Raw genomic sequence first — 195983 nt, forward strand, 5'->3', positions numbered from 1 at the left:
CACTTTTTTAAATATTCCCCTTTCCGGGTGTCCAGGTTTACTTGACCACTACAGTGCCGCCCCGCACAGGGGCAACGCTAATAGACCACTAACAAATCAAGGAAAGGCCAAAGCCCCAAGAACACGGCCAATGCCGCCGCAAAAGGCAAAAACCCTAACTATTTCCTAGCAGCCAAATCCACCTCCAACCCCCCATCCCCCCCCATCCTCACAGTCCCCTTAGAAACATCCCTCCTATACCCATAAAGATCAAACCTCATAACCCCGGGATTAGAACTATCCCGAATAAAAGTTCTGGCATTCGTGACCAACGAATTAAACATCTTCACATCCCCAGACTCGATCCAGACAAAACTCTTCGCCGCCCCAACAGGCGGCCTAGCAGCAACAACGGATGCATCCCGCTTGAACTTCAACACCAACCCCTCATCAGTCACCGTCGCACTAGCCAGCCGCCCCTGCAAAACGGGCGGCGGAAACACGGTGTACTGATCGAACACCAGTTCGTTACCCTTCAACGCCACACCCTTGCGCGTAAACGGCGTCAACGACGCCAACGGAATATCCAGCGCCCGCAGCAACCCCGCCTGCGGCACGCCCAACACCTTCACCGAAGTCGGCTCATAGACAAGATGCCGCTCATCCTTAGCCACGATCGTGCCGCTCATCGTCGTCGGCAACCACACGCCAGGAAAGTGATTCCACAACTTGATGCCACCCGTCACTTCCAACTTGCCGTCCACCGGCTTCAGCTGCAAATCGTTCAGCGAACGCGGCTCATAGTCGAGCAGATAGTCGTTGAACAACGCCGCCATCGCGGGCCACGACTCGACCACTTCGCCGCCAATTATGCGAATGTCGTACTGGTCCGGATCGTCGAGGTCGACCGGTTGGCCCGGCTTCTTCGGCACCATCTGTGCATCCAGCGATCGCACATGAAAACCGATTCGACCCGATACGTAAAAGTCCACATTCTCGACGTGAATCAACGGCGCAGGTCCGGACGAGTGTCGCTCGTCGCTGATCGTGGAGCCAGGCGTCGCCATGCTCTGACCGGCAAACGCCGCCCGCGTGCCAACCGGGATCGCGCGTGCAACCGATGCCGTCCGCAACGTCTGCGGCACGTGTTGCCAGACCTGGCGCGCCTGCGCGAGCGACGCCTGCTGCGCGCGAATGAAACTGTCGTTAAAGCGTGCGCTCGCGCTGCCCATTTGCGTCGGCGCATCTTTCGACGCGCTGGCTAGCGTCGGATATGACGGCAAGTGCACGTCCAGTGCGCCCGCTTCGTCGAAGGTGAAGTAGCCCGCCGCCATCTGGTCTCGATAGTGATACAGGTCGAGCACGAAGGGTGCATTCGTATCAAGCGGGGTTAGCGCCATGTCGATGTTCATCGGCATCGAACGCATGAACTTCACGTCGCCGCCCTGCACCAGCATGCCGCGCGGTGGCATCGTCGCGGGCCAGTCGATCTTCGGCACCGTGCGGTCGTCGAGCGTGAAGCGCACACCTGCGGCACTGATGCTGATCTGCGTGATGGTCATGCGCAACGCGGGCGGCGGCGTGAGTTTGGCCACCTGCATCACGACGTCGTCGCCGTCGAGACGCGCGATCGGTGTGTCCACTTTCAACAGGTCGGCCATCTTCACGTGCGCGGCCTGCATCAGCTTGTCGGCGCCGACGCCGGCCACTTCGACGTGGTCAGCATGGAACACGAGGTCGTCGGCGTTGCGCATCGACAGCGAGCCGATCAGCACGATCGGCACCCACGTGTCGCGGTGCATCTCGCCCGTAATGCGCAAGGTGCCGCCGTCTTGCGGCACCACTCGCATATTGCGCAACGGCGAGCCCTGGTACTGGAACAGATAGCGATTGAAGATCGCGGTGAGCTTAGCGCTGTCGAGCGTCACATCGCCGCGGTGGACATTGATCGTCACGCTGGTCGGATCGTCGAACACGATCGGTTGGCCGGCGCGCGCCGGAGTCAGCGTCGCCGCCATGTCGTGAATCATGAAGCCGATGTCCCCAGTCACGCGAAAGTCGACGTCGCGCGCGAACATCAACGACCCATCGATGCCGGAATCGCGCAGCGTCAGCGGACGGCTGCGCTTCTCGGTCATGCCGCTCGCGGCCGGCACGCGTGCGGCGACGCGCTGTTCGGCAGCAAGCTGTTTGGCCTTGACGAGTTCAAGCGAGGGGCGCGATGCGGAGGCAGGTTGATCGGTGCTCGCAACGGAGGTGCCGCTCGAAGCAGTAGCGACGCCGTTCGTGGCGTTAGCGGTGGGTCCCGGAGCATCCGGTTGAGATTTTGCCGTCAACAGGCTGTCGTTGTTGCTCACAGCGTTCGCTGCCGCGCTCGTTTGCGTCGACGGTGCGGACGCCGCATCGCCGGTCGTGGAACTCGCGTCGGCGCACGCGGACATCAGCAGTGCAGCCGTCACCAGCGCGGCACTGGCGCCAGCTCGCGTGCGCCACGTTTCTGCGAGCGGCGAGCGCGCCACTCGACGCGACAACATTCTTTGAAGCGGTCGCAGCGCGGGCTCCGCCTGCACGCCGTCAGCCGATGTTTCGCCCAATGCGTCTGTCTGTTTCATGATGTCTCCTCCTGAGGCCGCGGCGCGTCTTGTGCGCGTCCGGCACGGCATGGTCGGTCGCACATACGTCGGCTTTAAACACCGTGCCGCCGTTGCGCGCCTTTGACCTGATTGTCTTGATTTGTCAGCGCGCTGCCGACAAGATTTCTGGAGGACGCTCACCAAACGATCAAGCGTTTGAATCGCTACAACAAGTCACGGGAAAGCCCCACGCATCAGGCTTGAGCGCGCTGTACGCAAACGGGATTCAAACGGCATTCAGAACGCGATTCGGACGTGGAACGAGGGACGGGTGGATCGCGCAGCGCATGACGTACGCGTCAGGACAACAAAATGGTCGCAAATTCGAATGCGGCGCTGCAATAAAAACGCAGCGAGATGGTTGCCAGGGATGCTCCGGTTCGGCATTACAAAACTCGGCTTGGGCGCCCTCTCGGAGATCTCTCTCAGCGAGGCGCGGCGATGCCGGTGACCCAGCGGTTAAGCGCAGCTCCGCTACACATCGCGGCTAACCCACGCCGAGCCATTCCTGCATAACGTCCGGCCGCTTCACAAACGACGCGAGCGCATCGTCGAAGACAATTTCGCCATGCCCCATCACCGCAACCCTGCTGGCGATGTCTTGCGCAATGACGAGCCGCTGTTCGATCAGCAGCATCGCCACGCCACGATCGCGCAGCATCCGCAGGCACCGCGCGACTTGCCCCATCACCAGGCTAGCCAGTCCTTCGCCGGGTTCGTCGATGACCAGCAGGTCGGGGTCGCCGAGCAATGCGCGGGCGAGCGTCAACATCTGTTGCTCGCCGCCCGATAACACGCCAGCACGCGTGCGCTTTCGTTCGCGCAGGACGGGGAACAGTTCGTAGGCATCGTCAAAGGTGAAGCGCGGTGCACGGCCGCGCGCTTGCGGCGCCACACCGAGTTGCAGATTTTCGTGGACGCTCAGCGTCGGAAAAACGTCGCGATGCTCAGGCACGTACCCGAGTCCCAGGCGAGCGATTTCGAAGGTGCGCAGCCCGCCGAGTGCATGGCCGGCAAAACGCAACTCGCCCTCGCTGCGCACGAGGCCCATGATCGCGCGCGCGAGCGTCGAGCGTCCGGAGCCGTTGCGCCCGACCAGCGCGACGACTTCGCCGGCGTCGATCCGCAAGTTGACGCCGTGCAAGGTCTGGCTCGCTCCATACCAGGCGTTCAGCTGTTGAATGTCGAGCAAGGCAGTCATGGGTAGACGCTGTCGCCAAGATACGCGGCGCGCACAGCCGCATCCGCGCGAATCGCCGCCGGCGTGCCGGTCGCGATGATCCGGCCTTGTACCAGCACCGAAACGCGGTCGGCAAGGGCAAACACGGCGTCCATGTCGTGCTCGACCATCAGCAGCGTACGGCCTGCAGTGGTCGCGCGAATCAGTTCGATGGCGCGCGCCGCTTCGGCGCGGTTCATCCCCGCAGTCGGCTCGTCGAGCAGCAAGGTGTGCGCGCCGCCTGCAAGCGCAAGGCCGAGGTCGAGCGCGCGTTGTTCGGCATAGCTGAGCGTGCCGGCCTCGATATGTCTGCGCGCACTCAGCCCCACGGCTTCGAGCACCTGCTCGGCGCGCGCATCGACCGTGCGTGAGCCGCTGAAACGCTGCCACCAGCGCGTGCGGTCGCGCTCGGCCAGCATGGCCGCGCAGCGCAGGTTGTCGAATACGCTGAGTCGTGCGAACACGCTGGTGGTCTGAAAGCTGCGCGCGAGGCCCCGGCGCGTGATGGCGGCAGGCGCAAGACGCGTGATCTCCGCGCCGAACAGATCGATGCGCCCGGCGTTCGGGCGCGCGCCGCCGGCAATCAGATTGAATAGCGTCGACTTGCCCGCGCCGTTCGGCCCGATCAATGCATGACGCTCACCGGGCTCGATCGCAAGATCGACACCGCGCAGAATCCGCGTGGCGCCGATGCGCTTTTCGACGCCGTAGACCGCGAGGGCCGGGATCATCGCGCGTCTCCGGTGATCGGCGTGGCGCTGGCGCGCCCGGCAAGACGTGCTTGCGCGCGATGTGCATAGTGCGCGGCAAGTGCGCCTGGCGCGGCCAACATGCACACCACGACGCCGAGCCAGAGATGCGGCGAGGCCGGCTCCAGCGGCACGCCGATAACGCTGAACGCCGCGCCATCGGCAGCGCCGAATTGCACGGCATACGCCCACTGCGCCGCGAGCACGACGGCCAGCGTCCATAGCACCGCCGAAGCCGCGCCCCATAGATACGCCTTGCCGCACACGCGCCAACCGTAAGCAGCGACGCGTGCCGTGTGCCGCTGCATGAAGCCCGCCAGTCCATCCGGCGAAGCCACCACGATCACGATAAAGAACAGGCCCAGATAGAACAGCCACGCCCGCGTCACGCTCGCCACCGCGACGCTGAAAAACGTCAGCACGATCGCCCCCGCGACCGGTCCGAAAAACGCACCTGTGCCGCCGATCACCGTCGCGATCAGCACGGCGCCCGAGCGCATCATGCCGACGCTTTCCGTCGACACCAGTTCGACATTGATCAGCCCCAGGGTGCCTGCGATGCCCGCAAAAAAAGCCGACATCACCACCACGCCGTAGCGGATGCGGCGCGGATAGCAGCCGATCGCGGCAGCGCGCGCCGGGTTGTCGCGCACGGCGTTGGCGAGCCGCATGAACGGTGTGCGCGACAACGCGAACATCGCGACGCTCGCCAGCACGCACCACAGCGCGATCAGCGCATAGGCCTCGCGCGCCGGGCCGAAACTCCAGCTTGCGAGCATCGGTCCACTCGCGCGATCGATCGGCACGCCCGCCTCGCCGCCGAACCAGTCGGGCAGCGTCCACGCGGCCGCAGCGACGAGTTCGCCGATGCCGAGCGTGATCATCGCGAAGGCCGTCCCTGCACGCCGCGTCGACACGAAACCGAACAGCACGCCGCACAATGCGCCGCCGATGCCGCCGATCAGCGGCAACAGCACCAACGGTGCACCGATGCGATTGAACACTTGCGCCGCGATGAGCGCGCCGAGGCCGGAATAAGCGGCATGTCCGAAAGAAAGCAAACCCGTTTCGCCAAGCAGCAAGTTATATGAGAGCGCAAATACGATCATCGTCGCGGTTTGTGCGAGATAGGCGAGAAGCCAACTTTGCGGCCAGACAAAAGGCGGCACGGCGAGGAACAGAACAAGCGCGAGCCATGGAGCGAACCTGCGCAACATCAAGCGCGGCGTGACTGCCGGCACAGCAAACTTCCCGGGCAGCTCACGCATGATCGTCACGCCGTCCGAACAGTCCACGCGGGCGCAGCGCCAGCATCGCGACAAGCAGCAGATAGGGAATCAACGGCGCGAGTTGCGCGAGCGTCAGCGTGTCCCACGCATCCGGCAGCACGCCTCCGAATACTGCTGTGAGATCGCCCAGCGAAACGTCGCTCGCTACCGCGAAGGTCTGCACGCAACCGACGATCAGCGATGCCGCCAGCGCCCCGCTCAACGAGCCGAGGCCGCCGATCACGACCACCACGAAGACGATCGAGCCGAGCGACTCCGCCATCGACGGTTCGATCACGAAGAGCGGCGCGCCGATCACGCCGGCCAGTGCGGCGAGCGCCGTGCCCGCCGCGAACACGCCGGTGAACACGCGCGGCACGTTGTGGCCGAGCGCCTCGACAGCGCTCGCATGCGTGAGCGCGGCGCGTACGATCAACCCCGCCTTCGACACGCGCAACACCGCGTAGAGCACCGCCAGCATCGCCAGCGACACCGCCATCATGAAGGCCCGATAGCGTGCAAAAGCGGCGCCGTAGAGGGTGAACAACGGCCCGTCGAGGACGGTCGGAACAGTCGCGCTAAGCGGACTCAAGCCCCAGCCGAGCTTGACCAGCTCACCGAGCAGATACGCAGCGCCGAAAGTCAGCAACAACTCGGGGAGATGACCGTGCACACGCACGCGGCGCAACAGCCAGCGCTCCAACGCCGCACCGATCAGGCCGACGATCAGCGGAGCGATTACGAGCGCACTCCAGAAACCCGCATGCGCCGCCACCGAAAAACCGACGTACGCGCCGAGCATGTAGAAGCTCGCGTGCGCGAAATTCAGCACGCCGAGCATGCTGAAAATCAGCGTCAAACCCGCCGACAGCATGAACAGCAGCAGGCCGTAGCTGACACCGTTCAGCAGATTGATGACGAACGACTGCACGCGCCTATTCCGCCTGCACAGCGACGGTCAGCGGTTCGAGCGCCGCGCGCAAATCGGCGGGCAAGCTCACCGGGCGACGCGTGACGCGATCCACATACACGTGCACGAAATGCCCTTGGGCGACGGGTTGATCTTCGCCCGCCTTGAAGAGGCCCACCTCGTAGCGCACGCTCGAGGTGCCGAGCCGCACGACCCGCAAGCCCGCTTCGACGTGTTCGGGAAACACCAGCGGCGCGAAGTAATTGCAATGCGTCTCGACCACGAGGCCGATCGTCGCGCCACGCTCGAAATCGAGCACGCCGGCGCGGATCAGATACTCGTTCACCACCGTATCGAAGTAACTGTAATAGACGACGTTGTTGACGTGACCATAGACGTCGTTATCCATCCAGCGCGTGGTGATCGGCAGAAAATGCGGGTAGGCGCTGCGCGTGGCCGGTGCGGGTTTGTTCATCGCTTACTGTCCCGGTTTTTCGACAAACTCGAACGGCAAGCCGCGCCGCCGCATCCATTCGCCGAGCGCCTGACCAGTACCCGCACGCCATGGACGCAATTTGGCCGGCTCGACCAGCCGGTATTCGAGCAATTCCGGCGACAGCGCGACCGTGCCGTATGCCTTCACGTGATACGCGATGATCAGTTCGTTTTTGCGAATGAATTCGTACACGCCGATCAATTCGACCGTCTCCGCGTGCAGCGAGGTTTCTTCCAGCACTTCGCGGGCAATGCCCTCTTCCGGCGTCTCGCCGTTTTCCAGAAAGCCGGTGATCAGCGCGAACATGCCTTCCGGCCAGGCGGCGTTGCGCGCGAGCAGGATCTTGCCCTCGTACTCGACGATCGCGGCCACCACGGGCAGCGGATTGTTCCAATGGACGTAGCCGCATTCCGTATCAGGGCAGATCTGGCGGATCCGGCCGCCTTCGTGTTCGGCATCGGCGCGCTCGATCAAAGGCGTAGCGCAGCGCGGACAAAATCGATGTTCGGTCATGGCGAGTGGGTCGTCTCTTATGGTTTCTGTGCAGCGTTGTTCAGTGTTGAATGTCGTGCTGCGGCGGGTTCAGCAACTCTTGCGCGATGCTGTTTGTACGCCTGGTTCCAGCTTCCGGTTCAAGCTCACGATGCCAGGCTGGTCGCACGCGCGGTCATTGCGGTTTCAGGCCAGGCACAAATCGCGTACTTCCGCGGCGAAACGCTCGACGGTTTCCGGCTGCGTGTCCCAGGCGCACATCAGCCGGCAACCGCCCGCGCCGATGAACTCGTAGAACTTCCAGCCGCGCGCACGCATTGCCTTGGCGGCCTGCGCCGGCAATTGCGCAAAGACCGCGTTCGATTCTCGCGGAAACATGATGCTCACACCGGGAATTTCCTGCAAACGCGTTTCCAGCAAGGCCGCCATTGCATTCGCATGACGCCCATTGCGCAGCCAGACGTCGTTATCCAGCAGTCCGAGCCACGGCGCGGAGATGAAACGCATTTTCGAGGCGAGTTGGCCGGCCTGCTTCAGACGGTAGGCGAAATCGTCGGCGAGCGAGCGGTCGAAGAACACCACGGCCTCACCGACCGGCAAACCGTTCTTGGTCCCGCCGAAGCACAGCACGTCGACGCCCGCGCGCCACGTGATCTCGGACGGATGCACGTCGAGCGCCGCGACCGCGTTCGCAAAGCGCGCGCCGTCCATATGCACTTTCAGATGACGCCGCTTGGCGATGGCCGCGATCGCGCGCACTTCCTCGACGGTGTAGACGGTGCCTACTTCCGTCGATTGAGTCAGCGTGACGACCTTCGGCTTCGGGTAATGAATATCGGCGCGGCGCGTGACGACCGCTTCGATCGCATCCGGCGTGAGCTTGCCGCCGACGCCCGGCGCGGTCAGCAGCTTCGAGCCGCCGGAGAAGAATTCCGGGCCGCCGCATTCATCGGTTTCGATGTGCGCGAGTTCGTGACAGATCACCGAGTGATACGACTGGCACAGCGACGCTAGCGCCAGCGAATTGGCGGCCGTGCCGTTGAACACGAAAAACACTTCGCAATCGGTCTGGAACAGATCCCGCAGACGGTCGCAAACCTGGTTGGTCCAGGAGTCGTCGCCGTAAGCGGGTTCGTGGCCGCTGTTGTTGGCGGCGATCAGCGCGTTGAGCGCTTCGGGACAGATGCCGGCGTAGTTGTCGGACGCGAAATGTTGCATGGCTGGCGACGCGCCCGGCGACGGGCGCGCTGAGATGACGGGAAAGCCGTCATTTTAGTGCGCCGGTGAGTTATTTGTTTTTTGGCCGGGAATTGGCCACACGGGCGGTTCAACGGGCCTATATGTTCCTCGCAAGGCGGGGGACGAACTTGCGTTGCTGGCGCTTGCGCTTGCCGGATCAGTTGACGCCAAGGCATGCGCCAACCGGAAAGACCGTTAGTTGCAGCCGCAATCGGGCATGCGGCCACGGCCTCGCGGCATGTGCGCCACGACGATCAGGCCGACCGCGCCCAACAGCAGCGTCCCCGCCGCCAGCCACAAGGCCGGTGAAAAAGACCCCGTGTGCTCGGCGATCGGCGCGGCCACCAGCGGGCCGACGATCTGGCCGACGCCATAAGCTGCCGTCGCATAGCCCATCAGGCCGGCGGCTTCGTCGCCAAGCAGACGCCGCGCCTCACGCATCGCGAACAGGGTGATGGCCGTAAATGGCAACCCGATCAGGATGCTGCCGAGCGAGAAACCGCCCGCCGTGGGCCAGACGATGCCGAGCGCAATGCCGGCGGCTTGCAGCACATAGCAACCGGCGAGCAGCGTGCGATTGTCCCAATGCACCGGCAGGCGGGCCGCGAGCAGCGCACCGACGATCAGGGCCGCGCCGAACATCGGCCAGAACAGATCGGGCCAGGACGAACCCGGCAGCGCATGGCGCGCGATCACCGGCAGGAACGTCGCGGTGATGATGTAGCCGAAGCCGGGCACGCCGTAGAGCAGGATCAGCCAGAAGGCGTCAGCGCGGTGCCAGGCGTGGTTTGTAGAGGCGCGCTGACCTGCGGGCGAGGCTCGCCGAGTGGCAGTGGTTGCCGGGCCTGTGGCGCGCGTCGCGTCTCCTGGGGCGGTCCGGAACACGGGCCAAACCAGGATCGAAAGCACCGCCCCGATGAGTCCGAAACCGATCCAACCGACCGTCGCGCCATAGCCGCCCGCAGCGCTAACCAGCAGACCCGTTCCGACAATGCCCATGCCCGGGCCCGTATAGATCACCCCTCCCCACCCATGCGCGCCGAGTTCGGCGAGGCGCCGCAAGCCCCACTGCGAGGCGAACACGAAGGTCCAGGCGCTGACCGCGCCGGCGACGAAGCGCACGACGGCCCATACCCAGAATTGGCTTGTTACGCCCATCGCCAGCGTCAGCAGGACCGTCGCGACAAGTCCCACGCGCACCATGCGAGCCGGCTCGATCCGCAGCGCCGCGCAGGTGATCGCGCCGACGAAATAGCCTGCGTAGTTGGCCGATGCGAGCCAGCCGCCGTGCTGGATGTCGATCTGCGGCTGCCCGAGGGCGCTGCCGTGAAGCATCAGCGGCAGGAGCGGCGTGAACGCAAAACGGCCGATACCGAGCGCCACAGCCAAGGTGATCATGCAGGCAAGCGCCGCGCGGCGGGCGGCGTGACGTTCGGTAGCGGTGTCTTGCGCGCTGGAAGCGAGATCGATCATGAGCATCACGGATAGTGGAAGCGGGCCGGCCGTTGCCGGTTTGTTCAATCCATATTAGCTTGACCTTTCGATCACGAAAAATGAATAATTAGGATATCAACCATCGCCAGGAGAGAATCGTGGATCTGGCCGCCTTGACCATTTTTCGTGCTGTGGTGCGGGAAAACGGCGTGACGCGCGCCGCTGCCAAGCTCAATCGCGTGCAATCGAACGTCACGACGCGCATCAAGCAACTCGAGGAGCAGCTGGGCACCGACCTGTTCATCCGTGACGGGCGGCGCCTTGTTCTGACCCCGGCGGGCGAGACACTGCTGCCCTACGCGGAGCGTTTGCTCGCGCTCGCCGACGAGGCGCGCCATGCCGTGCGCGAAGATCGGCCGAGTGGACGCCTGCGTTTGGGCACGATGGAAAGCGTCGCGGCAACGCGTCTGCCCGGATTGCTCGCGAGTTATCACCAGCGGTGGCCGGATGTCGCACTGGAGCTCGAAACCGGTACGACCGGCAAGCTGATTGAGCGGGTCCGCGAATTCGAAGTGGATGCAGCGCTGGTGGCGACGCCGCAGGATCCTGCCGCGCTCGGAGAATTGTTCGAGACGGTGCCGGTTTTTCGCGAAGAGTTGGTGATGCTGTCGCCGCGAGGCCATCGGCCGATTCGCGAAGTACGGGATATTGCTTTATCGACGCTGATTGCGTTCGAGCGCGGCTGCGCTTACCGCGCGTATATCGAGAAATGGTATCTGGAGCATGGCGTGAGGCCGGCTCGCGTTCTGGAGCTCGGTTCGTATCATGCGATCGTGGCTTGTGTCGCCGCCGGCGCGGGGGTGGCCGTGGCGCCGCGATCCGTGCTCAATTTGCAAACAGATGCGAGCAATATCGCGGTTCACGAGCTTCCGGATATTGGTGTGATCGAGACACTGCTGATCTGGCGACGAGGGCATTTTTCGTCCGCGCTCAATGCGCTGCGGCAAACGCTTGTGTCGGCAGAGGATACGGTGGAGTTGCCTGCCGCTACACCGGTAGGCGTGGCTTGAATTTTTACTTGATGCTTTGTCTGCGCGGCGGGGAACGCTAACCGCCAACGCTATCGGCAACGTTGATGCGCGGCAAGACACGCTACGACACGCCAAGGCCAGAAACAACTTGGGCCACGCGGGACGCAAAAACCACCAGCGTCCCGCATGGCCCAATCAAACTCGAATCAGAGCTGGGCTTCGACCCAACCCTTCACACCTGCCAGTGCCGCCGGCAGATTCGCCGGTTCGGTGCCACCCGCTTGCGCCATATCCGGCCGCCCACCGCCCTTACCGCCGACTTGCTGCGCAACGAAGTTGACCAATTCACCGGCTTTGACCTTCTTGCTGGCGTCCGCCGTCACACCGGCGATCAGGCTCACCTTGCCGCCCTCGACCGAGGCCAGCACGATCGCCGCGCTCTTCAGCTTGTCCTTCAGCTTGTCGACCGTCTCACGCAGCGTTTTCACGTCCGCGCCCTCGAGCGTTGCTGCCAGCACATGCACGCCGGCCACTTCGATTGCCTGACCGGCAAGCTCGTCGCCCTGGCTCGAAGCCATCTTCGACTTCAGTGCGCTCAGTTCCTTCTCCAGCGACTTCACCTGGTCTTGCACCTGCACGATCCGCTGCGTCAGTTCCGACGGCTGCGCCTTCAACACGGCCGCTGCCGCATTGATCCGCGCGTCGAGATCCTGCACGAAACGCACAGCGTTGTCGCCCGTGATCGCTTCCACGCGACGGATACCTGCAGCCACGCCGCCTTCCATCACGATCTTGAAGAGTCCGATGTCGCCCGTGCGATGTACGTGCGTACCGCCGCACAACTCGCGCGAGAAACCGAGGTCGAGCACGCGCACTTCGTCGCCGTACTTTTCGCCGAACAGCGCCATTGCGCCGCCCTTCACCGCTTCGTCGAACGGCATCACGCGCACAATGCCCGGCGCGTTCGCCAGCACTTCCGCGTTGACGATCGCTTCGACCTGACGGATCTGTTCGTCAGTCATCGGCGCGTTGTGTGCGAAGTCGAAACGGGTTTTGTCCGCATCGACCAGCGAACCCTTCTGCTGCACGTGCGAACCGAGTACTTCGCGCAGCGCCTTGTGCATCAGGTGGGTGGCCGAGTGGTTGCGCTCGGTGCGGGCGCGACGCACCGCATCGATTTCCGCCTTCACGACGTCGCCGACTTTCAGCGTGCCCTGCTCGAGGGTGCCGTGATGGCCGACCACGTCCGCCTGTACCTTCAGCGTATCGGCTACCGCAAAGCGCACGCTCGCGTTAGCCAGCACACCCTGGTCGCCGACCTGACCACCCGACTCCGCGTAGAACGGCGTGTGGTCGAGCACGACGACCGCCTGCTGGCCGTTGCTCACTTCCTTGACCGACGCACCGTCGACATACAGCGCGATCACTTTCGCGTCGTCGAAGATGATTTCTTCGTAGCCGTGGAACGTGGTCTTCGCGCCCGAGTATTCGAGGCCCTGCGCCATCTTGAACTTGCCCGCCGCGCGCGCCTGTTCGCGCTGACGCGCCATGGCTTCGTCGAAAGCGGCTTCGTCGACCGTCACTTCGCGCTCGCGGCAGACGTCTGCCGTCAGATCGAGCGGGAAGCCGTAGGTGTCGTGCAGTTTGAATGCGAGTTCGCCGTCGAGCGTCTTGCCGCCCTTGGCTTCCAGATCGGCCAGCGCGCTTTCGAGAATCGACATGCCGTGCTCGATGGTCTCGAAGAAGCGCTCTTCTTCCTGACGCAGCACGTCGGTCACGCGTTGCTCGGCTTCCTTCAGTTCCGGATAGGCGCCGCCCATTTGCGCGACGAGGTCCGGCACCATGCGGTGGAAGAACGAACCCTTCTTGCCCAGCTTGTAGCCGTGGCGGATCGCGCGGCGCACGATACGGCGCAGCACGTAGCCGCGGCCTTCGTTGCCTGGAATCACACCGTCGACGATCAGGAACGAGCAGGCGCGGATGTGATCGGCGATCACCTTCAGCGAGTTGTTCGTCAGATCGGTCACGCCGGTTTCGCGGCCCGCGGCCTTGATGAGCGCCTGGAACAGATCGATCTCGTAGTTGCTGTGCACGTGCTGCAGAACCGCGGCGATACGCTCGAGCCCCATGCCCGTGTCGACGCACTGTTTGGGCAGCGGTGTCATGTTGCCTTGGGCGTCGCGGCTGAATTGCATGAACACGAGATTCCAGATCTCGATGTAGCGGTCGCCGTCTTCCTCAGGCGATCCCGGCGGGCCACCCCAGATTTCCGGACCGTGGTCGTAGAAAATTTCCGAGCAAGGGCCGCACGGCCCGACGTCGGCCATCTGCCAGAAGTTGTCAGACGCGTAGCGCGCGCCTTTGTTGTCGCCGATGCGGATGATCCGCTCGACCGGCACGCCGACTTCCTTTGCCCAGATGTCGTGCGCTTCGTCGTCTTCGTGATAGACGGTGACCCACAGCTTGTCTTTCGGCAACTGGTACACGCCGGTCAGCAATTCCCACGCGTAGTGGATCGCGTCGCGCTTGAAGTAGTCGCCGAACGAGAAGTTGCCCAGCATTTCGAAGAACGTGTGGTGACGCGCGGTGTAACCGACGTTTTCCAGATCGTTGTGCTTGCCGCCGGCGCGCACGCTGCGCTGCGCGGTTGTGGCGCGCGCATACGGACGCGATTCCGCGCCGAGGAACACATCTTTGAACTGCACCATTCCCGAATTGGTGAAGAGCAGGGTCGGGTCGTTGCCGGGCACAAGGCTCGACGAGCGAACGATCGTATGGCCCTTCGATTCGAAGAACTTGAGGAATTTCTCGCGGATTTCGGCGGCTTTCATAGCGTGCGGGGGACGGGTTTGCCAGTTCCCTGGCTGTTACCGGCGGCATCATGGGGATGCGCCAACTGTTTGTTTCTTAAACGACTGATTATACGGGATCGGCGCCCATGCGCGGCGGCGGGCCTGTCCCGCCTTGATCCCGATAGCCATTCGGCCAGGTTTGGCCGGGTAGCGAGTGACATGGCAAGGCGCGCCGCGCGTCCTATGCCGTTCGGCCGACTGCGCCGGCGCGCGGGAATCGCTTAAGATTGCCCCCATCCGCGGCGCCACGCGCGCCGATTTGGCATGGGACCGGAGTAAGCGCTAAAGCGCTAACTCCGGTCGACAAAGGAGACATTGAAGAATATGGGCGCTCTCAGTCATATCCGCGTGCTGGACCTCACACGCGTGCTCGCCGGCCCTTGGTGCGCGCAGACGCTCGCCGATTTCGGCGCCGACGTGATCAAGATCGAACGGCCCGAAGTCGGCGACGACACGCGCCACTGGGGGCCGCCGTACCTGAAAACGCCGGAAGGCGCCGACACACGCGAGGCCGCCTATTACCTCGCGGCCAATCGCAACAAGCGCTCGGTCACCGTCGACATCGCTTCGCCCGAAGGCCAGCGGATCATCCGCGAACTGGCCGCGCAAAGCGACGTGGTGCTGGAGAACTACAAGGTCGGGCAGTTGAAGAAGTACGGCCTCGATTACGCGTCGCTGAAGGAAGTAAAGCCCGATCTGATCTACTGCTCGGTGACCGGCTTCGGCCAAACCGGCCCGTATGCGCAGCGCGCCGGCTACGACTTCATCGTGCAAGGCATCGGCGGCTTCATGAGCATCACCGGCGAGCGCGACGGCCAGCCGGGCGGCGGTCCGCAAAAGGCCGGCGTCGCGATCGCCGATCTGATGACCGGCATGTATTCGACCATCGCCGTGCTCACGGCGCTCACGCATCGCGACCGCACGGGCGAAGGCCAATACATCGACATGGCGCTGCTCGACGTGCAGGTCGCGATGCTGGCCAACATGAATTCGAATTATCTGGCGAGCGGCCAGCCGCCCGTGCGTTGGGGCAATGCGCATCCGAACATCGTGCCCTATCAGACCTTCCAGACGAGCGACGGCTGGATCATCGTCGCGGTCGGCAACGACGGCCAGTTCCGGAAATTCGTCGAGGCGGGCGGGCGCGCCGAACTCGCCATTGACGAGCGATTCGCGACCAATCCGGCGCGCGTGCGCAACCGCGACATCCTCGTGCCGATTCTGGCCGACATGGTGCGTCTGCAGGGCAAACAACAATGGATTGCCGCCCTGGAAGCAGCCGGTGTGCCGTGCGGACCTATCAACGATCTGGGCGAAGTGTTCGAGAACGAGCAGGTGGTGGCGCGCGGGCTGCAGGTCGATCTGCCGCATCCGTCGGGCGGCACGGTCAAACTGGTGCGCAATCCGATCAATATGAGCGGCACGCCGCCCGAAGCGCTCTCCCATCCGCCGACGCTCGGCGAGCACACCGACAGCATCCTGCGCGATGTGCTCGGCTATGACGAGGCACGGATTGCGGCGTTGCGGGACCAGTCGGTGATTTGAGGCCGGCTGCGTTGTGGGCGAGTGGTCTGGCGGTCGGCTGAGGCGGTGGCAGTTTTCAGCGGAGCTGGCGATGGTGGCCAGCTCACTCGCCGCTCGAATCTCAGCAAATCAGGCGATCACCGCTGCTCGCCTAACGAAGCCAGCCAGCGCCGCCCCTCTTCCCAATCGCCGAGGCCGCTGTCGGCATTGATGTGGCCGCGCGGCCCGATGTCGATCCAGCGGCTGCCCCACGCGCTCGCACACGTCTGCGAAAACGGCACGCCGCCGTATGGATCGTCGCTGCTCGACACGACGATGCTCGCGAACGGCAGGCGCACAAGAGGCACCGGTGCAAAGCCGCTGGCGTCCTGCGGAAAATGTGCCCCGGAGGGATCGGGCACGGCCACCAGTAATGCACCGGCCACTTTGGCCAACTGCTCAGTGCTCGCGTACTGCGACGCCCAGAAAGCGGTCGCGAGGCAGCCCAGGCTGTGCGCGGCGAACACCACCGGCGATTCGGCTGCGGCCACTGCGGCGTCGAGCGTGCGGCACCACGCGTCGCGCGTCGGATGGTCCCAGTCGGGCATCTGCCCGCGCGCGAAGGCGGGATCGAGTGCTTCCCAAAGCGTCTGCCAGTGGCCCGTGCCGGAATTCTGATAGCCTGGCAGCACAAGTACGTTTAGTTTTTGTCCGCTCATTGCGTTCCCCGTCGCAGTTCGTTTTTCAAGTTCGCTTTCACTCAATGCATCACACGACCCACACCCACGCCGCGCGGATCCGCCGCCGGCTCAGGCGTCGTCCCTTCAACGCGAATCATCTGCACATCACCGTTAAACGACTGCCCTTCCAGCGGGTAGCCTCTGGCTTTTAGCTGATCTGCCAACTCGCCCGTGATCGGATGATACGGCTCGAAATAGATCGTCTTAGGCGGCAACAACTGATGATGGAACCGCATCGCAGCCAAAGCGTCGGCAGGCGCCATGTTGAAATCGTACAGGTTAGTCATGACCTGGAAGATCGACGTCAGGATTCGCGAGCCCCCCGGCGTGCCGATCACGAGCGACACCTTGTTGTCCTTCAACAGGATGGTCGGCGTCATCGACGAAAGCGGCCGGCGTCCCGGAGCCACCGTGTTCAGATCGTCAGCCGTTGCGCCGGGCGTGCCGGCGGCAGCCGGTTTGGTGACGAAGTCGTCCATCGCGTCATTGAGCAGGAAGCCGCCGCCGTCCACCACCACGCCGGAACCGAAATCCCCGTTCAGCGTGTAGGTGTTCGACACGGCGTTACCCCACTTGTCGACCACCGAAAAATGCGTGGTTTGCGCTTTCTCCGGCATCACGTCGCCGAGGCCGCCTTTAACGGGCGTGGCGCCCGGCACTTCGTCGGGTTTCACTTCATCGGCGCGTTGCGCGAGGTAGGCGTCGCTGGTCAGTTTGTCGACCGGCACCTTGTACGAATCGGGGTCGCCAATGTATTGCTGGCGGTCAGCGAACACGCGGTCTTCGATCTGCGCGATCAGATGGATATACGGCTCGGAGTTCAACTCAAGGCCTTCGAACGCCGGCTTCAGATCTGCCTTCATCTTCAGCATCTGGATCAGCCCGACGCCGCCCGAACTCGGCGGCGGCGCGGTCACGACCTGGTAGCCGATCAAGTCGGCGGTGAGCGGCTGACGCCAGACAGCCTTGTATTGAACCAGGTCCGGCTTCGTGACCAGACCGTGGCCGTACATCTGCTGCGCGATCAGATCCGCGGTGCGGCCTTCGTAGAACTCACGACCGCCGTCGCTGGCAATGCGCGAGAGGGTTTGCGCGAGTTCCGGCTGGCGATACATCACGCCCGCCTTCAGGTTCGAGAAGTAGGCGTCGAAATTGGTCTTGCCGGCGAAACTCTTCGCCGCCGCGTCGTGACGCTGCTGCAACCCCTGGTCGACCTGGAAGCCGTCGGTGGCGTAACGGATCGCGGGCGCCAGCACCTGCTTCCATTTCAGCTTGCCGAAGCGCTGCTGCGCTTCCCACATACCCTCGACGGTGCCCGGCACGCCCACCGCGCGATGGCCGACGAGGCTCATACCCGGCACGAGGTTGCCTTTATCGTCGATGTACATATCGGGGGTCGCCTGTTGCGGCGCGCGCTCGCGGTAATCGAGAAAATACGGCTTGCCGTCCATGAACAGGGTCATAAACCCGCCGCCGCCGATATTGCCCGCGTCCGGACAGGTCACGGCCAGCGTGAAGGCGATCGCCACCGCGGCGTCCACGGCGTTGCCGCCGGCGGCGAAGATCTGCTGGGCGGTGTCGGCGCTGTAGCGATCCGGCACGGCCACCGCCGACGCGTCCAGCACGGCCTTTGGCGGCGGCGTTTTCGCGAGCGCGGGGGCCGGCGCGACGACGCTGCCGGCGAGCGCGGCGAACACGGCCGTAGCCGTCACGATCCGTGCGAAAGACAAAGGGGCAAAAGGCGCGCGAGGCGCGTCATGTGACGGGACGGACATCCGAGAAACTCCGGGAACTAGGAGCGCCATGTTGCACGAACGAAAAGCGTCCATGCCAGGGCGGCTCAATGGGTGAGGCGGCCTGCACACCCGGCAGCACTGCGCTCGGCGCTACACGGCGGGTACAGGCAGCGCAATCCGAAACGGCTTGAACGGGGGCGCGGGTGTGCGGCGAGGCTGTCTGGCTTGCGCCGCACGGGCGCAAAGTGGCGCCGGGGGAAAAATCCGTGGGCGAACATCATGTTGCCCGTGCGCGGCGCGTGGAGAGTGCGCCGCCCGCATCGTAAGTCGCCATGGACCGCGCAAACAAAACGTTTTACCTCCTGTTACAGCACATTAAACGCAGCTTGCAGGATCTCGTCCTGCCCCCAAAAACCGCCCGAAACCGCTCAAACGTTGGCTGCGCGCCGCACTCGCCTGCCGCGAGCGAACGCGTCAGGTAGAATTGACGGATAAGTGGGCGCATTGCGCGTCCCCGACAGACTTTCACCTTCTCGCATGAATACCGAACGCAACGACGCGCCAGCGGCATCCAATTTCATCCGCAACATCATTGACGAAGACAACCGCACCGGCAAGTGGGAGCAGCGCGTCGAAACGCGCTTTCCGCCCGAGCCGAACGGCTACCTGCACATCGGTCACGCCAAGAGCATCTGCCTGAACTTCGGCGTGGCGCGCAGCTACGGCGGCGTGTGCCATCTGCGCTTCGACGATACAAATCCGGAAAAGGAAAGCGTCGAGTACGTCGACTCAATCATCGACTCCGTGCGCTGGCTCGGTTTCGAGTGGGAAAAAGGCGGCAAGGAACAGCTCTACTTCGCGAGCGACTACTACGACAAACTGTACGAATTCGCCGAACTGCTGATCGAACGCGGCAAGGCCTACGTGGACAGCCAGTCGGCCGAAGAAATGCGCGCGAACCGCGGCTCGGCTTCCGAAGTCGGTACGCCGTCGCGCTTCCGCGACCGTTCGGTGCAGGAAAACCTCGACCTGTTCCGCCGCATGAAAGCCGGCGAGTTCAAGGAAGGCGAGCACGTGCTGCGCGCGAAGATCGACATGTCGTCGCCGAACTTCAACATGCGCGACCCGGTCATCTACCGCATCCGCTTCGCCCATCATTACCGCACCGGCGACACATGGTGCGTGTACCCGATGTACGACTACACGCACTGCATTTCGGACGCGCTGGAAAACATCACGCATTCGCTGTGCACGCTCGAATTCGAAGACCACCGTCCGCTGTACGACTGGATTCTGAACGAGCTGGCCGAAGCCGGAATCTTCACACGCCCGCTGCCGCAACAAATCGAGTTTTCGCGCCTGAACCTGACCTATGCGATCACCAGCAAGCGCAAGCTGCTGCAACTGGTGACCGAAGGCCATGTCGAGGGCTGGGACGATCCGCGCATGCCGACCATCGTTGGTGTGCGCCGCCGCGGTTTCACGCCGGAAGCGATCCAGTTGTTCTGCGAGCGCATCGGCGTCACCAAGGTCGATTCGTGGATCGACATGAGCGTGTTCGAAGGCGCGCTGCGCGACGATCTGGACGACAAGGCGCCGCGCACTGCTGCCGTGCTCGATCCGGTCAAGCTGATCATCGACAACTTCCCTGAAGGCGTGACCGAGCCGTGCAATGCGCCGGTCCATCCGCATCACCCGGAAATGGGGGTTCGAGAATTCCCGATCTCGCGCGAACTGTGGATCGAACGCGAGGACTTCACCGAAACGCCGCCGAAGGGCTACTTCCGCCTGTTCCCGGGCAACAAGGTGCGCCTGCGCTACGGCTATGTGATCGAATGCATCGGCGCGGACAAGGACGAGAACGGCAACATCGTCGCCGTCCACTGCAACTACTTCCCCGACAGCAAATCGGGCACGGAAGGCGCGAACACCTATAAGGTCAAGGGCAACATTCACTGGGTCAGCGCAGCAGGCGCGGTCCCGGCCGAAGTGCGCATCTACGACCGCCTGTTCAAGGAACCGCAACCGGACGCCGGCGGCCGTGACTTCCTCGAAGCGCTGAATCCGGATTCGAAGCGCGTGGTCAACGCCTACCTGGAACCGGGCGCGCGCGCCGCGCTGCCGGAACAGCGCTATCAATTCGAGCGCCACGGCTATTTCGTCGCCGACCGCGTCGATTCGAAACCGGGCAAACCCGTATTCAATCGCATCGTCAGCTTGCGCGACAGTTGGGGCAAGCCGGCGTAAGCTGGAGCCACTACAGCGCGAAGCGCATCTGACGTTGCCTGGCCGACGTCAATTACGGCGTGCATTTCGCAAGCGGGATGCACGCCGTTTTCGTTGCATCATGTTCCATCGACAGTGACAGCGCGGCATCCGTGCACGTGCGAGTCCAGGAGACCCGATGAAAGTTGCAGCCCGTCGCGGGGTAAGTGCATGGGACACTGCGCGAGGCGCGGCTCATACGCGTGCCGTTCCTGTTACGCGCATAACCCGAGCCGCACGCGCCACGCATAGCATGCACAGCGTATTCGTAGCGCTGGTCGCGTTTGGCGCGGCATCGCTCGCCTGCGCCGCTCAAGCGGACGAACTCACCGGCACGCTGAAGAAAATCCACGACGACGGCGTGGTCGTACTCGGCGTGCGAGAAGCGTCGATTCCCTTCTCCTACTTCGACGGCACGCGCACCGTCGGCTACTCGCAGACCATCGCACTGCAAATCGTCGACGAAATCAAGAAAACGCTCGGCCTGCCGCAACTGAAAGTGCACGAAATCACCGTGACCTCGTCGAACCGCACGCCGATGTTGCTGAACAACCAGATCGATCTGGAATGCGGTTCGACCACGCATACGGTGGAACGCGAAAGCGCGGCCGCGTTCTCGAACAGCTTCTTCCAGTACGCGGTGCGCATGATCGCGCGCAAGAGCAGCGGCATTGCGGATTTTCCGGATCTGGCCAGCAAGACGGTCGTGACGACCGCGGGCACCTCCGACGAGCGCCTGCTGCGCCGCCTGAACACCGAGAAGCATCTGAACATGCGCATCACGAGCGCGCGTGACCATGCGGAAGCATTCAGCGCGGTCAAGGACGACCGGGCCGTGGCCTTCGTGATGGACGAGCCGATCGTGTACGGTTTCAAATCGACCGACCCGCACCCCGAAGACTTCGTGGTAACCGGCACGCCGCTCGGCTATGAGGTCTACGCCTGCATGTTCCGCAAGGGCGACGAGCCGCTCCGCACGCTCGTGAACGGAGTGATCGCACGCGGCCAGCTTGCCGGCGACGCCGAGCGTCTATACAACCAGTGGTTCACCCAGCCGATTCCGCCGCACGGCATCAATCTGAATTTTCCGTTGTCGGAACAGAACCGCACGCTGTTCGCGCATCCGAACGACCGCGCGCTCGACTGAGCGTGTCGGCCTATAGCGTTCGATGCAGTTCCGCGAGTGAAAGCGTGGTCTGGAAAAGCCGTGTGAGACTGCGGCTCGCATACCGCTCGACTTCGTCCGGTGCGGTCCAGCGATATGCGTCCATTTCGGGAATCAGCGTGCCGTCGGAGCGGCGCGGAAAGAGCGACGTACAGATGCACGAAGACAGATCGAGTTCGTCGGCCGTCGCACGCGCCGCGAACAGATGCAGATCCTTGTCGCGCCGGTAGACAAACAGTCCGAGATCCTTCAGGCGGCCGGCTTCGATCACGATACCAGTCTCCTCGACCATCTCGCGTAACGCCGTGACGTGTGGCGCCTCGCCCTCTTCGCCGTGCCCTTTCGGAACGTCCCAGTGAGACGTTTCGGTGGCGTGCGCGAGCAGCACCCGGCCGTCCGGGTCGAGCAGCACGATGCCGCACGAGACGACCCGCGCGCTCATCGACGCAATGCGCCGCAGGGGCGCACGGCTTCAGGCTGCGCCGGCGGCAAGCCGGCGCGCATTGTCACACCCGCCCGCACGCTCAGTGTTTCTTCTGCAATTGCCAGTTGCCGCTGCCCTGTTTGCAGAACTGCGGGCGCAGGTTCATCGACTGCCCTTTCGCATTCAGCACGACGCCGACGTCGCGGCAGGTGCGTTCGCCATCCTTCGCGGTGCTGGCGATGCTGATCGTTGCGTCGATCTTCACGCTATTGCCGGTGCCTTCATTGACCCAGCTCACGCTCTCGCCGTCCTGCTTGTCGTTCAAGGCAGCGAACACGGCGTTCTTGATCGAGTCGACGTCGCGTTGCTTCATGTAGCTGATCGGCGTGTCGTTCAGAAACCCGAGGTTCGCCGCTTGCGCACCGATGGCGCCGCCAAGCAGCAGGCCACCGACGGTCAGGTGAAACAGGGCACGGGGTCGCATCGACATGAAGGGTTCTCCTCGAAGAGTGGTTCGGCGGTCTCGAGCGCGCTCACGGCAGCTCGTGATCTGGACCCCAAAAGCATAGCATGTCGCCCTCAAAGTAGCCGCCCGGATGCGGCGTCGCAACGGCCTACGGCAACGTGTAGCGACCAGCTCCCTGCTCTGGGGAACGAACTGGCGCGACGACCGCTCAGACTTTTTAGGACGCGTCTCATATCTTCTTATGGAGCGTTTTCTTAAGATAGGTCTGTTGCGCTGTAGCGCTGATCAAGCTTCCACTGCCGCCCTATGGACATCTCGTCTGCTCTCGAAACCTTCACCGTCGCGCTCGCGCTCTTTTGCGTCGCGCTGGTGCCGTTCGCCATCGGCCGCGATCCGGGTCTTGCGCGGCGCATCGTGCGAATGGACAGCCTCCCTCGCGCACGCTGGCCAAATCTGCTGACACGCGCCGGCATTGCCTGCCTCCTCGTGTCGTTCGCGCTTCTGCTGGTCGGCTGCTATTACATCATTGCCGGCGCAGGCTACTGACCCCGCCCGCGGCGGCACATGCCGCTCAACCGGCCACGCGCCCATCACCCGGCGATCAATTCGCGGCTGCTTGATTTCCCGCTTTATTTCCCGCCTTATATCCATCCGTGAGCGTATTCAAAAACGCCACCACGTCCTTGATTTCAGCCTCGTCGAGCACCGGTTTGTCACCCGGCTTGCGATCGAACGGCGGATCGGTATTCAGATTGGCCCAGTAACGCTGCGGCAGATCGTCGAACTTCTGCACTTTGCCCTTCACGACCGGATAAAACTTTTCCGGGTTTGTGTCGCGTTGCGCATAAAAACGCACGGCCTGATCCAGCGAATGATAGATGCCGTTATGGAAGAAACTCTTCTTCAACGCGACATTGCGCAGCGTCGGCGTGCGGAAGATGCCGCAAAATTCGGCGCGCCCCTTCAGGTCGGTACGCTCCGGCCCGCATGCGCCGAGGTCGTAGAAATGCGGATCGCGATTCACCTGCAGCGCGCGATTGCGCGGCACGCCGATCGCAATCAGACCGAAGTCGCTGAACTGCGGCGGCGCACCGTCCATGGTGCGCTGGCTGATGTGGCAGCTCGCGCAATTGCCCTTCTTTTCGTCGTTGAAGACTTCCAGACCGTGTAGTTCTGCCTTGGTCAGTTGCGTTTTGCCCGCCAGATACGCGTCGTACTTGCTGGTGTATGGGTAGAAAATCTCGGGCGCCTGCTCGAAGGTTTCCAGCGCTTGCAGCACGGCGTTGAAAGTGGCTTCGTCGCTATCGAAAATATGCGCGCCGAATGCCGTGCGGAAAGCCTCCGCATACGGCGCGGCCTTCACCGCCGCCGTGACCTTCGCCGGTGTGCTGCCCATTTCGAACGACGACAGCAGCGGAATACGCGCCTGGTCCGAGCCGCGGTCGACCCGCCCGTCCCACGTCAAGCCGCCAGTCGGCCCGGCATCCACGCTTTCGTCGCCTTCGTCGTCCGACTCGTGATAGTGCTCGGCGAACGCCGGCACCGACTGCAGGTACTTGAGCGTCGGCGCGGCGCGCATGCCGGTGCGGTGCATATCGTTGCCGCCCAGTTGTACCGACAGCGAATTCGCCGGCGAAAAGCCGTGATCGGGGCTGTGGCACGACGCGCAGGCCAGCTTGCCCGAGCCGGATAGCGACGCGTCGAAGAACAGTTGCTTGCCGAGGGCCGTCATCTGCCGCACGGATTCGTAGACTTGCGCGCGGGTCTGACCGGCTTCATGGGCCGCCACCTTGACGGCAGAGGCCGGCGTAGACGTGGACGTGGACGCCGGCGACGCACTCGCCTGGGTCGCGACGCCAGCATTGGCGTTGGCGTTCATATCCACCCTGGCACTCACTTGCGCGTTGCCATTCCCGTTCGCCTTGTCCCCCGCTGTCTGCGAACCTGCATCACACGCGGCCAGCGTCACGGTCATGGCCGCGAGCGCCATCGCCAGCACCGCGCCAATGCCCAGCGTCCCCACGCGCCGCCATGCCTGCGGCCGAACTGCCGTTTTCCGAATCCCCGCGAGACCAGGCCGCATATGAATGATGTGAGTTTGCGATATTGAAGTCCGCGAGCGTATTTCATCGACATGTCGTTTAAATGACATACAGCCGACGAAAATATCGAAACCCAAGCTATTCGTAATTAGTTACATGTTTCTGTCAAATTCCTTGTTCAAACTTTCGCTCGCGGCCATCCGTGTAAGCAATGCACGCGGCCCGTCCCCAACGCGAGAGAGAGAACACATACCAAATGAACAAGAAACTGATCTGCGCGGCGCCTATCGCGATCGCGGCAGCGTTGAGTCTGTATGCGTGCGGCGGCGACAATGTCACCGCGCCACCGGACATCACGTCGATCAAGACGGTCGTGGTGATCTACGCGGAGAACCGCAGCTTCGACAATCTGTACGGCAACTTCCCCGGCGCCAACGGTCTGCAGAACGTGACGGCGGCGAGCGCCACACAGTTGGACCGCAACGGCACAGCGCTCGCCACGCTGCCGCAAGTGTGGAACGGTCTGACGCAAACCGGCGTGACGCCGGTCGTGACGCAAGCGATGACGGCCAACCTGCCGAACAGCCCGTTCGCCATCGACGACCCGAATGGTTTCAACACGCCGATCACCGCCACGACGCGCGATCTGTATCACCGCTTCTATGAAAACCAGATGCAGATCAATGGCGGCAAGAACGACAAGTTCGCCGCGTGGGCGGATTCCGGCGGCCTCGTCATGGGTCATTACACGCTCAACGCGGACAAGTTGCCGTTGTGGAAAATCGCCCAGCAATACACGCTGGCCGACAACTTCTTCATGGGCGCGTTCGGCGGTTCGTTCCTGAATCACCAGTGGCTGATCTGCTCATGCACGCCGACCTATCTGAATGCGGACAAGAGCCCGGCAGCCGCCTCGATCTCGTCGGTCGAAAGCGACGGCGTCACGCTGAAGCTCGCGACCAACTCGCCGGCTTCGGCGCTGAGCGGCCCGCCGAAATTCGTACTCTCGGGCAACCTGACGCCTGACTTCTACGCAATCAACACGATGCAGCCGCCGTATCAACCGAGCGGCAACAAGGCGGCTTCGGGCGGCGACGCCAACCTGGCCGACCCGACTTCGGCCACCACGTTGCCGGCGCAAACGCAGCAGCACATCGGCGATCTGCTGAACAACGCGAAGGTGTCGTGGGCGTGGTACGGCGGTGCGTGGGGTGCGGCGGTCTCGGCGGCGCAAACCGGCGCGACGAATGTGATCTACGGCGCGAACCTGACGGCGCCGAATTTCCAGCCGCATCACCAGCCGTTCAACTACTTCGCCGATCTCGCACCGGGTTCCGCGAACCGTTCGCAGCATTTGCTCGACGGCGGCCTGGCAGGCTCCGAGTTCATCAAAGCGATCGACGCCGGCACGCTGCCGCAAGTGTCGTTCTACAAGCCGCAGGGCAACCTGAACGAGCACGCGGGTTACACCGACGTCGCCTCAGGCGACCAGCATATCGCCGACGTGATCTCGCATCTGCAGAAAAGCCCGCAGTGGAACAACATGCTGGTGGTCGTGACCTACGACGAAAACGGCGGCTTCTGGGACCACGTCGCGCCGCCGAAGGCCGACCGTTGGGGTCCGGGCACGCGGATTCCGGCGCTGATCATTTCGCCGTTCGCGAAGAAGGGTTTCGTCGATCACACGCAGTACGACACGACGTCGATCCTGCGTTTCATCACGCGCCGTTACTCGCTGCCGACGCTGCCGGGCATCTCGACGCGTGATGCCGCACTGGTCAGCAACGGCAGCAAGCCGATGGGCGACCTGACGGCCGCATTGAACATCAGGCAGTAGTCCGCTAGCAACGACCCGCCTGACGGTGGGATCTTGACGGGGCAGCTTCGGCTGCCCTTTTTTGTGTTCGTCGCACGGATCACCCCACGGCGCGCGCGACTCGTTATCGACGCAAACAGCGACACAACGCGTTTGCACGACCGGCGTATGCTTCGACGCAGGACTCGATCATTCCCGCCGATGGCGGCTCGAAACCCATAGCAACGTGTTGCAGGCTTGCCCACCTATTCAGGAGCTCGACAGCATGACGGAAAAAATCATCAAGGTACCCGGTCCCGACCATCCGATTACGATCGAGCCGGACAAAGCCCACGTGGTGGTGACGGTCGCCGGCCGCGTGATCGCGGACACGCGCAATGCACTCGTGCTGCGCGAGGCGGCGTATCCGCCGGTGTATTACATCCCGCGCAATGACGTCGAGATGACGCTGCTGGAACGTACCGATCACGCAACGTATTGCCCATACAAAGGCGATTGCGCGTACTACAGCATTCCGCTTGGCGGCGAGCGGGCAGTGAATGCGGTCTGGACCTACGAGTCGCCCTACGCGCCCGTGAAAGAGATCGCCCAGCATCTGGCGTTCTATCCGAACCGGGTCGATTCCATCGACGTGCAACCGGCGGAGTAAACGGCCTCGCGCGCATCGCAGCGGTGAGGCTTCGATGCGCGGCGCAAGGCTTTTGAAGTACGGCAGGAGGGACTCGAACCCCCCACCCTCGGCTTAGAAGGCCGATGCTCTATCCAGCTGAGCTACTGCCGTATTGACGTGAGGCGATGCAAACACAAACGTGACCAACCTGCATCGCCCGCAATGAGAACCCGTAGAGGGCATTGGAACCTGTGCTGTATGACCGCCACAGGGTTCATGGGATACCGAAATTCTAACTGACCGGGCCGAGGACTGCGGAAATCCGATCCGGCACACGGCAACGCTGATCGGCAATCACCACACAGCATCACAAAACAAACGGGCCCGACTCGTTGAGCCGGGCCCGGATTATAACCGATCGCTTCTTACCCGCCAGTCGCGCGCCAGCACGTGGCGGGCTGTAGCGGGCATGCCGAGCGCAATCAGACCGGCTGCGGATGCAGCATGAACCAGCCGAGGAACACGATCCCGGCGATCACGCAGTACACGCCGAACGAAGCCAGACGTCCGCGGCCTTCGAAATAACGCATCAGGAAACGCACGCTGAGATACGCGGCAATTGCGGTCAGCACGCCGCCGAGCAAGGCATCGGCGAGTTGGTCCGGAGCATGAAACAGTTTCGGCAATTCGAGCACGCCGGCAGCGAAGATGATCGGCGTGCCGAGCAGGAACGAGAACTCGGCGGCCTTCTCGGTCGTCAGGCCGGCCGCGTTACCGGCGATCATCGTCAGACCGCTGCGCGAGAAGCCCGGAATCAACGCGCCGATTTGCGCGAGACCCACGAAAAACGCCTGACGGAAGGTCAGCTTCTCCGGCGCCAAATGCGCGCGCGAACGTTGCAGGCGATCGCCGAACCACAGCAGCACGCCGTTCACGATCAGCGCGGCTGCGACAATGCGCAGATCGTGAAAAATCAGCTCGAGACGTTTCTCAAGGATCAGCCCGACGAGGCCCGCCGGAATCGTGCCGATGATGAGCGCCCACATCATGTGCGCGTCGTCGTTGCGACGGCCGCCGAACGAAGCGAAGAAGCCACGCACCAGCGCGCACCAGCGCTTGCGGAAGTACCACAGCAGCGCGAACGCCGTACCGAGGTGCAACGCGACGAGGAACGGCAGCAGCTGCGGCGCGTGCTTGTCGATATGCATGCCGAACAGGCCAGGCACGAGCAAGGTGTGGCCGAGGCTGCTGACCGGGAACAGTTCGGTGACGCCTTGCAGCACGCTCAGGAAAATCAGAAACGACAGGTTCACGCGGCGGTCCTTGTAAGGAAAATGTCGGGGAACAGCGCGCCGCACAAGGAAATCGACGACGCGTCAAAAGCGCACCGATTATGCCTGGCTGCAAAGTCAGCGCCAAGCGTTTGAACCGCATTCGGGGAAATATTGATGCGCTGCGTCACAACTGGAAACGGTTGTTACGTCGCAGCAAAAGAAACAGAGCGCCGCCGGTGGCCGCCCTGCGTTTATGAGAAATTCAATGTACTGATGCGCGAGAGTTGCGCCAGGTCCGTGGTACTAGACCCGTTACCAGGCCCGCATTGACGGCCCGGCAGAAGGCGAAGCAGATGGCTGGACTAGCGCTCGAGCTTGTAGAAAAAGTAGACCGTGCTTGCCGCGAACATGCCGAACAGCGCCACACCCATTGCCATTGCGAGATCCATAAAGCCTCCTGAGCCGATCTCTCCCGGTGGTTGAAGGGACCGGGCAGTCAGTGGATTATCGACAAGGATAGTGCTTCCCGGCCACCCGCAATTTCCCGAGAAGGGTTTCCCCGTAGCGCAAAGCAGCGCAAAATCGTTGCTTCGCGAGCCGTTATGCAGCGCCATTCGAACGTTCACAACCCGCCTTCGAGCCGCGCTCCACTCACGCTTGAACCGCACCCAACCTTTTCTCAACCAGCCCATCGACCATGCCCCTCTCCCCACAACAGGACATTCTCGAGATCGCCCAGGACGCCTCCGTGCTCCGTTTCTCGCCGCAAGCCGGCGGCCGTCTTTTGTCGTGGATCATCGACGGCGAGGAGGTCATTCATTGGCCGGAGAACGCCGACTGGAGCCAGCCTGCCAGGATTCGCGGCGGCAACCCGTTGCTGTTTCCGTTTCTGGGCCGGCATCGCGTCGACGGCAAGATCGGCTTCTGGCGTGACGCACAAGGCACGGTGCGCGAATTGCCAATGCATGGTTTCGCACGCGACCTGCCCTTCGAAGCCCACGCCGACGTAAACGGCGCCGGTTTGCGCATGACGCTCGCCGACAGCGACGCGACGCGTAGCGGCTACCCATTCGGCTTCCGTTTCGAAGCGACATACCGGCTCGTCGATACGCATACGCTTGAAGTTACGCTGAGCACCGCCAATACCGGCGACACGCGGCTGCCCTACTACGCCGGCCATCACTTCTATTTCACGCTGCCGCACACGCAGCGCGCCGAGACCTCGCTGGAACTGCCGCCCACCGAACGGTGCTACCAGCAGAGCGACGGCTCGATCAGCACGACCGAGCCGGGCGCGGCCCGCTACACGCTCGACGAGGCGCGGATTCTCGACCGCTTCCATTGCCTCGTCGATGTGCCGAACCAACCGGTGCGACTCGTCGCGCCGGGACTGAACCGGGTCATCACGATCGATCTGCAACGGCCGGATTCGGTGCCCTGGTACGCGGTCACGACGTGGACCGAAGCCGCTGAGTCAGACTTTTACTGCGTCGAGCCGTGGCTGGGTCTGCCGGATGCGATCCACAACGGCCTGGGACTGCGCTGGCTCGAACCGGGACAAACCGAGGCAGCCGTACTCCGTATCAACGTCAGCAAGCTGCGCTGATGGCAGGTTTTCCACTCGTCGCGACGTAACGGGTTACGCGGCTTTTCGCCGCGTTCCCGCCTTGTTCGCCCGCCTCGACATCCGTTTTTCGGATGCTGCAGCGCAAAACCGTTAGAATCGGACGCTTTGCATCTACCTGCCGCGTGATCGGGATCGGCGCGTGGCAGCGCTTTGCGAGGTCCAATGCTTAACACAACAAGAATGAAACGGCTCGCCTGCGCGTCTTTGCTGGCGGTGCTTGCCGCCTGCGGGTCCGCTCCGGTGGGGCCAGGCTTTTACCGCGTCGAACGGGGCGATACGCTGTCGAAGATCGCGCGCAGCAGCCGGCAACCGGTGCAAAACATCGTGCGCTGGAACAACCTGACCAACCCGGACAGCATCGAGGTCGGACAGGTGCTGCGTGTCGCGCCGCCGGGCAATGTGGCGTCCACAGGTGGCGCCGCGGGTGGTGCAACGCGTAGCAGCGGTGCAGGAAGCGCGAGCGCTTCGGCTGCTCCACGGCCGGCGCCGGCCGATAGCGCGCCGTCGTCGGCACCGGCTCCGTCGATCTCGCTGATTTGGCCCGCTGACGGCACGGTGATCCGGCGCTTCGACGGCTCCAATTCGAAGGGCATCGATATTTCGGCGGCGGCGGGCACCCCGGTGGTTGCCGCGGCGTCCGGCACGGTGGTCTATGCGGGTAACGGCTTGCGCGGTTACGGCAATCTGCTGATCCTCAAACACAACGCCGACTATCTGACGGCCTACGCGCATAACCGCGTGCTGCTGGTGAAGGAAGGCCAGTCGGTTGCCCGCGGCGATAAGATCGCCGAAATGGGCGACACCGACACCGATCGTGTCATGCTGCACTTCGAACTGCGCTATCAGGGCCGCTCGATCGACCCGGCGCGGGCACTGCCGGCGCGCTAGCCGCCCGGCTTCGGGCACGCGCCCTGCAACAGCAGTCAAGGGAACCGCGCGTGCTATAAAACGCCCAATCCTATGCATGACGCGGCTAACGCCGCGTCTTCCCCTGTTATCTGTAAGGAATTTGCAATGAAGAGCGCACTGGCGTCTTTAACAACGGCCGCGGCGATCGGCCTCGGCCTGCTGACGCTCGGCAGCCTCGGCGGCTGTTCCAGCACCACCACCATGACTTACCTGCCGAGCGGCGATACGGGCTTTGCGATCAACTGCAGCGGCAGTGACGCGAGCTCCAGTTGGGCCGAGTGCTACAAACGCGCGGGTGAGGTCTGCGGCAACTACGGCTACGACGTCGTTTCGAAGGACGTCGACAACGGCGCGACCTCGGGCGGCTCGGTCGGCGGAATTTTCGGTGCGAACGTCAAGAACCGGTCGATGGTGGTTCGCTGCAAGCAGTAGAAAGCAAACCGGTAACGCAATAACGCAGGCGCCAAGGCCGCTCGATCTGGCGGCGGCGCCAGCGGCCAGAGCGCGGATTGACGCGTGCGGCGAATGCGAACAGCCCGCCGAGCGCAATTGGCCAGAGAAAAAAAAGCCCGGCACGAGGCCGGGCTAACGGGGGTTCGGCGCATATCGGCAAAGGACCGGTTCACCATGCGCCAGAAGGAAATCTAACAACCCCCTTTTACAAGCGCAATCTATTAATTTCGCGGGTAATGTGACGCGGCGTACGGAGTCCGCATTACGTGAAGAGAAAATGTCGGAAATAAGCGAGGTAAATAGCCTTGCCGGCCCCGTATGAAACCTCATAAAAGCGGCAAGTCAAAGTCGCGCGCGTGGTTCGCGAGGCCTTATAAATCAAGCACCTACCACCCGCCACCAGAAAAGCCTGACGAAAGCCGGTGGGTCGATTCCCGTGAGCCCCGCCCAGCATGATCCGGACGCTTTATGTATTGCGAACCTTTAGTGCGCCAACGCACCATACCGGTGTATTAGCGATTATTGAGAGACGCTAATAAGCAATCGCGTTTCCTCATAACAAATTCGCGAATAGCGAATACATTAAAAATCTTCAAATCCGCCGACAAATTGCGAACTTGAAAATCGACCACTGTTAATGAATCAAAGATTGGATGATATGCACAGGTCCTGATTCGTTCAAGCTGGCCGAATGGCTAAAATCGGCCAGCTTGCAGCGCAATCACATCACTCTCAGGCCCAGTTCGGTCACGAGCACCGCCGCCTGCTGATGCGAAATCGTCGCGCCCTTGAACAGTGCCGCATCGACGAGCCGCACGCCGCTCAGATCCGCCTCGCGCAGGTCCGCGCCGTCAAAGCGCGCGCCTTTCAGATGGGCATCCTTCAAGCTGCCGCCGTCGAAGATCGCCTCGCGGAAATCGACGCCGGCCAGATCGGCGTCGGAGAAATCGAGTTGCTGGAGAGTGGCCTTGCGAAACGACAAGCCGCGCAAATGCGCGCCCACCAGCAAGGTCTCGACAAAGCTCAAGCCGAGCGCCGTACAGGCTTCGAAATTGGCGCCCGTCAGCTTGCAGCTGTGGAACGACGCCGAGGCAAGCTTGGTGCGCCGCCAGCTGGTGTTGTTCAGATCGCTCGACTGGAACGCCGCATCGACCAGATCGGCTGACGCGAAATCCGCCTGGCGGCCGCGGCAACGAACCCAGCGCGTGTGCGACAGCGTCGCGCCGAAAAACGACGTTTCGACGATCGTACAGCGATGAAACTCAGCGCCGCGCAGATCGAGTCGCGACAGATCGGCGCCTTCGAAATCGCAGTCGGTGAAATGGAGCGGCTCTCTATTGCCCGCCAGGCTCTCAGCAATGAGGCGCTCCACATCGGTACGCGTGAGTGTGGCGTCGGCCACCACATGAGCTTGCGCGCTCGCAGCGCGCGCCGTTGAATCCAGTGACATGAAGGTTCAGAATGAATTTTGGCGAAAGACCTCAAGCGTACCGGAACGCGCGCCGCCCTGGCGATCCGCGCCGATGGTTTATAGTAACGGCCCCGTCAGAACCCGCTCACGATGACTTCCAACGACGCCACCCATAGCCCGCTGTACGCCCAGCTGCTCGCCGAAACCGCCAAAATCGGCTGGACCGAACTCGAACGCTTTTTCGCGCGCGGCATGCTGCTGCGCGTCGCACGCGACCTCGATCTGGTGAGCGTCGCCGAAGCCATCGCCAGCGACGACACCACGCAGGTCACGCAATGGCTGTCTTCCGGCCTCGTCGAACGCGTGCAGGCGGAGACCGCCGCCGATTTCGCCGCGCGCGATCCCGACCTCTGGGCAGTAGTCGTCTCGCCATGGGTGTGCGTGCAGGAACGTAATTGAGCGACCCCGCGCACGCCCCGAAGGAAGTCCCCTCGGGGAGCGGTGCGAGCGCGACGGCTCCCGCCGTCCCGGTGCACTGGCACCGCCGGGTGATGACGCTGGCGTTTCCCATCGTCCTCGCCAATCTCACCCAGCCGATTCTCGGCGCAGTCGACACCGCCGTCGCCGGCCATCTGGACGGTGCGTCCTATCTCGGCGGCGTCGCGCTTGGCGGCCTGTTCTTCAACTTCGTGTTCTGGGGCTTCGGCTTCCTGCGCATGGGCACCACCGGCCTCGTCGCGCAGGCGCACGGCGCGAGAGACCAAGCCGAGCTGCGCAATAACGTCGTACGTGCATTGTTGCTGGCGGCGGCGATCGGCGCTGCGGTGCTTCTGCTGCAAGCGCCGTTGATCGATTACGCATTGCGCGTGATCGGCGGCAGCGACGCGGTGCAGCGCCACGCGCAAATCTACTGCCACGCGCGTATCTGGGCCGCGCCGCTCGCGCTCGGCAACTACGTAGTGCTCGGCTGGCTGCTCGGTACGCAGCAGGTGCGGCTTGCGCTGCTGTCGCAAGTGTTCATCAACAGTGTGAACATCGCGGCGGTGCTGTTGTACGTGTACGTATTCGATTGGGGCGTGGCCGGCATCGGCGCGGCCACGGCCACCGCCGACGCGCTCGGCTTCGTGCTCGGCGCCGCGTTGTTGTGGCACGGCCGACCGCGCGGTTTGCCTGCGCTAAACCGCGCCGCCCTCTTCGACGCTGCCGCCCTCAAGCGCCTCGTGGTGTTGAATCGCGATATCTTCGTGCGCACGCTCTGCCTGCTGTCGTCGTTCGGCTGGTTCGCGCATCTCGGCGCGAAGCAAGGTGACGCCACGCTCGCCGCCAACGCGCTGCTGCTCAACTTTCAGACCTTCATGGCGTATGGCCTCGACGGCTTCGCTCACGCGGCGGAGGCGCTGGTAGGCGCTGCGATCGGCGCGCGCGACCGGCACGCTTTCGCGCAGGCCATCAAGGTGACGGCACTGTGGTCCGCGCTCGGCGCGCTGGGCTTCTCGCTGGTGTACTGGGGCGCGGGCTCATGGATCATCGAAGGTCTGACCAATCAGGCCCTTGTGCGCACCACGGCCGAAACTTATCTGCCATGGGCCTCGCTCTTGCCGGTGATTTCAGTGTGGGGCTTTCTGCTCGACGGCGTGTTCATCGGCGCGACGCGCACGCATGAGCTGATGACGTCGATGGTGGTCTCGTTCGCGGTGTTCGTGGCGGCCTCGTGGGCCTTGCTGGCGCTGTACGACAACCACGGTTTGTGGGCCGCGATGCTGATCTTCATGGCCGCGCGCGGTGTGACGCTCGCGCGCTTTTTGCCGGGTGTCATGCGGGGCATGGCGGTGGCGGCGGTCTGAACGACAACGCCGCACACGCAGCACATCGTTACGGCTTGAAACAAGCGCACACATATCACGCGTGCGCGTCGCCTAGAATGATTGCAGCCCGCGCCGTTCGCGCGAATTCTCTGCGCGGGTCAGAAGCGCCGACGTGCCCGCGCCGGTGCTTCGCTTTCATTCCCTACAAGCGCTCAGGGCGCGGGCGCCATGACGGGCGGACGGTCGTCGGTAGGCACACCGTGATAGTCGACAGGATCTTTCGGCGGCGGGCCACCATGGTGGCCGGAAGGATCGTTGGCACAGCCGGCGAGCCCGGCGGCCAGCATCAAGACAATCAACAAAACGCGGTTCATAGACTCTCGAAACAGAATGACAATAACGGCAACGAAGCGCCGAGAGTCTACCTGCAATTCGCATTCGACGATGTCGCGGCAGGCCGCGTCACCCTGCTACCCCTGCCATTTTGTTACGCGTGTCCTACTATAGAGGCACGGCTGCGTGTCATAGGAGACTGCCATGGACGCTGAATCGATCGCAGGTCTGATCGGACTTGCAATAGGCCTGCTCGTGCTGCTCGCACTGTCGATTTTCGAATCGAGAACCTACCGGCGCGAACATGACGGCGAAGGCATGCTGCATCACTGGATCACGCACCAGCACATGCCGCACTGGATGCGTCGCCGGCATTGAACAGATAAACCGGCGCGCCACACTGGCACCTTTTTTCACCCCGACGCAATTCGTGATTGACTCTGGCACCCAATGCCACGTAGAATCTCGGATACGTCGGAGCGTAGCGCAGCCTGGTAGCGCATCTGATTTGGGATCAGAGGGTCGAAGGTTCGAATCCTTTCGCTCCGACCAGTACCAGTAAGGGTTTGAGGCCATTCGGTCTCAAACCCTTTTTCGTTGGGGTAACGCGGGGGTAACTTCCGCGACCACTACCGGGGTGACGGACAATGCGTTTCAGCGAAAGACACGGGCTTGTGAAGACGCCGGAAGCACTACGCCCGGAAGCAATGCCGGACGAGTTGCGAAACACCCTCTGGAACGCGATAGGCTCCATTATTGATTTGGGCCGTGACCCTAACCCCCTCACGGAATGCTACTGGCGCGACCACCTCAAGAAGCCGGTCGATTCTCGCCCCCCTACGCCAACGGCGTGGCATATGTTCAAGGCTGACTTTCTTGCTGCGGACTACGCCGGGGTTTACGATCGCGTCGAATTTATCCTCGACCACATTGACGATATGTGGGTGCCAATTCACGGGAAACGGGTTGGGAAACTCACCAAGGCGATCAATTGGGCTCTTGAGCGAGAATTAGCCGCTTACCGCCTAGTGAATGGGCTAATCGTCCCCGTGACCTCACAGCAAGAAGTTGACGCGCTCGACGAGGCGCTCTCCCTGACTGGGCCGTTTTCCGGCGCGCAGACGCACATTGCATCCGCGTTGACCCATCTGAGTAACCGCCAGCATCCCGATCTTCGCAACTCGATCAAAGAGTCAATTTCTGCGGTAGAAGCGGCGGCATCTGTGGTCGCCGGGAAGCCTGGCGCAACTCTAGGGGCGGCGCTCGCTACTCTAGAGAAAGAACGAAAACTCCATGGCTCGCTCAAAGCGGCCTTCTCTGCTTTGTACGGCTATACGAGCGATGCAAATGGCATCCGCCACGCGCTGATGGACGAGCCTGACCTCACTGCGGCAGACGCCAAATTCTTTTTACTAACGTGTTCGTCGTTCGTTAATTATTTGAAGTCGCTTAGCTAGGGGAGCCTTAAGACGAGGACAACTCCCTAATCGGGCAGAGCGAGGCATTTGTCCTCACTCGTCCTCTGCCGCAGCGGGAATGATCGTCGCCAGTTCGTCCTCTATATCAAGACCATGCTTTGCCGCAAGCAACGCGATGTGGATGCCGAAGACGCCGCGTAGCTCGCCTACTGCTCCGTTGAATATCCAACTAGCGTAATGACCGCGCTCCGCACCATAGATGACAGGCGCACGGTCATTGGCGTTCACCGTTGTTAAGAATTTTCGACAGGCGGCACGCATCGCCTGGAGACTGGTCGCAATCTCTGCTGCGGAGTTGAGATTTCCGAGTTCGAAAGTCAGAAACTCCCGGATGCGCAATATCGACTCCACGCAGTGCGATGGCACTTCCATTTCGGATGGCACGTAGAGCACGCGGCGATCCTCTAGGAACGTCAAAACACGGCGAGCCACCGCACGCTCGGTTTCAGTAGGGTTCCACTGGATGCCGAAGACCGGTACGCTAAACCCCGTGATACGAGACACAATCTCCATAAAACGCATGATTGCCCCATGATCGAACCATCGATCTGACTTTCGATAGGAAACCCGCGTGCAGCGGCGCTCAAATGTTGATAGCTATTGTGCCTGTCTGATATTTCGGCGGCGCAGCCGAGGCTGAAGCGTAGTGCGCGGCGGATATCCAAGACCGCCCCCCCCCCCCGCGACCATGACCTTGCCGGTTCTCATTTTGGTCCTCGCCGATTTACGTTGTATTTGCTGGCGATAGTACCTGAGCGCGTCATGGATGCGGCGCATGCGCTGGGATCAATTGCACACGTCTGAGACTTCAGCGCCGAGCGCGGCGGCTTGGGTCTGCGCCCAATTCCTTGAGGCGGTTCCGCAATCGCTGGTTGTCTGCGAACAAGCCTGCAAACGCAAGCACGAACAGCAGCAGATAGAACCATTGGCCGCTATAGTGAATGAGCCCCCACGCAGCACCGGCGCAAGCCGCAGCGGCCAGCAGGAGTGCCACCTTGTCTAGTAGCCACTTCATGCCGCCACCCGTTGGCGGCTCGCCAGAAACGCATAGTTGTGACGCGATGGTCTATCTATCATGACTTCGGGGTGGCGCTGGATAAATGCCAGCATCGTATCTGGTATCACCATTCCCAACCGCGCCGCGCCTATCCGCGCCGTAGCAGCGGCAGAAGTAGTCGTACACTTCATGGCTGCGTTGGCGGCAACAATTAGTGAGCCAATGCACGCACCCACATAGAACGATGCAGACAATGCGCCGACCACCGATAGCACTTCCAGCGCGGTAGTGGCGCCGATCAGTTCCGCGACGGTTGCGCTCGGCCCTAGTGTCTTGAGCGCACCTAGCATCGTGGCGACATTGGACGCCGCCGCCTGGATACTCCCGAACAGACTTGAGGGAGCGGGCAGACCGAGCGCGCTCATATTTTGTTGGAACGCCTTCCCAAAATCACCACAAACTGCGGCCATAGCGTGCGTACCGTGCTCAACGAAGGAGTATCGATTTTAACTGAGAAATCGGTTATTAATCCGCCCTAGCAAGCCTCGGAATTAATCGATGCGCCTTGCATGACTGGCTCCCATTGCAACTAATTGCAATCAGGCGGACTTGGCAGGCTTGCCGATCAGCGTTGTTCCATCGTATCGGACCAGCCGATAGCGAACGCGCTTGCCCCTGTCCAGTTCTAACACCACCGGCCAGCCATCTAACTCTCGCGTGGCGATGTTATCGGGGCGACTCCAATAAAGATCAATTCCTGACGCGGCCATTTGTTTCGCGAACCCTGACTTATCCAGCCAATCACGGTCCACTGACTTCTCCTGTTCTTCCCATTGGAGGGCGTCCTTGAGGTCTTTGGCAAACTCGTAAGCAATGCCTAGCCATTCGATCATATAGTTCTCCGTTGAATCGTTGGGTGTCCCCTCAAAATATAGCGGCAATGCAATCAAATTATGTCGCAAACAACGTATCAGTTCTTCAGATGTCGCGCCCGCGTACCGGCGCTTGCGGTCGAGCGCCATTTGGATGAATATCTCTTGGCGCGAGCGTATACATAAAACAGAATGCGGAGAAGGCGCGCGTCTCTGCTACTTCGGGGGCGTCATGACCAATATAAATCTCTTAGCCAGAATGGCTGCAATGCTTACCTTTGGCCTTGCGTCATTTGCAGCATGTGCCGAACCTGCACTGACCGTCTTTGGTATCGCAATCGGACAACCGGTCACCATGCCGGAATGTCCTCATGTAGGACTTAGCGTGCAAGCACTGCCGACCGGACCTTGCTACCACTTGAATGACGGCAAGACTGGCCCAATCACTGCCGCTGCCCAAGGCGCGGAAATTCTTTTCGCACCGGGAAACCTCCCAGCCCTATCCCGAGGATCAAGCGTTGGCGCAATGCTCCTAGACGAGAAGATTGAAATGCTGACGATCTGGACATCCGGTAACGAGCACAAAGATGCAGACCTGCAATCGCTAACCGAAAAATTCGGTCGGCCTCAGAGCCTAGAAAATGTGCCATGGCAAAACGGATACGGCGCGCACTTCGAAAGCGTGGAAGCAGTCTGGACGCTTACCGGGGGAGCGAAGGTGTATTACGGAAGTGCTGACTCAGACTTGGATCATGGGTCAGTGAGCGTGCGCTCGAAGATCGGAGACGAACACATGCAGGATGAATATCATCGTCTTACGAGCGATGCGGGGAATACGAAACTGTAAAGGCGATGTGGCGGCATTGCGCCGCCCCCTCTCTATCGAACACCGTAGAATAGCCACCCTTTCACGTTGGTGTGATAGCTCGTCTGCGCGCCGCTGTACGTCCACGAGATTGTGCTTCCCGAGATAGTGAATGTCGGGAGCGCAGTGTCTCCCGAGATGTGATACAGCACGCCCTCCTGCTGAAACGACACGAACGGCTCGCCCTGAGTCAAATTCGGATCGTAGATGCTCCCGGCAGTCCCGTCGATGTGAAGTGAGCCCAGCACACGCGACAGGCGCGACGTGAAGTCCACCGTGAGTCGCCCCTGCCCGTCGAAGCACTGCATTCCTGCTGGCATCGAATTCTCCTTGATCGATCGATAGTGAATGAGGCGGCGCATGGCCGCCCCGGCTCTCATCAGTTAATCCGCCGTCCGTCTGCCGTGAACACGCCCGCATGCATATACCGACGATCACGCGAGTCGGTCGGCTCACTCTCGATCAAACGTGGCCCTTGCGGCACGGTGCGCGCTAAGTGTGTGGGACCTGTCGGAATGCTCCGAGAGGCGAAGGGCTTGGAGACGTCCAGTCCCGACGAAGCAAGGCGCTCCAACTCTGTGTCACGGCGGCGCAAGGCGGCAGCGTCTTTCTCAAAGTGCCGCGCAAGGTCCGAGAACGCGCTGCCCTTGAACATGTCTTCCATCCTTCCCGCCGTCTCGCTCTGCTTGTCGCCTCTGCACTGTAGACGGTCCGCCACCATCTCATCGTTCGATGCAGCGAGCGCCGCATGGCAGGCGTACCGAAGTGCGCCCTCTGCCAGAAGCCGCTCCTGTGCTGCGATAGCTCGCTTGGCCGTCGCCACCTTCGCATTGATCTCCGTGACCTCCGCAGCATGGCGAGCACACGCCGCTGCACGCTTCTCCTCGAACGCAGGCTCAGCCTCTTTTGCCGCCTCAAGTTTCGCCTGATATGCGGCAAGGTCGGCCTCGGCCTGGCTAATCGCCTTGTCGAGCTTCGTCGTGACCGGCTTGCGGCCGTCCGCGTGTGCCGTGCCGATCTCAACAGTCCGTGCCGCTCTAAGGTCACACATCATGGCTTCCAGCCGCTCGCCCTCTTCGGCGGGAATGGGTGCAGGCGCCGCCGCTACCAGCGCCTTCGTGAGCGCGGCCTTGGCCTTTCTGCCGCGTTCGGTCAGAGTGTCAATCTCGCTACGCCACTTCGCCACAGCCGCATTCACGCTGGTCCGCAGTGCCTTCAGTTCGTCAAACGTCATGGTCGTGCTGTCTTTCATGCTGCTCTCCGTTATGGCCGCAATGCGACCGTTGATAAACCAATCCGCGATTCGGAAGTAACTTCTATCGCGTAGTCCGTTAGTGCCGCAGTTCGGAAGTACTTCCAACGCTCAATCCGTTGCTGCCGCATTTCGGAAGTAACTTCCAACGCCGCTTACTTCGTTAGTTCCGCAGTGCCTGAGTGCCTTGAGGTCTCATCATGTATGTAGGAGTCCTATTAGGTGTGAACGGGTCCCATCTGGCAGGTTTGCTTAGGTCGGGAGGTCGGGGAGCCCCGCTGCCGCACAATTTCTCAATCGCGCTATGCCACCTTTGTTCGATATCTGTCGAACTTCCGCCGCCCTCATCGCGCTATTGGAAGTTACTTCCAACGTGCATTTCTGAGTTCGAAGGTGCTGAAAGGCGAAAAACGGTGTCAATCGGGGGCGATTGGGGCGATCTTTAGCCCTTTTCCCATAAACTCTCTCCGTGTGTGCGAATGGAAGGGGTTTAGGGAAAATGGCCCTAAGATCGCCCCAATCGCCCCCGAATCACACACTATCGCCCCTCGAAACGCGCAGTCTCAGCCCCTCGAAGTACCGAGTTCCGTGACTCTTCACCACATCGAACCCCCGTTCCGCCATCTGCCGCGCAAACACCTTCCGCGAGGGATATCGGACGCCTTGGGCGATCAGCCAGCCCTTGTACCCTTCGTAAGCCTCACCGATGGCCGCACGCTCGCTCCAATCCTGCTCACAGCACTCGTCGACCCATTCCCCTAGCATGTCCGTATCGGCCCGGTAAGCGGCCGTCTCGGCGGCAATCACGGCGGGAATGCGTAAGCCGCCCCCGCGCTGCCAGTCGATACAGCCGTCTACAACCCATCGGAGAATCCCATCGCGCTCAGCATCGAGAATCCTTCTATCGAGGTCCGGTATGCGCTCGTCTATCGCGAATTGCCGCTTGAAGGCAATCAACACGATTCGCCGCCACATGCCATCGCCCGCATCCAGAATTCCGGGCTTATGGTTGCCGCGAATCCATGTCGCGTGTGTCGGCATGAAGTCGATCACTTCGCCATACAACGGTCGAGCCGAGATGGGCTCCCGAGAGGTAATGTCTTTCACTCGCCGGTCGTCCCACACATCGCCCGATCCAACTTCGTTCGCCAACACCAGCCGCGCCTTGAAGAGCTTCATCTTGTGTCGGTCGCCTTCATTGTTTTCACTTCGAGCGATCAACTCAGGTCCTACGGTTTGAGCGTAGTCACCGAACACGGCGTGAATGATGTTTGCGAAAACGCTTTTCCCGTTCGCTCCGTGACCGTACATAAAGAACAGCACTTCCTCATCCACCAGTCCCGTAAGGGTGTAACCCAGCGCCCTCTGAATGAAGGAGATAACTTCGAGGTCCCTGTTGAAAATGTCCATCAGGAACTCCCTCCACATCGGACACTCGGCGGATGGGTCGAACGTTGCCGCTACCTGCTTTGTAATCAGCATCGCCGGATCGGCATCCACTAGCGTCGCCGTTCGAAGATTGATAACGCCGTTGCGCACACCCGCCAGCCATGGGTCCGCATCGAGCATCCCCGGATTCGGGACTCCCATCCCCGGCTCGCTGGCCGCCAGGCTCACCATAGCGTCGAGGCGTCGCGCGTTATTCAGTACCGTGAGCGCTTGCTGAAGCCTTCGCCGCTCCCCGTCACTGGGGTTCTTTGCACACTCGCCTGCTGCCTCCTCGAACAGTGCCGTCGCTACGCTCTTCGCGAGATGTATCGCTTCGCCACCTTCGCACCAGACCCAGCGCACGCCTTTCCACAGCAGCCACTTTTTGACGGCCCAGCAATATTTCAACAGTCCGCGATATGCCCTCGCAAACCGCCTTCCGTTCGAAGTATCGCCACCTGTATCGGGGCCGTTGGTGTTGGAAGTAACTTCCTTTCGCTCTTCCTTCCATCCATGCTTTTGCGCGAGATGGAAGATGGTTGCGATGGTGACGCCGCCCGGCCTGCTAGTGAAGCCGTTCCACGTCTGCTCCTGATCGCTGTCATCATATTTGGAAGACGTTTGCGCCCACTCGTCCCACAACTCCCGGCCATCCTCACCAAAGTCCTCTTTGAGTGCCGCACCAACGTTTCGCCACGTCTCCCGATCATCGGGCGGGATTGCCTTCAATGCGCCAGTGACTCTCTCAAAATCGCGCTCCGACACTTCGCCGCGCCACATATTTAGCGCACGCGTCATCTCGGGCATATCGTCTTCGAGGTCATCGGATACGGCGGCCTGCACTACCCTTAACCTCGGACCTGTGGCGCACCACTCGGGCAGGTCATCAAGCATGCATCGTGCGTCGATACCCTTGCCATCTGCCCATGCATAGCGCTTGCCGGACGCATGACGGGAGGGCGGGAGAACAACGTATTTGTCTCCCCGCTGAAGGTCGATGCCGTCTGCCAGCTTGGCGGGAAGGTGAGCGTTTGCGGGAGCGCGAAAGTAGAGATGGTTACCACCGCCGCCCGTCAGCGCCTCCATCTCCGCCGCTATCGGACCATGCTCGCGCTGTAGTTGCGCAAAACTCTCATTGCCACCGTTGCGCGGGTCGATGTCGATAACTGCCATGCCGGATTTGCCAACGTGACATGCGATGTTTGCGTACGGGTGTTTGCGGAACCATTGGTGGATCGTGTCGCCATCGCGCGTCGCTTTGTGCTGCCAGTCGTCGATAAGCGGATGCTTGCCGGGTGTGCGACATTTCACACCTTTGCCGCATGTGCATTCGCCATCGCTTCCGATAGAGTTGACCGGAAACACAGACAGCCCCTCGGCGGCATACAGCAAAGCCGCTTGAAGCATCGTGCTATCCTGTCCTCTCTTCATCGTCATATCTTTGGGCCGCCCTGTCTGTCCCTCGGCGGCCCGTTCTTTTTGTGTGGTCTGAGTCATTGCAGTTAGTCCCCGGATACCCTCAACGCCTTGATTAATCGCGCTACGTCCGTTCGTCTGTAACGCACCATGCGGCCGAACTGGATGCATTCGAGCGGCGGCGATTCCTGTGACTCCCATTGCTCCACTGGCGCGATGTATTTAGCCACTTCCGCCTCATCAATGAGACGCTGTGTCTCGCGCTGCGTCGCTAATGATGGATCGGGCATTCTGGCGTTACGCTTTCTGCGGCACCCCTTGCATCCGCACCCCTCTACATGCCCCTCGCGCGGAATGCGAAACATCTTCTTGGGATCATGCATTTTTGCCTCCCGCTGCTCTGTACGTTTCGAGGGAGAAATCGGGATCAAGATGGCCGTTCATGAGATCGCGCACCATGCGCTTACCGTGCCGCCACTTACTGCCCCTTCTCTTCCTGAAGCCTCGCTTTCTTAGGCATCGCATACACTCGCACGCGTCACGATGCTCTTTGCGCAGAGTGCGAACATTTTTTTGGTCGAGGTCATCACGCATTTCTGCTCTCCCTCGCCTCATCGCATGCGCGGGCGAACTCATCAGGATCAATTCGGGCATTCAGGAAACCGTGATGCCTCAACGTGACGCTGATAGCGCGAGCCAGCAGACGAACATCAATCTCTCTATCACCGATGTTCTTCACCGCCTGCCGCGCAAAGTCGCCAATGAGTATCTGCATCCCTTCGGGCGGGATTGCTTGCAATCGAATAGCCATTGCCGCCTCCCTTACAGGTCGGAGACGGTGTTGGATGCGATGAACGCCTCAATGTCGCTCATGCGATAGCGGACCAAGCGGCCCACCTTCACGTAGGGGAGTGGATAGCGCTTCGTCGCGCGCCAGTTAGCGAGGGTGTTCACGGACGTGCCCAGCAGTGCGGCGGCTTTCACGTCATCAACCAACTCGCGGATACTCGGCGCATGCGCGGACGTTGCTTGCTCGGTCTTTTTCATGGTCCATACCTCTTTAGGGATTCCCGCATTGCGCCGGGTGCGCTGCGGTATGGACCAACTTTGCCTATCTCCGATTCGACCGTAGTCCGGCTACGGTCTGAGGCCTAGCAATGGCGGGGGGTTGCGGGAAAGACTACGGTCGGAAGAAAGAATTGGACTGCGGTAGTTCGTGATCCGCCCTATCAAAAAAATGATGGAAGTTACTTCGAATCAACTTTAGCGCCGTGTCACGCGAGGTATATCCCTGCTTCACAAGCCACCCAGCAACGGCAACGGGGTCCCATTTACCTCGTTCGTCGCGTGCAGCGCGAAGGTTTGTGCGACGCTTCGAATCAGCGAGGGTGTTGGCGAGCCACTCTCTATCCTTACCGCCCGCTAAATTGCCTCCGAACGCGCTTGCTATCGTGGCCGTTGAAACACCGTCCACTGACTCGGCGGGCGGCGCAACATCGCTACTGGCGACTGGCCTGTCAAAAAGCTTATATCCGGGGTAGCGATGCCGCTTGAAGAAGGCGATCCACTCAGTTGGCGTCGATTGATCGGTCATCCTGTCACGCCGCGCCTCCAATCGAACGCGCTCAAGTGTCGCGGGTGTTACGCCGTCATACTCCATCCCCTCTTCCTCATAAAGCATGGCCTCGTCAAAGTCGAACTTAGGCAGTGGCGCGTCCGTATCCAGCACTCTCCAAGCGAGCTTGATAGCGTCATCAATCAGCCAAATAGGCCTAGTGAGCCACCCCGCAATGCGGCCCGCTTGATCTTCCGCATATCGTTCCTCAGCAGTAGCCCGAGCGTCCGTCATCCAGTCGTATCCGTTATCGCTCATTGCTGGCTCCGTCGTTTGAAGGGGAGCACGTCCCCGGCATCGCCTACGGCCGCCATCATTGCGGACGTGGCGCGGGTAACACTCTCCCGCACTGGATCAAGGTTCAGCCGCGCATAGATCGCCGTTGCGGTGACCGTGCGATGGTTCAGGCTCTTACCGATCACTGCGAGGCTGGCTCCCGCCGCCGCCTGCCAGCTTCCCAGCGTGCGCCGCAAATCGTGGATACGAAGGTCCGGAATGCGTGCGCCATCCGTCCGGATGCCCAGCGTTTCAGCCTGCTGCCGCGCACGCGCCAGGCCGCTCGTAACGCTCTCGCCGTCCTTCTGTTCGAACGTTGCGCCGCTCTCCTGTATCCGCGCCACTAGTTGCGTGAGTTCGTCGCGATCAAAGATGCGCCGCCATGCGCTTTTCGGCTCAACGATATGACCGTGCTTGCCTTCGCCCGGAAACACATAATCCTCGTCTGCCTCTGCCGCCTCATAACGATCAGCAAGGATTTGCAGCGCCTCGGGGGACAGCGCCACCGTCTGCGGGTCGTCATTCTTCGTGCGCTCAATCCGCCACTCGGCGCGCTCCAAGGAAACGTCTACCCATCGCATACTTGCCACGTTGCTACGGCGTGCGCCGGTCAGCAGTGCCACTAGAAAGAAGTCCCGCATGACAGCGTTCGGCTCTTCCGCCAGTGACGCAAAGAACCTAGGCAACTCATCGGACTGGATGAACCGATCACGCGAGCGCTCCTTATTGCGCTTGATGCCGGTCGCCGGATTCGCCTCGGCGTACTCCCACTCGATTGCCTTGCCGAACACACTAGAAATGAGCGCCAGCACGCGATTGGCCGTAGTGGCATGGCCGCCCTTCGTGATTTCCTCATGAATGGCCCGAATGTCACGCCGCTCAACCTTCGATAGTTTTTTCCCACCAATCGGCGCGCGCAGATAGTCCTCAAACCGTTGCACGTCTTCGCGCCATGTCCGCTTGCTGCCTTCGGCATGCCGCCGTCTGTACTCCTCGAACATCTGCGCAAACGTCAATTCGCCCTTGATCGCTCGCCGCACCTCGGCCGGGTTGTCGCCTGCTGCCACCGTCGATAGGATGTCCGTCGCCTTGCGGCGCGCTTGCTCAATAGTTAGGTCCGGGAACCGGCCCAGCGTGAAGCGCTCCAACTTACCGCCCTTGATGCGCTTCAGCACGCAGAAGGATTTGATACCTGTCGGGGTGACGCGCAGAAGCAGGCCATTGACGCTGCCCCGGCCGCCGCCGTCCGCATACTCGGCCCGCGTCGCTGGGGTCGGTAATGCGCCGACGCTTTCTTTCGTGAAGTTGATTGTTTGAGCCATGCTCGCCTCGCCGGGGTAACGCTGGGGTAACAGCGGGGTAACTTTTTAGCGGTATTTCACGGTGCTTTTAAGTTACCCCGAGTGCCTCATTGTACCAGCAAAGCGTTGATAGACATGGCTTCAAGTAAAATCAGGTATCAGAGGGTATTATGCGGACTTCGGATTTGGGATCAGAGGGTCGAAGGTTCGAATCCTTTCGCTCCGACCACGAAAAGCAATACGAAACCCGCGTAGCCTTCGGCTTCGCGGGTTTTTGCTTTTTGGGCGTCCAGAACTTCATGTGAACGCTTCCCACGCGCCATCGCCTTGCGCCCTCACAAGCTCGCATGCGACAGTGATTGAAAACCCGGCGCTGTTATCCACGCCGCAACCAGAGTCAAGGAGACACACATGAATCTGATCCTCTGGCGTCACGCCGAAGCCGAAGATTTCGCCGCTAGCGATCTCGCCCGCGCACTCACCACGCGGGGCCGCAAACAGGCGCAAAACGTCGCCAAATGGCTGCGCACCCGTCTGCCCGACGACGCGGTGGTCCTCGCGAGTCCTGCGGTGCGCACCATCCAGACCGCGGAAACTTTGAGCGACCAGTATCGCGTGGTGCGCGAACTCGCGCCTAACGCCAGTGCAGAAGATGTGCTCGAGGCCGCCGGCTGGTCAAAAGGCATCGCACCGACTGTCGTGATCGTCGGCCATCAACCGACGCTCGGCCACGTGGCGGCACGTTTGCTCGGCAACAGCGGGGCGAGTTGGCCATTGAAGAAAGCCGGCCTGTGGTGGATCGAAAGCCGTGAGCGCGACGGCGACGACCAGGCCGTGCTGCGCGCGGCGATGAGCCCCGATCTGATCTGAGCTGAACTGAGGCGATCAGCTCACGCAACCTGGCACTCAAAGAGGCCCTGTTGCGCCCGCCACTCCCACCGGTCGCGCGGAAACAACACATGACCTGCCCTACCCACGACATTACAAGCCGCGCGCACGCAGCTTACGGGCAGTCATCCAATCGTCACAGCTTTGCCATGCGAGCGTCACCAGGCGTTACTACATTGGCGAAAAAAGAAATCTCCCTTTTTTCGACCAGGACGCCACATGCGAGAACTGCCGACGCCCACCCTGCCCCTGGCTTCGATCTTCGAAACGCGCCGCCTGCCGCGCGCCGAAGAGACAGTCACCGCCCAGCATCGCCTGCAAGTGACGTGGGCACGCACCGACGAGCAACTGCGCGAAGCCCAGCGTCTGCGCTACCGTGTATTCGCCGATGAAATGGGCGCCCGTCTGACGGGTCCGGCCGGCCTCGACGTCGATGTGTTCGATTCGTACTGCGATCACCTGCTGGTGCGCGATCTCGACACGCTGAAGGTGGTCGGCACTTATCGCGCGCTGCCGCCGCACCAGGCCGCCCGTATCGGCCGCCTGTATGCCGAAAGCGAATTCGACGTGTCACGTCTCACGCACCTGCGCGCCAAGATGGTCGAAGTGGGCCGCTCGTGCGTGCACCCTGACTATCGCAGCGGCTCGGTGATCATGTCGTTGTGGGCAGGGCTCGCCGCGTACATGAAGCACAACGGCTACGAGACGATGCTCGGCTGCGCGAGCGTCGCGATGGTCGACGGCGGCCACTACGCGGCGAATCTTTACTGCTCGCTGCGCGACAACGCGATGACGGCGCCGGAATATCGCGCGTTCCCGCACACGCCGCTGCCGGTGGAAGAATTGCAAACGGGCGCCGACGTCGCGCCGCCGCCGCTGGTGAAGGGCTATCTGCGCCTCGGCGCGAAGATTTGCGGCGCACCGGCCTGGGATCCTGACTTCAACACGGCCGACTTTCTGACGCTGTTGCGTCTGACGGATATCAACGCGCGTTATGCGCGGCACTTCCTCGGCGACGCAACACCGCGCTGAATTGAACTGAGTGGCACACGCGAGCCGCCCGGCAGATTCAACCGGCGGCTGAGCGACTGAAAACCGAAGCGCATAAAAAAAGCCCGGCTAATCCGCCGGGCTTTTTCATTTACCGCGCATGATGCTCAATCGTCCGTATAAACCACGCGATAGGGAATGCCGACCTTCTCCCATTCCGCGGCTTCCTGGATCAGGCTGTAATCCGTCAGCGGATTGTTAGCCACCCACTCGTTCGGCAAACGCACTTCGTAGCCGCCGTTGACCTGCGCAACCGCGATACCCGGCAAGCCGACATCCGCACGCCGGCGGCACAGCAGCGCCGCGAGCCGCAGGCAGAACAGCAGCGGCCATTCCACTTCGCGCGTTTGTGAGAGCTTGCCGAGTTTCCCCGCGTGGCCGAGCACCAGCGCGGCGAGCCGCGCCTGGTCGGTGCGCGAAAAGCCCGGCATGTCGGCGTTGCTGGCGATATAGGCGGAATGCTTGTGATAGGCGCTGTGCGAAATCGACAGGCCGATTTCATGCAAGGCCGCGGCCCAGCCGAGGAACATGCGGTTCTCGGCGCGGCGTTCTTCATCCGGTTCGGCAAACTGGTCGTAAAAACGCACCGCGAGTTCACCGATACGCCCGGCCTGCGCGCGGTCCACACCGTAACGGCGCATGAAGCCTTCCACCGTCACCGTGCGCATGTCCTCGTGTTGCGAACGGCCCAGCAAGTCGTACAGCACGCCGAGGCGCAGCGCACCGTCTGTCGTATCGACGTAGTCGACGCCGAGTTCGTCGAACACCGCGATCATGATCGACAGGCCACCGGCCAGCACCGGAATACGATCGCCCTTCAACGCGACCAGCTTCAGACGATTGACGTTTTCCGCCTTGATCAGCGCGCGCTTGAGGCGCTCCAGCCCACCGCGCGAGATGCCGTGCGTGACGCCCGGATCGTTGAAGCCATTCGCCTCGACGAGTTCGGCGAGCGCCCGCGCGGTGCCGGACGAGCCAATCGCCTGTTCCCAGCCGGTTTTCTTGTATTCGGCGGAAATGATCTGAATTTCACGGCTCGCGGCGAGTTCGGCCTGGCGCATCGTGTATTCGTCGACATTGCCCGCCGGGAAGAATGCGCGGCTGTGGCTCACGCAGCCGATATACAGGCTCTCCATCTTGATCGGCGTGTAGTGCGAACCGATGATGAATTCCGTCGAGCCGCCGCCGATATCCACCACGAGACGCTTGCCCGCGCTCGCGGGCACGGAGTGTGCAGCCCCTGCATAAATCAGGCGCGCTTCTTCACGCCCGGCGATCACTTCGATAGGAAAACCCAGCGCGGCTTGCGCTTCGCCGAGAAACTCGCCCGCGTTCTTAGCGATGCGCAGCGTGTTGGTGGCGACGGCGCGAACATGATCGGGATGAAAGTCGCGCAGGCGTTCGCCGAAGCGCTTGAGCGCATCCCAGCCGCGCACTTGCGAGGCACGGTCGAGCATCTTGTCGCGCGACAGACCGGCGGCAAGGCGCACCGGCTCGCGCAAGGCGTCGACCTGATAGATCTGGCTGCCCGCGTCGGTTTCCTCGACCCGGCCCACGATCAGGCGGAAGCTGTTCGAGCCGAGATCGACGGCAGCGAGGAGTTGTGGAGTAGTGACCATCGAGTAAGCGGACTCCATGCGCGCGAGCGCGGCGGCGGTGGATGCGAAAGGTGCCGGATGCCCACCCGATGCCTTGGGCGCCTTGTGGCCGGCCGCGCTGTTCAAAGACGCCATTCTAAGCGTACCGGACCTCACGATGTCGCCTCGCAGTAATGGGGGTGCCCTATGGTCCCACACACACTGCGTCATAATTACGACACGCAATGAATACGGCGTAGAATTTATAACTTCGAGAATGTCATAACAACGTCATCATACTGTGAGAATTTCCGAGCGTCTTTACGTCTCCCTTCCTGACATTCCATTCTCGCTGCCGATGTCCATCCGCTACCCCTTATTGAATCGCGAGCTGGGCATTCTGGGTTTCAACGAGCGTGTGTTGGCACAAGCTGCCGACCCTGCCGTCCCTTTGCTCGAACGCCTGCGTTTCATCTGCATCACCAGTAGCAACCTCGACGAATTCTTCGAAGTCCGCATGGCCGGACTGCAGGAACAGATGCGCGACAACCCGGGCGCGCTGTCGCCGGACGGCATGTCGCTACAGCACGTGTACGACCTCGTGGTCGAGCGCGCGCAGAGGCTCGTGCATCGCCAGTACACCATGCTGCACGACACGGTGCTCACCGCGCTCGAAGCAGAAGGCATCTACTTTCACGGCACTGAAGCGTGGAACGAAGCGCAGACCGAATGGGCGCGCAATTACTTCTTCGACGAACTGCTGCCGGTGCTCACGCCGATCGGCCTCGATCCGGCTCACCCGTTTCCGCGCGTGCTCAACAAGAGCCTGAACTTCGTCGTCGAACTCGAAGGCAAGGATGCGTTCGGCCGCCAGGCGATGATGGGCATCGTGCAAGCGCCGCGCGCCTTGCCGCGGCTCGTGCGCATGCCGCAGGAACTGTCAGGCTATCCGCATGGTTTCGTGCTGCTGAGCTCGTTGCTGCAGCGCTTTGTCGGCGAGCTTTTCCCGAACCTGGTGGTGCGCACCTGCAACCAGTTTCGCATCACACGCAATAGCGAACTGTTCGTCGACGAAGACGAAATCACCAATCTGCGTGTCGCGCTGCAGGGCGAACTGCCGGCGCGCCATCTGGGCAACGCGGTGCGGCTCGAAGTGTCGGCGGAGACGCCCACGCATGTCGTGCGGCGCCTGCTCGACGAAAGCGGCCTCACCACCAAGGATTGCTATTTCGCCGACGGCCCCGTCAATCTCGTGCGGCTGATGCAATTGCCGGAGATGGTGGACCGGCCCGACCTGAAATTCGTGCCGCATATTCCAGCGATCCCGCCGCAGATCGCCAACAGCACCAGCATGTTCGACGTGATCGATCAGGGCGACGTGCTGCTGCATCATCCTTATGAGAGCTTTCAACCGGTGCTCGAGCTGCTGCTGCAGGCAGCTAAAGACCCGAACGTGATGGCCATCAAGCAGACCATCTATCGCACCGGCACCGACTCGCCGCTGATGGATGCGCTGATGCAAGCGGCGCGCAACGGCAAGGAAGTGACGGTGGTGGTCGAACTGCTCGCGCGCTTCGACGAAGAAACCAACATCAACTGGGCGTCGCAGCTCGAAGCGGTGGGCGCGCACGTCGTGTACGGCGTGGTGGGCCACAAGTGCCACGCGAAGATGATGCTGATCGTGCGGCGTGTGTCGTCGGGCGGCAAGACCACGCTCAAGCGTTACGTGCACCTGGGCACCGGCAATTATCACCCGCGCACCGCACGTCTTTACACTGACTTCGCGCTGATGACCGCGGATCAGAAGATCTGCGAAGACGTGCACCACGTGTTTCAGCAACTAACCGGTATCGGTGGTGAACTGTCGCTGCACGAGTTGTGGCAGTCGCCGTTCACGCTGCATCCGAAACTGGTCGAAGCGATTCGCGCGGAAGCCGAGCATGCGCGCGCCGGCAAGAAAGCGCGCATCGTCGCGAAGATGAACGCGCTGCTCGAACCGACCGTGATTGCCGAGCTGTACGAAGCGTCACAGGCGGGCGTGAAGATCGATCTGATCGTACGTGGCGTGTGTTCGTTGCAACCGGGTGTGCCGGGTTTGTCGGAGAACATCACGGTGCGCTCGATCGTCGGGCGTTTCCTCGAGCATCACCGCATCTTCTACTTCTACGACGGCGGCAAGGAACAGGTGTATCTGTCGAGCGCCGACTGGATGGACCGTAACTTCTTCCGCCGTGTGGAAGTGGCGTTTCCGGTCAACAACCGTCGCTTGAAGCGGCGTGTGATTGCTGAAGGGCTGTCGGCCTTTCTCGGCGACAACCAATCCGCGTGGCTGATGCAAAGCGACGGCCACTATCGCCGCCGCCGGCCGGGAAAATCCTCGCGCAATGCGCAGATGAGTCTGCTGGGGAAATTCTGTTCGTGAGTTCGTGATTGCCTGATTGCGTTCGCGCTCCGCTGAAGCAAGCGGCGCTGCGCATAAAAAAGCCCGCCTTGTCTTGCTCCAGGCGGGCTTTTTTTCAGACCAACGTTTTCAAACCGGCGCCGGTTGCCGACGCGCCGTGCGAAACACCGGGAAGCGCACGGTGAACGTGCTGCCACGTCCCTCTTCGCTCTTCACGTCGAGCTGCGCATCGTGCCGTTGCAGCACATGCTTGACGATGGCGAGACCCAGGCCCGTGCCGCCTGTATCGCGCGAGCGGCTACGGTCGACGCGATAGAAGCGCTCGGTCAGACGTGGAATGTCCGCGGCCGGAATTCCCAAGCCGCTATCCGTGACCGAAAAAACCGCACAACCGCCGTTGGCCTGCCAACTCACCTTGATCGCACCGCCGTCCGGCGTATAGCGGATCGCATTGGTCACGAGGTTGCCCAGCGCGCTGAGAATTTCCGTTTCGACGCCGGTGACAGTGAGCCCTTCGTCGGCGTCGAACACGATCTTGTGATGGTCGCTCGACAGGCTTTGCGCGTCGTCCCGCAGATGCCGCAGCACCGCGCGCATGTCGATCATCTGATCGCTCGGCGGCTTGTTGTCGCCTTCGAGCTTCGCGAGCACCAGCAAGTCGTTGACGATATGGCGCATGCGCGAGGCCTGCTGCTCCATCAGTTCGAGATAGCGCCCGCGCTCGGCTTCGCTTAACGGCAGCTCCCGCATCGTCTCGAGAAAACCCGACAACACGGTCAGCGGCGTCTTCAATTCATGCGACACGTTCGCGACGAAGTCGCGCCGCATCGCGTCGGTACGCTCCAGCTCGGTGATGTCCTGCGACAGCACCAGCTTGCGATTCTCGCCATACGGAAACACCTGCACGGACAGCACGTTCTGGCGCTTCTCGCCCATGCCGCGCATGATCAGCATCTGCTCGTAGCGTTGCGAATTCAGATAGCGCACGAAATCGGGCTGACGCACGAGATGCGTGATGTGCTGACGCAGATCGCGTTTCGCGTCGAGCCCGAAATGGAGTTCGGAGATCGCGTTGCACCACTCGATCTGATCGTGGTCGTCGAGCATCGCCACGCCGTTCGGCGACGCCTGGATCGCCTGGATGAAACGCGAATGCTGCTGCTCGACCTGACGCACCTGCGCATGCCAGCGCTTCGCGAGCTTATGCAAACGGTAGTAGATTTCGCCCCAGATGCCGGGGGCGCTCGGCACTTCACCGTAGACTGGGGCGTCGAGCAGGCGCCACAAACGCTGCTTGTGGAAGGTGCTAAAGAAGCTCTGCGCGAGCAGCATGACGATCGCGAGGGCCAGCCCTGCCTTGACGTTCAGGAGTGCGCCGACCACCACGCACAGAACAGCCAGCAGCACGACCGACACGATGGAGCGCGCCCAGATGATGTTCATGTTCTAGCGATCGAAGAGAAAAGTGCTACCGCAAAGTCACGCGCTCTTCGCGAGACGGTAGCCGCTGCCGCGTACCGTCTCAATCATAGCATCGCACCCGGCCGGCTTCAGTGCCGCGCGCAGACGCTTGATGTGCACATCCACCGTGCGCTCTTCAACGAACACGTGGTCGCCCCACACCTGATCGAGCAACTGCGTGCGGCTGTGCACGCGCTCCGGGTGCGTCATGAAGAAGTGCAGCAGACGGAATTCCGTCGGGCCGAGATCAAGCTTGATCTCGCTGCCTTCGGCGTGCGCGGCGACGCGGTGCGTTGCCGGATCGAGCTTCAGACCGTTGATCGCGACCAGGTCTTCGGTCAACTGCGGCGCACGGCGGCGCAACACCGCCTTGATGCGCGCCATCAGTTCCTTCGGCGAAAACGGCTTGGTGACGTAGTCGTCGGCGCCGATTTCGAGGCCGAGCACCTTGTCCTGTTCATCGCCACGTGCGGTCAGCATGATGATCGGAATGTGCTTGGTGCGCTCGTTGTTGCGCAGATCGCGAGCGAACGCGATGCCCGACTTGCCCGGCAACATCCAGTCGAGCAGCACGAGGTCGGGCAGTACGTCGCTGATCAGGTTCTGCGCCTGTTCCGCGTTGTACGCGCGAATCGGGCAGTGTCCGGCGTGTTGAAGATTGACCGAAATCAGTTCGGAAATGGCGGGCTCATCTTCAATGACGAGAATGCTGCTGGGCATCGGCACCTCTGGTCCTTATAACTGATTAACTGAGTGCTTCGCGTTCGAGCGCGTCGCGCGACTTGTGCCGCACGTCGGTGCCCTTGACGATGTAGATAATGAATTCAGCGATGTTTTTCGCGTGATCGCCGATCCGCTCGATCGCCTTGGCGATGAACAGAAAATCGAGGCCCACCGAAATCGAACGCGGATCTTCAGTCATGTACGAAATCAGCTTGCGAACGAAAGCGCGGAATTCTTCGTCGATCGCCTTGTCGTCGCGCATGATCTGCGCGGCGGCGACCGTGTCCAGACGCGCAAAGGCGTCCAGCGCGCGGCGCAGGATCGACACTGCCATTTCGCCCGACAATTTGATCTCGGCGATATTGATGCTGCGCGAAGCGCCGTCTTCCATCAGCCGCTTGGTGCGCTTGGCGATTTTTTCGGCTTCGTCGCCGGCGCGCTCGAGATTCGTGATGGTCTTCGAAATCGCGATCAGGAGGCGCAAGTCGCGCGCGGCCGGTTGACGGCGCGCGATGATGTTGCTGCACTCTTCGTCGATCTCGACTTCCATCGTGTTCAGACGGTCTTCAGCGGCGATCACCTGCTCGCATACATCGAGGTCGAAGTTGTTGAGCGCGATCATCGCGTTGACGATCTGCGACTCGACCAGGCCGCCCATTTCGAGCACCTTCGAGGAAACGAGGTTCAGGTCGGCGTCGAACTGGCTGGACAGATGTTTATCGGACATGTCGTACTCCGTTGTTTTGCGCGGCGGCTTAGCCGAAGCGGCCAGTGATGTAGTCCTCGGTTTCCTTGCGGACCGGCTTGATGAAGATCTTTTCGGTGTCGCCGAATTCGATCAGTTCACCGAGGTACATATAGGCAGTGTAGTCCGAACAGCGCGCGGCCTGTTGCATGTTGTGCGTCACGATTACAACCGTGTAATCGCTCTTCAACTCGGCGATCAGTTCTTCGATGCGGCCCGTGGAAATCGGGTCGAGCGCGGAACACGGCTCGTCGAGCAGCAGCACTTCAGGGCGGATCGCAATACCGCGCGCGATACACAGACGCTGTTGCTGGCCGCCGGACAAACCGTAGCCGCTCTGGCCCAGTTTATCCTTGACTTCGTTCCACAGTGCGGCTTTGGTCAGCGCCCATTCCACGCGGTCGTCCATTTCCGAGCGCGGCAGCGTTTCGAACATCTTCACGCCGAACGCGATGTTGTCGTAGATCGACATCGGGAACGGCGTCGGCTTCTGGAACACCATGCCGATCCGCGCGCGCAGCAGCGAAATATCGCGCTTGGAGGTCAGCAGGTTTTCGCCGTCCATCAGGATCTCGCCTTCGGCGCGTTGCTCCGGATACAGCGCGTACATCTTGTTGAGCGTGCGCAGCAAGGTCGACTTGCCGCAACCCGACGGGCCGATGAAGGCGGTGACCTTGCCTTCAGGAATCCGCAGATTGATGTTCTTCAGCGCGTGATACTTGCCGTAGAAGAAGTTCAGGTCGTTGATTTCGATCTTCGGACGCGACTGGGCTTGCGCCTGGCCGCTTTGGGCGGGATCGAAACCGGCCGGCGCCGTGGGACGCGTGCCCGGATTGAGTTGAGTTTCTGCCATATTCATCGGATTACACTCCGCCCTTACTTATTCGAAAAGATCGTGCGCGCGAGGATGTTCAATCCCAGCACCGCGAGCGTGATCAGGAAGACGCCGGCCCATGCGAGCGATTGCCACTGCGCAAACGGGCTCATCGCGAACTTGTAGATCGTGACCGGCAGGTTCGCAACCGGCTGGTCCATGTTCCAGGAGAAGAACTGGTTCGACAACGCGGTGAAGAGCAGCGGCGCCGTTTCACCGGCAATGCGCGCGACGCCGAGCAGCACGCCGGTGATAATGCCCGCGATCGAAGCTTTCAGCGTGATCGACATCACCATCTTCCACTTCGGCGTGCCGAGTGCGAAAGCGGCTTCACGCAGCGCATTCGGCACCAGCTTCAGCATGTTCTCGGTGGTGCGGATCACGATCGGAATCTGCAGCAACGCGAGCGCGAATACGCCGGCCCAGCCGCTGAAGTGGCCCATCTTCGCCACGACGAGCGCGTAGACGAACAGACCGACGACGATCGACGGCGCCGACAGCAGGATGTCGTTGATAAAACGTGTGAGACTGGCGAGCCAGCCCTTCTGACCATACTCGGCCAGATAGACGCCCGCCAGAATACCGATCGGCGTGCCGACGAAAGTTGCGAGCGCAACCAGCATCACGCTGCCGACGATCGCGTTGGCGAGGCCACCGCCATCGGTATTCGGCGGCGGCGTCGACTGCGTGAACAATTCGACCGACAGCCCGCCGATGCCAAGGCGCAGCGTCGTATAAAGAATCCACACAAGCCACAGCAGACCGAACGCCATAGCCGCGAGCGACATGGTCAGCGCAACGGCATTCTTCGCGCGGCGGCGACCTTGCAGGCGCACGCGCATTGCTTCGAGCGCGACGGCGTCGTTCGAACCCGGCATATTCAAAGTGGGCTGGCTCATTTCGCGCCCTCCCCTTTTTCGAGGCGAAGCAGCATGACCTTCGAGATCGCCAACACGATGAAAGTAATCACAAAGAGGATCAACCCGAGTTCCATCAGCGCCGACGTATGCAGGCCCGGATCCGCTTCCGCGAATTCGTTGGCGAGCGCCGAGGTAATACTGTTGCCCGGCGAAAACAGCGAGACGTTATCGAGCAGATTGGTGTTGCCGATCACGAACGTGACTGCCATGGTCTCGCCGAGCGCGCGGCCGAGGCCGAGCATCACGCCGCCGATCACGCCGCTCTTGGTGAAGGGCAGCACGATCTTCCACATCACTTCCCACGTCGTGCAGCCGATGCCGTAGGCCGATTCCTTCAACAGGACCGGCGTGACTTCGAACACGTCGCGCATCACTGAAGCGATGTACGGAATGATCATGATGGCGAGGATGACCCCGGCGCACAGGATGCCGATGCCGATCGGCGCCCCCTGAAACAACGCGCCGACGATAGGAATACCGCCGAGGAGCGTGCCAAGCGGCTTTTCGAACCAGGTCGCGAAGATCGGCGCGAACACCAGCAGACCCCACATGCCGTAGACGATCGACGGAATCGCGGCAAGCAGTTCGATGGCGACGCCGAGCGGACGGCGCAGCCAGGCGGGAGCGAGTTCGGTCAGGAAAAGCGCAATGCCGAAGCTGACGGGCACCGCGATGATGAGTGCAATGAGCGAGGTCGCGATCGTGCCGTAAATAGGCACCAATGCGCCGAATTGCTTGCTTGGTGGATCCCAGTCGGCGGTCCATAGGAACGCGAGGCCGAACTGCTTGATCGACGGCAGCGAAGCGACGATCAGCGAAACGATGATGCCGCCGAGCAGCAACAAGGTGATGATGGCGGAGAGACGGGCAAGGCCGCCGAAGATGACGTCGCCGGCGCGGCTGGGCGCTTTCTGCTGCGACGTGCTGCCGGGCGGTGTCGACTTCGCCGCGCCAGACGCTAATTGGATATCGGACATGAGAGCCTGATGGACCTGTTTCCAGTTGCCGTACGACACTTGTCGCGCGGCGGACAATGCTGGCTGATGCCGGGGTAACGCCATTGGCCGTCCTCGAATGAGGACGGCCAATGTATTGCTGCTTACTGCATGCTACGTAACTTAGTCAGCGATCGGCTTGCCCGCAGCGTCCTTCACCTTCGACTTCCACTGCGTGCGGATTTCCGACACAACCGAATCCGGCAGCGAAATGTAGTCCAGATCGTTCGCAGCTTGCGAGCCATTCTTGAACGCCCAGTCGAAGAACTTCAGCGTTTCGGTGCCTTGTGCCGGCTTGTCCTGCGCCGTGTGCAGCAGCACGAAGGTTGCGCCGACGATCGGCCATGCGTTCTTGCCCGGCTCGTTCGTCAGGATCTGGTAGAACGACTTCGACCAGTCCGCGCCCGCTGCCGCTGCCTTGAACGTTTCCGTCTTCGGCTCGACCACCGTACCCGACGAATTCTTCAGGCCAACATACGTCATCTTGTTCTGCTTCGCGTACGCCCATTCGACGTAGCCGATTGCGCCCGGCAGACGTTGCACGAAAGCTGCGACGCCGTCGTTGCCCTTGCCGCCCGTACCCGTCGGCCAGTTGACCGTCGAACCTTCACCCACCTTCGACTTCCAGTCAGCGTTGACCTTCGACAGATAGTTCGTCCAGATGAAGCTGGTGCCCGAACCGTCGGCGCGGCGAACCACGGCGATGTCGGTATCCGGCAGCTTAGCCTTCGGGTTCAGTGCAACGATCGCCGGATCGTTCCACTTCTTGATCTTGCCCAGGTAGATGTCGCCGAGCACTTCGCCCGACAGCGTCAGTTCACCCGGCGTCACGCCCGGCACATTAACAACCGGCACTACGCCGCCGACAACCGTCGGAAACTGGAACAGGCCTTCCTTCGCGAGCTCTTCGTCCTTCAGCGGAGCGTCCGAACCAGCGAAGTCAACAGTCTTCGCGACGATCTGCTTCACGCCACCCGACGAGCCGATACCTTGATAGTTGACCTTGCCGCCACCCGACTTCTGGTAGGCATCGGCCCACTTCGTGTAGATCGGTGCTGCGAAGGTGCTGCCCGCGCCGGTGATGTCTGCGGCTTGCGCTGCGATCGCGAAAAGCGCGCCAGCGACGCCAGCGAACACGGTTTGCATCAATTTCATGAGACCTCCAAGGGTGTGAGCGGTGTGAGCGAATAACACGAACACCGCGAAGCTTAGGGTCTCTTTGTGACAGTAACGTGACTAACCGTGAAACGGATGTGACAGTGAGATTACTAAGGTGAAAGGCGTCAGCGCGGACAAATCGCCGCTTTGGCGGCGTTGCGGGCGCCGTTCTACAGATTAGGCGAAAAAAATGGGACGCGAACGTTTGCGTGTGTTTGGAGGCGCTGCGGAGATGTACAGCGGAGGGGTGCGGCAGCGGGGACGCGCTCATGGCCGTCCCTCGCCGCCGTGGGCCAGGCGCGGTTTAGGCCGTGGCCAGCTTGACCGCGTTGGCGATCGCTTCGGAGTGGCGAATGGCGTCGTCGACTTTTTCCGCCTCCACCATCACGCGCAGAACGGGCTCGGTGCCCGAGGCCCGGATCAGCACGCGGCCGCGGCCGTTCAGCGCTGCCTCGGCCGTGCTGATGGCGCGGCGGATCGCGTCGCTGCCCTTCCAATCCGCGCCGGGCTGCATCCGTACGTTGATCAGCTTCTGCGGGAACAGCGTCACGCCGTGGAGCAGCTCAGCGAGCGTTTTGTCGCTGCGTTTCATTGCGGCCAGCACCAGCAAGGCCGACACGATGCCGTCGCCGGTCGAATGGCGGTCAAGGGAGAGAATATGGCCGGAACCTTCCGCGCCCAGTTGCCAGCCGTGTTCGCGCAACTGTTCGAGCACGTAACGGTCGCCCACCGCCGCGCGGACGAACTTCACGCCGGCTTCCTGCAGCGCGACTTCGACCGCCATGTTGGTCATCAAGGTGCCGACCGCGCCTTCCACTTTGCCGTCGGTCGCCATCCGGTCCTTGACCAGCACGTAGAGCAGCTCGTCGCCGTTATACAGGCGGCCTGCCGCGTCCACGACCTGCAGCCGGTCGGCGTCGCCGTCGAGCGCGATGCCGAGGTCCGCGTGATTTGCGCGCACCGCGCGCACCAGCGCGTCCGGTGCGGTCGCGCCGACGCCGTCGTTGATATTGAAACCGTTCGGCGCGACGCCGATCGGAATCACGTCGGCACCGAGTTCATGGAACACGTGCGGCGCGACGTCGTACGCGGCACCGTGCGCGCAGTCGACCACCAGCTTCAGGCCGCGCAAGTCGAACGCCGCTGGGAACGTGCTCTTGCAGAACTCGATATAGCGGCCGGCTGCGTCGTCGAGGCGCCGCGCCTTGCCGAGTTGCTCGGAGGCGGCGCATGCGAGCGGCAGATCGAGTTGTTCTTCGATCTGCAATTCCACTTCGTCGGGCAGCTTGTTGCCGTCGGCGGAGAAGAATTTGATGCCGTTGTCGTAGTACGGATTGTGCGACGCGCTGATCACGACGCCCGCGGCGAGCCGCAGTGCACGCGTCAGATAGGCGATACCCGGGGTCGGCATCGGCCCGGCCAGCATGACGTCGACGCCTGCCGCGGAAAAGCCCGCTTCGAGCGCGGCTTCGAGCATATAGCCCGACACCCGGGTGTCTTTGCCGATCAGCACCGTGGGCCGTGCGCCCGTTCTCGCCCAGCGGTCCGCGCCCGCGAGCACCTTGCCGGCCGCGTAGCCGAGCCGCAATACAAACTCCGGCGTAATCGGCCCTTCGCCGACCTTGCCCCGAATCCCGTCTGTTCCGAAATAACGACGTGCCATGTTTTATGTTCCTCCTTGGCTTGTGGGTTCAGCCGCGCGCGCGGCTGTGATTCGCCGCGTCGCGCATGGCCGCCCATACTTTCAATGCATCCACTGTTTGCGCGACGTCGTGCACGCGCAGAATTGCCGCACCGCGCCCGGCGGCACACACCGCGGCGGCGATGCTGCCCGCCACGCGCTCCGGCGCCGGGCGTCCGACGATCGCGCCGACCATCGACTTGCGCGACATGCCGGCCAGAATGGGGTACGGCGGCTCGGCCCGCGGCGCCGTGTCCGGCAGATGCGCGAGCAGCGCGTAATTGTGTTCGATCACCGCCTTGCCGAAACCAAAGCCCGGGTCCACGCTGATACGAGCACGAGCGATGCCCGCTTGCTTCAGGGTCGTCACCCGTTCTTCGAGAAACTGCCGAACTTCGCTTACCACGTCGTCATAGGCAGGCTCACCGAGCTGCATGGTCTGCGGCTCGCCAAGCATATGCATCACGCACAGGCCGCATTCGCTGTCGCGTACGGCGTCAATCGCACCGGGTATCCGGAAACCCCAGATATCGTTGATCAGGTCCGCACCCGCGGTCAGTGCGTGACGCATCACTTCCGGCTTGTACGTGTCGACCGACAGCGGCACGTTCGCGCCATGCAGTAGTTCGACCAGCGGGATCACCCGCTCCAGCTCTTCGTCGAGCGGCACGGGCGGCGCACCCGGACGGGTCGACTCGCCGCCGATGTCGATGATGTCCGCGCCATCAAGCAGCATGCGCTCGGCCTGGCGTAACGCGTCGCCGCGCATCGCGTACTGGCCGCCATCGGAAAACGAATCGGGAGTGACGTTCAGGATGCCCATGACTAACGGGCGTTCAAAGGTCAGCTTGAAGCGGCCGCATTGCAGCGGTTCGGGAATGGGAAGAGAGGGAAATTCGACTTTCGACACGTAGCGGTCAATCACGTAAAACGAATAAATGCAAAACGGGCCGGTGTGAATCACACCGGCCCGCACTTTCTACTGGTCGCCGATCAGGCCGGCGCGGTCGCGCTGCCCGGCTTGACCTCGGTGCCCGGGCTGCCGCCCGACGAGGCGTCGCTTGCCGACGGCGGCGAACTCTTCGGCGAACGCGGCGGACGGCCTGCCATGATGTCGTTGATCTGATCGGCGTCGATCGTTTCCCACTCCATCAGTGCGGCGGTCATCGCTTCGACCTTGTCGCGGTTCTCGTCCAGCAGGCGCTTGGCGAGGTTGTACTGCTCGTCGAGCACGCGGCGGATTTCCGCGTCGACCTTCTGTTGCGTCGCTTCCGAAATGGTGCGCGTGAAGCCACGGCCAAACGGCGTTGCGTCGTTTTCGTCGTCGACGTAGACCATCGGTCCGAGTGCGTCCGTCATACCGAAGCGAGCCACCATGGCGCGGGCCGTAGCCGTCGCCTTGTTGAAGTCGTCCGATGCGCCGGTGCTGATCAGGTTCAGGAACAGCTCTTCCGCGACACGGCCACCGAACAGGATCGCGAGGCGGTCCAGCAGGTAGTCTTTCGAATACGTTTCGTTGTCATGCTCCGGCAACTGCCACGTGACGCCCAGCGCACGGCCGCGCGGGATGATCGTGACCTTGTGCACAGGATCGGCCTTCGGCAACAGCTTGGCGATGACTGCGTGACCCGACTCGTGATACGCCGTAGCACGCTTCGATTCTTCGCGAATCACGGCCGACTTGCGCTCCGGACCCATGAAGATCTTGTCTTTCGCGTCTTCGAAGTCGTTCATCTCGACGATGCGCTTGCCGCGGCGAGCCGCGAACAAGGCTGCTTCGTTGACCAGGTTCGCCAGATCGGCGCCCGAGAAGCCCGGCGTGCCGCGGGCGATCACCGCTGCGTCGACGTCGTTCGAAATCGGCACCTTGCGCAGGTGAACCTTCATGATGTGCTCGCGACCGCGGATGTCCGGCAGACCGACGTACACCTGACGGTCGAAACGGCCCGGACGCAGCAGCGCCTTGTCGAGCACGTCCGAACGGTTGGTTGCAGCGATCACGATCACGCCCGAATTCGCTTCGAAGCCGTCCATCTCGACCAGCATCTGGTTCAAGGTCTGTTCGCGTTCGTCGTTACCGCCACCCATGCCGGCGCCGCGATGACGGCCGACCGCGTCGATTTCGTCGATAAACACGATACACGGCGCATGCTTCTTGGCCTGCTCGAACATGTCGCGCACACGAGCCGCACCGACACCCACAAACATTTCCACGAAGTCCGAACCCGAGATGCTGAAGAACGGCACCTTCGCCTCACCGGCGATAGCGCGCGCCAGCAGGGTCTTACCCGTTCCCGGAGGGCCGACCAGCAGCACGCCGCGCGGAATGCGTCCGCCCAGCTTCTGGAATTTCTGCGGATCGCGCAGGAAGTCGACCAGTTCGGAAACCTCTTCCTTGGCTTCGTCGCAACCGGCGACGTCGGTGAAATTGATAGCGTTGTTATTTTCGTCGATCAGACGTGCACGGGATTTACCGAACGAGAACGCACCGCCTTTCCCGCCTCCCTGCATCTGTCGCATCATGTAGAACCAGAAGCCGATGATCAGGATCGTTGGTCCGAGGTAATACAGCGCGGACACCAGCGCATTCGGTTCGTCATCAGCCTTGCCGCTCACCTGAACGCCATACTTCATCAGATCGCCAACCATCCAGATGTCGCCGGGCGACACGATCTGGTACTTCTGGCCGTCTGCTGGAGTGACCGTGAGGTTCCGCCCCTGGACAATGACGTTCTTGACTTTGCCGTTCTTCGCGTCGTCCATGAACTGCGAATAGGAAACGCCTTCCTGGACACGGGGCTTGTCGAACTGCTTGAACACCGTAAACAGCACCAGTGCGATAACCAGCCACACTGCTGCTTTCGAAAACATATTGTTGTTCAAAGCACCACTCCTTCACTTAGACGGGCGCCTACATTTGCCTTGCGGCACCACGAAAGCATTCTAATCCAGTCCGCAGACCCCTGCCATAAGGTTTCGCTACCACACAAATAGCGCAGCGGGCCATCACAGCGCCAATTTCTAGTGCTGTGGGCACATTATCGGCAGATGCGGAACCTTCCTGCAGCGCACCTACGCGGGGCGCTTCAGATGCTTACCCAAAATAAACGTTTCTGACGATTTGTCCCGCGAGGCTTTCGGCTTGCGGGCCGCCACCACCTTGAACTGGCGCTTGAACTTTTCGACAATCTGGCTATAACCGCTGCCATGAAAACATTTGACTAAAAGGGCGCCATCCGGCTTCAGGTGGTTTTGCGAAAATTCCATCGCGATATCGCACAGATGCTCGATTCGCGCGGCATCCGCCACCGCCACTCCCGACAGGTTGGGCGCCATATCCGAAATTACAAGATCAACCTGGCGTTCTCCGACTAATTCTTCGAGTTGCTCGAGAACCGAGTCTTCGCGGAAGTCGCCCTGGATGAAATGGACGTCGGCGATTGGCTCCATCGGCAGCATGTCCAGCGCGATGATCGTGCCGTCGATGCCGCCCTCGCGCTCGGCGTCGCGCTGCGACCCCTTGGCGAGCTTGTTGCGGGCGTACTGGCTCCAGCTGCCCGGCACCGAGCCGAGGTCGACAATTACCTGGCCTGGCCGGATCAGCTTGTCCTGCTCGTCGATTTCCTTCAGCTTGTAGGCTGCGCGGGCGCGATAGCCCTCCCGCTGCGCCATTTTGACGTACGGGTCGTTGATGTGATCATGCAACCACGCCGTGTTGAACTTGTTTTTTGCCATTAAAGGTGAACTCTTGCTGCGAAATGTGGCGCTTTAGGGGATAATACGCGGTTAATTCGCGCGGCCACCGCCAAAACTGGCAGTCATCCGCGATTCTGTTGTTCTGACGCGCCGCCCTGCGCTATTGGCCGAATCTCTCGGAAATGCAGGTGCCGCCATTTTAGTCGAGTCTCCCACTTTCCATGCCAGCCCTTAAAGTCTCTTCCGACCAACGCGCCGAGTTGCGCTCCCAGGCACATGCGCTCAAACCGGTCGTGCTCGTCGGCGCCGAAGGCTTGACCGACGCTGTGCTGTCGGAAATCAAGGTCCACCTTGGCGCGCATCAACTGATCAAGATCCGCGTGTTCGGCGACGAACGCGAAGAACGCATTGCCATCTACGAACAGATCTGCGACACGCTGAACGCCGCGCCGATCCAGCATATCGGCAAGCTGCTGGTGATCTGGAAGCCGGAAGCCGCGGTGCAACCGGCTGTCAAGGCCAAGCGCGGCGCCCTGCCGAGCGCCCGCGAAGCGGCTGTCGAAGCCAAACCGGGCAAAGGCCGCGCACCGCGCGTGGTCACGGTGGTGAAGCCCAGCGAAATCCCGATGCGCAAGCCGAAGGCAAAAGCGGTCGTGGTGCGCGGCAATGAACGCGTCACGCAAGGCGGCAATATCAAACGCGCCAAGAAGCGCCAGACCAGCGCGAAGCGCGCGCATCAGTCGTCGAAGTAAGCGAATGATGAGGGTGCGGGCGGTGTCCGCACCTTGGGGTGAACTGCTCAGCGGGCCCGGGTGATGACTATTTGATGCCCATCTGGGTAACGCAATGGGCAGACCCGCTCAAGCAAGGTAGAACCATACCACTCAACTGGTTACTTTCCCCGCAGCGCTGCGAGCGCCCTGCTCCGTGCTCACGACACCGAGGCTCGCCGGCAGTTTCCACACCAGCGCCACACCCAGCAGGCTCTCGATCAGGTAAAACAGACTCGATACGCCATGCAGGATGCCGAAGCGCGTCGCATAAGCCGAATGTCCGACATCACTGCCCGCTTCCAGCGCGGCAATGCGCATTGCATTCATGAACGGCTGCAGCGCAAAGTAACCCACCAGCACGCACACCAGCATGCCGACGATCAACCAGCGCAAACGGCGATAAGCGTCGCTGCCCCGGCGCACCAGTACGTTCGCCAAGCCCAGCAGCAAAATGCCGCACACCGCACCCAGCACGCCCTCGATGCGAAACAGTTGCGCCGCCACGGCGCCCGCCGTCATGCGATCGAGCGAGGTGAACAACACCGGCGCGACGGCATAGCCAATAGTCAACAGACTACCGACCCAAACAACCGTCAGCAGACGGAACAGTCGATGCGGCATCAAGGACACCGGGGCCGCCTTCAAACGTAGCTAACCGCGATGATTTCGTACTCGCGCACGCCGCCCGGCGCCTGCACCGATGCAACGTCGCCTTCCGACTTGCCGATCAAGGCGCGCGCGATCGGCGAGCTGATCGAGATCAGACCGTGGTCGATGTCCGCTTCATCGTCGCCGACGATCTGGTATTTGACCTTTGCACCGGAATCGAGGTCTTCGAGTTCGAGCGTCGCGCCGAACACCACGCGCCCGTCCGCTTCGACCGCTGCCGGATCGATCACCTGCGCCCCGGCCAGCTTCGATTCGATTTCGGCAATACGGCCTTCGATGAAGCCTTGCTTTTCCTTCGCCGCGTCGTATTCCGCGTTTTCCGACAGATCGCCCTGGGCACGCGCTTCCGCGATCGAATTGATCACCGAGGGACGCTCAACCGATTTCAGGCGCTGCAATTCATCGCGCAACATTTCCGCGCCGCGCTTAGTCAATGGAACAGTGCTCATAAACAACTCTATGCAAAAAACAGCCGTAAAAAAAATCACCGCGGTTAAGTGCATTCCGCGGGGGCCAGAGCGCCGGACAAAGCCCGGGGCCCAGCACCTGCGGAACGCCGCTTAACCGCGGCACTTACATCTTGGACAGGTATTCGAAGCCTTAGTTTAGGCGAGCGTGAAGACCTTGTAAATCATAGACTTCCAGGTCCTTCAAATAGCGCAAACCTTCAACCGCGGCCCGTGCACCGGACATCGTCGTGTAGTACGTGACCTTGTTCGCCTGCGCGCTCATGCGGATCGAACGCGAGTCGGCGATCGCGGCACGGGTTTCGTCGACGGTCGTGAAGACCAGCGCGATTTCACCGTTCTTGATCATGTCGACGATGTGCGGCCGGCCGTCCTTCACCTTGTTGACGACCTTGACCGGCACACCGGCCGCTTCGATTGCGGCTGCCGTGCCCTTGGTCGCGACGATCGGGTAGCCGAGTTCGTGCAGCATGCGCGCGACTTCGACGGCCTTCGGCTTGTCGGCATCCATCACGGTCAGCAGTACCGTGCCCGACTCCGGCAGACGCGAGCCTGCGGCGAGCTGCGACTTGAACAGCGCTTCGCCGAACGTTTGACCCACGCCCATCACTTCACCCGTGGAGCGCATTTCCGGTCCGAGCACCGGATCGACTGCCGGGAACTTGACGAACGGGAACACGGCTTCCTTCACGCTGAAGTACGGCGGATCGATTTCCTTCGTCACGCCCTGTTGCGCGAGCGTCTGGCCGACCATCGCGCGCGCGGCAATCTTGGCGAGCGGCAGGCTGGTCGCCTTCGAGACGTACGGCACGGTACGCGAGGCACGCGGGTTCACTTCGAGCACGTAGATCACGTCTTCTTTCGAACCATCCGCCTGCGGCACTTGTTGAATCGCGAACTGCACGTTCATCAGGCCGATCACGTTCAGCGCCTTGGCCATTGCACCGGTCTGACGCTTCAGCTCGGCAATCGTTTCCTTCGACAGCGAGTACGGCGGCAGCGAGCAAGCCGAGTCGCCCGAGTGAACGCCTGCCTGTTCGATGTGCTCCATCACGCCGCCGATGAACACGGCTTCGCCATCCGAGATGCAATCCACGTCGCATTCGATCGCGTCGTTCAGGAAGCGGTCGAGCAGCACCGGTGAATCGTTCGAGACCTTCACGGCCTCGCGCATATAGCGTTCGAGATCGCGCGGCTCGTGGACGATTTCCATCGCGCGGCCACCCAGCACGTACGACGGACGCACCACCAGCGGATAGCCGATTTCCTCAGCAAGCTTGAGCGCTTCGTCTTCGGCACGCGCGGTGCGGTTCGGCGGTTGACGCAGGCCGAGGTCCTGCAGCAGCTTCTGGAAACGCTCGCGGTCTTCCGCGGCGTCGATCATGTCCGGCGACGTGCCGACGATCGGCACACCGTTCGCTTCGAGATCGAGCGCAAGCTTCAGCGGCGTCTGACCGCCGTACTGAACGATCACGCCAACCGGCTTTTCCTTGTCGACGATTTCGAGCACGTCTTCGAGCGTCAGCGATTCGAAGTACAGACGATCGGACGTGTCGTAGTCGGTCGAAACCGTTTCAGGGTTGCAGTTGACCATGATCGTTTCGTAGCCGTCTTCGCGCATGGCGAGCGCAGCGTGCACGCAGCAGTAGTCGAACTCGATACCCTGGCCGATCCGGTTCGGGCCGCCACCCAACACCATGATCTTCTTGTTGTTCGTGGGGTTCGCTTCGCACTCTTCCTCGTAGGTCGAGTACATGTAAGCGGTTTTCGTGGCGAACTCGGCCGCGCACGTGTCGACGCGCTTGTAGACCGGGCGCACGTTCAACTCGATACGGCGCTGGCGCACTTCCGCCGGCTTCGCGCCGAGCAGCTTGGCCAGGCGGCGATCCGAGAAGCCGCTTTGCTTCAGATACTTGAGTTCTTCCTTCGACAGGCTTGCCAGCGTACGGCCGGCCAGCGCCTTTTCCTTCAGGATGATCTGTTCGATCTGCGCGAGGAACCACGGGTCGATCGAGGTCTCTTCGAAGATCTCTTCGGCCGTCATGCCGACACGGAACGCGTCGCCGACATACCAGATACGATCCGGACCGGCTTCGCCGATCTCGCGGATGATCTCGTCGCGGTTATTGGTCTTTTCATCGAGACCATCCACGCCCACTTCGAGGCCACGCAGCGCCTTCTGGAACGATTCCTGGAAGGTGCGGCCGATTGCCATCACTTCACCGACCGACTTCATTTGCGTGGTCAGACGCGCATCGGCTTCGCGGAATTTCTCGAATGCGAAACGCGGAATCTTGGTGACGACGTAGTCGATCGTCGGTTCGAACGATGCCGGGGTCTGGCCGCCGGTGATTTCGTTCTTCAACTCGTCCAGCGTGTAGCCGACTGCCAGCTTTGCCGCAACCTTCGCGATCGGGAAGCCAGTCGCCTTCGAGGCCAATGCTGACGAACGCGACACGCGCGGGTTCATTTCAATCACGATCATCCGGCCATCTTTCGGATTGATCGAGAACTGCACGTTCGAACCGCCCGTATCCACACCGATCTCGCGCAGCACGGCGAGCGATGCGTTACGCAGGATCTGGTATTCCTTGTCCGTGAGCGTTTGCGCCGGCGCGACAGTGATCGAGTCGCCGGTGTGGATGCCCATCGGGTCCAGGTTTTCGATCGAACAGACGATGATGCAGTTGTCCTTCTTGTCGCGGACCACTTCCATCTCGTACTCTTTCCAGCCGAGCAGCGATTCTTCGATCAGCAGCTCACGCGTAGGCGACAGGTCGAGACCGCGCTTGCAAATCTCTTCGAATTCGTCGCGGTTGTACGCGATGCCGCCGCCTGAACCACCCAAGGTGAACGACGGACGGATCACGACCGGATAACCGCCGCTGCCCGTTTGCGTCGCGATGTCGGCCTGCACCTGCAGTGCTTCTTCCATCGAATGCGCGGTGCCCGACTTGGCCGAACCGAGGCCGATCTTGGTCATCGCGTCTTTGAACTTCTGACGGTCTTCCGCCTTGTCGATCGCTTCCGGCGAGGCGCCGATCAGCTCGACCTTGTACTTGTCCAGCACGCCGTGCGCATGGAGATCGAGCGCGCAGTTCAGCGCGGTCTGGCCGCCCATCGTCGGCAGGATTGCGTCCGGGCGCTCCTTGGCGATGATGCGCTCCACCACTTCCCACGTGATCGGCTCGATGTAGGTGACGTCGGCCGTGTTCGGGTCGGTCATGATCGTCGCCGGATTGCTGTTGACGAGAATGACCTTGTAGCCTTCCTCACGCAGCGCCTTGCATGCCTGCGCGCCCGAGTAGTCGAACTCGCACGCCTGGCCGATGATGATCGGACCCGCGCCGATGATGAGGATGCTTTTAATGTCTGTCCGCTTGGGCATAACGCTCTCGCTAATGTATTCCTGAATTCTTTCCGTCGGCGCGCTGCGTTGATACGTTGCGCGCGCTCTGTTGTGTGCGGCTCGCTGCGCTTGTGCGCTGAGGCGCTGTTCGCACCGCAAGCCGTGCGCCGCCTGGGCGCCTCACACTCTATTGCTTATGCCGCTGTCGCCTTGCCGGCCTTCTTCGTGTCCATCAACGCGGTGAAGCGATCGAACAGATAGGCGATGTCGTGCGGACCGGGCGATGCTTCCGGGTGGCCCTGGAAGCAGAACGCCGGCTTGTCGGTCAGCGCGAAGCCTTGCAGCGTGCCGTCGAACAGCGAGATGTGCGTGACCTTGGCATTGGCCGGCAGCGTGTCGGCGTCGACCGCGAAACCGTGGTTCTGCGACGTGATGACGACACGGCCATCTTCGAGATCCTTCACCGGATGGTTCGCGCCGTGGTGGCCGGTCTTCATCTTCAGGGTCTTGGCGCCGAGCGCGAGGCCCATGATCTGGTGGCCGAGACAGATGCCGAACGTCGGAATGCCGCGCTCGATCAGCTCTTTGGTCGCCGCGATTGCGTAGTCGCACGGTTCCGGATCGCCGGGGCCGTTCGACAGGAACACGCCGTCCGGGTTGAGCGCGAGTGCGTCAGCCGCGGAAGCTTGCGCCGGCAGCACGGTGACGTGGCAGCCGCGCTCAGCCAGCATGCGCAGAATGTTGTACTTCACGCCGTAATCGAACGCGACCACGCGGTACTTCGGCGCGTTCTGCGTGCCGTAGCCGGTGCCCAGACGCCATTCGGTCTGGGTCCATTCGTAGCTTTCCTTGGTCGACACGACCTTCGCGAGGTCCATGCCCGACAAACCCGGGAACGAGCGCGCGAGTTCGATTGCCTTCGCTTCGTCATCCGAACCGGCCAGAATGGCGCCGTTCTGCGCGCCCTTGTCGCGCAGCACGCGCGTCAGCATGCGGGTGTCGAGACCGGCGATGGCGACCACGCCCTCGTCCTTCAGGTATTGCGGGAGCGTGCGCTCCATGCGGAAGTTCGACGCGAGAACCGGCAGATCACGGATGATCAGGCCGGCGGCATGGACTTTCGTGGCTTCGACGTCTTCGGCATTCACGCCGACATTACCGATGTGCGGATACGTGAGGGTCACGATCTGGCGCGCGTAGCTCGGGTCGGTCAGGATTTCCTGATAACCGGTGATAGCGGTGTTGAACACGACTTCGCCGATCGTATGCCCGGGGGCGCCGATCGAGTAACCACGAAAGACCGTGCCGTCGGCGAGTGCGAGCAAAGCGGGAGAAAATGACGGCAACACGGGAGACTCCTTGGGGAACACCCTGTTGCCGACCTGTCTATCCGACTGCGAGCCGCAGCGAAACGCATCGGCAAGGATGCGCGCGCAGACTCGCTCGCGTACTGCTGGTGACGTCGCAAGGGGCGCGATGGGTCCATTGTGTGGACGGCTCGGCTGGGGTGCGGGGCGTCGAAAGCGCGCGGCGGATGAACGGTATGGGAGAGGTAGGCGCTAGGGTGCGGGTTGATAAGCTCAAACCTTGAAATTATAGCGTGAAACTACCCTTCCCTCCAAATCCGAGATGGGGAGCCGGCGTAGTGGAGTGCCTTCCCAAACGGGTCGAAGTCTTGCTGCACATGGCTCAGAAGCCGGTCGACAAAATTTGCGCGGGCCAGAATCGGGATAGAGCCGGTAAATATGGCCCGGCCCGGCGAACCCTTCTACAACGGCCTCAAACCTGCTGTTCGGCGTGAGCGTGCGTCGGCTGAAGCCCTGTACGTCCGGGCAATACGTACCAGATCGCGCTTAACAATTGCAGCGCCATCAGAATGCCCCAGGCGGTCAGATGCGCGGCGGCCGGATAATGTCCGCCACTGGCCGGCCAGCGCGACAGCACCGCGCCGACGCCGATCTGGAAGCCGAAAATCAGCAAAAAAATGATCAGCGTCAGGGTGGTATTCACCCGGCCGATCATCTGCGCCGGGAAGTGCCGCGCCATCACCGCGTAGCTGAGAATCCCGGTCCCGCCAAAGATCCCATACGCGGCCCACAGCAGGCTCGCGGGCAGCGGCGCATTGAACATGATCAGCAGCTGGGTCACGACGAACAGCGCCATACCGATGCCGCAAAACACGTACAGCGAGATACCGCGCCGCTCGAGGCTACGCGCCGCCGCGCCGAAGCCCACACAGCCGGCCATCATCGCGAAGCCGAGAATCGATACCAGCGCGGCAGCTTCTCGCGGCTCGAAGCCCTGCACGTCGCGCAACCAGGCGCCAACCCACAGCGATTGCATCGCGTAGAACACACCTTGCGTCACGACTGAAAACGACGCGATCTTCCAGAACGCCGCGCTCTTCAGGATGTGCAAAGTGCCCTTGAACTGGGCGCCGAGACTTGCCTGGTGATGTGTTTCCTTTGCGTCCGGCGCGAGGGTCCACTGCGCGACCGCCACAAGAACCGTCAGCAAGCCCAAGCCGACGCAGACCGCGCGCCAACTGGCGAAACCCAGCACCCACGTGAGTGGCGAGCCGACCATCACGCCGCCGAAGCCGCCAATTGCCATCACCAACCCGTTCATCAGCGGCAACCGTGCCGACGCGAAATGCTGGGCCAACGCCTTGAAGGCGGCGCCGAGACACACGGACACGCCGACGCCGATCAGCAGACGCCCGATCATCATCGCGCCAACGCCGTGCGCCGCGCCGAACACCCAGATTCCCAGCGCGGCAAATAGCAGAGTGGCCGCCGTCACCCGACGCGCGCCGAAGTGGTCGAGCAACACACCCGCCGGAATCTGCGCACCCGCGAAGCCGAGGAAATACAGACTGGTCAGCAAACCGAGATCAGTGGCCGACAAGCCGAGATCGTGCGTGATGAAGGGCGCAAAGCCCAGATTGACGCCGCGAAACAGGTACGAAACGAAGTAACCGGCAGAAAACAGGAGGAAAACGCGCAACTGGGTGGACGACATGAGCTTTGAAAAGAGCGGCCGACAAGGCCTGAGCACGAACGATAAATGAAATGAGCGAAATTCGCCTGATTTGATCTGCAGAATGAAAAACGCCGTCACCCTAAGGTGACGGCGTCGGAATAACACGGTGCGTGATCGGAGCGCAATTCATGCGCTGCCCCCGCAACGCATGTGGTCACTACCGTGGAGCCGCTTTTTGGTCTACTTACCCTTCTTCGCGTTGGCCACGGTCTTCTGGCGGCTATCTGCCGCGGCCTTCGACGCCTTGCTGGACGTGGAAGCCGACGCCTTCGTCACCTTGCCCTTGGTGGCGCCGGACGTTGTCGGCTTGCTCGCTTTAACCACCGGATCAGATACCTTCACCACGGCGGAACGGCCACGACCCTTCTTCTTATCGTAGCGCGAATCGTTCTTCGTGTCTGTGACACGGGTGCCGATCTTCTCGACGCCGCCGCCCTGCACGTCGGTTGCGATGCGCTCGGGACCCGGTTCGCTCGGCATCGCCTTGCCGACCGGCACGTGCAGCACGATCACCTGGCCGCGCGAAACCTGATCGCGATGCGTGCGATTCCACGCTTTCAATTGACCGATCGAAACGCCGTAACGCACCGCGATCGCGGCCATGGATTGATTGCGACGCACGCGGATCAGCATCTTGCGCGTGTCGGGAACGTCAGGCTCCATGGCGAGCACGGCGCTTTCCGCGACGTCGGCGCTGATGTCTTCGTCGTCGTCCGAACCACGCGGCACCACGATCGTGGAGCCCGGTTTCAAACGCATGCCGGCCGGAATCTTGTTCACTTCCATCAGCGTGTCGGCGTCGACACCGATCTTTTGCGCGATCGCCGCCGGTGCCGAACGCTCCGTGACCGTGTACGTGGTCCAGGACGACAGCGAGCCGGAATAGGCCTTCAGATTGCGCTCGAAGGCGCTGGCGTTATCGAACGGCAGCAGGATTTGCGGCTGCGTGGCGCCGAGAATCACCGGCTTCCTGAACGACGGGTTCAGCGAGCGGAATTCGTCCGGCGACAGATTGGCGAGTTTCGCCGCCATGTCCACGTCGATGTCGTGCGAAGTCGTGACCGTGACGAAATACGGGTGATTTGGAATCGACGGCAGCGTGAGCCCGTACATCTGCGGGTTCATCACGATGTTCTTCACCGCCTGCAGTTTGGGCACGTAGTTGCGCGTCTCGTTCGGCATGCGCAGGCTGAGGTAGTCGGTGGGCAGCCCCGCTGCTTCGTTGCGCGCGATCGCGCGCTGCACATTGCCCTCACCCCAGTTGTACGCGGCGAGCGCCAGTTGCCAGTCGCCGAACATGTCATGCAGACGCGACAGGTAGTCGAGCGCGGCGCTAGTCGAAGCCAGCACGTCGCGGCGCTCGTCCTGCCACATGTTCTGCTTGAGGTTGTAGGTGCGGCCCGTGCCCGGCATGAACTGCCACATGCCCGCGGCCTTCGCCACCGACAACGCCTGCGGGCTATACGCGGATTCGATGAACGGCAGCAACGCGAGCTCGGTCGGCATATTGCGCGCCTCGAGCTCTTCGACGATGTGGTACAGGTATTTCTGCGAGCGCTCGGTCATGCGCTGCACGTAATCCGGGCGCTGCGCATACCAGTTGACCTGCATGTCGACGAGGTCGGTTTGCAGATCCGGCATTTGAAAACCACGGCGAATACGGCCCCACAAATCGGCGTCCGCGCTCGTCAGTTGACTGACCGAGCCTTGATCGACGTTGATCGTCTCTTTGGCGGTGGCTGTCTTGCGAAGGGCGTCGGCTACGGCTTGCTGGCTGGCGGGGTTAGTTGCGGTGGTAGGGCTATTCGTCGCCGGTCCCTGACTCGCGCAAGCGGCGAGTGTCAGGACCAACAACGCACTAAAGATAAATCGCATGAACGTCTCGGCTTCCACAAGGGCTGGAATTTGCAGCCGATAGTACGAAACGGCAACGTTTACGTCAATCGGAAAATTACGAAAAATATCAAGGAAATCTTGGGCTTGGCGAATTTTTGCGATTCTTCGCGTGAGCAATACCCTGATGCTGAACGGGTCAACGGAAGCGGTTTTTCCATTCGCGCATCAGCGTAAATGCCGCCAAACGATCGGACACTTTTTCGTGCAGCTGCTCCTGCAAGGTGGCGCGAATCGCCGGACTGTCGGCGCGCAAAAACGGATTCACGGCGCGTTCGTGGGCGATGGTAGTGGGAAGTGTAGGCACATGGCGCGCGCGTAATTCGCTCGCCGTGTCGCGCCAGGCTTGCAGTTCGGCGTTGCCCGGCTCGCAGGCGAGCGCGAAGCGGATGTTCGACAAGGTGTACTCGTGGGCGCAGTGAACCTCGGTTGCGCCGGGCAGCGCGGCCAGCGAATCCAGCGACGCCAGCATCTGCGTGGGCGTGCCTTCGAACAAGCGGCCGCAGCCACATGCGAACAGCGTGTCGCCACAAAACACGTGCGGCGTGCCGCGCGGGTCGGCCGCCTGAAAATAGGCGATGTGACCGCTCGTGTGACCAGGCACGTCGAGCACGCTGAATTCGAGCGCGGGGGCCGCAATCGTCACGTGATCGCCGTTTTTAAGACGATGCGTGAGATGCTGGATCGCCTCACCAGCGGGGCCGTACACGGGAACGGCCTGGCCGTTCAGCAGATCGGCCACCCCACCGACATGGTCTTGATGATGGTGGGTGAGTAAAATAGCGCTCAGCCGCCAACCCCGTTTCGCCAGATATGCGCGCACGGGGGCGGCCTCACCCGGATCGACGACCACCGCATGATGCCCGTCGGAAACGACCCAGATGTAATTGTCTTCAAACGCCGGGACCGGTACGTACTCGAGCGCATTCATAGGCGACGCATTCTCTGATATGACTGATCGAGCAATTATAGACTGGCCTGCCTGGACCGATTCGCCGCCCGGGCGCTACGTACTCGAGTGGGAACAGACCCAGCTCGATCGCGTGGTGTCCGACGTGTTCGGTTACCATGCGCTGCAACTCGGCCTGCCGCAGCTCGACGCCCTGCGCGAGAACCGCATGCCGTGCCGCGGGCTTGTGCTCGACGCAGCGAGCGGCGCGAGTGCGCCCTACACTTTTCCACGCGGTCTCGGGCGCGCCGGGAACGGCTCGGGCAAGAACATGGGTAACAGCGCCGCGCAAGGTCTGCCCGCGGGTTTGCCTGCGCCCGCTGGGCGCAGCGCGGTCTGGTGCGATCTGCTCGACTTGCCGTTCGAAGCACAAAGCGTCGACCTGATCGTGATGCCGCATACGCTGGAATTCACGAGCGACCCGCACCGGCTGCTGCGCGAAGCGGAGCGCGTGCTGATGCCCGAAGGGCAGTTGATCATTCTCGGCTTCAATTCGCTGTCGCTGTGGGGCGCGCGCCAATCGGTCGGCAAGATGACCGGCCGGCCGTTCGTGCCCGCCGCAGTCGACCTGATCGCCTTCACGCGCCTGAAAGACTGGATCAAATTGCTGGGTTTCGACCTTGAACGCGGGCGCTTCGGCTGCTATCGTCCGCCGCTCGGCAGCGAACAATGGCTGTCCCGCTATGGCTTCATGGAAGCCGCCGGCGACCGCTGGTGGCCGATTTTCGGCGCCACCTACATGATCAAGGCGATCAAGCGCGTGCGTGGCATGCGCCTCGTCGGCCCGCTGAAAGTGAAGAAACCTGTCCTCGCCGCGGGCCTCGCGCCCGCCGCCACTCCGAACACACGCAACCACACTCAATGACTCCCGACATCATCGATATTTATACCGACGGCGCCTGCAAGGGCAACCCCGGCCCTGGCGGCTGGGGCGCGCTGCTGCGCTTCGGCGATCAGGAAAAAGAACTGTTCGGCGGTGAGCCCAACACCACCAACAATCGCATGGAACTGATGGGCGTGATCGGCGCGCTCGAGGCGCTCAAGCGCCCCTGCAAGGCCGTCGTGCACACCGACTCGCAGTACGTGCAGAAAGGCATCAGCGAATGGATTCACGGCTGGAAGAAAAAAGGCTGGATCACCGCCGCGAAGCAACCGGTGAAGAATGCCGATCTCTGGAAACGGCTCGATGCGCTCGTCGCGCAGCACGAAATTGAATGGCGCTGGGTGCGCGGTCACAATGGCCACCCGGAAAACGAACGCGCGGATCAACTGGCCAATCGCGGCGTCGCGTCACTCGCGGAAATGTGACGCGTGCCGTGACGCCCGCGGCGACACCTACGCGCGCGCCCTTCTTTTTTGCTGATTTTTTTAGAGCAGGCTAATCCGACATGCGTCAAATCATCCTCGACACCGAAACCACCGGCCTGAATGCACGAACCGGCGACCGGATCCTTGAACTCGGTTGCGTCGAAATGGTGAACCGCCGGCTCACGGGCAACAACCTGCATTTCTATATCAACCCGGAACGCGAAAGCGATCCGGGCGCTTTGGCGGTCCACGGGCTGACCACGGAGTTTCTGAGCGACAAGCCGAAGTTCGCCGAGATTGCCGATCAGGTTCGCGACTTCATTCAGGACGCGGAGCTGATCATTCACAACGCGCCGTTCGACATCGGCTTTCTCGATGCCGAATTTGCGTTGCTAGGTTTGCCGCCGGTGAAAACCTACTGCGGCGAGGTCATCGATACGCTCGCGCGCGCCAAGCAGATGTTCCCGGGCAAGCGCAATTCGCTCGACGCGCTGTGCGACCGCTTCGGCATCAGCAACGCACATCGCACCTTGCACGGCGCACTGCTTGACTCGGAACTGCTTGCCGAGGTTTATCTGGCGATGACGCGCGGCCAGGAGAGCCTCGTCATCGACATGCTTGGCGATTCGCACGGTGGCGGCGATGCGAGTGCACCGCGCATCGCGATCGATTCGCTGAATCTGGTCGTGATCGCCGCGAGCGACGACGAAGTCGCCGAACATCAGGCCGTGCTCGACGGTCTCGACAAAGCGGTCAAAGGCACGAGCGTGTGGCGTCTCGAAGCGGCTCCGGCTGCGGCCGCGGATGAGCAAACCGCTTAAAAAGTACTAGACGAGTCGAAAAATCCCTGACATAATTCGGCTCTCTTCGGGTGGTTAGCTCAGCGGTAGAGCACTGCCTTCACACGGCAGGGGTCACAGGTTCAATCCCTGTACCACCCACCAGATTCGCTGGTTCCCGAAGAACCGCAAGAGAAAGCCCTTAGACGAAAGTCGAGGGCTTTTTTGTTTTTGATTCAAGTGCGCGTGCGTTGGTAGGCATCTGCGCCCGCTCTGCTTCGAAGTCAACACCGAACTTCCGTACGATTGCGGCGGCCAAATACTGCTGATATAGTCAGTTTTCGGGCACTTGCCCCGTCCATTCCTTCACTTCATTCGACTACAGGGAGGCGTCACATGTTCGCAGTGCATATCGCTCTCCCTGGGATGGCCTCACGACCATTCTCGCGACTTTAAGTTTGTCGCGTTGTCGCTCACGCGGTGCTGCCTGATCAGGCGTTCCGCGCAATTCCCAGACAGTCCGTAGTCCCATTGCCGGCATTGCTGTCAACACAGCGCGGCTCGCTTGACTGTCTCTTCCTTTCGCTTCTTGACTGGAACCTCGGTGCGCTCACGCGCCACCGGGTCGTGGCAAATGACTAGAAAAAAACTCGACTTTCGTGGACAAGCCTTCAAGGACGTCCTCGGCTTTACCTTCCGTCACTGGGCCAAACAGCCCTGGCGCATCTTCGTCACTGCGGCGTTGGTGCTGCTCTCGGCATTGGCCGACGTACTCACGCCGATGTTCGCCGGACGGCTCGTCGACGCGATCGCATCCGGCTCCGCCAGTAACGCCGTCGCGTGGCACGCGGCGATCACGGCCTTCTGCGTGCTGGGTGCGCTCGGGCTCGGCGCCGAGCTGCTTCGTCAAGGCGTGTTCTTCAACCTCATCAGGCTGACGCTCAAGATGATGAGCGAGATCGCCGGCAACGCCTTTCATCGCGTGCAGCGTTTTTCGACAGACTGGCATGCCAACAGCTTCGCCGGATCCACCGTGCGCAAGATCACGCGCGGCATGTGGGCACTCGACCTGCTCAACGACACGTTGCTGGTCGCGTTGCTGCCGTCGCTGGTCATGCTGGTCGGCGCAACGGTGCTGCTCGGCTGGCGCTGGCCGATGATGGGCGCGGTTGTCGGTATCGGTTCGGTGCTGTATATCGCGGTGACCGTGGCGCTGTCACTCGGCTTCGTTGCGCCCGCCGCGCGCCTCGCTAACGCGTGGGACACGCGCATGGGTGGCGCCCTCGCCGACGCGGTCAGTTGCAACGGCGTGGTAAAAGCGTTCGGCGCCGAAGATCGCGAAGAAGCCCTGCTCGAGCGCGTGATCGTCAAGTGGCGTCATCGCACGCGCCGCACGTGGATTCGCGGCACGATCAACGGCGGCGTGCAAGGCAGCATGCTGGTGGCGATTCAGGCCGCCATTCTCGGCGTCGCGTTGCTGTTGTGGGTGCGCGGCGAAGCGAGTGTCGGCGACATCACCTTCGCGCTGACGATGTTCTTCATGCTGCAAGGCTATCTGCGCGACGTGGGCATGCACATCCGCAACCTGCAGCGCTCGGTCAACGACATGGAAGAACTGGTGTCGCTCGAGAGCCAACCGCTGGGTATCGAAGACCGCCCCGGCGCAGGCCCGATCGCGATCGGCAAGGGCGAAATTCGCTTCGAGCACGTTACCTTCCACTACGGTGCGAAAGCCACGCCGCTCTACGACAACTTCTCCGTGCGCATCGCGCCAGGAGAACGCGTCGGACTGGTCGGACATTCGGGTTCGGGGAAGACGACTTTCATCAAGCTGATCCAGCGGCTCTACGACATTTCAGAAGGCCGGATCACGATCGACGGTCAGGATATCGCCCGTGTGCGGCAGGCGTCGTTGCGCAGCCAGATCGCGATCGTTCAGCAGGAGCCGGTGCTGTTTCACCGCTCCTTGGCGGAGAACATCGCCTATGCCCGGCCCGATGCGAGCCGTGCCGAGATCGAACGCGCCGCGAAGCTCGCGAGTGCGCACGGCTTTATCTCGGCGCTGCCTCAAGGCTACGACACGCTGGTGGGCGAGCGCGGTATCAAGCTTTCGGGTGGTGAACGTCAGCGCGTCGCGATCGCGCGGGCGTTTCTCGCGGACGCGCCGATCCTGATTCTGGACGAAGCGACTTCGAGCCTCGATAGCGAAAGCGAAGTGCTGATCCAGCAGGCCATGGAACGGCTGATGATGGGCCGCACGACGCTGGTGGTGGCGCACCGCCTCTCCACCGTGCGAGCGCTGGACAGACTGCTGGTGCTGGACAAGGGCAAGGTCATCGAGGAAGGCAGTCACGAGGCGTTGATCAGACTCGAGAATGGCTTGTACAGGCGCTTGTTCGAACGTCAGGCGCTGGAGTTGATCAAGGGCCTGGGCGATTCGGAGGTCGCGCACAAGACCAATGCCGCGAAAGCGAATCGACTCGATGATTCGGACTTGCTCGTCGAGAAGTAAATTAAGAAGAAGCATGCGGGACGTCCTGCAGAAGCCGCCGTAACAGGCGCTTTCTGCAGGCGCTCGCCCCCTAACGCACGCCTACACCACGCCCGCAGGCAGCCCGATACCACGCGCCATGCCGGTCGCCGCGAACACCATCAACACCAGCAGCACGGTCTGGATCACACTGAAACGCGCATACGTACGCGCCTTTCGCAAATCAGGCGTGGCGCCTTTTCTGATGCTGGCGCGCCAGCGCATCAGGCCGAGCATCGTCGGGACTTCGAGAATGAGGATCAGCACGAGCAGCGTCATCTTCAAGTGAAAGAGCGGCTCATGCAGGTAGTAGTCGGCGCCCTTTTCGAAACCGCCGAAGGCGCGCATCAGACCGGTGACGATCAGCACTAAAGCCGAAAGACCCCAGCGCGAGTCGGAGCGGAATACGGATCGCAGCGCAGCAGGCACGCTGGCTCGCCGAAGTGACCAGGTGCGCCGGAGAATCGACGCGAGGGCGAAGCCATAAGCAAGTAGATGAAGGGCGGCAAGCAACCAGCGAACCAGCATAGCGACTCCTGCAAACGACGCAATACGATCGATGTATCTCTCACTCGCCCGCCGAAACGCCGGGCGGCACTTTTTCTTACATGTCTTATTATCGACTACCGCACTTTACGACGTCTGCTTCACCCGCGCGTTGTAGCTGACCGAACGAAGCGACAGTTTCAGACTTGCCGCAACGATGTGTCGAGCGCTCGCGCGGCGACCCGATCGCCCTCGGTAGTCAGCGCGGTGCGGAACACGGTTTGCCGGTTGTGGCCCGCCGCAGCCGGCGAATCCCACAGCAATTCGATTTTCGGACGTCGGCCGAAGCCGCCGCGCACCAGCGCAGGCGCGCCGACCGAACCGAGCGGCGCCGCAGGTCCACCCGCCTCGCCGGCAACACCGAACGCCACCGCAGGAGCAGGCGCCGACGGCGCGCTCATGCCAGGGGCCGCCGCCCAGCGCACGGACAATTCGCGGGCGTCGTACTGCCCTACCTTGCGACGCTCGGCCCAGACGACCACCGTGCGTGTGGCCGGATCGAGCGCGACCGCATAGCGGCCGATCGCAAAGCGTCGCGCAGCGATATTGGTTCGCCACAGCGCGCGCGGCCGGCAAATCCACACGACCGCCGCGTACAACGCCGGTGCCGCCAACAGCCAGCCGTTGGTAGCCGCCACCGCCTGCGCGGCGCGCCGCCAACCGGCACTCGCCGCAAATGCGCCGACCGACCAGACAGCAAACAGGAATCCGAGGAAAGCAAACAGACGCACCGCCTGACGCAACCATTGCGGCAGCGGATGCAACGGACGCTCAGCCACCGCGCGGGCACCCGGCAGGAAGATCAGCAAGAACAGGAACACCAGGTTGATGCACGCCCACGGCGAGGACACCATCGCGGACAACGACGCGCCCAGGTCCATCTGCGCCATCGAAAAAAGCCAGCGAGTGAGGAGCACGAGACCGATGGCGCGCAGCGCGAAAATCATTCCGGCGCCGGGCGCCGCGTTCGCACGCGTCTCTTTCGTTCTCGCCAAAGCATCCTCCTGTCGTCGACGGCGCCGCAGCCAGATTTGCGGCAGGGCCATTATAGGGATATTACCGAGACAGGCTCATGCTTGCCGGTCCCAAAACCGTACTTTCTGCCGCATACGCGCAAAATCGCGGCGCGCATGCAACAACGCCCCGCAGGCGAGATGCACGCGGGGCGTTGCTGGGGCAGCCGGACCATCGATCACTGGGCGCCGAAAGTGCGCGCCCGGCGAGCCGGTCTGGCTGCTTTTACGTACCGTACTTAGCTGGCGCTCAGCTGGCGTTAACTTCGCGCAGCACCGTGCGATGCTTCTGACGCAGCAACTCTTCGTAGGCGGCGACGTAGTTCTGCGCCATCACTTTCGACGAGAAGCGCGATTCGAATGCGGCACGCACCTTGGTGCGCGGCAGCGTGTGCAGACGCTTCACTGCGGCGACCGCACTGATTTCGTCTTCGACGACAAAACCCGACACGCCGTTTTCGATCACTTCCGGCACCGAACCACGGTTGAACGCGATCACCGGCGTACCGCAAGCCATGGCTTCGATCATCACCAGACCGAAGGGCTCCGGCCAGTCGATCGGGAACACCAGTGCATGCGCGTTGCCGAGGAACTCACGCTTTTCGGCTTCGCCGATTTCGCCAATGTATTCGACGTGCGGCAGCGCCATCAGCGGCTTGATCACTTCTTCGTAATAGGCACGATCGGCCTTGTCGATCTTGGCGGCGACCTTGAGTTTCATGCCTGCCTGGCCGGCGATGCGGATCGCACGGTCGAGACCCTTCTCCGGCGAGACGCGGCCAAGGAATGCGAGGTAGCCCGGCTCGACGTCCTTGATCGGCGTGAGCACGTTTTCCGGCAGGCCGTGATAAACGGTTTGCAGCCAGTTCGCCTGTTGCAGCGGGATGCGCTGGTTGTCCGAAATCGACACCACCGGCACGTCGTTGAACGTGTTGAAGATCGGCTGCAGTTCCGGCAGATCGAGACGGCCGTGCAGCGTGGTCAGGAACGGCACCGGCTGGCGGGCGAACAGCGAGAACGGGTAGTAGTCGATGTGGAAATGCAGCACGTCGAATTCGTCCGCACGGCGGCGCACTTCTTCGAGCAGCAGCATGTGCGGCGCCATCACGTCGCGGATGGTCGGGTCGAGGCGCAATGCCTGCGGCCAGAACGCTTCGAGCTTCGCCGAGGTTTGCGAATCGCCGCTTGCGAAAAGCGTGACGTCATGGCCCTGTTCAACCAGCGCTTCGGTCAGGTAGGACACCACGCGTTCCGTCCCGCCGTAAAGCTTGGGAGGAACCGCCTCGTGCAAGGGAGCGATTTGAGCGATTCGCATAATGAAGAACTCCTCGTAAAAAATCAGGCAAAAGTACTGCGTTTGGTAAAAGCGATTCGCTTGCTCGCCAGGGCAGTCTGGCCGGATATGCCGGCGCGGGCCTGATTCTTTCGAGAAATCCTGCGATGGATCGCTTGGGTAGTGAGCCCAGATCAGCAGTTTGCTGTCTGCGCATGTGCCGGTAAACGCACACATGACACCTACGTTGACAAACTGTCAGATATTTCGGTGGGCTAGCAGAGCATGCATTATCAATGCCGGGGATCTCGCTGCACCACAACATTTCAAAGTCTTTACGTTGTTACAAAGGCGAAACACTTTACAAACCCTTGTTTTATAAGACAGTTCTACAGTAGCAACTGGCTTGCAACGCTGACCCGAATACGGCAGCTGTAAGGTCCTGAGTCAACTTTGCCGGCAGGCATTGAAGAAATGCCGCACCGCAGTTGAATGCAATTTGTAATTATATCCCGAAATATTCCGCAGCCTGCGTGAACCACCGCCCGATCGGCGGGTCGAGCAACAGTAGGTCGCGGTCGTCTATCGCGAAATCAGTCGCGCCATCGCCCGGATACACAGGGCGCAATCGCTTTTGCATGTTTACAATGCGAAGCATCGGCTTCGCGGCGAACGCTTTTGCTGTGGCCCATGCCTTGCATGCACAACCTGAAACACACCGACCTCACGATCAATTGGAACACTTAACCATCGCCCAGCGTAACGCCCAGAACGCAAAGCTTGCGAGCTATGCGCACAGGCCGCTTGCGTTTCTTTTCCGCTTTATTCGCCGCCATCCGCTCGCGCATGCGATCGTCCTGTGCAGCGTGTTCGCGGCCGTGGGCTGTGCGCTCGCTTCGCAATACGCGATCAAGCATCTGATCGATGTGCTCGGCGAAGGCCGGCATCATCCCGGTCCGCTGTGGGGCGCGTTCGCCATCCTGGTTGGTTTGATCGCCGCCGACAACCTGCTGTGGCGGGTCGGCGGATGGGTGGCCGCGCATACCTTCGTGGCCGTGACTGGCGACCTGCGGCGCGATCTTTTCCAGTACCTAAGCGGCCATTCGCCGACTTACTACTCGGAAAAACAGCCGGGCATGCTGGCGAGCCGCATTACGGCAACCTCGAACGCGGTCTACACCGCCGAGAACACCACCGCCTGGAACGTGCTACCGCCATGTATCGCGGTGCTCGGCGCGATCGTCATGATCACCGCCGTGAATCCGCTGATGGCCGGCGGCCTGATGCTGTGCTCGGCCATTCTGTCGGTCGTGCTTTACAAGCTTGCCGGGCGTGGCTCGGCGCGGCATCACCATTTCGCCACCAAAGCGGCGTCAGTGGACGGTGAGTTGGTCGACGTGATCAGCAACATGGGCCTCGTGCGCGCCTTCGGCATGACGTTTCGCGAGCAGCAACGTTTCGGCGCGACCGTCAAAGCGGAGATGGAAGCGCGCCAGCAGAGCCTGCTGTATCTGGAAAAGCTGCGCCTGCTGCATGCGGTGATCACGGCGCTGCTCTCAGCCGGCTTGCTCGGCTGGGCGCTGTGGCTGTGGGATCAAGGGAAGGCGACCTCCGGCGACATCGTGCTGGTCAGCTCGCTCGGCTTCACGATTCTGCACGGCACGCGTGATCTGGCCGTGGCGCTGGTCGACGTCACGCAACACGTCGCGCGGCTCGCGGAAGCGGTTCGCACCCTGCTCGAGCCGCACGGCATGCCGGACCGCGATGGCGCCACCGAACTCGTGCCGCAAGGCGGCCGGGTCGATTTCGAAGCCGTGACGTTCGCCTACCCGCGCCGCCGGCCGATTCTCGATCACTTCGATCTGCATATCGAGCCGGGCCAGCGGGTCGGCCTGATCGGCAAGTCGGGCGCGGGCAAATCCACCGTGCTGGCGCTGCTGCAGCGTTTCTACGAGACGCAGGGCGGCGCCATCAAGATCGACGGCCAGGACATCGCCGCGATTACCCAGGACAGCTTGCGCCACGCAATCGCGCTGGTGCCGCAGGATATTTCCCTGTTCCATCGCACGGTGTACGAAAACATCGCCTACGGCCGCCCTGAGGCGACCCGGGAAGAAGTGGTCGCCGCCGCGCGCGAAGCCCGCTGCAGCGATTTCATCGAAGCCATGCCGGAAGGCTTCGACACGATCGTCGGCGACCGTGGCGTGAAGCTCTCCGGCGGACAGCGCCAGCGCATCGCGATTGCGCGCGCGATCCTGAAGAACGCACCGATCCTGCTGCTCGACGAAGCAACCTCGGCGCTCGACAGCGCATCGGAAGAAGCGATTCAGAAGGCCCTCGACCGCCTGATGGTGGGCCGCACGGTGATCGCGATCGCACACCGGTTGTCGACGCTGAATAACTTCGACCGGATCATCGTGATGAGCCAGGGCAAGGTTATCGACGACGGCAGTCCGGAAGAGTTGCGCCAGCGGCCGGGCCTTTATCGCGATCTGCTCTCGAAGCAGTACGGCAAGGGCACCACGCTGCATGTCGGCGGCAAGAAGGTGGATGAACAGCACGTGGTCTAGTCAACACACCGCCTTCTGCTGATTCAGCGAGAATCGCAGCAGCAACAAACAAAAAAGCCGCTTCCGAGCGGCTTTTTTGTTTTCCAGAGGCAATTCTAATCGGCCTCGAAACCACCTATCCGACCGTGGTTTCGCGCGCCGTCTTCTTGCCCGATCCGGCACGCACCTTCACGGTTCTGGTGCTTTTCGCACCATCGACGCGCTGAAGATCGCGCATGAAGTTGTCGCGCCACACCGATACGTTGTTCTCGCGCAATTGCACCATCATGTCGCGATGCCGCGCCTGGCGCTCCACAAGCGGCATCTCCAGCGCTCTCGCCAACGCCTCGGCCATACCGTCGATATCGACCGGATTCACGATCAGCGCACCATCCAGTTCCTGCGCGGCGCCGGCAAAGCGTGACAGCACGAGCACGCCCGGATTGTCCGGATCCTGCGCCGACACGTACTCCTTGGCGACGAGGTTCATGCCGTCGCGCAACGGCGTGACGTAGCCGACATGCGCGGTACGAAACAGCGCAGCCAGCACCGAGCGCTCGTACTGCTTATGGATGTACAGGATTGGTGTCCAGTCCAGTTCGGCAAAACGGCCATTGATGCGCCCCGACTCCCCTTCGAGTTGCAGGCGGATGTCCTGATACGCGTTCATGTCGGCCCGCGTCGGCGGTGCGATTTGGAGGAACGACACCTGGTTGCGTTGCGCGGTGAAATGTTCCAGCAAGCGCTCGAACGCGCGGAAACGTTCGACCAGCCCCTTCGAATAATCGAGGCGGTCCACGCTCATGATCAGCTTGCGCGAATGCAGTGCCGTCTTCATCGTGCGAACCGGCTTGCCGCGCTCGCCCGCCTTCGCGAGTTCGGCGATTTCGTCCGGATAGACGCCGATCGGATACGCCGCCGCGCGCAAGGTGCGGCCGAACGCATGGACGGTGAGCGGGCCGCTGGCGGATATGTCGACCGTGCCGTTCGCCTCATTGACGATGTAGTCGCAGAACGCCCGCAAATCCGGCGCGGTCTGGAAGCCGAGCAGATCGAACGAACACAGCGCTTCGACCAGCTCGCGATGCGGCGGCACGGCCAGCAATACCTGCGATGCCGGAAACGGAATATGCAGAAAGAAGCCGATGCGATTCTTCACGCCGGCCGCGCGCAACGCCTGGGCGAACGGAATCAGGTGATAGTCGTGGACCCAGATCACGTCGTCTTCGCGCAACAGCGGGACCAGTTGCTGGGCGAGCCACGCGTTGACGCGGCAATAGCCTTCGAAGTCGTGCCGGTCGTATTGCAGAAGATCGGCGCGATAGTGGAACGCGGGCCACAGCGTGGCGTTCGAGAAACCGCGGTAGTACTGGTCGTAGTCGCGGCGCATCAGCGCGATGGTCGCGAAGGTCACCGGTCCGCGCTCTTCCACCTTGATCTGCGGCTGGCCCGAGCTCAGCACATCGCCGCTCCAGCCGAACCACATGCCGCCGGTTTCCTTCAGCGCGTCGTACACGCCGACTGCCAGGCCGCCCGCCGCCGGGCCGCCCTCCGAGATCGGCGCAACCCGGTTCGATACGATGATCAGTCGGCTCATGAAGCGCGATTCCCGATGCAGTAAGTCATAGTCGTTAGGGGATGAGGCGCCACGGGCGGTGTCAAGATCACGCTCCGCGCGCGGCCGCGACAATCGATTCCAGCCAGTCGAGCAGCGCCGTGACCGACTCGATTCGCGTATGCGCCATCGTGTCGCCCGCGCCTACCTTGATCGACAGGCCACCGCGCTCGTTGACGACGGCAAAGCCTTTCTCGTCGGTCAGATCGTCGCCGGCAAACACCGGCGTGCGGCCCACGAATGGCGGCTCTTCCAGGAACGCGTGCATCGCGCGGCCCTTGTCGACGTCCTTCGGCTTGATTTCGTAGACCATCTTGCCCGGCTGCAACACATACGAACCGGGATAATCGGCCACCAGCCGCTCGGTCGCTTCGCGCGCCACCAGCTCGCGGTCGGGCGCGTTGCGGTAGTGCAGCGCGAGCGCCGCCCCTTTGATCTCGAGCAGCATGCCGGGATGTTCGTTGACGACCTGCGCGAGCACCTGCTCCATACGCAACAGGCGCTCGTCGTGAAAACCGATGCGCTGTGTGTCGCCGTTCGCGTCGCGCCGCTCGGCGCCATGGAGACCCGCGATCGGCAGATCGGGCATGCCGAGAAAACTGTCGATGCTGTCGATACCGCGGCCCGACACGATCGCGACCGCGCCGTTCGTGAGATTGCGCAACTCGGTCAGCAGCCCGATCACGCGCGGTTGCACCAGCACGCCGTCCGGCGTGGGCGCGAGTTCGACGAGCGTGCCGTCGAAGTCGAAGAAAAATGCCGTCTCACCAGGAGACAGAACAGCCGGAAGTGCTTGCATCGGTTAATTTTGCCTTTCAGCCTTCTGTGGCCGGAAAAGTGTGCGCATCTTACCGCGCATCCGTCAATTTTTCGAGAAAGTAAGCCGGGACACAAGCCTGGCAGGCCGGCGCAGCCGACGCCGCTCACGATTGCGTTCAAAAAGAGAACAATCGGGCTTCAGCGAGCTTTCAGTCGCCTGCGTCAAATTGCCTCGCAAACCGCGCGCCCGCGGGCGCTGCGCGACGTCATCGGAGATTTTGCGATACAGTCGCTGCCACGCAGACCATTGCAGCGACGACGCTATTTGCACACCATGACGGGCCGCGCGCCTGGCACGAATCAACCGAGTCAGTTTACGGGCAGCGTCAGGCGCTGCTCTTCAATCGAGTCATTGAACCCTGCTTTGTTCCCCATCCTCTCGTCCCGCCACCAACAGTCGAACCTCTTAACGCCACGCCGGCCGTGGCCCGGGCGCCTCGTCGCGTTGACCGCCATGGTGGGCGCACTCGCTGCGCTAACCGGCTGCACGCATCCCGCCGAACCATTCCAATTGACCAATGTGACCGGCCACTTGCCGGATCTCGACTTCACGCTAACTGGCGACGACGGCCGCGCCGTAACCGGTGATTCGTTCAAAGGCCGCACGTCGCTCGTCTACTTTGGTTATACGCATTGTCCGGACGTCTGCCCAGAAACGATGGGCCGACTGATGCAGGTGCTCGGCAAACTCGGCCCGGACGCGCAAAAAGTGCGCATCCTGTTCATCACCGTTGATCCGGCGCGCGACACGCCCAAAGCGCTGCATGACTACGTCGGCGCCTTCGACTCGCAGCACGCCGAAGGCCTGACCGGCACCGACTGGCAGATCGAGTCGCTCGCCAAGCGGTACCGGGTCGCCTATCAGATGGAAAAGCGCGACCCCAACGGCAACTACGAAGTCACCCATAGCTCGGCCGTCTACGTGTTCGACCCGCAAGGCCACGCGCGCCTGCTCGCCACCGATCACGATACGCCCGATGCGATCGCACAAGACCTGCGCCGCATCGTTGATGACCGTTCCTGACCTTTCCCGAGTTCACTCATGTCGATCAAGATCAAAACGTTCGCCGCACTGAGCTGCACCCTCGCCCTCTCATTCGGTTTCGCATCGGCCGCGCATGCCGCCGGTGCGAACGCGATCAGCGTCAAGGACGCGTGGGTGCGCTGGCTGCCGAACAATCTCCCCGCCGCCGGCTACGTGACGCTGGTGAACGCGAGCGACAAGCCGGTCGACCTCGTCGATATTTCCAGCAACGACTACGGCGACGCGATGCTGCATCAAACCGTATCGAACGGCTCGACACAAAAGATGGTGATGGTCGACAAGCTGACGGTGCCCGCACACGGCCAGGTGGCGATCGCGCCGGGCGGCTATCACGTGATGCTCGAAGACGCGAAGCACAAGGTCGCTCCGGGCGACACCGTGCATCTGACGTTGAAGTTCTCCGACGGCGAAACGGTCGATACACCGTTCGCCGTCAAGTCGCCCGCCCAGACCAAGTAACGCCTCGCGATGAACCTGCTCTACTGGCTCGACCCCTGGGAGTTTTCGCCGACCGTCATCATCGCCTTGCTGGTGCCGGCGATTCTTTTCGTGCGCGGTGCGCACAAGGCGAAGGTGTCGATTCGCCGGCGCATTTCCTTCTGGTTCGGGCTGGTGGCGTTGTACGTCGCGCTGCATACGCGGCTCGATTATTTCTTCGAGCATGAGTTCTTCATGCATCGCGCGCAGCATCTGGTGCTGCATCACCTCGGGCCGTTCTTTATCGCCCTCTCCTATCCGGGCGCCGCGTTGCGCGCGGGCATTCCATTCAGCTGGCGGCAACGCTTCGTGCGGCCTGCGCTGGAGACGCCGGTAGTACGCAAGCTGCTCGACGTGGTGATGCATCCGGTGGTCGCCGTCACGTTGTTCGTCGGCTTGATCTACTTCTGGCTGATGTCGCCAATTCATTTCATGGCGATGCTCGACTGGCGGCTTTATCGCGTGATGAACTGGAGCATGGTGATCGACGGGCTGCTGTTCTGGTGGCTCGTGCTCGATCCGCGCCCGGCGCCGCCGGCGCGTTTGTCGCCCGGCAAGCGCGTACTGGTGGTGATTGCTGCGATTCCGCCGCAGATCATGCTCGGCGCGTTTATCTTCTTTACGCCGCGCGAACTGTATCCGATCTACTCGATTTGCGGCCGCGCCTTCACGTGGCTGAGCCCGATGCGCGATCAGCAAATCGGCGGGCTGTTGCTGTGGATTCCGGGCTCGATGATGAGCGTGATCGGCGCGCTGTTGGCGTTGCGTCACTGGATGCGCTTGTCGGCACGCGGACGGCTGCGCAGCGAGCGGCGCGTCAAGGCGACGCACGGTTTGACGCAGCCCGCGTCAGCGCCTGCGAGCAGCCAGCGCTAAGCATTCTCGAATCGATTGAAGTCGCGGCGGTTGAAGCCGGTCGGCGCGCGAACGCCGAGTCCGGTTGCGCCCTGGCTTTTCAGGCCGAACGCATCCACACGTGCGGGATGCCGTCCTCTTCGTGAATCTCCGACACCGGCGTAAAGCCGAATGCCCCGTAAAAGCCTTGCAGATGCGCCTGCGCATGCAAACGGATCGGCGTACCCGGCCACTGCGCGCGGATATGCGCGAGCGAGCGTTCGAGCATCGCGTTGCCGACGCCGATGCCGCGGAATTCCGCCGTGGTCAGTACGCGGCCAATGCGGATATCGGTGTCGTCGGCGTCCGGCAACAGCACGCGCAGATAGCCCGCGAGCGCCGGCTTCTTTTCACCGGGGCCAAAGGCAAACAGGTGCCAGGCATCTGAATCGAGCCCGTCGATATCGCCATACAAGCAGTTCTGCTCGATGACGAACACCGCGCTGCGCGCGGCCAGCATCGCGTAAACTTCCGCGGCCGTGAGGTCTTCGAACGCTTTCCAGCGCCATTCGAGTTGCGCCAGTCGCGTGCTGGCAGTTTGCTGCGGTTCAGTCATGGGAAGGCTTCAAAGAGAGGTGCGCCAGCAGGGGTGGCGGCAATGCGAAATTATGCCGCGCGTGGGGATCTTAGACTATGCCGCGCAGATCCTGGCGAGTTCAGCTGCGACCCACGACCGACGCCCCACCCGCACGCACGCTTCATTCGGCCGCGCTCAACCGCCGCGCGCCGCCCGCGCTTTCGACGCCTGTTTGTGGCTATACATCGCCGCATCGGCCGCCGCGAGCAATTCGGCGATTGACGCATGGCGCTCAGGATCGTACTGAATCTGGCCGACGCTATAGCGGATCTGATAACCACGCTGGGCCTCGGCATTGCGCTCGTCCAGCAGTTTCGTGAGACGTTGCGTGACCTCCAGCGTTTCCATGCTGCCCGAGTCGGTCAGAAGCGCGACGAACTCGTCGCCGCCGAGTCGCCCGATCACATCGCTTTCGCGCAGCGCAGAGCGCAACACCTCGGCGAAGGTCTTCAATGCGCGGTCGCCTTCCGCGTGGCCGTGGGTATCGTTAATCAGCTTGAAATCGTTCAGATCGAAAAACAGCAGCGACGCCGGTTTGTCCATCCGCTTGCAGACATTCAACGCATGTTGCGCGAGCGCTTCGAAACCGCGGCGGTTCGACAACAACGTCAGGTCGTCGAGTGTGGCCAGTTGCACCGCCACCAGTTCCTGTTCGGCCATACGCGCCAGATCGCGCAACAACTCGCGCTCTTCCTCGTCAAGGCCGCGTGGCTTTACGTCGATCAGACAAAGCGTGCCGAGCTTGCTGCCGTTCGGAACCGTAAGGGGACAGCCGGCATAGAAACGGATATTCGGATTGTTCGTGACGAGCGGGTTATCGTGGAAACGCTCGTCCGCCAGCGTGTCGGGGATCATCAGGATTTCGTCGCCGAGAATTGCGTGTGCACAGAACGACACGTCGCGAGAAGTCTCACTCGCGGTCAAGCCGACGCACGATTTGAACCACTGCCGGTCCGCATCGACGATGCTCACGAGCGCGATCGGCACGCCGAATAGCCGTTTGGCGAGACGCGTCAGCCTGTCGAAGCGCTCTTCGGGCAAGGTATCCAGGATGTTCAGCGCACGCAGTGTGTCGAGGCGGGCACTTTCATTAACGGGCGTCAGTGGGACATGCATGTCGTATTCCGTAGAGCCATGGAGGTTGACCGGCGTCGCAGGCACATAGTGTATAGCGGCATCCATACCGTCGGATTGAGCCCGGCTACTGGAGTTCCGCCTGATTGCGCCCTAATCCGGGCCCGCTATCCCGGTATTGACGGTGAATTGCGCCGACGCTGCCGCCCGGCGGCAAATCCGCTAGCAGCTTAAGAAAACCGGCTCGACGGGCTGTGCGAGACAGTCGATCAGGTTACCGGGCCCACACAGATGCAGCGCGCCCACCACCACCAGGGTGCGCTCCGGCCGCCCGAGCAGCGCCGTCACGCGCGCCGCCCACGCGCGATTGCGCGCATCGAGAATGGCATGGCGGATGCCGGGCAGATTGAACATTGGCGACTCGACAGCGATCTGGTGCACGGCTTCCAGATCGCCATGCAACCACGCGGCGTGCATCCGCTCGAGCGTGCGCTGCGGTTCGCCGAGATCGGACATCAGCATGCCGAGCGCGGTGCCAACTGCTTCAAGCGAAATCGATTCGAGCGATGCCGCCACGTCCTGCGCGGTCTCGAGATACTGGTACGGTTTGGCTTGCGTGAGCGCCGAGCGCAGCATGCGCGGCTCGACGCCTTCGACGACCTGCTGGAACAGCGTCGGCGCGACGATCAGTGCGGCCCAAGGACGTAGCTCGACGAGCGGTGCCAACGGGCCCTCGACGGGCCACACAGCCTGGAGCTGATTCCAGGCATCGGCGGAGAGCAAAGGCCGCAACTGATCAGCACCGCCTTGCGCGGGAGCCTTGAGAAACGGCAGGATCGTCGGCGGATCGGATTCGAATACCAGCGATTCGGCCCAGTCATACGCTTCGGCGATCCATGGCGGCGTTCTGCGGCTCGTCGCTGGAAACAGATGCATCGAGCCGAGCAGACGGACGTTGGTGCCGGTGAGTTGTAGGTACATGCAGCCTCGTGTAGACGGGCAATTGCGCAAAGCGGCAATCGGGCAATTCAATCAGCGGCGCGCGGGGCGGCGGCCCGACTCGCGGCCCCTCGCCATGCGGTCCGCACCGTGAACGCGACGAACAGCAGGAAAGCGATCTGCGAAACGTACAGGTCCAAGCGGATCGGATAGTGCAACGCGAACCATGAATTGTGCACCACGTCCGTGAAGATGACAGCGACGCAGAGGATCAGCCCTGCTCTCGGACTCAACAGCAATAGCAGAACCGTTAGCGGATCGATGAAGAGCAGCGACGTCCAGTAGATTTGTGTCAGCGGCGCCGCGCCGCCGTAGTCCCACCCGAGCCCGTGGATCAAAGCCACCTGCAGATGCGTCCAGGTGGCGCCGCAGAGACACAGCGCGTAGATCAGGCGTAAATAGAAGGAGCGGCGAACGGGATTTGAGATACGCATGTCTTATCCGTTTTGCATGCAGGAAGGATTAAAAAAGCCCCGACGTACGGGGCTTTTTCTTTTACGCAGCAAAAGCGGACAGTTTAATCGTCAACATTCGAATCATTCCGTGCCTCTTTTGAACGACTCCAGTTCGCCTGTATAGCGCTCGTTTCGCACACCATTACTGCCGTAATATTCTTCCACTGACTTTACCCAGCGGCCAATCTCAGGCACATACCAGAACGCTTTATAAGTGCGTCCGGTCACCTGAACGGGGCCGGTTTTCTGTGCGTGAGTGATCATGGCGGTGTCGCCTTGCTGCGTCTGCACGGCTTGAGTGACGGTCTGAGTCGGCTCGAGTTGCGCAACCCATTCGCCTTCCGCTTCGACTTTAATCGCCTGGAATTTTCCTGCCGGTACCTCGACGGTTTCAGTATCCACCACCCGATACTGGCTGCTCCACTTTTGCGAAGCGAAGGTCTTGTTCGGATGCTGTTCCGTATATTCGAGGTTCCAGGTTTTGCCCGGCGATAGCGGGAAAACGAACGGCCGATTGACGACCACCTCCGCGCCATTCACGTTGCGCTCTCGGCTCCAGTCGGCGCCTGCTATCACTTCGTTCGGCACCTGGGTCGAGCCCGCCTGCTTCGAGGTGTAATAAATGTGGGCAGGGGTTGCGCGCAGGACCGTCACTTCGTCGTGCGTCTGGCGCCATATTGAAGGCGTTTTCTCAAAGGTGTTGACGTAGGTCCACGAATCCCCGCCTTTAATGTCGGGAGGCGGTGCCGATTGCGCGATCGCCAGCAGTGGCAACCCAATGGTAAACAGCACAGCAGCGGTTATGTTTTTTTTCATTGGTCGTATGTTGTATTAACAGCGGGTTTGCCCTGCCCCGTGCTTTCGCGACCTGGAAACATCTAGAACCATTGCATCGTATCTCTAACGATGTTTCCGAATATGCGAAGCAGCCTGAGCTACTTTACATGATCGGCGCCGAACCGCCAGCGATCAATGCTTTATTCCGGACTCTAAAAAAACCTGGAATAAAATTGAAAGACAAAACAACAGAAATGAAAGACACAGATGACCGGTCACGGCTAACCGATAACAGTCGCGATGGCATGGACCTCTCAGGCTTGCTTGTATTGAGTCACTGCCCTCTTCGTGAATACAGACCGCACGATTCGAGAACGACCCCTCGCTGAATGCAGCCCGTCTTCGACGACGCTTTAATGTCACCGTGCGCTAAAGTTAACCGCGGATCTGTCGTTAAGAATATCGCAGACGCACGATCCATTTGACTTCCTCTATTCGACTTTCTGCGATACCGCAGGACTTCGCCGAAACGACGGGTGGGAAGGCCATATGGCTTACGAGCGCTGAAATCTTAATTACACGCTAACTCGGAAGCTGATCCCCTAAATGAACCTGAGAAACCTCTTTTTATTGCTGTCTATCGCAGCGTTGGCGGGATGCGCGACGACGCCGCCCATGTCGGTAACGAAGCAGGAGCAGCATGAACTTGGGCCGGTAGCCGGTGCGCTATTCATTCCCCAGAATAGCTTGTTGGTGACAGTAACGCCGACCAACGCCGGTGGCGCAGGCCTGCTCGGCGCGCTGATTGTAGCGGGCATCGATGCGGCCCGCCGATCCTCGGCAGAAAGCGCCGCCGCTCCGATGTTTGAGCAACTGCACGATTATGACTTCCGCGCCGTCATGAAGCAGGCGTCCAACGACGCAGTCGGCTCGCTCGAGACCATCAAGTTTGCAGCGCCACTCAATGTCGAGACTGTCAACTCGAGCACGCAGAAAAGAATCGTCTTTGACAATGCTTCAGCAAGCGCAGTCATGTTCGTCGATGTCGGCTACCAGTTGCAGTCTGGAAACCTTTATGTGTCCGCTAATGTCGTGATGTATCCGAAGTCCGACAACTTGCGGCAGTTCAGGAATAAACCGAACGATTCCGACCCGCTCAATTCCGGTAATGCCATATACCGGAAAACGTTCAACTACGCGAAGTTGAATGTGTCTGCTACCGACATCAAGCAGGGTTTGACGGAAGGGGCGAACAACATCGCATCCCAGCTCGCGGCCGATCTGAATCATCCCATTTGATTTGAAGTAGCGGTTGTTCGGCTGCGTGGTGCAACACGGTAAGCGCTGATGCCGGACACCGAAACGCGCCAGGTTGATTTCGGCGACAACGTCGCCGAAAAAAGAAAAGCCCCGACAAGTCGGGGCTTTTCTTTACATCAACTACTGGAGGCGCGAGCCGGAGTCGAACCGGCCTAAACGGCTTTGCAGGCCGCTGCATAACCGCTTTGCTATCGCGCCGCAAGCGGACTGGAATCTAGCTGCAGATTCTCAGATTTGTCTGGCGGGCGACCGTAAGGACTGACCCACCAAACAAAAAGGGAAGCGTTGCTTCCCCTTATGTATGGAGCGGGAGACGAGGCTCGAACTCGCGACCTCAACCTTGGCAAGGTTGCGCTCTACCAACTGAGCTACTCCCGCATTGCCCTACTTCACAACGCCTTGCACTTTTACTGCGCCAAACAACGCGTTGCTTCAAAATTTGGAGCGGGAGACGAGGCTCGAACTCGCGACCTCAACCTTGGCAAGGTTGCGCTCTACCAACTGAGCTACTCCCGCAATGTGCTGCTAACTTCTGCCTTGTTACTGCAACTACTCTCTTACTGCCACCGCGCTTCAAACTGCGTGCATCGGAGAAACGAGATTATGGAGAAACGACTGAAACGTGTCAACCCCTTTTGCGAATGTCTTTAACGGAAAAGATTTCACTCATGCTTGACCAACGTTCGGGCACGCTTCAGCCGCTCCGGCATCGCGCCCCGAACGTTTTCCAATCAGGCGACGCCACTCCGTTCGCGGATCTGCGGCCACGCGAGTTTCATGTAATAGAGCATCGACCAGATCGTCAGGAACGCGGCCAGATAGATCAGCCACAGGCCCCACACGCGCGTATCGACAGACACCCCGCCACCGAACGGCAACGGCCCGTAGAACAGCAGCATCGGAATCGCGACCATCTGGCACACCGTCTTGAACTTGCCGAGCGAATTCACCGCGACACTCTTCGATGCGCCGATCTGCGCCATCCATTCACGCAACGCCGAGATGGCGATCTCGCGCCCGACGATCACCAGCGCGATCGCCGAATCGATCCGTGCGAGTTGCACGAGCACCAGCAACGCAGCCGTCACCATCAGCTTGTCGGCGACCGGATCGAGAAACGCGCCGAACGCCGAGGTCTGATTCCATTTGCGGGCCAGAAAGCCGTCGAACCAGTCGGTGAGCGCCGCCAGAATGAAAATCGTCGCGGCGGCCAGATTGCGGTGCGCCGGGCTCATCATCATGTCGGGCAAATAGAACACGCCGACGACGAGCGGAATCAGGACGATCCGCAGCCAAGTCAGGAAAATCGGGAAATTAAACGGCATGGGCAGGCGCAGCGTCTGACAAGGGAGATGCAATTGTGCCGTGTCACAGGGCCTGCCACAAGCAAAGCGGCGCGCGGGGCCTGGCAGGCGCCGCGCCGGAGCACCGTTTGTCGGACACTTATCAGCCGCTTGCTGAGCGCTTCTGCGCGACCCATTGGCCGCACGTTGCCCGTCTGGGGCAGCGTGGCGTACTACAGATCAGTGCAATTGCCGATAGATCTGCTCAGCAAGCGCCTGCGAAATTCCTTCGACGCTAGCCAGATCCTCGACACTGGCCGCAACCACCCCACGCAGCCCGCCGAAGCGCGCCAATAGCCTCTGACGCCGCTTCGCGCCTACCCCTTCGAGCTCTTCGAGCCGAGAGGTCTGGCGAGTCTTGCCGCGCTTCGCGCGCATGCCGGTAATCGCAAAGCGGTGCGCCTCGTCACGAATTTGCGCGACCAGCATCAGCGCCGCGCTTTCCTTGCCAAGTTCGAGCGCAGCACGGCCGTCCGCGAAAATTAAGGTCTCGAGACCGACCTTGCGTCCCTCGCCCTTGGCGACACCGACCAGCATGCCGGTATCGAGACCCAGTTCGGTAAACACCTGGCGCGCGATTTCAACCTGACCCTTGCCACCGTCGATCAACACAATGGTGGGCAGGATGCCGCCGGCCGCAGCCGGTTCCGCGGCATCCGCTGCGAGCGACGGGTCCGCAGCCGCGTCGCTTTGCAATTCGGCGGCTTCGTCCGCGGCGTTCGCAGCCGCCTGCGCGACCATCTTTTCGTAGCGACGCGTCAGCACCTGACGCATTGCCGCGTAGTCGTCACCGGGCGTAATGCCGGTGATGTTGTAGCGCCGGTATTCGGACGACTGCATCTTGTGATGGTGATACACCACGCACGACGCCTGCGTCGCCTCGCCCATCGTGTGGCTAATGTCGAAGCACTCGATACGCAGATGCGCGAGGTCATCGCATTCCATGCCGAGCGTGTCGGTGAGCGCGCGCGTACGGGCCTGCTGCGAGCCTTGTTCCGAGAGCAGGCGTGCGAGCGCGAGCCGCGCGTTCTGCTCGGCCATTGCGAGCCATGCGCGCCTTTGACCTTGCGGCTGGCGCAGCACCGTCACCTTGTGGCCGGCCTGTTCGATCAGCACGTCGACCAGTTCGCGCGTAGACGGAGCATGGCTGACCACGAGCACCGGCGGGACGCGATTGCCGATGTAGTGCTGCGCGATGAACGCCTCCAGCACTTCAGATTCGATCCCGCCGACGGTTGCACGGCCTTTGCGTGGCGCCGAAGGCTCGACTTCGGACTCGATCTCATCGCCCTCTTCACCTTCAGCCTCGACAGCAGCATCGGCCTCGTCGTCGTCATCTTCGGACGGCATCTGCCCGGCGATTGCGAGCGCGTCAGCTGCATCGGACGATGCGTTCATGCTGTTCGCGGTCTCGTCAGACACCAGGTCAGCATCGACCAGCAGTTCATCGTCGCCGCCTTGTTCAAGCCCGCCCTCGCCGACCGTCAATGCGCTTTCCACGTGCGACGGAAAATACGCCTTGTCGCCCAGATGCCGCCCGCCGCGCACCATCGCGAGATTCACGCACACGCGCCCACCGAGCGCGACCACCGCGAGAATATCCACATCGCTATCGCCGCCGACTTCAATCGCCTGCTGATGCAGCACCGTCGACAGCGAACTCATCTGATTGCGCACCGCCGCGGCCTGCTCGAACTTCAGCTCGCTCGCGAACGCGTGCATCTTCTGCTCGAGCTCCTTCATTACCTCGCCCTGCCGGCCGAGCAGAAAGCGCGACGCATTGGCGACATCGCGCGCGTAATCTTCTTCGCTAATCGCCGCGACGCACGGCGCCGTGCAGCGGCCGATCTGATGCAGCAGACACGGCCGCGTGCGGTTGTTGAACACGGAGTCCTCGCACGTGCGCAACTGGAAGACGCGCTGCAGGATCTGGATGCTTTCGCGCACCGCCCAGGCACTCGGGAACGGCCCGAAGTACTGGTTCTTGCGATCCACCGAGCCGCGGTAGTACGCCATGCGCGGAAACTTGTGACCGGTCAGCTTGAGATAGGGATACGACTTGTCGTCGCGAAACAGGATGTTGTAACGCGGCGCCAGCGCCTTGATCAGGTTGTTTTCGAGCAGCAGCGCTTCGGCCTCGGAACGCGTGACGGTCGTCTCGATGCGCGCAATGCGCGTCACCATCATCGCGATGCGCGGCGACAGTTGCGTCTTCGTGAAGTAGCTCGAGACGCGCTTCTTGAGATCGCGCGCCTTGCCCACGTAAAGCACCGTGCCCTGCGTATCGTAATAGCGATAGACGCCGGGCAGATGCGGCAATTGGGCGAGCACTTTTTTCGGCTCGAAAACGTCAGTTGCTTCGGGTTCGGTCATGCAGAATCGGTTGGCTGGGACAGTGTCGCAAAGCCTCTGCCTACACGCGGCGCGCTGAGTGCTCACTGAGGCGCGGAACCGCGGGCGAGTGCTTTAGAATCGCCAGTTTAGAGCATTCCGCGTGCGTTCGAACCCTGCTGCATCGAATGGTGTGATGCTCCAGGAGAAGGCGGCGGCTGAAGCCGCTTGCGCCACCCGCCAGCAAGACCCTGCCGAACCCGACCGCGCCACCTGTTCCACTCTGCGACCACGCCACCATGTCCTCCGCTTCCTCCGTTAGGCCCGTTTCCGAACAACCCGCGGCCGCGCCCACAGGGATTGCCTGCGACATCTTCTGCGCGGTCATCGACAATTTCGGCGACATCGGCGTGTGCTGGCGTCTCGCGCGCCAGTTGGCGAGTGAGCACGGCTGGCAGGTGCGTGTGTTCGTCGACGATCTGCATGCGTTCCAGAAACTGTGCCCGTCGCTGGTGCTGGATCGCGCGTGCCAGGCAGTCGGCGGCATCATCGTCGAGCACTGGCACGAGCCGGCCCACGCGGGCGATACGCTCGAAGTGGCTGACGTCGTGATCGAGGCATTCGGCTGCGAGTTGCCGCCGATCTACGTCGCCGCAATGGCGCGGCGCGAGCGAGCGCCGGTCTGGTTCAACCTCGAATACCTGAGCGCCGAAGACTGGGTCGCGGATTTCCATCTGCGGCCGTCGCCGCATCCACGCTACCCGCTGACCAAGACCTTCTTTTTCCCGGGACTCGGCCTTGGCACCGGCGGCGTACTCAAGGAGCGGCATCTAGACGCCGCACGCGCGGCCTTCGAGGCCTCGCAACCGGAGCGCGAAGCGTGGTGGCTGAAGACCACCGGCCGTGCGCCGCCCCCGCCCACGGCCACAGTCGTCTCGCTGTTCGCCTACGAAAACCCCGCCATCGACAGCCTGCTCGAACAATGGCGCGACAGCGCCGAACCGGTCGTTCTGCTGGTGCCGGAAGGGCGCATTTCGGGCGCGGTCGCGCGCTTTTTCGGGTTGCCGGCATTCGCTGCCGGTTCGCACGCCGAGCGCGGCAGCCTCAGCGTTCACGCGCTCGCTTTCACCGAGCAACCGGGTTACGACACGCTCCTGTGGGCCAGCGACGTCAATTTCGTGCGCGGCGAAGATTCGTTCGTGCGCGCCCAATGGGCCGCCAAACCCTTTGTCTGGCACATCTACCCCCAGGCCGACGACGCCCATCTGCCGAAGCTCGATGCCGCGCTCGCCCACTACGCCCGCACCCTGCCCACCGAGGCGCGGGACGCCCTCGCGCGCTTCTGGCACGCATGGAACGGCGCGGGCCGGCCGGACTGGGCGGAATTCCAGCGCCACCGCGCGGCGCTGAAGCAGCGCGCGGCCGAATGGTCCGGCGAACTGGTCCAGGTGGGCGACCTCGCCGGAAATCTGGCCTTGTTCGCAAAAACTCAGTTAAAATAAGCGGTTATCCAACGGCCGACGGCGCAAGCGCGGCCCGACCGTGGCGAGGTTTGGCAAACTCGTTTGACCAATTCATCCGGCAGACTCGTCTTGCAAATTCGTCTGGCAAATTCGCCCGGATAACGGAGCAAGACTCAAGGGCCAGACTCAGGGACCAAACTCAGGGGCTAGACCCACGGGCCAGACCAATTCGCAAGGCAAACCCGGCAGGCCAATCCGCTTGCGCCGTATGCCGTTGAGCAAAAGTTGAAGCTACTTATTTCGTACAGGACAGTTTTATGAAGACCGCACAGGAACTCCGCACCGGCAACGTAGTCATGATCGGCGCAGACGCGATGGTCGTGCAAAAGGCCGAATACAACAAATCGGGCCGCAACTCCGCCGTCGTCAAGATGAAGTTCAAGAACCTGCTGAGTGGCGCAGGCATGGAAAGCGTGTACAAGGCTGACGACAAGTTCGACGTCGTCGTGCTGGAACGCAAGGAAGTCACGTACTCGTACTTCGCTGACCCGATGTACGTGTTCATGGACGCCGACTACAACCAGTTCGAAGTCGAAGGTGAAATGATGGGCGACGCCCTCCATTACCTCGAAGACGGCATGGCTTGCGAAGTCGTTTTCTACAACGAGAAAGCCATTTCCGTCGAACTGCCGACCACGCTGGTCCGTGAAATCATCTACACGGAACCGGCAGTCAAGGGCGATACGTCGTCGGGCAAGGTGTTGAAGAACGCCAAGCTGACCACCGGTTTCGAACTGCAAGTGCCGCTCTTCTGCAACATCGGCGACAAGATCGAAATCGACACGCGTACGCACGAGTACCGCAGCCGCGCCTAAGCGCCTGCAGCCTGAATCCCGCGGCGGAGCAAGTCCGGCGCGGCGAAAAATAATTGGCAAGAAAAAAGCGCCCACTTTGGGCGCTTTTTCTTTTTTGCGCCGCCGTGTATGGTTGTGGAAATCTTTACCGGCCCTTTCTCAAAAATGCCTGTCCGTTGTGCTTTCCTTCCTATCTTGCGTCAAATAAACCATTGATAAGCTTAAGTAATTGTCTGTGGCACAGTCCATGCTTCTCTCCGATAGAGGCCAGTAAGGCTTGATTCCCTCAACTCCGGAGATGCGACATGAATCACGACATCGCTGAAGGCAAGTGGAAGCAAATGGTCGGCAGGGCCAAGACAGCATGGGGTGAATTGACGGACGATGAATTGACCAAGGCAGAAGGCCGGGTCGACAAATTGGCCGGCCTGATCCAGGAACGCTACGGTAAGACTCGCCAGCAAGCGGAACTCGAGGTACGGCGTTTCTTCGACAGCCATCGGGATTTCTGACCGGTCGAATGAAGAAAATACAGGTGCCCCTCCACGCGTCACAACGCGTCAGGGCGGGCATCCACTGAAAAGCAAAGGACCAGAACTACGTGAGTCGAATCGCCCCAGATCCGCTTGCAGGCCGTGTTCCGCGGCTTGCGCTGCGCCCATGCCAATCGGGCTGCGGCTATCCCGCCGTCCCGGCAGGCGCTGCCCATGCGGTCCGGCATTCGACCGACAGTACCGGCCAGCCATCGCGCCCGTGTCGCGCGCCAGAGCACCGGCGCGGCGTATCGGGTATTCCGTCCATCCAAAAATAGCGCTCGCCATGCCACACGCCCTGATTGTTGAAGACGATCCCAATAGCCTGTCAGGCCTGTCCGCCATCCTCGCCGCCGACGGCTTCTCTGTCGACACCGCGACCACCATCGCCGAGGCCCGGGCCGCATTGACGCGCTTCATCCCCGATGTCGTGCTGGTCGACCTGAATCTGCCGGACGGCAGCGGGCTCGACGTGTTGCAGCACCTGCCCGCGCATCCACCCGGCGGCGCCCTGCCCGTGATCGTGATGACCGGCAACGCGACGGTCGAGAGCGCGATCGAGGGTCTGCGGCACGGCATCTGGGACTATCTGCTTAAACCGGTCAATATCCCGCGCCTGCGCAGCCTGCTCGCCCGGATTCCGCGTCCGTACGAGCTGACCGAAGAAGTCCAGACGCTACGCGCGTCGCTGCGCCGACTCGGTCGTTTCGGCTCGCTACTCGGCCGCAGCGGTGCGATCCAGCATGTCTACGACACGATCGAACATATCGCGCCGACCGAAGCCGCTGTGCTGATTTCCGGCGAAGCCGGCACGGGCAAGCAGCTTGCCGCGCGCACGCTGCACGACATGAGCCGGCGCCGCAAAGGACCGTTCATCACGTTCGACTGCCGGACGGCGGCCAGCGTCGCGGCGCACCGCTCGCTCGACAGCGTGCTGTTCGGCCACGAACGCGGCGCGTTCAGCGGTGCCGAACAGCGCGAGCCGGGCCTGTTCGAGCAGGCCAGTGGCGGTACGCTGTTCATCGACGAAATCGCCGAACTGCCGCGCGCCCAGCAGGAAGCGCTGCTGCGTGCACTCGATTCGCAGACCTTCATGCGAGTCGGCGGCACGAATCAGGTGGCGACAGACTTCCGGCTGATCGCCTCGACGCGCAAAAACCCGCGCGCGGCGGTCGCCGACGGCAGCCTGCACGAAGACTTGGCGTTACGTCTCGAAGCGGCCGCGATATCGCTGCCGCCGTTGCGCGAGCGCGGCGACGATCCGACGCTGATCGCGCAAGCCGTTGTCGACGAGTTGAATCACGAAGCGATCACGCGCGGCACCTCGGAAACGGCCAAGCAGGTCGGACCCAACTTCCTGCGCGAGTGCCTCTCGTACGAGTGGCCGGGCAATGTGCGCGAGTTGCAGGATCGCGTGCGCCGCGCGTATCACGCATCGGGCGACGTCCTGGAATCGTTGCGCGCCGATGAAGCGGGCTCGGTAAACGGGCGCGATCTGAACGGCAGCCGCGTGCAGGTCACCGTCGGCACGCCCCTCGCGGACGTCGAGGAAATGCTGATTCGCGCCACGCTCGATGCGGTCGGCGGCACGCGCCATCGCGCGGCGTCGTTGCTGGGGATCAGTCCGAAGACGCTGTACAACAAGCTGCAACGGATGCGTTTGAACTGACCGGGTGAGGCCGGCTTTGCGGCAGGCCTCGCTTGAATGGAAAAACGGCGCCTGAAAGAGGCGCCGTTTTTTTGTTCGATGCAACCGCTTGAGTTGTAGATCTGCTCTCTATCAGTTGCAAGCGGCTGCTATCGATTGCTCAAGCAAACGCACTGCGCAACAAAGTTTGCGCTTGCAGATACTGCGGCTCGGCGACCAGCTTGCTCCACTTGAGCGCCTTGCCGCGCGGCCGCATGCGCTTGAGCCGCTGCTGCGACTCCTTCGACGGCGTGAAGCGCAGCGCGTCCAGCACCTTCTCCGCTTCGTCCGGCTGATTGCAGATCAGCACCATGTCGCAACCGGCCTGCAGTGCGGCGGTCGCGCCTTCCGTCAGCGTGCCGCCCTGGCGCGCGGCTTCCATCGAAAGGTCGTCGCTGAAGACCGCGCCTTCGAAACGCAATTTCTTGCGCAGGATGTCCTGCAGCCAGACACGCGAAAAACCCGCCGGCTTCGAGTCGACCTGCGGATAAACAACATGGGCGGGCAGCACCGCCCCGAGCGACACATCGAGCCAGTCGTACGGCGCCGCGTCCTCGCGCAGGATTTCATCGAGCGAACGGTCGTCGACCGGCATCGCGACGTGGGAGTCCGCGTGCGCGAAGCCGTGTCCTGGGAAATGTTTGCCGCAATTGCTCATGCCGGCCAACGCAAGGCCGTGACTGAGGCTCTTCGCCAGCAAGGTCACGACGCGCGGGTCGCGATGAAACGAGCGATCGCCGATCACCTGCGACTGGCCGTAATTCAGATCGAGCACCGGCGTAAAACTCATATCGATGCCGCATGCGCGCAACTCAGACGCGAGAATGTAGCCCACTGCAGTCGTCACCTTCGTGGCGTGCAGCACGTCGCTGTCCCACAGCGTGCCAAGCTTGCCCATGGCCGGCAACACCGTGAAGCCGTCGGTGCGAAAGCGCTGCACGCGGCCACCTTCGTGGTCGACGGCAATCAGCAGATCGTCGCGAATCGCGCGAATCGAATCGGTGAGCGCGATCAATTGTGCGCGGCTCTCGTAATGCCGGGTGAACAGGATCACGCCGCCGGTCATAGGATGGGCAAGGCGGCGTTTGTCGTCGTGGTTCAGCCTTGTGCCGACCACGTCGAGCATTACCGGTCCGGGAGTGAGTTTCATCGAATTCCGCTAGAAAAAGCTTGAAGCAAAGAGAGACACGGCCGACGTGCACCGCGTTCAGAATATTTTTATTCGTCGCTGGCGGGTGCGTGGGGGGCCTCCGGCGTTCGCGCCACATCCCCGGTTTCCGCAATCACAAACGACACCGCGTAATCGCGTTCGTCGCTAATCGTCACGCGCGCCGTGATGCCGCGCGCGTCGAGCCATTCGGCCAGTTCGCCCGATGCCACCACCATCGGCTCGCCGCTCGGCTTGTTGAGCGTTTGCAGCGCGCGCCAGGTCATCGGCCAACGCATGCCGAGGCCGATCGCTTTTGAGAAGGCTTCTTTCGCCGAGAACCGCGTGGCGAGAAATGCGAGTCCGCGCGCCGCCGACCGCGCGTGACGCGCGTGATACACGCGCAGCTCGTCCGGGCCGAGCACCTTCTCGGCGAAGCGGCCGTTGGTGCGTGTCATCACCGCGGCCACGCGGCTGACCTGAACGATATCCGTACCGATGCCGTAGATCGTCATGTTCGGCGCCGCGGCGTTACGCGCTTGCGCCGAGACGGGCGGCGACCATGATCGCCTTCATCTCGCGCACGGCGTTGTCCCACCCGGCGAAGATCGCATGCGCGACGATCGCGTGACCGATATTCAATTCGACGATGCCTTCGATCGCGGCGATCTGCTGAACGTTGGTGTAGTGCAGGCCATGACCCGCATTGACCTTGATGCCGAGCGTCGCGCCGAATTCGACGGCACGCACCACGCGCTCATATTCGCGCTGCTGTTCGGCGGGATCGTGCGCTTCGGCATAGCGGCCCGTGTGCAGCTCGATCACCGGCGCGCCCGCTTCGTGCGCGGCGCGGATTTGCGTTTCGTCCGGATCGATGAAGAGCGACACGCGCGAGCTCGCTTCGGCGAGTTGCTTGCATGCGGCGCGCACGGCTTCGAACTGGCCAGCGACGTCGAGGCCGCCTTCAGTCGTCAGTTCCTGGCGCTTTTCTGGCACGAGGCAAGTGTCGTGCGGCTGCACTTCGCACGCGATGTCGAGCATCTCTTGCGTAACCGCGCATTCCAGATTCATGCGTGTTTTCAGGAGCGGCCGCAGCTTGCGCACGTCGGCGTCGACGATATGGCGGCGGTCTTCACGCAGATGCAGCGTGATCACATCAGCGCCGGCCTCTTCGGCCATCAACGCGGCGCGGATCGGATCGGGGTAAGACGTGCCGCGCGCGTTGCGCAGCGTGGCGACGTGATCGATGTTCACGCCCAGGTCAATCACGTTCGGCGACGTAAGAAAGAAGCTCATAAGTTCTGCAAGTCGATCAGTATCTGGCGCGTCGCGAGCGGCGTGCCGCCAAGGTAAGTGTTGAGCAGAAAGCGCATCAGCGTTTTGCTTTGCGCCACAGTCTGCGCTCGATGGTAATCGTCCTTTTCCATATCGAGCAAGGTCTGTCCAGCGATCACCGGCCATTGCGCGGGCAGATCGTCCGATGCTTCACGCACGCCGCGTTCCGGATCGAACACGTAGCGGCCTTCGGCCTGCACCGCTTTGCGCGCAACGGTGCGATCGAGCGCCATCGCATAACCGGTTTCCCGCAGCAGCACGCGTTCGAACGAACGCAGCACCTGCACGGGCGGTTCGTCATGCGCGAGGCGCGTCATCGTGACGACGTAATGATGGAACAGTTGCGGATGCGGGTCTTCGCGCGCGCAGAACTTGACCAGCAGTTCGTTGACATAGAAACCGCAGAGCAGCGCGTCGCCCGCCAAAGGCAACATGCCGCCGACCCACTCTGCGCCGGTCAATGTGCGCACTTCGGATTTGCCGGTCCACGACAAGGCGAGCGGCTGGAACGTCTGCAGCACGCCGCGCAAAGCGGAGTGCGGACGCTTCGCGCCCTTTGCGACGAGCGCAAGACGGCCGTGATCGCGCGACAGCACGTCAATGATCAGGCTGGTCTCACGATACGGATAACTGTGCAGGACAAAAGCGGGTTGCTCAGCGATCCGGTAATCGGACGCGGAGGTGCGAGGCGCGCGGCGCGCCGGCGCTTTGCGCGGCTCGCCTTCGGCGCCTTGAGCGCCGCTTTGAGCACCCTGAGCGCTTTTGGCGCTCGATGAGGATTTTTTGGTACTGCGAGCCGGTTTGGACGGCTCGCGTGCCGGCGCTGCCGGCGCCGAGTCGTCCGGGTCAGCGTCGGAATTCAGCGTCATCCACGCGTCATTCGTACCCATACGCACGGAGTCCGGCTTCGTTGTCAGCCCAGCCGCTCTTCACCTTGATGAAGGTTTCCAGATACACCGGGCCGTCGAACAGCTTTTCCATATCAAGGCGCGCTTCGGTGCTGATCTGCTTCAGCTTGGCGCCCTTCTGGCCGATGATCATCGCTTTTTGCGTATCGCGCTCCACCAGGATGGTCGCGAAAATGCGGCGCAGACGCCCCTCGGTTTCGAACTTGTCGATCAGCACGGTGCTCGTGTACGGCAGTTCGTCGCCGGTCCAGCGGAACACTTTTTCGCGCAGGATTTCGGCGGCAAGAAAGCGCTCGCTACGATCGGTCAGATCGTCTTCGCCGTAAATCGGTGCACCCTCCGGCAGGAACGGCTTGATCGTCTCCAGCAAACGCTTGATGTCGTCCGAATTCTTCGCCGACAGCGGCACGATCTCGTTGAACTGACGCAGCGCACTCACCTGCTGCATGAACGGATACAGCGAGTCCTTATCCGACACGCGATCGAGCTTGTTCGCGATCAGCAGCGTGGGTACCGACGGCGGAATCAGGTCGAGCACCTTCTGATCATCCGGGCCGAAGCGGCCGGCTTCGATCACGAACAGAATCGCGTCGACCGAACTCAGCGTGGACGTGACCGCGCGGTTGAGCGAACGGTTCAGCGCGCCGCTGTGCTTGGTCTGGAAACCCGGCGTGTCGACGAAGATGTACTGCGCGTCTTCAAACGTATGAATGCCTGTGATGCGGTGGCGAGTGGTCTGCGCCTTGCGCGACGTGATACTGACTTTCTGGCCGACCAGCGCATTCATCAGCGTGGATTTGCCAACGTTCGGGCGGCCGACGATCGCGACCATGCCGCAGCGAAAACCAGTGGGAGTGGGAGCGTTCATATTCGGGCTACGGCAGGTTCAGATCGACGCGCGGGGAATGGCGCGCCGATGGAAATCAATGGCCCGCATCGGCGACGCGGGTTTGCACCGCGTCGGCTACGCCGGGTTCGTGTTCGATAGGTGCCGGCACGCCAGGCGTGGGCACGGCTGCGCCGGGTGTGGTTTCACGGCTGCGGTGTTTGTCGGCGCTGCGGGAGACGGCTTCTGGCTTGGCTTCGGCGCCCTTTGCATCTGCGGGCTTGGCTTCAGCAGCCTTTGCGTCTACGGGCTTCCCGGCTTCGGATCTGATTTCAGCAGATTTGGCGTCGGGCTTGTCGGCTGCCGCTTTGTCAGCAGACCTGTCAGCTCTCTCAGCGCGCTCCGACTTGTCCTGCCCGCTGTACTCCACGTGCGCGGCGCGAATCACGGCCAGCGGCGCGGACGTCGCAGTCAGGGTCGGCCGTTCGGCTGCAGACTCCGCCGCCGGCGCCGTGCGGGTTTCACCCCGCCCAGTCCCGCGTTCGCTCTTGCGATCCGGGCTGCGCAAATCGAGCGCGGCCTGTACACCGGTCACGCCGGGCACGACCTCCTGCTCGGCATTCTTCGCGGCACGGGCGCCCTTTGAACGCTTTGGCTTGGCGACCACGGCGGGCGCGGCGGCCATGACTTCGTCGAGCGCCTTCTTGGCCGCGGCCTGCTCGGCCGCACGGCGGCTCGCACCGGAGCCGGACACCTTAACGTCCAGTTTCGGCACCGTGCACTCGACTTCAAATTGCTGATTGTGCGCCGCACCATGCGTCGCGACGACCGTGTAGGTTGGCAACGCGATCTTGTGGCCCTGCAGATACTCCTGCAGCAGCGTCTTGGCGTCCTTGCCGAGCGTGCGCGGGTCGATGTGATCGAGAATCGGCACGTAAAGGCGCTTGATGACCGTCTGGGCGGCATCGAACCCGCCGTCGAGGAACACCGCGCCCAGCACGGCTTCGAGCGTGTCAGCCAGGATCGACGGACGGCGGAAGCCGCCGCTGCGCAGTTCGCCCTCACCGAGACGCAAGCCTTCAGAGATATTAAGGGCCTGAGCGATTTCGTAAAGCGACTGCTGTTTGACCAAATTGGCGCGGACGCGCGACAGGTCGCCTTCGTCCAGTTTGCCGAAACGTTGGAACAAAAGCGCAGCCACCGCGCAATTTAGAACGGAGTCGCCGAGAAACTCGAGCCGTTCGTTGTGCGTGGAGCTATGACTGCGGTGCGTTAAAGCCTGGCGCAACAATTCCGCATTGCGAAATTCGTAGCGCAGACGGCTTTCCAACGGAGATAGGGGCATGGGCAGAGTATAACGCGGGCGCCTGCCCCGGCGAAAACGCGGGACGGCCAGCGGAAAAAGCGTGGTGAAGCGACGTTACCGCAGATTCTTAAAGTAGCGTGATAACACGCCGCGACTGATGTGGCCTAAGTGTGGGCCACCCGCGCGGCGTGTTGTGCGATCAGGACATGCGTGCTCAGTGGAATGAGCCGATGCGTTTCAGATCGCTGAAGTTCATCCAGATGAAAAACGCGCGACCGACGATATTTTTATCCGGCGCAAAACCCCAATAGCGGCTGTCCGCGCTGTTATCGCGGTTGTCGCCCATCATGAAGTAATTGCCAGGCGGCACTTTGCAGATCACGCCGCGTGCGTTGTACGTGCAGTTATCGCGATACGGATAATCTTCCGCGCCGACGATGAACGGCGGCACGGCCGGGTTGTTCAGAATCGCGTTCTTGCGGCCGTCGAGATTTTCTTCGAACTGCTTGGCGTAGCCGAGGCGCTCTTCGTCGAGGTAGTCAGGCAGCGGCGTTTCTGGCACCGGCTTGCCGTTGATCGTCAGTTGCTTGTCCTGATAAGCAACGGTGTCGCCCGGCAGACCGATCACGCGCTTGATGTAGTCGACCGATTCGTCTTTCGGATAGCGGAACACCACCACGTCGCCACGCTCGAGCGGACGGCCTTCGGTGATCTTCGTGTTGGTGATCGGCAGACGGATGCCGTAGTCGAATTTATTGACGAGGATGAAGTCGCCCACCAGCAGCGTCGGCACCATCGAGCCCGAAGGAATCTTGAACGGCTCGACCACGAACGAGCGCACCACGAACACCACCAGAATCACCGGGAAAAAGCTCGCCGAATACTCGAGCCACCACGGTTGACGCAGCTTGTCGTCACGCAGACGGGCACGCGTTTGCGCCGCGTTTTCGTCGGCGAAACGCTCGCCGACGCGCGCCTGCTGGCGGTCGAACTCGGCGACCACGGCTTCCGCCGCGCGCCGCCGTTGCGGCATGAAAACCAGTTTGTCTGCGACCCATGCGACGCCCGTCAAAATGACGAGCACAAAAAGAATCAGCGCAAAATTCATAGGGTTCCGTTGTTCGTCTTATTTGTCTTCGACACGCAGAATCGCGAGGAAAGCCTCTTGCGGAATCTCGACGGACCCGACCTGCTTCATTCGCTTCTTGCCTGCCTTTTGCTTTTCCAGCAGTTTCTTCTTACGGCTTATATCGCCGCCGTAGCATTTTGCCAGCACGTTCTTACGCAAGGCTTTAATGTTCTCGCGCGCAATAATGTTCGAGCCGATGGTGGCCTGAATCGCCACGTCGTACATCTGGCGCGGAATCAGTTCACGCATTTTCGCCGCGACTTCACGGCCGCGATACTGGCTTTGCGAACGGTGCACGATCACGGACAAGGCGTCCACCTTGTCGCCGTTGATCAGCATGTCGACCTTCACGACGTCGGCCGCGCGATATTCCTTGAACTCGTAATCCATCGACGCGTAGCCGCGCGAGATGGACTTCAGACGATCGAAGAAATCGAGCACGACTTCGCCCATTGGGATTTCGTAGGTCAACTGCACCTGACGGCCGTGGTACTGCATGTTGATCTGGTTGCCGCGCTTTTGCGTACACAGCGTGATCACCGAGCCGACGTAGTCTTGCGGCATGTACAGATTCACGGTGACGATCGGCTCGCGCACTTCTTCGATCTTCGAGGGCTCCGGCATCTTGGCCGGGTTTTCGACCATGAGGATCGTGCCATCGCGCTGCAGAACTTCGTACACCACGGTCGGCGCCGTGGTGATCAGGTCCATGTCGAACTCGCGCTCGAGACGCTCCTGCACGATCTCCATGTGCAGCAAGCCGAGGAAGCCGCAACGGAAACCGAAGCCGAGCGCCTGCGACACTTCCGGCTCGTACATCAGCGAGGCGTCGTTCAGCTTCAGCTTTTCCAGCGAGTCGCGCAGCGCATCATACTGGTTCGCTTCGACCGGATAGAGACCGGCGAACACCTGCGGCTTCACTTCCTTGAAGCCCGGCAGCGGTTCGGCAGCAGGACGGTTCAACAGCGTGACGGTGTCCCCCACCTTCGCAGCGGCCAATTCCTTGATGCCGGCGATGATGAAACCCACCTGCCCCGCCGACAGCGATTCGAGGTTCTTCGACTTCGGCGTAAACACGCCGATATGCTCGACCGGATACTGCGCGCCGGTCGCCATCATTCGGATCTTGTCTTTCGGGCGCAGCGTGCCGTTGACGATACGCACCAGCATCACGACGCCCACGTAGTTATCGAACCACGAGTCGATGATCAACGCCTGCAGCGGTGCTTCCGGATCGCCCTTGGGCGGCGGCACTTTAGCGACCAGTGCTTCGAGTACGTCTTCCACGCCGAGGCCGGTCTTCGCGCTGCAACGCGTCGCATCGGTTGCGTCGATACCGATCACGTCTTCGATTTCTTCGATCGCGTTCTCGGGATTCGCGGCCGGCAGGTCGATCTTGTTGAGCACCGGAATGACGTCGACGCCAAGTTCGATCGCCGTGTAGCAGTTGGCGACGGTTTGCGCTTCCACGCCCTGGCTTGCGTCGACGACCAGCAATGCGCCTTCACATGCGGACAGCGAGCGGCTGACTTCGTACGAGAAGTCGACGTGGCCCGGCGTGTCGATCATGTTCAGGTTGTAAATCTGCCCGTCACGGGCTTTGTACGTCAGTGCAGCGGTTTGTGCCTTGATGGTGATACCGCGCTCGCGCTCGAGATCCATCGAGTCGAGCACTTGAGATTCCATCTCGCGGTCGGACAAGCCACCGCAGATCTGGATGATGCGATCAGCGAGAGTCGACTTGCCATGGTCGATGTGCGCAATGATCGAGAAGTTACGAATATGATCCATTCAGTGCCGATCAAGCAAAAAAGGCGCGCTCGGACAATAGCGGAGCACGCCTTGTAAGTAGGTGAAAAACCTATCTATTTTAGCCGAAAAGGCTATCGCCCGGCGCATCTTGCAAGGCTCGGGCGGAAAAGACGGCTTAGGAGAGACGTGAAACGGGGTGTGAACAGCGCACGTTCGCGCCTGTTTTGGACCCTTAACCGGATCCCGAATGGGTCACTGCAACGCGTGCAGCAAGCGCGGCACGAACCCGCGCCACGTCAAGGTGATAGTGACACAGTTCGACGCCGTCACAGACCAGAACCGGAACCAGCTCGTTATAACGGGCTTCCAGCAAAGGATCCGTGTCGACGTCGATCACGACGACTTGCGCAGCGAATTCGGCCAGCAACGGCTCGAGCGCGGCGCGCATGTCGTCGCATAAGTGGCACCACGCGCGCCCGTAGAGCGTGAGTGGCGCCATTGACTTCATTTCTGGGCGCGCGGGCGAATCGGCACGAACTGCGTGTTCTCGCCGCGACGGACCAGCAACGCAACCATCTTCTGCGGGTCGAGGTGCGCTGTCAGCTCGTCGAACTGCTTCGCGCTCGTGATATCCGTATCGCCCACACGCAGGACGATGTCGCCCTTTTGCAGTCCAACGCGCACGGCCGGGCCGTCTACCGCGTCGATCTGCACACCGTTGCGCAGCTTCAGCGCCTTCATCTGGTCGGCGGGGATATCGCTAACGGCAAGACCCAACACGTTCGTGGCGCGCTGCTTCGGCACCGGCGGCTTCTTATCATCCGCCTTGGTGGTCTTGTCCGGCTGCATCTCGGCAATCGTGACAGGCAGATCGCGCGTCTGACCCTTGCGCCAGATCGTAATGGTCGACTTGGTGCCCGGCTTCGTATCGCCGACCATACGCGGCAAGTCCGTTGCCGTATCGACCGAATGGCCATTGAACTTCAGGATGATGTCGCCCGGCTGCACGCCGGCTTTATCTGCCGGGCCACCCGGTTCGACGCTGCTGACCAGCGCGCCCTGCGCCTTCGGCAAACCAAGCGAATCGGCAACATCTTTAGTGACTTCACCGATCGCCACCGCGATCCGGCCGCGCACGACCTTGCCCGATGCCTTCAGCTGATCGGCCACACGCATCGCCTCGTCGATCGGAATCGCGAACGAGATGCCCATGAAGCCGCCCGTACGGCTGTAAATCTGCGAATTGATGCCGATCACTTCGCCCTGCATATTGATCAGCGGACCGCCCGAATTACCCGGATTGACGGCCACGTCAGTCTGAATGAACGGCAGATAATCGCCCGTATCGCGCCCCTTGGCGCTGACGATACCGGCCGTCACCGTGTTCTCGAGACCGAACGGCGAACCGATCGCGACCACCCACTCGCCCACCCGCACCTTGTTCGAATCACCGATCGTGATGGTCGGCAAGTTGGCCGCGCTGATCTTCACGACGGCAACATCGGTCCGATCGTCCACGCCGATCAGTTTGGCTTTGAACTCGCGCTTGTCGGTGAGAGTGACGTAAATGGTGTCCGCGTCGTCCACGACGTGCGCGTTGGTCATCACGTAGCCGTCCGCCGACAGAATGAAGCCTGAGCCGACGCCGCTGTTCTGTTCGGGATCGCTGTTATCCGGCGAGTCCTGGTTGCCGCCACTGCCGCTGCCACCGTTATCGCCACCGCGCGGCGAACCCGGCGACTGTGGCGACTGCGGCAACGGGATGCCGAAGAAGCGCCGGAAAAACTCCGACATGTCGCCGTCGTCCATGCCTGGCGGCAACCCGCCGCGGGCACCGCTGGTCGACACGCGCGTGGTCGTGCGAATGTTGACGACTGCCGGGCCGACCTTGTCGACGAGGTCAGTAAAGTCGGGCAGATTGGCTGCGGGAGCGGCCGATGCCGTGTGCGGCACGAGCGGCAAACACGCCGCTACCACCGCGGCCGCGAGGAATTTGCGCACCGAGAAAGTCGTCATATCGTAGCAAGCCGAGGGATTCGTGTGATTCGGAAGATTACTTCGGAGCTTTATATTCTATGGCAGACGCAAATTGCTGCAATGTGGTCTGGGGCACTTCACCAAGCAGAGTAATCCAGAAGTCGCCGCGCCGCTTGACCAGCACGTGCGTGGCGCCGCTACTGCCCGCGCCTTCCTTGCGAGTATTGTTCTCGACCGGCTCGACGAATACCGAAATGGCCGCAAGGCCGTCGGAGAATACAGCTTGATCAACCGGAATAGTGGGCTGGCCGGGGTCACGCGCAGCCATGGGACGGCGAAGCTCGCGAATCTTGCGGAAGCCCGGCACCGTCGGCGTGATTTGCCAGCCTTGCGCAGCCATATCGACCGGCTCGACCGGCGGACGCACTACCGTCCAACCCGTTGTATTACGAATGCCGTTGACGATGGCGGTCTTGTCGACCGGCACGCCAATACGAATCTGCGAAAACGACAACTGTTCGAGCACCTGGCCGTTCGGATCGAGCGTTTGCGCACGCAACAGCAGGCCGGTCTTCTTGTCGGCCCACAGCTTGTAAGCAAAGCGATATGCGTCTTTCGGATCGAGCTCGATTACCTGGCTATCGATACCCGCGACGCGGTCGTCGCCGAGCAGCTTCGGCTCGTAGACGGACAGCACCTGCTCGCCGCTTACAGCGAGCAGCGCGGGAAACGAATCTTTGTTCTGGCGCTTCTCGACCACGCACAGATGTCGCTCGGGCACGAACGTGTAGAGATCTTCGTTGTGACGAAGCATTTTGCGCGGCTTGCCGTCGAGGCTTTCGAGTTGCTCGAATTCGCCGTCAGTACGGGTCGCGTAGTGCGCGATCCGCGACGTCTGAACGAAATTACCGCGCTGATAGACAAACGCGCCCTCGTAGTTCTGCTGCTGGGCAGCCTGATGAATGCGATCGAGCAGCTCTGCGGCCGTGCGACGGGCGACGAGCGGATCGTCGGTTTGTGCAAAGACCCGCGGCGTGGCGGACAACAATACGGCTGCGCAGAACAGAAATGCCGGCAGCCGCCCCCAGATAGTCGTTTTATTCAACCGCGGAGTCTGCATCAAACTATTGGCCTTGCGTAGAAACGGCGGCAGCGCGAATCAGCGGCATCGAGCCCGGCATGACCGGTTGTTGCGCGAATTGCTGGTGAGCTTCCAGATACTGATCGAGACTGGCGTCACGAATGATGTTGGCGTCTTGCGCAACCGGCTGAAGCGTAGCAGCCGGCACCGACGCCATAGCCACACGTTGCAGCGAATCGCCATGCGACTGGGTCGACGCAACTTGCGCCACACCCGGTCCGCCCGGCACGCCTTGCAGTTGCGGCACGACGATCCACGTCAGCGTGGCAGCGGCGGCGGCTACGGCAAACGCCGGCACAACGCGGCGGCGCAGCGCCAGCAAACGCCGCGCGACCGGCATTGCAGCAGGCGCGAGCACGTGCGGCTCATTGTCGAAACGTGCGGCAAAACCGCTCAGAAACGCGCTGCTCGCCGCCGGGCTGACCGCCAGATCGTCGGAACGCAGAGCGTCGCCGATCAGGTGATAGCACGACCAGGCGGCACGATCTTCGCCGTCCAGTTCGGAAACAAACGTGTTCAGATGCTCTTCGCCGAACAGCTCACCGTCGACAAAAGCGGACAGACGCTCGCCGCGCGAGCTGGCTTGCGATTGCATCGAGACCGACCCCATGATGCTCCCCATCTTACAAATACCCCGTAGTGACACCACTAATCCAGATATTGCACCCGCGCCCCGTCCGGCGGGCTGGTGTTTACCAGCGCTTGCCTTCAGGTGTGTCAAGCAACGGACGCAATTTTGCCGCAATGGCTTCGCGAGCGCGGAAAATTCGTGATCTGACTGTGCCAATTGGGCAACCCATCATCTCAGCGATTTCCTCGTAACTCAAACCTTCAATTTCACGAAGAGTAATGGCGGTGCGCAACTCTTCCGGTAAAACCGCCATCGCAGCATTGACCGTCTCAGCGATCTGCTTGCTCATCAACATCGACTCAGGCGTGTTGATATCCCTTAGTTGGTCGGCGTCCGAGAAAGTTTCAGCTTCTTCAGCATCTGCTTCGGTCGAAGTCGGTGCGCGCCGCCCTTGGGTCGCAAGGTAGTTCTTTGCCGTATTGACCGCAATCCGGTACAACCACGTATAAAAGGCCGATTCGCCGCGAAATTGCGGCAACGCCCGGTACGCCTTGATAAAGGCGTCCTGAGCGACGTCTTCCACTTCGGCCGGGTCCCGCACGAGACGGGAGATCAGCCGGAGAATCTTGCGGTGGTATTTGGAGACCAGAAGCTCGAACGCGGCCTTGTCGCCCTTCTGGACGCGCTCGACCAGCACCTGATCAATTTCTTTTTCGCTCACCTGATAAATCCGTTAACTATAGGGCGCATGGCGGGGGACCATTGTAGCGTCCCCATCATCGCGGCACGTTACTCCGGTAACAGCGGTTACAGTCGTTACAGTCAGGCGCCGGCGCCACGCCGACCCAGCACGGCCAGCTCCCGGAAAACGGCCGCAGGAAGCGCGTCAGCAGCAAGAAGCAGCGTGCGGGAGCGCCCATGATCCGGCGCCAGCGCCAGAACGAGCAGGCGACCGCTCCATTGCGCACAGCCGGCAATGCGACCCTGCGTCAACAAACTGCCGGCCCGGTTCCAGGTGGACACTCCGTCTGGGCCGATTTTCAGCGCGACCGGCTGCGCATGCTCATGCTTTACCGCACAGAGCGTCAGCAGCGCCCACACGGCAAGCGTCAACGGAACCGCCTGCCAGGCGCCCAGATGCGACGCGAAGCATGTATAGGCAGCGCCAGTCGCCATCAGGACGAACATACCCAAAGCGGCGCGCATGGCGACGGAGCGCCGCAACGTGATCCGCTGCGGCGCTCCGTCGGTTGCCGATTCGAGGGAAACCGCCGGGCAAGCCGGCGTTTTCGACCGGTGTGTCAGCAAGCGATCAGGCGCGCTTGAAGACCAGCGTGCCGTTCGTGCCGCCGAACCCGAACGAGTTCTTCAGCGCGACGTCGATCTTCATCTCCCGCGCGGTGTTGGCGCAGTAATCGAGATCGCAGGCGGGATCCTGATTGAAGATGTTGATCGTCGGCGGCGACACCTGATGATGCACGGCGAGCACGGTGAACACGGACTCCAGACCGCCGGCGCCGCCCAACAGGTGACCTGTCATCGACTTGGTCGAATTCACGACCATGTCTTTGGCGTGGTCGCCGAAAGCGCGCTTGATGCCGGTGGTTTCAGCCAGGTCGCCCAGCGGCGTGGACGTGCCGTGCGCGTTCAGGTAATTCACCTGATCCGAATTGATGCCTGCATTCTTCAGCGCGGCCAGCATGCAGCGGCGCGCGCCGTCGCCATCTTCCAGCGGAGCGGTCATGTGATAGGCGTCGCCGCTCATCCCGTAGCCACTGATTTCGGCGTAAATCTTCGCGCCACGTGCCTTCGCGTGTTCGTACTCTTCGAGCACCATCACGCCGGCGCCTTCGCCCAGCACGAAACCGTCGCGATCCTTGTCCCACGGACGGCTTGCCGTTGCCGGATCGTCATTGCGTTGCGACAGCGCACGCGCCGCCGCAAAGCCACCGACGCCGAGCGGCGACACGGTCGATTCGGCACCGCCTGCGATCATCACGTCGGCGTCGCCGTATTCGATCAGGCGCGAAGCCTCGCCGATACAGTGCAGACCCGTGGTACACGCGGTAACGATGGCGAGATTCGGACCCTTGATGCCGAACTTGATCGACAGGTGACCGGAGATCATGTTGATGATCGATGCCGGCACGAAGAACGGCGAAATACGGCGCGGGCCGCGATTGAGCAGCTCGGTTTGCGTCGCTTCGATCATCGGCAGACCGCCGATGCCCGAACCGACCACCACGCCGATGCGCTCCGAATTTTCGTCGGTGACTTCGAGGCCGCTGTCCTGCATCGCCTGGATGCCGGCCGCGACGCCGTAATGGATAAACGTATCCATGTGGCGCGCTTCCTTACCGGGGATGTAGTCCTCGATATTGAAGCCCTTCACCTCGCCGGCGAAACGAGTCGAGAAGTTCGACGCATCGAACTTCGTGATATTGGCAATACCCGACTTGCCGGCGACCAGATTGGCCCAGCCGTCGGCAACATTATTGCCAACAGGCGAAATCAGCCCCAGGCCTGTAACAACAACACGACGGCGGCTCACGGTAACCCCTTTTTCATAGATGACAAAAGCACAAAAGCCACAGCGGCCACAGGAACCTGCCCTGTGTGCCCTGTGGCTGTTAGCCGCCCCCTACCCCCGGCGCTTCGCACCAGGTCCCCCCGAGAGGGGCAAGAAAACTTGGGGCGGCCCGGCGTTTTCTTGAAAGTCGGCAATCGCGCGAAAAGTTGCGCTGTCAACATCGCTGGCTCCTGCACGGCAAAAAGCGCCAGCCCTGCTGGCGTCGGAAACCGACACGGCAGGGCGTCATACGCCGCCAACGCAGAAACGCAGGCGCGAATGACTTTAGGCCTTGACGTTCGCGCGAGCGTAGTCGATCGCTTGCTGAACGGTAGTGATCTTCTCGGCTTCTTCATCCGGAATTTCCATGCCGAATTCGTCTTCGAGGGCCATCACGAGTTCAACGGTGTCGAGCGAGTCGGCGCCGAGGTCGTTCACGAACGAAGCTTCGTTCTTGATCTCAGCTTCTGCAACGCCCAGTTGTTCTGCGACGATCTTCTTGACGCGCTGTTCGATATTGTCCATTACCCCTCCAAGGGAAAAGAAGTTCAAAAATACAGGTGCGCGCATTTTATCAGGTTTGACCCGGCAAAAAAGCGGCGCATCGGGTTCCTGTCAAGGCATGCGCCTTACGCTTTTGCAAACGCGTCAAGGCGCGGATAGTAACCGAATTTGGTTACGACATGTACATTCCGCCGTTCACATGCAATGTCGTGCCGGTGATATAGCCCGCTTGCGGCGACGCGAGGAACGCCACAGCGTGTGCGATGTCGTCCGGGCTGCCGAGGCGGCCGAGCGGAATCTGCGTCTTCAGTGCGGCTTGCTGCTCTTCCGGCAGGGTCTTGGTCATGTCGGTATCGATGAAGCCTGGCGCCACGCAATTCACCGTGATGCCGCGGCTGCCGATCTCGCGTGCCAACGCACGCGTCATGCCTGCTACGCCCGCTTTCGCGGCTGCATAGTTGACCTGCCCCGGGTTGCCGGCCGAGCCGACCACCGACGTGATGTTGATGATCCGGCCACCCTTGGCCTTCATCATGGGACGCAGCACCGCGCGCGACAGGCGGAAGACCGACTTGAGATTGGTGTCGATCACCGCGTCCCAGTCGTCGTCCTTCATGCGCATGGCGAGCTGGTCCTGCGTGATGCCGGCGTTGTTCACCAGCACGTGCAGCGCGCCAAATTCCTTCACGGTGCCGTCGATCAGCGCTTCGGCTGCGGCGGCGTCGTTGACGTTGAGCACCGCGCCGCGGCCGCTTACGCCAGCCGCGTTAAAGGCTTCGCTGATCGCTGCCGCGCCGCTTTCGCTGGTTGCCGTGCCGATCACCGTCGCGCCCTGGCGCGCTAGTTCCAGCGCGATCGCACGGCCGATGCCGCGCGATGCGCCCGTCACGATTGCGATTTGCTTGTCGAGAGTCTTTTCCATCTGTCAGTCCGAATGCCCTTTCGGAGGGCTGATTGATTCTTGATGTCAGGCCTGGTGCCCTGCTGGCGCCCCAGGAGGCTGCGTTTAGCCCGCCGTCACCAGCTTGAGCGTTTCTTCGAGCGAAGCCGGGTCGAACACCGAAGCGCCGACCAGATTGCCGTCGATACGCTTCGTCAATCCCGCGAGGACCTTGCCGGGACCGCATTCGATCACATGCGTGACGCCTTGCGCAGCCATTGCCTGCACGCTTTCGACCCAGCGCACCGGACCGGCTGCCTGACGCACCAGCGCATCCTTGATCTTTGCCGGCTCGTTGACCACCGCGACGTCGACGTTGTTGATCACCGGAATCGACGGCACCTGCACGTCGACGCTGGCCAGATACTCGCGCAATTGATCCGACGCGGGCTTCAACAGCGACGAGTGGAACGGCGCCGACACCGGCAGCGGCAACGCGCGCTTGGCGCCCTTCGCCTTCGCAACTTCGCAGGCCTTTTCGACGGCGGCCTTGTGACCCGCGATCACGACTTGCGCCGGCGCGTTGAAATTCACCGCTTCGACGACACCCGCGACCGACGCTTCGGCGCAAACCGCGCGGACCGTATCGTCATCGAGGCCGAGAATCGCGGCCATGCCGCCAACGCCGACCGGCACGGCCGTTTGCATAGCTTGCGCGCGAAAACGCACGAGCGGCACGGCATCGCGAAACGCGATCGCGCCTGCCGCGACCAGCGCGGTGTATTCGCCGAGGCTATGACCGGCGACGATAGCCGGCTTCGGGCCGCCGGCCTGCTGCCACGCGCGGTAAATCGCGTACGCGGCGGTCAGCATGACCGGTTGGGTATTGGTGGTGAGGTTCAGATCTTCGGCGGGGCCTTCGGCGATCAGCTTGCCGAGGTCCTGATTGAGCGCGTCGGACGCTTCCTGAACCGTCTCACGCACGACCGCGTGATCAGCGAATGCGTTAAGCATGCCGACCGACTGCGAACCTTGCCCAGGAAAAACGAACGCAAATTTCATATCGTCCCCAAAATCGATGTTGTCAGATGTGGGTGGCGCGCCCGATTGATGGCAAGCGCGCTCAAGCGTAGCCGAGCGCCGCAAAGAGCGCTCGCCATAACGTCGCCGCTATCAGTAGCGGATAACCGACGCGCCCCAGGTGAAGCCGCCGCCGACGCCTTCGATCAGCACGTTCTGGCCGCGCTTGATGCGGCCGTCGCGCACCGCGACGTCGAATGCGAGCGGAATGGACGCAGCCGACGTATTGCCGTGCTCGCCCACCGTGACGACCATGCGTTCCTGCGGCAAGCCGAGCTTGCGGCAGGTGCTTTGCATGATGCGGATATTGGCCTGATGCGGAATCAGCCAGTCGATCTGCTCGGCCGACAGATTCGCTTTTGCAAGTGCCTCGACCGCGACCTTTTCGAGCACATTGACCGCGAGCTTGAACACAGCCTGGCCGTCCATATGCAGGAACGCGCTGCCTTCGATCACACCGCCGTTCACATTGCCCGGCGTGCAGAGAATGTTCGAATGGCTGCCGTCGGCGTGCAGAGCGCTCGCCAGCACGCCCGGTTCTTCGGACGCCTGCAGAATCACCGCGCCGGCGCCGTCGCCGAACAGCACGCAGGTGGTGCGGTCCTTGAAATCGAGAATGCGCGAGAAGGTTTCCGCGCCGATCACGAGCGCCGTGCGATGCTGGCCGCTACGAATGAAGCTGTCCGCCGTTGCCACCGCATAAGCGAAGCCCGAACAGACCGCCTGCACGTCGAATGCCGCGCCGTGATTCTTGATGCCGAGCTTGTTCTGCAACAGGCACGCCGTGCTCGGAAACACAAAGTCAGGCGTGGAGGTTGCAACGATGATCAGATCGATGGATTGCGGATCGATATCCGCCGCTTCGATCGCGCGTTGCGAGGCGATGAGCGCCAGATCGCTGGTAGTGACATCGGGTTCGGCGAAGTGGCGTGCATGGATGCCCGTGCGGGCAACGATCCATTCGTCGCTCGTCTCGACACCCTGCTTGGCGAGACGTTCGGCCAGATCCTGATTGGTGACGCGCCCGGGCGGCAGGTAGCTGCCGGTGCCCAGCACGCGGGAATAAATTGTCGATTGAGCCATTATGCCTTCGAGGATTGCGCAGCGTAGGGCTCGGCTGGCTGGCCTGCGATCGGGCTTGCGTGACCCGCACCGCTTGCATCGCGCGCTGCCTGTTCGAGAGAACCTGCATTCTCTTCCATTGCTCGCGCAAGGCGTTCCAGCACGCCGTTTTTGACGGCATCATACCCGCGTTTGATAGCCCACTCAAACGCGTAGGCATCCGCCGAACCGTGGCTTTTGATCACCAGCCCACGCAGGCCCAGCAACGCGGCGCCATTGTATTGCCGATGATCGACGCGCTTCTTGAAGCGCATCAATACCGGCAAGGCGAGCACCGCCATCACCTTGGTGAGCCACGAGCGGCCGAACTCTTCCCTGATGATGTTGGAGAGCATCTGCGCGAGGCCTTCCGACGTCTTCAGCGCGACATTGCCGACAAAACCGTCGCAGACGATCACGTCGACCGTGCCCTTGAAGATGTCGTTGCCTTCAACGTTACCGTGAAAGTTAAGTGTACTCGCGCGCAGCAGTTCGCCGGCGCGTTTGATGGTGTCGTTGCCCTTGATGGCTTCTTCGCCAATGTTGAGCAGGCCGATGGTGGGCCGCTCCTTGCCCTCGAGCGCGGACACGAGCGCGTGCCCCATCTCCGCGAACTGCAGCAGATGCTGCGGCTCGCAATCGACGTTGGCGCCCAGGTCGAGCATCATCGTGTAGCCATTGGGATTGGGGAGTGCCGACGCAATGGCCGGGCGTTCGATGCCCGACAGCGTTTTCAGCACATAACGCGAGACCGCCATCAGCGCGCCGGTATTGCCGGCGGAAACGCAGGCTTGCGCCTCGCCTTCCTTGACGCGATTGAGCGCCACGCGCATGGATGAGTCTTTTTTCTTGCGCAGCGCGACTTCGACCGGATCGTCCATGGCGACGATCTCGGAAGCAGGTACGACGGTCAGCGCCGGCAGGTCTTGAGCCTTCAACTTCTTCAGCTGCGCACGAATCGCACTTTCAATGCCGACGAGCAGCAACTCAGCATCGGGATGCGAACGAACGAAGTTGACGGCTGCGGGAACGGTCACGGACGGGCCGTGGTCGCCTCCCATGCAATCTATCGTGAGCTTTACTGTCATGGAGTGCGACGAATTTCAGGCGCCCTGCATGGAACCACAGTAAGCGCTAAAGCGCCAACTGCGATCGACACAAAAAAGCGGCAGATGAATGCCGCCTTTTTGCCGAGCCGGGAAAATGTCAAGCGAGCCGATCGCCACGCGAAACGCCAAGGGGCGCACCGCAGTGAAACGATTAGTCGTTCTTCGTCTTGACGACTTTCTTGCCGCGATAGTAGCCGTTCGGGCTAACGTGGTGACGCAGATGCACTTCGCCCGTGCTCGGCTCCACGGCCAGCGGCGCTGCCGTCAGGAAATCGTGCGAACGGTGCATGCCGCGCTTCGACGGCGACTTCTTATTTTGTTGAACTGCCATGACTAACTCCTAAAAATTTTCCGAATTCTAACACAGCCCGACCCGGTGTCCGCCATTGACCGAATGGCCAATGCGCCCGCTTCGCGCTCCCATGCAACTGTTCAGTGCTTCTTGTCGCCCAGCTCACCGCGCTTGAGACTTTCGAGCGCCGCAAACGGATTGGGCCGTTCGGGCTCAGCGCCCTCACCAGCTTCATCCGGCGCAGCCTCGTCGCCCTCGCCTTCTGCTCCAGCCACACCAGAGACGAGGCTCTCGTGCACTTCGGGACACACCTCGTGCTTGGGCACGAGCGGCAAGGAAAGCAGCAACTCTTCTTCGATCAAGTCGATGAGATCGAACTGGCGCGAGCCCACGATCACTTCGACTTCATCCTCGTCGAGCGGAAACTCTTCGGCTTCCGCCTCAGTGCTGACGATCCGGTAAGTTGCATCGACATTGAACGCCTGCAGATACGGTGTCATGCACCGCTGACATTCGAGCCATGCAGCACCGTGAATCGCCAGCCTCAGATAAGGCTGTGGACCCTCGGTGCCGTCGTCCTGCAATTCCGGCTGCGTCGCCCCTTCGGCTTGCCAGGTGAACGCGGTATCGCGGTCTGGCGCTTCAACCGGGACTTCGTTTAACATGCGCGGCAGTTGCGAGACGCGCACGACACCCGCGGCCTGACGCCCACTCCGCGCAAATTCGAACAGATCGATATCGTGCGGGTCGGACAGACCAGCAGGGTTGCCAGGATGTTGAGTCATGTGCGCTCCTGCGTCGGCAAGGATTTCGCCGGGGGTAAATCGGTTTGCAAAGCATCGGTTTGCAAAGCATCGGTTTGCAAAGCAGTCCGCGGAACCCATGCGCTGCACGGTATTGCTCGGCATTGCCAAAGCGCGTTACCTAAGCAGCAGCCCGCCTGTGCAATAGCATACCGATGAAAAGCCCGAAATCATATCCGTTTTGTCTTTTCGAGTCAAACACTTAAGCCCGTACACGTGCGCCACCCGCACAGCCTCGTACGACCCGCCTCTCTAGCCGTTGGTTGCACATGCCAGATTCCCTCAATCGCCCGCCACGCCTGATCCTGGCGTCGAGTTCACCTTATCGTCGAGAACTGCTCGAGCGCCTGCGGATTCCGTTCGAAGTCGTCGTCCCGGCAATCGACGAAACGCCGCTCGCCGACGAAACGCCCGAAGTGACGGCCCTGCGCCTCGCCGAGGCAAAAGCCCGCGCGGTGGCAGCCAAGTTCGGCGCCGGTGAAGCCGCACTTGTCATCGGCTCGGATCAGGTCGCTACTTACGACGGTCTGCAGATCGGCAAGCCCGGTACACATGACAAGGCGCTCGCCCAGTTGCAAGCAATGCGCGGCCGCGAAGTGCTGTTTCATAGTGCGCTGTGCCTGTTCGACAGCCGTTCTGGAGCGGCGCAAGCCGTCGACGTCATCACTCGCGTGCAATTCCGCGAGCTGCCGGACGCCGCGCTGGACGCCTATCTGCATGCCGAAACGCCCTACGACGTCGCTGGCAGCGCAAAATCCGAAGGCCTCGGCATCGCGCTGCTCGAAGCCATTCACTCGGACGACCCGACCGCGCTGGTCGGACTACCGCTGATCGCGCTGTCGCGCATGCTGCTCGCAGTAGGCTATCCACTCCTGGGGGCGCAATGAGCGGCACCTTATATCTGATCCCGAACACGCTCGGCGAAGGCGATGCCGACGCCCTCGACGCCGTCCTGCCCGCGCCGGTGCGGGCCCGCGCGGCGTCGCTCAGCTATTACATCGGCGAAAACGCGAAAACCACCCGCGCCTTCCTGAAGAAAGTCGGCACCGAAAAACCGATCCAGGAAATCGAGATTCGCGAACTGAACATCAACACGCCGGCCGGTGAGATCGACAAACTGCTCGCGCCTTTGCTGGCGGGGACGGATGCCGGCCTAGTGTCCGAAGCCGGTTGCCCGGCGGTCGCCGATCCGGGCGCCCTGCTGGTGCGCCGCGCGCATGAGCGCGGCGTGAAGGTCGTGCCGTTTGTCGGGCCGAGCTCGATTCTGCTGGCGTTGATGGCTTCCGGCCTGAATGGCCAGAGTTTTGCGTTCCACGGCTATCTGCCGGTCGATGCCACCGAACGGGCCAAGCGCCTGCGCGATCTGGAGCAGCAGTCGCGCAAAGTCAAACAAACGCAGATCTTTATCGAGACGCCCTATCGGAATAAGCCGCTGCTCGACACGTTGCTGGCGACGTGCGCGCCCTCCACCTTGGTCTGCGTCGCCGTCGATCTGACGCTGGAAACGGAAACCATCGCCAGCCGCACTGTGGCCGACTGGAAAAAGAAACCGGCTATCGATCTCCACAAACGGCCGGCAATTTTCCTGATCCTCGCCGTCTGACCGCTGCCGCGGCTCGAACCGATCAGCTTGCCGATCGGTCGCTGTTTACTAACGGCAAAAAGCAAAAAAGCCCCGCGCGATCAACACTCGATCGCACGGGGCTTTTTCCATATTGAATTACCGCAAGCTCATCTTCCCGCCAAGCGCCATCGCGTGAACGGCGCCACTGCCGACTGCCGCACCGAACTTGCGCGCCACGCGGTCCGTAATGCTCTCCTTGACCGTGTAGTCAACGATATCCGGCGCTTTGAAAAGGTCGCGCGCAACGTAATCCGCGTCGCCGAGACCATCTGCAAGCCCCAGCTCGACGCTCTTCTGCCCCGTCCAGAAGAGGCCCGAGAACATGTCCGGCGTTTCGTGCAGGCGTTTGCCGCGACCTTGACGCACGGCGTCGATGAACTGTGCGTGGATCTGGTCGAGCATGTCCTGCGCATGTTCGTCCATCTTCGGCGTTTCCGGTGAGAACGGGTCGAAAAAGCCCTTGTTCTCACCCGAAGTGTGCAGGCGGCGCTGGATCCCCAGCTTGTCCATCAAGCCGGTAAAGCCGAAGCTATCCATCAGCACGCCAATCGAACCGACAATGCTCGCCTTGTCCACGTAAATCTTGTCGGCCGCCGCGGCCGCGTAATAGCCGCCCGACGCGCACATGTCGCCGACCACGACATACAACGGGATCGACGGATACTTGGCGCGCAGCCGGCGAATCTCGTTGTAGATAATGCCCGCCTGCACCGGGCTGCCGCCCGGGCTGTTGCAACGCAGGATCACGCCTGCCGTACCCGCATCGTCGAACGCATTTTCCAGCGCGGTGTTGATATCTTCCGCGTTCGCGTTCGTATCAGCGGAGATTTCGCCGTCAAGCGTGATCATGGCCGTATGCCGGCCAGTGGTCGTTACCTTATCGCCCGAGAAATCGAACGCGCCCCATACCGCCAGCAGCAGGACGATCAGGAACACAAACCGGAAGAAGATCTTCCAGCGGCGTGCCGCGCGTTGCTCGGTGATGGCCGCAAGCGCGATGCGCTCGAGCGCGGCGCGCTCCCAGCCCGGCTCATCGGCAGGCGTGCGGGGGCGGCCTGTCAGGGACGGTTCCTTCGGTTCGGGAGTCAAATTGTCGGACATGCGGTGCAGTGGAAAGATCGAAGAGGAGAAAAATCAGGGGATGGCCGGGCGCAGTTCGCCGTCCGGCAGCCAGAACACGGCACGGCCTTCAGGTGTATCCCGCTCATCAACCTGGACGGGGCGCAAGCGGCCGCCACGGCACGGGCCGCCGACGCATTTGCCCGTATCTGGCGTGTAAATCGCGCCATGTGTGGCGCACATCAAGTATAAACCGGACGATTCGAAGAACTGCCCTTCGGCCCAGTCGAGCTCCATGGGCACGTGGGCGCAGCGATTCAAATAGCCGTATGCACGGCCATCATAGCGAACAAAAAATACCACGACGTCGCCACCACCGAGCCTGGCCGCGCGCCGTACACCAGCGCCGCCATCGACCAGTTCTTCGGACGCGCAAATGCGAACCGCTTCCGTCGCCGCCTCGGTTATACCCGTACTCATGCGTTCTCTCGCAGCCAACCGGACAGGTCGGTCACGCTCGAGGCGACAAATTTCGGCGACAAAGCCGTCAACGAGCCGGCAGGATGCGCGCCGTATGTGACACCAATGCCCGCGACGCCCGCATTGATCGCCATTTGCAGATCGTGCGTCGTATCCCCCACCATCACCGTGCGCGCCGGATCCTGCCCCAGTTCACGCGTAAGCTCGTGCAGCATCGCGGGATGCGGCTTCGAGAAGGTTTCGTCCGCACAGCGAGTGCCGTCGAACAGGCTCGTCAGACGCGACTGGTCGAGCGCGCGATTCAGCCCGACGCGGCTCTTGCCGGTCGCGACCGCCAGCAGATAACCCTGATCGCGCAATTCCTGCAGCATCTCGCGCACGCCGACGAACAGCTCGGTGGTCTGGTCCTTCACTAAATAGTGGAAGCGATAGCGCTCCGCCAGACGCGGGTAGTCGGACGGATCGAGCGTAGGCGCGGCGATTTGCAGCGCGTCGCGCAGGCCGAGGCCGATCACATAGCTGGCGGCCTCATCGGCGGGAACCGGCAGACCGAGATCGCGACACGCCGACTGGATGCTGCGCGTGATGTGCGCGGTCGAATCCATTAGCGTTCCGTCCCAGTCGAAGACGATCAGATCAAATTGCTCTCTAGCCATGCGGTGTCGTCTCCGGGTTTGACCCATTTTGTGATTCACGTAATTCATTGAGCTGCGCCACAAAACTGCGGCATTCGGCCGGCAGCGGCGCCTCGAACTGCACGGGCGCGCCGGTCGCCGGATGCGTCAGCTTAAGGCGGTATGCGTGCAGGAACATGCGTTTCAGGCCAGGCTTGGCGTTGGCGCGCGCCAGCGCCTTGTTCAGCGCAAAGTCGCCGTATTTGGCATCGCCGACGATCGGCAGTTCCAGATGCTGCAAATGGACGCGGATCTGATGCGTGCGGCCGGTCTTCAGTTCCGCCTCGAGCAGCGCGTACTCCGGCCAGCGGTCGATCAGATTGAAAACCGTGTGCGACGCGAGGCCGTCGGCCTGGACACGCACGCGTCGCTCGCCGTCCGCAGTCAAATACTTATGCAGCGGCTCCTTGACCGCGCGGCGGCGGCCCCAGTCGCTCGCCCATTCGCCGTGGACGCACGCATAGTAGCGCTTATCCATCTTGTTCTCGCGAATCTGCTCGTGCAGATTGACCAGCGCGGAGCGCTTCTTGGCGAGCATCAGGATACCGGAGGTCTCGCGGTCCAGCCGATGCACCAATTCGAGGAATTTCGCCTGGGGCCGCGCTTCGCGCATCTGTTCGATCACGCCGAACGCCACGCCGCTGCCCCCGTGGACCGCCACGCCGGCCGGTTTATCGATCACGAGCATGTGCTCGTCTTCAAAAATAATTTTGAAATCGGCGCTCGGCACCGGCGCCTGGGCGATCGTCTCGTTCGGTTGAGCGACGCGAATGGGCGGCACGCGCACCAGATCGCCCAGCTCGAGGCGGTACTGCGCGTCTATCCGGCCCTTATTCACACGCACCTCGCCGCTACGCAGGATGCGGTAAATATGGCTTTTTGGCACGCCCTTACAGACGCGCAACAGGAAGTTATCAATGCGCTGTCCGGCCGCACTGTCATCGATCTCGATCATCGAGACCTGGTCGCTTGCGACCGATTTCTGGGATATTTTGCCTAACTCTTTCATTATGAATATAATTTGCCCAGCAGTCTGCGGCGGCCGGCGCAGTGTCCGGAATTCGGGCGGATTGCGCAGGTGCAAGCGATAAACCGTTATTTTACTTGCGCCGGGGTCTGGTTGCTCACCCTGAAAATGAGATGCAACATGTTGCACGCACGAAGTCAGTGCCCGGCAGGGACGGCGCCCACAGGCGCGTTCGGTCAAGGTCGGCTTCGACGGTAACGGAATTTTGGTAAAAAAGAATTTAACTTTCAGCTTCGGTATCGGGCGGTCTGACGCCCTGCTGTAGGAAGCTGCGAGTTGCGAAAATACGGCGTGCGCCCGAGGCGTCTTGTAGAAAATACAAGACATGGCGACGTCAAAATGAGGCGAGACACCCCCAGCGAGAAAAGACGCGCCGACTGCGCGAACTTCCCGCTGCGGCATGACCGCAGCCTCCGGCCCTCCGGTCACGCGCCCAGTTGGCGCACCGGCGCGAGTGGACGAAAGGCTTATGAAGGTCTGCTGGCAGAACCCGCGGCGTGTCGGGTCGTTATTTGAAGCCGTGTTCGCATGTGCCCTGCGGCACCGCGCCCATTTTTCAATGGGGCCGGGCCCTCTCAGGCAATTCTCCCGCCATTTTTCCCGCTCCAGCGTGCTTGTGAAAACACAATAAGGCGCGGCATGCCGCTGCCCTCGTGGCTCTCGCGACTGACAACCGCGCAGCTGAGGGCTAGCTAAGCCGCCTGGAGCCGTTCAATGAAACGAATGTTGTTCAACGCGACGCAGCAGGAAGAACTGCGCGTCGCCATCGTCGATGGGCAAAAACTCATCGATATCGACATCGAAACCGCCGGCCGCGAACAGCGCAAAGGCAATATTTACAAGGGCATCGTCACCCGCATCGAGCCGTCGCTCGAAGCCTGTTTCGTCAACTACGGCGAAGACCGCCACGGCTTTTTGCCGTTCAAGGAAGTCGCCCGCCAGTATTTCCGTGACGGCGTCGACATGCGCTCCGCGCGCATTCAGGACGCCCTCCGTGAAGGCCAGGAACTGATCGTTCAGGTCGAAAAGGAAGAACGCGGCAACAAGGGCGCGGCCCTCACCACCTTCATCTCGCTCGCCGGCCGGTATCTGGTTCTGATGCCGAACAACCCGCGCGGCGGTGGCGTATCGCGCCGGATCGAAGGCGACGACCGCCAGGAACTGCGCGAAACCATGGCGCAACTGCAATTGCCGGAAGGCATGAGCATCATCGCGCGTACGGCCGGTATTGGCCGCTCCGCCGAAGAGCTGCAGTGGGACCTGAACTACCTGATGCAACTGTGGCGCGCCATCGAAGCCGCGTCGCAAAGCGGTTCGAGCGGCCAGCCGATGCTGATTTATCTCGAATCGAGCCTCGTTATTCGCGCGATTCGTGACTATTTCCAGCCGGATATCGGCGAAATTCTGATCGACACCACCGAAATCCATGACCAGGCTCGCGCCTTCATGGATATCGTGATGCCGGATAATGTCAGCAAGGTGAAGCGGTATCACGACGACGTGCCGCTTTTCTCGCGCTTCCAGATCGAACACCAGATCGAAACCGCGTATTCGCGCACGGTCCCGCTGCCTTCGGGCGGCGCCATCGTGATCGACCACACGGAAGCGCTAGTCGCAATCGACGTGAACTCGGCACGCGCCACCAAGGGCGCCGACATCGAGGAAACGGCGGCACGCACCAACCTCGAAGCCGCCGACGAAGTGGCCCGCCAGTTGCGCCTGCGCGACCTGGGCGGCCTGATCGTGATCGACTTCATCGACATGGAATCGGCCAAGAGCCAGCGCGAAGTCGAGCAACGCCTGAAAGACGCGCTGAAGCACGACCGTGCACGCGTCCAGATGGGCAAGATCTCGCGTTTCGGCCTGATGGAACTGTCGCGTCAACGTCTGCGCCCGGCTCTGTCGGAAGGCAGCCATGTGACGTGCCCGCGCTGTAATGGCACGGGCCACATCCGCGATACCGAATCGTCCGCGCTGCAAGTGCTGCGGATCATTCAGGAAGAAGCGATGAAGGAAAACACCGCGGCGATCCATTGCCAGGTGCCGGTCGAAGTGACCGCCTTCCTGTTGAACGAAAAGCGCGCCGAAATCAACAAGATCGAATCGCGTTTCAAGGTCAACGTCGTTCTGATCCCGAACAAGCATCTCGACACGCCGCATTACAAGCTCGAGCGCCTGCGTCACGACGATGCGCGCCTCGACGAGCCGCGCGCTTCGTGGAAGATGGCCGAAGAAGCGGCCCGTGAACTGGAATCGGAAACCGGTTACAGCAAGCGCGCCGAGGAAGTGAAGCCGAAGCAGGAAGCCGCGGTCAAGGGCATCACGCCTGAGAAGCCGGCCCCGAGCGCGCCGGTCCGTCCGGCAGTAACCCCGGCACCGGTGGCCGTCACTCCGGCCGGCGGCGGCTTTATTGGCTGGTTGAAGAATCTGTTCGGCATGCAGCCGGCCGCGCCGGCGCCTGTCGCACCGGCTACGACCGAAAAGCAGACGCGTCCGCAACGCGGCGAACGCACGGAGCGCGGTGAGCGCACCGGCGAACGCGGCGGCGATCGCAACCGCAACCGCCGTAGCGGCGCAGGCGGCCGCGATGCAACGGGCCGTGGCGAAGGCGCGACCGGCGGCCGTCAGGCTCAGGGTCAGCAACCGTCGCAGCGTCGCGAGGAACGCGAACCGCGTGAAGCACGCGAAGGTCGTGAGCCGCGTGAAGCACGTGAATCGCGCGAGCCGCGCGCTAACCGTGAGCAGCGTGAACCGCGTGAGACCCGTGAAGGCCGCGAACCGCGCGAGGCTCGTGAGCCGCGTGAAGGTCGCGAGGGCCGTGACCGCGACAATCGCGGCAGCGATCGTGCGGAAACCGTCGAGGGCGCACCGCGCGCCGAACGTGGTGAACGCCAGGAACGTGGTGAACGCCAGGAACGCGGCGAACGCCGTGAGCGTGGCGAGCGCGCTGAACGTGGCGAACGCCGCAAGCAGCAGCCGGAAGCCGCAGATGCACTGACGCAGAGCGACGCGCAAACGGCGGAAGAGCTGGCGCAAAACCAGACCGCCCTGGGCGAAAACGGTATGCCGGTCGATCAGGAAGCGGTGGCGCGTGAAGGTGAAGAGCGCCGTCGTCGCCGTCGCGGCCGTCGTGGTGGTCGTCGTGAGCGTGAAGAAGACGTGAACGGCAACCTGGCTGCGGACGTTGCGGAAGGTGAAGGCGACAACATCAATGTGACCGATGACGCACCGGTGCGCACCGCGCACCAAGCGGTCGAGCACAAGGCTGAAGTCAACGAAGCGGCTGCAGTCAAGCCGGTGGAAGTGGTTGTTGCTGCTGTCGCGACGGAAACCGTTGTGGTCAGCGAACTGCACGCTGTAACCGAAACGCCGGCGCTGGCCGCCGAGCAGGCTGCGAAGACGGAAACGGTTGTGCCGGTCGCAGAAGCGCCGGTTGCACCGGTTGCGGTCGAGCAGGCCGTGGAAGCGCCGGTGGCGCAAGCCGTTGCCGCGCCGGTTGAAGCCGCGCAAGCTGCGCCGGCTGCCAGCGAGACGGTTTCGCTCGCCGAACCGGTCGCCCGCTTTGAAGCTCCGGTTGAAACTCGGGTCGAAGCGCCGGCAGTTGCTCCGGTAGTTGAAGCGCAAGCCGCACCGGCTCCGGTGGAAACGGTGGCTCCGGCAGCAGTGGTCGAAGCGCCGGCCGCCCAGCCGGCACGGCAAGCCGATATCTTCGAAGCGCAACCGGTCGCGGCAGGGGTCGCACCGGCAGTTGAAGCGGTCGTTGAACCGGCAGCAATTGAGCCGACGCCCGTTGCAGTTGCTGCGCCGCAAGCGCCACGTAATGCCGGTGTGTCGGCTGAAGCCCTGAAGCCGGTGCTGGAACAAGCCGGTCTCGTCTGGGTGAACACCGACGCCGACAAGCTGCGGGCCGCGCAGGAAGCGGCTGCGCAAGCGGCCAAGCCGGTTCGCGTAGGTCGCGAGCGTAAGGCATTGCCGCCGGTCGAAACCGCGCCGATGCAAATGGTGGAAACCGGTAAGCATCCACAGTAAGCGAACCGCCGCCAGGCAAAAAGCCCGCCCTCACCGGCGGGCTTTTTGTTTTATGGGCGCCGCGGCCCCGTCCGATTACGGGCTTTATGCCCCTCCCCGTATACCCGGACGGCGTCCTGGCGCCGGCAGCCGCCGGATGCATTTCCGCTAGAATGAATATCTAGGTTCCAATCGCAGCACCGGTCGCAGCACCAGGCCCGGCACTTAAGCAGCCCGAAACGAAGCATCAAGCGAAGCAATTCATGTCCCGACGCATCATCCCTGTTGCCGATCTCAGCGCGGTGCCGGTCATTACCGGCCCCGTGCAGGCGCCCAGCGGCGCGCTGCACGACACGCTGGCGCGCCCGCTGCGCGATCTGCGCATCTCGGTGACGGATCGCTGCAATTTCCGCTGTGTCTACTGCATGCCGCGCGCGGTGTTCGACAAGGATTACGCCTTCCTGCCACATAGCGCACTGCTCAGCTTCGAAGAAATCGAACGGCTGGCGCGGCTCTTCGTCGCGCACGGCGTCGAGAAAATCCGTCTTACGGGTGGCGAGCCGCTGCTGCGCAAAAATCTGGAATTCCTGATCGAACGGCTCGCGCAACTCGCCACGCCGGAAGGCCGCCCGCTCGATCTGACGTTGACCACCAACGGCTCGCTGTTGGAGCGTAAGGCGCGCAGCCTGAAAGACGCCGGCCTGACCCGCGTGACGGTGAGTCTCGACGCGCTTGACGACACCCTGTTTCGCCGCATGAACGACGCCGACTTCGCGGTCGCCGACGTGCTGGACGGGATCGCCGCGGCGCACGCGGTGGGACTCGCGCCGGTGAAAGTCAACATGGTCGTCAAACGTGGCACCAACGACGGCGAAATCGTGCCGATGGCGCGGCATTTCAAAGGCTCGGGCGCGGTGTTGCGCTTTATCGAATACATGGACGTGGGCACGTCGAACGGCTGGAACATGACCGAGGTATTACCTTCCGCCGACGTCGTGACGCGCATCGCCGAGCATTTCCCGCTCATGCCGCTCGAAGCGCACAGCGCAGCCGAAACCGCCCAGCGCTGGGGTTACGTGGATGGCGGTGGCGAAATCGGCGTGATTTCGAGCGTGACGCGCGCGTTTTGCGGCAGTTGTACGCGAGCGCGTCTGTCGACCGAGGGCAAGCTGTATCTGTGCCTGTTCGCCTCGTCCGGTCACGATCTGCGTGGGCTGCTGCGCAGCGGTGCGAGCGATGCCGATATCGCCACCGCCGTCGCCGAAATCTGGCAAGGCCGCGGCGACCGTTATTCACAATTGCGCGGCAGCAATGCAGCCGCACCGCGCGCGCAGGACGCCCGCCGCGTGGAAATGTCGTACATCGGCGGCTAAACCGGCCGCGCCCATGAACCCGGCTCGCGAACACATCACCGGTCTGGTCCTCGCGGGCGGACGCGGCGTGCGTATGGGCGGCGTCGACAAGGGCCTGCAAACGCTGCACGGCGAGCCGCTCGCCGCTCACGTGCTGAAGCGGCTCGCACCGCAAACCGGCGCCCTCCTGATCAGCGCCAATCGTCACCCTGAGGTCTATACGGCGCTGGGCGCGCCGTTCGGCGCCAAGGTGCTTGCGGACACCCTGCCCGGCTTCCCCGGACCGCTGGCGGGCCTGCTCGCCGGTCTACGCGCGGCCGGCACCGCGTACGTGCTAAGCGCGCCCTGCGACACGCCCGGGCTGCCCGCCGATCTCGCCGCCCATCTCACGCAGGCACTGAGCTCGCATCAGGCCGACATCGCCACCGTCACGACCACGAACGCCGAAGGCCACGTCTCGCTCCATCCCGTGTTCGCATTGCTGCGCACGAGTCTCGCCGACGACCTGGCGGCCTTTCTCGACGCCGGCGAGCGTAAGGTTCGCGCGTGGTACGCGCGCCACAAGACGGTCGAAGTCGCCTTTACCGACGAGCGCGCGTTTTACAATATCAATTCGTTACAAGAACTCGCCGACCTCGAGCGTTGCTGAGGCCCCGGTTGAAATCCCGCTCCGGCCGCACGGCAACAGCCGCTTCCGCCGCCGATCGCGACGTCCAGCCCTTCATGACCACGCTTAACGAATTTTCCAGCTGCGTCGCGCAGTACGATCCTCATGCGCTACCTGTTTCGGCCGCCCAGGCGATCGTCCGTCAATGGGCAACGCCCGTCACGGCGGTCGAACGCGTGCCCTTGCGCGATGCGCTCGGCCGCGTGCTCGCAGCCGATATCGTTTCGCCGATCAACGTCCCGTCGCACGACAATTCGGCCATGGACGGCTACGCGTTCAATAGCGCGGCATTGGCAACGAGTGAATCCACGGTCAATTTGACGATCGCCGGCAAAGCGCTGGCGGGTCATCCGTTCCAGGGCCACGTCGACACGACGCAATGCGTACGCGTCATGACGGGTGCCTGCATGCCGGCTGACTGCGACACCGTCGTGCCGCAGGAGCTTGTCGAGCGCAGCGCCGATTCCACCTCGATCCGTTTTGCGGCCAACGCCTTGCGAGCCGGCGCCAACCGGCGCCTCGCCGGCGAAGACCTCGCCCGCGGCCATGCCGCGCTACGCGCCGGCCGCATCATGCGCGCGTCGGACCTCGGTTTGCTGGCTTCGCTCGGCATTGGCGAAGTCAACGTGCGGCGGCGCCTGCGCGTCGCGTTTTTCTCAACCGGCGACGAATTGCGCTCGCTGGGCGAGCCGCTCGACCCGGGTTCGGTGTACGACAGCAACCGCTACACGCTGTTTGCGATGCTTCGGCGCCTGAACATGGACACGCTCGATCTCGGCGTGGTGCGCGATGAACCCGCGGCGCTCGAGGCTGCATTGCGCAGCGCCGCAGCCAGCGCCGACGTGGTGTTGACTTCGGGCGGCGTCTCGGTGGGCGAAGCGGATTTCACCAAGCAATTGCTGCAGACGTTCGGCGACGTCGCCTTCTGGAGTCTCGCAATGCGTCCGGGCCGGCCGCTCGCTTTTGGCCGCGTCTGGTCCGGCGCGCATCCGGGTCTCGGGCTACCCGCGTTATTCTTCGGCTTGCCGGGCAATCCCGTGGCCGTGATGGTGACGTTCTACCAGATCGTGCGCGAAGCGCTGCTGCTGATGTCCGGCGCTACGCCGCAGCCGCTGCCGGTCTTGCGCGCCGCCAGCCGCCAGGCCATCCGCAAGCGCGCCGGCCGCACCGAATACCAGCGCGGCGTCGCCGGGCAAGATGCGCACGGCCAATGGCATGTCACGCCGACCGGCTCGCAAAGCTCCGGCGTGCTGAGTTCGATGAGCGAAGCAAATTGTTTCATCGTTCTCGGGCACGATGAAGCCGATATTGGCGAGGGCGAGCACGTCGATATCATGTTGTTCGACGGCCTGATCTGACGCCTGACCGAACGCTTGCGTGGCGGCGTTTTACGGCCGCGCTTTCAGCCTCATTTGCACGCTTTACCCATTACCACTACGACACACGGGTTTGACTTACATGAAAAAACAGATCTCGTTCATTGCACCGGGACAGACGGCCAAAGCGCTTATCCTCGTGTACCTGACATTCTCGGTGCCGATCGTGCTGCTCGGCGTGCTGGTGGCGTTCATCCGCTATGGCTCGGTCGAACTGAGCACCGTGTTCAGTGCGCTGCTGCTGAACGCGATTCTCGGCTTCATCCTGCTGTGGATTGCGTGCCACGCCTACAACTGGGTGGCGTCGCGCTTTGGCGGTATCGAAATCCAACTGACCGACGCGCCGGAAGAAGCGTAATGCCCGCCACGATCCGCGCCGCGACGCCTGCGGATACGGGCGCTATCTTCGCGCTGACGTACGAGCTGGCCGAATTCGAGAGTCTCACGCACGTATTCGTCGCGACCGAAGACGGATTGCGCGACGCGCTGTTCGACGCGCGGCCCTCGATCGAAGCACTGGTGGCGGAAAACGAAGGACGCATCGTCGGCTATGCGCTGTTCTTCCACAATTACTCGAGCTTCGCCGGCAAGCGCGGACTATATCTCGAAGATATCTACGTGCAACCGGGTCAGCGCGGTAGCGGGCTAGGCGCCGCGATGCTCGCGAGGCTGGCGGCACTGGCAGTCGAGCGGCAATGCGGACGCTTTGAATGGACCGTGCTCGACTGGAACAAGCAGGCCATTAGCTTCTACGAAAAATTGGGCGCGACAGTGATGCCGGATTGGCGCGTCGTGCGTCTGACGGGCGACGCGCTGGAACAGTTGGCCGCAGCCGCCGCTTCCTGAGTTTAGGTTCGAGCCAACCGTCAGACTCTACTGCTCGTCGGGATCCACACCCGTTAGCGCATCGCCGAGCAACCCGCTCGCCTCTTCACCCGGCAACGCCTCGACGTCACGCAGCTTGCGGTTCATGACGCGGGTGCGCGTTTCCGCGGCTTCGATCGAACGCGTGACGGTTTCAAGCTGCGCCTTGGTCTTGGCCAGCACGTCACCGAATTTCCCGAACTCCGTTTTCACCGCGCCGAGCACTTGCCACACTTCGCTCGACCGCTTCTCGATCGCCAGCGTGCGGAACCCCATTTGCAGGCTATTGAGCAAGGCGGTCAGCGTGGTCGGGCCGGCAATCGTCACGCGATAGTCGCGCTGCAGCAGGTCCGTCAGGCCCGGCCGACGCAGGACTTCTGCGTACAGACCTTCGGTCGGCAGAAATAGCAGCGCGAAATCAGTGGTGTGCGGCGGCGACACGTACTTCTCTGCAATCGTGCGTGCCTCGGCGCGAATCCGCGCTTCGAGCGCGCGCGACGCCTCCTCCACCGCAACCGGATCGGCGCGCTCCTGGGCCTCGATCAGCCGCTCGTAGTCTTCGCGCGGGAACTTGGCGTCGATCGGCAGCCAGACCGGCGTAGCTGGACCACCCACCTCCGCACGGCCCGGCAGTTTGATCGCGAATTCGACGCGATCGGCGCTCTTCGGTATCGTCGCGACGTTCTTTGCGTATTGATCCGCCGTGAGCAGTTGTTCGAGCAATGCTTCGAGCTGCACTTCGCCCCACGTGCCGCGCGTTTTGACGTTAGTGAGCACTTTCTTCAGATCGCCGACACCCGCAGCCAGCGTCTGCATTTCACCCAAACCGCGATGCACCTGCTCCAGCCGGTCGGACACCAGCTTGAACGATTCGCCCAGGCGTTGTTCGAGCGTGGCGTGCAATTTTTCGTCGACGGTGCGACGCATCTCGTCGAGCTTGGTCGAGTTGTTCGCCTCGATGTCTTTCAGGCGCTGCTCGATGGTCGCACGCACTTCGGCGAAGCGGCGATCGTTCGACTCGGTGAGCTGGCCCAGTTGCAGGGTCAGCGTGTCGCCGAACTGCTTGAGCGTGCGCCCCTGCTCATCGCGTGCCTGCTGCGCCTGCTGCTGCAAGCTGTGACGCACGGCGTCGAGTTGCTGCGCGAAGCCATCGATCTTGCCGCCCTGCACCGTCGTCATACTGCTGAATTGCGATGCCAGCGTTTGCTGGAAGTGCGCGAACCCACTGCTCTGCTCGGTGCGCGAGACGCGCGCCGTTTCCGTGATGTCGTTGCGCAGTTGCCGCTCGAGCCGCTCATAAGCATGCGACTGCGCATCCGCCGCCGTATCGATACGTTCGCTGAGAATCTCGAACTGCTCGCTTCCGTCAGTGCGACTACCGCGCATCAGCAACGCCAACGCGATGACCAAGGCGACCGCCAGCACGGCAACGGCCGCCACCAGAATCATTGTCATGAACGCGCCTTGCCGATGACCTCGGGGTTGATCGGATTCGGCGGCCGGCCGGCACGTGGACCTTCGCCCAGTGCCGCGATTAGATTGTCCGCGGCGAGGTTCGCCATGGCGCGGCGCGTTGCTTCGGTCGCGCTGGCGATATGCGGTGTCAGTACGACATTCGGCACCGTCAGCAGATCCGGATTCAGACGCGGCTCGCCTTCGTAAACATCCAGGCCCGCTGCGGCAATCTGTTTCGTGCGGAGCGCTTCGACCAGCGCGGCATCGTCGACGATGCCGCCGCGTGCGATGTTGGTGAGCGTTGCGGTCGGCTTCATCTGCGCGAATTCGGCTGCGCCGATCGTATGGTGGTTTTCCTTCGTGTACGGCAAGACGAGCACCACGTGATCGGCGCGCTGCAGCAGGTCCTGTTTGGACGCGTATTGCGCGTTCAACTCCGCCTCGATCTCCGGCGCGACACGCGAACGGTTGTGATAAATCACCTGCATGTTGAAACCCTTGGCGCGACGCGCCAGCGCCTGTCCGATCCGGCCCATGCCGATCACGCCGAGTGTCGAACCGTACAGGTCGGTGCCGAGAAAACCGTCATAGGTCCACTTCTGCCATTTGCCCGCGCGCAGCCAGTGCTCCGATTCGGCGATGCGGCGCGCCGCGGCCATCATCAGCGCCCAGCCGAAATCGGCGGTCGATTCGTTCAGCACGTCCGGCGTGTTGGTGCCGAGCACGTTCGCCGCGTTGAACGCAGCCATGTCGAAGTTGTTGTAGCCCACCGCCATGTTCGACACCACACGCAGACGCGGCGCCGCGGCGAGCGTCGCCGCGCCGACCGGATCGCCCGCGGTCAGCGCGCCGTCTTTATCCGCGAGACGGCGCGTCAACTCGTCTGCGGGCAAGACTTCACCCTGGTGCCAGTCGACATCGAAATACTGTTTGAGCCGTTCGATCACATCGGGAAAGATCGGGCGGGCGACGAGGATCTTCTGCATTGCAATTCTCCGGATAGCGCGTCGAGGCCAACAACCTCGGCGTCACGATGAATGTGAAACCAGCCGTCAAAAAAACAGCCAGCCGGTGACGAGAAACAGCGGCACCAGCACCACAACCGACCAGCCGAGATACGCGAAAAAGCTCGGCATGCGAACGCCGCGCGACTCCGCGATCGCTTTCACCATGAAGTTCGGTGCATTGCCGATATACGTGTTGGCGCCCATGAACACCGCGCCGGCCGAGATCGCCGCGAGCGTCGTGGCGCCAGTGGTCATCAGTGTCTGCGCGTCGCCGCCAGCCAGGTTGAAGAACACCAGATAGGTCGGCGCATTGTCGAGAAACGACGATAGCAGGCCAGTCGCCCAAAAATACATCAGGTCGTGGGGCTGGCCGGACGGGTTGACCAGATGGACGATGCCGGCGAACGCGCCCGCCTCGCCGGCGCGCAGGATTGTGATGACCGGCACGATCGTCACGAAGATGCCCGCAAACAGTTTGGCGACCTCTTCGATCGGTGCCCAGTTGAAGTCATTGCCGGCGCGTGCCGCGCGCGGCGTCAACGCCAGCGAGAGCAAGGTGACGCCGATCAGCGCGACGTCGCGCACGGCATTTTGCAACGCGACGTGCGTACCGAAAACGTCGAACACGATGTCTGACTTCCAGAGTCCGCTCATCAGCACCAGCGCAATCACGGCAGCGAGCAGCACGAAGTTGATCTTGCCGTCGACGCCTAGCGGCGGCGAATCCGGCGTCGGATCGAGAAAGCGCGAACGCTCTTCTTCACGCCGATGAAAATAGTACGAATCCAACGCATAGAACGCGGCCAGCAGCACGACGCAGACAAACAGCATCGGCACCGCCAGATGCGTGGTGGTCCAGAAGAAACTGACGCCTTGCAGGAAGCCGAGGAAGAGCGGGGGATCGCCAAGCGGCGACAACGAGCCGCCCGCATTCGCGACCAGAAAGATGAAGAACACCACCACATGAACGACGTGCTTGCGATTGTCGTTAGCGCGCAGCAATGGGCGGATCAGCAGCATCGCCGCACCCGTCGTGCCCATGATGCTGGCCAATAGCGTGCCGAGCGCGAGAATTGCAGTATTCAGGCGCGGCGTGCCATGCAGATTGCCGCGCACGCAGATGCCGCCCGCGACCGTATAAAGCGCCGTCAGCAACACGATGAACGGAATGTATTCTTCGAGCACCGCGTGCACCAAGGTTCCGAATGCGACGCCCGTGCCGAAGGTAAGCGCAAACGGCACCAGGAAGAGCAGTGCCCACGCTGCCGCGATCTTGCCGAAATGGTGATGCCAGAATGCCGGTGCGACCAACGGAAACACCGCGATCGACAACAGCACGCCCGCAAACGGCAGGCCCCACATCGCCGACAGCGTCGCGCCGTCAAGCGTAGCCGCCGATGCTAGTTGAGGCCACCCGGCCAACGTCAGAGCAGCAGCGAGCGTCATGCTCGCCCACACGGCATGTCGTTTCATATTCTTGAAGTCCTTATTTGCGCGAGTGACGGTGCGCGGCCGAAGGCCTGGCCGCTCGCCACGCTCAAGCGCCACGCACGACGATCACATGCACCCGATACGGCCCATGTGCGCCAAGCACGATAGTCTGTTCGATATCGCCGGTGCGCGACGGCCCGGAGACAAAATTGACCGCGCGCGGAAGTTCACCGCGTTCGCTGCGGATCAGCCCAAACGCCTCTTCATGTCCTGAGACGATGCGCGAAGCCGGCACGATTGCAATATGCGTTTCCGGCAGCAAGCCTGCCGATGCGTAGGTTTCCGGTCCGGACAACAGAACAAGCGTGCCCGTCTCCGCAGTCGCGCAGAAGCAGCCAGTGAGACCGACCACGTCGCCGTCTTCAGGTTTGCGGAATTCGACGTGAAGGCCGGCTTCGGCCCATTGAAGATCTTGCAGGGTTTGCCATGCGATCGCTTGCAGCGGCAAAGCGTGTTCAGTGAGGTAGCGATGCGCGGCGGAAGGCACGTCTCCCAGCGAGTCGACCGTGTCGACCGTGGTGGCCATTCTCTGCGCTTCTTCGATGAAGCGCGTAGTCAGATCGGCCGGCATCTCCGGACGCGGCCCCTCGGGATGGCGCGCCAGATAATCCGCAGCCGCCTCGCGCTCGGCAGCGGAGGGCTCAGGCTCGCGCCCTTGTGCCGCGCGGATGCGCGCCAGGATGTTGCGGCGGGCAATCGATGTGTCCATATGCGAAATCCTCGTGTCGACAGCCGTGCGATATGGCGGGAATTATACCGGCCACCCTGCGCGGGAACACCCTGGCCGAACGGCCTAAGGCAGCGTATCGGCCACGCGGCGAGCACGATCTCTGCGAGATCCCAACAGAATATCGGCACAAGACATCGACACACGCGCCGCGCAGACGCCACCTTACTTCGCCGCGTCTTCCTCGGGTTGCGCAATGCCGAACACCTGACGCAGATACGCGAGATAGGCCTTGTCGTCGCACATGTTCTTGCCCGGCGAATCCGACAGTTTCGCCACCGGCTGACCGTTGCAGCGAACCATCTTGATGACGATCTGCAAGGGGTTGTAGCCCAGGTCGTTTGTCAGATTCGTTCCTACGCCGAATGCCAGCTTGCAGCGGCCGCGGAAACGCTCGTACAGTTGCAGCACCTTCGGAATGTCGAGTGCGTCGGAGAACACGAGGATCTTCGTGCGCGGGTCGCAGCGGTTCGCCTCGTAGTGCTTGAGCAGGCGCTCGCCCCAGTCGAACGGGTCGCCGGAATCGTGGCGCGCGCCGTCGAACAGCTTGCAGAAGTACATGTCGAAGTCGCGCAGGAAGGCTTCCATGCCGTACACGTCCGACAGTGCGATACCCAGGTCGCCGCGATACTCCTTCGCCCACATCTCGAAGCCGAAGATCTGCGAATCGCGCAGCCGCGGACCGAGCGCCTGACACGCCTGCAGGTATTCATGCGCCATCGTGCCGAGCGGCGTGAGGCTGTGCTTCATCGCGTAAAAGACATTGCTGGTGCCGGCGAATTGTTCGCCGAGGCCGTCTTTCAGCGTGAGAATCACTTCTTCGTGCCATTGCTTCGAGAAGCGGCGGCGCGTGCCGTAGTCGGCAATCTTGCAGTCGGCGAATTCCGGGCGGGCGCCGAGCAGCTTGATCTTCTCGACGAGACGGCCGCGCCCTTCACTGTAGTCAGGCTTCTGCTGGGTGTTGCGGAAGTAGACTTCGTTGACGATCGCGAGCATCGGGATCTCGAACAGGATCGTGTGCAGCCACGGCCCCTTGATCTCGATGTCGATTTCACCATTGCCCTTCGGCGAGGGGGAAATCGAAATGTATTTCTCGTTCAGATGGAACAGGGCGAGAAACTCGATGAAGTCGCCCTTGATGAAGCGCATGCGCCGCAGGTAGTCGAGCTCGTCGTCGGTGAAGCGCAGATCGCAGAGCTTGCGCACTTCGTCGCGAATCTCGCTGATATACGGCACGAGGTCGACATTCGGCGTGCGGCAGCGAAACCGGTACTCGACATTCGCCGCGGGAAAGTGATGCAACACCACTTGCATCATCGTGAACTTGTACAGATCGGTGTCGAGCAGCGAAGTAATAATCATGATGGTGCGAACTGGACTGCAGGAAAAACGGAAGGCTTGGCTCGACCAACCGCGTCAACCCATGCGCGTGCGGCGCGCCCCGTGCGCGCCAACCTGACGCATGTTACCCGAATGCATCCGGATTCAGCGCGTCGGCGGGCGGCGCTCGCCGGACGCCATAAACTAATCACAAAAACGTATAAAAGCCGTTGCCCGATGCTGCATGCGGCTCTTGACGTTACGTTACAATAGCGCTTTTGGCGTTTCGCCTCCCCTGATTCCGCATGCAGGAGCTGCCTGAATGACTCACGTTGTGACCGAAAGCTGCATCAAGTGCCGCTATACCGACTGCGTCGATGTGTGCCCGGTGGACTGCTTTCGCGAAGGTCCCAACTTCCTCGCGATCGACCCCGATGAATGCATCGACTGCGCCGTGTGCGTGGCCGAATGCCCGGTGAACGCCATTTATGCCGAAGAAGACGTGCCGGGCGACCAGCAGCACTTCACCGAGCTGAATGCCGATCTCGCGAAGAACTGGCCGAGCATCACCAAGACCAAAGCGCCGCTGCCGGAAGCCGACGAATTCAAGGACGTGAAGGAAAAGCTGGCCCTGCTCGTACGCTGAGCGGCGCCGCGCCCGCCCCTGCCGTTGCATTCGGACCAAATCGAGATGAATGCAGGGTATTGACAGGCGTCTAGTCACCTCCTACAATTTCGCTTCTCTGCTGTTTGTTGTTCTGTTCCTCGATAGCTCAGTCGGTAGAGCGCCGGACTGTTAATCCGTAGGTCCCTGGTTCGAGCCCAGGTCGAGGAGCCAAGAATTGCAAAAGCCCGTTAACCAATACGGGCTTTTTTATGTAGATCAAGTTGTACTGCTGTTCCTCGATAGCTCAGTCGGTAGAGCGCCGGACTGTTAATCCGTAGGTCCCTGGTTCGAGCCCAGGTCGAGGAGCCAAAAATTTGAAAGGCCCGCATTCGTGCGGGCCTTTTTGTTTTGGTCTGGCCTTTTGGTCTGGCCTTTTGGTCTGCCCTATTTCAATGCCGGATCCGGTGGCTTGAATCGAGGGGCGACGTGGTCGGCTCCGGCCGGAAGATAGCGCATGACCTGGCGCATTTGCACTGACCCTCTGGCGGCCACACCGTTATACGATGGTGCTTTATCGGCGCGGATCTCTCGCGCCCAACCCAAGCACTCATTCCCGGCCCTCCCATGAAACCCACCGTGATGCGCCTTGCGCTTGCAGCCGCCACAGCCCTTTCCATCCCACTCGTTCACAGCGAAGAAGTCGCCAGCGTCAATACCAACTTCCGCATTACCGGCTCCGACCGCGTGGTCGTCGAGGCTTATGACGATCCGCTCGTCCAGGGCGTGACCTGCTATGTCTCGCGGGCACGCACGGGCGGCGTCAAGGGCACGCTCGGCATCGCCGAAGATCCGACCGAAGCATCGATCGCTTGCCGGCAAGTGGGAGCGATTCATTTCACCGGCCCCGTGAAGCAGCAATCCGATGTGTTCTCGGTCAGCATGTCGCTGATCTTCAAATCGCTGCATGTGGTGCGAGTGGTCGACGCGAAGCGCAACACGCTGGTGTACATGACGTACAGCGATCGTGTAGTCAGCGGCAGCGCGAAAAACAGCGTGAGCGCCGTGCCGATGCCGGCCGGCACGACGATTCCTGTCAAGTAATCGCCGCCCCGCGGCCACGCTCACTACGCAAGAACGTACACGCATGCGTGACCGCAACGGCCGCGGCGCGCTACACTGACCGGTCATGCCGGACCGCAGGATCGCCAGACTTTCACCATGACCGCCCATCGTTTCCAGGATTCCGCCCGCTACTGGCGCACGCCGCTTTTGCCCGGCGCGGATCTGCTCACGGCGGAATATCACGATCACGAGTTCTCGCCGCATTGGCACGACGCGTACACGATTCCCGTGATCGTCGCGGGAGCCGAGGGCTATCGGTACCTCGGTTCGGACTATGTCGCCGAAGCGGGCAGCGTGCCGATCATCAATCCCGGCGAACTGCACACGGGTTCCAAGGCTGTCGAAGCGGGCTGGCGCTATCGCGTGATGTATGCGCCGGTGGATTTCATTCACGAGCTTGCCAACGACGTTGCCGGCAAGCCGCAAGCATTGCCGTGGTTCGCGCCGGGCGTCATCCGCGATCCCGATCTGGCGCAGCGGCTGGCACGTGCGCACTGTCTGCTGGAGGCCGGCGATGATCCGCTCGCCGCCGAGGCCGCGATGCTCGACGCGTTGTCCACCCTGCTGGTCCGCTACGCGCAAACGCAGCCGGAAGCGTGGCGCCTCGCCGCCGACGACGCCCGCGTCGCGACAATGCAGGAGCGCCTGACCGGCGACCTCGCCGAAGCTGTCACGTTGGCCGAAGTCGCGCGGGCAGCGGGACTCTCGCCCTTCCACGCCGCGCGCCTTTTCACGCAGACCACCGGATTGCCGCCCCACGCATGGCGCAACCAGGTGCGCTTGCAGCGCGCGCTCGCGCCATTGCGAGCGGGCGTTTCCGTAACGGATGTCGCCGCGGCGAGCGGTTTCACGGATCAAAGCCATTTCACGCGCCATTTCCGCCGCATGTTCGGCGTGCCGCCGGGGCGCTGGCAAGGCAACTGACGCACGCTTCGCCCCCACCTACCGCAAGACCACCGCAAGAACGTACAAGCCCCGTCCGCCACCAGTCGCTATGCTTCCCGAATCAAGGAGGCAAGATTGACCCATTCCAACCCAGGCCAGCCCTCAAGCGCAGGCCACTTAAAAGAATTCACCGCCGGCGCGCGCGACATCATCCCGATGATGGTCGGCGCAGCGCCCTTCGGCGTGATCTTCGGCACCCTGGTCGCATCCGGCCCGCTGCATCTATGGCACGGGCAGTTGATGTCGCTCGTCGTGTTCGCCGGTTCGGCGCAATTCATCGCGCTGGGCCTGATCGCCGGCCACGCGAGTTTTGCGGTGATCTGGGCGACCACGCTCGTCGTCAACCTGCGTCACGTGCTGTATAGCGCGACGCTCGCGCCGCACGTCGCGCACCTGCCCTCGCGCTGGCGCTGGGCGCTCGGCGCGCTGCTCACCGACGAAGTCTTCGCGGTCGCGTGGGAACATTACCGGCATCGCGAGCCCGGCACGGTCGGCCCGCACTACTTCTTTGGCGCGGGTCTGGCCATGTACCTGAACTGGCAGCTCTGGACCGTCGCCGGCCTGCTGTTCGGCGCTGCCTTTCCGGGCCTGCAGTCGCTCGGGCTCGATTTTGCGATGGTCGCCACGTTCATCGCGATCGTCGTGCCGCAGCTCGTCGCAGTGCGCTATATCGCGGCGGCCGCGACCGCGGGCACGCTGGCTTTCTTCTGGCAGGCGTGGCCGTACAAGCTCGGCCTGCTCGGCGCCGTGTTCGCGGGCGTCGCAATCGGTGTCCTGCTGTCGGCGCCGCGCTTTGGGCGAGGCGCGCGGGGCAATCCCGAATCCTCGCGAGCAGCGTCGCGTGAAAGCCCACAGGGCCCCCGCCGGGACGCCCCGCGGAAAACCTCGAAGGAAACCATGGAGGCATCGCGATGAACTACGTCGTTCTGATCCTCGGCATGGCCGCCATTACGTGGGTGATCCGCGCCGCCGTCTTCGTGCTCGGCGACCGGCTGGTGTTTCCGCCGCTCGTGCGCACCGCGCTCGGCTTCGTGCCCGTTACCGTGCTGACGGCGATCATCGTCCCGATGGCGGTTTCGCCGCACGGCGCCGACGCCGAACTGACCTGGCGCAATCCGCAACTGGTCGGGGCGCTGGCCGCCATCGTCGTCAGCGCACTGACGCGGCGACCGCTCCTGACCATTGCGGTCGGTCTGACAGTCTTTTTTGTCTGGCAAGGCGTTGTGCTTAAATAGGCGCAGCTCATAGCGCTGCTCGAGGCCGACATCCCGCGCAAACGGCGCCCACGTTGCCATAGACGCCAGGCGCGGCGGCCTCGCCACAGGGCGCTCCCCGCCGCGCGCTGCCCTCGCAGGCGACGCATCCCTCTAAAGCCGTCGCCAACGCCCCCCACACCCTTAAGTTTTCCCTGAATCCGCCGATATGAAGTCGAGGTCCGCTCATCGGGATACGTCCCGCTGGTTACGCGGCAACAGGCAGGATTCAACCGCGCCAGCACGGGCGTCGCGTCTCACGGGGTTAGTGCGCGAACCGCCGACATGACAATGCAGCGCGGCAGGACCAAACGGGATAACACATGGGTCAAATCACCCTCACGCTCAAAGACGAGACCATTGCGACGCTGCGCAAGGACTTCGACGCTTTTCTGCGGGTTTCGCTGAAGCTCGATCCGCAGTTCGCGACGCCGTCGTTTGAGGATTTTTTGCGCGCCAAGCTGCTCGACAACATGGTGCCGCTAACCGAACACGCGGTTCAGCGGATGTTGCAGGGTGGCCAGTACGCATGGGCAAAACGCACGCTGGACAAGGAATTCCCGGACGTCGTCGCGATTCTGATGAGGCAGGCGGGAGAATTCGGTTTCGGCTTTGCGGCCCGCTCGGAATGGACGCCGGAAGAGCTCACCAAGCAGTGCCGCGACTGGGCGGCGGCCATCGTCAAGGAAGCGGAAGGCGACGCAGTGCTGATCGATCCGCTCGCGGCGCAGATCAAGAGCGCCGCGCAGGACATTCAGGCGCTCGAGGAAGTTATGCAGACGCCGGCCTGGCGTCTGGTGGAATCGCTGCGTCAGCGCGTCTACGAAGCGAAAGTGGCGTGCGAAACGAGCGTGGGTAGCACGGCGCGCGAAAAGCTCGGCGAACTGCGCGGACTCCTGCGCCTCGGCATTTCGCACGGCTCGTTCCAGAAACAGGAAGCGCAGCAGATCATGGAATATCTGCGTCTGCTGAAGCCGGAAATCTTCGTCGAAGAACCGTATGACGTGTTCTCACGCCTCGCCGCCTGGCTACGCAATTTCTTTGTGCCGCCGCGTCCGGCGCCGCAACAGCAACAACGGCAGTCGCGGTAAAAGCAGGTTCAGTCCCACATCTTTCTGAGCTTCGCGCCGATCTCGATCTTCGCCTGCGCCGCCGCGGCCAGTCCCGCCGCTGTCGGCGCGCTCGGCACGGGCACGCGCGGCCAGGCGTAGGCGTCGAACAAAGGCATCAGATGCGCCGGAATGAAGCGCGTGCGCGACGCCCACACATGACGGTCACCCATATGCGTCTGGTTGTGCACGCAAAGCGCTGCGGCACGACGATATGCAGGTCTTCCTTCGCGCGCGTCATCGCTACGTATAACAGGCGGCGTTCCTCGTCGATTTCCTCTTCACTGCCCGTGCCGAGATCGGACGGAATGCAACCGTCGACGCCATTCAGCACGAACACGTTGCGCCACTCCTGACCTTTCGCCGAATGGATCGTGGACAGGATCAGGTAGTCCTCGTCGATCAAAGGCACGCCCGATTCGTCACTGGTGGCGTCGGGCGGATCGAGCGTCAGCTCGGTCAGGAAGCGTTCGCGCGACGCATAGGTGCCCGCGATGCTTTCCATCTGCAGCACATCCGCATGACGGATCGCCGCGTCCTCGTGATTGCGCTCGAGATGCGGCTCGTACCAGCGCCGCACCATCTCGAACTCGGCGGGCCACGGCGTCTGCCGCCCGTACACGCTCGACATCAGCTTGACGAACGGATGCCAGTCCTCCTGCGCGCGAGCGGGCGGCGCAAAGGCGGCCAGCGCGCCACCGGCGCTGTGGGTGAAATCGGCCGGATCGCCGTCACGCGCCCGCGCCACAACCTCGTCCAGCACCTTCGCAGCGGTGGCAGGGCCGATGCCCGGCAGCAATTGCACGACGCGAAAACCCGCGACACGGTCGCGCGGATTCTCCGCCCAGCGGAGCACTGCGAGCACATCCTTGACGTGCACCGAATCGAGAAACTTCAGGCCGCCGAACTTCACGAACGGAATGTTGCGCCGGGTCAGTTCGATCTCGAGCGCGGCGCTGTGATGCGCGGCGCGAAACAGCACCGCCTGTGACTTGAGCTTCATGCCCTGCTCGCGCGCTTCGAGCACCTGTTCGGCGATATAGCGCGCCTGATCCGCTTCGTCGGCGACCGTCACCAGACGCGGGCGCTGCGCCGACGCTTTGTCGGTCCACAGATTCTTCGTATAGCGCTCGCTGGCGAGCTCGATCACCGCGTTCGACGCCGCCAGAATCGGCCCGGTTGAGCGGTAATTGCGCTCAAGCGTGATCTGCCTCGCAGGCGGATTGAAGTGCGCCGGGAAGTCGAGAATATTGCGCACGGTCGCGCCGCGAAACGAATAGATCGACTGGGCGTCGTCGCCGACCACGGTCAGGCCGCGGCCGTCGGGTTTCAGCGCGAGCAGGATCGACGCCTGCAGGCGGTTGGTGTCCTGATACTCGTCGACCAGCACGTGATCGAAGCGCGCCGACAGATCGGCCGCGATCGCCGGCTCCACGGCCATATGCGACCAGTAGAGCAGCAAATCGTCGTAATCGAGCACGCTCTGCTTCTGCTTGGCTTCGACGTATGCGGCGAACAGCATGCGCAAATCGGCTTCCCACTCGCGGCACCAGGGAAAGGCACTGTTGAGCACGTCGGCAAGCGACGCGCCGGTGTTCACCACGCGCGAGTAAATCGCAAAGCAGGTGCCTTTAGCCGGAAAGCGCCGCTCTTTCGCCGACAAACCGAGCTCGTGGCGCACGAGATTCATCAGGTCGGCGGAATCCTCGCGGTCGTTAATCGTGAAGGCGGGCGCGAGGCCGATCAGGTCCGCGTATTCGCGCAAAAGCCGCGCGCCGACGCTGTGGAAGGTCCCGGACCAGGTCAGCCCTTGCGCCAGCGCAGCCCGCGTACCGAGCGCCGCTCCGGCGATGCGCGTGACACGGCGGGTCATTTCGAGCGCGGCGCGGCGTGAGAAGGTCAACAGCAGAATACGGCGCGGATCGGCGCCCTTCACCACCAGATTGGCGACCCGGTGCGCCAGTGTGTTGGTCTTGCCGGAGCCGGCCCCCGCGATCACCAGCAGCGCGCCCGGCGGCGCGTTAGGGCTGTCTGCGCCATATTCGACGGCTTCGCGTTGCGCGTCGTTGAGCTTTGCCAGCCAGGCGGCGGTATCGTTATCTGTACCGGAAGCAGACGGAGGCGAAGATTCAGCGACGGAGAGCACAGTGGATTCGGGCCTGAGGTGGAATTGACGCGGCGACGCATACTGTATATCCATACAAGTATCGGAGACAAGCGACCCTTTTTTCCGTCCCGCATCCCAAAAGAAATGGCCCGGACGCATACGCGCTCCGGGCCGTTTCATTGCCAAGACACAGCGAGACGTTCACGACGCCCCGCGGCAAGGCTGGTTGAGGCAGCGGCTAAGCTTGTCGCCACGCCTTGTGGTTCATCAGAACAACTCAGGCTTAGTGCTTCACGTCGGCGCCGTTGTCCTGATCGGACGCCTGGCCTTGCATGTTCATCTTCATTTCGTTGTTGGCTGTCTGCTTGTCAGCCTTCTGGTTGATCTTGGCGTCGCGCACCTGCTGCTTGTACTGCGACTTGGCAGTCTTTTGCTGTTGCGCCAACTCCGCCTTGGACGCCTTCTTCGACGCCTTGTATTCGGCGTTAGCCTGCGCGTTGGCGTCGCGCTTCTGCACCAGCGGATCGGTCGAGCCCGATGCCGTCAGACGCGTCGGCGCCGGCGTCACCGGCTGCACACCTTGCGCGGCCGGAGCCGCAGGCGCGACGTCGGCGCCTTGGGTTTGGACCTGTGCCTGGCCGTTCACACCGGCGGCCGGTTGCGCGGTCTGCGCGAACGCCGCGGTAGCAGCAAAAGCAGTCAGGGCGGTACCGATCAGGAGCGTACGAATCTGAGTCATGGCTAAATCCTCTCTAAGGTTGTTGTGACGCGGGCGCCGTATCCGGTGCGGCACATTGACGTGTGCTTCATGCCATGCGCACCTCGCCCGGTCTATTCGTTGCCGGGAAAAATCCAGCAAGCTTTCCTACAGACCCGCACTTTACGAGTGAAGTTCGTAATAGACGACCGGTGTTACGGAACGTTTCATTTTCTGACAACTACATAACATCTGCTTGCAATCGCCCGAAAACGCTCCGACAGTACACGGACTACGCGCCGACTATTCATTAGGGCAAGCTTGTGGCTTATGATGCGAACCCTTTGCTTGAAGGCGCAAACGCCATGCCCAACCTTGATTTCACACTGACCGGCGACTACGTCGAACTGCACAATCTCCTGAAGATAACGGGGCTTGCGGACAGCGGCGGGTCGGCAAAAATGATGGTCGCGGACGGCGCGGTGACCGTCGACGGCCGGGTCGAAACGCGTAAAACCTGCAAAATCCGCGCGGGCCAGGTCGTGCTGCTGGGCGATACGCGCATCGCGGTGCACGAGGCCTGACGCGCCGAGTCCGAAAACTCGGGGGACCGCGCGCACCAAAATCGTGCCCATTCCATCGACATCCCCGCGCCTAAGCAATAAGCTGTCAGTTTCGACAGACAAACAATCGGCTGACAGCCGCCCTACGCTCCGGTGAGCCCGCGCATTTCGCCGCATCGCTGGCTCACCGGCAGCACGCACGCCCCGCGAATCGGCCGGGCTGCGCCCTCCGCCACGCTGTCGCCCCTTCCGCTTCCAAGCGCTCCATGACTCAATCCGGCTTCACCCGGGTGGCCGCCCGGCCGCCGACCCTGACCCGCCACGCTGCCGATACCGCCCGGCTCGCCGCGCCGCTCGCCATCGCGCAACTTTCGCAAATGGCGATGGGCGTCACCGACACGATCCTGCTCGGCTCGCTCGGCCCCGACGCGCTCGCCGCCGGCGGCCTCGGCGCCAATCTGTTCTTCGTTGTGGTGACGCTGCTGCAGGGCGTGCTTACCTCCGTCAGCGTCAGCGTGTCGCATGCGCGCGGCGCGCAGGACGAAGGCCGCGTGCCGCATATCTACTGGACCGGCTTTGTGCTGTCGGTGCTGCTGTCGGTGCCCGCGTTCTTCCTGCTGTCGTTCGCCACGCCGATCCTGCTGGCCTTCGGCGAACCCGCGCTGCTCGCGCACAACGTCGGCGAATACGCGGCGGTGCTGCGCTGGGGTTCGCTCGGCAGTCTGATCGGCGTCGGCCTGATGCGCTCGTTCCTGCCGGCCATTGGCGCGGCCAAGCGGCTCCTGTGGGTGTCGCTCATCAGTGTGTTCGTCAACGGCTTTCTCAACTACGGGCTGATTCACGGCGTCTACGGACTGCCTCGCTTAGGCTTTCTCGGTTCGGCGGCGGCCACCTCGATCACCGTCTGGCTGAGCGCGCTCGTGCTGATGGCCCTGTTGCATCTGCGGCCACGCTATAAACATTTCGTCGTCGCGACGCGGCCGAACGTGCCGTTGATGGGCGAGTTGTTCGGCATCGGCTGGCCGGTCGCGATCACCTATGGCGTCGAATCGACGCTGTTCCTCGCCACTGGCCTGATGGTCGGCCTGCTCGGCGAGTCGCAACTGGCCGCGCATCAGATCGCCTTGAACGTCGCCTCGGTGGCCTTCATGGTGCCGCTCGCGATCGGTCAGGCAGCCAATGTGCGGGTCGGCTACTGGTCCGGCGCCGGCCAGCCGCTCGCCGCGCGCCACGCGGGTTTCGTCGCGCTCGCGCTCGGCGTCGGCTTCATGACGCTGTCGGGCATCGTGCTGATCGCCGCGCCGCACTGGATCGTTGGCCTCTATCTGCATCTCGACGACCCGGCCAACGCCGCGACGGTGACGTTGGCGAGTTCGCTGCTCGGCGTGGCGGCGATCTTCCAGATCGTCGACGGCATGCAGACGGTCGGTTCAGGTTGCCTGCGCGGTCTGAAGGACACGCGCGTGCCGATGATCGCCGCGACGTTCGGCTACTGGGTCATCGGCTTTCCGACCGGTTACGTAATGGCATTTCACTTCGGGCTGGGCGCGCGTGGTTTGTGGTGGGGACTCGCGGCCGGCCTCGCGAGCGTCGCGCTTCTGATGACGCTGCGCTTTCACAAACTGAGCTTGCGGCGCGTGCCGGTTATGCCGGGCACGCCGCCTGCCCCTTCGGCCTGAAGTCACCTGAAGTCACCTGAAGTCACCTGAGGTGAGCCTGCAGTCGGCCTTAACCCGGCATGTCGCGGATGGTTGCGCCCGCAACCATCGTTTCCCGGCAAGCGCGCAGCGAACGGTAAAATGCGCCCTCTGGCAAAACCGCGCGCACCCGCGCGATGCCACGCGCGCGCCTCACGAAGGCCCGCGCCGCCTGGCGGCCCGACACCCGCCGCCAGCATCCGCCGCTCCTCGCGAGCGGCGCTCCGAGCATGCACCGCGCCTCACGGCATGCCACCCGACCGACCACCGAATCTCGCTATAAAACATAACCAAGGACCACCCGTCATGCTTGCCCGCGTCACCCGTTTATTTCCGCTCTGGGCCGTGCTCGTTTCGATTGCCGCATACTTCTCGCCCGCCTCGTTCACCGGTGTTGCGCCGCACGTCACCACACTCCTGACGATCATCATGCTGGCCATGGGCGTCACGCTCTCGGTGGCCGATTTCCAGCGCGTCTTCACGCGACCCGCACCGGTCGTTGCCGGCATCGTGCTGCATTACCTCGTGATGCCGCTCGCCGCATGGGTCATCGCCAAGGCACTGCGCATGCCGCCAGATCTGACCGCCGGCATGGTACTGGTAGGCAGCGTGGCAAGCGGCACGGCGTCGAACGTGATGATCTATCTGGCGCGCGGCGACGTGGCGCTATCGGTGACGATCAGCGCGTTGTCGACGCTCGTCGGCGTATTCGCGACGCCGCTGCTCACGCGTCTTTATGTGGATGCATCGATTGCCGTCGACGTGCACGGCATGCTGATGAGCATCCTGCAGATCGTCGCGCTGCCGATCGTGGTCGGCCTCATCGTCAATCAGTTGTTCAACAAGGCGGTGCGCAAGATCGAACCGATCTTGCCGCTGATTTCGATGGTCGCGATCGTACTGATCATCGGCGCGGTGGTGGGCGGCACGCAGAAGAGCATCGCGTCGGTGGGCCTCGTGGTCATGCTGGGCGTGGTGCTGCACAACGGTATCGGCTTGCTCGGCGGCTACTGGGGCGGCCGTCTGCTCGGCTTCGACGAAGCCGTCTGCCGCACGCTCGCTATCGAAGTGGGTATGCAGAACTCGGGACTCGCGGCAACACTCGGCAAGCTGTATTTCACGCCGATCGCGGCGTTGCCGGGCGCGTTGTTTTCGGTGTGGCATAACCTGTCCGGCTCGCTGCTCGCGGGGCATTGGGCAGGACGTCCCGCGAAAGGATCGACGCATCCGGATGGCGAGCGCGCCTTGAACGTCGAGCGCGGGTAATCACGAACCTGCGACGCGCCCCGGTAGCTACACGGAAGATCGAAAGCCCACACGCCTGATTCCCCTTAGAATGCATTTCTCGACAGCGTAAGCGCGCTACCCGCGCTGCCGCGATGAGAAGCGTGCAAACCAGGGAGAGCCAGCGTGTCGTGGCATCAAAATCAAGATCAAGATCAAGATCAGACCGCATCGCACCGCAAGTGCGCGTTCCGCACACCCAGCAGGAAGACCTCTTCTTGGGAGACGAGGAGACATTTCTTCCTGCTGTGCTGCGCAACGGCATTTCTGACCGCTTGCGCGACCAAGCCGCCCGCCACCGCATTCGACCGTCCGGTCACCCACGCACTGCCCGCCACTGAAACAACGCCGCTTCACACGGCCCTTGCGCCACTCGAAGCCGCGCACCCGGGTCAGACCGGTTTCCGGGTGCTCGCTAGCGGCACCGACGCCTTGCAGATGCGCATTGCGCTCGCACGCGCGGCGACGAAAACCCTCGACATGCAGTACTACATCGCCAACGAGGACACCACCGGCAAGCTGCTGCTCGGCGCAGCGCTCTATGCGGCCGATCACGGCGTGAGAGTGCGCATGCTTGTCGACGATCTGAACTTCAAGGACATCGACCAGACCATGGCGGGTCTGAACTCGCACGACAACATCGAGGTCCGTGTTTTCAATCCGTTCGGCAGCGCGCAGGAAGGCGTATTCGAACGCACGACGAACGTGTTCACGCAGATCGGCCATTTCACGCGCCGCATGCACAACAAGTCGATGATCACCGACAACCAGTTGGCTATCGTCGGCGGCCGCAATCTCGGCGACGAATATTTCAGCGCGAGCGAAACGCTGCAGTTCCGCGACCTCGACGTGCTGGCCGCCGGCCCGGTCGTCGCCGACGTCTCCGCCAGTTTCGACGACTACTGGAACAGCAGCATCGCCTATCCGCTGCGGGCTTTGAACAAGCAGAAGTTCGATGCGAAGGAACTCGACCAGACGCGCGATGATTTACGCCAGCACTGGCGCACCAACGCCGACCCGTACAACGCGAAACCGCTGAACGCTACGCCGCTCGCCACGCAGATTGCCCAGGATCAACTTGGCCTGACGTGGGCGCCGGCCGAATTCAAGGCGGATCTGCCGGAGAAAATCGAACATCCGTCACCGGACTACGTCAGCCCACCGATGCAGCGGCTGGGCGAGCTGATGCACGACGCGCAGAAAGATTTTCTGATCATTTCGCCCTACTTCGTACCGCACGAGAACGGCGTCAAGGCGGCCGGCGAACTGACGCATCGTGGCGTGCGCATCGCGGTGCTGACCAACTCGCTCGCCGCGACCGATGCGGTAGCGGTGCAGGCCGGCTATAGCCCCTTCCGCGTACCGCTGCTGCAACAGGGCGTGGAATTGTATGAATTCAAATCGCAGCAGAGGGAGCGGCGCGTCGGTTTCGGCGGATCCAGCTCGCGAGCCAGCCTGCACGCAAAGACCTATGTCATCGATCACAAGATCCTGGTGATCGGCTCGATGAATCTCGATCCGCGCTCAGCAAATCTGAACACCGAGCAGACGCTGGTCATCCACAGCCCGGCACTCGCCGAACAGGTCGCGCAGATCTTCGAACGCGCCATTGCGCCCGAAGCCAGCTACCGCGTCACGCTCGCCGACGCGGCGCAACTCGCCTATCTGCGCTCGATCGGTGCGCCCCTCTCGCCGCTCGTCTGGACCGACGTCGAAGACGGCACGCGCCGCACCTATATCTTCGACCCCCAGGCGGGTTTTTACCGGAACGCGCTAACGGGTCTATTCTCCTTATTGCCTGTCAACGCAGAACTTTGAGAAGCGGAGTTAAACCATGGCTGAAGACGTACGAATGGAGCGCGATACGTTCGGTGAAATCGCCGTACCGAACGCTCGTCTATGGGGCGCGCAGACCCAGCGCTCGCTGCAGAATTTCCGCATTTCGTCCGAAAAGCAATCGCCCGAACTGATCACTGCGCTGGCGGTCATCAAGCGCGCCGCCGCCGAGGTCAACCAGGGTCTTGGCGTGCTCGACGAAAACAAGGCGAAGGCGATCATGCAGGCGGCCGACGAGATCATCGACGGCAAGCATCCTGAAGAATTTCCGCTCGCGGTCTGGCAAACCGGGTCCGGTACGCAGACCAACATGAACCTCAACGAGGTGATCGCGAATCGCGCGAGCGAGCTGCTCGGCGGCGAGCGCGGCGAAGCGCGCAAGGTGCATCCGAACGACGATGTGAATCGCGGCCAGTCGTCGAACGATGTGTTTCCGACTGCAATGCACGTGGCCGCCGCCTATGCGATCGTCAAGCATCTGCTGCCCGCGCTGAAGACGCTGCGCGAAACGCTCGACGGCAAGGCAAAAGCCTTCGCGGACATCGTCAAGATCGGCCGCACGCATCTGCAGGACGCTACGCCGCTGACGCTCGGCCAGGAGTTTTCGGGCTACGTCGCGCAACTCGATCATGGCATCCGTCACGTGGAATCGGCGTTGCCGCATTTGTACGAACTCGCCCAGGGCGGCACGGCGGTCGGCACCGGTTTGAACGCGCATCCACAGTTCGCCGACAAGGTGGCGGCCGCGATCGGCAAACTGACCGGCTTGCCGTTCGTCTCCGCGCCGAACAAATTCGAAGTGATGGCCGCGGCCGATGCGCTGGTGTTCGCGCACGGCGCGTTGAAGACGGTGGCGGCGAGCCTGAACAAGATCGCCAACGACATCCGCTGGCTTGCAAGTGGCCCGCGTTGCGGCCTCGGCGAACTGTCGATTCCCGAGAACGAACCGGGCAGCTCGATCATGCCGGGCAAGGTCAATCCGACTCAATCCGAAGCCTTGACGATGCTGTGCGCGCAAGTGTTCGGCAACGACGTCGCGGTGAATATCGGCGGTGCGAGCGGCAACTTCGAATTGAACGTGTTCCGGCCGATGATTGCGCACAACGTGCTGCAATCGGTCCGTTTGCTCGCCGACGGCGCGCACAGTTTCAACGACAACTGTGCAGTAGGGATCGAGCCGAATCGCGAGCGCATCGATACGTTGCTCAATGAATCGCTGATGCTGGTGACGGCGCTCAATCCGCACATCGGTTACGACAAGGCCGCGCAGATTGCGAAGAAGGCGCACAAGGAAGGTACGACGCTGAAGGCGTCAGCGCTCAAGCTCGGCTATGTCACCGAGCAGCAGTTCGACGAATGGGTGCGGCCGAAGGATATGGTCGGGCATTCGGCGGGGTGATCGCCGGTGGGATCGGCAGGAGCCTGGCCGGTCTGGCAGATTCGCTGACGTGATTGCAAATAGCAGGCCGCGCGGACGCAATGTTCGCGCGCCCTGTTGTGCATGCTTCTGGCAAGCGGCGGCACGTCTTCCGCAAGGCGTGCCGATGCCGCCCGAGGCGCCGCTTAAACCTTCCCCTGCGCCACTTCTTCCGGCTTTAGTTCGACGATCGCGTCGAGCGCGTCTTTCACGTCCATCGCGTACCTGGCAAGGCGCTTCTGTTCATCCGTTTCCGGGACGAACGCCGGCACCGGCACCGGGTGGCCGTTCTCGTTGACGGCGACCATCACCACCAGGCAGTCCGTGGTTTGCAGCAGCTCGCCGCCCTTCGGATCGCCCGCCTGCACCGAGACGTGGATGTGCATGCTGGTACGCCCCGTCGCCACGACCCGCGCGCGCAGTTCAACCAGGTTGCCAACCAGGATCGGCCGGCGAAAACGGATATTGCCGACGCTGACCGTCACGCAGTAGCGCCCCGACCACACCGCCGAGCACGCGTACGCGGTTTCGTCGATCCACTTCATCAACGCGCCGCCATGCACCTTGCCGCCGAAGTTGACCGAGCTGGGCTCGGCGAGAAAGCGGAAGGTGGTTTCGGAACGGTCCAGGGGCGCTAAGGCAGGGGTGCTCATCTTGACTCCGGTCAATCGGACGCATTTAAAGGAGGCGATTATACGAGCGCAATATTGACTCCGTCGCGGGTCGGATGGGGCTAAGTAGCCGAATTTCGACCTGGACGAGCGCAATGCTTTCGTCGGGCTTTCGGTTCGAGGCCCGTTTAACTCGCCGCCACAAGCGCAGAAACCGCCGCGCGCTGCGGCACGACCGCCGACTCGAACCGCTCCCGATACTCGAGCGGCAACACGCCGAAGCGCCGCACAAAGGCTCGCCTCAAATTCTGCTCGCTGCCGAAGCCACAATCGAGCGCAATCCGCTTCAGCGGCCGGCGCGACTCCGCCAGCGCCCGCGCGGCCGCCTCCAGCCGCAATGCCGACACCGTTTTGGCCGGCGTGCGGCCCACCTCGTCGACGTAGCGCCGCGCGAAAGTCCGTGGACTCATTTGCGCACGCTCGGCCAGCCGCTCGACCGATAGGTCGTCGCGCAAATGGCCCGCCATCCAGCTATGCAACGCCTCGAACGGCCCGCCCGCCGACGCCTGTGCAGCAAGCGCCGCGCTGAATTGCGACTGGCCGCCGGGCCGTTTCATGAACACCACCAGCCGCCGCGCCGCCTGCATCGCAACCGCGTGGCCGACATCTTCTTCGATCAGCGCGAGCGCCAGATCGATGCCCGCCGTCACGCCCGCCGATGTCCAGACGACGCGCTTTCCCTCGCCATGGCCCACGTCGCGGATAAAGATCGGATCCGCGTCGACCTGTACGTTGGGAAAGCGCTGCGCGAGATGCGGCGCTTCCCGCCAATGGGTGGTCGCCCGGCGGCCGTCGAGCAGGCCCGCCGCGGCGAGATAGAAGGCGCCCGTGCAGACTGAACACACGCGCCGCGCCTCCGGCGCACGCCGCCTGATCCACGAGACGAGTTCCGGCTGCAACGTGCAGTGTTCGTCGATTGGGACGCCGGGGACGATCAGCGTGTCGATCGGTTGGTCGTCGAGTGAATCGAGCCGTTCGGTGACGACCGGCAGACCCGGAAAGGTTTGCAGCACGCCGCCGTCGATCGATGCGACCGTCGTGCGATAGGCGACCGGCTCGGCGGCGTTGCCGGACTTGCCCGCCGCAGCCGCCATCGTCAACTCTGCGCGCCAGAACGCCTCAAGCGGCCCGCATGCATCGAGCAGCACGAGATCAGGAGCGACCGCGAAAACGATATGACGTACCGTCATCAGGACACCCCCGCCGCAAGTTGCCGCTTCCGCGACCACGCATACGCCAGCGTAGCCAACGCCGCCATCCCCAGCAGCGGAAAGATCGCGGCATTGATCGTCGCCCAGCCGAAGCGCGCCAGCAATTGCCCGGCAAACAGCGAGCCCAGCGCGGAAAACGCAAACGTCGTGAATTCGCTGGTCGCCTGCGTCTTGGCCCGCTCGGACGGCCGGTACGATTGTGCGAGCAGCGTCGAGCCGCCGACGAACATGAAATTCCACCCCACGCCGAGACAGGCGAGCGCCGCGTAGAAGTGCGGCAGATCGGTCGAGCGCAGCGCCAACACACCGCACAGCGCCGACAGCACGATCCCCGCACCGATCACCGGCAGCACGCCAAAGCGCCGGATCAGCCGCGCGGAAAACAGCGACGGCGCGAACATGCCGACGAGGTGCCATTGGATGATCGCCGCGCCGTCGCCGATCGTGTGGCCGCACGCCACTGCCGCAATCGGCGTCGCGGTCATCACGAACATCATCACGGCGTAGCCGAGCGCGTTATTGGCGAGCGCCGCTGCAAAGATCGGCTGTCGCACGATTTCGCCGAGTGGCCGCGCCGGTTCGTGCGTCACGGCCGCACTCGCGGACGGTGCGGCGTCGCGATACAGCAGCGCGAGCATGGCAATCGATACGAGCCCGAAGCCGGTGACGAGCGCATAGGAGCCGGCGAAGGCCACCGGCGCGAGCCAGTCCTTACTCCATGCGGCGAGCAGTGGTCCGCAGACGGCGGCCACCACGCCGCCGGTGAGCACCGTCGAAATCGCGCGGCTTTTGCCTTCGATTCCCACCGCATCCGCGGCCGCCAGCCGGTAGTACTGCGCGAACGCCTGGAACACGCCGACGGTCGCCGTACCGGCGCAGAACGCCCAGAAGCTGTGATGAAAGATCGCCCACACGGAGACGGCCCCGCCCAGCGCGCCGACACCGGCGCCGAGCATGAAGCCCGCGCGCCGTCCGATGCGCGCCATCAGGAACGACGCGAAGATGGTGGTCAGTGCGGCGGCGACGGTAATCAGTGAAAACGGCAGCGTCGCAAGCGCCTTGTCATCGGCAAGCGTGTAACCGACCAGACCGGTCAAGGTCAGATCGATCGAGACCGATGAGGTGTAGAGCGCCTGGCAGACCGCCAGCACGCGCGCGGCGCGCCGGCTATGAGGATCGGAGTGGCCGGAGTCGGTTTGCGTGCCGGCAAAGGACGAAGCGGCAGAGGGAGCAGCGGGTGGCGGCATCGGTAGGCCTCAGACGGCGAAAGTGGCGATGCCTGGATCGTCACATGGCCAGAGGTGGCAGGAATGACAATGATGCATCAATTTCAGCCAATCGCCGCACTCGGCCACCTGAAAATGTGGCCGCGCGCCTCGCGCTTACTTGCGAACCGTAATACCTTCGTCGATCGTGCCGTACATCGTGATGCTGCCCGTGCCTGCACCCGAGCTCGAGCCGGAACCGCCCTGCGCGCACGCGCTGAACAACAGAACCGCGGCAGCGGCGGCAAGAAGAAATTTCATGACAGCGTGTTCCGGCAAAGACAGAGTTCGATTCTAGCCTGGCGGCCCAACGCGACGTCAAAGCGGCATCGCCGCGCCGAAGCGCAGAAACAGCGCCTTATCGAAGCACCCACCAGCCGGCCCTTCCCGCCGGATTTTCGTAGCCACTGCATTCGACGATTCACGCTAAGCTGAAACATCGAATACAGCAGCCAGATACAGTGGACTGCATGGCGCCCTGCCCGCGCCGCCAACCGGAGACGCCTGATGCCCATCACTCTCACAGACGAACAGAATCACTTCCCCGGCTTGAGCCGCATCGGTGCGCTGCTCGCCGATCCCGGCCGCGCAGCGATGTTGTGGTCGCTGATGGACGGCAGCGCCCGCCCGGCCGGTGAACTGACGATGATCGCCGGGCTCTCGCCGTCGGCAGCCAGCGCTCATCTGGCGCGTCTGACCGACGGCGGCCTGCTCGCGCTCGAAGTGCGCGGCCGGCATCGCTATTTCCGGATCGCCTCGCCGGATATCGCCGCGTCCATCGAAGCGCTCGCCAACGTTGCGCAGGTCAGCGCGCCGCAACGGGCCGTGCCGCGGCCGGTGCGCACCGTGCCGGTCGACATGCGCTACGCCCGCACCTGCTACGACCATATGGCGGGAGAATTGTCGGTACGGGTGTTCGAGCGGCTGGTCGAACGCGGTCTGCTAACGCTGCACGGCTCCTCGCTCGAAGCCACGACCGACGGCGCCGCCCGCTTTGCCGAATGGGGCATCGACATGTCCACCCAGAAGAGCCGCCGGCGCCGCTTCGCCTGCACCTGTCCCGACTGGAGCGAACGGCGTCCGCACCTGGGCGGCGCGCTCGGCGCCGCGCTGCTCGATTCGTGGTCGGCGCATGGCTGGGTCGAACGCACTGAGCGGCCGCGGATCTTGCGCATCACCCCGGCAGGCCACCGCCATTTCGACGCGTTCCTGGCCGCTTGAAACACGCTTAACTGATTGACGCGATTACAGAATTTGCGCATTCAGCTTACGAAACGCCTTATCGAGACCTTTTGTTACACGCTCGTGGGGAAGCCTTACAAAAGTGGGGGCCTTGAAACAAACCGCAAGGGTAGAGTGACTCTCACGGATGTCGCACGATGCGCGTCCGTCGGAGAGAAATCATGAGAACAGTGACCACACCCCAACAATCGAAACGCCGGATCACCGGCTACACGCTGATCGCTGCCGCGGCGTTCCTGTTCGCGGCGCAAGCCACCCTCGCGCAGGAAGCCGAACAGGCGCCGCCAGGGGTTGCTTCACAACAGAACACCGATCCGCCTGGGCGTGTTGCACGTCTGAACTACACTGCCGGCGCCGTGACCACCGAACCGGCCGGCGCAACCGACTGGTCATACGCACAGATCAATCGCCCGCTCACCTCCGGCGATCAGTTGTGGAACGATCAGAACGCACGCTCCGAACTGCACATCGGTTCGACGGCCGTGCGCCTCGGCCAGTCCACCAGCCTCGACATCCTCAATCTCGACGACAACAGCGCGCAGCTGAAGGTCGCTCAGGGCACGTTGTCGGCACGCGTGCGCGAACTGGCGCCGGGCTCCACCTATGAAATCGACACGCCGAATGTGGCGCTCGGCCTGAACGGCCCCGGCGACTATCGTGTCGACGTCGCGCCGGACGGCAGCAGCACCACCGTCACCGTGCGCAGCGGCAGCGCAACCGTGTACGGCGACAGCGGCCAGGTGCCGGTCGCGGCCGGCCAGCAGATCCGCTTTGCCGGCACCAACCTGCAACAGGTCGCCGACAACGGCGCGCCTGGTCTCGACGGCTTCGATCAATGGGCAGCGAGCCGCGACGCAGCGGAAGACCGCTCGGTGTCGGCGCGCTATGTGTCGCGCGACATCCCCGGCTATCAGGACCTCGACGCCAACGGTACGTGGCGCAGCAGCCCGCAGTACGGTGAAGTGTGGGTGCCGCGCGCGACACCCGCAGGGTGGGCGCCTTATCACGACGGCCATTGGGTATGGCAAGCGCCGTGGGGCTGGACCTGGGTCGACGACGCGCCGTGGGGCTTCGCGCCCTACCACTACGGCCGCTGGGCCTACGTCGACGACTCGTGGGCGTGGGTGCCGGGACCAGTCGTGGTCAGCGAACCGCCTGTCTACGCACCCGCACTGGTTGCCTTCGTGGGCGGCGGTGGCGGCGGAGTCGACTGGGGCGTGAGCCTGGCGATTGGCGGCGCGGTCGCTGCCGGCGTCGCGTGGTTCCCGCTGGGCCCGGGCGAACCGTGGCACCCGCACTGGGGCGATCACGATCATTGGAGCCCGGGTTACTACAACCGCGTCAACAACACGACGGTCGTCAACAACTACAACCGCAACGTGACGAACGTGAATGTGACCAACATTCACAACACGTACATCAACTATCGCGCGCCGGGTGGCGTGACCGCGGTGCCGGCGACGGCCTTCGTGCATGGTCAATCGGTGGGCCGCTTCGCGCAGAAGGTTGACCCGCAGCAGTGGCGCAACGCGCGGATCAATCCGGGCGGTCCGGGGATCGCGCCGGTGAAGGAAAGCTTCGGACCGGGCCTGCGTAACGCGAATTACCGTCCGCCGGCCGGCGCGATGGCGCGCCCGGTTGTGGCTACCCGCAGTCCGGCCGTGCCGGCGGCGTACCACGACAGTCTTGCGCAACGTTTTGCGCAGAGCGGCGGACGGGTGCCGGGCGCGGGCGCGCCGATCGTGCGAACCTCGGTGCCGGCTCACATGGCGGGCGGTCCTGGGGCCATGCCGGTGCAGAACGTGCGGGTCGTGCAGTCGCATATAGCAGGACGGACACCGGGTGCAGCGCCGGGTGCACCGGGTGTGCCGGGTGCGCCTAATGGCATGCAGCAGGCTGGTCAGCGGCCGGGCGAAGCGCCGGTCAACGGTCAACCGCAACGTGGCGGCGAACCACAGGCGCGGCCGGGCATGCCGCCGCAAATGGCCAACATGCATCAGCAACCCACCGAGGCAGCGCATCCGTCCAATGGCGTGCCGCGTCCGCCGCAAGCGAACGGCGCGAACCCGAACGCTTTCGCGCAGCAGCACGGCGCGCCGATGCAGGCAGGTCAGCAACCGGGCGCAGAAGGAAGGCACGAGCCTGCATGGACGCAGCCGCATACGCCGATGGCCCAGCAGGCGCAGCAGCACGGTGCCCCGCAGGAACAGGCTCGCCAGCCGGAGGCACGTCCTGGGCCGCAGCAACAGGTTCAGCGCCAGCCAGAAGCGCAGCCGCCGCGCGCACCTGAAGTGCACGCCCAGCCGCAACAGATGCAGCAGGCGCAGCAGCAACCGCGTCAGGAATATCGTCCGCAGCCGCAACAGGTACAGCAGCCGCGTCCTGAACCGCAACCGCAGCAAGTGCAGCAGCCACGTCCGGAGCCGCGCCCGCAACCGCAGCAGGTACAGCAGCCGCGCCCTGAGCCGCGCCCGCAACCGCAACAGGTGCAGCAGCCGCGCCCTGAACCGCGCCCGCAACCGCAACAGGTGCAGCAGCCGCGCCCTGAACCGCGTCCGCAGCAGGCGCAGCAGCCGCGCCCCCAGCCGCAACCGCAGCACGCCGACCAGCATTCGAGCGGCGGCAATCGTGACGAGCATCACAAAGGCTAAAGGTTACGCGCGCAGCTAGATGCGCTGACAACCCGATAGCCGGAAAGCGGCAAGAAAAAACCCCCGCGATTCGCATCGCGGGGGTTTTTTCTTTGAGCAGCCTGCGAGCAGATGCTCAGCGCGCGTTCACGCTCAGACCGCCATCGGCGCCGTGAGCGGCTCGTGATGCCGGTAGCCGACCAGCGAGAAGTCCGACGGCTCGATCTTCTCGAGCCATTCCGGCTCATACACGCCCGTTTTCGCATAGTCCGGCACACGGTCCGAGATCGCGAAAGCCGGGCTTTCATAAGGCTCGCGCGTGAGCTGTTGCTGCAACATGTCGAGCTGGTTCTCGTAGATGTGCGCGTCGCCGATGAAGTAGGTAAACCAGCGCGGCGTATAACCCGTCAGCCGGCCGACCAGATGCAGCAACGCAGCGCCTTCGGTCAGATTGAACGGCGTGCCGAGGCCAACGTCGTTGCTGCGAATGTACAAACACAGCGAGATTTCGCGCCGCGCAACATTCGGCAGGAACTGATAAAGCAGGTGGCAAGCCGGCAGCGCGATCTGGTCCAGCACGGCGGGGTTCCAGGCATGAAACAAAATTCGCCGATCGGCCGGGTTCTGCATGATCGTGTCGAGGCATTGCCGCAACTGGTCGATCGCCTTGTACAGCAGCACCTTGGGGCTGCCGTCTTCCTCGAATTCCGTCACCACCTGGAAGCCACGCGCCGTGGCATCGGCCAGCTGCGCGGCGGCGCCTGCGTCCAGCACCTTGTAGGCCGGCCACTGGCGCCACTGCACGCCATACACGTCGCCGAGATCGTCCGGGCCCTGGCGATACGGATTGGCGAGCCATTGCGGATTCTGGTTGGCGTTCGCGTCCCAGACCTTGCAGCCGAGATCGCGGAAATCCGCGGCGCTGCGCGAGGCGCGCAGAAAGCCGACCAGCTCGCCCACTGCCGACTTGAACGCCAGTTTTTTCGTGGTGACGGCGGGAAAGCCCTGCTGGAGGTCGAAGCGCAACATCGCGCCTGGCATGCTGATGGTGCGGATGCCGGTGCGGTTCTCCTGCCACGTGCCGGTGTCGAGAATCGTGCGGACGAGGTCGAGGTATTGTTTCATGCGGGTTCCTTCGACGAAGCGCGCGCCTGGTCAGGCACACACGCCACGGAGATTGAGCGGAAAACCCGATTTTAACAAGCGCAGCCCGACGGCGCCCGGTCGAGGCGCGCCGCGGAGAAAATATCGGTGGCTAAGGGGCCACTAACCGGGCCGCTGAGCGGGCGCTAAGTGGACAACGACGCCCGTCAGAGATGCGGCACCGAGGCCGGCAATTCGCCGTGCGGCGTGACCAGCGGTTCGCCTTCCATATGGCGCATGCCGTGCGAGCACAGCAGGCGATACAGCGTCACGCGTGAAATGCCGAGTTCCTGCGCGGCGTCGCCGAGACGGCCGCGATGACGCAGCAGCGCGAGCTCGATGGCCTGGCGTTCGGCCGCTTCGCGCGCCTGCGCGAGCGAGACCGGCACGATCTCCACATACTCGGCCAACTCGAGATCACGTGCCGTGATCGCGCGCCCTTCCGACATCACGATGGCGCGCCGCACGCGATTGATCAACTCGCGCACGTTGCCCGGCCAGCCGTAGTTATGCAGCGCCGCGATGGCGTCGGGCGCGAAACCGCGCAGACGGCGGCTTGCATCTTTCTTGAAACGTTCCAGCATGTGCCGCGCAAGCAGTTCGATATCCTTACCACGTGCACGCAACGGCGGTTCGTCGATTTGCAGCACGCACAGACGGTGATACAGATCGGAGCGGAACCGTCCTTCGATCATCGCGGCCGTCATATCTACGTGCGTTGCCGAAATGATGCGCACGTCGACGTCGATTGAACCGTGGCCGCCGAGCCGCTCCACCTTGCGCTCCTGCAGGAAGCGCAGCAGGCTCGCCTGGCTTTCGAGCGGCAGATCGCCGATTTCGTCGAGAAACAGCGTGCCGCCGTTGGCCGCTTCCACGCGGCCGATCTTGCGCTGGTTGGCGCCGGTGAACGCGCCGCGCTCATAGCCAAATAGTTCGGATTGCAACAGATGTGGGGGAATCGCGCCGCAGTTGATCGGCACAAAAGGCGCGTTACGGCGCGCCGAGCGTTCGTGGATCGCGACCGCGGTCAGCTCCTTGCCGGTGCCCGACTCGCCTGAGATAAATACCGGCGCGTCGGTCATGGCCACTTTGCGGATCGAGCGGAACAGCGCCAGCATCGCGTCGCACGAACCGACCATTTCACCTTCGGCGCCTTGCGAAGCGTCGTTCGATGCCGGCTCGCCGAGCGAAATCATGCCGTATGCATGACCGACCGAATCGACGATCCTGTCGCCCGAGTACGGCACCGTTACATAGTCGAAACAATAGTCCCGCACGAGCCGGCGCAAGGCCGCGTCCTGCAATTGTCCAGGTGTGGTGGCCGCAACCCAGCCGACGTTCGGCATGGTCAGACAGGACTCGAAGGCGGCGATTTCGTGTGGCTGAAAATCACTAGACAGATCGAGCAAGCCGCCCGCCGCCATTCCGGCGCGAACAGCACGGCGCACATCGCGCGCCGACCCCACGACTTCGACATGCCAGCCGCGCTGATGGAAGCGAGTATTCAGTTCCGCGCTCGGATCGCGTGAAACGTAAATCAGTTGCCGCGTTGCGGGTTCCATTATTCAGATCCTCTCGTCAACGAACGTTAAGGATGACGCACGCACCTGAACTTCAGTTCAGACACGCTGACTCGTTCGGGATTCGCGATATAGCAAAAACCGAACGGCCATTCCATTCCGTGCGGACAGCTGATCCCCAAGAAAGCGGCGTGTGTGTTTGAGACGGCCCGTTAGCGGGCTTTTTTAAATCTGAAGCTGTTTTCGAGAGCTTACTATACACGCGCCGCTTGGAAAACAATTATGCGAATTTAATCGGGGACCCCTTGCCCAGCAAGGCCAAGCGGCCAATAAATAGTTATTCAGCTTATGAATAAAAGCATTGTGGAAGCGCTTTTCCTAGCGTAGACCCGAAGGTACTTCATACCGTCGGATTTAACGAATTACAGGTATTTTCTGCCTGCCGTTTCAGCGCTGAAACGTTTTTGTCCGATTTCTTACCTGTTACTCCGCGGTATGCGGGTCACATCCAGACGCACCAATGGATTGCGACTCATGGCACACGTTTCGCTAAATGCTGTGCACCAAGGAGACACATCATGCGACTCGCTTTCCGCATCGACCTGAGCAGCATTGCACCTTGCGCCGCACTATGCGCCGCCGCGGTGACCTTGACCGTGCTGTCCGCTGGCGTCAATGCACAGGAATTCGCGCTGCCTCAATCCGCCACGATGGCCGAAACCGCCGATGCCGGTTCCGCCACCCTCGCGAGCACGACGCTCGCAGCGGTGGCCTCGCCGACCACGACGGTTGCGGATGTCACGCATACGACAAGCGCCGCCGCGGTGGACAACACCGTGGCCGCCACGAACGACAGCGCCGCGCCCCGCAGCGATCTGGCCGGCAACGCGCTGAGCATTTCCGCCGACGCCGCGTCTATGACCGATCTCGTGCTGGACGATCAGGCGCTGTCCCACCAACGCGGCGGCTTCGGCGGCATGTTGATGGTTTCAGCAACGCCGCAACTGATGCGCGGCTTTAACAACAGTGGCAACGGCGTAACGCTGTGGGACGAAATTGCCCCGCCGTCGCAGTTGCCGGTTCCCGTCGACGTCGCCCGCTCCGCTCAAGGCAACGTCACGAGCTACCAGAGAAATTAGCACGACGCGCCGCTCGCTGCCCAAGACCGCACCGACCGATCGTCCGCCCGCAAGGAACTGACATGAACGCCTCAACCCAGAAGCCGAACAGCAGCCGCCCCTCGGCAGCCGTGCTGTGCGCGCTGCTCGGCGTGCTCGCTGCCGGCGCCGTAACGAGTGCCGCCGCGCAGCAGTTGACGCAGCCGGGCAACCTCATTATCGAGCGCGACATCACGCCACGCGATGCGTTCGTGCCGGTGCCGAAGAGCCAGGACCCGATCGCGGTCCAGGTCCAGACGTTCCCGAGAGCGACCTTCGATGGCGCGATCGGCACGATGGCGAGCGATCTCGACCTGAACGGCGCGCACGGCACGGCCGGCATCGCCGGCAACGGCTATATGCCTGCACTGGTCGGCGCCAACGGCATCACACACATGCTGGCGGGCGCCGGCAACAACGTTCCGGTCGGCGCGGGCGCCAGCTTCGGCGGCGCAGGTGGGATCGGCAGCTCGATTGCCCAGTCGGTCAGCAGTGCACTCGCCCCCTTGGGCGCAGCTCTAGGAGCCATGAAATGACAACGTCACGCGCACCGGCCAAGCGCCTTCCGTCACGCAAACAGTCGCGCTGGCCCCTGCTTGCCTGGGCAGTGCTTGGCTGCGCGAGCTTCGCGGCCCATGCCCAGTCGCTGCCGGCCCAGATCGACGCGGAGTCGGTTATCGGCAAAGGCGCGGTCAGCGGCAGCCTCGGGGTCATCGCCATCAACGAGACCTCCGGACTCGATAACGCACAAGCGAATCAAGGCGTGTTCACCAACGGAGCCACGCCTCTCAACCTGATCGGCAGCTTGCAGGGCGCGGCCACCAACGCCAAGACGGCGGCTGCGAAAAGCACGATCAGCAGTAACGCATTTTCAAACACCTCTGGCCTTATCGAAGTGAATCAGTCGGCGGGTGTAGGGAATCTTCAGCGGAACAGCGCCGTAGTTGGTTCTGGACCGATTGGAGCGGAGATCGTAGCGGATGGGGTGCTATCCGCTACGACCGCCAAGGGCGGCGGTCTGGGAAGGTCTGGCGAAAACCACGACGTACGCGAGGTATCCATCGGTACGGATGCGCTCAAAAACGTCAGTGGGATCGTTCAGATCAACCAGACAGCCGGCTCAGGTAACGTCAGTTCAAACAGTTTTGTGCTCCGTCCCCCGGCGGGCACCTTTTTCTAACGAGCCACACTCTTTATCGGAGCGTCATCATGAAGCGCACTCTCATTGCAGCGGCCGTCCTGTCGACGTTGGCAGCAAGCTCGGCTTACGCCGAATGCACGGCCGGCTGCGACCCGGCTGAGCTCTTTACGGCAACCAACATCTACACCGACATTGGCGAATTCGGTTTCATTACCTTGCGCGGCCACGTCAATGTGTCGAGCAGCTCCGGCGCCACGGTCAACAACACCCAGAATGTAGACATCGGTGGCGTCAACATGAAGACGCCTCCGCAGAGCTACACCAGCGGCCACGTAACCACGACGATCGATTCGACCAAATCCTGGTTCAATGGCAGCGGCGGTGGCTCGAACTACGCGGTTCACTCGTCGTACAGCGCTGGCTCGTTTGCCGAAGGCTCGCAAGAACAATCGGCTGCAGCTTACGCACAAGGCCACAGCTTCGGCGAAAGCAGCGGCTTCTCGCAAGGCTACCAAGCATCGGTTGCCGGCGGCAGCCACGTCAACACCCACAACAGCGCGAACGGCTATCTGGCAGCCGGCTTCATCGCTGGTCTCGGCGGCGGCAATGGCGTGATCTTCGGCGGGGTAGCGGCAGGCTTCGCCGCCGCACTGAACACGCACTCCTCGGATAACTTCGGCGGCTACTTCGCCGAGCAGTCCTCGGGACACCAGGCCGCATGGGGACAGGAACATTCGTCCGGCTACTTCGCGCAGGCTGCGGAACAAAGCGCCTCGGGCTACTACAAGGCCAGCCATGTCTCCGCGAGCGCCAACGCATGGGGCTGGAGCGCGCATGACAGCATCAGCGCAGGCACAGTGAATGTCTACGGCAGCATCACCGAGCACATCAACACCGAAAAACCGACGGTGATGTCTGCTGCGATCGGCGACGGCGCATTGCAAACCGCGAACGGCAATATCGGCGTCAACATGGCCACCGGTGTCGACAACGCGCAATCCAATGATGCCGCCCTGTCCAACATGGACGTCGGCCCCGTGTTCGGCACTGCGCAGATCTACTCGACGCAATCGTCGGACGGCAAGGCGCGGATTGGTGACTTCAACTTCACCGCCAGCGTCGGAGCCGACGTGCTGAAGGGCGCGACCGGCAACATCGGGGTGAACGTGGCGTCGGGTGTCGGCAACGTGCAAAACAACAGCCTCGCCGCCTCGGCCACCACGGATAGCAGCAGCAGCGGCATGGGCTGGGGTCATAAGGGCGGCAAGGATGGCGGCGAAGTCATCGCATCCGACCAGAACTGCCAGACCGCAGGAGCAAGCGTCAGCGGCAACTTCACCGGTTCGTCGATGCTCGGTTCAGGCGCTCTGTCCAATGCAAGCGGCAACATCGGGGTGAATATCGCGTCGGGTGTAGGCAACCTGCAACACAACGGCCTTGCAGTCGCCAGCGTGTCGCATCAGTAACTAAAGCAGTATCGCAGGAAGACACCGGTCAGCCTCGTGCTGGCCGGCTGTCTCCGCAGGGGGGGACATACCATGTTCGGGGTGAGCAGGGTAACGCACGGCTTTTTCCTGACACTCTTCGCTGGACTCGTGCTTTCGCAGACGGGTCACGCGCAGAGTGCCCTTTCCATGAACGCAGCAGCGGGCGTGCCGTTCGACGTGAACGTGCGTTCGATCCGCGAGATCCGCTACAACCACATCGTTTCGCAGCGTTACGACTACAGCTGCGGCTCGGCCGCTCTGGCCACGTTGCTGAAGTACGGCTACGGCATCGACATTCCCGAACCCGAAATGATCCAACGCATGATGGTGTTTTCGACACCAGAGGTGGTGGTCAAGAACGGTTTCTCGATGCTTGACATGAAGAAGTTCGTCGAAACGATCGGCCTGCGTGGCCGGGGTTTCCGCGTGACGCCTGAAGCGCTCTATCACCTGCAGATTCCTGTGCTCGTGCTGATGAACAGCGACGGCTACGAGCACTTCGTGATCGTCAAGCACGCGGAAGACAGCCGCGTCTTCATTGCCGACCCAGCGCTCGGCAACCGCATCGTCATGGAAGACGACTTCGTCAAGAAATGGAACGGCCTCGTATTCGCGGTCGTCGGCAAGCCATTTATGGAGGATTCTCCGCTCTTGCAAGGCAACGAGTCGCTCGCGCTCAAGCTGCGTGAACGTGCACTGGAAAACGGCACGGCTGCGACTCCCTTTGTTGAATACGGTTTGATCAAGGCAGAGTTGTTCTGACTCATCATGGACCGAAACTTACTCACCATTGGCTGTGCGTTGTGTTTCACAACGTGCGGCCTCGCATCAGTCGCACACGCTGCCGAGCAGACATCTATGGTGTTTGAAGACGTCGGCGCGCTCAAGCTCCAACCTGTCGACGACGCCATCCTCGCCAACCAGACCGGCAAAGGCATCGTTGGGGACATCATTTCGGGTGTCGTTATCACCCTGCTGTCGCAATGGCAGTTGCCGAACGGCGCCACCGCTGTCGCCTCGGGCTCGCTCGCCATCGGTACAAACACGCCCAACCAGCCGAACGTCCAGTTCAATTCAACGGCCTCCGTGACCGGTCCGAACATGGGCGGCGGCAGCGGCGCCAACCGCAACGCCAGCGCAACCGGCGGGCAGAACGTCAGCGTCAACGGCGTCTCGCAGATTACCCAGGTGGCCGGCAACGGCAACCTCGGGACGAACCAGGCGCTGATCGATTTCGACGCCTCGCCTGGCAGCCTGGCGGGCGGGTCCTATAACAACGCAACGTCGGCCGCCGCAAGCAATTCGAACGGCTCGGTGAAAGCCTCCGTCAGTCTCGCCAACGGCGGCATTTCGATTTCGTTGCAGACGCCCAGCGGTATCGCGACCCAAACCATCGCGCCGTCCAGTGTGCTGCAGGCCGGCAAGATTGCCCAACTCTTGCAGATCGCAGGCAATAACCAGCAAGTCGCCAACCAGTTGCAACTGCATTTGCAGACGCAGCCGATGTCGGCCTCGATGCTGCGCCAGATTGGCGTCCTACAAGCCCTGCAAAACACGGTAAGGAGATAACACGGGCCGCCACCCGACCAGGAAGGAGACCGAAGTACCAAACGACCGCGTGATGCACAAGGAGACATGCGACGCGCAGTCAGAATACCGGGGGAACAAAAATGATCAGATTCTCAAAGAACGGGGCGCCGCGCATGGCGTTAGCGGCTATTCCAGCCGCCGTCATGCTGTTTGCGCTATCGCAGGGGGCCAGCGCGCAAGCGCTCGCCGATCAATCGGTTGAAGAACGGCTGAACACGCTCATGCGTGTTGTCAGCGAGCAGCAAAAGCAGATCATCTCACTCGAACGGCAGGTCACGAACCTCGAAATGTCGCAGCGCGGCCGCGGCGCACCGGGTTACGGTGAGCAGGCCGGCAGCGCGGCGGTCGCCGAGCAGCCTGGCGCAGACGGCCTGCCTGTGCCGTTGCCACCGCTTGCCCAGGTGAACCCGGGTACTCCCGCGCCGGGGGGCGCCACGGGTACCGCGACAGGTGTGCCGGTCACGCCGCCCGTGCCGGAAGGCAGCGGTGGTGGTGGCGGCCTGCCGGCCGCGACCGACGGCAGCGGCGCGATCGGCCAGACGCAGAAGGCCGCGCAACCGGTGCGCACCCAATCGGAAGACGCAGTGGTGCAAAGCCAGCAGCACACGCCGCTGTTCGAGCACAAGCTGACCCTCGACTGGGGTATCAACGATACCTACTACGATCGCCGCCAGTTGCAACTGTCCGGCTTCCTCGCGCTCGACGCGATTTTCCTCGGCAACATCAACCTCGGCGAGACCAAGTCGCACCAGGTGATGGCCGACCTCGACACGCGCTACGGTCTGACCGACCGCATCAGCGTCGACGTCGACGTGCCCTATGTCTACCGGCACAGCAATTTCATCGTCGGCGGAGCCGGCGGAGCGGCGAATACGGTCTCGGATGCCTCGGCAAATTCGAGCAATATTGGCGACGTCAATTTCGGGATCTACTACCAGTTCCTGAAGGAAACCAACAATCTGCCGGATGTGGTCGGCAGCCTGCGCATCAAGGCGCCGACCGGTACGTCGCCGTTCGGCATCAAGCTGGCGCAGGTCGATGCCAACAACACCAACCTCGTCGCCCCCACCAAGCTGCCCACCGGCACCGGCTTCTGGAACATCACGGCGGGCCTGTCGTTGTTGAAGACCTACGATCCGGTCGTGCTGTTCGGCAGCGTTTCGTACACCTACAACATTGCCCGCTCGTTCCAGGACATCTCGTCGGTCATCGGTCAGACCGAACCGGCAACGGTCAAGATCGGCGACGTCGTGCAATTCGGCGGCGGCGTGGCGCTCGCGTTCTCAGACAAGGATTCCGCCAGCATTTCGTACACCATGGCGCTGGAACCCGAGTCGCAGACCAAGTCGCCAGGCGGAACCTATTCGAAGGTGCCGGGCAGCGAGACCACCGCGGCCGCACTGACCTTCGGCTTGAATCACGTAGTGAACAAGCACTTGACGATCAACGGTTCGGTATCGGTCGGCCTCACGCCCGACACGCCGAACTTCGTGATCGGTGTGCGTTTCCCCTACACTTTTTGACGTGTCAACGATACGAGGTTGATCGTGCGCGAATCACCCCATTTGAGCAGCGTTACACCGCCCTCCGGCACTCATCTGTCGATTGCCCGAGCGTCGGATGTTTCTGTGACACGGGCAGCGGAAGTCCTCGTGGGGCGGCCGTCGGAAGTCTCTTTGGCGCGACCTCAGGAGGCCGCTGTGGGACGCTTGCACGAGGCGTCCCCGGCCGCGAATGGGAGCGGTCTGCTGCATGCGCGGACCGATCGGTCGCTGCTGTACGTCGCGCGCACGCCGGACGAAGCGCTCGCCGCTCATCTGAAGAGCCGCGGCTGGCATGTGATGGTCGCCCGCTCGGCGCATGAGGTCTCGCGCCTGCTCAAACCCGATGTGATATGCGCCGGCATCGTCGACCTGGCCAGCTTTGCGCCACGCGATCTTGGCGGGCTCGAAGCGAGCCTGCGTCAACAGCAGATCGGCTGGATTGCGCTCGCCACTTCGGAACGCCTCGCCGACGCCAACGTGCGGCGCCTGATCCGCCACTACTGCTTCGACTACGTCAAGACACCGGTGGCCAACGCCACGATCGACTACCTCGCCAGTCACGCATTCGGCATGGTGACGCTGTGCGATGCCGATGAGATTCCGCCTGCCGCGCCCGCTGCCGACGACGAAGATGAAATGGTCGGCACCTGCGAAGCGATGCAGCAACTCTTCCGCACGATTCGCAAAGTCGCCAACACCGACGCCAGCGTGTTCATCTCAGGTGAGTCCGGCACCGGCAAGGAACTCACGGCGCTGGCGATCCACGAACGCTCGCCGCGTCGCAAGGCGCCGTTCATCGCCATCAACTGCGGCGCGATTCCGCACCATCTGCTGCAATCCGAACTATTCGGCTACGAACGCGGCGCGTTCACCGGCGCGAACCAGCGCAAGATCGGCCGGGTCGAGGCCGCGGACGGCGGCACCCTGCTGCTCGACGAAATCGGTGACCTGCCGATGGAAAGCCAGGCGAGCCTGCTGCGCTTTTTGCAGGAAGGCAAGATCGACCGGCTCGGCGGCCGCGAATCGATTCCCGTGGACGTGCGAATCATCTCCGCTACCCACGTGGATCTCGAGATCGCGATGCGCGACGGCCGGTTCCGCGCCGACCTGTTCCACCGCCTGTGCGTGCTGCGTGTCGACGAGCCGCCGCTGCGCGCCCGCGGCAAGGACATCGAGATTCTTGCGCATCACATCATGCACAAGTTCAAGACCGACAGCGCGCGCAAGATCCGCGGCTTTACGCCATCGGCGATCGAGGCAATGTACAACTACGGCTGGCCCGGCAATGTGCGCGAACTGATCAACCGGGTGCGCCGCGCGATCGTGATGGCGGAAAACAAGCTGATTTCCGCCGAAGACCTCGACCTTGCGCAGTTCACCGAGCAGGAGACCATGAGTCTCTCGCAGGCGCGCGAAGCCGCCGAGAAACGCGCGATCGAAGCTGCGCTGCTGCGGCATCGTCATCGCTTGAACGAGGCGGCGATCGATCTGAATATTTCGCGCGTCACGCTGTACCGGCTGATGGGTCACCATGGACTGCGGGAATTGGTCGCCGTTGATGACAAAGCGTCGTTTGAACCGAGCGTCGCCGACGAGGCTGCTCACGAATGATGCGGCGCCTGGCGGGGTACCGGCTGCCCGGCCGGTGCTCCGCCGACTTGCATGGCGGCACGGCGTTGCACCTCAGGTAGAATCATCCTGGTTACGTTCCCCTTTCCATTCGATGACGACGCTCACCTTGATCGTCGCTCGCGCCAATAACGGCGTGATCGGCCGCGACAACCAGTTGCCCTGGCGACTTCCCGAAGACCTCGCGTTCTTCAAGCGCACCACGATGGGCGCGCCCATCATCATGGGCCGCAAGACGCATGAATCGATCGGCCGGCCGTTGCCGGGACGCCGCAACATTGTCGTGACACGGGATGCCGCACGGCGCTTTCAGGGTTGCGACGCGGCCACCACGCTCGAAGACGCGCTGAAGCTGGCCGCCCAGGATCAGGCCCCGGAAGCGTTTCTGATCGGCGGCGCACAGTTGTATGCGGAAGGTTTGCGTCAGGCGGACAAGCTGATCATCACCGAGATCTCCGCCGACTTCGAAGGCGACGCCACCTTCCCCGAACTCGACGAAAGCGAGTGGGAAGAAGTCGCGCATGAAACGCATCGCGCCGACGCGCCGAATGACTTCGATTACGCGTTCGTGACGTATAAGCGCAAGGGCACTTGAGGGTGTTGCAGCGGGACTGACTGAGGGTCTGCGGTTCGCTTCGCGCATTTGCCATTCGTCTTTCGCCGCTACTCATCGTGCACGCATAAAAAAACGCCACGCAATTGCTTGCGTGGCGTTTCTGTTTGCAGCGCCGTTGTGCAGCCGGCCAGCGCTTGATCGACCCGCTTACTGCCCGGCGATCGTCATCCGTTCGATCAGCACCGAGCCCGTTTCCTTGGTGCCGCGCGTGATCGTATCCGCGCCGATCGCGACGATATGGCGGAACATCTCCTGCAAGGTGCTCGCCACCGTGATTTCCTCGACCGGATACTGGATCTTGCCGTTCTCGACCCAGAAGCCCGACGCGCCGCGCGAATAGTCGCCCGTCACGTAGTTCACGCCCTGCCCCATCAGTTCGGTCAGCAACAGGCCCGTGCCGAGCTTCTTCAGCATTTCTTCGAAGTCGTCTCCCGGGCGCGTCTTCGAGCTGCGCAGCGACAGATTGTGCGAGCCGCCGGCGTTACCGGTTGTCTGCATGCCGAGCTTGCGCGCCGAGTAAGTGGACAGGAAATAGCCTTCCACTACACCGTCCTTCACCACCGAACGTTGTTTCGTGCGAACCCCTTCTTCGTCGAACGGCGCGCTACCCATTGCACGCGCGACGTGCGGATCTTCGACCACCTGGACGTGCGGCGCGAACACCGGCTTGCCGAGGCTATCGACGAGGAACGAGGTCTTGCGGTACAGCGCGCCGCCGCTGGTGGCCTGGACGAACGCGCCGAGAATGCCGGCGGCGAGCGGCGCTTCGAACAGCACCGGCACCTTGCGGGTGTCGAGCCCGCGCGCGCCGATGCGCGACAGCGCCCGTTGCGCGGCGTAGCGGCCCACCGCTTCCGGATCGGCGAGGTCGGCCGCGCTGCGGGTCGACGTGTACCAGTCGTCGCGCTGCATGTTGCGCGCGCTGCCGGCGATCGGAGCGCAAGCGATGTAGTGGCGCGAGTACGGATAGCCGGCAAGGAAGCCGCGCGACGTAGCCAGCACGAATTGCGAGTGCTGCGCCGAGACGCTCGCGCCTTCCGAGTTCTTGATCTGCGGATCGGTGGCGAACGCGGCGTCTTCCGAGCGGCGGGCGATTTCCACCGCTTCGTCGGCCGTCAGATTCCACGGGTGATACAGATCGAGATCGCGCGGCGCGGTTTCGAGCAGGTCTGCCTCGGCGAGACCCGCGCAGTCGTCTTCCGCGGTGAAGCGGGCGATGTTGTACGCCGCCGCGACCGTGTCCTTCAAGGCTTGCGACGAAAAATCCGAGGTGCTCGCGTTGCCGCGCTTGTTGCCGATGAACACCGTCACGCCGACCATCTTGTCGCGGTTGTGTTCGATCGTCTCGACTTCGCCGCGCCGCACGGAGACGGACAGGCCGTCGCCTTCGGAGATCTCGGTCGCCGCGTCGGTGCCGCCGAGCGACTTCGCGTGACGAAGGATGTCCGAGGCGATTTCCTTCAGTTCATCCTGGGTATGCGGAAAAAAGCGCTGCTTGACGTCCATGTCTGCTGCCATTGTCGTTGCCGTCCTGTTCGGGGCCGAGCGGCCCTGTGTGTTCGCCCATGCCACGCACCTGCGTGCGCATTTGCTGGTGCATTTGCGTGCGCGTTTGCGTAGTCACGCATCCCGCGATCATAGCAAGGGTTGCGAAGCCGTACCTGGCATTCGCCGCGTCCGCCGGAGCCGGCGAGCGCACTTGTGCGCAGCAGCACGGCGGGTCCGGCGTGCGCGGCACGCTACAATATCGGTATGACACGCAAAACCCGCATTCAACCCATCGAATCCGCCGAGCCGGAAGTCGACGAGAACGGCTACGACCGCCCCAGCAAGTCCCAGCTCAAGCGCGAAATGCACGAGCTGCAGGAACTGGGCGCGGCGCTGATCGCCCTGCCGAAAGATGCGCTCAAACGCATGCCGATGCCCGAAAAGCTCGACGACGCCGTGCGCGAAGCGCGCCGCATCACCGATCACGAAGGCAAGCGCCGCCAGGTGCAGTACGTCGGGCGCGTGATGCGCTCGCTGCTGGACGAGGAAACCGCCGCCCTGCGCACCGCGCTCGACACCTATAACGGCGTCAACAAGGCGGAAACGGCCAAGCTGCACTGGATCGAGCGCACCCGCGAAAAGCTGCTCGCCGACGACGCCGCGCTGACCGAATTCATCCGCCAGCACCCGAACGCCGATCCGCAGCAAGGCCGCACGCTGATCCGCAACGCCCGCAAGGAAGCGCAGCAAAGCAAGCCGCCGCGCTATTTCCGCGAGCTGTTCCAGTGGATCAAGAACGCCGACGGCCCGTCTGCCGACACCGATTCCGATGCAGAAGACGCGCTGGAAGACGACGATGACGACCGCGACGAATAAGGCAACGCGTAAGCTGGTGCGTGAGCATCCGGACGAAATCGTGATCGGCCTCGTGTCGATCAGCGATCGTGCGTCGACGGGCGTCTACGAGGACAAAGGCATTCCGGCGCTGCAGGAATGGCTCGGCGCCGCCCTGACCTCGCCGTTCCAGGTGGTCACGCGCCTGATTCAGGACGATGCGCCCACCATTTCCACCACGCTGATCGAACTGGTCGATGAAGTGGGTTGCGATCTGGTGCTGACCACCGGCGGCACCGGCCCGTCGCGCCGCGACGTGACGCCAGAAGCGACTTTGGCGGTGGCGACCAAGGAAATGCCTGGTTTCGGCGAGCAGATGCGGCAAATCAGCCTGAATTTCGTGCCGACCGCGATTCTGTCGCGCCAGGTGGCGGTGATCCGCGAAACCGCGGATCACGCGGCGCTGATCGTCAACCTGCCGGGGCAGCCGAAGTCGATCAAGGAAACGCTGGAAGGTTTACGTGACGCAGACGCGGGGGGCGCCGTGAAGGTGCCGGGGATTTTCGCCGCGGTGCCTTACTGCATCGACCTGATCGGCGGCCCGTATGTGGAAACGAACGCCGACGTCGTGAAGGCGTTCCGGCCGAAGAACGCGGTGCGCGCCCCCCGGCAGGGTTGAGTTCAAAGCCGCGGCGATGTTACTCCACTAACAGCGCAACCGCCGCCGCAGCCACAGCTGCGTTACTCCGCCGCCGGCGCTTCCGGCGCCGTCGGAATCAGGAAGTGCTCGCGGTAGTACTTCAGCTCGTCGATCGATTCATGGATGTCGGCCAGCGCCGTGTGCATGGCGCGTTTCTGGAAACCCTTGTAGATCGCCGGCTGCCAGCGGCGGCACAATTCCTTCAGCGTGCTGACGTCGAGATTGCGGTAATGGAAGAAGCGTTCCAGATCCGGCATCCAGCGCGCCATGAAGCGGCGGTCCTGGCAGATCGAGTTGCCGCACATCGGCGATTTGCCCGGCGGAACATAAGCGCTAAGAAATTCGCGAATCTGTTCGGTCGCGTCGGCTTCGCTCACCGTCGACGCCTTCACGCGGTCGATCAGCCCCGAGCGGCCATGCGTGTTCTGGTTCCACTGATCCATTTTGGCGAGCGTTTCGTCGCTCTGATGAATCGCCAGCACCGGCCCTTCGATCAGGCGGTCGAGCGTCGAATTCGTCACGACCACCGCGATTTCGATGATGCGGTCGGTGTCCGGCTCGAGGCCGGTCATTTCCATGTCCAGCCAGACGAGATTCATGTCGCTGCGCACGAGCGGCGGCTGTTCGGTGGAGGCGAGGATGTCAGTCATGAAGGCAGCCCTGATGGCCGCGCAGACGGCTTCTCCGGAAGCGCGCTTGCCGCGGCGAATGTTCGTATGAGATTGGTTAAAGCCGGGTTTGATCTTATCCCCCCGCCGCCAGGCGGGAAGAAACATATAATTCTCGCATAGATACCACGGAATCCCCGGATGCCTACCCTGTACTTCACTGTTCTGTTCGTCGTCGCCGTCGTGGCGATGGTCGGCACCAAGCTGTGGCTCGCGTCGCGGCAGATCCGCTTCGTCGCCGGCCATCGCGAGCAGGTGCCCAGCCAGTTTGCCGGCACCATCGCGCTCACCGCGCACCAGCGCGCCGCCGACTACACCGTCGAACGCACACGCCTCACCATGATTGAGATCGTCGTCGGCGCGGCAGTGCTGATTGGGCTCACGCTGCTGGGCGGCGTGCAGGCGCTCGATCTGGCGATCTCCGACTGGCTGGGCCGCGGCTACGCCGGTCAGATCGCGCTGGTCGCGGCGGTGATCGCGATCACCAGCGTGATCGATCTGCCGTTCGAGTACTACCGGCAATTCGTGGTCGAGCAACGCTTCGGCTTCAACCGCATGAGCAAGGGTATTTTCTTCCTCGACCGTCTCAAGGGCGTCCTGCTCGGCGCCGCGTTTGGCCTGCCGCTGCTGTTCGTCGTGCTATGGCTGATGAACCAGGCGGGCAGCCTGTGGTGGCTGTGGACGTGGATCGTCTGGGTCGCGTTCCAGTTGCTCGTGCTGGTGCTGTATCCGTCGTTTATCGCGCCGCTCTTCAACAAGTTCGAGCCGCTCAAGGACGAGGCGCTGAAAAGCCGCATCGAAGCACTGATGAAGCGCTGCGGGTTCGCCGCCAAGGGCCTGTTCGTGATGGACGGCAGCCGTCGTTCGGCGCACGGCAATGCGTATTTCACGGGCTTCGGCGCGGCCAAGCGGATCGTGTTCTTCGACACGCTGCTCGCGCGCCTGTCGGGCAACGAGATCGAAGCGGTGCTCGCGCACGAACTCGGCCACTTCAAGCGCCGTCACGTGATCAAGCGGATGGTCGTCATGTTCGCGCTCAGCCTCGTGATGCTCGCCCTGCTCGGCTGGCTGACGCAATGCGTCTGGTTCTATGAAGGACTGGGCGTGCGGCCGTCGCTGATCGGCGGCAATAGCGGCCTCGCGCTGGTGCTGTTCTTCCTCGCGCTGCCGGTGTTCCTGTTCTTCGTCACGCCGCTCGGCAGCCTCAGCTCGCGCAAGCACGAGTTCGAGGCCGATGCCTTCGCCGCGACGCAAACCGATGCGCAAGACCTCGTCAACGCGCTCGTCAAGCTGTACGAGGACAACGCGTCGACCCTGACGCCCGATCCGCTCTACACCGCGTTCTATTACTCGCATCCGCCGGCGTCGCAGCGGATCGACCGCCTGTTGCGGCACGCATGAGCGGCCGCTCCCCGAAAGCGCCGCGCGCGCCGTCCAGCACGCGCGTAGGCGGCCTGGTGATTGCCGCTCACGGGCGACACTACCTGGTCGCGCCGGAAGACGGCAGTCCGATGCTTCAATGCTTCCCGCGCGGCAAGCGCAGCGAAGTGGCGGTTGGCGACCGCGTGATTTACGAACCGACTTCGGCGGATCAGGGTGTGATCGTCGAAATCGGCGAGCGGCGCAATCTGCTGTATCGCTCCGATCAGTACAAGTCGAAACTGTTTGCCGCGAATCTCGACCAGTTGCTGATCGTGCTCGCAACCGAGCCGCATTTCAGCGAAGACCTGCTCGGCCGCGCGCTGGTCGCCGCAGAGGCAAACGAGTTGAAGCCGTTGATCGTGCTGAACAAAATCGACGTGACCGGCGCGCTGGAGGGTGCGCGTAAGCGGCTCGAGCCGTACCGCGCGCTCGGCTACACCGTTGTCGAAGTGTCGATCAAGACGCAGCCTGAGGCCGCGCGCCCCGCTTTGCTCGAGCATCTGCAAGGTCACTCGACGCTGCTGCTCGGCCAGTCCGGCATGGGCAAATCGACGTTAGTGAATCTGCTGATTCCGGATGCCGAAGTCGCGACGCGCGAGATCTCGACCGCGTTGAACAGCGGCCGGCACACCACCACGTTCACGCGGCTCTACCCTTTGCCTAGCGCCGACGGCGGTGCGTTGATCGATTCGCCGGGCTTCCAGGAATTCGGCCTGCACCATCTGACCGAAGGCCGGCTCGAACGCGCGTTTCCCGAGTTCCGGCCGTTGCTGCCGAACTGCCGCTTCTACAACTGCCATCACTTGCAGGAGCCGGGCTGCGCGATTCTCGAAGCGGTCGCCGACGGCAGCATCCGGCGCGAACGGCATGCCCTGTATGCGCAACTGGTACACGAAGCCAGCCAGATCGTGCGCTAACGCGCGCCGCTGTCAAACCATGGATTCACGATGAAATTGATGCGCGCGCCGAATCTGATCATCGGACAGCATTGGGTCAATGTGCTGGAGACGGCGGGCATCGCTTGCGAGTTGCACAACCGCTATCTGAACGGCGCGCTCGGCGATATTCCGGCGGATCAGTGCGCGCCGGAGCTGTGGCTTGTGGATGAGCGCGATGAGGTGATGGCACGGCGGTTGATCGATGCGGCTTCGCATGGCCCGGCTGCGGGGTCGCCTTCGTGGCGATGCCGTCAGTGCGGGGAGACGCTTGAGGCGCAGTTCACGGTGTGTTGGCAGTGTGGGACGGCGCGGGATCCGCTGGATGGGTGAAGGGGTTGAGACTCAGGTGCGGCGCGGTAAAACCGCCGTGCCGTGGGCAATAAAAAAGCCGGGTTCTCATGACCCGGCTTTTTTCTGCGTTGCGTTATTTGCGCGCTGATTCAAGCGAGCTGCATCAGGCAAGCCACACCGCGATCGTCAGCATCAACAGCAAAATCATCCATAGCACCACCGCACGCCACACAAGACCCACAGCCGATTGCAGCGTACGCGGCGTGCAGTCGTCGCCGACTTGCATCGGGCCGCCGTCGCCCGTGGTCAGCGCATCGAGGCTCGAGGGTTCGGCAAGCGGTCCGCTCAATCGCGCGCCCAACGCGCCGCTTCCCGCAGCCAGCAACACGCCGTCGTTCGCATCCGGCCACTGACGCGCGTGATTGCGCCATGCATAAATCGCGTCTTCGAAATTGCCGACAATCGCAAAGCCCAGCGATGTGAGCCGCGCCGGCACCCAGTCGATCACGAAGAAAGCACGTTGCGCGAAGCTCGAAAACGCCGCGGTGCGATCGTCGACCGGCCGTGCCCACGTGCGCGCCAGATACTCGGCGATGCGATACAGCACCGCGCCCGCCGGTCCGACCGGAATCAAAAACCAGAAGAACACGCCGAACACATGCCGATGCGAGGCGACCACCGCGTGAATCAGCGTATGACGCACGATCTCGCTGACGGGCATATCCACGGTATCGAGCCCGGTCCATTCATTCAGGATTTCACGCGCGCGCGGGACGTCGTCGTTGTTCAACGCGAGGTGGATATCCGTGAAGTAGTGGCTGAACTGCCGGAAACCGAGCGTGAAGTACAGCACCGCGACGTTCCACAGGAACGCCAGCGCGAAGTGAATGTGATAAAGCACGTAGTAGATGAGCGCGACGGCCAGCGTCCAGGGCACCACCACCACCAGCCACGCGAGCAAGCCATGCTTGGGCTTGCCGGCATCGAATCCATGCGCCGCCGACTCCGCATGGTATTGAAGCAATGCCGCCACCGGATTGTTCAGCGACAGCGCGCGGACCTGTTCAATAATCAGAGCCAGCAATACGGAGAAAAAAGTCATGCGATGCGCCGTGCTTTTCGAGTTTTTACGATTGTTTTATAACGATAGCACAGGGTCGGATGCCACTGAGCACGGACGTTGACAAACACCCAACAAGTGCACAACCCGCGGCGATTCAAGCCGCGAGAAAGCGATAGAAGTTGCGCAGCATCGCCGCCGTCGCCCCCCAGATGAAGTAGTGACCGCCCACCTGCCCCTCGCGTTCTGCAACTTCCTCCGACGCAGGCCGCGGATAAGGCATGGCGAAAAAGCGACGCTGACCGCCTTCGTAACGAAACACGCGCTCTTCGTGATGCGCGGGGTCCATCAGGAAAGCGAGCGGTACCTCGAAGACTTCGGCCACCTCGAGCGCATCCGCTTTCAACGTGAAGGGTGGATGCACCAGACCGATCACGGGCGTCACACGAAAACCGGTGCCCGTCAGATAGTCGGGCAACGCACCGAGAATTTCAACGCGCGACGGATCGAGACCGACCTCTTCCTGCGCCTCGCGCAACGCCGTGGCGGTTGCATCCGCGTCGAACGGTTCATGACGGCCGCCGGGAAAACTCACCTGGCCGGCGTGGTCGTTCAGATGGTCGGCACGTTGAGTCAGGAGGACGGTGAGGCCGTTGTCGCGCACGACCAGCGGCACCAGCACGGCGGCAACGCGCGGATCGACGTGCGTATCGCGCCACGGTGCTTCGATAATCGGCTCAGGCGTCCAGCTCAGACGCTGCTCGAAGCGCGCACGCAGACCGTCCGGCGTCAGGCGCCCGGCAACCACCGGTGGCAGATCGGCACCCGTCGCTTCGACAGGTAGAGTTTCAGGCTCAAAGGCGGGGCGGATCAACGGGTCTCTCGGAATGAGCGGTTAGGGGACATTCCGCTATTTTGACCTGGCAAACAAAAAAGCACCCGCGAGGGGTGCTTTTTCTTACAGCTTTTACGCTTCCGGAGCAGCGCGGTCTTTCTTGGCGACCAGCTTTTCCTTGATCCGAGCCGACTTGCCCGAACGGTCGCGCAGGTAGTACAGCTTCGCACGACGCACATCGCCACGACGCTTCACGACGATGCTTGCCAGCAGCGGCGAGTACGTCTGGAACGTACGCTCGACGCCTTCGCCCGACGAAATCTTGCGGACGATGAACGACGAATTCAGACCACGGTTACGCTTGGCGATCACGACGCCTTCGTAAGCCTGAACACGCTTACGCGTACCTTCAACCACGTTCACGCTGACGATCACCGTATCGCCAGGGGCGAATTCGGGGATGGTCTTCTCGCCGAGGGCACGGCCGATTTCTTCCTGCTCGAGTATTGCAATCAGATTCATCACTGACTCCTAGGTCCATCTTGTCGGCGTTCGTACCTGCCTCACAGAAAACTGCTCGGCTACGGCCCCGATAGAGGATGGGTTCACATCTGGCGCCGTACACGCATGCGCGGCACCGCCTATGTCCGCTCGAAAGCCCAAGGCCTTACGCCTTCGACACTTCCTTCGCGAGACTCGTAAGCCATGCCTCGTCGGCACGGCTCAACATCTTGTTCTTTCTGGCCTTCACGATCAGATCGGGCCGTTTGTTCAACGTGTTGCGCAAGGCTTCACGCCGACGCCACGCTTCGATTTCCGCATGATGGCCGCCAAGCAGCACATCAGGCACACGCACGCCGTCGTATTCCTCCGGACGCGTGTAATGCGGACAATCCAGCAGCACGTCGACGAAACTGTCCTGCACCGCCGACTGCGAATCGTTCAGCACGCCGGGCAACTGACGTACCACGGCATCCATCAACGCCATCGCCGGCAATTCGCCGCCTGACAGCACGAAGTCGCCGAGGCTGACCTCTTCGTCGACGACACGGTCGAGCAAACGCTGATCGATCGCTTCATAGCGCCCGCACAACAGGATCAGACCGGGCTCAGCCGCGAACTGCATGACGCGATCGTGATTCAGCGTGGCGCCTTGCGGCGACATCATCACGACGCGCGACGCGCCGATGCCCTGCTCCGCCTGCGCTGCTTTCGCCGCGCCGATCGCGTCTTCGAGAGGCTTGGCCAGCATCACCATGCCGGGGCCGCCGCCGTAGGGGCGATCGTCGATTGTGCGGTAGTTGTCGGTAGTGAAATCGCGTGGATTCCACGTGCGCAACCCGTAGCGCTCCTGCTTCGCCGCACGGCTGGTGATGCCCCAGTCGGTCAGCGCACGAAACATGTCAGGAAAGAGCGTCACGACATCGAACTGCATCGCTCTCTCCAGTCAGCGAGTTATTTAGTAATCGGTTTCCCAGTCGACGATGATCTGCTTCGCCGCCTGATCCACCGTTTTGACAAAGACGCCGACGAACGGGATCAAACGCTCGCCGGTGACCGGCTTGCCGCTTTTGTCGGTATCCGGATATTCGATGCGCAACACCGAGTGCGCACCGTTGTCGATCATGTCTGCAACCTTGCCGAGGTGGACCCCGGCAACGTTCACCACATCCAGGCCGAGCAGGTCGACCCAGTAGAATTCGTCGGCCCCGAGGGCCGGAAATTCGCTGCGGCTAATATAAACGCGCGTGCCGCGCAGTGCCAGTGCCACATCGCGGTCAGCTACGCCGCCCAGATGGGCAACGATACTGTCGCTATGCGTTTTTGCCTGTAATGACGGCGCCGACTTGCGCTCGTGGCCTTTCAGCAACCACCAGCGCTTCGCGCTTAGCAATGCGTCTCCGCCGTGGCCGGCATCCGCATGCGCGGCTACCTTGACCCAGCCTTTGAGGCCGTAAGCGTCGACGATTGCACCGACCTCGACCGCATCGGCCGGCCAGCTTTCCACCGTTTCCGCTCGCATTTCTGCTGCGCTGGAAGCGGCGTTTGCAACTTTGGCTTTCGCCTGCCCTTCGGCCGCTTCGACCGGCTTGCGGACGAATGCACCGAACGGCGCCTGACCAGACGTCTTCGCGCGCGGGGCTGCCGCTTTTGCCTTTACGCGACCTGAATTGCCGGAATCACGTTCAGGCATAAGAGAACCTCGCTGCCAACTTCGACGTCTGCTTCAGCAAAACTCGCGCATCGGACTGCTCACGCAAGCTGCGCGAGCCGCCGGCCGAACCGACGACGATACGCATGCTAGCTACCATTAAGCAGCCGGCTGCGCCTTTTGCGCTTCTTTCACGAGACGCTGAACGGTCGGCGACAGTTGTGCGCCAACACCTTGCCAGTACGTCAGGCGATCTTGAGCGATACGCAGCGACTCACCCTTCGTAGCGACCGGGTTGTAGAAACCAACGCGTTCGATGAAGCGACCGTCACGACGGTTACGCGAATCGGTTGCGACGATGTTGTAGAACGGGCGCTTCTTGGAGCCGCCACGAGCCAAGCGGATGATGACCATACTAGAATCCTTGAAAACCGGGGTTCGGAACGACTGAAACACGCGATTATAGCGGGAAACCGACGCCATAACAAACACTTACCGGGATAAACTGCACGACGGGGTTGTGCCGGCCATACAGGCCAAGGCCTCGAAACACGCCGAAACGCCCGAATTACCTGACGGAACGCCCGTGAAACTCCTCCCGCCAGCTGCGTTTTTTTTCGCTTCACGCGCCGTCTTTCGGCGAGTTGCCGGCTTTTCGCCGATTACAGGCTTTTTGCGCGCCGCCCGCGTTCAGGCCTTGCGAGCGGGCGCAGCGTTGTTGCTCGCCGCCACGGCGCTGCCGGTGCTGGCCGCGCTGCCGGTCGAGCGCATCAAACTGCCGCCCGGCTTCCACATCGAGGTCCTCTCGGACGCCGTACCAAGCGCACGGGCCATGGCGCTCTCGCCGAAGGGCATTCTTTATATAGGCAGCCTTGACGGTCACGTCTACGCGCTCGAATTGCAGAATGGGCGCGTGACGGCTCGCCACGTGATCGCCTCCGGCCTGGAAACGCCGGCAGGCGTGGCATGGCGGGATGGCACGCTGTACGTCTCCGCAGTGTCGAAAATTCTACGCTTTGACGCGATCGACGCCCATCTGAATGATCCGCCCAAGCCGGTCGTGGTCACCGACTCACTGCCGACGGAGACCCATCATGGCTGGAAATTCATCGCTTTCGGCCCGGATGGCAAGCTGTACGTGCCGCAAGGTGCGCCCTGCAACGTCTGCCTGAAGGGCCGCGACCGCTTTGGGATGATCGGCCGCATGGACCCGGACGGCAGCCATTATGAAGTCGTGGCGCGCGGCATTCGCAACACCGTCGGCTTTGCGTGGCATCCGGTGACGCATGAGTTGTGGTTCACCGATAACGGCCGCGACCTGATGGGCGACGACGTACCGGACGACAAACTCAACCGCGCTCCGCGCGCCGGCATGGATTTCGGCTTTCCGTACTGCCACGGCGGCGACACGCCCGACCCCGAATTCGGCAAAGATCATCCATGCAGCGCCTTCACGCCGCCGGTTGTCAAACTCGGCGCGCACGTCGCCGCGATCGGCATGCGCTTTTACAGCGGCTCGATGTTCCCGGCCGCGTATCGCAACAATATTTTTATTGCCGAACACGGCTCGTGGAATCGCAGCAAAAAGGTCGGCTACCGTGTCGTGCGAGTGATCACCAACCCGGACGGCAGCAGCACGCGCCAGGAAGTCTTTGCCGAAGGCTGGCTCCAGCCGGGCGAATCGGTATGGGGTCGCCCCGCCGACGTGCAACCAATGCCTGACGGCTCGCTCCTGATCAGCGACGACTACGCCGGCGCGGTCTATCGCGTGACCTATTCAGCGCCTCAGCCTTAACCGTATGCGTGCCGCGGGCGTAGAATGCGCGTCGGCCCGCCCACCGGCGCCCCGTTCCTTCCGATAGCCTGTTGTCACTCTGCCCTCGCCTACATGTCCACCCTTGCTTCGACTTCCTCGCATTTCAGATCCAAGACGATTACCGCAGCGCTGGCCTTCTTCTTCGGCAGCATCGGCGCACACCGCTTCTATTTGTACGGCTTGCGCGACATCTACGGCTGGGCGCACCTGCTCGGCACGCTGATCGGGATTCCAGGCGCCATGCTGGTGGTGGCGAGTGAACGAGCCTCGATGCTCGGCTGGGTGCTCGCGTTTTTCGGCGCCGTTTCGCTGCTCTCCGCTTTTCTGGCCGCGATCGTCTACGGCCTGCGTCCGGATGAAAAATGGGACGCGCAGTTCAACGCACAAACCCAGCGCAAAAGCCGCTCTGGCTGGACCGTCATTTTCATCGTGATCTTTTCACTGCTGATCGGCGCGTTCCTGCTGATGACAGGCCTCGCGATCTCGTTCCAGACTTACTTCGAAGGTCAGGTTCAGGCCGCCAAAGCACTGTCGCAATGACCCACTGCGCGCCGCGCTAAAACAGCCTCAATTGGGGATTGTCGTGCGGCGAAGGTTCAGCGCGCACCGGCTCAACCCGGCGAAAGTGCGACATATCCAGAATGCCGCGGTCGCGCCGATTTAACCCAAGCCGGCGCACAGCATTGTGGAAGCGCTGCTTCAGCAAATCCGCCCACAAACCCTCCCCCTTCATTCGAGTGGCGAAGTTCGAGTCGTAGTCTTTTCCGCCCCGCATATCGCGCACGCGGCTCATCACCCGGTCAGCCCGATCGGGAAAATGCGCCGCGAGCCAATCCTTGAATAGCGGCGCAACTTCCCACGGCAAACGCAGCACGATGTAGCTCGCATTGCTTGCGCCTGCCTCCGCACACGCTTCCAGCACGCGCTCCATGTCCGGCTCGGTGACGAACGGAATCACCGGCGCGATGCTGACGCCAACCGGAATACCCGCCTCGCTCAACGTACGGATCGTGCGCAACCGCCGCGACGGCGTGGCCGCACGCGGCTCAAGCGTGCGCGCGATATCGGCGTCCAGCGTGGTGATGGTGATCGCCGCCATGAACTGCCCGCGCGCCGCCATAGGCGCAAGCAGATCGATATCCCGTTCGATCAGCGACGATTTGGTGATCGCCGCGAACGGTTGTCCACGCTCGCTGAGCACCTCGACCACGCGCCGCGTAAGGCGCAAATCGCGTTCGACGGGTTGCCAGGCGTCGGTGTTGACGCCAAGCGCGATCGGCTCCGGCACATAAGACTTCTTCGACAACTCGCGCTCGAGCAACTCAGGCGCATTAATCTTCGCGTAGATGCGGCTTTCGAAGTCGAGCCCCGGCGACAGCCCCAGATAACTATGCGTGGGCCGCGCGAAGCAGTAGATGCACCCATGTTCGCAGCCGCGATACGGATTGAGCGACACGCTGAACGGAATATCCGGCGACGCATTGCGCGTAAGAATGGTTTTGGCCCGCTCTTCGAAAACCTGCGTGCGCAAGACCTTGGGTTCACCGTCTTCCTCCGGCGACGCAAGCCAGCCGTCGTCCACCACTTCACGCTGGTCGACTTCGTAACGGCCTTGCAGGTTCGTCACCGCGCCGCGCCCCTTACGAGGCGCGGGCGGAGCAATCGGAAATTCGTTGGCGGAGTGGGTGTCGGAATCGGTCACGGCTGGAGCACGCAGAAAGCAAAACGGCGCAAAACACCTGTATAAATATACAGTGTTTACGCCGTTTGTCGAGCCCAGCTACACAACTCCTGCGCGAGCTAATCGCCAACCGCAATCGTCAGCGTTTCCTTGATCTCTTCCATGACCACGTAGCTCTTCGACTGCACCGCGCCGGGCAGTTGCAGCAGGATGTCCCCCAGCAGCTTCCGGTAGTCGGCCATTTCGCCGATGCGCGCCTTGATCAGATAGTCGAAGTCGCCCGAGACGAGGTGGCACTCCAGTACCTCGGGGATCTTCTGCACCTCGCGGCGGAACTGGTCGAACATGTTGCCGCTCTTGTGATCGAGCGTGATCTCGACAAATACCAGCAGCGCCGCGCCCAGCTCGGCCGGGTTCACACGCGCGTGGTAGCCGGTGATCACGCCGTCGCGCTCCATCCGTTTGACGCGTTCGATGCACGGCGTGACGGACAGCCCAACCTGCTCGGCGAGGTCTTTCATCGCCATCCGGCCGTCCTGCTGCAGGAGCCGCAGAATCTTGTGATCGAGTTTGTCGAGAGCCCGGATCGGTTGGCGCTGTGTACGCATGGTGTTTTTGCTGAAAATCTTGAAAATACAATAACAAAACCTACCTGACTGTTAATAGTATAGCGGTTATCACTGGACGATCAGCGTTACACCTCGTTAATCGAATGAATTCAAACGAATCGACGAGCGCACCGTCCTCAGACCTCTTATTGAACATCCTGGAGCAGCTATGCGAGTCGTCGTTTTGGGCAGTGGCGTTGTCGGAGTGACGAGTGCTTACTACCTCGCGCGCGCCGGTCATGAAGTGACCGTCATCGACCGCGAGGCCGGCCCGGCGCTCGAAACCAGCTTTGCCAATGCCGGCCAGATCTCGCCGGGCTACGCGTCGCCGTGGGCCGCTCCAGGCGTGCCGCTGAAGGCCGTCAAGTGGATGTTCCAGAAACATGCTCCGCTGGCGATTCGCCTGGACGGCACCCAATTCCAGTTGCAATGGATGTGGCAGATGCTGCAGAACTGCACGTCGGCGCGTTATGCGGTGAACAAGGGCCGTATGGTCCGCCTCGCCGAATACAGCCGCGATTGTTTGCAAGCGCTGCGCGCCGAAACCGGCATCCAGTACGAAGGCCGCACCGGCGGCACGCTGCAGGTGTTCCGCACGCAACTGCAGTTCGACGGCGCCGCGAAAGACATCGCGGTGCTGCAGGAAGCCAACGTGCCGTATGAACTGCTGTCGGCGGCCGAACTCGCGCAAGCTGAACCGGCGCTCGCCGCGGTGTCGCACAAGCTGACGGGCGGCCTGCGCCTGCCGGGCGACGAAACCGGCGACTGCCAGATGTTCACCACGCGCCTCGCCGCGATGGCCGAGCAACTAGGCGTCAAATTCCGCTACAACACGCCGATCGACTCCCTCGCCATGGCGGGCGACCGCATCGCCGGCGTGCAGTGCGGCGATGAACTGGTTCGCGCGGATTCGTTTGTCGTCGCGCTCGGTTCGTATTCGACCAAGTTCCTGTCCGGCCTCGTGAAGATTCCGGTCTACCCGCTCAAGGGCTATTCGATCACGGCGCCGATCGTCAACGAAGCATCCGCGCCGATTTCGACCGTGCTCGACGAAACGTACAAGATCGCGATCACGCGCTTCGACGACCGGATTCGCGTCGGCGGCATGGCGGAGATCGTCGGCTTTGACAAATCGTTGCGCCAGGCGCGCCGCGAAACGCTGGAACTGTGCGTGAACGATCTGTTCCCGGGCGGCGGCGATACGTCGAAGGCGACCTTCTGGACTGGTCTGCGCCCGATGACGCCGGACGGCACGCCGATCGTCGGCCGCACCCCTGTGCCGAACCTGTTCCTGAACACGGGTCACGGCACGCTGGGTTGGACGATGTCGTGCGGCTCGGGTCAGTTGCTGGCCGACGTGATGTCGAGCAAGCAACCGGCCATCAAGGCGGACGATCTGTCGGTGCATCGCTATCTCGGCGAGATCGGCGGTGCGCATCGTCCGGCTTATGCCTAAGGTTTAATGTTTTAACGCTTCGCGAGCGGTTACGCCGGTTCGTCATCGCAGACAAACCGGTCTGACAAAACAAACGGCGCCTTGAATAAGGCGCCGTTTGTTTTTTACGCGCGAGCCTTCGCTACCTGGCTCGACAGAAAGGCAACATCAGAACTGATCGTCCGACAACGCCAGCACACTCTCTCCACCCTTCGCGCTAACGATCGAGGCTTCCAACGCCGAAGCCAGCGGCAGCACATGCTCAGCATAAAACTGCGCGGTTGCGATCTTCGCGCCATAGAACGACGGATCTTCAGCGCGCTTTTCAGCCGCCACCAGCAACGCACGCGCCATCTGCCAGCCGCCCAGAACAATGCCCGCCAGCTTCAGATACGGCACGCTGCCGGCGAACACCGCGTTCGGATCGCTCTTCGTGTTAGTGACAACGAAATCGACCGCCGCGGCGAGCGAGCGATGACCCTGCGTCAGATACTTCTTCATCGATTCGAACGCAGCGCCTTGCTGTGCGCCAAGCGCTTCGATCGTTTCAGCCACGCCGGCCAGCAGCGCCTTCGCCACCTTGCCGCCGTCGCGCACGGTCTTGCGGCCGATCAGGTCGTTGGCCTGAATCGCGGTCGTCCCTTCGTAGATCGGCAGGATGCGCGCGTCGCGGTAGTACTGCGCGGCGCCGGTTTCTTCGATGAAGCCCATGCCGCCATGAACCTGCACGCCGAGGCTCGTCACGTCGATCGACAACTCCGTGCTCCAGCCCTTCACGATCGGCACCAGGTATTCGTAGATCGCTTGATGCTCAACACGTTTTGCTTCGTCGGGATGACGATGCGCGATATCGCAGTGACCCGCGGCGACATACGCCAACGCGCGCGACGCTTCGGTGAGACCACGCATCGTCGCAAGCATGCGGCGCACGTCCGGGTGCTGAATGATCGCCACCGATTGTTTCGCGGAGCCATCCACCGGCCGGCTTTGCACGCGATCCTTCGCATACGCCACCGCTTGCTGATACGCACGGTCCGACACGGCAACACCTTGCATGCCCACCGCGAAACGCGCTGCGTTCATCATGATGAACATGTACTCGAGGCCGCGATTTTCTTCGCCGATCAGATGACCGATTGCGCCGCCGTGATCGCCGAATTGCAGCACCGCGGTCGGGCTCGCCTTGATGCCGAGCTTGTGCTCGATCGACACGCAATGCACGTCGTTACGCTCGCCAAGCGAGCCGTCTTCGTTAATAAGAAACTTCGGCACGATGAAAAGCGAAATGCCCTTCACGCCTTCCGGTGCATTCGGCGTGCGCGCCAGCACGAGATGGGCGATGTTCTTCGCCATGTCGTGCTCGCCCCACGTGATGAAAATCTTGGTGCCGAACAGCTTGAACGAACCATCGCCCTGCGGCTCGGCGCGCGTGCGCACCAGCGCGAGATCGGAGCCGGCCTGCGGCTCGGTCAGGTTCATCGTGCCGGTCCACTCGCCAGAAATCAGCTTGGGCACGTAGGTTTGTTTCTGCTCTTCGCTGCCCGCCGTGAGCAGCGCCTCGATAGCGCCGTCCGTGAGCAGCGGGCACAGCGCGAACGACAGGTTCGACGCGTTCAGCATCTCGATACAGGCTGTGGCGATCAGCTTGGGCAGGCCCTGGCCTTCGTAGTCAACCGGATGTTGCACGCCTTGCCAGCCGCCTTCGCCGAACTGGCGGAATGCGTCCTTGAAACCGGGTGTCGCGGTGACCACACCGTCTTTCCAGCTGCTCGGATTGCGATCGCCTTCCACATTAAGCGGCGCCAGCACTTCGCCGCACAGTTTCGCCGATTCGTCGAGCACGGCTTGCGCCGTGTCGAGGTTCGCATCTTCGAAGCCTGGCAGCGTCGCGATATCTTCGAGACCGGCCAGTTCTTTCATCACGAACAGCATGTCCTTGATGGGCGCCGTATAGCTCATTTCAGTTCTCCTCCTGCCTGTCGATATGAAAAAGGGCGCCGGACTTGATAGGTCCCACGCCCTTTGTGTGCTGCCAGACGCCTTTTACATGGCGCTGTGGCTGTTAGCCGAGCTCGCTAACGAGTTCCGGCACGACCGTGAACAGGTCGCCCACCAGACCATAATCGGCGACGCTGAAAATCGGCGCTTCAGGGTCCTTGTTGATCGCCACGATGACCTTCGAGTCCTTCATCCCGGCCAGATGCTGGATCGCACCCGAGATGCCGACCGCCACATACAGTTGCGGCGCGACGATCTTGCCGGTCTGGCCGACCTGATAGTCGTTCGGTACGAAGCCCGCATCGACGGCCGCGCGCGATGCGCCCAGCGCTGCGTTCAGCTTGTCCGCCAGCGGCTCCAGAACCTTGGTGTAGTTCTCGCCATTGCCAAGACCCCGCCCACCCGAGACGATGATCTTCGCCGAGGTCAGTTCCGGACGGTCCAGCTTCGTCACTTCACGGCTCACGAATTGCGAGAGGCCCGTGTCGGCTGCCGCTTCGATCTTCTCGACCGTTGCGCTGCCGCCTTCTGCTGCTACCGGGTCAAAGCCGGTCGTGCGGACCGTGATGACTTTGATCGGGTCTTGAGATTGAACCGTGGCGATCGCGTTGCCCGCGTAGATCGGGCGCTCGAACGTATCGGCGCTGTCCACTGCGGTGATGTCGCTGATCTGCGCGACGTCGAGCTTCGCGGCGATGCGCGGCGCGATGTTCTTGCCGTAGGCGGTCGCCGGCGTGAGGATGTGCGTGTAGTCCTTCGCGATGTTCATCACGGTTGCCTGGACGTTTTCCGCGAGACCCGCTTCGAGTTGCGCGGCGTCAGCCAGCAGCACCTTCGAAACACCTGCAATCTTCGCTGCCGCATCCGCCGCAGCCTGTGCGTTGTGACCTGCCACCAGCACGTGGATATCGCCACCAATCTTCTGTGCGGCTGCAATCGTGTTCAGCGTCGCGGCCTTGATCGATGCGTTGTCGTGTTCAGCAATTACCAGATTCGTCATTTCGTCCGTCTCCTCACAGCACCTTGGCTTCGGTCTTCAGCTTCTCGACCAGCGTCTTCA

General features: G+C 62.3%; 181 protein-coding genes, 8 tRNA genes and 2 pseudogenes. 74 read left to right on the top strand and 117 right to left on the bottom strand.

What is annotated here, in order from left to right:
- Positions 1-158 precede the first annotated feature (158 nt).
- The 9 genes from BM438_RS26545 to BM438_RS26585 all read right to left on the bottom strand — a co-directional run bounded on the left by BM438_RS26545 (position 159) and on the right by BM438_RS26585 (position 10458).
- Positions 159-2513, bottom strand: coding sequence for a hypothetical protein (locus BM438_RS26545; protein WP_093640644.1), 2355 nt, complete (start codon positions 2511-2513; stop codon positions 159-161).
- Between the two features lie 586 nt (positions 2514-3099).
- On the bottom strand, positions 3100-3813 hold the full coding sequence (locus BM438_RS26550; protein WP_093640242.1) for an ABC transporter ATP-binding protein: 714 nt from the start codon (positions 3811-3813) through the stop codon (positions 3100-3102).
- The gene (locus BM438_RS26555; RefSeq protein ID WP_093640244.1) at positions 3810-4562 is read right to left on the bottom strand and encodes an ABC transporter ATP-binding protein; all 753 of its coding nucleotides are present in this window, start codon (positions 4560-4562) and stop codon (positions 3810-3812) included. Before BM438_RS26555 ends, BM438_RS26550 begins: the two co-directional genes overlap by 4 nt.
- On the bottom strand, positions 4559-5848 hold the full coding sequence (locus tag BM438_RS26560; RefSeq protein ID WP_093640247.1) for a branched-chain amino acid ABC transporter permease: 1290 nt from the start codon (positions 5846-5848) through the stop codon (positions 4559-4561). The genes BM438_RS26555 and BM438_RS26560 overlap by 4 nt, the downstream gene beginning before the upstream one ends.
- Entirely contained in the window at positions 5841-6779 is a 939-nt protein-coding gene (locus BM438_RS26565; RefSeq protein ID WP_093640250.1) for a branched-chain amino acid ABC transporter permease, read from the bottom strand. Before BM438_RS26565 ends, BM438_RS26560 begins: the two co-directional genes overlap by 8 nt.
- Positions 6780-6783: 4 nt before the next feature.
- Positions 6784-7233, bottom strand: coding sequence for an acyl-CoA thioesterase (locus tag BM438_RS26570; protein WP_093640253.1), 450 nt, complete (start codon positions 7231-7233; stop codon positions 6784-6786).
- A gap of 3 nt (positions 7234-7236) precedes the next feature.
- On the bottom strand, positions 7237-7767 hold the full coding sequence (locus tag BM438_RS26575; RefSeq protein ID WP_054036317.1) for an NUDIX domain-containing protein: 531 nt from the start codon (positions 7765-7767) through the stop codon (positions 7237-7239).
- Positions 7768-7932: 165 nt separating this feature from the next.
- Complete coding sequence (locus BM438_RS26580) at positions 7933-8964, bottom strand: threonine aldolase family protein (protein WP_054036315.1); 1032 nt, start codon at positions 8962-8964, stop codon at positions 7933-7935.
- Between the two features lie 216 nt (positions 8965-9180).
- A complete protein-coding gene (locus BM438_RS26585) occupies positions 9181-10458 on the bottom strand; it encodes a YbfB/YjiJ family MFS transporter (RefSeq protein ID WP_093640647.1) in 1278 nt (425 codons plus the stop codon).
- A 119-nt stretch (positions 10459-10577) separates the two neighbouring features.
- Between BM438_RS26585 and BM438_RS26590 the strand changes: the two genes are divergently transcribed.
- Entirely contained in the window at positions 10578-11489 is a 912-nt protein-coding gene (locus tag BM438_RS26590; protein ID WP_093640256.1) for a LysR family transcriptional regulator, read from the top strand.
- Between the two features lie 167 nt (positions 11490-11656).
- Here BM438_RS26590 and alaS read toward each other — a convergent pair whose 3' ends face one another.
- On the bottom strand, positions 11657-14281 hold the full coding sequence (alaS, locus tag BM438_RS26595; protein WP_093640259.1) for an alanine--tRNA ligase: 2625 nt from the start codon (positions 14279-14281) through the stop codon (positions 11657-11659).
- A 345-nt stretch (positions 14282-14626) separates the two neighbouring features.
- Between alaS and BM438_RS26600 the strand changes: the two genes are divergently transcribed.
- Positions 14627-15847 (top strand): CaiB/BaiF CoA transferase family protein, encoded by a 1221-nt coding sequence (locus BM438_RS26600; RefSeq protein ID WP_093640262.1) that lies wholly within the window; start codon positions 14627-14629, stop codon positions 15845-15847.
- Between the two features lie 116 nt (positions 15848-15963).
- Here the strand turns inward: BM438_RS26600 and BM438_RS26605 are convergent, their stop codons facing one another.
- Both BM438_RS26605 and ggt read right to left on the bottom strand, forming a co-directional pair.
- Positions 15964-16524: an RBBP9/YdeN family alpha/beta hydrolase gene (locus BM438_RS26605; protein ID WP_093640265.1), complete on the bottom strand. Its 561-nt coding sequence runs from the start codon at positions 16522-16524 to the stop codon at positions 15964-15966.
- A 41-nt stretch (positions 16525-16565) separates the two neighbouring features.
- Positions 16566-18320, bottom strand: coding sequence for a gamma-glutamyltransferase (ggt, locus tag BM438_RS26610; protein WP_093640267.1), 1755 nt, complete (start codon positions 18318-18320; stop codon positions 16566-16568).
- Positions 18321-18818: 498 nt separating this feature from the next.
- Here ggt and BM438_RS26615 point away from each other — a divergent pair, with 498 nt between their 5' ends.
- Positions 18819-20528: a glutamine--tRNA ligase/YqeY domain fusion protein gene (locus BM438_RS26615; protein WP_093640271.1), complete on the top strand. Its 1710-nt coding sequence runs from the start codon at positions 18819-18821 to the stop codon at positions 20526-20528.
- Between the two features lie 271 nt (positions 20529-20799).
- A complete protein-coding gene (locus tag BM438_RS26620) occupies positions 20800-21693 on the top strand; it encodes a transporter substrate-binding domain-containing protein (protein ID WP_093640274.1) in 894 nt (297 codons plus the stop codon).
- A gap of 10 nt (positions 21694-21703) precedes the next feature.
- On the opposite strand, the gene BM438_RS26625 is transcribed toward BM438_RS26620, so the two are convergent.
- Together BM438_RS26625 and BM438_RS26630 are read right to left on the bottom strand one after the other, a co-directional pair.
- The gene (locus tag BM438_RS26625; RefSeq protein ID WP_093640277.1) at positions 21704-22153 is read right to left on the bottom strand and encodes an NUDIX hydrolase; all 450 of its coding nucleotides are present in this window, start codon (positions 22151-22153) and stop codon (positions 21704-21706) included.
- Between the two features lie 82 nt (positions 22154-22235).
- Complete coding sequence (locus tag BM438_RS26630) at positions 22236-22625, bottom strand: RT0821/Lpp0805 family surface protein (protein ID WP_093640280.1); 390 nt, start codon at positions 22623-22625, stop codon at positions 22236-22238.
- Between the two features lie 282 nt (positions 22626-22907).
- On the opposite strand from BM438_RS26630, the gene BM438_RS26635 reads away from it, so the two are divergent.
- Positions 22908-23147 carry a hypothetical protein gene (locus BM438_RS26635; protein WP_093640283.1) on the top strand — a complete coding sequence of 80 codons (240 nt, stop codon included), beginning with the start codon at positions 22908-22910 and terminating at the stop codon, positions 23145-23147.
- A 55-nt stretch (positions 23148-23202) separates the two neighbouring features.
- On the opposite strand, the gene BM438_RS26640 is transcribed toward BM438_RS26635, so the two are convergent.
- Positions 23203-24684 carry a cytochrome-c peroxidase gene (locus tag BM438_RS26640; protein WP_093640286.1) on the bottom strand — a complete coding sequence of 494 codons (1482 nt, stop codon included), beginning with the start codon at positions 24682-24684 and terminating at the stop codon, positions 23203-23205.
- Positions 24685-24899: 215 nt separating this feature from the next.
- On the opposite strand from BM438_RS26640, the gene BM438_RS26645 reads away from it, so the two are divergent.
- Entirely contained in the window at positions 24900-26480 is a 1581-nt protein-coding gene (locus BM438_RS26645) for an acid phosphatase (RefSeq protein ID WP_093640288.1), read from the top strand.
- A gap of 244 nt (positions 26481-26724) precedes the next feature.
- Positions 26725-27108, top strand: coding sequence for a DUF427 domain-containing protein (locus BM438_RS26650; RefSeq protein WP_093640291.1), 384 nt, complete (start codon positions 26725-26727; stop codon positions 27106-27108).
- A 58-nt stretch (positions 27109-27166) separates the two neighbouring features.
- Here BM438_RS26650 and BM438_RS26655 read toward each other — a convergent pair.
- The 3 genes from BM438_RS26655 to BM438_RS44955 form a co-directional block, all read right to left on the bottom strand.
- Positions 27167-27240, bottom strand: a tRNA-Arg gene (locus tag BM438_RS26655).
- A 311-nt stretch (positions 27241-27551) separates the two neighbouring features.
- Positions 27552-28382 carry an undecaprenyl-diphosphate phosphatase gene (locus tag BM438_RS26660; protein ID WP_093640294.1) on the bottom strand — a complete coding sequence of 277 codons (831 nt, stop codon included), beginning with the start codon at positions 28380-28382 and terminating at the stop codon, positions 27552-27554.
- 323 nt (positions 28383-28705) lie between these two features.
- Positions 28706-28957 (bottom strand): hypothetical protein, encoded by a 252-nt coding sequence (locus BM438_RS44955; RefSeq protein WP_143131754.1) that lies wholly within the window; start codon positions 28955-28957, stop codon positions 28706-28708.
- An 83-nt stretch (positions 28958-29040) separates the two neighbouring features.
- Between BM438_RS44955 and BM438_RS26665 the strand changes: the two genes are divergently transcribed.
- The 3 genes from BM438_RS26665 to BM438_RS26675 all read left to right on the top strand — a co-directional run bounded on the left by BM438_RS26665 (position 29041) and on the right by BM438_RS26675 (position 31311).
- A complete protein-coding gene (locus tag BM438_RS26665) occupies positions 29041-29949 on the top strand; it encodes an aldose epimerase family protein (protein ID WP_093640297.1) in 909 nt (302 codons plus the stop codon).
- 183 nt (positions 29950-30132) lie between these two features.
- Complete coding sequence (locus BM438_RS26670; RefSeq protein WP_093640300.1) at positions 30133-30858, top strand: peptidoglycan DD-metalloendopeptidase family protein; 726 nt, start codon at positions 30133-30135, stop codon at positions 30856-30858.
- Between the two features lie 126 nt (positions 30859-30984).
- Positions 30985-31311 (top strand): hypothetical protein, encoded by a 327-nt coding sequence (locus BM438_RS26675; RefSeq protein WP_093640302.1) that lies wholly within the window; start codon positions 30985-30987, stop codon positions 31309-31311.
- Between the two features lie 742 nt (positions 31312-32053).
- Here the strand turns inward: BM438_RS26675 and BM438_RS26680 are convergent.
- Positions 32054-32782 carry a pentapeptide repeat-containing protein gene (locus tag BM438_RS26680; protein WP_093640305.1) on the bottom strand — a complete coding sequence of 243 codons (729 nt, stop codon included), beginning with the start codon at positions 32780-32782 and terminating at the stop codon, positions 32054-32056.
- A gap of 111 nt (positions 32783-32893) precedes the next feature.
- Here BM438_RS26680 and BM438_RS26685 point away from each other — a divergent pair, with 111 nt between their 5' ends.
- Positions 32894-33202 (top strand): DUF2288 domain-containing protein, encoded by a 309-nt coding sequence (locus BM438_RS26685; RefSeq protein ID WP_093640308.1) that lies wholly within the window; start codon positions 32894-32896, stop codon positions 33200-33202.
- Positions 33203-33294: 92 nt separating this feature from the next.
- Positions 33295-34587, top strand: coding sequence for an MATE family efflux transporter (locus BM438_RS26690; RefSeq protein WP_244179463.1), 1293 nt, complete (start codon positions 33295-33297; stop codon positions 34585-34587).
- A gap of 173 nt (positions 34588-34760) precedes the next feature.
- On the opposite strand, the gene BM438_RS45615 is transcribed toward BM438_RS26690, so the two are convergent.
- Complete coding sequence (locus BM438_RS45615) at positions 34761-34922, bottom strand: hypothetical protein (protein ID WP_166618273.1); 162 nt, start codon at positions 34920-34922, stop codon at positions 34761-34763.
- A gap of 163 nt (positions 34923-35085) precedes the next feature.
- On the opposite strand from BM438_RS45615, the gene BM438_RS45620 reads away from it, so the two are divergent.
- From BM438_RS45620 to BM438_RS26700, 3 genes are all read left to right on the top strand, one after another.
- Complete coding sequence (locus tag BM438_RS45620) at positions 35086-35259, top strand: hypothetical protein (protein ID WP_166618274.1); 174 nt, start codon at positions 35086-35088, stop codon at positions 35257-35259.
- 97 nt (positions 35260-35356) lie between these two features.
- Positions 35357-35433 (top strand) — tRNA-Pro (locus tag BM438_RS26695).
- A gap of 95 nt (positions 35434-35528) precedes the next feature.
- Entirely contained in the window at positions 35529-36338 is an 810-nt protein-coding gene (locus BM438_RS26700) for an AbiJ-NTD4 domain-containing protein (protein WP_093640314.1), read from the top strand.
- 54 nt (positions 36339-36392) lie between these two features.
- Here the strand turns inward: BM438_RS26700 and BM438_RS26705 are convergent, their stop codons facing one another.
- From BM438_RS26705 to BM438_RS26720, 4 genes are all read right to left on the bottom strand, one after another.
- Positions 36393-36881: a DUF6650 family protein gene (locus BM438_RS26705; RefSeq protein WP_093640317.1), complete on the bottom strand. Its 489-nt coding sequence runs from the start codon at positions 36879-36881 to the stop codon at positions 36393-36395.
- 286 nt (positions 36882-37167) lie between these two features.
- Positions 37168-37374: a hypothetical protein gene (locus tag BM438_RS26710; protein WP_093640320.1), complete on the bottom strand. Its 207-nt coding sequence runs from the start codon at positions 37372-37374 to the stop codon at positions 37168-37170.
- Entirely contained in the window at positions 37371-37781 is a 411-nt protein-coding gene (locus tag BM438_RS26715) for a hypothetical protein (RefSeq protein ID WP_208620708.1), read from the bottom strand. The genes BM438_RS26710 and BM438_RS26715 overlap by 4 nt, the downstream gene beginning before the upstream one ends.
- Positions 37782-37955: 174 nt before the next feature.
- Positions 37956-38378 (bottom strand): hypothetical protein, encoded by a 423-nt coding sequence (locus BM438_RS26720; protein WP_143131756.1) that lies wholly within the window; start codon positions 38376-38378, stop codon positions 37956-37958.
- An 82-nt stretch (positions 38379-38460) separates the two neighbouring features.
- Here BM438_RS26720 and BM438_RS44965 point away from each other — a divergent pair, with 82 nt between their 5' ends.
- A complete protein-coding gene (locus BM438_RS44965; protein ID WP_143131757.1) occupies positions 38461-39075 on the top strand; it encodes a hypothetical protein in 615 nt (204 codons plus the stop codon).
- 32 nt (positions 39076-39107) lie between these two features.
- Here the strand turns inward: BM438_RS44965 and BM438_RS26730 are convergent, their stop codons facing one another.
- The 8 genes from BM438_RS26730 to BM438_RS26760 form a co-directional block, all read right to left on the bottom strand.
- Complete coding sequence (locus BM438_RS26730) at positions 39108-39413, bottom strand: hypothetical protein (RefSeq protein WP_143131758.1); 306 nt, start codon at positions 39411-39413, stop codon at positions 39108-39110.
- A gap of 59 nt (positions 39414-39472) precedes the next feature.
- Positions 39473-40345 (bottom strand): hypothetical protein, encoded by an 873-nt coding sequence (locus BM438_RS26735; RefSeq protein WP_093640331.1) that lies wholly within the window; start codon positions 40343-40345, stop codon positions 39473-39475.
- A 531-nt stretch (positions 40346-40876) separates the two neighbouring features.
- Positions 40877-43270: a phage/plasmid primase, P4 family gene (locus tag BM438_RS26740; RefSeq protein ID WP_167378463.1), complete on the bottom strand. Its 2394-nt coding sequence runs from the start codon at positions 43268-43270 to the stop codon at positions 40877-40879.
- Between the two features lie 5 nt (positions 43271-43275).
- Positions 43276-43572, bottom strand: coding sequence for a hypothetical protein (locus BM438_RS45625; RefSeq protein WP_167378464.1), 297 nt, complete (start codon positions 43570-43572; stop codon positions 43276-43278).
- Between the two features lie 203 nt (positions 43573-43775).
- The gene (locus tag BM438_RS26745) at positions 43776-44000 is read right to left on the bottom strand and encodes a hypothetical protein (RefSeq protein ID WP_093640337.1); all 225 of its coding nucleotides are present in this window, start codon (positions 43998-44000) and stop codon (positions 43776-43778) included.
- A gap of 11 nt (positions 44001-44011) precedes the next feature.
- Positions 44012-44236, bottom strand: coding sequence for a helix-turn-helix domain-containing protein (locus BM438_RS26750; RefSeq protein ID WP_093640340.1), 225 nt, complete (start codon positions 44234-44236; stop codon positions 44012-44014).
- A gap of 133 nt (positions 44237-44369) precedes the next feature.
- A complete protein-coding gene (locus BM438_RS26755; protein ID WP_093640342.1) occupies positions 44370-45062 on the bottom strand; it encodes a hypothetical protein in 693 nt (230 codons plus the stop codon).
- Positions 45059-46402: a tyrosine-type recombinase/integrase gene (locus BM438_RS26760; protein ID WP_093640345.1), complete on the bottom strand. Its 1344-nt coding sequence runs from the start codon at positions 46400-46402 to the stop codon at positions 45059-45061. The genes BM438_RS26755 and BM438_RS26760 overlap by 4 nt, the downstream gene beginning before the upstream one ends.
- 390 nt (positions 46403-46792) lie before the next feature.
- On the opposite strand from BM438_RS26760, the gene sixA reads away from it, so the two are divergent.
- The gene (gene sixA / locus BM438_RS26770) at positions 46793-47251 is read left to right on the top strand and encodes a phosphohistidine phosphatase SixA (RefSeq protein WP_093640348.1); all 459 of its coding nucleotides are present in this window, start codon (positions 46793-46795) and stop codon (positions 47249-47251) included.
- Positions 47252-47488: 237 nt separating this feature from the next.
- Positions 47489-48301 (top strand): GNAT family N-acetyltransferase, encoded by an 813-nt coding sequence (locus BM438_RS26775; RefSeq protein ID WP_054036277.1) that lies wholly within the window; start codon positions 47489-47491, stop codon positions 48299-48301.
- A gap of 125 nt (positions 48302-48426) precedes the next feature.
- Here the strand turns inward: BM438_RS26775 and ppx are convergent, their stop codons facing one another.
- A complete protein-coding gene (gene ppx / locus BM438_RS26780) occupies positions 48427-50052 on the bottom strand; it encodes an exopolyphosphatase (RefSeq protein WP_093640350.1) in 1626 nt (541 codons plus the stop codon).
- 202 nt (positions 50053-50254) lie between these two features.
- On the opposite strand from ppx, the gene ppk1 reads away from it, so the two are divergent.
- Positions 50255-52318: a polyphosphate kinase 1 gene (gene ppk1, locus BM438_RS26785; protein ID WP_093640353.1), complete on the top strand. Its 2064-nt coding sequence runs from the start codon at positions 50255-50257 to the stop codon at positions 52316-52318.
- 108 nt (positions 52319-52426) lie between these two features.
- Here the strand turns inward: ppk1 and phoR are convergent, their stop codons facing one another.
- From phoR to BM438_RS26845, 11 genes are all read right to left on the bottom strand, one after another.
- Positions 52427-53740 (bottom strand): phosphate regulon sensor histidine kinase PhoR, encoded by a 1314-nt coding sequence (phoR, locus tag BM438_RS26790; RefSeq protein ID WP_093640356.1) that lies wholly within the window; start codon positions 53738-53740, stop codon positions 52427-52429.
- 36 nt (positions 53741-53776) lie between these two features.
- Positions 53777-54478: a phosphate regulon transcriptional regulator PhoB gene (phoB, locus tag BM438_RS26795; protein ID WP_028199153.1), complete on the bottom strand. Its 702-nt coding sequence runs from the start codon at positions 54476-54478 to the stop codon at positions 53777-53779.
- Between the two features lie 25 nt (positions 54479-54503).
- On the bottom strand, positions 54504-55208 hold the full coding sequence (gene phoU / locus BM438_RS26800; RefSeq protein WP_054036271.1) for a phosphate signaling complex protein PhoU: 705 nt from the start codon (positions 55206-55208) through the stop codon (positions 54504-54506).
- A 28-nt stretch (positions 55209-55236) separates the two neighbouring features.
- Positions 55237-56085 (bottom strand): phosphate ABC transporter ATP-binding protein PstB, encoded by an 849-nt coding sequence (gene pstB, locus BM438_RS26805; protein WP_054036269.1) that lies wholly within the window; start codon positions 56083-56085, stop codon positions 55237-55239.
- A 17-nt stretch (positions 56086-56102) separates the two neighbouring features.
- Positions 56103-56999: a phosphate ABC transporter permease PstA gene (gene pstA, locus BM438_RS26810; protein ID WP_093640359.1), complete on the bottom strand. Its 897-nt coding sequence runs from the start codon at positions 56997-56999 to the stop codon at positions 56103-56105.
- The gene (gene pstC, locus BM438_RS26815; protein WP_093640362.1) at positions 56996-57997 is read right to left on the bottom strand and encodes a phosphate ABC transporter permease PstC; all 1002 of its coding nucleotides are present in this window, start codon (positions 57995-57997) and stop codon (positions 56996-56998) included. The genes pstA and pstC overlap by 4 nt, the downstream gene beginning before the upstream one ends.
- Positions 57998-58138: 141 nt before the next feature.
- The gene (gene pstS, locus BM438_RS26820; protein ID WP_093640365.1) at positions 58139-59170 is read right to left on the bottom strand and encodes a phosphate ABC transporter substrate-binding protein PstS; all 1032 of its coding nucleotides are present in this window, start codon (positions 59168-59170) and stop codon (positions 58139-58141) included.
- Positions 59171-59477: 307 nt separating this feature from the next.
- Positions 59478-60836, bottom strand: coding sequence for a phosphoglucosamine mutase (gene glmM, locus BM438_RS26830; protein ID WP_093640368.1), 1359 nt, complete (start codon positions 60834-60836; stop codon positions 59478-59480).
- A 28-nt stretch (positions 60837-60864) separates the two neighbouring features.
- Positions 60865-61764, bottom strand: a complete 900-nt coding sequence (gene folP / locus BM438_RS26835; RefSeq protein WP_093640650.1) for a dihydropteroate synthase — start codon at positions 61762-61764, stop codon at positions 60865-60867.
- A gap of 83 nt (positions 61765-61847) precedes the next feature.
- Complete coding sequence (gene ftsH / locus BM438_RS26840; protein ID WP_054036261.1) at positions 61848-63737, bottom strand: ATP-dependent zinc metalloprotease FtsH; 1890 nt, start codon at positions 63735-63737, stop codon at positions 61848-61850.
- Between the two features lie 189 nt (positions 63738-63926).
- A complete protein-coding gene (locus tag BM438_RS26845; RefSeq protein WP_054036258.1) occupies positions 63927-64589 on the bottom strand; it encodes an RlmE family RNA methyltransferase in 663 nt (220 codons plus the stop codon).
- Positions 64590-64771: 182 nt separating this feature from the next.
- On the opposite strand from BM438_RS26845, the gene BM438_RS26850 reads away from it, so the two are divergent.
- Positions 64772-65302 carry a YhbY family RNA-binding protein gene (locus BM438_RS26850; RefSeq protein WP_093640370.1) on the top strand — a complete coding sequence of 177 codons (531 nt, stop codon included), beginning with the start codon at positions 64772-64774 and terminating at the stop codon, positions 65300-65302.
- A 132-nt stretch (positions 65303-65434) separates the two neighbouring features.
- Here the strand turns inward: BM438_RS26850 and BM438_RS26855 are convergent, their stop codons facing one another.
- From BM438_RS26855 to gloB, 7 genes are all read right to left on the bottom strand, one after another.
- On the bottom strand, positions 65435-65944 hold the full coding sequence (locus BM438_RS26855) for a DUF4149 domain-containing protein (RefSeq protein ID WP_093640373.1): 510 nt from the start codon (positions 65942-65944) through the stop codon (positions 65435-65437).
- Between the two features lie 20 nt (positions 65945-65964).
- Positions 65965-66441, bottom strand: coding sequence for a transcription elongation factor GreA (gene greA, locus BM438_RS26860; RefSeq protein ID WP_054036257.1), 477 nt, complete (start codon positions 66439-66441; stop codon positions 65965-65967).
- A gap of 151 nt (positions 66442-66592) precedes the next feature.
- Positions 66593-69847, bottom strand: a complete 3255-nt coding sequence (carB, locus tag BM438_RS26865) for a carbamoyl-phosphate synthase large subunit (RefSeq protein WP_093640376.1) — start codon at positions 69845-69847, stop codon at positions 66593-66595.
- 155 nt (positions 69848-70002) lie between these two features.
- On the bottom strand, positions 70003-71157 hold the full coding sequence (gene carA, locus BM438_RS26870) for a glutamine-hydrolyzing carbamoyl-phosphate synthase small subunit (protein ID WP_054036255.1): 1155 nt from the start codon (positions 71155-71157) through the stop codon (positions 70003-70005).
- A gap of 430 nt (positions 71158-71587) precedes the next feature.
- A complete protein-coding gene (locus BM438_RS26875; RefSeq protein WP_093640653.1) occupies positions 71588-72829 on the bottom strand; it encodes an MFS transporter in 1242 nt (413 codons plus the stop codon).
- Positions 72830-73030: 201 nt separating this feature from the next.
- Entirely contained in the window at positions 73031-74725 is a 1695-nt protein-coding gene (locus BM438_RS26880; RefSeq protein WP_093640379.1) for a transglycosylase SLT domain-containing protein, read from the bottom strand.
- A gap of 157 nt (positions 74726-74882) precedes the next feature.
- Positions 74883-75674, bottom strand: coding sequence for a hydroxyacylglutathione hydrolase (gene gloB / locus BM438_RS26885; RefSeq protein WP_093640382.1), 792 nt, complete (start codon positions 75672-75674; stop codon positions 74883-74885).
- A gap of 19 nt (positions 75675-75693) precedes the next feature.
- Here gloB and BM438_RS26890 point away from each other — a divergent pair, with 19 nt between their 5' ends.
- The 5 genes from BM438_RS26890 (at position 75694) to BM438_RS26910 (ending at position 80291) form a co-directional block, all read left to right on the top strand.
- A complete protein-coding gene (locus BM438_RS26890; RefSeq protein ID WP_093640385.1) occupies positions 75694-76557 on the top strand; it encodes a class I SAM-dependent methyltransferase in 864 nt (287 codons plus the stop codon).
- Complete coding sequence (gene rnhA, locus BM438_RS26895) at positions 76554-77000, top strand: ribonuclease HI (protein ID WP_093640388.1); 447 nt, start codon at positions 76554-76556, stop codon at positions 76998-77000. Before BM438_RS26890 ends, rnhA begins: the two co-directional genes overlap by 4 nt.
- Positions 77001-77080: 80 nt before the next feature.
- Positions 77081-77821: a DNA polymerase III subunit epsilon gene (dnaQ, locus tag BM438_RS26900; protein WP_093640391.1), complete on the top strand. Its 741-nt coding sequence runs from the start codon at positions 77081-77083 to the stop codon at positions 77819-77821.
- A gap of 48 nt (positions 77822-77869) precedes the next feature.
- Positions 77870-77944: transfer RNA gene (locus BM438_RS26905), tRNA-Val, on the top strand.
- A 469-nt stretch (positions 77945-78413) separates the two neighbouring features.
- Entirely contained in the window at positions 78414-80291 is a 1878-nt protein-coding gene (locus BM438_RS26910) for an ABC transporter ATP-binding protein (protein ID WP_093640394.1), read from the top strand.
- Between the two features lie 81 nt (positions 80292-80372).
- Here BM438_RS26910 and BM438_RS26915 read toward each other — a convergent pair whose 3' ends face one another.
- The 3 genes from BM438_RS26915 to BM438_RS26925 all read right to left on the bottom strand — a co-directional run bounded on the left by BM438_RS26915 (position 80373) and on the right by BM438_RS26925 (position 83183).
- Positions 80373-80837, bottom strand: coding sequence for a DUF2214 family protein (locus BM438_RS26915; protein ID WP_093640397.1), 465 nt, complete (start codon positions 80835-80837; stop codon positions 80373-80375).
- Between the two features lie 158 nt (positions 80838-80995).
- Entirely contained in the window at positions 80996-81850 is an 855-nt protein-coding gene (locus BM438_RS26920; protein WP_093640656.1) for a hypothetical protein, read from the bottom strand.
- Positions 81851-82118: 268 nt separating this feature from the next.
- Positions 82119-83183, bottom strand: coding sequence for a glycosyltransferase family 4 protein (locus BM438_RS26925; RefSeq protein ID WP_093640659.1), 1065 nt, complete (start codon positions 83181-83183; stop codon positions 82119-82121).
- Positions 83184-83875: 692 nt separating this feature from the next.
- Between BM438_RS26925 and BM438_RS26930 the strand changes: the two genes are divergently transcribed.
- Positions 83876-85711, top strand: coding sequence for an ABC transporter ATP-binding protein (locus BM438_RS26930; protein ID WP_093640662.1), 1836 nt, complete (start codon positions 83876-83878; stop codon positions 85709-85711).
- A 115-nt stretch (positions 85712-85826) separates the two neighbouring features.
- On the opposite strand, the gene otsA is transcribed toward BM438_RS26930, so the two are convergent.
- Both otsA and otsB read right to left on the bottom strand, forming a co-directional pair.
- The gene (otsA, locus tag BM438_RS26935) at positions 85827-87287 is read right to left on the bottom strand and encodes an alpha,alpha-trehalose-phosphate synthase (UDP-forming) (protein WP_093640665.1); all 1461 of its coding nucleotides are present in this window, start codon (positions 87285-87287) and stop codon (positions 85827-85829) included.
- A 67-nt stretch (positions 87288-87354) separates the two neighbouring features.
- Positions 87355-88104 carry a trehalose-phosphatase gene (otsB, locus tag BM438_RS26940; protein WP_093640400.1) on the bottom strand — a complete coding sequence of 250 codons (750 nt, stop codon included), beginning with the start codon at positions 88102-88104 and terminating at the stop codon, positions 87355-87357.
- A gap of 474 nt (positions 88105-88578) precedes the next feature.
- Here otsB and BM438_RS26945 point away from each other — a divergent pair, with 474 nt between their 5' ends.
- The 3 genes from BM438_RS26945 to BM438_RS26955 are packed head-to-tail and all read left to right on the top strand — an operon-like array spanning position 88579 to position 90522.
- Positions 88579-89148 (top strand): SCO family protein, encoded by a 570-nt coding sequence (locus BM438_RS26945; RefSeq protein ID WP_093640403.1) that lies wholly within the window; start codon positions 88579-88581, stop codon positions 89146-89148.
- 18 nt (positions 89149-89166) lie between these two features.
- Positions 89167-89628 carry a copper chaperone PCu(A)C gene (locus BM438_RS26950; RefSeq protein ID WP_093640407.1) on the top strand — a complete coding sequence of 154 codons (462 nt, stop codon included), beginning with the start codon at positions 89167-89169 and terminating at the stop codon, positions 89626-89628.
- A 9-nt stretch (positions 89629-89637) separates the two neighbouring features.
- The gene (locus BM438_RS26955; RefSeq protein ID WP_093640410.1) at positions 89638-90522 is read left to right on the top strand and encodes a cytochrome c oxidase assembly protein; all 885 of its coding nucleotides are present in this window, start codon (positions 89638-89640) and stop codon (positions 90520-90522) included.
- 79 nt (positions 90523-90601) lie between these two features.
- On the opposite strand, the gene BM438_RS26960 is transcribed toward BM438_RS26955, so the two are convergent.
- From BM438_RS26960 to BM438_RS26980, 5 genes are all read right to left on the bottom strand, one after another.
- Entirely contained in the window at positions 90602-91096 is a 495-nt protein-coding gene (locus BM438_RS26960; protein ID WP_093640413.1) for a GNAT family N-acetyltransferase, read from the bottom strand.
- Positions 91097-91252: 156 nt separating this feature from the next.
- Positions 91253-92233: a sensor domain-containing diguanylate cyclase gene (locus tag BM438_RS26965; RefSeq protein WP_093640418.1), complete on the bottom strand. Its 981-nt coding sequence runs from the start codon at positions 92231-92233 to the stop codon at positions 91253-91255.
- A gap of 180 nt (positions 92234-92413) precedes the next feature.
- A complete protein-coding gene (locus BM438_RS26970) occupies positions 92414-93172 on the bottom strand; it encodes a TraB/GumN family protein (RefSeq protein ID WP_093640421.1) in 759 nt (252 codons plus the stop codon).
- Positions 93173-93219: 47 nt separating this feature from the next.
- The gene (locus BM438_RS26975; RefSeq protein WP_093640424.1) at positions 93220-93624 is read right to left on the bottom strand and encodes a hypothetical protein; all 405 of its coding nucleotides are present in this window, start codon (positions 93622-93624) and stop codon (positions 93220-93222) included.
- A gap of 102 nt (positions 93625-93726) precedes the next feature.
- Entirely contained in the window at positions 93727-94461 is a 735-nt protein-coding gene (locus tag BM438_RS26980; protein ID WP_093640427.1) for a hypothetical protein, read from the bottom strand.
- A 567-nt stretch (positions 94462-95028) separates the two neighbouring features.
- On the opposite strand from BM438_RS26980, the gene BM438_RS26985 reads away from it, so the two are divergent.
- Entirely contained in the window at positions 95029-95721 is a 693-nt protein-coding gene (locus tag BM438_RS26985) for a hypothetical protein (protein ID WP_143131759.1), read from the top strand.
- A 145-nt stretch (positions 95722-95866) separates the two neighbouring features.
- Here BM438_RS26985 and BM438_RS26990 read toward each other — a convergent pair.
- The 5 genes from BM438_RS26990 to uvrC all read right to left on the bottom strand — a co-directional run bounded on the left by BM438_RS26990 (position 95867) and on the right by uvrC (position 99458).
- Positions 95867-95940, bottom strand: a tRNA-Cys gene (locus BM438_RS26990).
- A gap of 104 nt (positions 95941-96044) precedes the next feature.
- Positions 96045-96120 (bottom strand) — tRNA-Gly (locus BM438_RS26995).
- 62 nt (positions 96121-96182) lie between these two features.
- Positions 96183-96258 (bottom strand) — tRNA-Gly (locus tag BM438_RS27000).
- Positions 96259-96473: 215 nt separating this feature from the next.
- On the bottom strand, positions 96474-97067 hold the full coding sequence (pgsA, locus tag BM438_RS27005; protein ID WP_054036235.1) for a CDP-diacylglycerol--glycerol-3-phosphate 3-phosphatidyltransferase: 594 nt from the start codon (positions 97065-97067) through the stop codon (positions 96474-96476).
- Between the two features lie 198 nt (positions 97068-97265).
- Positions 97266-99458: an excinuclease ABC subunit UvrC gene (gene uvrC, locus BM438_RS27010; RefSeq protein ID WP_093640433.1), complete on the bottom strand. Its 2193-nt coding sequence runs from the start codon at positions 99456-99458 to the stop codon at positions 97266-97268.
- 257 nt (positions 99459-99715) lie between these two features.
- Here uvrC and earP point away from each other — a divergent pair, with 257 nt between their 5' ends.
- The 4 genes from earP to BM438_RS27030 all read left to right on the top strand — a co-directional run bounded on the left by earP (position 99716) and on the right by BM438_RS27030 (position 103935).
- Positions 99716-100918, top strand: coding sequence for an elongation factor P maturation arginine rhamnosyltransferase EarP (gene earP, locus BM438_RS27015; RefSeq protein WP_093640436.1), 1203 nt, complete (start codon positions 99716-99718; stop codon positions 100916-100918).
- A 278-nt stretch (positions 100919-101196) separates the two neighbouring features.
- Entirely contained in the window at positions 101197-101754 is a 558-nt protein-coding gene (efp, locus tag BM438_RS27020) for an elongation factor P (protein ID WP_093640439.1), read from the top strand.
- Between the two features lie 284 nt (positions 101755-102038).
- Positions 102039-102245, top strand: coding sequence for a CsbD family protein (locus tag BM438_RS27025; protein ID WP_093640442.1), 207 nt, complete (start codon positions 102039-102041; stop codon positions 102243-102245).
- A 307-nt stretch (positions 102246-102552) separates the two neighbouring features.
- Positions 102553-103935: a sigma-54-dependent transcriptional regulator gene (locus BM438_RS27030; protein WP_093640444.1), complete on the top strand. Its 1383-nt coding sequence runs from the start codon at positions 102553-102555 to the stop codon at positions 103933-103935.
- Positions 103936-104074: 139 nt separating this feature from the next.
- On the opposite strand, the gene nagZ is transcribed toward BM438_RS27030, so the two are convergent.
- From nagZ to BM438_RS27145, 22 genes are all read right to left on the bottom strand, one after another.
- A complete protein-coding gene (gene nagZ, locus BM438_RS27035; protein ID WP_093640447.1) occupies positions 104075-105103 on the bottom strand; it encodes a beta-N-acetylhexosaminidase in 1029 nt (342 codons plus the stop codon).
- 68 nt (positions 105104-105171) lie between these two features.
- On the bottom strand, positions 105172-105615 hold the full coding sequence (gene acpS / locus BM438_RS27040) for a holo-ACP synthase (protein ID WP_093640449.1): 444 nt from the start codon (positions 105613-105615) through the stop codon (positions 105172-105174).
- A 16-nt stretch (positions 105616-105631) separates the two neighbouring features.
- Positions 105632-106396 carry a pyridoxine 5'-phosphate synthase gene (gene pdxJ / locus BM438_RS27045; RefSeq protein ID WP_093640452.1) on the bottom strand — a complete coding sequence of 255 codons (765 nt, stop codon included), beginning with the start codon at positions 106394-106396 and terminating at the stop codon, positions 105632-105634.
- Complete coding sequence (gene recO / locus BM438_RS27050; protein ID WP_093640455.1) at positions 106393-107325, bottom strand: DNA repair protein RecO; 933 nt, start codon at positions 107323-107325, stop codon at positions 106393-106395. Before recO ends, pdxJ begins: the two co-directional genes overlap by 4 nt.
- Positions 107312-108211 carry a GTPase Era gene (gene era, locus BM438_RS27055; protein ID WP_093640457.1) on the bottom strand — a complete coding sequence of 300 codons (900 nt, stop codon included), beginning with the start codon at positions 108209-108211 and terminating at the stop codon, positions 107312-107314. Before era ends, recO begins: the two co-directional genes overlap by 14 nt.
- A 55-nt stretch (positions 108212-108266) precedes the next feature.
- The gene (gene rnc / locus BM438_RS27060; protein ID WP_093640460.1) at positions 108267-109514 is read right to left on the bottom strand and encodes a ribonuclease III; all 1248 of its coding nucleotides are present in this window, start codon (positions 109512-109514) and stop codon (positions 108267-108269) included.
- A gap of 175 nt (positions 109515-109689) precedes the next feature.
- Positions 109690-110583, bottom strand: coding sequence for a signal peptidase I (gene lepB / locus BM438_RS27065; RefSeq protein ID WP_054036224.1), 894 nt, complete (start codon positions 110581-110583; stop codon positions 109690-109692).
- Between the two features lie 18 nt (positions 110584-110601).
- Positions 110602-112395, bottom strand: a complete 1794-nt coding sequence (gene lepA, locus BM438_RS27070; protein ID WP_093640463.1) for a translation elongation factor 4 — start codon at positions 112393-112395, stop codon at positions 110602-110604.
- A 193-nt stretch (positions 112396-112588) separates the two neighbouring features.
- A complete protein-coding gene (locus BM438_RS27075; protein ID WP_093640466.1) occupies positions 112589-112864 on the bottom strand; it encodes a glutaredoxin family protein in 276 nt (91 codons plus the stop codon).
- Complete coding sequence (locus BM438_RS27080; protein ID WP_093640469.1) at positions 112861-114372, bottom strand: DegQ family serine endoprotease; 1512 nt, start codon at positions 114370-114372, stop codon at positions 112861-112863. Before BM438_RS27080 ends, BM438_RS27075 begins: the two co-directional genes overlap by 4 nt.
- Positions 114373-114409: 37 nt before the next feature.
- On the bottom strand, positions 114410-115453 hold the full coding sequence (locus BM438_RS27085; RefSeq protein ID WP_093640668.1) for a MucB/RseB C-terminal domain-containing protein: 1044 nt from the start codon (positions 115451-115453) through the stop codon (positions 114410-114412).
- A 4-nt stretch (positions 115454-115457) separates the two neighbouring features.
- Positions 115458-116084, bottom strand: coding sequence for a sigma-E factor negative regulatory protein (locus BM438_RS27090; RefSeq protein WP_054036216.1), 627 nt, complete (start codon positions 116082-116084; stop codon positions 115458-115460).
- 82 nt (positions 116085-116166) lie between these two features.
- Complete coding sequence (gene rpoE, locus BM438_RS27095; RefSeq protein WP_006051939.1) at positions 116167-116766, bottom strand: RNA polymerase sigma factor RpoE; 600 nt, start codon at positions 116764-116766, stop codon at positions 116167-116169.
- A 101-nt stretch (positions 116767-116867) separates the two neighbouring features.
- Complete coding sequence (locus tag BM438_RS27100) at positions 116868-117251, bottom strand: protein YgfX (protein WP_093640671.1); 384 nt, start codon at positions 117249-117251, stop codon at positions 116868-116870.
- A 106-nt stretch (positions 117252-117357) separates the two neighbouring features.
- Complete coding sequence (fabF, locus tag BM438_RS27105; RefSeq protein WP_093640472.1) at positions 117358-118596, bottom strand: beta-ketoacyl-ACP synthase II; 1239 nt, start codon at positions 118594-118596, stop codon at positions 117358-117360.
- Between the two features lie 303 nt (positions 118597-118899).
- Entirely contained in the window at positions 118900-119139 is a 240-nt protein-coding gene (acpP, locus tag BM438_RS27110; protein WP_004197638.1) for an acyl carrier protein, read from the bottom strand.
- A 151-nt stretch (positions 119140-119290) separates the two neighbouring features.
- A complete protein-coding gene (fabG, locus tag BM438_RS27115; RefSeq protein WP_093640475.1) occupies positions 119291-120040 on the bottom strand; it encodes a 3-oxoacyl-ACP reductase FabG in 750 nt (249 codons plus the stop codon).
- 84 nt (positions 120041-120124) lie between these two features.
- Positions 120125-121060 (bottom strand): ACP S-malonyltransferase, encoded by a 936-nt coding sequence (gene fabD / locus BM438_RS27120; RefSeq protein WP_093640479.1) that lies wholly within the window; start codon positions 121058-121060, stop codon positions 120125-120127.
- A gap of 111 nt (positions 121061-121171) precedes the next feature.
- On the bottom strand, positions 121172-122161 hold the full coding sequence (locus BM438_RS27125; RefSeq protein ID WP_093640482.1) for a beta-ketoacyl-ACP synthase III: 990 nt from the start codon (positions 122159-122161) through the stop codon (positions 121172-121174).
- Positions 122161-123267 (bottom strand): phosphate acyltransferase PlsX, encoded by a 1107-nt coding sequence (gene plsX, locus BM438_RS27130; protein WP_093640484.1) that lies wholly within the window; start codon positions 123265-123267, stop codon positions 122161-122163. The genes BM438_RS27125 and plsX overlap by 1 nt, the downstream gene beginning before the upstream one ends.
- Before the next feature lie 172 nt (positions 123268-123439).
- Entirely contained in the window at positions 123440-123619 is a 180-nt protein-coding gene (gene rpmF / locus BM438_RS27140; protein WP_006051932.1) for a 50S ribosomal protein L32, read from the bottom strand.
- 101 nt (positions 123620-123720) lie between these two features.
- Positions 123721-124365: a DUF177 domain-containing protein gene (locus BM438_RS27145; RefSeq protein ID WP_093640490.1), complete on the bottom strand. Its 645-nt coding sequence runs from the start codon at positions 124363-124365 to the stop codon at positions 123721-123723.
- Positions 124366-124652: 287 nt separating this feature from the next.
- On the opposite strand from BM438_RS27145, the gene BM438_RS27150 reads away from it, so the two are divergent.
- Both BM438_RS27150 and BM438_RS27155 read left to right on the top strand, forming a co-directional pair.
- Positions 124653-125270 (top strand): Maf-like protein, encoded by a 618-nt coding sequence (locus tag BM438_RS27150; RefSeq protein ID WP_093640492.1) that lies wholly within the window; start codon positions 124653-124655, stop codon positions 125268-125270.
- A complete protein-coding gene (locus BM438_RS27155; protein WP_093640495.1) occupies positions 125267-125986 on the top strand; it encodes an SAM-dependent methyltransferase in 720 nt (239 codons plus the stop codon). Before BM438_RS27150 ends, BM438_RS27155 begins: the two co-directional genes overlap by 4 nt.
- Positions 125987-126103: 117 nt before the next feature.
- Here BM438_RS27155 and BM438_RS27160 read toward each other — a convergent pair whose 3' ends face one another.
- From BM438_RS27160 to BM438_RS27175, 4 genes are read right to left on the bottom strand one after another with little or no spacing between them, the layout of a single operon-like run.
- A complete protein-coding gene (locus BM438_RS27160; RefSeq protein ID WP_093640498.1) occupies positions 126104-127108 on the bottom strand; it encodes a S49 family peptidase in 1005 nt (334 codons plus the stop codon).
- Between the two features lie 33 nt (positions 127109-127141).
- Entirely contained in the window at positions 127142-127546 is a 405-nt protein-coding gene (locus BM438_RS27165) for a Rieske (2Fe-2S) protein (protein WP_093640500.1), read from the bottom strand.
- The gene (locus BM438_RS27170; RefSeq protein WP_093640503.1) at positions 127543-128202 is read right to left on the bottom strand and encodes an HAD-IIIA family hydrolase; all 660 of its coding nucleotides are present in this window, start codon (positions 128200-128202) and stop codon (positions 127543-127545) included. The genes BM438_RS27165 and BM438_RS27170 overlap by 4 nt, the downstream gene beginning before the upstream one ends.
- Positions 128195-129229: an RluA family pseudouridine synthase gene (locus BM438_RS27175; protein WP_093640506.1), complete on the bottom strand. Its 1035-nt coding sequence runs from the start codon at positions 129227-129229 to the stop codon at positions 128195-128197. The genes BM438_RS27170 and BM438_RS27175 overlap by 8 nt, the downstream gene beginning before the upstream one ends.
- A gap of 732 nt (positions 129230-129961) precedes the next feature.
- Between BM438_RS27175 and BM438_RS27180 the strand changes: the two genes are divergently transcribed.
- The 6 genes from BM438_RS27180 (at position 129962) to BM438_RS27205 (ending at position 137496) form a co-directional block, all read left to right on the top strand.
- On the top strand, positions 129962-133276 hold the full coding sequence (locus tag BM438_RS27180) for an Rne/Rng family ribonuclease (protein WP_093640509.1): 3315 nt from the start codon (positions 129962-129964) through the stop codon (positions 133274-133276).
- A gap of 242 nt (positions 133277-133518) precedes the next feature.
- Entirely contained in the window at positions 133519-134628 is a 1110-nt protein-coding gene (gene moaA / locus BM438_RS27185) for a GTP 3',8-cyclase MoaA (protein ID WP_093640512.1), read from the top strand.
- A 13-nt stretch (positions 134629-134641) separates the two neighbouring features.
- A complete protein-coding gene (gene mobA, locus BM438_RS27190; RefSeq protein ID WP_093640515.1) occupies positions 134642-135256 on the top strand; it encodes a molybdenum cofactor guanylyltransferase MobA in 615 nt (204 codons plus the stop codon).
- 74 nt (positions 135257-135330) lie between these two features.
- Positions 135331-136632, top strand: coding sequence for a molybdopterin molybdotransferase MoeA (moeA, locus tag BM438_RS27195; RefSeq protein ID WP_093640675.1), 1302 nt, complete (start codon positions 135331-135333; stop codon positions 136630-136632).
- A 100-nt stretch (positions 136633-136732) separates the two neighbouring features.
- Entirely contained in the window at positions 136733-137008 is a 276-nt protein-coding gene (locus BM438_RS27200; RefSeq protein ID WP_054036190.1) for a hypothetical protein, read from the top strand.
- Complete coding sequence (locus tag BM438_RS27205; protein ID WP_093640518.1) at positions 137008-137496, top strand: GNAT family N-acetyltransferase; 489 nt, start codon at positions 137008-137010, stop codon at positions 137494-137496. The genes BM438_RS27200 and BM438_RS27205 overlap by 1 nt, the downstream gene beginning before the upstream one ends.
- 27 nt (positions 137497-137523) lie before the next feature.
- Here the strand turns inward: BM438_RS27205 and BM438_RS27210 are convergent, their stop codons facing one another.
- From BM438_RS27210 to pncB, 5 genes are all read right to left on the bottom strand, one after another.
- The gene (locus tag BM438_RS27210) at positions 137524-138969 is read right to left on the bottom strand and encodes a DNA recombination protein RmuC (RefSeq protein ID WP_093640521.1); all 1446 of its coding nucleotides are present in this window, start codon (positions 138967-138969) and stop codon (positions 137524-137526) included.
- A complete protein-coding gene (locus BM438_RS27215; RefSeq protein WP_093640524.1) occupies positions 138966-139955 on the bottom strand; it encodes a 2-hydroxyacid dehydrogenase in 990 nt (329 codons plus the stop codon). Before BM438_RS27215 ends, BM438_RS27210 begins: the two co-directional genes overlap by 4 nt.
- A 66-nt stretch (positions 139956-140021) precedes the next feature.
- Complete coding sequence (locus BM438_RS27220) at positions 140022-141449, bottom strand: sodium:proton antiporter (protein WP_093640527.1); 1428 nt, start codon at positions 141447-141449, stop codon at positions 140022-140024.
- 64 nt (positions 141450-141513) lie between these two features.
- The gene (locus tag BM438_RS27225) at positions 141514-142176 is read right to left on the bottom strand and encodes a LutC/YkgG family protein (protein WP_093640530.1); all 663 of its coding nucleotides are present in this window, start codon (positions 142174-142176) and stop codon (positions 141514-141516) included.
- Between the two features lie 183 nt (positions 142177-142359).
- The gene (gene pncB / locus BM438_RS27230) at positions 142360-143556 is read right to left on the bottom strand and encodes a nicotinate phosphoribosyltransferase (RefSeq protein WP_093640533.1); all 1197 of its coding nucleotides are present in this window, start codon (positions 143554-143556) and stop codon (positions 142360-142362) included.
- Positions 143557-143836: 280 nt separating this feature from the next.
- Here pncB and fdxA point away from each other — a divergent pair, with 280 nt between their 5' ends.
- The 8 genes and pseudogenes from fdxA (at position 143837) to BM438_RS27275 (ending at position 148532) form a co-directional block, all read left to right on the top strand.
- Positions 143837-144160: a ferredoxin FdxA gene (gene fdxA, locus BM438_RS27240; protein WP_054036179.1), complete on the top strand. Its 324-nt coding sequence runs from the start codon at positions 143837-143839 to the stop codon at positions 144158-144160.
- A 116-nt stretch (positions 144161-144276) separates the two neighbouring features.
- Positions 144277-144352, top strand: a tRNA-Asn gene (locus tag BM438_RS27245).
- Between the two features lie 62 nt (positions 144353-144414).
- Positions 144415-144490, top strand: a tRNA-Asn gene (locus BM438_RS27250).
- 255 nt (positions 144491-144745) lie between these two features.
- A complete protein-coding gene (locus BM438_RS27255) occupies positions 144746-145222 on the top strand; it encodes a CreA family protein (protein ID WP_093640536.1) in 477 nt (158 codons plus the stop codon).
- A gap of 117 nt (positions 145223-145339) precedes the next feature.
- Positions 145340-146167 carry an AraC family transcriptional regulator gene (locus BM438_RS27260; RefSeq protein ID WP_093640538.1) on the top strand — a complete coding sequence of 276 codons (828 nt, stop codon included), beginning with the start codon at positions 145340-145342 and terminating at the stop codon, positions 146165-146167.
- 96 nt (positions 146168-146263) lie between these two features.
- A pseudogene (locus BM438_RS27265) lies at positions 146264-147019 on the top strand (AzlC family ABC transporter permease); the annotation flags it as partial.
- An 80-nt stretch (positions 147020-147099) separates the two neighbouring features.
- Complete coding sequence (locus BM438_RS27270; RefSeq protein WP_093640541.1) at positions 147100-147423, top strand: AzlD domain-containing protein; 324 nt, start codon at positions 147100-147102, stop codon at positions 147421-147423.
- Positions 147424-147764: 341 nt separating this feature from the next.
- Positions 147765-148532, top strand: a complete 768-nt coding sequence (locus tag BM438_RS27275; protein ID WP_093640544.1) for a DUF4088 family protein — start codon at positions 147765-147767, stop codon at positions 148530-148532.
- An 8-nt stretch (positions 148533-148540) separates the two neighbouring features.
- Here BM438_RS27275 and BM438_RS27280 read toward each other — a convergent pair.
- A pseudogene (locus BM438_RS27280) lies at positions 148541-150750 on the bottom strand (ATP-dependent helicase).
- 190 nt (positions 150751-150940) lie between these two features.
- The gene (locus BM438_RS27285) at positions 150941-151396 is read right to left on the bottom strand and encodes a hypothetical protein (RefSeq protein ID WP_093640547.1); all 456 of its coding nucleotides are present in this window, start codon (positions 151394-151396) and stop codon (positions 150941-150943) included.
- A gap of 323 nt (positions 151397-151719) precedes the next feature.
- On the opposite strand from BM438_RS27285, the gene BM438_RS27290 reads away from it, so the two are divergent.
- From BM438_RS27290 to fumC, 5 genes are all read left to right on the top strand, one after another.
- Positions 151720-151938 carry an RNA-binding S4 domain-containing protein gene (locus tag BM438_RS27290; protein ID WP_011489423.1) on the top strand — a complete coding sequence of 73 codons (219 nt, stop codon included), beginning with the start codon at positions 151720-151722 and terminating at the stop codon, positions 151936-151938.
- Positions 151939-152183: 245 nt separating this feature from the next.
- Positions 152184-153596 carry an MATE family efflux transporter gene (locus tag BM438_RS27295; protein ID WP_093640550.1) on the top strand — a complete coding sequence of 471 codons (1413 nt, stop codon included), beginning with the start codon at positions 152184-152186 and terminating at the stop codon, positions 153594-153596.
- Between the two features lie 324 nt (positions 153597-153920).
- Entirely contained in the window at positions 153921-154880 is a 960-nt protein-coding gene (gene panS, locus BM438_RS27305; RefSeq protein ID WP_093640556.1) for a ketopantoate/pantoate/pantothenate transporter PanS, read from the top strand.
- A gap of 144 nt (positions 154881-155024) precedes the next feature.
- On the top strand, positions 155025-156716 hold the full coding sequence (locus tag BM438_RS27310; RefSeq protein ID WP_425270748.1) for a phospholipase D family protein: 1692 nt from the start codon (positions 155025-155027) through the stop codon (positions 156714-156716).
- Positions 156717-156732: 16 nt separating this feature from the next.
- A complete protein-coding gene (gene fumC, locus BM438_RS27315; RefSeq protein ID WP_093640558.1) occupies positions 156733-158133 on the top strand; it encodes a class II fumarate hydratase in 1401 nt (466 codons plus the stop codon).
- 164 nt (positions 158134-158297) lie between these two features.
- On the opposite strand, the gene BM438_RS27320 is transcribed toward fumC, so the two are convergent.
- The 4 genes from BM438_RS27320 to BM438_RS45630 all read right to left on the bottom strand — a co-directional run bounded on the left by BM438_RS27320 (position 158298) and on the right by BM438_RS45630 (position 161559).
- On the bottom strand, positions 158298-158804 hold the full coding sequence (locus tag BM438_RS27320) for an acyl-CoA thioesterase (protein WP_093640561.1): 507 nt from the start codon (positions 158802-158804) through the stop codon (positions 158298-158300).
- Between the two features lie 146 nt (positions 158805-158950).
- Positions 158951-160012 carry a GlxA family transcriptional regulator gene (locus BM438_RS27325; RefSeq protein WP_093640564.1) on the bottom strand — a complete coding sequence of 354 codons (1062 nt, stop codon included), beginning with the start codon at positions 160010-160012 and terminating at the stop codon, positions 158951-158953.
- A complete protein-coding gene (locus tag BM438_RS27330) occupies positions 160012-161280 on the bottom strand; it encodes an MFS transporter (RefSeq protein WP_093640567.1) in 1269 nt (422 codons plus the stop codon). Before BM438_RS27330 ends, BM438_RS27325 begins: the two co-directional genes overlap by 1 nt.
- 135 nt (positions 161281-161415) lie before the next feature.
- Positions 161416-161559, bottom strand: a complete 144-nt coding sequence (locus BM438_RS45630; RefSeq protein ID WP_167378466.1) for a hypothetical protein — start codon at positions 161557-161559, stop codon at positions 161416-161418.
- Positions 161560-161805: 246 nt separating this feature from the next.
- Between BM438_RS45630 and BM438_RS27335 the strand changes: the two genes are divergently transcribed.
- On the top strand, positions 161806-162519 hold the full coding sequence (locus tag BM438_RS27335) for an ArsR/SmtB family transcription factor (RefSeq protein ID WP_093640570.1): 714 nt from the start codon (positions 161806-161808) through the stop codon (positions 162517-162519).
- A gap of 182 nt (positions 162520-162701) precedes the next feature.
- Positions 162702-165191 carry a DUF6600 domain-containing protein gene (locus tag BM438_RS27340; protein WP_093640573.1) on the top strand — a complete coding sequence of 830 codons (2490 nt, stop codon included), beginning with the start codon at positions 162702-162704 and terminating at the stop codon, positions 165189-165191.
- 132 nt (positions 165192-165323) lie between these two features.
- Here the strand turns inward: BM438_RS27340 and BM438_RS27345 are convergent, their stop codons facing one another.
- The gene (locus BM438_RS27345) at positions 165324-166295 is read right to left on the bottom strand and encodes a thymidylate synthase (RefSeq protein ID WP_093640576.1); all 972 of its coding nucleotides are present in this window, start codon (positions 166293-166295) and stop codon (positions 165324-165326) included.
- 185 nt (positions 166296-166480) lie between these two features.
- Complete coding sequence (locus BM438_RS27350; protein WP_093640579.1) at positions 166481-167875, bottom strand: sigma-54 dependent transcriptional regulator; 1395 nt, start codon at positions 167873-167875, stop codon at positions 166481-166483.
- A 536-nt stretch (positions 167876-168411) separates the two neighbouring features.
- Between BM438_RS27350 and BM438_RS27355 the strand changes: the two genes are divergently transcribed.
- The 9 genes from BM438_RS27355 to BM438_RS27395 all read left to right on the top strand — a co-directional run bounded on the left by BM438_RS27355 (position 168412) and on the right by BM438_RS27395 (position 176976).
- Positions 168412-168972 (top strand): hypothetical protein, encoded by a 561-nt coding sequence (locus BM438_RS27355; RefSeq protein ID WP_093640583.1) that lies wholly within the window; start codon positions 168412-168414, stop codon positions 168970-168972.
- Positions 168973-169034: 62 nt separating this feature from the next.
- A complete protein-coding gene (locus BM438_RS27360; RefSeq protein ID WP_234487939.1) occupies positions 169035-169526 on the top strand; it encodes a hypothetical protein in 492 nt (163 codons plus the stop codon).
- Positions 169523-170170, top strand: coding sequence for a hypothetical protein (locus BM438_RS27365; protein ID WP_093640586.1), 648 nt, complete (start codon positions 169523-169525; stop codon positions 170168-170170). The genes BM438_RS27360 and BM438_RS27365 overlap by 4 nt, the downstream gene beginning before the upstream one ends.
- Before the next feature lie 29 nt (positions 170171-170199).
- Complete coding sequence (locus BM438_RS27370) at positions 170200-171597, top strand: serine-rich family protein (RefSeq protein WP_093640589.1); 1398 nt, start codon at positions 170200-170202, stop codon at positions 171595-171597.
- A 168-nt stretch (positions 171598-171765) separates the two neighbouring features.
- Positions 171766-172380 (top strand): C39 family peptidase, encoded by a 615-nt coding sequence (locus BM438_RS27375; protein ID WP_234487016.1) that lies wholly within the window; start codon positions 171766-171768, stop codon positions 172378-172380.
- A 6-nt stretch (positions 172381-172386) separates the two neighbouring features.
- The gene (locus BM438_RS27380) at positions 172387-173187 is read left to right on the top strand and encodes a peptidase C39 (RefSeq protein WP_093640595.1); all 801 of its coding nucleotides are present in this window, start codon (positions 172387-172389) and stop codon (positions 173185-173187) included.
- Between the two features lie 101 nt (positions 173188-173288).
- Positions 173289-174731, top strand: coding sequence for a hypothetical protein (locus BM438_RS27385; protein ID WP_234487017.1), 1443 nt, complete (start codon positions 173289-173291; stop codon positions 174729-174731).
- Between the two features lie 186 nt (positions 174732-174917).
- A complete protein-coding gene (locus BM438_RS27390; protein WP_372341968.1) occupies positions 174918-176363 on the top strand; it encodes a sigma-54 dependent transcriptional regulator in 1446 nt (481 codons plus the stop codon).
- 112 nt (positions 176364-176475) lie between these two features.
- Positions 176476-176976: a dihydrofolate reductase gene (locus BM438_RS27395; protein WP_054036133.1), complete on the top strand. Its 501-nt coding sequence runs from the start codon at positions 176476-176478 to the stop codon at positions 176974-176976.
- A 168-nt stretch (positions 176977-177144) separates the two neighbouring features.
- Here BM438_RS27395 and pmbA read toward each other — a convergent pair whose 3' ends face one another.
- The gene (gene pmbA, locus BM438_RS27400) at positions 177145-178515 is read right to left on the bottom strand and encodes a metalloprotease PmbA (RefSeq protein WP_054036131.1); all 1371 of its coding nucleotides are present in this window, start codon (positions 178513-178515) and stop codon (positions 177145-177147) included.
- A gap of 234 nt (positions 178516-178749) precedes the next feature.
- Between pmbA and yjgA the strand changes: the two genes are divergently transcribed.
- Together yjgA and mog are read left to right on the top strand one after the other, a co-directional pair.
- Positions 178750-179361, top strand: a complete 612-nt coding sequence (gene yjgA / locus BM438_RS27405) for a ribosome biogenesis factor YjgA (protein ID WP_093640688.1) — start codon at positions 178750-178752, stop codon at positions 179359-179361.
- On the top strand, positions 179342-179998 hold the full coding sequence (gene mog / locus BM438_RS27410) for a molybdopterin adenylyltransferase (protein WP_093640601.1): 657 nt from the start codon (positions 179342-179344) through the stop codon (positions 179996-179998). Before yjgA ends, mog begins: the two co-directional genes overlap by 20 nt.
- Before the next feature lie 62 nt (positions 179999-180060).
- Here the strand turns inward: mog and orn are convergent, their stop codons facing one another.
- Positions 180061-180669, bottom strand: coding sequence for an oligoribonuclease (gene orn, locus BM438_RS27415; RefSeq protein ID WP_093640604.1), 609 nt, complete (start codon positions 180667-180669; stop codon positions 180061-180063).
- 159 nt (positions 180670-180828) lie between these two features.
- On the opposite strand from orn, the gene BM438_RS27420 reads away from it, so the two are divergent.
- Genes BM438_RS27420 through BM438_RS27430 form a run of 3 tightly spaced genes read left to right on the top strand, consistent with a single transcriptional unit; the run spans position 180829 to position 183377 of the window.
- A complete protein-coding gene (locus BM438_RS27420; protein ID WP_093640607.1) occupies positions 180829-182088 on the top strand; it encodes a M48 family metallopeptidase in 1260 nt (419 codons plus the stop codon).
- Positions 182085-183026 carry a ribosome small subunit-dependent GTPase A gene (rsgA, locus tag BM438_RS27425; protein ID WP_093640610.1) on the top strand — a complete coding sequence of 314 codons (942 nt, stop codon included), beginning with the start codon at positions 182085-182087 and terminating at the stop codon, positions 183024-183026. The genes BM438_RS27420 and rsgA overlap by 4 nt, the downstream gene beginning before the upstream one ends.
- A gap of 30 nt (positions 183027-183056) precedes the next feature.
- Positions 183057-183377 (top strand): putative signal transducing protein, encoded by a 321-nt coding sequence (locus BM438_RS27430; RefSeq protein ID WP_093640613.1) that lies wholly within the window; start codon positions 183057-183059, stop codon positions 183375-183377.
- A 124-nt stretch (positions 183378-183501) separates the two neighbouring features.
- On the opposite strand, the gene BM438_RS27435 is transcribed toward BM438_RS27430, so the two are convergent.
- From BM438_RS27435 to rpsP, 6 genes are all read right to left on the bottom strand, one after another.
- Positions 183502-184440 (bottom strand): CobD/CbiB family protein, encoded by a 939-nt coding sequence (locus BM438_RS27435; protein WP_093640616.1) that lies wholly within the window; start codon positions 184438-184440, stop codon positions 183502-183504.
- Positions 184441-184555: 115 nt separating this feature from the next.
- Complete coding sequence (locus BM438_RS27440) at positions 184556-185272, bottom strand: CoA pyrophosphatase (protein WP_093640619.1); 717 nt, start codon at positions 185270-185272, stop codon at positions 184556-184558.
- Positions 185273-185365: 93 nt separating this feature from the next.
- Entirely contained in the window at positions 185366-185755 is a 390-nt protein-coding gene (rplS, locus tag BM438_RS27445) for a 50S ribosomal protein L19 (RefSeq protein ID WP_012433948.1), read from the bottom strand.
- A 145-nt stretch (positions 185756-185900) separates the two neighbouring features.
- Complete coding sequence (trmD, locus tag BM438_RS27450) at positions 185901-186668, bottom strand: tRNA (guanosine(37)-N1)-methyltransferase TrmD (protein ID WP_054036120.1); 768 nt, start codon at positions 186666-186668, stop codon at positions 185901-185903.
- Positions 186669-186692: 24 nt separating this feature from the next.
- Positions 186693-187427, bottom strand: a complete 735-nt coding sequence (gene rimM / locus BM438_RS27455; RefSeq protein WP_093640622.1) for a ribosome maturation factor RimM — start codon at positions 187425-187427, stop codon at positions 186693-186695.
- 117 nt (positions 187428-187544) lie between these two features.
- On the bottom strand, positions 187545-187799 hold the full coding sequence (gene rpsP, locus BM438_RS27460) for a 30S ribosomal protein S16 (RefSeq protein WP_006476550.1): 255 nt from the start codon (positions 187797-187799) through the stop codon (positions 187545-187547).
- A 172-nt stretch (positions 187800-187971) separates the two neighbouring features.
- Here rpsP and BM438_RS27465 point away from each other — a divergent pair, with 172 nt between their 5' ends.
- Both BM438_RS27465 and BM438_RS27470 read left to right on the top strand, forming a co-directional pair.
- On the top strand, positions 187972-189180 hold the full coding sequence (locus BM438_RS27465) for a PQQ-dependent sugar dehydrogenase (RefSeq protein WP_093640626.1): 1209 nt from the start codon (positions 187972-187974) through the stop codon (positions 189178-189180).
- Positions 189181-189273: 93 nt separating this feature from the next.
- A complete protein-coding gene (locus BM438_RS27470; RefSeq protein ID WP_093640629.1) occupies positions 189274-189741 on the top strand; it encodes an NINE protein in 468 nt (155 codons plus the stop codon).
- 16 nt (positions 189742-189757) lie between these two features.
- Here BM438_RS27470 and BM438_RS27475 read toward each other — a convergent pair whose 3' ends face one another.
- Together BM438_RS27475 and BM438_RS27480 are read right to left on the bottom strand one after the other, a co-directional pair.
- Positions 189758-190903, bottom strand: a complete 1146-nt coding sequence (locus BM438_RS27475) for a PA0069 family radical SAM protein (protein WP_093640632.1) — start codon at positions 190901-190903, stop codon at positions 189758-189760.
- Positions 190904-191001: 98 nt separating this feature from the next.
- The gene (locus BM438_RS27480; RefSeq protein ID WP_054036112.1) at positions 191002-191490 is read right to left on the bottom strand and encodes an Lrp/AsnC ligand binding domain-containing protein; all 489 of its coding nucleotides are present in this window, start codon (positions 191488-191490) and stop codon (positions 191002-191004) included.
- A 169-nt stretch (positions 191491-191659) separates the two neighbouring features.
- On the opposite strand from BM438_RS27480, the gene BM438_RS27485 reads away from it, so the two are divergent.
- Entirely contained in the window at positions 191660-192946 is a 1287-nt protein-coding gene (locus BM438_RS27485) for a D-amino acid dehydrogenase (protein ID WP_093640635.1), read from the top strand.
- 147 nt (positions 192947-193093) lie between these two features.
- Here BM438_RS27485 and BM438_RS27490 read toward each other — a convergent pair whose 3' ends face one another.
- The gene (locus BM438_RS27490) at positions 193094-194884 is read right to left on the bottom strand and encodes an acyl-CoA dehydrogenase (protein WP_093640638.1); all 1791 of its coding nucleotides are present in this window, start codon (positions 194882-194884) and stop codon (positions 193094-193096) included.
- 103 nt (positions 194885-194987) lie between these two features.
- Complete coding sequence (locus BM438_RS27495) at positions 194988-195923, bottom strand: electron transfer flavoprotein subunit alpha/FixB family protein (protein WP_093640641.1); 936 nt, start codon at positions 195921-195923, stop codon at positions 194988-194990.
- Positions 195924-195983 lie beyond the last annotated feature (60 nt).

The organism is Paraburkholderia aspalathi, from assembly GCF_900116445.1.
GTDB lineage: Bacteria > Pseudomonadota > Gammaproteobacteria > Burkholderiales > Burkholderiaceae > Paraburkholderia > Paraburkholderia aspalathi.

What these genes read in the sequence shown, in the direction of transcription:
- BM438_RS26545 (WP_093640644.1), bottom strand. Translation starts at nt 2,513, where the DNA reads ATGTTGTCGCGTCGAGTGGCGCGCTCGCCGCTCGCAGAAACGTGGCGC.
- BM438_RS26550 (WP_093640242.1), bottom strand. Translation starts at nt 3,813, where the DNA reads ATGACTGCCTTGCTCGACATTCAACAGCTGAACGCCTGGTATGGAGCG.
- BM438_RS26555 (WP_093640244.1), bottom strand. Translation starts at nt 4,562, where the DNA reads ATGATCCCGGCCCTCGCGGTCTACGGCGTCGAAAAGCGCATCGGCGCC.
- BM438_RS26560 (WP_093640247.1), bottom strand. Translation starts at nt 5,848, where the DNA reads ATGCGTGAGCTGCCCGGGAAGTTTGCTGTGCCGGCAGTCACGCCGCGC.
- BM438_RS26570 (WP_093640253.1), bottom strand. Translation starts at nt 7,233, where the DNA reads ATGAACAAACCCGCACCGGCCACGCGCAGCGCCTACCCGCATTTTCTG.
- BM438_RS26575 (WP_054036317.1), bottom strand. Translation starts at nt 7,767, where the DNA reads ATGACCGAACATCGATTTTGTCCGCGCTGCGCTACGCCTTTGATCGAG.
- BM438_RS26580 (WP_054036315.1), bottom strand. Translation starts at nt 8,964, where the DNA reads ATGCAACATTTCGCGTCCGACAACTACGCCGGCATCTGTCCCGAAGCG.
- BM438_RS26585 (WP_093640647.1), bottom strand. Translation starts at nt 10,458, where the DNA reads ATGATCGATCTCGCTTCCAGCGCGCAAGACACCGCTACCGAACGTCAC.
- alaS (WP_093640259.1), bottom strand. Translation starts at nt 14,281, where the DNA reads ATGAAAGCCGCCGAAATCCGCGAGAAATTCCTCAAGTTCTTCGAATCG.
- BM438_RS26600 (WP_093640262.1), top strand. Translation starts at nt 14,627, where the DNA reads ATGGGCGCTCTCAGTCATATCCGCGTGCTGGACCTCACACGCGTGCTC.
- BM438_RS26605 (WP_093640265.1), bottom strand. Translation starts at nt 16,524, where the DNA reads ATGAGCGGACAAAAACTAAACGTACTTGTGCTGCCAGGCTATCAGAAT.
- ggt (WP_093640267.1), bottom strand. Translation starts at nt 18,320, where the DNA reads ATGTCCGTCCCGTCACATGACGCGCCTCGCGCGCCTTTTGCCCCTTTG.
- BM438_RS26615 (WP_093640271.1), top strand. Translation starts at nt 18,819, where the DNA reads ATGAATACCGAACGCAACGACGCGCCAGCGGCATCCAATTTCATCCGC.
- BM438_RS26620 (WP_093640274.1), top strand. Translation starts at nt 20,800, where the DNA reads ATGCACAGCGTATTCGTAGCGCTGGTCGCGTTTGGCGCGGCATCGCTC.
- BM438_RS26625 (WP_093640277.1), bottom strand. Translation starts at nt 22,153, where the DNA reads ATGAGCGCGCGGGTCGTCTCGTGCGGCATCGTGCTGCTCGACCCGGAC.
- BM438_RS26630 (WP_093640280.1), bottom strand. Translation starts at nt 22,625, where the DNA reads ATGTCGATGCGACCCCGTGCCCTGTTTCACCTGACCGTCGGTGGCCTG.
- BM438_RS26635 (WP_093640283.1), top strand. Translation starts at nt 22,908, where the DNA reads ATGGACATCTCGTCTGCTCTCGAAACCTTCACCGTCGCGCTCGCGCTC.
- BM438_RS26640 (WP_093640286.1), bottom strand. Translation starts at nt 24,684, where the DNA reads ATGCGGCCTGGTCTCGCGGGGATTCGGAAAACGGCAGTTCGGCCGCAG.
- BM438_RS26645 (WP_093640288.1), top strand. Translation starts at nt 24,900, where the DNA reads ATGAACAAGAAACTGATCTGCGCGGCGCCTATCGCGATCGCGGCAGCG.
- BM438_RS26650 (WP_093640291.1), top strand. Translation starts at nt 26,725, where the DNA reads ATGACGGAAAAAATCATCAAGGTACCCGGTCCCGACCATCCGATTACG.
- BM438_RS44955 (WP_143131754.1), bottom strand. Translation starts at nt 28,957, where the DNA reads ATGGCGCTGCATAACGGCTCGCGAAGCAACGATTTTGCGCTGCTTTGC.
- BM438_RS26665 (WP_093640297.1), top strand. Translation starts at nt 29,041, where the DNA reads ATGCCCCTCTCCCCACAACAGGACATTCTCGAGATCGCCCAGGACGCC.
- BM438_RS26670 (WP_093640300.1), top strand. Translation starts at nt 30,133, where the DNA reads ATGCTTAACACAACAAGAATGAAACGGCTCGCCTGCGCGTCTTTGCTG.
- BM438_RS26675 (WP_093640302.1), top strand. Translation starts at nt 30,985, where the DNA reads ATGAAGAGCGCACTGGCGTCTTTAACAACGGCCGCGGCGATCGGCCTC.
- BM438_RS26680 (WP_093640305.1), bottom strand. Translation starts at nt 32,782, where the DNA reads ATGTCACTGGATTCAACGGCGCGCGCTGCGAGCGCGCAAGCTCATGTG.
- BM438_RS26685 (WP_093640308.1), top strand. Translation starts at nt 32,894, where the DNA reads ATGACTTCCAACGACGCCACCCATAGCCCGCTGTACGCCCAGCTGCTC.
- BM438_RS26690 (WP_244179463.1), top strand. Translation starts at nt 33,295, where the DNA reads ATGACGCTGGCGTTTCCCATCGTCCTCGCCAATCTCACCCAGCCGATT.
- BM438_RS45615 (WP_166618273.1), bottom strand. Translation starts at nt 34,922, where the DNA reads ATGAACCGCGTTTTGTTGATTGTCTTGATGCTGGCCGCCGGGCTCGCC.
- BM438_RS45620 (WP_166618274.1), top strand. Translation starts at nt 35,086, where the DNA reads ATGGACGCTGAATCGATCGCAGGTCTGATCGGACTTGCAATAGGCCTG.
- BM438_RS26700 (WP_093640314.1), top strand. Translation starts at nt 35,529, where the DNA reads ATGCGTTTCAGCGAAAGACACGGGCTTGTGAAGACGCCGGAAGCACTA.
- BM438_RS26705 (WP_093640317.1), bottom strand. Translation starts at nt 36,881, where the DNA reads ATGCGTTTTATGGAGATTGTGTCTCGTATCACGGGGTTTAGCGTACCG.
- BM438_RS26710 (WP_093640320.1), bottom strand. Translation starts at nt 37,374, where the DNA reads ATGAAGTGGCTACTAGACAAGGTGGCACTCCTGCTGGCCGCTGCGGCT.
- BM438_RS26715 (WP_208620708.1), bottom strand. Translation starts at nt 37,781, where the DNA reads ATGAGCGCGCTCGGTCTGCCCGCTCCCTCAAGTCTGTTCGGGAGTATC.
- BM438_RS26720 (WP_143131756.1), bottom strand. Translation starts at nt 38,378, where the DNA reads ATGGCGCTCGACCGCAAGCGCCGGTACGCGGGCGCGACATCTGAAGAA.
- BM438_RS44965 (WP_143131757.1), top strand. Translation starts at nt 38,461, where the DNA reads ATGACCAATATAAATCTCTTAGCCAGAATGGCTGCAATGCTTACCTTT.
- BM438_RS26730 (WP_143131758.1), bottom strand. Translation starts at nt 39,413, where the DNA reads ATGCCAGCAGGAATGCAGTGCTTCGACGGGCAGGGGCGACTCACGGTG.
- BM438_RS26735 (WP_093640331.1), bottom strand. Translation starts at nt 40,345, where the DNA reads ATGAAAGACAGCACGACCATGACGTTTGACGAACTGAAGGCACTGCGG.
- BM438_RS26740 (WP_167378463.1), bottom strand. Translation starts at nt 43,270, where the DNA reads ATGACTCAGACCACACAAAAAGAACGGGCCGCCGAGGGACAGACAGGG.
- BM438_RS45625 (WP_167378464.1), bottom strand. Translation starts at nt 43,572, where the DNA reads ATGCATGATCCCAAGAAGATGTTTCGCATTCCGCGCGAGGGGCATGTA.
- BM438_RS26745 (WP_093640337.1), bottom strand. Translation starts at nt 44,000, where the DNA reads ATGGCTATTCGATTGCAAGCAATCCCGCCCGAAGGGATGCAGATACTC.
- BM438_RS26750 (WP_093640340.1), bottom strand. Translation starts at nt 44,236, where the DNA reads ATGAAAAAGACCGAGCAAGCAACGTCCGCGCATGCGCCGAGTATCCGC.
- BM438_RS26755 (WP_093640342.1), bottom strand. Translation starts at nt 45,062, where the DNA reads ATGAGCGATAACGGATACGACTGGATGACGGACGCTCGGGCTACTGCT.
- BM438_RS26760 (WP_093640345.1), bottom strand. Translation starts at nt 46,402, where the DNA reads ATGGCTCAAACAATCAACTTCACGAAAGAAAGCGTCGGCGCATTACCG.
- sixA (WP_093640348.1), top strand. Translation starts at nt 46,793, where the DNA reads ATGAATCTGATCCTCTGGCGTCACGCCGAAGCCGAAGATTTCGCCGCT.
- BM438_RS26775 (WP_054036277.1), top strand. Translation starts at nt 47,489, where the DNA reads ATGCGAGAACTGCCGACGCCCACCCTGCCCCTGGCTTCGATCTTCGAA.
- ppx (WP_093640350.1), bottom strand. Translation starts at nt 50,052, where the DNA reads ATGGCGTCTTTGAACAGCGCGGCCGGCCACAAGGCGCCCAAGGCATCG.
- ppk1 (WP_093640353.1), top strand. Translation starts at nt 50,255, where the DNA reads ATGTCCATCCGCTACCCCTTATTGAATCGCGAGCTGGGCATTCTGGGT.
- phoR (WP_093640356.1), bottom strand. Translation starts at nt 53,740, where the DNA reads ATGAACATCATCTGGGCGCGCTCCATCGTGTCGGTCGTGCTGCTGGCT.
- phoB (WP_028199153.1), bottom strand. Translation starts at nt 54,478, where the DNA reads ATGCCCAGCAGCATTCTCGTCATTGAAGATGAGCCCGCCATTTCCGAA.
- phoU (WP_054036271.1), bottom strand. Translation starts at nt 55,208, where the DNA reads ATGTCCGATAAACATCTGTCCAGCCAGTTCGACGCCGACCTGAACCTC.
- pstB (WP_054036269.1), bottom strand. Translation starts at nt 56,085, where the DNA reads ATGAATATGGCAGAAACTCAACTCAATCCGGGCACGCGTCCCACGGCG.
- pstA (WP_093640359.1), bottom strand. Translation starts at nt 56,999, where the DNA reads ATGAGCCAGCCCACTTTGAATATGCCGGGTTCGAACGACGCCGTCGCG.
- pstC (WP_093640362.1), bottom strand. Translation starts at nt 57,997, where the DNA reads ATGTCCGATATCCAATTAGCGTCTGGCGCGGCGAAGTCGACACCGCCC.
- pstS (WP_093640365.1), bottom strand. Translation starts at nt 59,170, where the DNA reads ATGAAATTGATGCAAACCGTGTTCGCTGGCGTCGCTGGCGCGCTTTTC.
- glmM (WP_093640368.1), bottom strand. Translation starts at nt 60,836, where the DNA reads ATGGCACGTCGTTATTTCGGAACAGACGGGATTCGGGGCAAGGTCGGC.
- BM438_RS26845 (WP_054036258.1), bottom strand. Translation starts at nt 64,589, where the DNA reads ATGGCAAAAAACAAGTTCAACACGGCGTGGTTGCATGATCACATCAAC.
- BM438_RS26850 (WP_093640370.1), top strand. Translation starts at nt 64,772, where the DNA reads ATGCCAGCCCTTAAAGTCTCTTCCGACCAACGCGCCGAGTTGCGCTCC.
- BM438_RS26855 (WP_093640373.1), bottom strand. Translation starts at nt 65,944, where the DNA reads ATGCCGCATCGACTGTTCCGTCTGCTGACGGTTGTTTGGGTCGGTAGT.
- greA (WP_054036257.1), bottom strand. Translation starts at nt 66,441, where the DNA reads ATGAGCACTGTTCCATTGACTAAGCGCGGCGCGGAAATGTTGCGCGAT.
- carB (WP_093640376.1), bottom strand. Translation starts at nt 69,847, where the DNA reads ATGCCCAAGCGGACAGACATTAAAAGCATCCTCATCATCGGCGCGGGT.
- BM438_RS26875 (WP_093640653.1), bottom strand. Translation starts at nt 72,829, where the DNA reads ATGTCGTCCACCCAGTTGCGCGTTTTCCTCCTGTTTTCTGCCGGTTAC.
- BM438_RS26880 (WP_093640379.1), bottom strand. Translation starts at nt 74,725, where the DNA reads ATGCGATTTATCTTTAGTGCGTTGTTGGTCCTGACACTCGCCGCTTGC.
- gloB (WP_093640382.1), bottom strand. Translation starts at nt 75,674, where the DNA reads ATGAATGCGCTCGAGTACGTACCGGTCCCGGCGTTTGAAGACAATTAC.
- BM438_RS26890 (WP_093640385.1), top strand. Translation starts at nt 75,694, where the DNA reads ATGACTGATCGAGCAATTATAGACTGGCCTGCCTGGACCGATTCGCCG.
- rnhA (WP_093640388.1), top strand. Translation starts at nt 76,554, where the DNA reads ATGACTCCCGACATCATCGATATTTATACCGACGGCGCCTGCAAGGGC.
- dnaQ (WP_093640391.1), top strand. Translation starts at nt 77,081, where the DNA reads ATGCGTCAAATCATCCTCGACACCGAAACCACCGGCCTGAATGCACGA.
- BM438_RS26910 (WP_093640394.1), top strand. Translation starts at nt 78,414, where the DNA reads ATGACTAGAAAAAAACTCGACTTTCGTGGACAAGCCTTCAAGGACGTC.
- BM438_RS26915 (WP_093640397.1), bottom strand. Translation starts at nt 80,837, where the DNA reads ATGCTGGTTCGCTGGTTGCTTGCCGCCCTTCATCTACTTGCTTATGGC.
- BM438_RS26925 (WP_093640659.1), bottom strand. Translation starts at nt 83,183, where the DNA reads ATGCGAATCGCTCAAATCGCTCCCTTGCACGAGGCGGTTCCTCCCAAG.
- otsA (WP_093640665.1), bottom strand. Translation starts at nt 87,287, where the DNA reads ATGAGCCGACTGATCATCGTATCGAACCGGGTTGCGCCGATCTCGGAG.
- otsB (WP_093640400.1), bottom strand. Translation starts at nt 88,104, where the DNA reads ATGCAAGCACTTCCGGCTGTTCTGTCTCCTGGTGAGACGGCATTTTTC.
- BM438_RS26945 (WP_093640403.1), top strand. Translation starts at nt 88,579, where the DNA reads ATGGTGGGCGCACTCGCTGCGCTAACCGGCTGCACGCATCCCGCCGAA.
- BM438_RS26950 (WP_093640407.1), top strand. Translation starts at nt 89,167, where the DNA reads ATGTCGATCAAGATCAAAACGTTCGCCGCACTGAGCTGCACCCTCGCC.
- BM438_RS26955 (WP_093640410.1), top strand. Translation starts at nt 89,638, where the DNA reads ATGAACCTGCTCTACTGGCTCGACCCCTGGGAGTTTTCGCCGACCGTC.
- BM438_RS26960 (WP_093640413.1), bottom strand. Translation starts at nt 91,096, where the DNA reads ATGACTGAACCGCAGCAAACTGCCAGCACGCGACTGGCGCAACTCGAA.
- BM438_RS26965 (WP_093640418.1), bottom strand. Translation starts at nt 92,233, where the DNA reads ATGCATGTCCCACTGACGCCCGTTAATGAAAGTGCCCGCCTCGACACA.
- BM438_RS26970 (WP_093640421.1), bottom strand. Translation starts at nt 93,172, where the DNA reads ATGTACCTACAACTCACCGGCACCAACGTCCGTCTGCTCGGCTCGATG.
- BM438_RS26975 (WP_093640424.1), bottom strand. Translation starts at nt 93,624, where the DNA reads ATGCGTATCTCAAATCCCGTTCGCCGCTCCTTCTATTTACGCCTGATC.
- BM438_RS26980 (WP_093640427.1), bottom strand. Translation starts at nt 94,461, where the DNA reads ATGAAAAAAAACATAACCGCTGCTGTGCTGTTTACCATTGGGTTGCCA.
- BM438_RS26985 (WP_143131759.1), top strand. Translation starts at nt 95,029, where the DNA reads ATGAACCTGAGAAACCTCTTTTTATTGCTGTCTATCGCAGCGTTGGCG.
- pgsA (WP_054036235.1), bottom strand. Translation starts at nt 97,067, where the DNA reads ATGCCGTTTAATTTCCCGATTTTCCTGACTTGGCTGCGGATCGTCCTG.
- uvrC (WP_093640433.1), bottom strand. Translation starts at nt 99,458, where the DNA reads ATGACCGAACCCGAAGCAACTGACGTTTTCGAGCCGAAAAAAGTGCTC.
- earP (WP_093640436.1), top strand. Translation starts at nt 99,716, where the DNA reads ATGTCCTCCGCTTCCTCCGTTAGGCCCGTTTCCGAACAACCCGCGGCC.
- efp (WP_093640439.1), top strand. Translation starts at nt 101,197, where the DNA reads ATGAAGACCGCACAGGAACTCCGCACCGGCAACGTAGTCATGATCGGC.
- BM438_RS27025 (WP_093640442.1), top strand. Translation starts at nt 102,039, where the DNA reads ATGAATCACGACATCGCTGAAGGCAAGTGGAAGCAAATGGTCGGCAGG.
- BM438_RS27030 (WP_093640444.1), top strand. Translation starts at nt 102,553, where the DNA reads ATGCCACACGCCCTGATTGTTGAAGACGATCCCAATAGCCTGTCAGGC.
- nagZ (WP_093640447.1), bottom strand. Translation starts at nt 105,103, where the DNA reads ATGAAACTCACTCCCGGACCGGTAATGCTCGACGTGGTCGGCACAAGG.
- acpS (WP_093640449.1), bottom strand. Translation starts at nt 105,615, where the DNA reads ATGACGATCTACGGCATCGGTACGGATATCGTTCAGGTCAGCCGCGTG.
- pdxJ (WP_093640452.1), bottom strand. Translation starts at nt 106,396, where the DNA reads ATGAGCTTCTTTCTTACGTCGCCGAACGTGATTGACCTGGGCGTGAAC.
- recO (WP_093640455.1), bottom strand. Translation starts at nt 107,325, where the DNA reads ATGGGTACGAATGACGCGTGGATGACGCTGAATTCCGACGCTGACCCG.
- era (WP_093640457.1), bottom strand. Translation starts at nt 108,211, where the DNA reads ATGAACGCTCCCACTCCCACTGGTTTTCGCTGCGGCATGGTCGCGATC.
- rnc (WP_093640460.1), bottom strand. Translation starts at nt 109,514, where the DNA reads ATGCCCCTATCTCCGTTGGAAAGCCGTCTGCGCTACGAATTTCGCAAT.
- lepB (WP_054036224.1), bottom strand. Translation starts at nt 110,583, where the DNA reads ATGAATTTTGCGCTGATTCTTTTTGTGCTCGTCATTTTGACGGGCGTC.
- lepA (WP_093640463.1), bottom strand. Translation starts at nt 112,395, where the DNA reads ATGGATCATATTCGTAACTTCTCGATCATTGCGCACATCGACCATGGC.
- BM438_RS27075 (WP_093640466.1), bottom strand. Translation starts at nt 112,864, where the DNA reads ATGAAGTCAATGGCGCCACTCACGCTCTACGGGCGCGCGTGGTGCCAC.
- BM438_RS27080 (WP_093640469.1), bottom strand. Translation starts at nt 114,372, where the DNA reads ATGACGACTTTCTCGGTGCGCAAATTCCTCGCGGCCGCGGTGGTAGCG.
- BM438_RS27085 (WP_093640668.1), bottom strand. Translation starts at nt 115,453, where the DNA reads ATGCAGACTCCGCGGTTGAATAAAACGACTATCTGGGGGCGGCTGCCG.
- BM438_RS27090 (WP_054036216.1), bottom strand. Translation starts at nt 116,084, where the DNA reads ATGGGGTCGGTCTCGATGCAATCGCAAGCCAGCTCGCGCGGCGAGCGT.
- BM438_RS27100 (WP_093640671.1), bottom strand. Translation starts at nt 117,251, where the DNA reads ATGCGCGCCGCTTTGGGTATGTTCGTCCTGATGGCGACTGGCGCTGCC.
- acpP (WP_004197638.1), bottom strand. Translation starts at nt 119,139, where the DNA reads ATGGACAATATCGAACAGCGCGTCAAGAAGATCGTCGCAGAACAACTG.
- fabG (WP_093640475.1), bottom strand. Translation starts at nt 120,040, where the DNA reads ATGGAAAAGACTCTCGACAAGCAAATCGCAATCGTGACGGGCGCATCG.
- fabD (WP_093640479.1), bottom strand. Translation starts at nt 121,060, where the DNA reads ATGAAATTTGCGTTCGTTTTTCCTGGGCAAGGTTCGCAGTCGGTCGGC.
- BM438_RS27125 (WP_093640482.1), bottom strand. Translation starts at nt 122,161, where the DNA reads ATGGCTCAATCGACAATTTATTCCCGCGTGCTGGGCACCGGCAGCTAC.
- plsX (WP_093640484.1), bottom strand. Translation starts at nt 123,267, where the DNA reads ATGACAGTAAAGCTCACGATAGATTGCATGGGAGGCGACCACGGCCCG.
- rpmF (WP_006051932.1), bottom strand. Translation starts at nt 123,619, where the DNA reads ATGGCAGTTCAACAAAATAAGAAGTCGCCGTCGAAGCGCGGCATGCAC.
- BM438_RS27145 (WP_093640490.1), bottom strand. Translation starts at nt 124,365, where the DNA reads ATGACTCAACATCCTGGCAACCCTGCTGGTCTGTCCGACCCGCACGAT.
- BM438_RS27150 (WP_093640492.1), top strand. Translation starts at nt 124,653, where the DNA reads ATGCCAGATTCCCTCAATCGCCCGCCACGCCTGATCCTGGCGTCGAGT.
- BM438_RS27155 (WP_093640495.1), top strand. Translation starts at nt 125,267, where the DNA reads ATGAGCGGCACCTTATATCTGATCCCGAACACGCTCGGCGAAGGCGAT.
- BM438_RS27160 (WP_093640498.1), bottom strand. Translation starts at nt 127,108, where the DNA reads ATGTCCGACAATTTGACTCCCGAACCGAAGGAACCGTCCCTGACAGGC.
- BM438_RS27165 (WP_093640500.1), bottom strand. Translation starts at nt 127,546, where the DNA reads ATGAGTACGGGTATAACCGAGGCGGCGACGGAAGCGGTTCGCATTTGC.
- BM438_RS27170 (WP_093640503.1), bottom strand. Translation starts at nt 128,202, where the DNA reads ATGGCTAGAGAGCAATTTGATCTGATCGTCTTCGACTGGGACGGAACG.
- BM438_RS27175 (WP_093640506.1), bottom strand. Translation starts at nt 129,229, where the DNA reads ATGAAAGAGTTAGGCAAAATATCCCAGAAATCGGTCGCAAGCGACCAG.
- BM438_RS27180 (WP_093640509.1), top strand. Translation starts at nt 129,962, where the DNA reads ATGAAACGAATGTTGTTCAACGCGACGCAGCAGGAAGAACTGCGCGTC.
- moaA (WP_093640512.1), top strand. Translation starts at nt 133,519, where the DNA reads ATGTCCCGACGCATCATCCCTGTTGCCGATCTCAGCGCGGTGCCGGTC.
- mobA (WP_093640515.1), top strand. Translation starts at nt 134,642, where the DNA reads ATGAACCCGGCTCGCGAACACATCACCGGTCTGGTCCTCGCGGGCGGA.
- moeA (WP_093640675.1), top strand. Translation starts at nt 135,331, where the DNA reads ATGACCACGCTTAACGAATTTTCCAGCTGCGTCGCGCAGTACGATCCT.
- BM438_RS27200 (WP_054036190.1), top strand. Translation starts at nt 136,733, where the DNA reads ATGAAAAAACAGATCTCGTTCATTGCACCGGGACAGACGGCCAAAGCG.
- BM438_RS27205 (WP_093640518.1), top strand. Translation starts at nt 137,008, where the DNA reads ATGCCCGCCACGATCCGCGCCGCGACGCCTGCGGATACGGGCGCTATC.
- BM438_RS27210 (WP_093640521.1), bottom strand. Translation starts at nt 138,969, where the DNA reads ATGACAATGATTCTGGTGGCGGCCGTTGCCGTGCTGGCGGTCGCCTTG.
- BM438_RS27215 (WP_093640524.1), bottom strand. Translation starts at nt 139,955, where the DNA reads ATGCAGAAGATCCTCGTCGCCCGCCCGATCTTTCCCGATGTGATCGAA.
- BM438_RS27220 (WP_093640527.1), bottom strand. Translation starts at nt 141,449, where the DNA reads ATGAAACGACATGCCGTGTGGGCGAGCATGACGCTCGCTGCTGCTCTG.
- BM438_RS27225 (WP_093640530.1), bottom strand. Translation starts at nt 142,176, where the DNA reads ATGGACACATCGATTGCCCGCCGCAACATCCTGGCGCGCATCCGCGCG.
- pncB (WP_093640533.1), bottom strand. Translation starts at nt 143,556, where the DNA reads ATGATTATTACTTCGCTGCTCGACACCGATCTGTACAAGTTCACGATG.
- fdxA (WP_054036179.1), top strand. Translation starts at nt 143,837, where the DNA reads ATGACTCACGTTGTGACCGAAAGCTGCATCAAGTGCCGCTATACCGAC.
- BM438_RS27255 (WP_093640536.1), top strand. Translation starts at nt 144,746, where the DNA reads ATGAAACCCACCGTGATGCGCCTTGCGCTTGCAGCCGCCACAGCCCTT.
- BM438_RS27260 (WP_093640538.1), top strand. Translation starts at nt 145,340, where the DNA reads ATGACCGCCCATCGTTTCCAGGATTCCGCCCGCTACTGGCGCACGCCG.
- BM438_RS27270 (WP_093640541.1), top strand. Translation starts at nt 147,100, where the DNA reads ATGAACTACGTCGTTCTGATCCTCGGCATGGCCGCCATTACGTGGGTG.
- BM438_RS27275 (WP_093640544.1), top strand. Translation starts at nt 147,765, where the DNA reads ATGGGTCAAATCACCCTCACGCTCAAAGACGAGACCATTGCGACGCTG.
- BM438_RS27285 (WP_093640547.1), bottom strand. Translation starts at nt 151,396, where the DNA reads ATGACTCAGATTCGTACGCTCCTGATCGGTACCGCCCTGACTGCTTTT.
- BM438_RS27290 (WP_011489423.1), top strand. Translation starts at nt 151,720, where the DNA reads ATGCCCAACCTTGATTTCACACTGACCGGCGACTACGTCGAACTGCAC.
- BM438_RS27295 (WP_093640550.1), top strand. Translation starts at nt 152,184, where the DNA reads ATGACTCAATCCGGCTTCACCCGGGTGGCCGCCCGGCCGCCGACCCTG.
- panS (WP_093640556.1), top strand. Translation starts at nt 153,921, where the DNA reads ATGCTTGCCCGCGTCACCCGTTTATTTCCGCTCTGGGCCGTGCTCGTT.
- fumC (WP_093640558.1), top strand. Translation starts at nt 156,733, where the DNA reads ATGGCTGAAGACGTACGAATGGAGCGCGATACGTTCGGTGAAATCGCC.
- BM438_RS27320 (WP_093640561.1), bottom strand. Translation starts at nt 158,804, where the DNA reads ATGAGCACCCCTGCCTTAGCGCCCCTGGACCGTTCCGAAACCACCTTC.
- BM438_RS27325 (WP_093640564.1), bottom strand. Translation starts at nt 160,012, where the DNA reads ATGACGGTACGTCATATCGTTTTCGCGGTCGCTCCTGATCTCGTGCTG.
- BM438_RS27330 (WP_093640567.1), bottom strand. Translation starts at nt 161,280, where the DNA reads ATGCCGCCACCCGCTGCTCCCTCTGCCGCTTCGTCCTTTGCCGGCACG.
- BM438_RS45630 (WP_167378466.1), bottom strand. Translation starts at nt 161,559, where the DNA reads ATGAAATTTCTTCTTGCCGCCGCTGCCGCGGTTCTGTTGTTCAGCGCG.
- BM438_RS27335 (WP_093640570.1), top strand. Translation starts at nt 161,806, where the DNA reads ATGCCCATCACTCTCACAGACGAACAGAATCACTTCCCCGGCTTGAGC.
- BM438_RS27340 (WP_093640573.1), top strand. Translation starts at nt 162,702, where the DNA reads ATGAGAACAGTGACCACACCCCAACAATCGAAACGCCGGATCACCGGC.
- BM438_RS27345 (WP_093640576.1), bottom strand. Translation starts at nt 166,295, where the DNA reads ATGAAACAATACCTCGACCTCGTCCGCACGATTCTCGACACCGGCACG.
- BM438_RS27350 (WP_093640579.1), bottom strand. Translation starts at nt 167,875, where the DNA reads ATGGAACCCGCAACGCGGCAACTGATTTACGTTTCACGCGATCCGAGC.
- BM438_RS27355 (WP_093640583.1), top strand. Translation starts at nt 168,412, where the DNA reads ATGCGACTCGCTTTCCGCATCGACCTGAGCAGCATTGCACCTTGCGCC.
- BM438_RS27360 (WP_234487939.1), top strand. Translation starts at nt 169,035, where the DNA reads ATGAACGCCTCAACCCAGAAGCCGAACAGCAGCCGCCCCTCGGCAGCC.
- BM438_RS27365 (WP_093640586.1), top strand. Translation starts at nt 169,523, where the DNA reads ATGACAACGTCACGCGCACCGGCCAAGCGCCTTCCGTCACGCAAACAG.
- BM438_RS27370 (WP_093640589.1), top strand. Translation starts at nt 170,200, where the DNA reads ATGAAGCGCACTCTCATTGCAGCGGCCGTCCTGTCGACGTTGGCAGCA.
- BM438_RS27375 (WP_234487016.1), top strand. Translation starts at nt 171,766, where the DNA reads ATGAACGCAGCAGCGGGCGTGCCGTTCGACGTGAACGTGCGTTCGATC.
- BM438_RS27380 (WP_093640595.1), top strand. Translation starts at nt 172,387, where the DNA reads ATGGACCGAAACTTACTCACCATTGGCTGTGCGTTGTGTTTCACAACG.
- BM438_RS27385 (WP_234487017.1), top strand. Translation starts at nt 173,289, where the DNA reads ATGATCAGATTCTCAAAGAACGGGGCGCCGCGCATGGCGTTAGCGGCT.
- BM438_RS27395 (WP_054036133.1), top strand. Translation starts at nt 176,476, where the DNA reads ATGACGACGCTCACCTTGATCGTCGCTCGCGCCAATAACGGCGTGATC.
- pmbA (WP_054036131.1), bottom strand. Translation starts at nt 178,515, where the DNA reads ATGGCAGCAGACATGGACGTCAAGCAGCGCTTTTTTCCGCATACCCAG.
- yjgA (WP_093640688.1), top strand. Translation starts at nt 178,750, where the DNA reads ATGACACGCAAAACCCGCATTCAACCCATCGAATCCGCCGAGCCGGAA.
- mog (WP_093640601.1), top strand. Translation starts at nt 179,342, where the DNA reads ATGACGACCGCGACGAATAAGGCAACGCGTAAGCTGGTGCGTGAGCAT.
- orn (WP_093640604.1), bottom strand. Translation starts at nt 180,669, where the DNA reads ATGACTGACATCCTCGCCTCCACCGAACAGCCGCCGCTCGTGCGCAGC.
- BM438_RS27420 (WP_093640607.1), top strand. Translation starts at nt 180,829, where the DNA reads ATGCCTACCCTGTACTTCACTGTTCTGTTCGTCGTCGCCGTCGTGGCG.
- rsgA (WP_093640610.1), top strand. Translation starts at nt 182,085, where the DNA reads ATGAGCGGCCGCTCCCCGAAAGCGCCGCGCGCGCCGTCCAGCACGCGC.
- BM438_RS27430 (WP_093640613.1), top strand. Translation starts at nt 183,057, where the DNA reads ATGAAATTGATGCGCGCGCCGAATCTGATCATCGGACAGCATTGGGTC.
- BM438_RS27435 (WP_093640616.1), bottom strand. Translation starts at nt 184,440, where the DNA reads ATGACTTTTTTCTCCGTATTGCTGGCTCTGATTATTGAACAGGTCCGC.
- rplS (WP_012433948.1), bottom strand. Translation starts at nt 185,755, where the DNA reads ATGAATCTGATTGCAATACTCGAGCAGGAAGAAATCGGCCGTGCCCTC.
- trmD (WP_054036120.1), bottom strand. Translation starts at nt 186,668, where the DNA reads ATGCAGTTCGATGTCGTGACGCTCTTTCCTGACATGTTTCGTGCGCTG.
- rimM (WP_093640622.1), bottom strand. Translation starts at nt 187,427, where the DNA reads ATGCCTGAACGTGATTCCGGCAATTCAGGTCGCGTAAAGGCAAAAGCG.
- rpsP (WP_006476550.1), bottom strand. Translation starts at nt 187,799, where the DNA reads ATGGTCATCATCCGCTTGGCTCGTGGCGGCTCCAAGAAGCGCCCGTTC.
- BM438_RS27470 (WP_093640629.1), top strand. Translation starts at nt 189,274, where the DNA reads ATGTCCACCCTTGCTTCGACTTCCTCGCATTTCAGATCCAAGACGATT.
- BM438_RS27480 (WP_054036112.1), bottom strand. Translation starts at nt 191,490, where the DNA reads ATGCGTACACAGCGCCAACCGATCCGGGCTCTCGACAAACTCGATCAC.
- BM438_RS27485 (WP_093640635.1), top strand. Translation starts at nt 191,660, where the DNA reads ATGCGAGTCGTCGTTTTGGGCAGTGGCGTTGTCGGAGTGACGAGTGCT.
- BM438_RS27490 (WP_093640638.1), bottom strand. Translation starts at nt 194,884, where the DNA reads ATGAGCTATACGGCGCCCATCAAGGACATGCTGTTCGTGATGAAAGAA.
- BM438_RS27495 (WP_093640641.1), bottom strand. Translation starts at nt 195,923, where the DNA reads ATGACGAATCTGGTAATTGCTGAACACGACAACGCATCGATCAAGGCC.